The sequence below is a fragment of the Corynebacterium sp. ED61 genome (assembly GCF_015233855.1).
GTDB classification, from domain to species: Bacteria; Actinomycetota; Actinomycetes; order Mycobacteriales; family Mycobacteriaceae; genus Corynebacterium; species Corynebacterium dentalis.
In genome coordinates this window covers 115344-285607 of record NZ_JADGIT010000004.1, presented here as the reverse complement: position 1 = coordinate 285607, position 170264 = coordinate 115344, and the positions used below count along the sequence as shown (strand labels likewise).

Below are 170264 nucleotides of genomic sequence, written 5' to 3'. Positions count from 1 at the left end.
ACCCGCGACCTCCGCCGTGACAGGGCGGCGCGCTAACCAACTGCGCCACAGGGCCACGCACATTATTCGCTACGTTAGCAGCGCGTTTTGTGCACGAACCGATACTTTACACAGACCTATCGATCACCTACAAATCCGCTGGTGGTGACAAAATCCTGTTCCTTAGAATCCCGCAGAAGAGGCGACAAGCATGGCGTCGAGAAGAAGAAAACAAGGAAAACAAAACCGGGTGGAACACTATGTAAAGTGTTCCACCCGGTAAAAGATGGCGACCCTGACGGGACTTGAACCCGCGACCTCCGCCGTGACAGGGCGGCGCGCTAACCAACTGCGCCACAGGGCCGTACTCCCAACGGGATTCGAACCCGTGTTGCCGCCGTGAAAGGGCGGAGTCCTAGGCCTCTAGACGATGGGAGCAATGCCAAAGTCAGCACACACCTGCGCATGCGCGTCGTTTAACAGCTCGCTTAGTCTAAACCAAGGCTAGGAACGGGAACAAATCAGCAGTTCACAGCATCCACATCACCCCCGATACACATTCATTGCACAACTCGGAACTATCGCTTGCCCGCAAACGACTATTAAATTAGAAGGATCTTCGCTGTGCATCACATACCGCCAGCTGGATCGCCGCACACCACAGAGGCAACCGCACTTTCGCTTCGATGTAAGAAGGCACGATCGTCATGGATGTTGTAGACATCTCACGTTGGCAATTCGGCATCACCACCGTTTATCACTTCATTTTCGTCCCCCTCACCATTGGCCTGGCCCCGCTGGTCGCGCTCATGCAGACCTTGTGGCTAGCCACAAAGAAGCAGCATTGGTACCGGGCCACCCGCTTCTTCGGCACGATCTTCCTGGTCAACTTCGCCATGGGCGTGGCCACGGGCATCGTGCAGGAGTTCCAGTTCGGCATGAACTGGTCCGAATACTCGCGCATGATCGGCGACGTCTTCGGCGGCCCGTTGGCTCTGGAGGGTTTGATTGCTTTCTTCCTTGAGTCCACGTTCTTAGGACTGTGGATCTTCGGTTGGGGCAGGATCCCCGCGTGGCTGCACACGCTGTGTATTTGGGTGGTCGCGGTGGCGGTGAACGTCTCTGCCTACTTCATCATCGTGGCCAACTCCTTCATGCAGCATCCGGTGGGCGCGCTATACAACCCGGAGACTGGCCGCGCGGAGCTCAATGACTTCGGCGCACTGCTGACCAACCCCACCGCGTTAGCTGCGTTTCCGCACACGGTTGCCGGTTCCTTCCTCACCGCCGGCACGCTCGTCCTGGGTGTCGGTGGGTGGTGGTTGGTTCGGGAACAGCGCAACCACGGTCCACATTCCCCGCAGGAAGCCACCCACCGCTCTGCGATGCGGGTGGGTTTCTGGACCACGATCGTCAGCGCTGTGGCCCTGGTTCTCACGGGTGACAGCCAGGCAAAGCTGATGTTCTCTCAGCAGCCAATGAAGATGGCTTCTGCGGAGTCTTTGTGCCACACCACCAGTGATCCAATGTTCTCCGTGCTGACGGTGGGCACGCACAACAACTGTGATTCCGTCATGCACTTGATCGAACTGCCGTGGGTGCTGCCGTTCTTGGCCGAGGGGAAGTTCTCTGGCGTAACCCTGCAGGGTGTGCAGGACCTGCAGGCTCAGGCGGAGGCGCTGTATGGGCCGGGACTGTATTCGCCCAACCTGTTCGTGACCTACTGGGCCTTCCGCATGATGATCGGCTTGATGGCGGGATCCCTCGCGTTGGCATTCTTCGCGTGGCTATTCACCCGAAGCGGCCGAGTGCCCAAGGGCAAGTGGGCGCACATCTTTAGCCTGGGCTGTTTGCTGGCCATTCCATTCCCCTTCTTGGCCAACTCCGCTGGATGGGTATTCACCGAAATGGGCCGCCAACCATGGATTGTGCACCCCAACCCAGAAAGCAAGGGTGACCCACGGACGGAACTGATCCGGATGACGGTGGACATGGGTGTATCCAATCACTCCGCGGCCACGGTGTGGGTCACGCTGATTGGCTTCACACTGCTGTATCTGGGCTTGGCGGTGCTGTGGTTCTGGCTGTTACGTCGGATCGTCATCGCTGGCCCGCCAGACGATGATGCGCCGACGTTCGATGGCTCCGGCGGCTCTCAATCTCCAGGACCAGCGACCCCCACGGCCACGCAGTTCGGTGCCAAGATTCCGGAACCAGTGCGTTTTTCCCGCGCAGGTGGGGGCACCTCCCGTGCGGATGCGGACGCGGACAGTCCCAACACAGACGAACCCCACACAGACCAATCCGGTACGGACCAGGCTTAGGAGATCACGATCATGTTTGGTGTAGAACTTCCCGTCTTATGGTTCATCCTGGTCGCCGTGCTATTCGCCGGTTACTTCTTGCTGGAGGGCTTCGATTTCGGCGTGGGCATGCTGCTGCCCATTCTGGGCAGGGAGGAGCGGAAACGTAAGGCCATGATCAACACGATCGGCCCGGTCTGGGATGGCAACGAGGTCTGGCTTATCACCGCTGGCGGTGCGCTATTCGCTGCGTTCCCAGAGTGGTACGCCACGATGTTTTCCGGCTTCTACCTGCCGCTGTTTTTCATCCTGCTGGCGCTGATCGTACGCGTGGTGGGGCTGGAATGGCGATCCAAGGTGCAGGAGGAACGTTGGCGCTCGTTGTGCGATGCCGGCATCATCTTCGGCTCTTGGCTCCCGCCCGTGTTGTGGGGTATCGCCATGGCCAACCTGGTGCGCGGCGTGCGCATCGATGAGAACAAGCAAATGGCCACAGGTTTTTCTGATCTACTGGCTCTGCTCAACCCCTATGCGCTGCTGGGTGGCCTCGCTTTTAGCGCGCTGTTTGTACTCCACGCCGTGGCTTTCCTGCGGCTGAAGACCACCGGCACGCTGCGGGAGCACATCGGCGCCGCACTCCCAGTTTCTGCCGGACTCACAGTGCTGTTCTGTGGCGGCTTCGCAGTGTGGACGCAACTGGCATTTGGCAAGGACTGGACATGGATCGCTACCGGCATTGCTCTGGTGTGTGTGGTGGCCAGCGTTCTGGCTGCACTGGGCAACCGCGATGGATGGGCGTTTTTCACCAGTTCTCTGGCTGTCCTGTCTACGACTGTGTTGCTGTTCGGCTCCCTATATCCGTTTCTCATGCCGTCCACGGTGGAAGGCGGTGTATCGCTGGACATTTGGAACTCAGCGTCCAACCCGTACACGCTGCGGATCATGACGTGGTCCGCGCTGGTGGTTACGCCCCTGGTCATTGGTTATCAGACGTGGACGTACTGGGTGTTCCGCAAACGCATTTCTGCTGATCCGCAGGCCCTGGCGGATTCGTCTGCGGGTTACTAGGCCATGGCTAGCGCCCCTTTTGATCCTCGGCTTCTGTCCCGCTCCCGGGCGGCTAAGTCCTGGATCATCCTGTCAGCGATCCTCGTGGTGGTACGCAGCTTAGCGACCATCGGAATTGGCATCGTTGCAGGTCAGCTGGTGGCTCGCGTGGCCGAGCAACCGCTGCCTGGATCCGAATTGTTCGCGCAGAACACCGGTTCACTGGTCGCACTGGCCGCCTTCGCCGCGATCCGGGTTGTCGTTGCGTGGGCTCAGACCCGTTTTGGTCTTTCCGCTGCGGCGGGGGTCATCGCGGACCTTCGAGTCGATGCCTTGTCCGTACTCTCCCGGCGCGATCCCCGCTTCTTGCATTCCGCCCCGTGGCGGACGATCCTCGGCACTGGTCTGGATGGATTAACCCACTACATTTCGGGCTTCCTCCCCGCGCTGCTAGCCACCGCATTGGCCACTCCCCTGGCACTGGCCGCGGTGGCCTACTTGGATCCTTCGTCTGCGCTGATCGCGGTGGTTACGTTGCCGTTAGTTCCACTGTTTATGTGGCTGATCGGCTTGCTGACAGAAGGACGCACCGAGGCACGTTTGCGCGATGTCGGCTTGATCCGCGAGCAGATCTTTGACCTGATTCGCGGCCTGCCCACGCTGCGTGCACACGGCATGCTGGACAGCCCCACCGCGGAGATCGAGCGTCTTTCGGACGCACATAAGCGTTCCACCATGTCCGTGCTGCGCATCGCGTTTTTGTCCAGCATGGCGCTGGAGTTTTTGGTCACGCTGTCTGTGGCTTTGGTGGCTGTGGGCATCGGTTTCCGTCTGCTCGCAGGCGATATGACCTTCGGTGCCGGGCTGGCGGTGCTCATCATCATTCCTGAGGTCTATGGCCCCGTCCGCGAGGTGGGCCGGCGTTTCCACGACTCGCAGGATGGCGTGTTTGCCTCTACCACCGTGTTGGATTTGTTGGATTCTTCGACGCCAACTCCAAGCACCTCCACTCCCGCCGATACCAACGCAAGTGCCGCCCCAGCTCCGCTGACGGTGCACTTCCATCACTTTTCCGCCGCCGGACGAGACGGCAACCGTCCCCGTGATCTCTCCGCTACCGCAGAGCCCGGACGCATCACGGTGCTGGCAGGGCCGAACGGCTCCGGAAAGTCCACCGCGCTATTGGCCGCCCTGGACATCGTCACGGAGGACATCGCCGGACACGTCAGCGTCGATAGTGACACCCGTACACTCCACGGCCCGGAAATCTGGCAGCGGTGCACTTATCTGCCACAGCGCCCGGTCTTGGATACCGAGGTGATGGGCGATACCTCCCAACTCTCGCTCGGGCAGCGCCAACTCGCCGCCTTCGCGAAGGAAAGCTCCACCGGGATCAAGCCACTACTCGTTTTGGACGAGCCCACGGCCCACCTCGATCAAGATTCCGCCCGCGCACTGCTCACACAGATCCGCGAGCACGCGGATGCTGGATCCACCGTCGTCATCGCCAGCCATGATCCGCTGGTGCTCGCCGCCGCTGATCTCGTCGTGGAGGTTTAAGAAATGACACGTTCTGCATCAGTACCTTCCCGGGATTCCTCGTTCTTGCGCTCCTTGGGCATCCGCCCCCGTACCCTCGTTCTGCCCGTACTGGCGGGCACGCTCACACTCCTCTCCGCGCTCACGCTCACGGTGGTCTCCGCCTGGCTGATCACGCGCTCCTGGCAGATGCCACCGATCATGGACATCACCGTGGCCGTCACTGCGGTGCGTGCCTTGGGCATTTCTCGCGCCGCCTTTCGCTATCTGGACCGTCTCATCACCCATGACGTGGCTCTAGAAAGCAGCAGACGCACCCGCACCGCACTGTGGCGCAGACTCGCCAACGCACCGGCCAGCCTGTGGTCCGGATGGCAGCGCGGTAGCGTGCTCACGCGGCTGGGCGGGGACATTGACGCCGTCACTGACCTCGTGGTCCGCGCGGTGGTGCCTGGCGCGGTGGCTTTTCTCACCAGCGTCATCGCTATCGTCTTTGTTGCGCTGCTTTCCCCGGCTGCGGCGCTGACTCTTGCGGTGGGGCTTATCGTAGCTGGCGTCGGAACACCATACCTGCACTACAAGGCCACGGTGAGGGCGCAGAACGCGCAGTACGAGGCCTCCCGCGCGCACAATCACGCGGTAGATCACGTGCTGTCACACTCGGCGGCTCTGCGCATTCACGGCACGCTCGAGGACGAGTTGGAGCGGGCGCATGCGGCCACTCACGCCGTAGCTCGAGGGCAGCGTCTTCCGGCGCCAGCGACTGCGCGCTCGGCCGGCGTGGCGGAGGCCAGCGTGGTGTTCACAGCCATTGCGACGGTACTGATCGCGCTGTGGACGTACACCGATGCGGCGGGCACGCCGTTGCACACGCAGGAGTGGCTCACGGTGCTGATTCTGGTGCCGCTGGCCGCGTTCGAATCGGTGGGCGCCCTACCTGCGGCGGCTGAATCGCTCGCGCAGGCCCGTGCTGCCCTGGCACGTCTGCGCGCCGTCGAGGAATCACGCTCTACCCACACCGACTATCCCCCGCTACGCCAGCCGAGTCTGCAAGCTCACGAGCTGGTCACGGGCTATACTTCCGATCTCCAACGCTGGGATCTGGACCTGCCATTCGGCACCCGCAAGGAAATCATCGCGCCGTCTGGCGCAGGCAAAACCACCCTGTTGCGCACGCTCGCTGGCCTAGTTCCCGCGCGTTCTGGTTCGGTTCTTATTTCCGACGCCAACTCCCCCTACTCCCACATCCTCCTCGAAGGCAACGCGGTGGAGCCTCCCAGCGGGATCGTGCGTTTCGTGGCTGAGGATGAGCACGTCTTCTCCACCACGATCCGGGACAACATCGCGGTAGGAAACCCACAGGCCACAGATGCCTTGATCCGTGATGTGACCGATGCCCTGGGGCTCGGCGAGTGGGTGCGCGGCTTGGACGACGGGCTCGATACCGTGCTCGCCGACGGTGACGCCTCGCTGTCCGGCGGTCAGCGCCGCCGCCTCATCCTGGCCCGCGCTCTGGTCTCCACCGCACCCATTCTGTTGCTGGATGAGCCGGTGGAACACGTGGATACCTCCACTCAAAAAATCCTGGATCTGCTTCTGGATCCACAGCAGCTGGTGGGCGAGCTGCCTCAGCGCACGATCCTCATCGTGCACCACCCCCGCAGCTAAGGCGGGGGAAAACGGTGGGCCCTGTGGGGCTCGAACCCACGACCTACGGATTAAAAGTCCGCAGCTCTACCAACTGAGCTAAAGGCCCGTTAACGCTACAGATCCTAGCGCATCGCCGAACTGGCGATGAAACTAGGACCCGTCTACAACCGTCGCGTTCATCCAACGCGAGCAACGTCGGCGCGCTACTTCTTCATGGAGCCCGTCTCCAGGAATCGCGTGTGGAATGCGAATGCCTGCGAGAGGTCGTGCGGGGTAGCCAGCGCAGAGCCCTTGTTCGCGGCTTCCACGTACTCCTCCAGCAGTGGCTGGTACTCCGGATTGGCAATCCGAATCATCTTCTTGACGCGGTCGCGTGGGGCCAGTCCGCGCAGGTCAGCCACACCGCGTTCGGTGATGATCACCATGGCGTCGTGTTCCGTGTGGTCGATGTGCGACGCAAACGGCACGACCGCCGAGATGTCCCCTCCCTTGGCCATGGATGGCGAAATGAACGAGGAGATGAGCGCGTTTCGGGTGAAGTCTCCGGAACCGCCGATGCCGTTCATCACCTTGGATCCAGCGATGTGGGTGGAGTTGATGTTGCCGTAGATATCGGCCTCGATCATGCCGTTGGTGGCGATCAGCCCCATGCGGCGCACCACCTCGGGGTGGTTGGAGATCTGCTGCGGGCGCAGGATGATGTGCTTGGCGTAGTGCGCAGCCTGTTCGTTCATCTTCTCCGCGGCTTCCGGGGACAGTGCGAAGGAGGTGGACGAGGCGACTGTCATCTTGCCTGCGTCGATCAGATCCAACATGCCATCCTGGATGACCTCGGTGTAGGCGCGGATGTTTTCGAACTTGGAATCCAGCAGCCCTGCCATCACGGCGTTCGGTACGTTACCCACGCCGGACTGCATGATGTACTCGTCGTACGCCAAGCGACCTGCCTTGACCTCTCCTTCGAGGAAGTCGAGGAAGTGGCCTGCGATCTGCTTGGAGACGTCATCGGGCGCCTTGAATGGAGAGTTGCGGTCAGCCGAGTTGGTCTCCACCACGGCCACGACCTTGTTGACGTCGATATCGATGTAGGTCTTACCGATACGGTCGCCGGGCTGGTTGATTGGGATTGGCGTGCGGTTGGGCAACTTCTGAATGCGGTAGATATCGTGCATTCCCTCCAGGTCCAGCGACTGCCAGGAGTTGACCTCGAGGATGATCTTGTCTGCGTGGTCCAGGAACTCCACGTTGTTGCCCACGCCGGAAGAAGGGACCAGGTGACCCTCTTCGGTTATGCGGGTGACCTCGATGACCGCAACGTCGATCGGCAGAAATCCATGCTCGATGTACTGCGGAGAGTGAGACAAGTGGATGTCTTGGTACTGCGCGTTGCCCTCGTTGATGGACTTACGCAGGGACGGATCACCCATGTATGGCATGCGGTAGTTGATGGCATCTGCTTCCGCCATCACACCGTCGCAGTCAGGGGCGGTGGAGGCACCGGTGTAGACGTCTACCTTGTACTCATCGCCCTTGCTTTGGGCTTCCTTGGCGCGGTTAGCGATCGCGGTGGGAAGGGCCTTGGGGTAGCCGGCGCCTGTGAAGCCGGACATGCCAATGGCATCACCGTTGTTGATGAATTGAGCGGCTTCGTCCGCGCTCATAACCTTGCTCTTGAGAAGTTCGTTGGCGATGCGTTCAGACATCTTTCCTCCAAAAATTGGTGCTGTTTAGGGTGCGAGGGGTTACCTCGCTGGCACGCGAACTACGCAACTACAGATACATTCATAACTGCATTCCCGCAGGTAGAGCGCTTATGCCTATGTCTGTCACCCTACCTAAATGTTTGGCACGCGAAGTGCTTTAGCCCCAATCTTCCCCAATTATTCTTGCCACACTGGCCAACCTCGCCAGTCAACCTCCCCCGCCGACCCCATCTATCGCCCTGCCACACCCACACACGTAGATCGCACCACTAAGCCAGCACTTGGGAATCCGCCGCCTGCAGTGTGACAATAGCACCGTGACTACCACCATCTCTTCGCAGGAACCCGCACTACGCATCGGCCCATTCGATTTGGAAAGCCCCGTGATCCTGGCCCCCATGGCTGGGGTCACCAACGTCGCATTTCGCTCGCTGTGTCGCGAGCAAGAACGCGAACGGATGGGCAGCGTGGCCGGTCTATACGTGTGCGAGATGGTGACCGCCCGCGCCTTGGTGGAACACAACGAAAAGACGCTACACATGACCACCTTCGCTCCGGATGAGGACCCCCGCAGCTTGCAGCTGTACACCACTGACCCGAAGTACACCTATGAGGCAGCGAAGATGATCGTGGACGAGAATCTCGCCGATCACATCGACATGAACTTCGGCTGCCCCGTCCCCAAGGTCACCCGTCGCGGTGGCGGCTCCGCCTTGCCTTATAAGCGTCGCTTGTTCGCGAACATCGTCGCCGCAGCCGTGAAGGCCACCGAGGGCACCAATATCCCCGTGACGGTCAAGTTCCGCATCGGCATCGACGATGAGCACCACACTCACTTGGACGCTGGCCGCATCGCCGCCGACGAAGGCGCTCAGGCCGTGGCCCTCCACGCCCGCACTGCGTCCCAGCGCTATTCCGGCCAGGCCGACTGGTCCGAGATTTCCCGGCTGGTCGAGCACATGGATGGCCGAGTTCCCGTGCTGGGCAACGGCGACATCTTCAAGGCCACGGATGCCCGGGCCATGATGGACCAGACCGGTTGCGACGGCGTGGTCGTGGGTCGCGGTTGCTTGGGCCGCCCCTGGTTGTTCGCGGAGCTCTCCGCCGAGCTGCGTGGCCTTCCTGTGCCCTCAGAGCCGACATTTGGTGAGGTCGCCCGGATCATCCTTCGACACGGCGAGCTGCTTGCCGAGCACGACGGCGAGACCAAGGCATGCAGGGACTTACGCAAGCACATGACCTGGTACCTCCGTGGTTTCCCCGCTGGTGGGGATCTTCGACGCCAACTCGCCCAGACATCCACTCTCGCCCAGCTGCGCGAAACACTCGAACCAGTGTGGGATTCCACGGACCTCGCGGAGGACGCCGACGGCGCCCGTGGCCGTCAAGGCTCGCCCGGCAAGGTCATCCTCCCCGAGGGATGGCTGGACGACCCAGAGGACGAAACAGTTCCAGTTGGCGCAGAGATGGCTAATAGTGGCGGATAATTTACGCATTTTCCTGGCGTGAACTGCAATTCTGCTTTTTTCATGCGACAATTACTCACATGGCAATGCAGCAAATTTAAGGCTAAAATTAGTTATCATGCGTACCGCCTACCGCGAACAGATGGATCGATTCACTCATGACCTCTTGGTTATGAGTGATCTTGTGCGCAATACTATGGCCTCCGCCTCCGAAGCTCTACTCGACGCGGATCTGGCCAAGGCGGAAAAAGTGGTCAGCAGCATCGATGTCATCGAGGAGCTACGCGCCAAGTGCGAAACCGCAGCGTTCGAGCTCCTCGCACTCGAAGGCCCAGTGGCCAGCGACCTGCGCCGGGTAGTCAGCGGAATCTACATCGTCGAAGACCTCGCCCGTATGGCGGCCCTGAGCGTCCACGTGGGCAAACTCGCCCGCAGGCGTCACCCGCAATCCGCAGTGCCAGATGAAATTAAGCCCTACGTCGACGAAATGTCTCGGCAGGCGATCAACTCGGCGTCGAAAATCAAGGACCTTATCATCAACACGGACGTCTCCCAGGCAACGGAGCTGGCGGCCGAAGACGATGCCGTGGATGACATCCACCGTCACCTGTTCATCCTGACCACACAGCGGGAATGGAAATACAGCACGCGCGAGGCGGTGGATCTCACACTGATCTCTCGCTACCTAGAGCGATACTCCGACCACGCAGTCTCGATCGCTTCCCGAGTGGTGTACATGGTCACGGGCATGCGCCTTCCGGAATACCAAGAGTCCGAGCGCACCAAGGAGCAGCAGCAGGCGCTGGAGAGCCAGTTCGACGAGATCTCGCGCCGCTACCAGGACTACTGGGACTAGTTCCCACTCCCCTACTTCCGTGATGGTTTAGCTGTCGCGGTACGCCTTCTCCGCGAAGCTCGCCGCAGCAAGGGAATCTTCCGCTAACTGCTCAGGAGTGCGACCGACATCTAGCTGAATACCCAGCTCATCCGGCGTGAGGGTCTGCAGCATCGCCAGCTGCTCGTGGAGCAGTTCCGGCGGCATGTTCTCTCCGATGCGGTTATCCATGCGGCGGGCCAATACATCTTCCGTGCCATAGAGGTGCACGTAGAACACCGTGCCTTTTGCCTCGCTCAACAGTTCACGATGCCGCTTTTTGAGCGCGGTACAGGCCACCACGGTGGACTTGCCAGCTTCGGCTTGCTCGGTCATCCAATCTCGAACGGTAGTCAGCCAGGCCATCCGCGCTTCCGCATCAGGCATTTTTCCGTCCTGGAGAATGGCCATGTTGCTAGCGGGATGCAGGTCATCCGCTTCCAGAAGTTGGCGGTCGGTCTTTTCCGCGAGTTTGCATGCCAAGGTAGTCTTGCCGCTTCCGCTGACTCCCATGACCACGATATGCAGTGGTTGAGTTCCCATTGCTTTTCTCCTCACGCGCGCCCAAGGCTCCCGCTCATCTGGTTTCCACGGGTACCATGCTTCATCTCCCATTGTAGGCAGTCTTAGAACTAGGGAGTGCAGATATAGATAAAGGGACCCACCGCAAAATAACGGTGGGTCCTTTGTCCAGCGCGGGACGTTAATCGTCTACGCTGCTCAAAGCGAATAATCCACAATTCACCGCTGCTTATTCGGCGCAACGACCGTGCGTAGGAGCTGTAGACCTTATTGGTGCACAGCCCCTAAGCGGGAGGAAAGGAAACGATTTATCCGAAGCGACCGGAGATGTAGTCTTCGGTTTCCTTCTTGTCTGGGTTTTCGAAGATCTTGGTGGTTGGACCAACCTCGATCAACTGGCCGGGACGGCCGGTAGCTTCCAGGGAGTAGAAAGCGGTCTGGTCGGACACACGGGATGCCTGCTGCATGTTGTGCGTCACGATGACGATGGTGAACTCTTCCTTCAGCTCATGGATGAGATCCTCCACAGCCAGGGTAGAGATTGGGTCAAGAGCGGAGCATGGCTCGTCCATGAGGAGAACTTCTGGCTCCACAGCAATTGCTCGAGCGATGCACAGACGCTGCTGCTGACCACCGGAGAGGCCGCCACCTGGCTTGTCCAGACGGTCCTTAACCTCTTCCCAGAGGTTAGCGCCACGGAGGGCCTTTTCGGCAACTTCCTTGAGCTTCTTCTTGTCCTTCTCGCCGGACAGCTTCAGGCCAGCAACCACGTTCTCTTCGATGGACATCGTTGGGAACGGGTTGGCCTTCTGGAACACCATGCCGATGGTGTTGCGCACTGCTACGGGATCAACCTTGCTGGAGTAGATGTCTTCGCCGTCCAGCAAGATCTCGCCCTTGACGTGAGCGCCTGGGATGACTTCGTGCATGCGGTTCAGGGTGCGCAGCACGGTGGACTTACCGCAGCCGGATGGGCCGATGAAGGCGGTAACGGCCTTTGGTGGGATGTTCAGGTTGACGTTCTGCACGGCGTGGAAATCGCCGTAGTAGATGTTGACGTCGTTGAGGTCTAGGCGCTTAGCCATAATGAACTACTTTCTCCTAAGAGTGGTGACTTGCGGGTTGTTGATGGTGCGGGAGCTAGACCTTGACGGAGAAGCGCTTGGAGACAATTCGCGCGCCAATCATCAATGCAGCCACCAGGATGACTAGGGTCAGTGCGGCGCCCCAGATGCGTTCCAGCACATAAGGGTTGTTGCCGGCGCGGTACATCTGCAGCATGAACAGAGGAAGGGAGTTCTGGTTGCCCTCGAACACATCCCAGTTGATAGCCGGGGTGGAACCCACGAGGATCAGCACAGGGGCGGACTCGCCCATGACTCGGGCCACTGCCAGCATGATGCCGGTGACGATGCCGGACAAAGCGGTAGGAAGAACGATCTTGAGGATGGTCTTCCACTTAGGAACGCCCAGTGCAAAGGACGCTTCACGCAGGTCCATAGGTACGATGCGGAGCATTTCTTCCGTGTTGCGGACGATGATCGGAACCATCAGGAGAACCAGGGCCAAGGCCACTGCGAAGCCGGAGCGGTCGAAGCCCAGGGTGGTCACCCACATGGCGTAGACGAACAGTGCCGCGACGATGGAAGGAACACCGGAGAGGATGTCCACCATGAAGGTGGTGATGCGTCCCAGGAAGTTTCCGTTGGCGTACTCCACCAGGTACACAGCGGTGAAGACTCCGATTGGCACGGAGATCAACGAGGTGACGAAAACCTGGGTGATAGTACCGATGATGGCGTGCACCATGCCGCCGCCAGGCATGCTGTTTGGCTGGCCGGTCATGTCAAACATCCACCAGTCTGCGTTCAGCATGACAGGCAGACCCTTGAAGAGCACCGTTGCCAGGACCCACACCAGTGGGGCCAGGGCAATGATGATGGACAAGTAAATGATGATCTGGGCGATCTTGTCCTTGGCCTTTCGGCTTCCGGAGATATCGACGAAGAGGTTGTTCTTGTTGGACTTGCTTGTAGCTACTGCGTTAGTCATCTTCTCGATCTCCTAAGAATTCTTCGCGACGACAGCACGCGCAGCAGCATTCACCACGAAGGTGAGCACGAACAGCACGAGGCCCGCGGCAATGTAGGCGCCGGCCTTGAGGTCATCGTTGAATTCGGGGGCTGCGTTTGCAATTGCGGTAGCGAAGGTCGTACCACCATCCATCAGGGATCCGCGGAAGCCTGGGGAAGATGCAACGACCATGTACAGGGCCATCGTCTCGCCCAGCGCACGACCCAGTCCCAGCATGGAACCGGAAATGTAGCCGGATAGTCCGAAAGGAAGCACGGTCATGCGGACGACTTCCCAGCGGGTTGCGCCCAGAGCAAGAGCTGCCTCGACGTGGCCCTTTGGAGTCTGTACGAACACCTCTCGAGCCGTCGCAGCGATCACTGGAAGAATCATGATCGCCAAGACCACGCCACCGGTGAAGATGTTGCGGGAGGTGGAGAACGATGGAGATGACGTCGGGTCAACGTTGAAGAGGAAGAATCCTCCAGCCCAACCAGACAGCCATTCGAAGAATGGGCCCAGTGCAGGGCCGAGCACCTGGATACCCCAGATGCCGAACACGATGGAAGGTACTGCTGCCAGCAGGTCGACCAAGAAACCGAGAGGCTTGATCAGCTGCTTTGGGCAGTAGTTGGAAAGGAAGATAGCCACGCCCAGCGCGATGGGCATCGCGATGATGAGCGCCACTAGAGAAACCAGAACAGTGGTAAAGAACAAGTTCGGGATACCAAACTGCATCCATCCACCGTCATTGGTGTTGTACGCAGTGTCCCAGCGGTCTCCATAGGTGAAGAAGCTGAGCAAACCATCGCGCAAGCGATCCAGTGCAGGTACCGCGCGAGCTATAAGGAATAGGGCGATGAGTCCGATGATGACGGTGATCAGGATTGCTGATCCCTTGGCCAGAGACTCGAAAATGATATCTCCGGGGCGCTTTACGTTACTGCCACCGCCGGAGCGCTGGCTGTCTTTGTTTTTCGGTGCGCCTGCTGCAACGGGAGTTGCAGCTGCAGTGAGGTTAGCGTCTGCTTCTACCTCAGTCTGATTGGCATGTGCCATGTAAGTTGTCCTTTAAGAAAGTTGCGCTACACGAGTGGTGGCGCTTCGTACAACAAGGGCGTGGTTTTTCACACTGGAACCCCCGATGGTCAATTCCATTCGGGGGTCTCTCAGTTCAAGACGTTAGAGAGTCACCTCTCCGAATCTTGGATTACTTCAGAGCCTTTACAGCTTCTTCCAGCTTGGACTTGAATTCGCCATCCACAGGAATGTAGCCCTGCTCTTCCAGAGCCTCATCCTGGTTGTCCAGCATGGTGAACATGAAGTTCTTCACCAATGCGGCGGTGTCACCTTCGTAGCCTGCGGAGCAGACGATCTCGTAGGTGGTCAGAACCAGTGGGTACTGGCCTTCTTCCTTTTCTGCGTACAGCTTCTCGGAATCGACGACCAAGTTGTGGCCCTCGCCCTTGAACTCTGCAGCAGACAGAGCGTTGTTCACGTTCTCAGCGTTGAGCTCAACTGGGCCTGCACCGAAATCGATGTTGGCCATGTTCAGCTCGTCGCGCTCCTTAGCGAAGCCGGACTCAACGTAGGTGATTGCGCCCTGGGTTGCTGCAACTTGGTCAGCAACACCGGTGGAGCCGTTAGCGCCTGCACCCACGCCACTTGGGAATGCCTTGCCCTCGTCCTCCCAGACATCGCCTGCGGAAGCCTTCAGGAACTTCTGGAAGTTGTCAGAGGTGCCGGACTCGTCAGAGCGGTACACAACGTTGATGTTGGTGTCTGGCAGCTCGACGCCCTCGTTGGACTCAGCGATTGCTGGGTCGTTCCACTTCTTGATCTCGCCCTTGAAGATCTTGGCGATGGTCTCGGTGTTCAGGTTCAGGGTGTCTACACCGTTGAGGTTGTAGGCCACGGCAACTGGACCAATAACCATTGGCAGGTGCCATGCTTCGTTGCCACCGCAACGCTTTGCAGCGGTTTCAACCTGCTCGTCCTTCAGTGGGGAGTCAGAACCAGCGAAGTCAACCTGGTTAGCCAGGAACTGCTCCTGGCCGGCACCGGAACCGGTGGCGTTGTAAGCCAGGGTGGAACCGGACTCGGAGAAAGCTGGTCCGAAGACGTTCTCCATTGCGTTCTGCTGGGAGCTTGCGCCCTCGCCGTTCAGCGTGCCGGAGACGTCCGCCATGTCGTAGTTGGACTCACCGCCGTTGCTGTCGCCGCTGTTGTTGTCTGCGTTGGAGCAGCCTGCCAGAACCAGGGTGCTGGCAAAAAGGGCTGCAGCTGCTGCGCCGGAGCGCTTCAGGTTAGACTTCACGGTTTTCCTCCGAAGTTAGTCAGTGTCAAAATAAGTTGTGGATTACTCGCATCGCGATTGCACATTCTGGTTTCTCCCGAAGCCCAGTCACTTTGAGCCTCTCCGAAGAATTTTCCTATTGAACGCACAGTCGCCTATGCAACGTTTAAGAATCTAACGAGCCTGGATGGACTCAATTCGCACTGAGAATGAACGGAAGGTTAACAACCGTGATCTAGCTGGTCATGCGCCCGAAAATTCCTAAAAAGTTTCTTTCGAAGCACCCCCGCGCCCCCACCAACATTCCCATCGAAATTCCCCACTTTGCCCATTTGTTAACCCTGCATTTACCAAATGTGGCCGATTATGAAGAAATTCTCAGGAACGCAGCCCACTATCTACTCACGCTTTTCGCCTCGATAGACCACATCAGTCTGTACCACTTCAAAGCCCAAGTGCTGATAGGTAGCCACAGCAGGTGCGTTATCGCCTTCAACATAGAGTTCGACTAGCCCCGCGCCTTGCTCCAGCAAATACCCAATTCCCACCAGCGTGATGGCTCCACCCAGCCCACGACCGCGAGCCTCGTCCGCCAAACACACCACATATACTTCCCCAGCGCGCTTCCCCTCCGGCTTCTCCATCTGGTCCACGGGAATCTTCGTCCAGTGGAAACCAAGGCACCGCGGCTCCTCAGACACCGGGTCCTCGGCCCACAACATCCATACACCGGCAGGCTCAAACCACGCGGTATTCCGCGCCTCTACCAGCCGCTCGAGATCCCAGCCGCCTTGTTCTGGGTGCCACGCAAAAGCCTCATTATTAACGCGCACCCACTCTTGATCCACCAGCTCTTCACCGTACTTATCTATGGCAGCAACATAGTTGAGAATCTTTACGTCCTGGCCGGCAATGCGCTCCCGCGCCTCCTCCGCACCGCGCTCCAATTCCTCACGTCGTGACGAACCCGGTTCGCAGCTCACCGCCATCTTCAACAGCTCGCGCGTGCGCCGTCCCCCCACGGACTCCACGAGCTTCTGCGCCGCCGAACTATCTCCATGAGCCCACACCTCCAGCGCGCCCTCCAGCTGGAAATCAGTGATGGCTCGATCCAGAAGTTCGCGTCCCACGCCGCAATGGCGTCGGGAAGGAGAAACGGCCATCTCCACGGTGGAGGAAGGATCCAGACCCAACACCCCAACCACGACGTCCTTACTCTCCCCCGTGGACTCCACCGCAACGATATGACGGTGGCCCTGATCCTCCACAATACCGCGGACAAAAGCCTCACTGAACGCCGCGACGCCATCGTGCTGGCACACCTCCTCCAGCAGCTGATCGATCTTTTCGACGAGCTCAGGATGCTCAGAGAGGTCTCGGAACTTTCGGAACGTCACATTGTTCGGCATGTCCTACTCCAATTCTTCTGGATCTATTGCCTTATAACCCACATTGCGAACCGTCAGGATCACGCCCTCGTACTCACGGCCCAACTTCGCCCGCAAGCGCCTGACATGCACATCAACGGTGCGCGCACCACCGAAGTAGTCATAGCCCCACACGTCCTGCAACAACTGCTCACGGCTGTACACCCGACCAGCGTTTTTCACGAGGAAGTGCAGGAGCTCAAACTCCTTGTACGTCAGATCCAATGGCTTGCTACCCAGCCGCGCCACATACGTCATTTCGTCGACCACCAGCCGGCCAATGGCCACCACCTGAGAATCCTCGGCGGTCTCCACCGGCACAGGACGGCGAGTCAACAACAGACGAAGACGAGCGTCGATCTCCACGGGCGAGGCAGAAGGCAACAGAAAATCATCCACAGCCCACGACCCATCCAGCGCGATCAACGACGTCTCCGCAATCGCCGCGACCACCGGCAAATCTTGATGCGCGGCAGCCACAGCCCGGCAGAAATCACGAGCAGCCAACAGATTGTTGCCAGTGACATCAATCACCACCACATCGCTGCCCTCGAGCTGCCGGATCGAAGCTGATTTTGCGGGCACCAGCTGTAACTCATGACTGAGCAGAGGGAGGGAAGACAGCACGTCGGAGGCGTCGGAAGCGTCAGTAACAACCGCTACTTTCACGTCACATCAATCCTCACTGGCCCGCCTTGGGGGTAATAGTTACGCATGCCCGGGAGACAATCCGAGCATGCCTATGAGCGCAACAATACCCGTCCATAACCTTACTTGAGGTAAAAATTAGATTGATGAGCGCGTCAAGCAAACGGAAACGAGTCCTCTCGCGCATCGCGATTGGATTGGTCATCACCTCTTTCCTCGCGGTGTTGGCCGACAGTCTCGTGGCAGCCCGTACCGAACACGGGGTCTCCCAAACGCTGTACGAAGCGAGTAATCTGCCCACCCCTCCCGCGGTGGAGGTTGCTGGCTTCCCTTACGTCAGCGCCGCTTTTACCCACGAGCTCCCTTCCATCACCGTCACTGCCCAGGACGTGGATGTCCCCGGGTGGGGTTTGATGAGTGTGCAGTCCTCCGCACAGTACGTCACCGTCTCCGCTGAGGATGTGTTCAACGGCACCATCGAGGACTCCCCCTCCCGCAAGGTCTTTACTCGCCTGCAGCTTGATGGCGTGAGCATCGGCTCGCGCATGGGCATTGATGACCTGATGATCCAGAACCTAGAGGACATCTCCCCTCGCGGCGGCTGGGAAACCGAGGCCGTCTTCGAGGGAACACCGAAGGGATTCGCGCAACCCGTCACCGTGGAGATGAAGCTTCGTGTGCGGGAGGGCCGGGTACGATTGTCGCCGGAATCGATCGTGAAGGCGCCAAAGGCGAAAGATAGTTCCGACGCCAGGGTTGCCGAGGATCACCTTCCCGCCATCACCAAGCAAGAGATTCTTGATGCATTCCAGTTGGACGTTGGGGCAGAATCGCTTCCTCTAAAAGGCCAGCCCATCAGGGTCTATGTGGCCGGTGGCAGTGTCTTCATCGAGTCCGAGCAGTTTTACACCTCGGTGAGCATTGAAGATCTCATGCCGTACACGCGTCCGTTGCCCGAGGAAGAAGAGCCGGGACTCTAGAGACCTTTGGTGGGAGTGCCGCGCGGTACAGTGAATGGCATGACTGACAACAGCCAAAACAACCCCGGCCCTGTCAACCCCAACGAGGCAATCGCTCAAGCCGAGGAAAGCGCGAAGAACACCAGCAGTAGGAACCTTCCGGATTTCAATGATCTGCCGATCCCGGAAGACACTGCCAACCTACGCCTTGGCCCCAATCTGCACGATGGCCTGCTGGCCCTGCTACCGCTGATTGGTGTGTGGCGTGGACAGGGGCAGGCCGCCCAGCCCGGCGAAGAGGAGTTCACCTTTGGCCAGCAGGTAGTCTTCGCCCACGATGGCGAGAACCGCATCCGTTATGAGTCCCGCTCCTGGCGCATGGACGATGACGGCCAGCCGCTGGATACGCCAGACCGCCGCGAGTCCGGTTGGTTGCGCATAGGTGAGGACGACAACATCGAGATGACCGTGGCTCACTCCGATGGAATCGTGGAGATCCTCTACGGCAAGCCATTGACCGAGCGCGCGTGGCAGCTGGAAAGCGCGTCCACCATGGTTACCGAGACGGGTCCTGCGGACTTGGGTCCCGGCAAGCGGCTGTACGGTCTGATGCCGAACAACGACCTCGGTTGGGTGGATGAGCGCCTCGTCAACGGTGAGATGACTCCGTGGATGTCCGCACAGCTGCAGCGCGTGGTGGGCTAGTTTCCGGAGAGCTAGGCCTAGCTGTTCCTTTTACTCTCACTGAGGTCTAACTGGTGACAGCTTCCCACATCATCTGCTGGATTTCTTCAGCGTTGTCCGGGTTGCCCAGAACCACGCCGTCGATCTCCTTGACCCGGGCAAAGGCCCGAACGGAGGAGACCAGCCATACGCAGTCGGCCGTGTGCAGGTCGCTAGGCTGCATCGAACGATACCCCACGTCCCATCCCCGGTGCTCTGCCAGACGGAATAGTGCAGCTTGGCTAGTGCCGGGAAGCACTCCCGCCTCTATCGGCGGGGTGACGAGGGTGCGTCCGAACACAGCAATGATGCTGGAGGTGGGTCCTTCAAGGACCTGCCCTTCGTCGGACACGAAGATCACATCGTCGAACTCGCGGGCCTTGGCGTAGCGCAGTGCCGCCATGTTGGCCGCGTAGGACAGCGTTTTCGCACCAATGAGCGCCCACGGTGAGCGCTCCGAGAGGTCGATGCGGAATCCTCGTTCCGCAGTCATCACTGTCACACCTTCGGCGCGCGCCCGCTCGATCTCGCTGCCGATTGGGCTGACGGTGATCCAGCCCGTAGCAGCACCCGTAGACTCCCGGCCTCGGGAGTATACCCAGCGCAATGCGGCTTCTGGCGCGCCCACAGTGTCCTGAAAGTGTGCAACCGCCAGCTCGGTGGCCTGCGCCCACCGCTGCATATCGGGGATATCCAGCTCCAGCATTGCTGCGCTGGATAAGAAGCGCGCTCGGTGCCGTTCCATGTTGTGCACCACCCCGTCGCGCAACATCATGGTTTCAAACACACCGTCGCCGCGGATCGCCGCGAGGTCGTCAGCGAAAACCAGTGGCGCTTCTGCATCCCAAAGCTGCGGGCTCTCTGCGCCCAGTACATCGACGATGGTCTGTCGCGATTGCTGGCTGGCTGTTGCTTGGCTCATGACTCCTCACTCTAGTGGGTTATGTCTTATCCCCCACCTGCCCTATACCTCATTCACCCCAGCTGGTAACAATGGAGATGTGGAAAACGTCACTTCTGCCCACACATCTTCTCCAAACGAAGGCGCTGATGCAGTCGCCTCCGTGTCTCCCGCCGTGGACAACGGCTCTCCCAGCCCTCTGTTGTCCCATGTGCCCGGTGCCAGCAATGAGGCCGATGGGCGCACGCTCAATGTCGCGTGGCATTACGGGAAACCTCTGGTAGAGCAGTCCCGTATCACCTCATCCAAGCCCGGTCTGGTGGATCGCTGGGATCGCGTTGCCATTCTGATCAGCGGCGAGGAAGCCGCCAAGTGGCTCAATACCTTGATCTCGCAGAAGGTCAATGCGATCCGGCCTGGTCAGGCCACATGGGGTTTGAACTTGGATATCCAGGGCAGGATCTTGCAGAACTTTGGCATTGCCTGTTTGGACGATTCGAGCCTGTTGCTGGACGTCCCCGGCGAGCAGGCCGATGCCCTCGAGGATCACCTCACCAAGATGATTTTCTGGTCCCAGGTGACCGTGCAGCGCTTGGAGCTGGCTCAGCTGACCGTTTTGGGTGAAGATTTCAGCGCCGTGGGGCTCTCCGGATCCGATCAAGCCCGTGGAGACGCGATGGAAAGCTACCGAACCAGGATGCTGGGAGATCTCCCCGTCACCGATTATTGGGTGCCTCGCGATCAGTTGCTGCAGCGTTGGGATGAGCTCACGCAGCGCGCCCAACCTGCTGGTTTGATGGCCTACACTGCACTTCGGGTGCAGGCTCGCGAACCAGAGGTCGGCTTCGATACCGACGAAAAGACGATCCCCCACGAGGTCCCCGCCTTCATCGGAACCGACATCTCCGGCGCCACCCAGCGCGAAGATATCAATGCCGGCCCCACCGCAGTTGCTGTCCACTTGAACAAGGGATGCTACCGCGGTCAGGAAACTGTTTCCCGCGTGCACAATCTGGGCCGCTCCCCACGCGTGTTGGTGTTGCTGCACCTTGATGGCTCCAAGGGTTCTTTGCCGGACGTGGGCGCGAGCGTGCAGGCCGGTGGCAAGGTTGTGGGTCGTGTGGGCACCAGTGTGCACGACGCAGACTTCGGCCCCATTGCGCTGGGGCTTATCAAACGCTCAGTGCTGGATAAGTTAGCGAAGGATCCCTCCTCCGTTCCTCCTCTGACCGTTGACGGGGTGGATACAGCAGTGGATCCTGAAGACATCCGAATCGATGATTCTGCACGTCCTGGGCGCCAAGCCATCACCGCCTTGCGCAAAAATTAATTAAGGTCCCGCTAGCTGCTTATTTTCGCTGGTCAACCCCACGTACCCCAGCTACTGCTGGAGTACGTGCGGTGCTTAAGTCTGCCCACGTTTCGGAAAACTGAGACCGTACCCGCTATGGTGTACAACAGGAAGAAGCTCATAACAGTTTGTGGATGGTCGCTCCCCGCGCCATCCCAAGGAAACGCAAGGGGGTCAGGCCATGGGTCGCGGCCGTGCCAAAGCTAAGCAAGCTAAGGTTGCCCGTCAGCTGAAGTACAACACTCCAGAAATGGATCTGGAGAGGCTCCAACGAGAGCTCTCTGGTGATTCGGATCGGGGTGACCAGTCTTTTGATTCCGTAGAGGAAGATGAAGAGTGGGACGAATGGAACACCAGCAACTGACGCACCTGCTCGCGCTGTAATTAATTACAGCGAAGCTCCCACCCTGAACCACGCGGATTAAATTCCACGGTTTTCACGGCGGGAGCTTTTTCGTGCCCGATTCCTGCAGGCACGAATCCTTTTCCGCTAGGCGCGCTTGTACTCGCCGTTCAGTACCGCACCTTCGGCGCCGTCTTCAGCTGGGCGAACTTCGCCCAAGCGCCACGCATCGATGTGGCGGGCAGTCAGCATAGCCAATGCGCGCTCGGCATCGTCTTCGGCAACTACCGCCACCATTCCCACGCCCATGTTGAACGTCTTTTCCATCTCTTCCTGGTTAACCTGACCCAGGCGAGCGATGGTGCGGAACACGGGCGCAGGAGTCCAGGTGCTGCGGGACATTTCTGCGGTCAGGCCGTCGGGGATCACACGAGCCAAGTTGGCTGCAAGTCCACCACCGGTGACATGCGCGTAGGTGTGCACTTCGCACTCGTTGGCCAGGTCCAGGCAGTCCTTGGCGTAGATACGGGTTGGCTCCAGCAGCTCTTCCCCGAGGGTGCGTCCAAAGTCCTGCACGAATCCATCGAGTGGAAGGTTGTGCATGTCCAGCAACACGTGGCGTGCCAAGGAGTAGCCGTTGGAGTGCAGGCCCGAAGAGGCCATAGCGATGACCACGTCACCTGGGCGAACCTTGTCTGGCCCCAAAATCTTGGTCTCTTCCACCACGCCGATGGCGGTGGCGGAGACATCGTATTCGCCTTCCTTCATCAGTCCAGGGTGCTCAGCAGTTTCGCCGCCCAGCAGTGCACATCCGGCATCCTCACAACCATCGGCAATGCCCTTGACGATGCTGGCGACGTGCTCTGGCACAACCTTGCCAATCGCGATGTAATCCTGCAGGAACAGCGGCTCAGCACCACACACCACGAGGTCATCCACGCACATGGCTACCAGGTCGCGGCCGATCGTATCGTGCTTGTCCATCGCCTGTGCGACAGCCAGCTTGGTGCCCACGCCGTCAGAAGCGGCAGCCAGCAGTGGCTTGTCATAATCTCCCAGTGCAAACAGACCGGCGAACCCGCCGAGCCCTCCGCGCACCTCGGGGCGAGTGGCCTTCTTGGCGAGTGGGGCAAACAGCTCCACTGCGCGGTCACCTGCCTCGATGCTCACGCCAGCGGATGCGTAAGAGGCGCCTTGCGAGTTCTGGTTTTCAGTCATGTCAGTCCGTGGTCCGTTACAAGTAGATGGTCTTTGTAATAAGGGTGATGGGCATGTGAGCAGGCCCGTTGGCTGGAGGGCTACTGCTCTACGAATTCTTCCAAGGGCTCTGCGTTTTCGCAGGATCCGTTCTGCCGCTGCATGGCCCGCACCAAACCCGTGTTGGGATTATTGGTGGGCATCCCCAGTGGGAAGTTGCCGTCGAAACACGCCGCGCACAACTCATCATAGGGCTGGCGGGAGGCTTCCACCATGGCTTCGGTGGAGACGTAGGCGAGGGAATCCGCGCCGATTTCCTCGCAGATCCGTGCCACCGGGGCATCTTGTTCCACCGTGTTGGCGATGAGTTCCTGTGGGGAGGCGAAATCGATGCCGTAAAAGCATGGCCACTTCACCGGCGGCGACGCAATGCGCACGTGCACTTCCGCTGCTCCCGCGTCTCGTAGCATCTTGACAAGCGCGCGTTGCGTGTTGCCACGGACGATCGAATCATCCACCACGATCAGCTTCTTGCCTTCAATAACGTGGCGCAGCGGGTTGAGCTTCAGGCGAATGCCCATCTGGCGGATAGTCTGCGAGGGCTGAATGAAGGTGCGTCCCACGTAAGCGTTCTTCACCAAGCCTTGAGCAAAGGGGATGCCAGAGCCCTGGGCGTAGCCCACCGCAGCGGGAGTGCCAGATTCCGGCACGGGGATAACCATGTCGCCATCCGCAGGTGCTTCCTCGGCCAGCTTGCGTCCGATCTCCACGCGGGTCGCGTTGACGGGCTGCCCCTTGATCACGGAATCCGGACGGGCGAGGTAGACGTACTCGAATACACAACCCTTAGGGCTGGCGGAGGCGAAACGACGGGACCGCACGCCGTCTGCGTTGACCACGATCAGCTCACCAGGCTCCACATCGCGAACGAACTTCGCGCCCACAATGTCCAGCGCGGATGTCTCCGAAGCGATGACCCAACCACCTTTGTCCAACTGACCCAAGGACAACGGACGAATGCCACGCGGATCGCGCAGCGCATAGAGGGACTCACCGTCGGTGAAAGTCAGACAGAATGCACCCTTCACGTGTGGGAACAGCTCCATCGCCGCTTCCTCCAGCGGGCGATCCTCCCGCGTGGAACTGGCCAGCAGGGAGCACATCACATCTGAATCCGAGGGGTTCGTCTTAGGATCAACAAGTCCCAAACGCGCGGCTTCTTCGGTGAGCTCGCGGTGATTGACCAAGTTGCCGTTGTGCCCCAAAGCCACGTCCACCCCATCCGGGCTCATGCGGAACATGGGCTGAGCATTCTCCCAACCAGCGCCGCCGGCAGTGGAATAGCGAGTATGACCGATAGCCACATGGCCCCGCAACGCATCTAAAGATTGCTCATCAAAGACCTGACTGACCAAGCCGAGATCTTTAAACACCAATACTTGGTCCCCATTGCCCACGGCAATACCTGCGGCCTCTTGACCGCGGTGCTGCAGAGCATAGAGACCGTAATAGGTGAGCTTTGAGACATCTTCCCCCGGAGCCCATACGCCAAAAACTCCACACTCTTCGCGTGGGCTGATTTCACCCAGGTCATCAAATGGAGAACTCTGGGTAGGGAGCGTGCTCACGCCGTGTCCATCCAAATGGCCATTGTCCTGCTCATTTGGGTAATTCATCTGGCGTGCTCGCAACGATTCCTGGCTGTTCGTGTTTGCCACACGTCACACACTACTAGTCCACCCAGACAATCCCAACCGCCATCTGCCCCAACGAGTCATCGAGCGAAACGAAACAGAGGAAGATACTCCTGCACCTCGTGGGCTCGAGTGCCAGACAGTTCAGTGTTGGCGACGGATAAAGAAACCTCACCCACCGCCAAACGCAACCACTCGCGCGGCTCGCACTCCACCACGTTGGGCGGGGTTCCGCGCCGGTGCTCCGGACCCGCAACACACTGCACAGCAGCGAAGGGCGGGACTCGCACCTCCACACTATGACCAGGTGCAATATCACCCAAGACCTGCACAGATAAGCGCACAGCCGCGGCCACAGAAGCACGCGGCGGCCGAGGTGCGTCCGGCTGCACAACCCACTCCAGGACCTCGTTCACAGCCTCGCGCGCAGCAGCGGACAACTCCGGCCCAGTCTTGCCTTTCTTCATTCCCCTAGGCTACTCAACGCGCAATTGTTCAACAGGCTAGGATGGATTGGTTATCTTGTGGACCACCCACGCAAGTCACAGCGAAAGGTCGGAAAGTGGCCGAAACAGCCCCTAACGAAAACCAGCAAGAAATGACCGCGGCTTACCAAACCGAACGCGCCGCAGACGTCACCTTGCGCTTCCTCGCAGCTCCCACCGACGTGCTCATGGCCGGCGCCAACGGCGTCCACGGCGGCCGCGTCCTGGAATGGATCGACAAGGCAGCCTACGCCTGTGCCGTGGGCTGGTCCCGCTCCTATTGCGTGACTGCCTACGTGGGCCACATCCACTTCAACCGCCCCATCCCCTCCGGCCACATGGTCGAGGTGCGAAGCCGCATCGCCTACACCGGCAACTCCTCGATGCACATCGTCAACGAGGTCTTCTCCGCCGATCCTCGCGAAGGCATCTTCACCCGCGCCTGCGACTGTCTGGTGATTTTCGTGGCAATGACCGAGGACCGCAAGCCGCAGACCGTGCCCAAGTACGTGCCGCAGACCGAAGAGGAAAAGCGCGTCGCCGATGCCGCCCTGTCCCGTGTGCAGCTGCGCAAGGCCATCGAAGAGGAAATGCTCAAGCAGACCTACACCAAGGATTCCACTGCCCCAGAGCTCACCAACCGATTCCTGGCCAAGCCAACGGACGTCAACTGGGGTGGCAACGTGCACGGCGGCACGGCCATGCAGTGGATTGACGAAGCAGCCACCGCCTGCACCATGCAGTGGAGCGGCGAACGCACCGTGGCCGTGTACGCCGGCGGTATTCGTTTCTACCGCCCGGTGCAGATCGGGGATCTCGTAGAGGTCGACGCCAGGATGATTCGCACGGACTCTCGCTCCATGTCCGTGATCATCCACCTGCGCGCGGGAGACCCCCGTGACGGCCGGGAAAACCTCCCCGTCGCCATCCACGCATCCTTCACCTACGTGGCCACGGATGTGGACGGCAATCCGCTGGAGGCACGCCAGTTTGTGCCAGAGACTAAGGAAGACAAGCGTTTGGAGCAGCACGCTGTCAAGCTGCGTGAACTGCGCTCTAAGTACCAGCCACGGCCGCTGGTGACGCCGATGCGGGATGATTACAAGATCACGGACTAGTTTCTTGCAATAAAAAAACGCCCCGCCTCAGCTTTCCAGCTGGGGCGGGGCGATTCTTACGCGGTCAAGCAGCTACTACACCGCGGAGTTGCTGCCCACCGCGTGGGAGAACAGCGCTGGCAGCGTGGAAGTCCACACGTCACGCAGCTCGGTCACGCTGATGGCCAGATCCAGTCCCGTGACCTTATCCTCGCCGCTCCCGGTGACGGCGCTTGCCTCGGCGGGTTGTCCCAAGTCCGTGTCCAGAGCGGCGCCCTGGCTCAGCGGCTGCTGTGGCATCGCCTCAGTGGACAGACGCATCATTGGCTCGCCTTGGAGGTCCTCTGCACCGGTGATGCCCAGCCACGTAGCAGTCAGCTCGACACCTGCCAGTGCACGCATGACCTCGCCGTAGTTCTCCGGAGCAACAGCCAACAGCACGCGGGACGCGGTCTCAGAGAACAGCGAGACGAAAGCCGCTTCTGCCGCGGTACGGCCGCCCGCAGCCTTCACGATCTCCTCGAGCTCAGCACGGCGCTCAGCGCTCATTGGCTCGCCCTCACCCTGGCCAGTCTCTTCAGCTACCAGCTCGTCCATGGCGGCAATAGCCTCCGCAGACTCGAGGTGTGCGCTGTAGTGCAGTCCCAGCAGCGGGTTCACAGTCAAGCCACGATCGGACTGAATAGCGAACTCTGCCAGTGCCTGAGACAAGCCACCTTCTGACAAGTCGTGCGCCGCAGCGATGCTGCCACGCAAGGAAGCGATGGTCTCACCCAATCGCTTCTCAAAGTCCAAGTCCACCTCGGGTGGCATACCTGCCAACTCGTTGTGGATAGCCTGCTGCCAGATGGATCCGCCCAGCTCATCCTTGGTCTCCGCACCGGCAAGAATCAGGTGGTAAGCCTGCTCATCGCTCTGCGCGAGCTTCTGCGGAATACGCGTGGAGACGTTGTCGATGGTGCCCAGAACGGCGATGACTGGCGTCGGCAAAATAGGAACATTGCCCGTCTGGTTGTAGAAGGACACATTGCCGCCCGTAACCGGAGTACCCAGCACGGCGCAGCCGTCGGCCAGCCCACGCACGGCCTGGCTGAACTGCCACATCACACCGGGATCCTCGGGGGAACCGAAGTTTAAGCAGTTGGACACAGCAGCCGGCGTAGCACCGGTAACAGACACGTTGCGGTAGGCCTCAGCCAGTGCCAGCTGTGCACCGCGACGCGGATCCAGGCGAGTGTAGCGACCGGACGCGTCCGTGGCCACAGCGATGCCGCGGCCCGTCTCCTCGTCGATGCGCAGCACGCCGGCATCCGCATCCTTGGCCAGGATCGTGTTGCCGCGCACATAGCGGTCATACTGCTCGGTGATGTACTCACGAGAGCACAACGCCGGGCTGCCCAGCATCTTCAGCCACTGATTGCGCAGCTCCATGACGGTATCCGGACGCTGCAGGCCTGGATCGCGCTGGATGGTGTCTTGGTCCGCAGGGCGGGCCACAGGACGTTCGTAGACGGGGCCTTCTTCGGCCATAGTGCGCGGTGGTGCGTCCACCACGACCTCGCCCTGGTGCTCAATGACCAGACGTTCGGTGTCCGAGACGTAGCCGATATCCGACGCAATCACGTCCCACTTCTCACACACAGCCATGAAAGCATCCACGTTGTCCGGGGTGACCACGGCCATCATGCGCTCTTGGGACTCGGAGCTGAGGATTTCCGCTGCGGTCATGTTGTCCGCGCGCAGGTGCACCTTGTCCAAGTCGATGTGCATGCCGCCATCGCCAGCTGCTGCCAGCTCGGAAGTTGCACAAGATAGGCCAGCTCCGCCGAGGTCCTGAATACCCACCACAACGCCAGCGTTGTAGAGCTCCAAGCAGCACTCGATGAGTACCTTCTCTGCGAACGGGTCGCCCACTTGCACGGCAGGAAGCTTGCGCTCTGCACCCTCCTCGAAGGAAGCGGAGCCCAGCACGGACACGCCGCCGATGCCGTCCAGACCAGTGCTGGATCCGAACAGGATCACGCGGTTGCCGGTACCGGAGGCAAAGGCCAGCTTGAGGTCATCGACCTTCAACGTGCCCACGCACAAGGCGTTGACCAGTGGGTTACCGGCGTAGGAAGCGTCAAAGACAGTCTCGCCACCGATGTTGGGCAAGCCCAGGGAGTTGCCGTAACCGCCCACTCCAGCCACCACGCCGGGCAGCACGCGCTGGGTATCGGGAGCATCCACAGCGCCGAAGCGCAGCTGATCCATCACGGCGACTGGGCGCGCGCCCATGGCCATGATGTCGCGGACGATGCCGCCCACGCCCGTGGCAGCGCCTTGGTATGGCTCCACGTAGGACGGGTGGTTGTGGGATTCGACCTTGAAGGTGACCGCGTGGCCGTCACCGATGTCAATCACGCCGGCGTTCTCGCCGATGCCCGCGAGCATCTTGGACTTCATTTCCTGCGTGGTGGTCTCACCGAAGTAGCGCAGGTGCACCTTGGAGGACTTGTAGGAGCAGTGCTCCGACCACATCACGGAGTACATGGCCAGCTCGGCATCCGTGGGGCGACGGCCGAGGATCTCGCAGATACGGCCGTACTCGTCATCCTTGAGTCCCAGTTCCAGATAAGGCTGCTGGGCAGTGGGGTTCTTCTGGGCATCAGCGACTGTGTCGTTGTGAACCATGAAAGTAGTGCTCCTTTATGCCTTTTAGGAAGAGACCAGGGAGGTCAGGACGGAGGTGAACAGGCCGAGCCCATCGGTGGAGGGTCCGGTCAGGTCATCAATTGCATGCTCTGGATGTGGCATCAGGCCCACAACGCGGCCGTTTTCGCTGCAGATGCCCGCGATGGAGTTGCGGGATCCGTTGTGGTTTTCCTGGTAGCGGAAGACAACGCGGCCTTCGCCTTCCAGGCGCTCGAGGGTTTCCGCGTCCGCTTGGAAGCGGCCTTCGCCGTGCTTGGTGGGGATGTGGATGCTGCCACCCTCGGCGATTCCACTAGTCCAGGCCGTGTTGGTGTTCTCCACGTCCAGGTAGATATCGCGACACACGAAGTGCAGGCCTTCGTTGCGAGTCACAGCGCCGGGAAGCAGACCAGCTTCCTGGACGATCTGAAAGCCGTTGCAGATGCCCAGAACAGGAATACCCTTGCGCGCGACCTCCGCTACGGACTGCATGGCCGGAGCGATGGATGCGATGGCTCCGGCGCGGAGGTAGTCGCCGTAGGAGAATCCACCGGGTACCACCACGGCGTCCACTTTCTTCAGATCAGCGTCTGCATGCCACAGCTCTACGGCTTCGGCGCCTGCGTAGCGCACTGCGCGGGAGGCATCAACATCATCGAGGGTGCCGGGGAAAGTAATTACGCCAATGCGTGCGCCCACTTAGGCTTCTCCTTCAATCTGCACGTCGTATTCTTCGATGACCGTGTTGGCCAGCAGGTTCGCCGCGACCTTCTCCAGGTCTTCGCGGCTCACCTCGCCGTCAACTACCAGTTCGAATCGCTTACCCTGGCGAACATCGGCGATGCCTTCCACACCGATGCGTCCCAGTGCGCGTACAACTGCCTGTCCCTGAGGGTCGAGGATTTCCTGCTTTGGCATGACATTTACGACGACACGTGCCATGGATTTTTTGCTCCCAGCTGTGAGGATAAGTCCACTTTGATGGTTAAATACTCGCCTATCCTAACACCCGTCGAGACAGGCTCCTCCCCCGCTGCTCACCCGCTGGTAACGGGCTGGTTATTAGGCCACCGCAACCCGGTGCTGGGCTACGTAATTGTTGTAGGGCTGCGGTTGGTAGCCCTGGTGGAGCAGGCGGTCGGCGATGCGCAGGAGATCCTTCGTGGTGTTGCCTTTGTCCGCCTTGTTGGCGTTGATGGACAACCGAATGTCTGCTCCGCGACGGGCCATGCGGTCTACCGCGGTGGAAACATTCCTGCGCCACCAGCGTGCAGCGCCAAATCCGTCACCGAAAGCCAGCACGCGCACGTGGTGGCGCTCTCCGGTGCGCAGGTCGCGAATTCCGTAGGCATCAGCCGCCGCGTCTAGGCCCTGGTTGCGGGCCGCGTCCATTGTTTCTTCCGACGCCATCCACTTGTTTGGGGCAAACACCTGTGGCTCCAGCCCCAGCGCAGACAGCTGCCTGCGGGCTGCGGTGATGCGCAATTGTGCTTCGTGCTTGCCCAGGCGGTGGAACTCTCCGTGCGTATCCGGCGCTCCGGCGCGGCTCAGTCCCATGCCACCCAGCAGGATTTCGTGCTTCTGCTCGCGGGACTCGTGGATGAATTCTAGTGCTGCTTCGTCTGCCTGCAGCTTCCATTCTGGTGCCTGCGCTGTCACCACGAGTCCCGCCTGAATCGCCAGCTCACGCAGTGCATCCCGCATCTCTTCTGCCGCGGGAACGGTATCGCGGTGGATGCCCGTCAGTGTCAGCATGAGTTGCGGGTGGTCGCTTGCGTGCCTCGTCATGGGTATTGACAGTGCACACCTCAAGTAAACGGCAGGTAACCGTTAGTTGTCTCCTGCCCTAGCCTGCGTTGAATTCTTCAGAACAAGCGGTCTAGCGCAGCAGCTCTGTGGCACCCATCCGGTCGAGTTCCCACGCGGTTTCGAACGCGGACTGTCGCCAGGCTTCGTAGCGCCCGCTGACTCCGCCGTGGCCGGAGGTCATGTCCGTCTTCAACAAGACATCGGCACCAGCCACTTCGCGTAGCTTCGCGGTCCACTTGGCGGGTTCCACGTAGAGCACGCGGGTGTCGTTGAGTCCGCATATGGCGAGAATCGGCGGGTAGGTGTTATCGGCTGAGATATTGTCATACGGAGCGTAGGAGGCCATGTAGTCATATACCTCCGGGTCCGCGTAAGGGTTTCCCCACTCGTCCCACTCGGTGACCGTCAACGGCAGTTCTGGCTTCAACATGGTGGTCAGCGGGTCCACAAACGGAACGATGGCCTCGATGCCCGCGAAACGATCGCCGGCTTCGTTGGCGATCGCGCCCATCAGGATGCCTCCGGCGGATCCGCCTTCAGCCACCATCTGCTGCGGCGTGGTCATGCCCTGCTCAATCAGATAGTCCGCCACGTCAATGAAGTCCGTGATGGTATTGCGCTTATGCAGCCCCTTACCTGTGTCATACCAGGCTCGGCCCATCTCTCCGCCGCCGCGGATGTGCGCAATGGCGTAAACCACCCCACGGTCCAGCATGGACAGTCGGAACAATGAGAAACCGGGATCCATGCTGGCCTCATAGGCGCCGTAGCCATAGAGCATCACTGGGTTGGTTTGGGTGAGATCCACGTCTGCGTGATGGATCAGGGAAACCGGCACGTCCACCCCATCGCGTGCCGTCACCCACAGCCGTTGTGCACGATATGAATCCGCATCAAACGGGGTGCCGTCCGGTGCGGGCAGCACTTCTTGCTGCTTGCGCAGCACCCGCTCGCCGGTCTCCAGTGAAATATCGAAGATCTGCGGCGGGTGGGTGAAGCTGGATAGGCCCACTCGCAGTACTGGCGAATCCCACTCCAGGTTGCCCATGGCGTTGACCCCCACTAGGTCCTCGGAGAACTCCACCTTCTCAAACTCGCCCAGCCCTTGGGCTGGCTCCAGTTTCATGTAGTACAGCGTCTCCACCGCGTTCTCGCGCACCTCCAGCAGCAGGTGATCGGAGAACACGTCCACGCCCTCCACACGCACGTCCTCGCGGTGCGGAACCAGCACGGTCAGCTCGTCCAATGAGGTGACCTCGCCCACCGGGGCGTAGCCTACGTCTGAATTGGCGCCGTTCTTGTTGTGCACGATGAGCCAGTAGTCAGCACCGTCGATCACCACGTGATCCGCGCCGTATTCCACCCCGCTCTCCCGAGGCAGCAGCATCGTCAGCTGCGCATCCTCGGCCTCCAAGTCCAAGAAGTGCACCTCGGAAGTGATCTTGGAACCGCTGAAAATCATCAGGTAGCGCTCGGATCGGGTGGTGCCCACGCCCGTCCAGAAGTGTTCGTCTTCCTCGCGGAAGATCAGCTCGTCCTCATCCACGGAGGTGCCCACGGTGTGCTTCCACACCTCGTGCGGGCGCCAGGCTTCATCCACACGCTGGTAGTACAGGGCATTGTTGCCCACCCAGGTAGCGCCGTAGGACACTCCGGCGATCTCATCCGGAAGTTCCTCTCCCGTATTCAGGTTCCGAATCTTCAGCAGGAAGCGCTCGTCGCCTTCGGTATCCACGGAGTAGGCCAACAAACTGCCATCGCGGGTCACGCTGGCGGCACCCAGGGAGAAAAAATCGTGGCCCTCTGCCTCGACGTTCGCATCGAAGTACACCTGCTCATCGTCAGCAGCGTATTCTTGGTGGATCTCTGGTGGCACCCAGGCGTTTGCGTCGAGAACAGGGATCCGGCACATCTGCCCGTAGGACTTGCCCTCCTGCGTCCGGGCGAAATACCAGTAGTTGCCGGAGCGCACGGGCAGGGACTTATCGGTCTCCTGGACGCGGGCCTTGACCTCGTTAAACACCGCATCTTCCAGCGGCTTAAGGTGGCTAGTGCGGGCTGCGGTGTACTCATTCTCCGCGTTCAAATACGCGCGAACGTCTGGGTTGTCCTTGTCCCGCAGCCACTCGTAATCATCGGCGAAATCGCGACCGTGGAAGCTGCGGGTAAAAGGAACCTTCGCGGCGACGGGTGCTGTGGGTGCAGAGTCTAAATCCATAACAGCCGATCGTAGCCCGTTGCTGGACAGCCTTACACGCAGCTCCCGATCCAATCGGAAAAGCGCAGGCCGGAGATCTTTTCATAGGCCTCGACATAGCGGGAGCGGGTAGCTTCCACCACGGAGCCGGGCAGTGGTGGCGGTGGGGTGCCCTCCTTGGGATCCCATCCGGACTTTGGTCCGGTGAGCCAATTGCGCACGTACTGCTTGTCAAAGCTCGGCTGGACCTTGCCCTCGGTGTAGCTATCGGCAGGCCAGTAGCGGGAGGAATCGGGAGTCAGAACCTCGTCTGCCAGCACCAGATTGCCTTCCTCATCCAGGCCGAATTCCAGCTTGGTATCGGCCAGAATCACGCCTCGCTCCTCGGTCAGCGCAGCGGCCTTGGAGTAAATGCGCAGCGTAGCCTCGCGCATCTCGTTGGCCCGATCCTCGCCGAGGGCGTCAACGACCTTGTCGAAGGAGACGTTCTCATCGTGGTCACCGATCTCCGCCTTGGTCGCCGGGGTGAAGATGGGTTCTGGGAGTTTCGACGCCTCGGTCAGGCCCTCCGGCAATTCAATGCCGCAGACAGTGCCGGACTCTTGGTACTCCTTCAGGCCGGATCCCGTGAGGTAGCCCCGAGCCACGCATTCAAAAGGCAGCATATCCAGCTTCTTGCAGACCATTGCGCGACCCAGCACGGAGGCAGGAATGCGCTCGTCATCTAGTTCGCCCACGAGGTGGTTGGGGAATTCGATCTCGTCGAAGAAGTAGGAACTCATGGCGGTGAGCACTCGTCCCTTGTCGGGGATCTCGGTCTCGAGCACGAAGTCATAGGCGCTGATGCGGTCTGTGACCACCATCAGCAGAGTGTCGTGATCGAGTTCGTAGATTTCGCGCACTTTACCTGCGGAAAGGTGCTCGTATATACAAAGTTCCGGACGCATGGGTAGCAAGTGTAGCCCTGTCCATGTCCAATGACTATTCGGGCACCCACAGTGCGGAAAATCCTGCCGAATGCGCACGATACGGGCAGTTAGAGAATGTCACCCGGGGTGTACTCGGCGGCTGCCTTATTGCGCGTCACAAAGTCAGCCACCCGGCGCAGTACCTGATCCACCTGGGTTTCTGCGGCGCCGATGAAGGCATGGCGGTCAGACAGTGCGTTTTCCAGGTCTCCCTTGGTCATCGGCAGGCGATCATCCGCTGCCAACCGATCCAGCAGGTCTTGGTCTCCGCCATTTTCGCGCATGTTCAAAGCCACGCCCACGGCGTGATCCTTGATGACCTCATGAGCGGTCTCGCGTCCCACACCTGCGCGCACCGCGGCCATGAGAATGCGGGTGGTGGCCAGGAACGGCAGGTAACGGTCCAGCTCGCGTTCGATCATCGCAGGGAAGGCGCCGAACTCATCCAGCACGGTCAGGAAGGTCTCGCACATTCCGTCGAAGGTGTAGAACGCATCCGGCAGCACCACGCGGCGAACCACAGAACAGAACACGTCGCCTTCGTTCCACTGCGCTCCAGCCAGATCTGCGGTCATGGTCAGATAGCCGCGCAGCAGCACCTGCATGCCGCCCACGCGCTCACAGGAGCGGGCGTTCATCTTGTGCGGCATAGCGGAAGAGCCAACCTGGCCTTCCTTGAATCCCTCGGTGACCGTCTCGTTGCCTGCCATCAAGCGGATGGTCATGGATAGCGAGCTCATCGCGGCACCAAGTTCCACCAGCGCGGAGATGGCGTCGAAATCGAGAGAACGAGGATAAACCTGCCCCACCGAATCAAACACGCGGCGGAATCCCAGATTGTCCGCGATGGAACGCTCGAGCCCGGCGAGCTTGTCCTCGTTGCCATCCACTAGATCCAGCATGTCCTGCGCGGTACCCATGGGTCCCTTGATGCCACGCAACGGGTAGCGATCCAGCAGGTCCTGGATGCGGTTGAGCCCCAGCATCAGCTCATCCGCCGCAGAGGCGAAACGCTTGCCCAGTGTGGTGGCCTGCGCTGCAACGTTGTGGGAACGGCCTGCCATCACCAGTGACTGGTACTGCCCGGCGCGCTTACCGATGCGATTGAGCACCGCAATGCCCTTATCGCGGGCCAGTTCCAGGGAACGGTAAACCTGCAACTGCTCCACGTTTTCCGTGAGGTCGCGGGAGGTCATGCCTTTGTGGATGTGTTCCTGACCAGCCAGCGCGTTGAATTCCTCGATGCGTGCCTTCACATCGTGGCGGGTGACCTTTTCCCGCTCGGCGATGGATTCCAGATCCACCTGATCCAGCACGTTTTCGTAGGCGGTAATCGCCTCGGCTGGCACGTCCACGCCGAGTCCCTTTTGCGCCTTCATCACGGAGATCCAGAGCTCGCGCTCCATGATGATCTTGTCCTCGGGAGACCAAATGCTGGTCATTTCCGGGGAGGCGTAGCGGTTGGCAAGGACGTTGGAAATCTTCTTCTTAGGCTGCACGTTGGCCATTATCCCACAAAGCAGGCGCGTCTCGTTACCCGTCTGCGTGCGGGCGACCGGTTAGCTCTGGCAGGTCGGGCACCAGAACAGATTCCGGCCTTCCACTACCCGTTCCGCGACCTCCGTTCCGCAGATATAACACGGTTGACCTGCGCGTCTGTAGACGTAGACCTCTCCCCCGTGGTCGTCTTTGCGCGGTTGCCGCCCCATCGCCTCTGGGGTGTGTTCCTCGCGCACAGTATCGATGCGCCCTGCGGCCTCGCCGTCTTTCATGAGCGTGACCAGGTCTGCCCAAATGGCCTTGTTTTCTTCCGACGCCAACTCCGCGCCCTCCCGCTCCGGCGAAATGCCTAGCCGAAAGAGCACTTCCGCGCGATAGATGTTGCCCACCCCGGCGTAGAACTTTTGGTCCATCAAGAGCGAGCCGATGGTCCGGCGAGTGCGCGAGACTTTGTCCATGACCTCGGCCAGGGTCTGTTCATTGGCTTGGTCGCTTCGCAACGGATCCGCGCCCAGCTCGGCCACCGCGATGTCTTTTTCTTCGTCGGTGATGAGCCGGCACCATTGCGGCCCGCGCAGGTTTGCGGCGAAAACGTTGCCCCACGTGCACATATCCTCGCCGCCTTCGGCGTCGATGCGGTGCACGTGGAGGCGTACCTGGCCTACGGGCGGCCCCGTTTGATAGGGCTCGATGTGGAAGGTGCCAATGAGCCCTAAATGGATGTGCACAATGTGCTCAGCTGCGCGTGCTCCGGGCTGCGCTCCTGCAGAGAAGTCCGGCACGTCAAAGTCCAGGAATAGGTGCTTTCCCCAGGCTTCGGCTCGCGTCAGGCGGGAACCGTTGAGCGCCGCAGCTTCGCGGGCGAACCGTCCCTGCGGAGAGGTGACGCGCAGAACCTGGCCTTGGAACTCACGATTGAGTTCGCGGGCCAGGCGATGGATGAGATGGCCCTCAGGCATCGACGCTGATCGCACCCCTAACTGCAGGCAAAGCGATGTCCGTGCGGAAGTGTCCACCGGGCAAGGTGATGTTCTTCAGCTCGTCATACGCGGCCTCGCGAGCCTGCTCAAGGGTAGCGCCAGTGGCCACCACGTTGACCACGCGACCGCCAGCGCTGACCAGGCCAGAACCGTCCTCAGCTGCCTTGACTCCCGCCGCTCTCACGCCACGGGACTCGCTGCCCGGATCTGCTCCCGTGATCGGGGTGCCGGTGATGGGCGATTCGGGGTAACCCTCAGCAGCCAGCACCACGGTCAGTGCGTAGCCGTCCTTCCACTGCAGCGGCTCCAGCTCGGCCAGGGTTCCGGTGGCCACCGCGTTAAGCACACCACCCAGTGGGGTCTCCAGTAGTTCCAGTACAGCCTGGGTCTCTGGATCGCCAAAGCGACAGTTGAACTCCACCACGGAAATGCCCTGCTCGCCCCAGGCCAGTCCGGCGTACAGCAGACCGTTGAACGGCACGCCGTCTTCCACCATCTGCTTAGCCACCGGGCGTACAACTTCATCGACGATGCGCTGCGTGCCGTCCTCCGGCAGCCAAGGCAGTGGGGTGTAGGCACCCATGCCGCCGGTGTTGGGACCTTGATCGTCATTACCCACGCGCTTGTGATCCTGGGCGGGCAGCAGCGGAACCACGGTTTCGCCATCGACCAAGCAGAACAGGCTGACCTCTGGGCCATCGAGGAAGCTCTCCAGCAGCACGGGGTTTCCGCCTTCGTGGACAGCCGCGATGTGCTCGCGGGCTTGGGAGTAATCGTCGGTCACTACTACGCCCTTACCTCCGGCTAGACCATCGTCCTTGACCACATAATGAGGCCCAAACTGCTCTAGGGCGGCGTCGATCTCTGAATCAGAAGCGCCCATGGAAACCGGCAACGCGCGTGCGGTCTTGACCCCGGCGCGCTCCATAACGTCCTTCGCAAACTTCTTCGAGCCCTCGATCTGGGCGGCCTGTGCGGACGGACCAAACACGGCGAAGCCCGCGGCGCGCAGCTCATCAGCAACTCCGGCGACCAAAGGAATCTCCGGACCAATCACCACCAGATCGGCCTGAATATCCTTGGCCAAATCTACCGGATCGCTCTGCGGATGCAGCGTGGCAACTGCACTCATGCCCGCATTACCAGGGCTAACGTGAACCTCCGTCACCTGGGGATCGCGGGACAAGGAGTAAGCCAAAGCGTGCTCGCGGGCACCGTTTCCGATCACAAGTATGCGCATGAATAACAGTGTAGCGTCACCGCTTTCACCGGCCACGTCAGCGCAATGTAGCTAGCATGGGTGAGCATGACGAGCGTATTTACCAAAATCATCAACGGCGAACTCCCCGGACGTTTTGTCTACCGCGATGACAAGGTCGCTGCGTTTCTCACCATCGAGCCCGTGGCCTACGGACACACCTTGGTGGTACCGATCCAAGAAGTGGACAAATGGACGGATCTGGACGCAGAGACCTGGGCGCACTGTAACTCGGTTGCGCAAAAGGTCGGCGCGGCAGTGATCGATGTGTTTGGCTCCGAACGCGCCGGCTACCTCATCGCCGGATTCGATGTGCCCCACACGCACATCCACATTTTCCCCGCCAACGACATGTCCGGATACAGCTTGGCCAACGCCATGAAACCGGACGAGACCGACGATGCCGCGATGGACGAGGCTGCCGAGAAGCTCCGGGCCACTCTTTCTTAAACCGAAGATTGTTTTGTGACTGACTCACCACGCCCTGGATCGCGTCACCAGCCGAAGGATTCGGACGTATCCGACGTCGATCCTGCTCAAGTCGATCCTGCTGACCTCGATACCGCCGACATCGAGGACGCAGCCGACGATGACGAATGGCTGCATGCCGAGGATATCGGCAACAATTCCCCCTTCGATGACCCGGATGACGATCTCGACGGCGAGATCGAAGGCGAACTGGACGGCAGCGTCGACGAACGCGAAATGGCCGAGCACCTCGGCGGCGACGATGCCCTAGTGTTGCGGGAAGGGGAAGCAGATTCAGAAGCTGCTTCCCGTGGGCTGTTCTCCCGCTTGGGCAGCGGCATGGCTTCCACCGGCAAGTTCATCTGGGATATTCCCGGCAACTTAGGCATCAACCGCAGCAATTCACCCCAACTCCGCAGGGAGCCTGCGGATGCCCCACTGGGCGCCCGGCAAGTATCCCACGGCTACGCGGACGACTTGTGGCAGGCCCGCCCTCCCCTGCACCGCCCATATCCGGTCATCTTGATCCACGGCACCATCAGTTCAAAGAACGTGTGGCAGAACTTAGTGCTGCGCTTGCGGGCCGATGACTTTGTGGTGTTCTGCCCCGATTACGGAGTACACGGAACGCAAGATATTCCCACGTCAGCAGCCGATGTGGGCGCGTATATCGAGCAAGTCATCGCCGCCACTGGAGCACCCCAGGTGGACATCGTGGGCCACTCTCAGGGTGGGCTGCTGGCGCGCTACTGGATTAATGAGATGGAAGGTGAGGATTACGTCCATCACCTCATCACTTTGGGCGCGCCACACCATGGCACGTCCCTGCTGGGCATGCTCGGCGGCCTGCTCACCAGTGAGACCACACAGCGCATGGCCACCGCCATGGTTCGTCGCATCTTCGGCCCCGCGGGCATGCAACAGGTGATGGGTTCCGCACTGCTGGAGACGCTGGCCGCCAGTCCGGATACACGACCGGACATTATTTACACCTGCTTTGCCACGCTGAATGATTCCACCGTGGTCCCGCCCGATCAGGCCTTTTTGGAGGGCGAGGGAACACGCTCGGATGGCTCTCCCCGAGTGAAAAACGCCTACCTGCAGGATTCCGGCATTCAGAGGTGCCGGCACGAGGAACTGCCCAGCAACCCCCACGTACAGGCTTTAGTCCAAGAGACGCTGCTGGATGGGTTAGAGCATGACCTGGACTGGACCGAAGACAGCTAGCTGCTGGCTGCTAGCTGCCGGTTTCCCCGCTGCCCTCGGCCGATGATCACTGACCTGATTCGAGAGAATCTTCAGACACTCGTGGCAACAAGATGCGGAAGCTCGTTCCTTTGCCTTCGGTGGAATGCACCGTGATGCTGCCACCATGCTGTTCCACCAGGCCCTTTACGATGGACAGACCCAGCCCCGAGCCGCCGGAGGCGCGGGAGCGCGAGACATCTGGCCGGTAGAAACGATCAAACAGGTGTGGCAGATCCTTTTCCGGGATTCCGCGCCCGTTGTCGCTGACCTCCACGATCAAGCTGTTTGGTGCCACGTCTGTATCGGTCCGCAGCACCACGGTGGTCTCTGCTTCCTCTCCCGCGTGGCGCATGGAGTTGGTCAGCAGGTTGCTGAGTACTTGGTGCAAGCGAGCGGAATCACCGACCACCACCGGCACACTTCCCGATTGGTTGCGCACGTTCACCACCCTGCCGGGGAAGGCTGCGCGCGTAGACTCTGCGGTTTCCAACGCCACCTCGAGCATGTCCACGCGATCACTGCGCATCGGCCTGCTCTCGTCCATGCGCACCAGCGCCAGCAAGTCTTCCACCAGCAGGCTCATGCGGCCGGCTTCTTCGGAAATCTTGCCCACCACCATGCCCGCATCGTCGGTCGCGCCGGAGGTGTAGAGCTCAGCGTATCCTCGCACGGAGGTCAGTGGGGTGCGCAGTTCGTGGGAGGCGTCCCCGATGAATCGGCGCATGGAGGCCTCAGATTTGCGGGCTTGTCTTTCCGACGCCGCCACTGTCACAAATGCTCCTTGAATCTGCTGCAACATGCGGTTCAGCGCTTCAGAGAGCCTGCCCACTTCCGTGCGTGGCGAACCCTCAGGAACGCGCTGCCCCAGCTGCCCGCGGGAGATCAATGACGCCGTGTATTCCACTTCATTCAACGGCTTGAGCGCGCGTCGCACGATGTACATGCTCAGCGCCATGACGCCTGCCAGCAGAGCGATTCCCAGCATCAGCTGGAAGAACACGAGCCGCGCCACGGTGTGCTCCACATCTGCCAGTGGGAGCGCCACGATAGTTACGGTACCGTCTGAGTTTTGCACGCTGGCCGCCCGCCACGATGACAAATCCGCTGATCCTGCCCGCGCCGGAACGGTTCTCGGTTGCCCGGGCTGTGTCAGCGAGGAGACCTCTGGAAGGGAATCCAATACAGAGTTAAAGGATTCCACCGAGTAATCGCCGTCTACCACCCGTACGTAGAACTCACTGGGAGGCCGCTTGGGACCGTCGTCGCCGGGGACGGACGTCTGCTGTTGTGGCTGTTGCGTCCCGGAATCGATGGTCTGGTGCGCCCACGTGTTGGTCGCATTAGTCAGCTGATCATCAATCTGCTGCACCATCACGTTTTGCAGGGTGGTTGTCACAGCCACGCCAAAGACAGTGAGGCCGAGCGCTGTCAGCAGTCCAATCACCATCACCAGCGACACGCGCAATGGCATGCGGCTCAGGATGTGCCGCGAGAACTTTCTCTTAGGACGCTCCTGCGTATCGGGACGTTCCTGTTCAGGGTTAGGAGAAAACACAGTGAATTATGTCCGAGTGATTCCTGGCTTAAGCCCGGGGCTTACGCAGCACGTAGCCCACGCCTCGGACAGTGTGGATGAGGCGAGGCTCGTCCGTATCGATCTTGCGTCGAAGATAGGAAACATAGCTCTCTACGACGTTGCCGTCTCCACCGAAATCGTAGTTCCACACGTGATCGAGGATCTTGGACTTGCTGAGCACAACCTCCGCGTTCACCATCAGATAGCGCAGCAGCTTGAACTCGGTGGGGGAAAGATCGATGATCTCGCCGGCCTTGGTGACTTCGTGCATGTCGTCATCGAGGGAGAGATCCTCGTAGGTGATGACGCTGGACTCCACTTCTTCCTCGGGAGTCACGCGGCGCAGGATGACGCGCAGGCGGGTGATGACCTCTTCGAGGGAGAAGGGCTTGGTGACGTAGTCATCCGCACCGATGGTCAGTCCGTGGATGCGATCTTCCACGCCATCCTTGGCCGTAAGGAAGAGCACGGGAGCCTCGTGGCCTTGGGCACGAAGCTTGCTGAGGAGGGTGAACCCGTCCATGCCCGGCATCATGACGTCCAGAATGAATGCATCTGGCTGGTACGCCTTGGCCAGCTCGAGGGCATCTGCCCCGTTGTCTGCGGTCTCGACGTCGAAGCCTTGGAACTTGAGGCTGACCTTGATGAGGTCTGAAATATTGGCTTCGTCGTCAACGACGAGCACCTTGACTGGCTGAGTATTGGGCGTTGTCATGATGTCATTGTGACTCACCCCAGTCCGGTTTGTCTGAATGGTCACTGTACGTTTCCTGTGAGAGATGGACCGGATAGTTTTCATAACGTTTTGATAAACTTCATGCGCGTCTCTCCTAAAGAATTCGCACTGTTTAACCAGCAGGCATACAGTATTCGCATGAGCAATTACATCGGCACCCACCGTCGTCCTAGCCGTACCGGTCGACGTGCAGCCTCTTTCGGCATCGCCTTCCTCGCAGCTTCCAGCCTCGGCAGTGGAGTTGCTTCCGCACAGCCCGCACTTCCCACCATCCCCGGAACGTCTCCGCAGGAGCTGAACCAGGCTCGCGAGAACTTCAACGACGGCGTGCTTGGTGTGCGTGACGGAGCAATCCGCGATACTAACAACCTCCCCGATGAAGCTCGCGTTCCTGTGCAGCAGGGCATCGATGACACCACGAACTTCGTGGCCCCCGGTGCGCTGCAGAAGCGCGAGGATGCACGCATTGCCGCACAGCAGAAGGCCGATGCTGCTCGTGCGGCCGCCGCAGCTGCTGCCCGCGCTCGGGCGAACAACCCTTGCCCTCCGTCCGCTCGTGCATGTGTGGACTTGGCCAACAACCGCACCTGGCTGCAGAACAACGGCAAGATCACCTACGGTCCGGTGACCATGTCCCATGGCAAGCCGGGTCAGGAAACCCCTCGTGGCAACTTCACCGTGCAGTACAAGGTGCGCGATGAGGTCTCCCGCGAGTTCAACAACGCGCCAATGCCTTTCGCCACCTACTTCACCAACCGTGGCCACGCGTTCCACCAGGGAACCACCAACACTCAGTCCGCTGGCTGCGTGCGCATGAACCGCGCTGACGCCGAGTTCTACTTCAACAACCTGAACCCAGGCGACCGCGTTTTCATCTGGTAGTTTCTTCTGCCACCCCGGGCTTTAGTGGGCGGCTGTTAGTCTGGATTTCATGACTACCAGCCACAACACTTCCAAGCTCCCCTCCTCGATCTCCTTCCGCCCTGCGCGGGAAGCAGATCGAGGTTTTTTGTTGGAGATGTTCCGCGAGGCGGACACGTGGGGTGAGGACAAGGATGTCTCGGACTCGTTTGCGCAGGACGTTGTTCTTTATGTCGACGCCTGGGACGAGAATCAAGGAGGCGTCATCCTAGAGGAAAACGGCGAGCCAATCGGCGCGTCCTGGCTACTCAACAAGACCGACGATGAGCATGCCGCCGGCTTTGTCTCTGCAGACATCCCCGAACTGGCCATTGCGCTAGCCAAGGGCAAGACTGGCGGCGGTCTCGGCGGAAAGCTGCTGATGGCGGCCGTGGAAGTGGCTCGAGATAAGGGCAAGCCCGGTGTGAGCCTCGCGGTGGACTTGGGCAATGATCGCGCGTTCCACGTGTACGAGAAGCTGGGCTTTGAGGATCGCGGGCTCAACGACGACGAGACGTGCCACGTGATGCTCTACGACTTCGCGAAGCACTGAGCTGAAACAACTAGCCTCAGATAAACACACAAGAACCCCAGGCAGAAACTATGTTCTACCTGGAGCTTTTGAGCTGGAGACGAGACTCGAACTCGCAACCTACGCATTACAAGTGCGTTGCGCTGCCAATTGCGCCACTCCAGCGTCACCCGTGCACTTTTAACGTGCTTAGGCAGTCCAAAGATTAGCAGTGTGTGCGGGGCTTCCACCAATTCGCCCGCCCCCTATTCTCGTGTCTCGTCCAACATGTACGGTAAGGGCGTGGTTATCAAGATCAAGGATGTAGTCCGCAAGGGTGCGGACCTCATGTTCTCCGGTAATAGGGCGACGATCGACGCCATACGCATGGCGCCGCCCCCTTCTCCCTTGGCCCCTATCGATTTCACCGATACCGCCAAGATTCACGCGGTGATGGACTTGGCCGCCCGCATTGGCGACCTGCTATTGGCGGCGGGCACTGGCAATTCGGATGCCAAAGCCCAGATCAAGGGCATTACCGCCGCGTACGGTCTGCACTACGTTCACGTGGACATCACGCTGAACACCATCACGATCTACGCCTACTATGACCAGTCCAAGAATCCCGCGTCCACGTTCCGCGTGGTGCACAGCCTAACCACGGACTTCTCTCGGCTTACCGAGGTGGATCGGCTCGTCCGTTCCATCGTTCGCGGTGGTGTGCAGTTGGAAGAAGCGCAAAAGATTCTCTTCGAGATCGAGGTCTCCCCGCTTCCCTACCGCAACCGTTACGCCTTGGGCGCGTGGGGATTCTTCGCTGGTGCTGTTGCACTGTTGCTGGGCGGTGGATGGGCCGTAGCTGTCGTGGCCACGTTCACCACCATTTTCACGGTGTTCGTCAACGCATGGCTGGCGTCGAAGTCTCTGCCGGTGTTCTTCCAGAACTTCATCGGTGGCTTCATCGCGGTGATTCCTGCTGGCGTGGCCTATCGCCTTGCGGACCAAATTGGCGTGTACTTGCCGCCTTCGCTGGTGGTCGCCTCCTGCATCGTTGCCTTGCTGGCAGGTTTGACTCTGGTTCAGGCCCTGCAAGACGGCGTGACCGGTGCCCCCGTGACGTCTTCCGCCAGGTTCTTTGAAACTTTGCTGCATACGGGAGGCATTATCGCCGGTATCGGTTCCGGTATCCAAGTGTCCACGGCCTTCGGTTTCTCCCTTCCACCACTGGATACTTCGCAAACTGTCGGCGCTTTCGGCACCACCACCGTTCAGATCCTCGCCGGTGCCGCGGCCACGGCGTTTTTCTGTGTGGCGTGTTTTACCGAGCGTCAAGCCACAATCGTCGCCTCAGCCGCTGCACTGATCGCCAGCTTTTTCTACTACCTGTTCATCGACAGTTGGGAACTCACCAGCGTTGCCGCCGGTGGAATCGCGGCGATTAGCGTGGGCTTTGCCGGTGGTGTGTTGTCCCGTCGTTTCATGATTCCGCCGCAAATCACCGCCGCCGCGGGCATCACCCCGTTCCTCCCCGGTCTGGCTCTCTACCGCGGCATGAGCTCGATCCTCAATGATCAGTTCGTGGTTGGTATCTCCAACCTCGCCATCGCGCTGGCAACCGCCACGGCATTGGCCGCCGGTGTAGTTCTGGGTGAGTGGACGGCGCGCCGTATCCGTCGCCCTAATCTGCCTCGGATGCGCGAGATCGCCATTACTCCACGCATGACCAAATCTGGCCGCGTGCGCCAACCACTGCACTGGCGTAAGCGCCAGGAAAAGGGCTCGCAGTCACTGTGGCAGCTGGACGCCCAGGTCGCCGAACGTGAAGCTCCACTATTGGAGGACTCGGCAGATGAGGACTCCGAAGCGGAAGGGGCAGAGTATGGCGTCGGCGGAAAAAAGAACGCCGACCCGCTAGAGTAGGATGGTTAGCAAGACCAGCAAGTAGAACCACAGAAACAAGGGGATGACACGTGCCGCCGAAGGTCACCGATAACCGCACCGCCAACACCGAATCACTGCACGCGGTGGAGGCGGAGACTGCAGAGGCCGCTCAGCGAATCGTCGCCACGTACTCGGAAGACTTCCTCGATGCTGTCACCCTCATGTCCATGCTGGGTGTGGAGCCAGAAGGTCTAATCCACCGCAAGGTCGTCGCGGACTTGGCCGCCGAAGAGGAAGAGGCCAAGAAGACCACCCGCAAGACCACCAAGAAGGCAGCGAAAAAGGCTGCCAAGAAGACGGCGAAGAAGGCAACTAAAAAGGTCACCGCGAAGAAGTCCACCGCTAAGAAAACCACCAAGAAGGCGGCGAAGTAAGCCGCAGATAGGCACGCGCTGCACCGTGACTGATCAGCCAGAATCCACTGACCACGCGTCCGCACCCGGCGCTGCCGATTTTGTTGTGGTGGCCAACCGGTTGGCGGTGGATCGCGCGAAAGATCTTAAGACCGGAGAACAGTCCTGGACGCCGTCGCCCGGAGGGCTGGTCACCGCGCTACGCCCGGTGCTGCGAGCCAACGACGGCGCGTGGATCGGCTGGCCCGGCACCACCGACCGCGTGGAAGATTCGGACATGCCCACGGTGGAAGAGGCAGGCGGTCTGCGCGCCATCCCCGTCAACCTCACCGCTAAAGATTTTGAGCAGTACTACGAGGGCTTTTCTAACGCCACACTCTGGCCGCTGTACCACGACCTGATCGTCCCGCCCCGCTTCGATCGTGACTGGTGGGAGTGCTACCAAGAGGTCAACCAGCGCTTCGCCGACCAAGCCGCGCGCACCGCTGCCCAAGATGCCACGGTGTGGGTGCAGGACTACCAGCTGCACTTGGTTCCGCAGCTGCTCCGCGACCAGCGTTCCGATGTGTGCGTGGGCTTCTTCCTGCACATTCCTTTCCCCAACCCGGAGCTTTTCCGCCAACTGCCGTGGCGCGACGAGCTACTCAAGGGCACGCTGGGCGCGGATGTCATCGGTTTCCATACGCAGGACAGCGCACGCAACTTCCTCGATACGCTGCGCGCGCTCGGCCACGAGGTCTCCACCGACGACGATGCCGATGCCGCTGAGTTCTTCCACGGCGCGCGGATGCCGGAGGATGGCTGCATCGTGGGGCGAGTCGCCCTCGAGGATGGCCGCACCGCGAAGATCGGGGTATTCCCCATCTCCATCGATTCCGCACAGGTTCAGCAGCAGTCCATGGCCGCAGAGACGTTGGCTGCGACCACCCAGCTACGCGCTCAACTGGGCTCGCCGAAGTACCTGCTGACTGGCGTGGATCGTTTGGACTACACCAAGGGCATCCTGCACCGATTGCTGGCCGTGGAATCCCTGCTGGATTCCGGCCAGCTGGATCCGGAAGACATCGTGATGGTGCAGGTGGCTACCCCTTCTCGCGAGCGTCTGGATGACTACCGCAAGGCGCGCGAAGAGGTGGAGAAGGTGGTCTCCCGCATCAACGGAAACTACGGCCAGCTGGGCCGTCCGCTGGTGCACTACATCCACCACGGCCTACCGTTTGCGCAGATCGTGGGTTTGTATGCCGCCACGGATATCATGCTGGTCACCGCCATCAAGGACGGAATGAACTTGGTGGCCAAGGAGTACGTGGCCAGCCATGCGGATGGTAGCGGCGCGCTGGTGCTCAGCGAGTTCACGGGTGCGGCCACGCAGCTCACACAGGCCTATCTGTGTAATCCTCACGATAATCAGTCCATTTGCGATGCGATTGTCCGCGCGATGGAGGAGCCCAATGAGACTCGCCGCGAGCGCATGAAGGCCATGTGGGAGCACGTGGAGGTCAATGACGTGAACCATTGGGCCAATACCTTCCTGCACCAGTTAAAGGAGGCACGTCAGTGACAGTCCTGGGTACCCGGAGGTTTCGCGGAGCGAGCGCAGTGGGCTTGCTCGCCGTGAGTGCATTGGGTCTTTCTGCCTGCGGCACTGACGAGGCACCGTTGGGTTCCACGCAGTGGCAAGTCACCTCTGTGTTCGACGCAAGCAACCGGCCGCACCAACTCGCCGAATCTTTGCAGGGCCGTTCTTTCCTAGTTTTCGGTGAAGATTCCTTCACGGGGGCAAGCGGCTGCATTTCGCTGAGCGGGGACCTGCAGTGGAACGAGGACGCCTCCGAGATGTCCATTGGTGAGGTGCACTCCGAAGAGTTCGGCGATGCTCGGTGCGTGCCGGGTGACGAGGACGTGGCGGATCGCCTCAGCTCGGTTCTGCGCGATGGCACCCTACACGTGTCTCGCCCCTCGGACACTTCCCTGCGGTTGCAGCGCGTGGATCCTGATTCACCGCAGTGGCAGGCCACCGGTTCCGTAGAATTCATCAGCGGCGCGTAAAGTTCACCGCGCTGTTGCCTCACCACACCATTTTCATCTGTGAAGGAGCACGTGACTGTGCTATCTGCTGCTGACGTTTCTTATCTCGCCGAGGTTCCAGAGTTGCTGGTCGCCATGGATTTCGATGGCACCTTGTCACCTTTTTCTGTGGACCCGTTTAACTGCCGTGCGGTGCCCGGCGCGATGGATGCGTTGCATACCCTGGCTGGTTTGCCGGGTACGTCGGTGATGGTCATTTCGGGGCGAAACATCGAGTTGCTTTCCGCTGTCACGGAGCTGGATGCAAGCAGGAGCGCGCAGGCTGCCCGGGGTGGCGATGGCATCATCCGCATGGTGGGCAGCCACGGCGCTGAACCTGCGGATAAACCTTTGGTCAAGCTCAGCGATCCGCAGCGGGAGCTGCTCAGCCAGTTGGCGTTGTTCGCTGAGCAGCAGGCGCAGCGGGATCCGGGCATGTGGGTGGAGCGCAAGCCGGTTGCTGTCGGTCTGCACACTCGCGGGGCCAAGGATCGCTTTGTGGCGGTGACTGCGGCGCAGGAGTATCAGGATTTCGCCCTGGATTGTGAGGGGGCGAAGGTCACGGTGGGCAAGGACATCGTGGAGGTATCGGTGGTCTCTGCAACGAAGGGCGGCTACGTCTCCGAGTTTGTGGCGCAGGCAAACCCAGGCATCGATGCAGTGGTTTTCGCTGGTGATGACACCACCGACGAGACCGTGATGAACATCCTGCGCCCTGGCCAGGACATCGGCATCAAGGTCGGCGAGGGCGAGTCCGCAGCTACCCGCCGACTGCCAGATCCAGAGGCCGTCCGCGATTTCCTGCAACAGCTGGCGCAGGCCCGCGCCGCTCGCGGCTAGATTGGCGCGAAGCTACTCGGTAGCCCCTGTTCGTGGTGCACCGATCGATTCTCCGTCCATCACGGACGTCTCCAGCAGGATCCTCGTGGCCCCCGTGCCCGCCCCCCGTTTCTTGATGCGCCCGGTGTGTTCGTTGTGTGTTTGTTCAATGTTCGACGCCAACATTTCCCCGCTGGACCGCCCCTTATCCTTGGACGGCTGACGGACGGTGACGATGCCCCGGTTGACTGCCTGCGGAATGCCATCGAATCCGGTCACGGACAGATCCCGCGGGATCATGCCGCCGCGGCCTTCCACCACGTCGGCTACGGCCAGCGCCATGGAGTCCACGGTGCATATCACTGCCGTGAGCTCTGGATGTGCATCGAGGAGCTCCTCGGCCGCGCTACGGGAATTGTCCTGATCATTGATGTGCCGCTCCACGATGGGCACATTGTCCTGCGAGATCCCGGCCTCTGCCAGCACGGCGAGAGCTCCTTCGATGCGGGAGCGCTGCACGTGCATCTTTGCGGTGCGCAGCCGTTCTGCGGATACCGGGCCGTTGTTGGGGGTTCTATCTAAGCGGATGCACAGCATGCCGATCTTGCGGTGTCCAGCATCCACTAGCCGCTGCACCACGGGCTGGATCGCTTGGCCATCGTCGATGCCCACGTAGTGGATGCGATGAGCATCGGCGGGCTGATCGCAGATGACGGTGGGGATGTTGCGTCGAACAACGGCCTCGAGGAAAGGATCATCCTGCGCCACCGAATACACGATGAACCCATCTACGCTGGCCTGGTTGATCAGCTCTGCGGCGCGATTCGCAGAGGTTTCGGGATCCACGCCGGCCGGGATGAGCAGCATAGAGGCGTTCATTTTGCTGCAGGACTCGGAGACTCCGGCCATGAACTCCAGAGAGGCTTGATCCTCGAATGCGTAGGTGAGCTCCTCAGTGAGGAGAACGCCAATGGCTCCCGCGTGCCGGGTGCGCAGCGAACGCGCCGTGGGATCTGGACCGGGGTATCCCAAGCGCGTGGCGGTGTTGAGGATTTTCTCCCGCAGCTCTTCAGATAGCTGATCCGGCTTGTTGTACGCATTGGAGACGGTGGTTCGAGAAACGCCCAGCTCAGCAGCGATGGAGGCGAGGGTGCCTCGGCGGGCGGATCGATTCATGGTCTCTAGTCTATGGCGTGGCCGGACAACGTGCCCACGAGGAGGAGGTTTGTCTTTAACAGCCTTAATTGACAATGGTTGTCAGGTTACTTAATCTCAAGATCATGAAACGCTCACTTGCTGCACTCCTTGGCGCTACCACCCTCACCCTGGGCCTGACCGCCTGTGCCGAAGGCGGATCCAATGACAGCCCCGCAGACGACGGAAAGATCTCCGTGGTGGCTTCCACGTCCATCTACGGCGACCTAGCCAAGGCTCTGACCGATGGCAACGACAAGGTGGAAGTGACCTCTATTTTGTCCTCCACCAACGACGATCCCCACGAGTTTGAGCCCACCGCACGCAATATCGCGCAGATACGCTCCGCAGACCTCGTGGCGGCTAACGGCGCTGGCTACGATAACTGGCTGACCGATAACGTCAACGAATCCGTACCCATGGTGACCGCCGCTCCACTTGCCGAGGCGCATACCCACGATCACGGAAACCACGATCACGCCGAAGACGAGCACAACCACGCTGCTTCTGGTTCCGAGGAAGACAGCGGCGCCAATCACTCCGGCCATAACCACGGCGCGGCATTCGCCGACGATCCGCACATGTGGATGGACATGGACAAGGTCAACGAGCTCGCCGAGGGCTTGGCAGAAGAGTTGCACAAGCTCGATGACTCTTTTCCGGAGGACGCAGAAAGCATCACCTCCAAGACCCAAGACTTCACCGAGCGCGTGGATCAGCTGCCCGCAAGGAACTACATGCTCACCGAACCCGTGGCCTCTCACCTATTGGGCGAATCTTCTCTTCATGACGTGACCCCCAGCGGGTTCGCAGAAGCAGTGGCCAAGGAATCCGAGCCCTCTGCCGCCGATATCGCTGCAGCACAGAAAGAGATCTACGACGGCCACGTGGATTTCCTGGTCACCAATACCCAATCCCAAACCGCAGCGTCTCAAGAGCTGATCCGCGCGGCAGAAGAAAAGAACATCCCGGTGGTCAATATCAACGAGACCCCAGACTCCGGCGATGACTACTTTGACTACGTCAATCACTTCATTAAGGACCTGGAAAAGGCCACCGAGTAGCACCAATTCTCCACCGGCGTAGATTGTTTAACCATGCCTTTAACTTTTCGCGATGCAGCGGTGAAGCCGCTGTGGAGTGACCTCAACTTGGGGGTCGCTCCCGGCGAGTTCCTCGCCGTGCTCGGCTCCAACGGCGTGGGCAAGTCCACCTTGCTCAACGTCGCCCTTGGCACCCGCTCGTTGACGCACGGTTCCGTTCAGGTGGACGGGCCCGTTGGCTACATTCCCCAGCAGCGGATGTTTGATCCGCAAACTCCCCTGCGCGCCAAGGACCTGGTGGGGCTAGCGCTGGCGCACGGAGTGGTGAAGAACCGGCGGCCATCTGCTCACCAGGTGGCCGCGGCACTGGAGCAAGTTGGCGCCACAGGGCTGGCTGATCTTCGCGTGGGGGAACTGTCCGGCGGACAGCAGCAGCTCATTCGCCAAGCGCAGGCTCTGGCAAACGATCCACGGGTGCTGCTGTGCGACGAGCCTTTGCTCTCCATGGATTTGCGCGCGCAACAACGCACCGTTCACCTACTTGACCAGCGCAGACGTGAGCATAACACGGCCGTGGTGTTCGTCACGCACGGCATCAATCCCATTTTGGATGTCACTGATCGCGTCCTGTACATCACTCCACACGGACACGTTATCGGCTCGGTGGAGGAAATCATGACCTCCGAGACTCTCTCCGCGCTCTATCGCACCGAGGTAAAGGTTCTCAACGTCGACGGAAAACTGGTGGTCGTATGAGCGAGTTTCACACCGGATCCTGGTGGGCTGATACGCAGATGTTGTTGGGCATCGACTTTGTACAAAACGCCATCCTCGCGGCACTCTTGCTGGGCATCATCTCCGGCGCCATCGCGCCGCTGATCGTCATGCGCAAGATGAGCTTCATGGCCCACTCCACGGGTGAACTCGCACTGATGGGCGCCTCCGCCGCACTGTTGTTTGGCTTTGGCGTGAGCTGGGGTGCGGTACTCGGCGCGGTGCTGGCAGCACTCGTGCTGACCGCGCTGGGAAACCGCGAGCAGGATGCCATTGTCGCGGTGGTGCTGAGCTTTGGCATGGGACTATCCGTGCTGTTTATCCACCTCTACCCCGGCCGTTCCACCGAAGCGTTTAGCCTTCTGACCGGGCAGATCGTGGGCGTTTCCAACTCTTCACTGGGCGGTCTGGCGCTGCTTTCGGTAGCGGTCGTAGTGGTGATGGCTCTGCTGTGGCGGCCACTGTTGTTTGCGACAGTCGATCCGATCGTGGCGGCCGCATCGGGCGTGAAAGTGCGCACGTTAGCTCTAGTTTTCGCCGCGATCATCGGCGTGGTGGCCAGCCAAGGAGTGCAGGTGGTGGGCGCGCTGTTGCTCATCGCCCTGCTGATCACGCCCGGTGCCGCCGCCATCAAAATCACCGCCAATCCCGTGGTGGCCGTGGTGCTTTCCGGCCTGTTTTCTGTGACGGCTGCGGTCGGCGGTCTCATAGCCTCGCTGGCTCCAGGTCTTCCGGTCAGTGTGTTCGTGACCAGTATTTCTTTCGTGATCTACCTGGCGTGCCGGGCGGTGGCGTCAATGAAAGGTCGACGCCTACACGCAGACGAGGTCCGCGCGCGTGAATTCGATCCCCACGATCACCATCACGCAGACCCCAATGACCCGGCTCCGGCTCATCACTAGAACCCGGGCCGGGAATACAAGCTAAGCGCTCTTGCGGCGGTTACGCACCGAGGACAGCGCCACGAAAATGCAGCCCAGCGCCATCTGTTACTTGCCAGTCTCCACGCGACGCTGGCGCGCAAACTCGCTGAGAACCACACCCGCAGCAACCGATGCGTTCAAGGATTCCACCTTGCCGGCCATCGGGATGCTCAGGATCGTGTCACAGGTCTCTCGTACCAGGCGGGACAATCCTTTGCCTTCGGAACCCACCACGATCACCACGGGAGTGGTGCCATCGTAGGTATCCAGCGTGTGGTCGCCACCAGCATCCAAGCCAATGACCTGGTAGCCGGACTGCTGCAGCTGCTTAAGCGAGCGCACCATGTTGGTGGCCTTCGCCACGGGAAGGCGCGCGGCCGTTCCTGCTGAGGTTCGCCATGCGACGGCCGTCACGGATGCCGAACGGCGCTCTGGAATGATCACGCCGTGCCCACCGAAGGCCGCCACGGAGCGGATCACTGCGCCCAGGTTGCGGGGGTCAGTGATGTTGTCCAGCGCCACGATCATGCCGGGCTTGCCGGTGGACTGCACGCGTTCGATAACGTCTTCTACCTCGTCGTACTGGAACGGAGGTACCTGCAGGCCGATACCCTGGTGCATGCCGTTGCCGGTCATCCGATCCAGTTCTTGGCGCGAGACTTCCAGCACCGCGATGCCGCGGTCCGCGCAGGTGTGCACGGCCTCAGCCAATCGCTCATCGCTCTTGGTGCCTTCTGCTACGTACAGAGCCGTCGCGGGCACCTGCGCGTGCAGGCACTCGATCACCGGGTTGCGACCGACAACCAGTTCTACCTGCTCGTCCATGCCGTGACGTTGACGGATTGCCGCTCGGTTGTCGTGCGCACCGGAAGAGCGACGCTGTTGCTGCTTCTTGCGCTTATACGCTGCGTGGTAGGTCCTGTCTTCTGCCTTCGGGGTGTCTTTCTTGCCTGCCAAGCCTCGCCGACGCTGTCCCCCGGATCCTTTGGCTGCGCCCTTCCGCTCTGTTTTGCGGATGGCACCCTTACGCTGTGAATTGCCAGCCATTACTCTCCCTTATATTTTCGCTCCGCCAAGTCTAACGCCCACGCCCCGATAAGGGTATTATCCCAAGTCATGACTTCAGGAGGCGTGGGTAGCGACCCCGCACATTCGCCCGTGGGCCAAGCCCCTTTTTCTTCCGACGCCAACTCCTCGCCGTCTCGGACTGAGCGTCTCGATTCCTTACCTGTGACTCGCAAACATGCGCGGATCTTGGGCACTTCTGGTGTGGGTTGGGCCATGGATGCGATGGATGTGGGCTTGATTTCGTTCGTGATGGCCGCGCTGTCTGTGCAGTGGTCGCTGAGCACCACTCAGACCAGCTGGTTGGCTTCCACCGGATTCGTGGGCATGGCCTTGGGTGCCACCTTGGGCGGTCTGCTGGCGGATAAGTTCGGCCGCCGCCAGATTTTTGCTGCCACCCTGATCATCTACGGAGTGGCCACCGGTGCATCCGCGCTGTCCGGAAGCCTCGCAGTACTCATCGTGTTCCGTTTCCTGGTGGGTCTCGGTTTGGGCGCGGAGCTACCCGTGGCCTCCACCCTGATCTCGGAGTTCTCCCCACGAGCAGTGCGCGGCCGCATGGTGGTGCTGCTCGAGGCATTCTGGGCGCTGGGGTGGATCCTGGCCGCGGTGATCGGCACATTTATCGTCAGCGGTTCCGCCGATGGCTGGCGCTGGGCCCTGGCCCTGGGATGTATCCCTGCGCTGTACTCGGTGGTGATCCGCCGCGGCATGCCAGAATCTGTGCGCTTCCTCGAGTCTCAGGGCAAGCACGAGGAGGCGGAAGCGGTGGTTCGCTCCTTTGAGGAATCCCCGGCGCTGGCGTCGAAGAAAATCAACGCGATGGAAGAGACCGTGATCGTTCACGACCACGCCGTGGAACAAGCCACCGGGATTTGGGGGCGGGCGCTGGCGAAGCGGACCGCGGCGCTGTGGGTGGTGTGGTTCTGCATCAACTTCAGCTACTACGGGGCGTTCATTTGGATCCCTTCGCTGCTGCACGCCCAAGGGTTCACGCTGGTGAAGTCCTTTACGTTCACCCTGATCATCACCCTCGCGCAGCTCCCGGGCTACGCGGTCAGCGCATTCCTGATCGAGCGGTGGGGACGGCGTGCCACGCTGGCTACGTTCCTGGTGGGCTCGGCGCTGTCAGCTGCCGGATACGGGCTGGCGGACGCCGAGTGGCAAATCATCGTGGCGGGTTGTTTCCTGAGCTTCTTCAACCTCGGCGCATGGGGCGCGCTGTACGCGATCGGCCCGGAACTCTACCCCACCAGCCTGCGCGGCACAGGCACGGGAGCTGCGGCGGGATTTGGCCGTATCGCCTCAATCCTCGCGCCACTAACGGTGCCACCGCTGCTGAGCTTCGGTGGCCAGGGCTTGCTGTTCGCGGTATTCGGTATTGCCTTCGCGGTTGCCGCGCTGGCTGCGTTTACGCTGCCGGAGCAGCGCGGGAAGGCGCTGGCTGACTAGCCCTTCAGCGACCACTTCGCGCCGTCGGCGGTGTCCGTGACCTCCACGCCGGCAGCTGCCAAGCGGTCGCGCACCTCGTCGGCAACCGCCCAGTCCTTCTCGGCACGGGCGGTGGAACGGCGCTCCAGCTCCGCCTGGACCAGCACGTCCAGCGCGCCCATCGCGGAATCTGAACCACCACGAGTGGCCAAGGTGGACTCCAGCCACGTGTGACTAAGTGGATCCACGCCCAGCACCGCGGTCATGGCGCGGACTTCGCTGGCGATGCGGATGGCATCCGCCTTGGCTTCTGCGTCCCCAGCCTCGGCCTTTTCTAGCGCCTTGTTGCCGCGGCGGATGGCATCGTGAATGATGGCCAGCGCTTGCGGCACAGCCAAGTCCTCGTCCATCTTCTCAGCGAACTCCGGCAGAACCTCTCCGACGGGCACGGCAACGTCAGGGGTGGCATCGGGAATCAACGAAGAAGCCCGCACAACGAACTTTTCGATACGACGGTAACCCGCTGCGGCCTCGGCCAATGCAGCCTCAGAATACTCCAGCATGCTGCGGTAATGCGCGCTGCCAAGGTAGTAGCGCAGCTCCACAGGGCGAACCAGCTTCAACACGTTGGGGATGCTCAACACGTTGCCCAAAGACTTGGACATCTTCTCACCGGACATGGTGACCCAGCCGTTGTGCATCCAGTAATTGGCAAAGGTATCGCCTGCGGCATGGGCCTGCGCGGCCTCGTTCTCGTGGTGCGGGAATTGCAGGTCGAGGCCACCGCAGTGAATATCGAACTCGCCACCGAGGTAGGTGGTTGCCATCGCGGAGCACTCGATGTGCCAGCCAGGACGTCCCCTGCCCCACGGGGTGTCCCACGCGGGCTCACCGGACTTGGCGGCCTTCCACATGGTGAAATCGCGCGGATCCTGCTTGCCCTGACCAGCGGATTCACCCTGGTCCATCTCGTCGATCTTCTGCCCGGAAAGGAACCCATAGTTCTTAATCGCGGCGGTGCGGGCATACACGTTGCCCTCGGAAGCATAGCCCAAACCGTTATCGATGATGCGCTGCATGTACTCGATCATCTGCGGGATATGCCCGGTGGCGCGCGGCTCGATGGACGGCGGGGTCACGCCCAGCTGGTCATACGCCCAGTTGAAGGCGCGCTCGTGCGTAGCGGCCCACTCCCACCACGGGCGACCGTTCTCCGCGGCTTTGGTGAGAATCTTGTCGTCGATGTCCGTCACGTTGCGCACGAAGGCCACGTCCAGGCCCTTGGCCTCCAGCCAATTGCGCAACACATCGAACGCCACCCCGGAGCGCACGTGCCCGATGTGTGGGATGGACTGCACCGTGGCTCCACACAGGTACACGCTGGCGTGGCCGGGCCGGACTGGCTGGAAGTCGCGAAGTGTACGGGTTGCGGTGTCGTAGATTCTCAAAGTCACGCCCTCATTGTAGGTCAGGCTCAAAAACGATCGCCGTGGCCACCGCCGCCACGCCTTCCCCGCGTCCGGTGAACCCCATGTGGTCTGTCGTGGTGGCGGAAACACGCACGGGAGCGCCGATGATCTCGCCCATCACGCACTCTGCTTCTTCCCTACGGGGTCCCATTTTGGGGCGATTGCCCACCATCTGCACGGCCGCGTTGCCAATCTGAAAACCTTTGGATTCCAGCAGCTCACGGCATTCTTTGAGCAGCTGTGCGCCGGAGACGTTGTCATACTTCTTTTGCCCCACACCCACGAAGGATCCGAGGTCTCCCAAGCCAGACGCACTCAGCAGCGCATCCACCACCGCATGCGCCACCACGTCACCGTCAGAGTGCCCTTCGCAACCGTGCTCTTCCTCGAACAGCAGGCACGCCATCCAGCAGGGCTTTCCCGGCTCAACCTGATGGGCATCGGTGGCGATTCCTACGCGTGGGATGGGCATGCTCATGTCTGTTTTTTAACCTTCTTCTGTGGTGCCTTTGTCGGTGTCTTCTAGGTCTGCCAGCAGCATTGTGGCCACACGGTAATCCAGCGGAGTGGTGATCTTCATGGCCAACAGTTCGCCGTCTACCGCAGTGACTTTCTTACCGGCCATTTCCATCAGGGAGGCATCGTCGGTGGCGGTCATCAGTGGTTGATTCCCCGTGTTTCTCGACGCATGGGCCGAGCTGATTTCCACCGTTGCCAAGTACTCCAGGTTTGCCTCCCGCAGGTCGTCTAAGCGGAATACCTGCGGAGTTTGGGCCGCGCGCAAGGTATCCCGGGCTGGGGTTTGTTCCAGCAGGATTTCTCCATCGGCGGATCCAGCGCGGGCCTGGTCAACCACCTTAATGGTGTCCACCACAGGAACCACGGGAACAGACCCGGACCATGCCTGATGCTTGGCCCCGTAGCGCGCACTATCCACTACGCGGGCGGTCATCTCGGGTGGAGTCATACAGCGGGCGGCGTCGTGCACGGCCACCAGGCTGTCCTCGGGTACCTCACGCCGGGCGAGCTCTTCGAGGCCCGCCCACACGGAGTCCATCCGCTCGCCTCCTCCGAGAGTGACGCTGACGGCCATCCCCGCCCACGAGGCGCGATTAAAGTCCTGCTGGATGAGCTTTTCCGCAGTTTCCCGCATGTCTGGACTGACCAAGATGAGCGCGTGATCAATTACTTCAGAGCGAGCCAAACCATCGAGTGCGCGCTCCAGCAGAGTGCGTCCCGCCAGCTCCACAAAAGCCTTGGGCTGGTCAAACCCCAGCCGGCTGCCACTTCCGGCGGCGGCGACGAGTGCGTAAACGGCAGGCACGGCGGGAGCTACTGCTTCTTATTCGTCGTCTTCGTCCAACGCTTCGTCGAGGTCGATTGGCCCCTTGGAAGCATCCTCGTCCTCGTCGATGCCTGCGGCGCGTGCGGCCTCGGCTGCTTCGCGATGACGCTTGATGGTTTCCTGCATCTTCTCCAGGATCGCATCGGTCTTCTTGTCATCCACGCCCTCGGCCAGCGCCAGCTCTCCCACTAGGATCTGACGTGCCTTGGCCAGCATGCGCTTTTCGCCTGCGGACAGACCGCGGTCTTGGTCTCGGCGCCATAGGTCGCGAACAACCTCGGCAACCTTGTTCACATCACCGGAGGTCAGTCGCTCCTGGTTGGCCTTGTAGCGGCGAGACCAGTTGCCAGCCTCTTCCACATCTGTTTCGCGCAGCATGGAGAAGACCTTGCGCAGGCCTTCTTCACCCACCACGTCACGTACGCCCACCTTCTCTGCATTCGCAGCGGGAACGCGCACAGAAAGATCGCCTTGGTTGATGCGCAGGACCAGGTAGTCCACCTTGTCGCCCTTGAATTCGCGCTGCTCAATACCTTCGATGACCGCGGCACCGTGATGGGGGTAGACCACCGTATCTCCGACCTTGAACTCCATCAGCGTCTTAGCCTGCCCTTCGGGTGAGTGTGTGCTTGGATTTTCTTGTACATACCAAGCCCTTTTAATACCGGCTAATCCTACCCCAACAGCAACTTTGAGGCCGTTGAGGGGTTCCCCTTCCCCCTGCCTTCTCCCCTAAAGTCTTCGGTTTGACTAGGAAAAATGATCCGTCACGGGTTAGGCTAACTGTAGAGAAGAGATAGCCTTTTTGACGCCTCAGATGGAGGACCTCATCGTGAAGTTCCAGAAGTCGTTTGCTGCACGCAGCGCACTTGCACTGGTTGCCGCCGGATCCGCAGTCGCCTTGACTGCCTGCGGAGCTGGTCAGATCACTCAAACCTCGAACCAGGCCGCTGCCGTGAACGGCACCAACGGTCACTTGGAAAACGTCTCCTTGCGGGATGCCACCATCGTGATCGGCAAGGATGGCAACTCTTACCTGAAGTTCACCGCTTCCAACCTGGAAAATCTGGGCGAGTCCGCAACCCTGCAGTCCATTTCTATCGACGGCAAGGATGCGAATGTCAACGGAGACAAGACCATCAAGCCTGGATGCAACTTGGTAGCCGCTACCCCTGACGAAGTAGCTGAGATCAAGAAGGGTGCACAAAACCTATGCACCACTTACGCTTCCCCTGAGCTGTCCTCCACCGAGGGCGTTTACCCCGGCGGGTCCCTACCAGCGAAGTTCACTTTCGATCAGGGCACCGCAGAACTCAACCTTCCAGTTGTGGGAGAGCACCCGACCGCCGGTGAGGCTTACCGCAACCCAGCTAACGAGATTGTTTCTCCTGAGGAATTCCACAGCGAAGAATCTCACTAAACCCCTTTTTCGAGTTTATGTTCGATTAAAGGCGAGTTGCCGTCCCGTTTGTCCGGGGCGGCTTTTATTATGAGCGCATGCCTTCCGCAAAAACCTCATCCAAGAACTCTCGGCACACCGTGTTCACATGTAGTTCCTGCGAACACCAAGTGTCCAAGTGGATGGGTCGATGCCCGTCCTGCGGGGAATGGGGAACCCTCGCCGAAACCACCGGCTTGCGCAACTCGATGGGCTCCGGCGCAGCGTCCCGCAAGGGCCGTGGCCTCGTCACAGGCAGCAGTGGCGCCCAACCCATCACGGAGATCTCCGCAGAGCTAGCCAAGCACCTCTCTTCTGGAATCAAGGAGCTCGATCGCGTGCTCGGTGGCGGAGTGGTTCCCGGCAGTGCGATCCTGCTAGCGGGCGAACCCGGAGTAGGAAAATCCACGCTGCTGCTGGAGGTTGCGGCCAGTTGGGCCCGGATGGAACGCAGCGCTCTGATCATCACCGCGGAAGAATCCGTGGGCCAGGTAAGGCAGCGTGCGGAACGCACGGGGGCATTGCTGGACAGGTTGTTCTTGGCGTCGGAAAACGATCTGGCCGCAGCCATAGACATCGTCGATACGGTCAAACCTGACCTGCTGATCGTGGACTCTTTGCAGACCATGCACGCCAGCGACGTCGAGGGCGTAGCCGGCGGCGTGGCGCACACTAAGGCCGTCACGTCCACCCTGACCTCGCTAGCCAAACTCACGGGCATTCCCGTCATCATCGTCGGCCACGTCACTAAAGAAGGCACCGTGGCTGGACCTCGCACCATCGAGCACCTTGTGGATGTGGTGCTCAACTTTGAAGGCGATAAGCACAGTTCGCTGCGGTTTTTGCGCGGCATCAAGAATCGCTTCGGAGCCACGGATGAGGTGGGCTGCTTCGAACAAACCGGGCACGGTATCGAAGAAGTGGCGGACCCCTCCGGGCTGTTCATTCATCACCGCACCGAATCAGTGGTGGGCACGGCCGTGACCGTGGCGATGGATGGACGCCGGGCGATGCTCGGCGAAATACAGACCCTCGCCATCCCTGTGGAGATGAACTTCCCCAAACGCTACGTGACGGGAATCGAGCCATCGCGCTTGTCCATGGTGTTGGCCGTATTGGCCCGGCGAGGAGGCCACAACCTGACGCGCAAGGAAGTCTACGCTGCGACTGTTGGTGGCATGAAGATTGTGGAACCGGCAGCGGACCTCGCCACCACACTGGCCCTGGCCTCCACCGCCACGGAAACTCCCCTTCCCCATGGGCTGGTCGTGGTGGGCGAGCTGGGGCTCGGAGGCGAAGTGCGCAGCGTGCCCCAGCTAACGCAGCGCCTCAATGAAGCCGAAAGGCTGGGCTTTCACACGGCCATCGTCCCCGCGGGCTCCGGAAAGCACAGCTCCAGCATAAAGATCATCGAAGTTCGCAACCTCTACCAAGCGCTAGAGGCCGCGATGAAGAGCTAGCTCAGGTTGAACGTCGCAGGCTCAGAAACGTTGTCACCCAAGTGCGTGTACAGCAGGTAGGAGCCCGGCTGCACCGCCTGGCGATCATCGCACTGCTCAGGAGCAGAGGTGGTCTTGGACCACGCCTTCAACTCATAATTCACGGATTCACCAGCAGGAATGGTGATATCCCCGGAAACGTCCGAGCTATTACAATCCAGATCCGCCCACACACGCTGGTAGCTCTGCAGGGTGAACACCTCGAACTTCAGCTGATCTTCATCAGCATCAATCACACACTCGGCATCCGTGGGGTTGGAGATCTTGGCGAAGAAATTGGGCTGCTGAGCCGCACCGAAAGTCTGTGCACCCGGCTGAGCCGTCACCTTCAAGTCCGCCAAAGAACAGGACTTCTTGGACGAGCTGGATTCGGACGAAGACTCAGACGAGGAAGATTCCTTCGCTGATTCCGTTTCCTTCTTCGTGTTCGGCGGCTCGTTTGGCGAGGTCATATCGGGAGTCGTCGAGGAAGCCATGTTGTCCGTGGCCGCGGCATTCTCCCCATCATCGTTGCCACCCAGCGAACTGATGATCCACCACAGCAACAGCACAACCACCACGAGCAGCGCCAACGCAGCAACGCGACGGCGCACATACACTTCCTTGGGCAACTGCTTTTCTCGGTTATCCTCGCTCACACCAGCGGATACTACCGGCCAGGCGCAGCCAAATCACGGAGCAACACCGCACTGAAATCAAGAGTGATTTCTTCGCTAGCGCTGCACCGTCTCCGCGCCGATATCCAGGCCGTATCCCACCAAGGGCTCCGCCTTGCCGTCAGAGAGACGGTAACGCAGGCCCACCACCGCGCACCGCCCGTCATTCAGCCGCTCGCGAATCTCCGGGGAGCGATCCACGATGTGGTTGGCGATCTCCTTGACGTGGTTACGCTCAAAGTTCTCGATGCCGCTCAAACCTTCGGCCTTCGCACTCAGCAGGCTCGGAGTAACCTTCTCCACCAGCACGCGCTGGAAACCGCTAGGCATCACGCCCTTATCCAGCGCGGTTTCTGCCGCCGCCACCGCGCCGCACTTTTCGTGCCCAAGCACCACAACCAGTGGCACGCCCAAGGAGTCCACCGCAAATTCCAGCGAGGCCAACACGGACAGGTCCGTGATTTCACCCGCGGTGCGGATCACGAAGACATCGCCCAATCCCTGGTCAAAGACGATTTCCACCGGCACGCGCGAGTCACTGCACGCCAGCACCACGGCGTGTGGGTTTTGTCCGTGTTCGCCAAGGCCGCGTCGTTCTCCGTCCTGGCGGGGATGGTCGGCCTGTTGAGCCATAAATCGCTCATTGCCTTGCTGCATGAGGTCCCATGCCTGCTGTGGGGTGAGCTGTGCCTGTGCTTCAGTTGTCATGTCCTCAATTCTGCACGCTCGACTACCAAAATTCCAGCGGGTAGGGCACAATGAGCCCACGATGAACAACCCCCACGCCACTGATTGCGCAATTGATCCCACTGCCTTAGCTAGCGCTCTGAACAGCTGGTTTGGTGAGCACGGACGGGATCTTCTGTGGCGGCATCCGGACACGTCCGCGTGGGGAATTTTGGTCAGCGAGGTCATGTCCCAGCAGACTCCCGTCAAGCGCGTGGAGCCACTGTGGCAGGCGTGGATGCAAAAATGGCCCACCCCGGCGGACTTGGCTACCGCCCCGAAGGCCGATGTCCTGCGCCTATGGGCGAATCTGGGATACCCACGGCGCGCGCTTCGATTGCAGGAATGCGCGCAGGCTTGCGTCGAAAATCATGACGGTGAGGTACCCGCGACCGTGGCCGAATTGGAGGCGTTGCCTGGCGTGGGCAGCTACACGGCTCGCGCGGTGGCCGCGTTCGCGTTCGGGCAGGCTGTTCCCGTGGTGGACACGAACGTGCGTCGGGTGTATCGCCGATTGGTCGAAGGCGAGTTTTTGCAGGGCCCGGTGCGAGCTCGGGATCTGTGGGATATGGCCTCGTTGCTGCCGTACGTGGATGAAGATCCTTCATTAGCACGACGCCAAACTCGTCACCAAACAGCCAGTCCCCTACCGTGGGGCGATCCCTCTCAGCGCGAGGCTGCGAACGTTTTATGTGCCTCGTTGATGGAGTTGGGCGCGCTGGTTTGCACAGCGGCGAACCCGGCGTGTGACTCTTGTCCGGTGGAGTCTCAGTGCCAGTGGGTGGCGCGAGGCAAGCCTGCGCCGACGGCGGAGGAGAATGCCGCAGCTAAAGGGAGGGTTCAGAAATTTGCTGGCACTGACCGACAGGTCAGGGGAAAAATTATGGCTGCGGTGCGAGGCGTGGACACAGTAACTTCTGCTGACATAGCGCTCGTGTGGGAGGACAAGATTCAGCTCGAGCGATGCCTGAATTCATTGCTCGTGGACGGCTTGGTGGAGGCTGAGGGAAGCGGGAAAGCTAAGACTTTCCGATTGCCACGCTAGCTGACAAGGTGAAACGTCAACTCAAAGTCTAAACTTCTGCTTGATCGCCCCTAACGGGGTTAAATTCCGAACAATTCCAGTTTTGTTCTCATTTCCGCATAAGTTCCGGGTGGAAACAATATTGTTTCCAAGCATGACGCTCAAGAAAAATTCACGCTCGCGCAATCGGACCGTTGCGCTGCTTGCCTCCACACTGCTGGCGGCTTCTTCAATGTCCGCAACCTTCGGAGTTGCCGGAGCACAAGAAGGTTCTCTCTACGAAAGCGCCGAACAAGCCAATCAAGGCAGCGTCGAGGCCTCCAGCCAGGGCTCGGCCGTGGGCAGCGCCTCTGGTTTAGTTCCTGGATCCATTGACCTCAACCAGGGTGACTTTTACTCCACCCTTCCCGAGACGGTAGAAGGCGAGCCCGGAGAAATCCTGAAGAAAGAACCTTCCAATTTCGCCCTCGGAGTTCCCCTCGTGGACTGGACTGGCTCCACCGCTACTCGTGTTGCATACGTGTCCACCGATGACAAAGGACAGACAGTCCCCATCACCGGTACCGTCCTGACTCCCACCTCGCCGTGGAAGGGCAAGGGCCCACGTCCACTGATGGCCATCGCTCCGGGTACTCAAGGTTCAGGCGATGCCTGCGCCCCTAGCAAGCTGATGCCTTATGGCGTGGAGTACGAAGCACTTCCGGTAGCTGCTGCTCTGGCTCGCGGCTGGAACGTAGCTATCACTGACCTGCATGGATTGGGCACTTCCGCGCAACACACATACATGAACCGAGTGTTACAGGGCAATGCCACCCTGGATATGGCTCGTGCGGCCGAGAATCTGAAAATTCCTGGAATCGATTCCAACACTCCCATAACCACCTTTGGCTACTCCCAGGGCGGAGGCTCTTCAGCAGCCGCACTGGAACTGCAACCTACCTATGCGCCAGAGCTCAACCTGGTCACGGGCTACGCCGGTGGCGTGCCTGCCAACCTGCACTCCGTGGCCAAGCAGGTAGATAAGTCCCCACTCACCGGCGTGCTGGGTTACACGGTCAATGGCTTCCTCAACACCGAACCTCAGCTGCAGCCACTGATGGACGAACTACTCAATGAAAAGGGCAAGCTGCTGCTCGAGCAAACAAAGGACGAGTGCATCCCGCAGTCAATCGCGAACCACGCGTTTGTGGATACCAGCACATTGACCAAGGACGGCCGCGCACTGTGGGAGATCTTGCAAGATGAACCACTGAAGTCCCTGGTGGATCGCCAGTTGATCGGCGAGCGTGCCCCTACAGTTCCCGTGTACGTGGGCCATGGCACCAACGATGACAGTATTCCCGTGGAACAGTCGCGTCGTATGGCCCGCATGTGGTGTGAGGCTGGCACTCCGGTGAATTACCAAGAACAAAACATCCCCCTGGGGCCTCCCCTGACCAACCATGTTTTCCCCATGCTCACTAACCTGACCCCAGCGATGGTGTGGATGGAGAAGGTCATCAATGGCGAGAATTACGAGACCACGCCGTGCGATCAAATCCCCTCCGGCGTGGATGTGAAACCTACTGGCCTCGAGGCTGCAGGCAGCACCCCCGGAAGCGTGGCTGCTAATACGGAAACCATCATCGATGGTGTTCCTGGCTCGCTAGGTTCCTCCTCCGGATCCAGCCGACCTTGATGGTCGGCTGATCCCCGCCAACTAGTTCGCTAGTCAAGCTAACCGTGGCCGTGTTCTCCGCTTACGTGCCGGCGGGCACGGTCATTTTCTGTGTGAAACGCGGGGAGGCTTGCTTGGCCGCCCGGCGTGCCAGCACGCGGTCCACCACGATCATCACCGCCAGGCTGATGCCGAACAGCGGCAAGAACACGCCAACCGTGGCCAGCAATACGCCCACGATGACCCATTCCACCACGCTCAAAGGTTGGTTCGGGCCAGGCAATCCTGCCACACCGTTGCGGGTCGGGCGGCGCTTCCACCAAGCGATATAGCCAAAGACAACCAACCCAGCGATTCCCAGTGCGCACACGAACAACAGAATTTGCAGCGGCAGACCAAACATGATGCCCATGTGCAGATAGATTCCCCAGCTTGTCAGCTTGCTGAACAGTGGCAGTTGAGAGAACGGTAGGGTATCCACCACGTCGCCGGTTTCACCATTGACGCTCACCGCATCAGAGGTGGTGCGCCACGGCACCCAGCGCTCGCTAGCCTGCCAGGCGTGTTGGTTGTCCTCCGGTGGGTAGAGGCGCTGTGGGCCGGTCAGCCCCTGGTCCCGAGCAGTATCGAGCACCCGTTGCGCCTGGCTGGAAAGCTCTTCGGCCGTCAGTGGTTGCCCTTCGTGGTCCGTCAACATGCCGCCGTGCTGGGCGTGGTTGTGTCCTCCGGTCGACGCCACCTCCTCTCCATTCAGCGAGGTCTCAATGTTTTTCGGTTCTCCCTGGATCGCATCGACCGTGGAGCTGACGTTAGCTCCGGCGAATGCGGACCACGTGATGCCGGTGGCGGACAGGCCAAGCATCACCACGAGCAGCCAGGTTCCGGCCACTCCGTGCAGTTTGACGTGCCAGTTGCGGCTCTTGCCTTGTCCGTTCCACAAGCTTTGGCGCTTGGCTGCCACGTGGGTGGACTCTGGCGTTTCTTCGCCGTCGAGTGCAAGGTCTAGCTGATGCTTCTTGGTGGGGTTCTTCAGACCGGTGAAGATCTTTCGTCCACCCACGCGGCTCCACCACAAGACGAGTCCGCCGAGGGCCACGAACCACAGCCAGGAGGCCGCAAGCTCGGAGTACATCTCTCCCGGGGTGCCGAGGAACATGCTTTCGTGCATCTCGGAGATGAAGCGGCGCAGGGGCATTTCTCCGAGGCCGGAGTAGCTGGGCTCGTCGCCAATGACTTTGCCATCGCCGGGATTCACGAACACACTGCGCAGGCGTTCTTCACCGAGGCTCTCGTCCACCAGCAGGACGCGAGTAGAATCGTCGGCCTTAGTCGCAGGCCAGACCTGGGAAACTTCCATATCTGGGTAAGCCGCCCGGGCGCTGTCGATCTGGGACTGCAGCGTCACGGTCTGCGAGGACGGCTGAACTTTGATGATGTCCCCGTACACCACGTTTTCCAGCGTTGGCGCCACCGCGTACGCCGCACCACTGAGAGCTGCCACAAGGATGAATGGCCCGATGAACACTCCGGCGTAGAAGTGGAGCCTGCGGATCAGCGGTTTGAGTCCGCCGAATGCTTTGTTAGTTGTCTGTTGCTGGTTATTCACGGACAACTAGTCGCATTTTTGCAGCCGGTGGTTCCCCACTTTTGTCTCAGAAACGAGAAGTCCCCACCCGTCGATGGATTCCTTACTGAATCCGATCTCCGGTTGGGGACTAATCACCGATGCGAATCTAGCTGTGCATTTTCCTTAGGAGGAAGTGTTCGAATCCTCGTTTTCCTTGGATCCGCCTTCATTTCCTTCGGGGGTAAAGTCATCGCTTTCTGGCACATCTGAATCGGCAGCGTTTTCCACTGCCTTTTGCGCCTCTTCGGCCCGAGTGTCTTCTTCTGACTCGATGGTAGGCAATGGCTTGACCTTGGAGCCGAAGACGAACTTCGCGTCCGTTCCCTTGGACTCGCCATCCCAGTTCTCCACGTCCACAGTGGCAATTTCGCCTGCGCCCAGCTCGCCGAACAGGATCTTCTCGGACAAGACATCCTCGATCTCCCGCTGGATGGTACGGCGCAGCGGACGAGCGCCCAATACTGGGTCAAACCCGCGCTTGGCCAGCAAGTTCTTGGCCTTCTCGGTGACTTCGAGTCCCATGTCCTTGGCGGCCAGAGAGGAAACCACGCGGCGCAGCAGCAGGTCCACCATCTGGACGATCTGCTCACGGGTGAGCTGGTGGAAGACCACCACGTCATCGATACGGTTGAGGAACTCTGGCCGGAAGTGCTTCTTCAGCTCGTCGTTGACCTTGAGCTTCATGCGCTCGTACTGCGTGTCCTCGGAGCTCTCGCCGGAACCAGAAAAGCCCATGCCCACGGCCTTGGAAATATCCGAGGTTCCCAGGTTAGAGGTGAAGATCAGCACGGTGTTCTTGAAGTCCACCTCGCGGCCCTGTCCGTCGGTCAGACGACCCTCTTCCAGAACCTGCAGCAAGGTGTTGTAGATCTCCTTGTGCGCCTTCTCGATCTCGTCGAACAGCACCACGGAGAATGGCTTGCGACGAACCTTCTCAGTCAGTTGGCCGCCTTCGTCGTGGCCCACGTATCCCGGAGGGGCACCGAACAGGCGGGAGGCCGTGAAGCGGTCGTGGAATTCGCCCATGTCAATCTGGATGAGGGAGTCATCATCACCGAACAGGAACTCGGCAAGCGCCTTGGACAACTCGGTCTTACCCACACCGGATGGTCCGGCGAAGATGAAAGAACCGGACGGACGCTTCGGATCCTTCAGACCTGCGCGAGTACGGCGGATTGCGCGGGAAACAGCCTTCACCGCGTCATCCTGACCGATGATGCGCTTGTGCAGCTCGTCTTCCATGCGCAGCAGACGTGCGGACTCTTCCTCGGTGAGCTGGAACACGGGGATGCCGGTCCAGTTGCCGAGTACCTCAGCGATTTGCTCTTCACCGATCTCAGCTACTTCGTCCAGTTCGCCGGCGCGCCAAGCCTTTTCCTTCTCCGCTCGCTCTTCGGTGAGCTTTCGCTCATCGTCGCGCAATGCTGCCGCCTTCTCGAAGTCCTGATCATCGATCGCGGCTTCCTTCTGGCGGCGCACGTCGGCGATCTTGTCATCTACGTCCTGGATGGACTTCGGCGCGGTCATGCGCTTGATACGCATGCGGGCGCCCGCCTCATCGATGAGGTCCACTGCCTTATCAGGCAAGAAACGATCGTTGATGTAGCGATCTGCCAGGCGCGCGGCGGCCGCCAGTGCGCTGTCCGTGATGGACACTCGGTGGTGTGCCTCGTAGCGATCTCGCAGGCCCTTGAGGATTTCCACGGTCAGGTCCACGGATGGCTCCGGCACCTGAACGGGCTGGAAACGACGCTCCAGCGCGGCATCCTTCTCGATGTGCTTACGGTACTCATCCAGCGTGGTAGCACCGATGGTCTGCAGTTCACCGCGGGCCAGCTTTGGCTTCAAGATGGAGGCTGCATCGATGGCACCTTCTGCAGCACCAGCGCCAACCAAGGTGTGGATCTCATCGATGAACAGGATGATGTCACCGCGCTGGTTGATCTCCTTAAGCACCTTCTTCAAGCGCTCTTCGAAGTCACCGCGGTAGCGAGAACCGGCCACCAGAGAGCCCAAGTCCAAGGAGTAGACCTGCTTGTCCTTAAGAGTTTCTGGAACGCGGCCGTTCACGATGTCCAGCGCGAGGCCTTCCACTACGGCGGTCTTACCCACACCGGGCTCGCCGATGAGCACTGGGTTGTTCTTGGTGCGGCGAGACAGCACCTGCATGACGCGCTCGATCTCCGTACCGCGTCCCACCACTGGATCCAGCTTGCCGTCCTTGGCAGCCTGGGTCAGGTTGCGACCGAACTGGTCCAGCACCAAAGAGTTGGACTTCTGGCCCATCTTGGACGATGCAGGCTCGGAGCTGGAGGAACCCACGCCAGCGGTGGCTGGCTCGTCAGGAGCCTCTTCGCCTTCGCCGCCTTCGTAGCCGCTGAGCAGCTGAATGACCTGCTGACGCACGCGGGAAAGGTCTGCTCCCAGCTTGACCAGCACCTGTGCTGCCACGCCTTCACCCTCGCGGATGAGGCCCAGCAGAATGTGTTCGGTGCCGATGTACTTGTGGCCCAGCTGCAGCGCCTCGCGCAGGGCCAGCTCCAGTACCTTCTTGGCGCGTGGGGTAAATGGAATGTAGCCACTTGGTGGGTGTCCGCCAGAACCGATGATCTCCTTGACCTCGGTGCGGACTGCATCCAGAGAAATCCCCATTGATTCCAGGGCCTTGGCGGCGACTCCCTCGCCTTCCTGGATGAGGCCGAGCAGGATGTGCTCGGTTCCGATGTAGTTGTGGTTCAAGGCGCGAGCTTCTTCCTGGGCTAGGACAACTACACGCCGTGCACGATCGGTAAACCTCTCAAACATGGTGATCTCCCTCTTCTGCTGCTTTTGGGTGTGGATCCCCACCCTAGTGCGAAGCCAGGACACCTCATAGGCGCTTTGGGTCCTTGGGTTGCGGGTTCTTCTTTTTCGACGCCTCTTCCCCCTCCAGGCGCTTGAGTTACCGCAGGTAGATAGCCATTTCTTCGCATCACCGAGGCAGTGTACGCCTTCAGCGAACAGCCCGATTTTCGGTGCATTTTCGGCGCACTCCTGCTCGCTATTGCCAGCAGCTCCCCTATAAATTCTCCCCGGGCTGCACATTTTGAACCAATTACCTAACGGAAACTATTTTTCATCGTTAGGCTGGAATAATACTTAGGGCCATAACACTACTTTGGTAGCTTTTCGTTGGTCTTGCAAAGTCGCTCACATTCCTAATGACCATCCGTTCATCTGCCACAAGGAAATCCATTGAGTAATCCACCCCAGTCCCCCGCTCTTTCTCCCAAGCAACTGGCCGGTAGCACCGGAACGCTGGCAAAGGGACTGTTGCCACTGTTCCGCTCGGGCGTGCTCGGCCCCATCAACCCGCTGGCTCTGGGCAAGGTCGGCAAGGGCGTAGCGCAGTGGCGTTTCCTGCCCACCGGACTGCTGGCCATCGCCGCAGCACGGGATCCTTTCCACACCGCCATCGTCGATGACGGCGGATCCATCACCTATCAGGAGCTGCATGATCAGGTAAATAACCTGACCCGCGCCCTGTTCCGCTCCGGCGTGCGCGAGCGCATGCGCATCGGCGTGCTCTCCCGCAACCACCGCGGTCTCATCATGGCGCTGTGCGCCCACGGCCGCTTGGGCACGGACATCGTCCTATTCAACACCGGCGCCTCCGCCGAGCAGACCCGCGCGGTACTCAAGGAACAGAAGATCGACATCCTGTTCATCGACGAGGAATTCATCCCACTGCTCCCCAGTGATTTCGAGCAGTGCCCCGTGATCGTGGCCTGGGAATTCGGCGATACTGGCGCCTTTACCCGCGAGCAGGAGGCAGCGCTGAAGCCTGCGTCGAACATTCAAGACGCGATTGACAGCGGCAACTACGCCACCCGGCGCGAAGAGTGGGCCAGCCTGCACCAGGTGCTGCGCACGGCTCCGGCCAGCCAGGACTTCCCCAAGTTCCCACGCATGGGGCGCACCATCATCCTGACCTCAGGCACCACTGGTACGCCGAAGGGTGCGCGTCGTCCGGAGCCAAAGTCCTACATGCCGGCTTCCAGCATCATGAGCCGTATTCCGCTGCGTCATCACCGCCCGGTTTTCCTGGTCGCGCCAATGTTCCACACCTGGGGTTTCGCGCAGATTCAGCTCGCGCTTGCCCTGCGTAACACCATGATTTTGCAGCGCAAGTTTGAGCCGGAAGCAGCGCTGAAGCTCATCGAGAAGACTCGCCCCTACGCCATCGCCATCGTGCCGACGATGCTCAATCGCCTGCTGCGCGTCACCCCGGACAACTTCGATTCCGGCGTGAAGGTCATTGCCACCTCTGGCGAGGCGCTGCCTCCGAAGGTGCTGGAGCAGACCTTTGAGAAGTTCGGCGATGTCCTCTACAACCTCTACGGATCCACCGAGGTCAGCTGGGCATCTATCGCTCGTCCGGAAGAGATGAAGAAGCACCCGCGCACCGCGGGCAAGCCGCCGATGGCCACCACGCTCAAGATTCTTGACGACGATGGAAACGAGCTGCCAGATGAGGAAATCGGTCGCATCTTCGTGAAGAACAACATGCTATTCGAGGGCTACACCCGTCCCGGCACCGATAAGGAAATCATCGACGGCATGGTGGCCACCGGCGACCTCGGCTACTACAAGGACGGATTGCTGTTCATCTCCGGACGTGGTGACGACATGATCGTCTCCGGCGGCGAGAACGTCTACCCGCAGGAAACCGAAGACGTCATCAACGCCTTTGATGAGGTGGAAGAATCCGCTGTTCGTGGCGTGGAAGACGAGCAGTTCGCGCAGGCTCTGTGCGCCTGGGTTGTACTGCAGGGCCGCTCCGCCGATGACATCTCCGAGGAAGAGAAGAACGAGTTCATCGAGAAGGCTAAGTCCGCCACCAAGCAGAAGCTGGCCCGCCACAATGTGCCGCGCTACTTCGTGTTCTTGGACAAGCTGCCACGCAACGCCGTGGGCAAGGTGGTTCCTCGCGAGTTGCCGCAGCCAGATGCCCAGTAGCGTCTAGTCAGTTAGCTCCATCGATCGCGTCCTGGAAAAACTCCAGGGCGCTTTCCTGTTTGCACACCACGTTGTTGGCCAGCGGAATCTGGTGCGAGGCGCTCTCCAAGATGTGCATGAAGTAGCCCGCAGTATTGGGGATCGCCACGCAGTCCCCGGGTGCCACGCCCTCGGGGAAGGTGAGCCTGCGCCAGATGATGACTTCGTCCTCAATGCAATAGGCGCCCACCAGATAGCACGCGCGGCCCCGGTTGCTTTTGCGCACATCCTCAGCGTCATCAGCGCCTTCGGCAGCGCGAGCGGTGGGCACCACCAGCGGATCCAGCAGGATATCGTCCGAAGTGGTCTTGCACTGCGTGCGGTTCATCTCTAGCCCTGCCAAGTCCACGCCGTCACTGCGCTTCTTCACGAAAGCCACCCGCGCGAGGATCACTCCGCCACCGTCCAGCAGGCTCCGCCCCGGCTCCAGGTGCAGCGCTAGTTCCCTACTGTTCAGAGCATCTGCCGCGTTCCCGTACCCTGGAATGTCCCCGTCGAGAAGCTCCTCCAACCAGGCTCCCCGCGTAGGTGTCTGATGGAACGGATACGTAGTAGCCAGTGGGTTGTCTTTCCACGTGCGCAGCTGCGTGGGCTTTCCCTCCACGGCGAGCTGTCGCTGCTTCGTGAACTCCTCCCATTCGTCCGCGCTGTCCAAGTAGCTCATGGGCACGCCACCACCGAGGTCGATGAACGTCGGCCGTTGCCCTTGTTCGCGCAGCTCGTCGATGACCTCTAGGCAATCTGCGAGCACTGCCCGACGGTCCGATTCGGCGTATCCGTGCAGGTGAGCGTGCACGCCCACCACGTCCACATGCTCTTTTTCCTTTCCGACGCTACCTCGAATCCATTCCTGTGCCACCTCACCGAAGCGTGTGGGCGGCAGCCGCTGCGGATCCGGAGCGATTCGCGGAGCCACCTGAGCTCGCACATTCTGCCCCTCCGCGTTCAAGGCGACTGTGTGCGCAGCAATTCTGTCAAGCTCTGACAGAGAATCCGTGGAGATCGTCACTCCTTGTGCGATAGCGAATTGCAACAGTGCATCGGGCTTGATCGCCGCGCTGAGAATGATCCGCTGCGGCTCCACACCCATCCCCAGCACCTGCCGCAGCTCGCACTCGCTAGCCACATCGATGCCGTGCCCCGCATCCCTCGCGGCCTCCACGAAGCCCAGTGCCTTGTTCGCTTTCCGCGCAAAAAACACACGCACGTCCACCCCTCGCGATACGCCCGCATCCACCAGCTCTGCAGCATTGCGAGGCAACACGGCAGGAAACACCACGTTCACCGGCGAGGCGTACTGCTCCATCAGCGCGGCACACTGCTGCGGATCGGCGAGAAGCTCGGTCATCCACGGCTCAAGCCGAGCGGTCAAGGGTGGCTGCCCACGGGTGGGAAGTGGCTTAGTCATGTGTTGTGGACCTTTCTCAATTCACGTGGTGGCGTAAGGAATCCGCCCAGGCGGGGATGGTGGAATGCAACGTTCTGCTGAGTGTATCCAGCCCCAAGACAGTGTCCTCCGCATCCCGCCCCACCACGGCTAGGCCACGCTGCCCGGGTACGGATGCGTCCGGGTTCACGTCCAGTCCGCGCGCGGATCCATCGGCGCCGCGCCGGATGCGCGCATAGCCGCGCTGCACCAATTGCTCAGCCAGGCTGCCGGAAACCACGCCGGGTGGCGGGATCACGGCATCGATCACGCCGTGGACATCTTGGGATTCAGCGGAATCTGGGGTGAGCCAGGCGTCGAGAATCCAAGGCTTGCCCATCCACTCCACCCGCACCAGGCCTGCTTCAATGACCGCCAACAAGATCTCCGCAGTCTCCGCCGGCGGACCAAAAGCCACGCGTTCGAGGGTACGGGCCAGCGTGCCGAAGCCGGGGAGATCGTCGCGGCCCGCGAAGCTCGCGCGCGCAACAATGTGCGGGTAGAGGCGCCGCCAGGCCTCACCGATTGCCCAGGCCGCGCCCGGTGGTCGTTGTCCATTGGCGACGTCAATGCTCACCCGCAGCTCCGCCACCGGATCGCCAGTTGCATCTTCGCCGGTCAGGACGCTGTACAGCTCGGCGCGGTCCGTCTCCACCCCTGCGGCCTGCAGGAAATCTGCCGCAGCATCAGCCAGCACGTCCTCGAGCTCCGCGAGAGTCGTGCAGCGCTCGATGTATTGGCCGTATTCGGGGAGCGCGGGCAGGGCGATTCCATCCAGAGCGGTGCCCGGTACGGCTTTGACCTCCATGAACCGTCCAGAGCGATTGACCGGATTCAGGATCGGTTCACGCCCGCTGGGGGTATACGTTCCCGCAGCGTATAAACCGCCGCGGCCGAGGGTGGCGGCCAGCATCACGTCGATAAACGTCAGCGCGGCCCCGCGCACGCCGATAGTCCCGCCGTCTGGAACCTGCCAAAGCTCCTTAAAAACCCGCGAACCCTGCAATGCTCCCTGCCACGCTTGAGCATGACCAACGGTCACGAGGACATAGTCGTAGAGTTCGTAAGCTTGATCGGCTTCCGGGTAGGCTGCGGAGATTTTCCACTGCTCTTGCCGCGTATCGTCGGCACGGCGAATATCCGTGACGTGCTTGCGGACGTGCCGTATTCGGACGGTCGGTGGTGCATGGCTGACTTGCCATGCCCAGGCATCGCCGAGATACGCCCCCACGACGCGACGCGGAGGAAAGTGCCCCGGATCCAGGGGCAATCCTGCCTTCCGCTTGGAATCGCGCCATTCCACGAAACTCCCCATGGCCGTGGTGATGCCCTCGGCACGCAAGTTCATCAGCCAATACGCGGGCTGATCAGTGCGATATACCCGGCCTGCCCCACAGGTGAGTTCTGGTTCCCACACATCAATGTCCAACGCAGGAAGTTCCTCCGCCCGCGCCGCGAGCTCCTCGATCGCCCACAGTGCACGCGGCCCTCCCCCGATGATCGCGAGCCTTAGTGCGCCCACTGCTGCACCCTCCGCTCGCACTCGGCGGGATCCATCTTCAGGTTGTCTTCCACCCAGGCATCGTCGTAGACGGTCTCTAAGTAGGCAGGTCCGGAATCGTGAAGGATCACCACCACGGTGGCACCCGTGCCTAGCTCTTGTTCCAGCTGGTCGGCGATCTGCCCCAGCGCAGCGATGACCGCCCCTCCCGAGGCTCCGGGAAGAATAGATTCGGCACGAGTCAGCGCCCGCGCTCCGATTACCGCCTGCTCGTCGGGGACACGAATGATGCGGTCAGGGGTGACGTCGGACGAAAGATCCGGAACCGCACCGGCACCGTAACCGGGGAGCATGCGCGGCCCGCGCGTGCCGCCGAACAACACCGAACCTGCGGCGTCTACACCGATGACCTGCGTGGACGCGCCGATCCTGCGGACATGCTGCAAACAACCGCCAATGGTTCCCGTAGTGCTCATAGCCACCAGCACCGCCGCAGGTGCGCCTCCTAGCTGTGCCACGATCTCGCTCATAGTGCCGTGATCGTGAGCATCGAAGGCCGCGCGACTGGAATACTGATCCAAATTGATCGTGCGGGGATCCGCTGCCACCAGCTCCGCGACGCGCTTGCGCCGAGCAACCAACCAATCGCCGGTCTCTGCATCCGGCTCGGCCACGATGTCGATGGTGGCTCCCAGTGCGCGCATCGTCGCCAAGGTGGTGCGGTTGGCCCGAGGATCCACCACGCAGGTGAACGTCCATCCACGGCACGCGGCTTGGCGGGCCAGCGCCACACCCAGATTGCCGGAGCTGGATTCCACCAGGTGCACGTCCGGAGAATCCGGAATGAGCCCGTTCTGTACAGCCTGCTCGATGAGCGCTTTGGCCGTGCGATCCTTGGCCGATCCCCCGGGATTGAACTGCTCTAGCTTGGCCACGATGCGCAAAGAGCTGGCTGGCAGGAGGTTGCCTAAATCAACCAACGGAGTGTTCCCCGTGAGTTCGAGGAAGTCCGTGGCGATGGGCGATTCTGGGCTGAAGGTCATGATTGTCTAGCTTAGTCGCGAAATTTGCATAACGAACGAAGAAGCCGCCCGGAGTGATTTCGGACGGCTTGTACGTGTATGAACGCTAGGAAGTAATTACTTCAGCTGCGCGGAGGACAAGCCCAGCTCACGGCGTGCCACGATGAGCTGCTGAATCTGCTGGGTGCCTTCGAAGATGTCGAGGATCTTAGAATCGCGTGCCCACTTCTCCAGCAGGTCGCGCTCGGAATAACCGTAAGCGCCTGCCAGCTCCACTGTGCGTAGGGTCAGGTCGGTAGCCATGCGACCAGCCTTTGCCTTGCACTCGGAAGCTTCCTTGGAGTTAGGCAGCTTGTTGTCTGCCATCCATGCTGCACGCATGGTCATCAGGTAAGAAGCCTCCCAGTCGGACTCGAGGCGAACGTACTCAGCGGCGGCAGCAGACTGTGCCCATGCTGGAGCGTCGTAGTCGATCTCGATGCCTGCGTCGGTGAGGATCTCGCGGAGCTTCTCCAGGGAAGCGCGAGCCACACCCACGGCCATAGCGGCAACCATTGGACGGGTGTTGTCGAAGGTCGCCATCACTCCGCCGAAGCCCTTCTTGGTGTCCACCTCTGGGGAACCGAGCAGGTTCTCCTTAGGGATGCGCACGTTGTCCAGGATGAAGTGAGCTGTGTCGGAGGAGCGGATGCCTAGCTTGTGCTCCAGGCGAACCAGTTCGAAGCCTGGCGTATCGCGCGGAACCACGAAGGACTTGATAGCTGCGCGGCCAGCGTCCTTGTCCACGGACGCCCACACAACCACGTGGGTGCAGCGCTCGCCGGCGGTGACAAAGATCTTCTCCCCGTTGAGGACGTACTCGTCGCCGTCCAGCTTTGCGGTTGCAGCAACGGCTGCGGAGTCAGAGCCGAACTGAGGCTCAGTGATGGCCATGGAAGCCCAGATCTTGCCGAATCGCTCGAGCTGCTCGTCGGTGGCCACAGCTGCAACAGCTGCGTTGCCCAACCCCTGGTAAGGGATGGACAGGGTCAAGCCAACGTCACCCCAGCAGGTCTCAAGGACGTTGAGGACGGCGGCCATGTTGCCGCCGTTCTTGACGCCTTCCCGCTGCTTCTTGTTGGCATCAGCGCGGCCGCCGGAAGCGCCGGCCATGGACTGACCTGCATCGGCCATACCCTCAACGAGGGATGCCATGGTGTCCAGCTCCACTGGGCGCTCGTGCTCAGCCAGGTCGTACTTGCGAGAGATTGGGCGGAAGATTTCGGAGGCAGCCTGGTGCGCCTGGTTGACTCCCGCCTTCAGACGCTTGGGAAGTTCCAGATTAATCATGAATGTTTCCTCTTAACGGATCGTCTTTGTGAATTGACTTGATGTGGCGGGTTAGAGAACCACGACGCCCTCTGCGATGCCAATGGCACGCAGATCGCGGTACCAGCGTTCAACTGGGTGCTCCTTGGTGAAGCCGTGTCCACCGAGCAGCTGCACGCCGTCGAGGCCGAAGATCATGCCCTTGTCGGATGCGTAGCGGCGAGCAAGTGCTGCTTCGCGGTGGTAGGACAGACCCTGGTCCAGGCGGGAAACGCCGCGGAGCAGGAGTAAGCGCAGGCCGTCGAGCTCGATGCGGATGTTGGCAACCATGAAGGCCACTGCCTGTCGGTGAGAGATTGGCTCGCCGAAGGCTTCGCGTTCGTTGACGTACTTCTTGGTGTATTCCAGCACTGCTTCGCCGGTGCCGACTGCCAGTGCAGCCCAGCCCAGACGGGAGCGGCGGATGATCTCTGCGTACTGCTCGGTGCGGTCTTCGTCGGAAACCTCGGTGCCACCCAGCAGGTTGGCAGCAGGAATGCGCACGTCCTTGAGCAGCAGGCGACCCAGTGCGGCGCCACGCAGACCCATGGATGGGTCAGCTTCCACAACCACGCCTTCGGTATCGGACTCGACGATGGCGAAGGTGTTCACGCCGTCCAGCTCCACTGCGACGACGAACAGCTCTGCTGCGCCGGCGTTTGGAACCATGGTCTTGACACCGTTGATGACGATGGAATCACCATCGCGCTTGGCAGAGGTCTGCAGCACGAATGGGTCGAACAGTGGGCGTGCCTCGGAGACAACCACTGCTGCGGGTGGAACGGACTCGCCTGCGAAGGATGGCAGGTAGGTCTTCTGCTGTGCATCGTCACCGTAGTTGGTGATGACGTTTGCCACGCCGGCTGGTGCCAGGATGGCCACGGCCAAGCCCATGTCGCCGTAGGACAGAGCCTCGGCGATCAGCGCGCCGGTGGTGGCGCCGGAAGCGGTGGCGATACCTTCGTACTCTTCAGGAAGGTTAACCAGTGCGACACCCAGCTCTGCAGCGGTGTCCAGCAGGCCTTCAGCAGGCTCGGACTTCTCGTTGCACTCGGAAGCCACTGGGCGCAGGCGCTCTTCAGCGAACTCGCGCACGGCCTCGACGATCATCTGCTGATCTTCGGTTGGGTTCAGGTCGAACGGAGCGCGACCTGGCTTTGGTGCCTCGGTGGTCGTTGGCTCGTTGTTCTCGTCAGTGGTCTGGGAAGGCAGGCGCACTGGCTTGCCGGAGCCCTTGATCTTCTTGAACTGACGGTTCACGGCACCGAGGGTGCGCATGCCGGTCTTCGTGGATTCGTACGCCACGCGATCAACCTTGGGTCCCAAGCCGTACTTATCGGCCAGTTCGGATCCGGTAAAGCGAGTGAGGTAACGCATTGCGGTTCCGATTGCGTCCCGCTTGATGCCATTCAGGCCGGGAGTCGAATCGTTCCGTCGATTACGGTCGCTCATGCTGTGCGGCCACCTTTCAATGGTTCTTCTCTTTGTACTGTTGGAGCAGTGAGTATTACCCACGCAACCGAAAGTACGGCTACGCGAATACATATGTCGTTAGCATAAACCAGTTTAGACCCGCTGATAAGCCAAAACTGCCTTTGGATTTCCTTCAAGAGCAATAAAACCCCACTGAACAGACGGTTTCACCTAGGGCAGGGGGATAAATGTGGGGTGCTGCAAAGTTGATCCCAAAGTGTGATGCGCGCTACTTAACGCGCGACACCACACTCAGAGGTCAATCGCGCGTTAGCTTTCGCGCTCAGGGCGCACCATGGGGAACAAAATCGTCTCGCGGATACCCAACCCGGTCAGCGCCATGAGCAAGCGATCGATGCCCATACCCGTGCCGGAAGTCGGTGGCATGCCCTGCTCCATGGCGGCGAGGAAGTCTTCATCCAGCACCATGGCTTCGTCATCGCCGCCCGCGGCCAAGCGAGCCTGATCCTCGAAGCGAGCGCGCTGAATGACAGGGTCGATCAGCTCGGAGTACCCGGTAGCCAGCTCGAATCCACGAACGTAGAGGTCCCACTTCTCAGTCACGCCCTCCTTGGAGCGGTGATCGCGAGTCAGCGGCGAGGTCTCCACGGGGAAGTCACGGACAAAAACCGGCCCATCCAGCTGGTCTTCGCAGAGCAGCTCCCAGATCTCTTCGACGAGCTTGCCGTGTCTCCAGCCGCCCTTGGCAGGAACGCTCAGCCCGATTTCCGCGGCGATAGCCTTGAGCTCCTCCACTGTCGATTCCGTAGTAATTTCCGGCTGACCTGGGAACTTGCGCTGCAGAGCCTCGTTGAGCGAGGGGTACATTTCCATGGTCTTCCACTCGCCGCCGAGGTCATACTCCGTGCCATCCACCAAAGTCACCGTGGTGGAACCGAAAACGTCCTTGGCGATGTACTGGATCATGTCCTGGTGCAGCTTCGCGCCGTCGTCGTACGTGCCATAGGCCTGGTAGGTCTCCAGCATCGCGAACTCGGGGCTGTGTGAAGAATCCACGCCCTCGTTGCGGAAGTTACGGTTGACCTCGAAGACTCGGTCGATGCCGCCCACCACACAGCGCTTGAGATAAAGCTCCGGCGCGATACGCAGGTACAGATCGATGTCCAGCGCGTTGGAGTGAGTCTCGAACGGACGCGCCGCAGCACCGCCGTGGAGAGTCTGCAGCATCGGGGTTTCCACCTCGAGGAACCCGCGGGTCTCCAGGAAATTGCGCAGTGATCGCATGACCTTGATGCGGGTCATTGCATTGTTCCGGGCCTGCTCGCGCATGATCAGGTCCGTGTAGCGGTGGCGGATGCGCGTGTCCTCAGACATTTCCTTGTGCGCCACGGGCAGCGGACGCAAGGACTTGGAGGTCATGAACCAGCGCTGCGCCATCACGGACAGCTCGCCGCGCTTAGAGGAGATCACTCGACCTTCGACGAACACCATGTCGCCCAGGTCCACGTCCGCCTTCCAGGACGCCAGCGCGTCCTCGCCCACCTCAGCCAGCGAGAGCATGACCTGCAACGCAGTGCCATCGCCATCCTGCAGCGTCGCGAATGCGAGCTTGCCGGTGTTGCGGATAAACATCACGCGACCGGCCACACCCACAACCGTGTCGGTCTCTTCCCCGGGTGCCAGTTCGATGAGTGCATCGTTTTTCCTTTCGACGCCTACCTCATCTACATCCGCAGCATTCTCCGATTCTTCAGGCTTAACCACGGCCCAACCTGCGCGGATCTCCGCGAGGGTGTGAGTCCGGGGCACCTCGACGGGATACGCATCGCGCCCGGATTCGAGGATCCGGTCACGCTTTTCTCGGCGGATGCGCAGCTGTTCCGGCAGGTCGTTTGCAGAATCATTGCTGGGGTTCTGGGATGCATCAGTCACGGTAGTCAAGGATACTGCATCACTAGACACCCTCGAACCCCGCCGTGACTATGCCTATCAGACCCTCGGCTAGCTGACGAGCCAGTCGTTCGGGCTGAACAGTTCAAAGTGGATGCTGGTAGGAACCAGCGTTTCCTTGTTCTTTTCCAGCTGATCGCGGATGTCCTGCAGGAAGCCGTTGCCTCCGCACAGGTACCACTGGGCACCTGCGGGCACCTGGCCGTCCTTGTTCATCTGGCTGAGATCGAACATCTCGTTGTTATCGCGGTAGGCAGTGATGTGAGTGGCACTGCCATTTTCTGCCAGAGCAGCAACGAGATTATCCGTGGCATCGCGCTGAGCGTAATCTTCAGCGGTAGCGTCGGCATGAAGAACAACAACATCCCGCCCGGCCTGGTCCTTGTTGGCGACCAGATGGGCCAACATGCCGGTCATCGGGGTGGAACCGATTCCCTGGCTGACCAGTACGAGAGGCGCGGTGTTCTCGTCCAAGACGAGATCGCCGGCGGGGAGGGTGGCGTCCACGGTATCGCCAACGTTGACGCGCTCCAGCAGAAAGTTCGAGACCTCGCCATCTTGCTGCACGGCGATGGAGAACGTCTCTGCATCCGTGGCGATCAGGGAGTACTGACGGAGCTGGCGGGCGCCGTCGTCCAACTTGACGCCAATGGAGGTGTACTGGCCGGGAAGCGCCTCATCAAAGCCCTGACCAGCGAAGGTGTACTGAGTGACGCGGCTGCTCAGCTGGGTCTTTTCCTTCAATTCCGCCTTGATGAACACGTCGCCGGCGTCCACACCGGCGGAAGCGTAGAGATCCTTTTCGAAGTCGATGAGGACCTTGGCCATGAGCCAGTAAACCTCATCCCAGGCTCCGGCGACCTCAGGCGTGACTGCATCGCCGAGGACCTCCACGATTGCGGCGAAGAGGTTGTCATGGACGATCTGGTACTGATCTTCAGTGATGCCCAGCGAAACGTGCTTGTGGCCGATGCGGGAAAGCATTTCTACGGGATCAGGGGCGTTTTCATCGACGAGCATGGCCGCGAACGTGGCGATGGAGGCAGCGAGAGCCTTCTGTTGCTCGCCGGAGCGCTGGTTGCCGCGGTTGAAGGTATCCGCGATGAGCTCGGGGTGGTTGGTGAACATCTTGTTGTAGAAGATCGGGGTGATGTTGTTGATGTTCGCGCCAATGACAGGCAGGGTTTGGCGGATAATCTCCGCGTTGGACTCAGACAGTGCAGTGCGGTTGGTGTTCGGAGCGTCCTGAATGAACATGTGGTTCGTCTCTTCCGGGGTCAGCACCGCTCGCGCGTGAGGTACGGGGCTAGTTGTCTAGCTGGTTCGCACCTTCGGCAGGCCGAGAGGAGCAGAGGAACCGTGGGTGTCCTCAGAGTTAGGTTGCGCTGCCACACGTGTGACGCGAACCAGATCCTCGATGGTGTCACCATCTAATTCCACGAAGAAGGCCTCGCGCGCTGCCGCCAACCGATGGCGCAACGCACAGTTTCGGAAAGCCAGCGGACACGGCTTATTGCCTTCACAGTCCACTACTTCCCCAGGGCCTTCCAGTTCTCTGAGGATCTGCCCCACGCTTGCCCCACGGGCAGTGTCCGGCAGATACACCCCACCATTTCTTCCGCGAACGGAAGTCACCATGCCCATGTCCACCAGCTTGGCGATCACTCGCGCAAGGTGGTTGTCCGAAGCGTTGGTGGCCTGTGCCAATGCAGAGATCGTGAGACGCTGCCCTTCCGGCAGATCTCCCAAGATCATCATGGACCGAAGTCCAAGATCAGCAAAGGTGGTCAGGTGCATGGTTTAAGCCTAAGTCTCAGAGATTAAAGATGTAAGTCATATACACCTTTAATTTGGGTGAGTTGCATCACTTCGAAAGGTGCAGGTTAATTAACGCTCACACTAGTCTTCAGAATCGTCCGGATGGCGAGGATTCAGCAATCCAGATCCCTCTGGCGCATGCGCAGGATCTTCCCCGGATTCCAGCTGCTTGTTGTCCTCATCCACGAAGATCACGTGCGGATGATAATTCTTGAGATCCTCCGCCGTGAACTGCGCGTAACCAATGATGATCACCAAGTCACCCGGGCTGATCAAGCGTGCAGCCGCGCCGTTAATGCCGATCACTCCGGTACCACGGTCACCCGCGATGACGTAAGTGGTCAGGCGGCTGCCGTTGTTGATATCGACGATGTCGATCTGCTCTCCCTCGAGCAGATCAGCGGCATCCAACAAGTCAGCGTCAATGGTGCAGGACCCCACATAGTGGAGGTCTGCTTGAGTGACGGTGGCTCGGTGGATCTTGGATTTCAGCATGGTGCGCAACACGTCGCCATACCTTACCCTGCAAGTCGCGAACGGGAAATTCCAGCCAGGAGCCGCGCCTAGCCCTCGCCCTCGCCCTCAATATTCTTAAACCCAATCCCCAACGGCAGGTTCACGTTGTCAATGAGCCGAGTGCTCCCCACACGCGCCGCCACCAGCAACCGTGCATCCCCCATCTCCGGCGGCTCGCCCAGGTCAGCACCACGCAGTTCTAGGTAGTCCAGCTCAATCTCCGGCACCGATTCAATGATCTCTCGCGCCGTAGAAAGCACCTTCTCCGCTCCGCCCTCAGCCACAAAAGCACCCGCCGTTAGCGCCGCGGACAGCGTCAATGCGAGCTCCCGGTCTGCCTCCGACAAATACTGGTTCCGCGAACTCAGCGCCAACCCGTCCTGCTGCCGCACAATCGGCACGCCATGAACGGTCACTCCCATGTTGAGGTCATTGACCATCTGCTGAATGACCATCAGCTGCTGGTAGTCCTTCTCCCCGAAGTAGGCGTGATCGCAGTGCGTGATCTGGAACAACTTATTCACCACGGTCAGCACGCCAGCAAAATGCGTCGGACGGAAAGCGCCCTCCAAGATCGCACCGATCGCACCCGGTTGCACGGTGGTGCGCGGGCCGTTGGGGTACATCTCGCGGGCGTTGGGTGCGAACACCGCGTCCACGCTTGCGGCGCGCAATTTTTCGACGTCAGCCTCCAGCGTCCTGGGGTAAGCGTCCAGGTCCTCACCTTCGGCGAACTGCAGCGGGTTCACGAAGATGCTCACCACCACCACGGCACGCGGCATGCGCTGAGCTGCCTTAACCAGGGAAAGGTGGCCTTCGTGCAGCGCACCCATGGTCGGCACCAGTGCCACCGGGCGGCCTACTTTGCGCATGGCGCGGGTGAGGGTGCCGATCTCCTCGATGGTGTTGAACACCGTGGCTTGCCCGGGCGTGAACGAGCCCTGGTCAGAGCCTCGGTCTGCGCCCAGCTCGGGGGTTGAATCTTGCTTCGCCGACTGCGTATTTCCCATGCCGGTTAGCGTAGTCGCATGCTCATCTCAGCGAGAACCCGCTCTACCTCTAGCGAGTGCAGCATCTGCGCGGTGCGCTCCGCCATGGGGATGTAGGCGCCGGTGAAGTTCGCCGCTGCGGAGTCTTTCTCTAGCGCGCGCAGAGCCTCGATGTGGCGCATCACTGCGGGGGCATCGTCGCGGGCAACGGGCCCGGTCAGGCCGTGCATCCGCTGGCTGAGCGCTTTGTCCACGGCCACGGGCACGATGGTGCGCAGCAGTGTGGCGGATTCTGGGGTGTGTGGGGGCGGTCCCGAGCTGGGATCTTCGGCTAAGACGTGGTCCAGCATGCGTTGGGCGTCGGACAACAAGGTGACCACGTAGTTGGCCGCATAGGAAATGGCGGCGTGGTACGCGGGGCGTTTGGCTTCCGGAACGTGCACGGCCACCCCACCCATGGAGCTAACCAGCAGCTCGGCGACCATATTGCCAGTCTCAGAATCGGCGGTCACGCCCCATGCGCAGCCCATGAGGTGCGTGGTGTCATCGGCATTTCCCGCAAAAGTCATCACGGGATGCAAGGCCAGTGGCAGTGCCCCGGTGTCCGTGATGGGCTGAAGAATCTCGCACCCGTGCGCGCCGGAGGTGTGCGCCACCATTTGTCCATCGCGGGTGATGGCGGCGACTTGCTCGATGACCTCGTCCAGCACCGTATCCGGCACGGCGATGATCACCAGCGCGGCCTGCGCGGCTTCCTCCAGCGACACGATTGCCGTGTTAGGCAAGCGCTCGGCCACTCGCGCTCGCGAGGCATCTCCTCGCGCCACGATCCCGTGGATGTGGTGCCCGGCAGCTGCCAGCCGTTCAGCGACTGCGGTCCCCACCGCGCCGCCGCCGATCACGCCCACGGACAGTCGCGGTTGTTGCATATCGTCCATGTTGAGTGCTTCGCGCCTCGTGTCCCCGTTTACTTTTCTTTAAAGCGAGCCATGAGCTCGGCCACGGTCAGGCCGCCGGATTCATCAGCGCGACGACGTCCGTGTGCGGTGTCCTGTGCGTCTTCTTCCTTTTTCCGACGCCGACCGCCACCCTGACCAGCCTGACCAGCCGGCTTCTGAGGTGCGGCGGATTCCGCGGCATCGGCACGACGGCGCCCACCGGTGTGGGAAGTTTCCAACGGTGCGCTGTGGCGGGAATGCGCTGCGGTATCTGCAGAAGGAGTGGCTGCTGCAGGAGCAGACACAGTAGCCGGAGCGGATGCAGACTTAGAAGCCGAAGTGCCGAAAGAGGAAGCGGGAGCGCTTGGCTTAGGCTCGTCTTCCATCGCGGTGGTGTCTACCACCAGTGGCAGCTGCGTGGTCTCCTGCGTGTCTTGTCCGTCCCAGCGCACGGCAGCGAAAGAGCCGGTGGAGAAGCTGGTGGTCGCCTTGCCGTGCTTGCCCTTGGGTGCTGCAGATGATGCAGCGCTGGAGGCCGATGCCGCCGCAGGACGGGAAGCAGCAGAAGCTGCTGGCTTGGAATCCGGCACAGGTGCGGACTGTGGCTGTGCCGGTGGCGTGCTGGTGCCGCCCAGCTCGCGGACGCGCTCAGCGCGAGCGTGCACGGAAGCCTGCTCTTCTCCGTAATCACGGCCAGTCAGGCTGGTCAGCTGCGAACGCAGCACGGCCAGCTCTTGGCGCAGCTGCTCCAGGTGCTCGTCGCGCTGATCCCGCATGCGCTGTTCGTAGCTGGATTCCAGCATGGCCTCACGCTGCTGGTGCTCGGACTTCTCGCGGCGCAGCTCGGAGGTGTGCATGCGCTGCATTTGGCGGTTGCGGTCCCGCTCCGCGGTCAGCGCGCTGGAGTAACGGCTGACCAGAATAGCTCCCAACACAGCGGCCCAGAGTGCCGCGATCACGGCGATCTTCAACCAGAAGTCTGAGTCCATGAACAGCATCAGGAGGCTGGCCACCACGGCCAGGATCAGCAGTCCGAACATCAACAGCTTGGACATCCGCCCTTCGCCCTGCTCGGCGGAGCCGCGACGTGAATCTCCGGAGCGATCGCGGGTCGAGGACTCGTCGCGGAGCTCCCGCGAGGGCCGAGCCTGACGATCATGCTGAGGTTGAGGCTGAAAACTCATGCGTTCAGCCTACCTTGCGCAGGTGGATCCATTGGCGGAGCCACGCAACCTCGTTCCAACCACGCCCCAGCAACCGCCGCGCACACGCCACCGACCACGCCGCCAATCACGCCTGGCACGTCATCAGCCGCCGCCTGCAAATGTCCCGCGTTCAACAGCACGTGGATACCAATACCTGCATAGACTCCGCCCAGCACAGCTCCGATCCACGCCACGGCCTGACCAATGAGCATCCATTGCGCCACCGTCAGCGGGCTCATCTGGCTACTGTCTTGCCCAATTTCCCCCTCGTCAATCCGCTTGCGCACCATCCACCCCATCACAGCGCAGGCCACGGCAAAGACAAACAGGAACACGCACGCGGTGAGCTCAATGGGCGGGAAGGAACCATAAAAAGCCCACGTGGCAGCCCATGCGATCACCACGGCGATCCCCGTGCCCCATGCCAGGGCACTCAGCGGTGTGGGCTGCATTTCCTTCATGGCTACTACCTTAAACTCCCGCGAGACAGCCGAACATCCCACTGCGCAGATTCCACAGCCTGCACGCCGGCCACCTCCTCCTGCTCCGCGGCAGCCAGCTCCTCCAGCCACTGGTGCACTCCCCTGCCCTTGAGCGTCACCCCGGGCGCGCCCGCCAGCTCGAGGTCAGCCCATGGCACCAGCACAAACGCTCTTTGATGCGCGTACGGGTGCGGCACAATCAGCTCCTCACCCCAGGCTCCGTCGGAGGTGATGGGGACAGCGGTGGCGTCAGAAAGAAAAGAAAACAATGCCAGCACATCCACGTCCAGGGTGCGCGGGCCCCACCGCACGTCGCGCACGCGCTGCGCAGCCTGCTCCACGTCTTGGCAGGCATGCAAAAAGTCCAAAGGTTCCAGTTCGGTCTCCACTGCGATGACGGCATTGCGGAACTCGTCCTGCTCGTAGACTCCCCACGGCGGCGTGGCGTACATCCGCGAATGCTCCACGATCCGCCCCGCCCCGGAGTCTTCCAGCAACGAGGCTGCGCGCACCAGCTGAGCATCGACAGAAGCCACCTCTCCCGGCATGTTGCTGCCGAGTCCCACGAACGCCAACACCAGCTGCCTCCTACTTGTTCTTGTAGGAACGGCGCGCCACCACGCGCACGTCGGCAAACGGGTAGTCGATTGGTGCCTGGGGCTTATGCACGGTGACCTCCACGGCCATCGCCCCGTCCAGCTCGATGATCTTGTCCGCGATGTTGGTGGCCAGGGTCTCGATGAGATCGTTGCTCAGCCCCTGTACCAATTCCACGGCAATGTTGGCCAGATCCACGTAGGAAATGGTGTCTGCGATGGAATCCGAGTTGGCGGCGTGCGAGAAATCCGTCCACACCACCATGTCCACCAGGAACTTCTGCCCGGTGTTCTTTTCGTGCTCATAGACGCCGTGGTAGCCATAGGCTTCCAGTCCGATGAGTTCGATGCGATCTGCCACGGTGTGCTTCTCCTCGCGTGAATTGGTTGGTGGTTAGGTTACGGTGCGCCGGGCTCGCCAGGTCTCATCGACCTCCGGTCCTTTGCCCGACGCCAGCGCGTAGGCCACGTCCACTGCCGCCCGATTCTGGGCAACTTTATGGACCCGCACCGCCCACGCTCCAGCGTGCGCACTTAAGGCAGAGACGGCTGCGGTGGCATCATCAGCCGATTCCGGGGTCCCCGGTTGTCCATCCGCACCCGGGCGCAGCGCGGTCAAGAAGCGCTTGCGCGAGGCCCCCACCAGCACCGGATACCCCAGATCTGCAATGGCCTTCACTGCACCCAGCAGCGCCCAATTATCCTGCGGGTTCTTGGCAAAGCCAATACCGGGATCCAGAATCAGCTTGTCCGGGGACACACCCGCGGCCAACGCGGCGTCCGCCCGGTCTTGCAGCCAGTCACGCACGTGCTCCACGATGTCCTGGCCGTGATAGCGGTATCCCTCCGCGCCAGCAAAGCTCTCCGCGTTCCAGTGCATGAGGCACAGCTGCGGGGATTGTCCGTCTGGGGTGGTCACGCTGGCTGCGACCTCCAGCATGTCCTCGTCCGCGAGGCCACCGGAGACGTCGTTGATGATGTGCGCGCCAGCTTCCACGGCGGCGCGGGCGGTGGACGCGCGCATGGTATCCACGCTGATCAACACGCCATTTTCTTCCACTGCGGGGTGCGCGCGGAGTTGCTGCACTACCGGCACCACGCGGCTTTGTTCGCGCTCCGCGTTCACTCGGGTGGCACCGGGGCGGGTGGATTCCCCGCCGATATCGATGATGTCTGCGCCCTGCTCAATCATCGCCAGCGCGTTGCGCACGGCGGTTTCTGTATCCGGGTTGGCCCCGCCGTCGGAAAAAGAATCTTCCGTGACGTTGAGGATGCCCATCACCAGCGTGCGGGAGGGCACGCCGGGTGCAGTTGCGGCGGGATCTACAGCATCGGCTCCCAAGGAGTTGTTCGGTTGTGTCACTTGCCGTCTCGAATGAGGTTGAAGGCCTCGGCGCGGGTCGCCGCGCTGGATTCCAGCACGCCGCGAACGGCGGAGGTAATGGTGTTGGCTCCTGGCTTGCGAATGCCGCGCATCGCCATGCACAAGTGCTCGGCCTCGATGACCACGATGACTCCGGCGGGATCCAGGCGTTCCATCAACGCATCTGCCACCTGGGTGGTCAGGCGCTCTTGCACCTGGGGGCGCTTGGCCATGCCGTCCACCAAGCGGGCCAGTTTGGATAGCCCGGTGACCTTGCCGTCCTTGCCCGGGATGTAGCCAATGTGTGCGGTACCAAAGAAGGGAACCAAGTGGTGCTCACAGGTGGAGTAGAACTGAATGTCCCGCACCATGACCATCTCCCTGTGGTCCTCGCTGAAGGTCTTGCTGAGGACCTCAGTGGGGTCTTCGTAGAGGCCAGAGAAGATCTCTTGATAAGCGCGAGCCACGCGAGCTGGGGTTTCCTGCAGACCTTCGCGGTCTGGATTTTCGCCTACTGCGATCAGCAGTTCCCGAATAGCTGCTTCTGCGCGCTGCTGGTCAAACTCAGGACGTGACTCCACTACTTCTCCTCATTCTTTCCATCACCGTCGCGATAAGTCTCGCGGTCTCCGTAACCATCACCTTCCGGCGCCCGGTGCTTGTGCGTTCCTTTTTGGCGCGGGGTTTCCCACGGGAAGGTCTGCTTCGGCGGCTCGCTGCGCGGTGAGTCATTGCGTGGTGAGTCGCTGCGTGGTGAGTCATTGTGAGGCTGCTCGTTGCGCGTCACATCCTCACCGTTCCGACGCTTCACAGGGGCATCGTCCGAGGTCCACGGGTTGTCCGGCTGCTCGTTGTCCGGCAGGCGGAATCCGCGCTGCTCGCTCAGTGGCACGGCCTTGTGTTCTGGCTTTCCGTTGTTCTGCCCTGGCTGCCCATCGGTGCCACCCCACAAGTGATCGTGGTGATCGCCAGAACCCCGCGATGCCTTGTCGGCTTCCTGGGCTTCGCGCAAGCTGCGCTTCTGTTCTTCCTTGCGTCGTTCGATGCGTGCCCGGCGCGCTGCGGAGAAGAAGTCGTTGCGCTTCGGTGGCTCCTCGCCGCGCTCCTTGGCCAGCTCGGTTGGAGTCTTGACGGGCTCGCGGTAATCCCGCGGGCGGTCCACGTCTTGGAACGGGAATACGTCGGAGATTTCGCGCAGCTCGATGCCCTCGAAGATGGCCTCCAAGTCCGGGCGGCGCAGAGTCTCCTTCTCCAGCAGCTTCTGCGCCAGAGTGTCCAAGTACTCGCGGTTGTCCCGCAGGATGGCATAGGCGGTGGCCTGCGCCTTATCCAGCAGTGCGCGCACTTCGTTATCGATCAGTGCCGCGACTTCCTGGCTTGGGCGAGACTCCCCTCCACCTTGTCCGCCTTGTGCGCGGAAAGGATCGCCGCCGTCAGTGCCGTACTTCACCGCACCAATCTTGGGGCTCATGCCCAGCTCCATGACCATGGCGCGCGCAGTGTTGGAGGCCATCTCGATATCGGACGATGCGCCGGAGGTGGGGTTACCGAACACCAGCTCCTCAGCCGCGCGGCCACCCATGGCAAATACCAAGCGAGCGAACAGCTCAGAGCGGTTGTACATGCCCTTGTCGTCTTCTGGCACCGTCAGCGCATGTCCACCAGTGCGACCACGGGCGAGGATGGTCACCTTGTACACGCGGTCAATGTCCTTGAGCGCCCATGCGGCCAGGGTGTGTCCACCCTCGTGGTAGGCCGTGATCTTCTTTTCCTGCTCGGAGATGATCTTGGTGGAACGGCGTGGTCCACCAATCACGCGATCGGTGGCTTCTTCCAGTGCATCGCCAGTGATGACGTTGCCGTCCACGCGGGCGGTCAGCAGCGCGGCCTCATTCAGCACGTTCTCCAAGTCTGCGCCGGACATGCCAGCGGTGCGCTTGGCCAGAGACTTCAGATCCACATCTGTGGCCAACGGCTTGCCCTTGGCGTGCACGCGCAGGATCTGCTCACGGCCGGACAGGTCCGGGTTGCTCACGGGGATCTGACGGTCAAAACGGCCCGGGCGCAGCAGCGCAGGGTCCAGGATGTCCGGACGGTTGGTCGCGGCCATGAGGATCACGCCTTCGCGGTCACCAAAGCCATCCATCTCCACCAGCAGCTGGTTCAGGGTCTGCTCGCGCTCGTCGTGTCCGCCGCCCATGCCGGAGCCGCGCTGGCGACCCACGGCGTCGATCTCATCCACGAAGATGATGCACGGGGAGTTCTCCTTGGCCTGCTTGAACAGGTCGCGCACGCGGGACGCACCCACGCCCACGAACATCTCCACGAAGTCGGAGCCAGAGATGGAGTAGAACGGCACGCCAGACTCGCCAGCCACTGCGCGGGCCAGCAGGGTCTTACCCGTTCCGGGAGGGCCGTAGAGCAATACGCCACGGGGAATCTTGGCGCCCAATTCCTCATAGCGCGCAGGGTTGGACAGGAAGTCGCGGATTTCGTCGAGTTCCTCGACTGCCTCGTCCGCACCGGCAACATCGTCGAAGGTGGTGTCCGGGTTGTCCTTGTTCAGCTCCTTGTGCCGGGACTTGCCCATGCCGAATGGGCCGCCCATGCCGCCGCCGTTCATGCGGCTCATCAGGAACAGCAGCAGTCCCATGATCAGAACCAGCGGCAGGAACATCATCAGCAGGGAGCCGAGGAAGCTGTCCTGTGTGACGTTGGTATTGAACTTCTCCGCCCCAGAGTCCTGGACGGCGGTGAAGATCCGGTCCCCTGTGCGAGCGGGGTAACTGGTGATGATCTGTTCGATGCCATCTTTCCCGTCTAGGGAGATGGAATCCTTGAGCTTGATCTCCAGCTGCTGCTCGCGGTCGTTGATCTGCACCTCAGAGACGTTCTTGTCCTTGAGCTGTTCCAACGCCACAGAGGTTTCGACCTGCTCGTACCCGCGGGTGCTATCCGTGAGCACGGAGAAGGTGTAGATGCCGATGAGGATGGCGGCGACGATTCCCGCGATCCTCAGCACTTTCGTCTTATCCATAGTTCCTGTCGTTAGGTAAAAAGGCGCTGCTGGTTTTTATACCGTTGTGTGCTTGTGTTCACTGGTACACGCGCGGGCGCAGCGTACCCACGAATGGCAGGTCGCGGTAGCGTTCCGCGAAGTCGAGTCCGTAGCCCACCACGAATTCGTTGGGAATATCGAATCCCACCTCGGCGAGGTTTTCGATGTCCACCTTCACTGCATCGGGTTTTCGCAGCAAGGTCACCACGGACAGGCTGCGGGGCTGGCGGTTGCGCAGGTTCTTCATCAGCCAGGACAGGGTGAGTCCGGAATCGATGATGTCTTCCACAATCACCACGTCATGATCGCGGATGTCGCGGTCCAGGTCCTTGAGGATGCGCACCACACCGGAGGAGCTGGTGGAGTTGCCGTAAGAGGATACGGCCATGAATTCCAGCTGGGTGGGCACGGACATCTCGCGGGCGAAGTCGGTGATGAAGAAGACCGCTCCCTTGAGCACGCAGATCAGGATGAGGTCCTTATCGGAATCCTTGAACTTCTCCGAGGTGGCCTGTGCCAGCTCGCGAATGCGCGCATCCAGCGTTTCTTTATCGATCAGCACGCTTTCCAGATCGTCCCCGTAGCGGTTTGCGGGCACGTCGAAGTTCTTTTCGCTCAGCAGGCTGGTGCTGGGCAGGTTGGTGCTGGGCTTGTTGCTGGGCATATCCGTCAACCCGATCCTCATTGTGTTTCTTTGTGGCGTGCAATCACGTCGAGAAATAGCTGCCTGTTCTGGCGGCGCACTACCAATCGATGCGTGGTGCGCCTCGCTGGGTTCATTGTAGGCCAGTGGGTGGGCCAGGGGACAGAGACGGGTCCTTGTCCTCTCCAAGCGATCACCAGCGCGTCAATCGCCTCCATGTGCGCATTCGTCAACGGCCCCACGTGTTCGCCGAGCCATGCGCGATAGATCCGTCGCCTCACTGCGGCCAGCTCGGTGGCGATGGTTCGGCAATCCAGTGGTGCTGGTTGATCGTTTTTATCCGACGCCAACCTCTCCCCTCCCCGCTGGTCCTCCATAGCCTGCAGCTGGTGGCGAGCGAGCTGATCCAGGGCGGTGGCGTCGTCCCGCAACAAACGCGAGGACACGGCGAGGTTGTCTACCACGGCCTCCCCGAGGATCGCCCGCATCTGCGGGAGCAATTTGGTGCGGATGCGGGAGCGAAGGTAATCGGCGGATTCGTTGTGCGGGTCCACCCAAAAGTCCAGCTCGGCGTGGTGGCAGGTGCGTTCGGTGTCTGCTCTCGTGGCGTGGAGTAAGGGTCTACCCACCCAGCCGGCACCGGAGTGCACGGCGGGGTGTTCGGTGGTCAGGGCGTGCATGCCGGCCAGTGAATCGGTGCCGGAGCCGCGTGCCAGCGCAAGGAGAAAACCTTCCGCGTCATCGGAGGCGGTGTGAGCCACCAGCACGCCGCGCCCCTCGGCTACCTGCCCAAGCGCTTGATACCTGGCAGCCCGAGCAGGCCCTTCACCGGTTTCTGCAATGTTCACCGTCACCACGCGCGAGCGCGCTCCCAGAGTTTCAGCCTGCTGCGCGGCCCTAGCGGCCACGTGAGCGGAACCGACTTGCAGCTGGTGGTCAACCACTACGGCTTCCACGTCCAGCCCGGCGCGAATTGCCGCGTGCACCAAGGCCAAGGAATCCGCGCCACCGGATAAGCCCACCACCACGGATTGCGGATTGCTACCTGTGAGCTGCTCGTGAATGCCGGGATGTTCGCGCTGCACCCACTCCAGCCAGCGCTGGGTGTGGGCGGCGGTGGAGATATGCGGGCGGCTCATGACCTAGCGTTTAGGCATCCCGCAGGGAGTTGGCCAGGCGGTCCAGGGCTGCCCTAGAGGCGTCTATGTTTTCGCCGGTGGCCAGGAACGCGAAGGTCAACACGCGGCCGGACGTGGTGGTGATGGTCCCCGCCAGAGTATTGACGCCAGACAGTGTGCCCGTCTTCGCCCGTACCCAGCCAGCGGAATCTTCTGCGCCACTTCCCGTGGCGTAGCGGTTGACCAAGGTGCCGTCCACCGCAGAGACCGGCAACTGCTCCAGCAGTGAGTGCAGATCGTGGTTGGAGAGCACCTGATCCAGGTGGTGCGCGCTGAGTCGGTTGGACGTGCTCATTCCGGAGTTGTCCTTGAGCACGGCCTTGTCTAGATCCACGCCGTGGTCTCGGAGCACAGCAAGGGTGGATTCGGTGGCGCCCGCGAACGTCCGCGGCGCGTCCTGAGATCCCGCCACCTCGCGCGCAATGGCCTCGGCCAGCAGGTTGTCCGAGTGCACCAGTGTGTCATGGATGCGGGTGTTCAACGGAGCCGATTCCACCCCGCCCAGCCAGGTCAGATCCTCAGGCAGAGAATCCTGGGCGTTGCCGTCCACGGATGCCGTCATCGGGGTGGCGGCGGTGGCGTTTTCCACATCGATGGTCACGTCACTAAGGCCCAATTGGCCCGCGAGGACCCGGGCGGCGTCCTTGCCTGGCTCGGTAGAACGAGGCGAATAAGACTCGGTGGGGTTGATGCGACCAGCGTTCAGCATCACGGAATCCAGGTTGGTGACGTTGCCACCGGCGATGTCATCTGTATCCCACGTGGAGTTGAACAGGTCGCCCTCGCGCACGGAGTTGTCCACCACGATGTGATCGATCTTCTGCCCCTTGATCTGCGGGCGGATCTTGTCCGTCAGTTCGCGGACACTGGTCGCATCGCTAAAAAATCCCTTGCCGGGTTCTGCGGACAGGGTGATATCTCCCTCGCCCACCAAGATCAGCTCCCCTGGACGGCGCTGGACCACGTAAGTTTCCAGGCGCTCGTCGTCATCCAGCGCCAAGGTGGCCGCACCCGTGGTGACCACCTTGGTCACGCTGGCCGGGGTGCGCAGTTTGTCCTGGTCTTTTGCCCACAGCGTCTCCCCGGAGGCCAAATCCGTGACCTCAGCGGTCAGCTCACCGAGTGCTGGATCCTTCGCCGTACGGGCCACCGCGCTGTCCACGTCCGGCAGCTCACCGGCCCCACCGGTGGAATCTTCCGGCGCTTCCAGCACCGGCTGCGCCGAGGTGTGCTCGCTGCGCGGTGCTGCCTGCACCTCGTAGCGGTTTGCCGCGTGCCAGAGCAGCCCAGCTGCCACCACGAGGGCAACCACCACGAGGAAAATCGTGACGGCTATCCACCAACGGGTGCGGGATGTCTTCTGACTACTCACAACAAGCCACTCTAGCGTTGCCTCCTTATCTACAGGTGCAAGGGAGACACGATAAGATAGGCGCGTTGTTTAATTAATTCACTACGAGTATCGCGAAGGGTGGCGCTTTAACCATGAGCTCCAACAGCATCGAAGTAACCATCGAAATCCCCAAGGGCTCCCGCAATAAGTACGAGGTTGACCACGAGACCGGCAAGGTCTACCTGGACCGTTACCTGTTCACCCCGATGGCTTACCCAGCTGACTACGGTTTCATCGACCACACCCTGGGCGAAGACGGCGATCCTTTGGACGCGCTGGTCATCATGCCTGAATCCGTGTTCCCCGGCGTGATCGTCAATGCGCGCCCAGTTGGCGTGTTCAAGATGACCGACGAGGCCGGCGGCGATGACAAGCTGCTGTGTGTCATCGACGACGTCCGCTTCGAGAGCTACCAGGACATCGAGGACATCGATCAGTTCACCCGCAACGAAATCGAGCACTTCTTCGTCCACTACAAGGATCTGGAGCCAAACAAGGAAGTTTCCGGCTCTGGCTGGGGCAACAAGGCCGAAGCGCAGAAGATCCTCGACGAGGCTATCGCCCGCTACAAGTAGGCCCTCGCCTGTAGGTTTTTACCTACTCCCCTGCCGCCCGATATCCGCGCCGCAGATCCTCGACAATCACCGGGTGATCCAGCGTGTTGGGCGGCATTTCTATGAGCGGATTATCTGGGGGAAAGATCTCCGCAGCGCGTAGTGTCTCCGCGTTGAGATAGCGCAGTTCAGGTGCCGTGTTCGACACCTGCAACTGTGTGTTGGCGGGCGCGCACATGTTAAAGCCCCAGTCGCCAAAAGTAGGCACCTGTACGTGGTACGGGACCACGTCCGCGCAGCCCGCCGCAGACAGCGTGGAGCGCACGCGATTGAACACGTCCGGCGTGGTGAACGCACTGCCGGACTGCACCACCATCCGCCCTTCTGGCCGGAGCATTTTGTGCAGCAGCCCGTAGAACTCCTCGGAATAGAGCCGAGCCATCGTGTCATTATCTGGGTCGGAGAGATCCACGAGTATGGCGTCGAACGGCTGCACACCTCCACCACCAGCGCGCGCCCACGTGAACGCATCCTCGGTGATCACGTGCACGCGAGGGTCCTCAAGGGAACCGCGATTGTCCTCGCGCAGGACGGTGTTGGCCACCCGGATCATCTCCGGATCCAGCTCCACCTGCTGGATGTCCGTGATGTGATCCATGCGCAGTAACTCGCGAGCGGCGAGGCCATCACCGCCGCCGATGATCAGTACGCGCTGGGTGCTGGGCGTGATGGCGGGATATACCAAGGATTCGGTGTAGCGGTACTCGTCGCGCGTGGAATATTGCAGCCCACCGTTCAAGAACAGGCGGCGATCCTTGCCGACCTTGGTCACCACGATGTCTTGGTACTGCGTTTGCTGTGAGTAGATGATCGGGTCTTCGAATAGGCGTTGGCGGGCTGTCGCCACCACGCCGTCGGAGCGGACGATCAGCACGGACAGGCCCACGATGGCAACGACGATCACCGTTGCCACCAGCACCAAATGTGTGCGTTTGACCGACCATCGCAGCACCAAGCCTGCCACGGCAAGGGCGGCCACCAGGTTCAACAAGCCAGCCGCGGCTGTGCCCTGGAGCAGTCCGAGCGTGGGGAGCAAGAAGAATGGCCACGCCAGGCCGCCCAGCAGCGCGCCCACGTAATCGGCCACGTTCAGGGTCGCGAGAATGGAGCCCGATTCGTTGGCGTCCACCATCCGGCCGCGCTGGAACATCGTCATCAGCAAGGGAAGCTCCGCGCCCACCAGCGCGCCGATGAGCAAGGTCGCCAGCACCAGCAGAATCAAGCTCTGCCCGGTGACGGCGAATGCCAGGTAGAGGATCGTGGCGCTGAGCCCTCCGACCACGCCGAGGATGGCTTCCACCCACAGGAAGGCGGTTTCCGCCCATTTCAGCAGCGGCTTGGCGCACAGCGCGCCCAGGCCGAGCGCGGCCACGTAGCCCGCCACGATCAGGCTCGTTTCTACAATTCCACCGCCGTTGAGGCTAGTGGAGAGCGAGATCAACGCCAGCTCGTAGACCAACCCGGAAGCCGCACACGCGGCCACGGAGAGCAACAGGAAGAACCGCCGCGGGCCGGGCACCAATCCCCGATCTGTGGCGGGCTTGGGCTTTATGTCAGGCATACGGCGTTAACCGCGCCCACGACCACCAGCAGCACGCCGAGAACCAGCGTGGAGCTGCGCAGCTTACGGTCTTCGACCAAGTTGCGGAAGCGCCCAGGGATGGCGATTTCCACCGCCACCATCACGAAAGTCTGCAGCGCCAGGCCTAACAGGGAGTACACGGCGACGTGCAGAATGCCATCGGCCAAGTTCGGCTCAGTGGTAGCTATGGCGGCAATCAGCACCATGCCAATCGCGATCAGCTGGCTTCCTGCCATCACCGCGGCATTCGGCAGGTGGTGGACAAAGACTTGATCGCGCAGCCTGCCGGGGGTCAGAAGGTCTTGGACGAAGAAGGACAGCGCCAGCACGATCAGCGCGATGGCGAAGTAGACCACCGAGGCGAGGATGCCCTCTGCGAGGGGGTAGTCCGCGGCGAGAATGTACTCGTTCATTGTGTTTACCCTGTTCTTGTTTGTTGTCTTGGCCGTGTGTGGGGACTATTTGCTGCCGAAGAAGCTGCCGCCGGTTCCTCCGGACGAGTTCGAGGGAGAACCAGGCGAGAAGCCCGTGCCCAGGAAGATGAAGTGTCCGTTGTTCAGGCGGCGCAGGTCTTCAATTCGGAGGGTGCATGAGCCGGAGCTCTGGGAGATGGTGACCATCTCGCGGGAATAGCGCAGGTAGTAGCTCCCGCGGTCTTCCTTACTGGCTTCCGGGCGGGTCTGAGCGCGCAGTTCTTCATAGGCAGCCTTCGCGTCCGTGCAGGTGTATTGGCTGTCTGAAACGTAGGTGAAGGTCTCTGAGTCCTGCAGGTGGGTGCGCACCGAATCCTTGGTGTTAAATCCCGCGAGCATCACCACGAGGCCGACGACGATCAGCAGCGCGCCCACGCCCACTTTCATCTTCCAGCTCATGCCTGCACCTCCGTTGTTAGCTCTGACTCACTTTCCACCACCGTGAGTTCCGCGGGATAGAAGTGCCACGTTTTCCATCGCGCGGTACCGCCTTCTACCTCTCCCCACAGCGCCGTGAGGTGGTGGTTTCCTTCCCCGGGAAACTTTCCGACCAGCCAGGATTCAGCCTCAGCGGCCTGCAGAATCGTCTCTGCTCGCTCGGCAAATTCTTCTGTCCCCAGCTGCACTGTCCGCGCACGTAGGCGGTAGGTTCCTGTTACCCATCGTTGTTTCTTTTCGACGCCATCACCCAGCGCCATCCCACCTTCCATCGCGTGGCAGCTGATCTCTTCGCGAAGGTGCGCGGAGGGTTGTCCGCCGTCAAGCAGGGTGGCGTCGACAACATGGGAGGCTCCCAGGATGCCAAGGTCGAGCCGAAAACACGCGCCGGAACCCTGCAGCGTCGTGCCGACCAGCACGGTGGGCGCGGGTCCATCCAAGCGCACGCCGAGGGATGCGGCACTGATGTCCTGCGGGGCGACTGCAAGCTGCGTAGTGCTCATGGGCTTACTGTTCTGGCGCGGGATAGACAGTCAGCTCGCCTGGGTAGATGACGTGGCCGAGGGAGATTTCCCAGGGAGCATCGCCAAACTTTTCGTAACTGAGGCGGCGAGGATCATCTGCGCCGGCGACTTCGTAGTCGACATAGCGCATGTCGCCGGAGGCATCTAGGCCGGTGGTTCCCGTGGAGCGGTAGTGAGCAGGGCCGCGTTCGGATTCCCTGAAGCGCACGCCGTTGACCTCGGTTTCCGACGGTGGTTCTTGCTCTGTGGAGGATGGTCCCTTTTCCCAGAGGATTAGCTCTAGGGTCCCTTCGTCTACTTCTACGGAGAAGTAGCGGGAGCCGTTGCCGCCGTCGACCATGTGTTCGTGCCAGACGTAGGGGCCTTGGTTTATCTCGAGGGAACCGCGAACCACGTAGTCCGTTTGCCCATGCCTGATGATCGCGCCGGGGGCGATGTTCTTCGGGCTGAACCTACTTGCCCCATCCACCTCTGCGAAGGGGTCTTTGGGCGTGCGAGCCTGAGCGTTCCTGCCACGCTCTTCATTGCGCTTGTTCAGCCCCTGCATGATGAGGAGAATTCCACCCAGTACCACCAGGATGCCGACGATTACCCACAGCCAATTCATGCCTCCGACCCTAGTTGATGGTCGAGACAGCGGCAGCAGGTGCGAGTAAGGCGGGTGACCAACGCACCTCATTTGCCTATGGTGGGTAGGCATGAGCGATTTTGAAACAGTACAGCCCAACGAAGTCCCCGAAGGCGCACAGCTTGTCGACGTGCGTGAAGCCGATGAGTTTGAGGAATGGCACGCCAAGGGCGCGACCAACCTTCCCCTCTCCGAGCTCCAGGCCCGCTACGGCGAGCTGGATCTGAATGAGGATATCTACGTCATCTGCCTGTCCGGTGGTCGATCGGCTCGTGCCGCGCAGTGGCTGGAGACCAACGGCATCGATTCCATCAACGTGGCCAACGGCACCTCCGGTTGGCGCGATTCCGGCCTGCCTATCGTGCGCGCCGACGATAACGCCTAGAACTCCTCAACCCCACGTCGCGCGAGCCTCTCGGTTCGCGCGTTTCTTCCGGTGCATACACGAATAGTTGGAAGCACCCACAGTTAGACAAGTCCCATATTGGGGATTACTCTTGTAAACATGCAAGAATCCCTACCGCTCCCCGCAGACCTCCTCAGCTCCCCATCTTTCCAACTGGAAAGACTCCGCAGGCGCACTCGCGAGTTCGTCGAGACCGCCCTTGTGGAGCAAGGATTCAACCTGCGGGAGTACTGGGTTCTCACCTGCCTCGCTGATGGCGATGCCGCCTCCCAGGCCACCCTCGGTGAAATCCTGGGCGTGGACCGCTCCGATATGGTGCGCCTTGTCGATTCCCTCGAGGATCGCCAGCTGGCCAAGCGCGTCAAGGATCCCAATGATCGTCGTCGCCAGATCATCTCCATCACCAAAAAGGGCACCAAGGCGTACACCAACCTTCGTCCCCTAGTGACGGTCGCCGAGGACAAAGCGCTGGATGAATCCACCTCCAAGCAGCTCAAGCACCTGCGCAAGCTGGCCAAGCAGATCATCGCGGCCGATAACCCAGAGACCCTCCCCGACGGACAGAAGGGGAAGGAATAAGTGGCAGCACAGATCCCTAGCCAATACCTCCGCTCCCCCGAAGCTCCTACCGCACGCACGCTGCTGGATGTCCTCCGTGACACCACGCAGCGCTACCCGGACGCGCCAGCCATCGATGATGGCCACGGTGTCATCACTTACTCCGAACTACTCACCGAAGTCCTAGACACCGCAGACTGGCTCGCCTCCAAGGGCATCCGCCGCGGCGATCGCATCGGCATCCGCATGCCCAGCGGACAGCGCAGCCTATACATCGCCATCCTCTCCACCATCGCCGCTGGCGCCGCCTACGTGCCGGTCGATGCGGACGACCCCGAGGAACGCGCCGAACTCGTCTTCGGCGAAGCACATGTGCAGGCCATCTACACCGCAGACGGCTTGAAGATGAGCGCGGACAGCGCCGAGTTGGCATCGAGAAAAAAGGTCACCGAAACCGGCCCGGACCTGGACACGGACGCATGGATCATCTTCACCTCCGGCTCTACCGGCAAGCCCAAGGGCGTGGCCGTGAGCAACCGCAGCGCGGCGGCCTTCGTGGACGCGGAAGCGGAGATGTTCCTGCAGGGCGAGCCGCTGGGCCCCGAGGATCGCGTGCTGGCAGGTCTGTCCGTTGCGTTCGACGCCTCCTGCGAGGAAATGTGGCTGGCCTGGCGCAATGGTGCCTGCTTGGTGCCCGCCCCGCGCTCCCTCGTGCGCTCCGGTGTGGACCTGGGACCGTGGCTGATCTCCAAGGACGTCACCGCCGTGTCCACCGTGCCTACCCTTGCCGGACTATGGCCAGATGAAGCTTTGGACGCCGTCCGCCTGCTGATCTTCGGCGGTGAAGCCTGCCCTCCGGAACTAGCGGGGCGCCTCGCCACGGACTCCCGCGAGCTGTGGAATACCTACGGCCCCACCGAAGCCACAGTGGTGGCATGCGGCACCACGATGGACGGCATCAAGCCCGTGTCCATCGGCCTGCCTCTACGCGGATGGGACCTGGCCGTGGTGGATGCGAACAACCAACCCGTGGCGATGGGTGAGGTCGGCGAGCTCATCATTGGTGGCGTAGGCCTTGCCCGCTACCTGGACCCAGCCAAGGACGCGGAGAAGTTCGCCCCCATGCCGGAGCTGGGATGGGATCGCGCGTATCGCTCGGGCGATCACGTTCGCTTGGAAGAAGACGGCCTGTACTTCGTGGGCCGTATGGATGACCAGGTCAAGATCGGCGGACGTCGCATCGAGCTGGGCGAGGTAGATTCCGCACTCAGCTCCCTGGACAACGTCCGCAGCGCGGCCGTGGTGGTACAAACCACCGGCGGCGGGGACAAAGTGCTGGTGGGATACGTCTCGCCAGAGGAAGGCTCCGCGGAGGGATTCGATACCGCAGCAGCCATGACTCAGCTGCGCGACCGCTTGCCTGCCGCGATGATCCCGCGCCTGTGCGCGCTGGATTCCCTCCCCGTAACCACCTCCGGCAAGGTCGATAAGAAGGCCTTGCCGTGGCCGTTGCCGTCGCAGGGCGAAGCGTCCTTTGATAACCCGACGCAAGAATGGCTCGCCGGGCTATTCTCCGATGCCTTGGGCACCACGGTTCTCAGCGCTGACGTGGACTTCTTCACTCTCGGCGGCACCTCGCTGGCTGCTGCGACCCTCATCGCGCAGGTTCGCGAGCGGGTACCCGAGGTGTCCGTGCGCGACCTCTACGATCACGCACGCTTGGGCTCCTTCGCTGAGCACGTGGATAGCTTCGTGGGCGATGGCTCCCCGGGCTCGGCAGGACTCCTCGGTGCCTCCAGTGAGGACGGCACCCCGAACACTCCAGAACTGCCACCCGTAATCCCCGTGGGCGCTGGCACCCGCGTGGCGCAGGCATTCATTCAGCTGCCGGCCATGACTTTGGCCGGCGCGCAGTGGGTGACCTGGCTGTTGGCGGGCAACTGGCTCATGCAAATCTTGGGTCTCAACGTTCTGCCCGGCACCCTGCCGGTGGAAGCCCTGGGCCCGGGCAACCTTCCGTGGTGGCTGGTGCTCGTCGCAGTGCTGATTTTCGCGACCCCGCTGGGCCGCCTGCCGCTGTCCGCTCTGCTCATCCGCGCTGTCACCGCAGGCATCGAGCCCGGCACGTACCGTCGCGGCGGCTCCACGCACCTGCGCATCTGGGCCGCCGAGCGCATCGCCGATACCTCCGGCGCCCGCGATGTTTCCGGCGCTACCTGGATCACCACGTATGCCCGCTGGCTAGGTGCCAACGTGGGCAAGGGCGTGCAGCTGCACACCTTGCCACCTGTCACGGGACTGCTGACGTTGGGCGACTACTGCTCCGTGGAGCAGGAAGTGGACATTTCCACCTATTGGGTGGAACGCGACCAGGTGCACGTGGGCCGGATCGAAATCGGCAAGGCCGCTTCCATTGGTGCACGCAGCACGATTCTTCCCGGCGCCCGCATCGGTGCCAGCGCCTCTATCGAGGCGGGCAGCGCCGTCACCGCGCGCAAGAAGGTCAAGGCGAACGCGAGGTGGGCAGGTTCGCCTGCCCGCAAGGTGGGCAAGGTCCGCAACAACTGGCCGCAGGAAGCCCCTCCGCGCCGCCCCGCATGGGTCACTATTTACGGCGTGACCTCGATCGTGCTGTCCCTGCTTCCGCTGCTGGCGCTGGCCTCAGCTGCCGCCTTCGTCTTCTTCGGACTCTCCCTGAGCAACCTGGGCGCCACCGGCAGCGTCTCCCTGGGCAGCTTCTTGGCGTACTCCGCCCTGTGGGCCGCCCCGGCTGGTCTCCTGGCCTTCGCGGTGTACATGGGCTTGACCTGGATTTTGGTGCGCGCGCTCTCCCTGGGCCTGCAGCCGGGCGTGGTGCCCGTGCGTTCTGCCCGTGGCTGGCGCATCTGGTCCATCGAACGGCTCATGGACGCCGCCCGCACGCACCTGTTCCCGCTGTACGCAGCTCAGCTCACCCCGCTGTGGTTCCGCAGCTTGGGCGCGCAGATTGGTAAGGATGCGGAGATCTCCACCGCGGTCATGGTGCCGCGTTTCGCCGAGGTCAAGGAAGGCGCGTTCCTCGCCGATGACACGATGGTCGGCGGTTACGAGCTCGGCGGTGGCGGCTGGATGCTCTCCGGTCACACCCGCGTGGGCAAGCGCAGCTTCTTGGGCAACTCAGGCATCGCTGGTCCGCAGCGCAATTTGAAGAAGAATTCGCTGGTCGCGGTGCTTTCTTCCACCCCGAAAAAGACCAAAGCTGGTTCCAATTGGATGGGTTCGCCGCCGGAGCGTTTGCGTCGAGTAGAAGTCGATTCGGAAGGCGACAACCGCACCTACAACCCCACCTTCACGCTGAAATTCGCGCGCGGCGTGGTGGAAACCTTGCGCCTGTTGGCCCCCATGGTGTCCACGATGCTGTTCGTGGCGGTACTGGCCGTCATGCAATGGGTGCTGGTCCACGGTGGTGTGTGGGTTCTCTTTGCGACGTCAGGGTTGATTCTCATCGGTGCCGGCTTCTTTGCCGCACTGGTGACTGTCTTGATGAAGTGGCTGTGCGTGCAGCAGATCAAGGCGGGCGACCACGCGCTGTTCAGCGGCTTCGTGTGGTTTAACGAGCTGCAGGATCAGTTTGTGGAAACCGTGGCCGGCCCGTGGTTCCTGGCTCATACCTTGGGCACGGGCAGCTTGAACATTTTCCTGCGCGCACTGGGCGCCAAGATTGGCCGCGGCGCGTGGATGGATTCTTACTGGCTGCCGGAGGCGGACTTGGTGCGCATCGGCCGCGGTGCGACCGTGGGGCCGGGCTGCGTGGTGCAGACCCACCTGTTCCAGGACCGCGTGATGAGCTTGGACGAGGTCACGGTGGCCGAAGGCGCCACGATGGGCCCACACTCAGTGGCGCTTCCGGCTGCCGCACTGGCGAAGAACGCAGCAGTAGGCCCTGCCTCCCTGGTGATGCGTGGCGACCACGTTCCGCCAAATACCAGGTGGCAGGGCAATCCGATTGAGATCTGGCGCGATTAGTCGCCGATGGCGTCCCGTCCGCGCTTAACCAGCTTCGGATCGGGCTCGCCCACCAGCTCGTGATCCTTGCCGGTGTACTCAAACTTGCTCAGCACGTAACGCATGGCGTTAATGCGGGCGCGCTTCTTGTCATTGGACTTGATGGTGATCCACGGGGACTCATTGGTGTCCGTATAGCGGAACTGCTCTTCCTTGGCGCGGGTGTAATCATCCCAGCGATCCAGGGACGCCAGGTCCATAGGAGACAGCTTCCACTGACGCACAGGATCCACCTGACGGATGGCGAAGCGGGTCCGCTGCTCCTTACGGGTCACAGAGAACCAGAACTTGGTCAGGGAAATACCCGAACCGAGGATCATGTTCTCTAGCATCGGAACCTCACGCAGGAACTCTGCGTGCTGGGACTCGGTGCAGAATCCCATCACGCGCTCCACGCCGGAGCGGTTGTACCAGGAGCGATCGAAGAAGACGATCTCTCCCCCAGCAGGGAAATGCTGAATGTAGCGCTGGAAGTACCACGAGGTGGACTCGCGTGGCGACGGCTTTTCTAGGGCGACGGTGCGCGCGCCACGAGGGTTGAGGTGCTCATTGAAGCGCTTGATGGTGCCACCCTTACCGGCGGCATCGCGACCCTCGAAGATGATGATGTGCTTCTGGCCCGTTTCCTTGGTCCAGTTCTGCCACTTCAGCAGCTCGATCTGCAGGGAGCGCTTGGTGGTCTCGTACTCCTCGCGGCTCATGCGATTGTCATAAGGGTACTGATCGCGCCAAGTATCTACGCGGTGGCCGTCCGGGGTGATCAGCGTGGGATCATCCTCATCGGAATCATCCACGAGGTAGCCCTCGGTGGCTGCGAGGTCTACAAGGTGGAAATCGTCCTGATTGTCATCGGCCATGCTTAAGCGCTCCTTAAACTGTGTGTGCTCCGCGCATTCGCCGTGTTGACGACGCACTCATTCGCTACCCGCTCCCCAGCGCACAAATTGCTTGATGAGAAGCGCAATATCTAATTCTCAGTCTATCCCGAGGGTGGTCTACTTCGCGGGGTGAAGAGCATACGCTCCCCCGTTTGCCCGCGCACAGGCGTTCGGGCAGAGAAAAATCCCCGGCACGAAAGTGCCGGGGATTCTCGGTTCAACCGAAGGCAGAATTACTCTGCAGCGTTCCAGCCAGCGATGACCTCGAGGACTGCGAAAATGCCGGAGAACAGGTCGCCCAGTCCGCCGAAGATGTCGCCGAATCCACCGAAGAAGGCGCTGAGCTGCTCAAGAATTACTGGTGCTTCCATGATATTTCTCCCTAATCAGAGGCGTCACACTCGGGTTTCGAGTGGACTTTAGTTTCTTTTCCTTGACGCCCCTGGTGAGGCTGTCGAGGGTTACTTTAATCGGATCTGCAGCATGTTCAACCCCTAGAGAAGCATTATTTTCAGATTCCCCCATTGTCGCTCTCAGGTTCCACCAATGAATCCGTGACCCAATCGATATATCTGCAGGTGAATCGCGATTTAGCTTGGCTGGTCCATCAGCGTTACACAGCGGATTGAAATACCCCCACCAAGCACCCCCATGACAGTCTCTGACCTGCTGTTTACCTTTAGTTTACTTTATGTTTGCAGCCCGTTCGTCACATGCGCAGCCACCGCAAAACAGACGCCGATTCAAACGCAAAAAACGGCACCGCCGTGGCGTCGGATGAAGAAAACCGAACGCGCGAAAACGGTGCCGTCAAGGAAACAGAAGGTTTAGAAACCGCCCATTCCACCCATCTCATCAGCGCCTGGCATTGCAGGAGCCTCAGGCTCTGGCTTATCCGCAACCACAGCCTCGGTGGTCAGGAACAGAGCCGCGATGGACGCAGCGTTCTGCAGAGCAGAGCGGGTGACCTTCACTGGGTCGGAAATTCCGGCCTCCAGCAGGTTCACGTACTCGCCGGATGCAGCGTTCAGGCCCTCGCCGACAGGCAGGTTGGAGACCTTGTCCTCCACCACGCCTGGCTCCAGGCCAGCGTTGTGGGCGATCTGCTTGAGAGGGGAGGACAGAGCAGCGCGCACGATCTGCACGCCGGTAGCCTCGTCGCCTTCCAGACCCAGGCCGTCTTCCAGCACATGAGCGGCCTGCAGCAGCGCAGCGCCACCGCCGGCAACGATGCCCTCTTCGGCAGCAGCCTTGGCGTTACGCACAGCATCCTCGATGCGGTGCTTGCGCTCCTTCAGCTCCACCTCGGTCGCAGCGCCAACCTGCAGCACGGCCACACCGCCGGAGAGCTTAGCCAAGCGCTCCTGCAGCTTCTCGCGGTCGTAATCAGAGTCAGCGTTGTCCATCTCCTGGCGGATCTGCTTGATGCGGCCAGCCAGCTGCTCGGAAGAACCGGCACCATCGACGATGGTCGTATCGTCCTTGGTCACCACAACCTTGCGGGCGGTACCCAGCAGTGGCAGGTCAGCAGTCTCCAGAGATAGGCCAACCTCCTCCGCGATAACCTGACCGCCGGTGAGGATGGCGATGTCCTGCAGCTGCGCCTTACGGCGATCGCCGAAGCCAGGAGCCTTCACAGCCACGGACTTGAACGTGCCGCGGATCTTGTTCACCACGAGGGTGGACAGAGCCTCACCCTCGATGTCCTCAGCCACGATCAGCAATGGCTTGCCGGACTGCATGACCTTCTCCAGCAGTGGCAACAGGTCCTTAACGTTGGAGATCTTGGAGGACACCAGCAGGATGTATGGATCCTCCAGCACAGCTTCGCCGCGCTCAACGTCCGTGGCGAAGTAACCGGAGATGTAGCCCTTGTCGAAGCGCATACCCTCGGTGACGTCCAAGGTCACACCGAAAGCGTTAGACTCCTCGACGGTGATTACACCGTCCTTGTTCAGCTGGCCATCGCCAACCCTGTACATAGCCTCGGCGATCAGCTTGCCGATCTCATGATCAGCAGCGGAGATGCCGGCGGTTGCAGCGATTTGCTCCTGGGTCTCGATCTCCTTGGCAGAGTTCAGCAGCTCTGCAGTGACCTTCTCCACGCCAGCCTGGATACCGCGCTTGATGCCCATCGGGTTGGAGCCTGCAGCCACGTTGCGCAGACCTTCGCGCACCAGTGCCTGTGCCAAGACGGTTGCGGTGGTGGTGCCGTCGCCAGCAACATCATCGGTCTTCTTGGCAACTTCCTTGACCAGCTCTGCGCCGATCTTCTCGTATGGATCCTCGAGCTCGATCTCACGAGCGATGGTGACACCATCGTTAGTAATGGTTGGGGCGCCCCACTTGCGTTCCAGAACGACGTTGCGTCCCTTTGGGCCGAGGGTTACCTTGACCGCGTCTGCCAGGGTGTTCAGACCCTTTTCCAGACCACGGCGTGCTTCTTCGTCGAATGCAATCATCTTAGCCATGTGGCTGTGATCCTCCGTTTGGTTTTGCGACACGTGCGGTTCAGACCCAGCGCCCGCGACGGCACGAATGGACGAATGTCGCGACATCCATTCTCACTGCATCTGATGGTGCATTTATTGGCACTCAAATGCTTCAAGTGCTAGCCACCGTTTTAGCACTCCCCCATATCGAGTGCAAGATTTGCGTGTAAGCCATCGCAGTCGACTGTCCAGCGCCGGAGTACCGTGTGAGGCATGAGCATCGCACTACCAACTTCTGCAGACCAGATCACCCCGGAGCTCACCAAGGAGCTCATCGAGTCCCACATGCCGTTTGTGTGGGAGTCCTTGAAGGAACTGGTGGCGTTCCAGTCCGTCCATTCTGTGCCGGGTTTGGAGGAGCATAACGCCGGCGCTGCCGCGTGGGTGGTGGAGCAGTTCCGTGCCGCTGGCATTCCCGTGGAGCCCTTCAAGACCACGGATGGCTCCACCTCGGTCATCGGAGTCAAGGAAGCCGCGGAAGGCTATCCCACCATTCTCTTGTACTCACACTTTGACGTTCAGCCAAGTGGCGTCGAAAAAGAATGGACCGCAGACCCATGGACGCTGACTGAGCGCGACGGCCGTTGGTACGGACGCGGCGCCGCCGATTGTAAGGGTCACGTGGTCATGCACCTGGCCGTGTTGCGGGCACTGCGTGAGTTGATCGACGCCGGCTCCGAGCAGCTAGACAAGATTGGCATCCGCGTAGTGGTGGAAGGTTCTGAGGAGCGCGGCGGATACGGCCTGGAGGATCTCCTGCATGCCCAGCCGGAGCTGTTCCGCGCAGACACGTTCCTCATCGCCGATAGTGGCAATGACGAGCTGGGGCTGCCCAGCGTCTGCACCGCGTTGCGTGGTTCCGCTCCCGTCACCGTCACGCTGCGCACTATTGCTCAGCCCATGCACTCCGGGCAGTACGGCGGCGCGGCTCCGGATGCACTGCTGGAACTGATCAAGCTTTTGGGCACCCTGCACGATGACAACGGCCTGGTGGCCGTGGAAGGACTGACCTCCGACGCTGTGTGGGAAGGCGTGGGTCCGGACACGGATACTTTCCGCCGCAACGCGGGCGTGCTGGACGGCGTGGAGGTTCTGGGCGCGGAGCAAGGCATCGCGGCCAATGATCTAACCGTGATGCGTCCGTCCATCACCGTGACCGGTCTGGATTCACTGAGCGTCGAGGACGCGATTAACGCGGTGCCTGGACGCGCCGCCGCTCAGGTCAGCCTGCGCGTGCCACCAGGAATGGATCCAGTGGCAGCCCAAGACGCGCTGATTGCGCACTTGGAAAGGCACCAGCCCAACGCGCAGATGGAGATCGAGCGTTCCACGGTCGCCTCCGCGTTCCGGGCCGATACGTCCGGTCCCGCTCTCCAGCGTTTCAGCAAGGCCATCGGCGAGGTCTACGGCAAGTCCACGGTAGAGACCGGCAGCGGCGGCTCCATTCCGCTGACCAATGAGCTGCTCACCGCGTACCCAGATGCGGAGCTGGCGCTGTTCGGCATCGAGGAGCCGCTGTGCCGCATCCACAGTGCGGACGAGTCCGTTGATCCTTCGGAGATTCTCCACATCGGCGCAGCGGAACTGCTGTTTTTGGCGCGAACAGCCACCGAAAGTGCGTAACAATTTTCTCAACATGTGGGAGATTTGCTTCCACTAGATGGTTTGAAGTAGGTTTATTTCCCATGAGCACCATTCTTATGCGAGTACCCAACCCGGGTGGAGGCGAGGACTGACCCCTCCACTACCGGGGTTAGCGTGAACCGCATGAGCGTCGGTCCAGATAACACAGGAACCACATCTGGCACGTAAGGACCGATTAACAATGATGTTTGAAGAAAACGAGCGCACTATGAACGCCACCACTTTGATCCGATTCGCCCGCCCGGAATCGGAATGGAACAACCCCACCTACACCGCGACCAAGTCTGGTCCTTCGGGTACCAAGCGTCGTTCCACGGCAAAGACCTACTCCACCACCTCCACGTCGCGCATCGAGAAGCGTCGCATGCGCACGCGCAACTTCGCCGAGGATCCATTCCGCGCCCGCTTCGGACAGCGCCTGCCTTCCGGCATGCGCCAGGAAGCCCGCGGCATGGAGTGGAAGAAGTTCATCTCCACCTACGCCCCCTCTGCGATCCGGGTGGAGTACATGCGCAGCAACCGCCTGCGCGCAGGGCGCCACGAGTTCGAGATGTCCATCTCCGGCCTCAACGCCGAAGGTCAAGGCACCCAGGCATCCATCACCGCAATGGGCCCTTCTTCTGCGATGACGCAGATCTTGGCTGATCACGGCTACAACGTGGAGATCCTGCAGTTCCACCAGTACGACATCTTCGAAGCCACCGTGACTTTCATCTACACCACCCACAAGTCCAAGCGCATGTGGGCAGTGGGCTTCGGCGCGAACCGAGATCACTCGATCGCCAACGCGCTGTGCTCGGCGGCTTCCCGTCTGTACGGCCTCTAAAGACTCTCGCGCAGGGTGCGGACTGTCAGGTCCACGGCGGCTACCCACGCTTCGGGCTGGGTAAAGCCCTGTTCCGCACCGGCATCGCCGCGCGTGCGAGTGCCTGGCTCGAGCGCGGCTCCCGCATCGCGAGCGGCTTGGCGCTGCAGCTCATAATCGCCGCCGCGCTCAATGAGGCGCAGAACGTCCGCCAGCTCGGCGGCGCAACCTAGCTCCTCGGCCAGCGGGTGCAGTGTGTCCACCCAGTCGCGCAGTTCGTCCTTGATCCAGCGCTCGGAGGTCTCGCGGTCGGTGATGATCTCCGCGTCCAGGCCGTAGCGCGCAGCGCGCCACTTGTTCTCCGCGATGTGCCACGGCTGTAGCGTCGGCAGTTCCTCACCGCGGTCGAACGCGCGCTCAAAGTGGACCACGAGGCAGTGGATGTATGCGGAGATCGCCGCCAGCTCCCACACGGCCATCGTGGCATCGGCGAAGCGCACCTCGACCGTGCCGTACTTGGAGGGGCGCACGTCGAAGTGCCAGGATCCCGTGTGGTTGACCACGCCGGACCTGTCCGTGTCCTCGTTGAAGGATTCCCACTCCTGCCAGTTGGCGAACTGATACGGGGTTCCCGCGGTAGGTAGCTGCTGGTAGAGCAGCGTGCGGTTGGATGCGTATCCCGTATCTAGCCCCTCCCATGCTGGGGAGCTCGCGGACAGTGCCAGCACGTGCGGGTAGTGCGTCATCACGGCGTTGATGATGGGCCAGACCTTGTCCTTGGAGCCCACGCCCACGTGCACGTGGATGCCCCAAATGATCATCTGCCGTCCCCAGTATTGGGTGCGCTCGATGATCTCCCGGTAGCTGGACTTTTCGCTGAGCTGCTGGTCACCCCAGTCCGCGAATGGGTGGGTGCCCGCTGAGAACAGTTGCACGCCTAGCTCGTCCGCGCAGGTGAACAGCTGCTGCAGTTGCTCGCACAGGTCGTCCACGGCGGAGGGGATCGTCTCGTGGACCCCGGTGACCATTTCCACGGTGTTAGCCAGGAATTCACGGGTGACGCGGTGGTCGGGGAATTTCTGGTCCATTAGTTCCAGAAGCTCGGACGCCTGCGGGGTGAGGTTGCGCGTGGCTGGGTCGAGCAGAGCCACTTCCCATTCAATGCCGACGGTCGGCCGTGAGCCAGGGAAATCCATGGAAGGGTCCTTACGTTTCTGGGGCATGCGCTATTTGTGCAGTATATCGGGAGCCCGTCCGCGCACCTTAGCGTGGCATGTCGTTGGTGGTCACCACGACCACCGCTGCTGGCCCTTCGCCCTCGAGCATGTCCGCCGCGGCCAGTCGTCCGTCGATCTCTGGGGTGCGCGCTTGCACCTCGATTCCCAGGTCGGCGGCTACTTGCTCGGCAGCCGCGCGGGCGTTGGCATCGTTGCCTGGGTACAGCACCACGGACTTCGGGAACGCACCTTCGGTGTCCGGCAGGTTACCGAAGCTGGTCTTGCCCCACTGCTTGTCGCGCAGCGTCTTAGCGGTATCGCCCGCCAGGCCTTGGATTGGGCTGTTGTTCAACACGGTGACCTGTTGGTCTGCCTTGTTGACCTGCCGTTCGTCCGCCCCTTCATTTCCGACGCCAGCCTCCGGAGCCGCGGGCTCCTGGCCCTGAGTCTCGCTCGGGTTCTTCTCCGGGGACTGCGAAGGCGCTGCGCTCTGCTGCGTCTGGCTGGGCTGTTGCGCCTGTTCGGTCACAGACTCGGTGGAGGCGGCGTTCTGCTCGGTGGATTCGTCATCGCCTCCGGCGAGGCTGAAGGCTCCCCAGCCCACCAGAACGATGCCGACGGCCAGCAGGATCATTCCCAGTCCGCGCATGGGAACCTTGCTGCTCGGCGCACCGGCAGCTGCGGGGTCGTGGTCGTCGTAGTTTTCTGGGGCGTCATCGGTGTCATCGAAGGCGAAGGCTTCGTCGAAGCTGTCGTCGTCGAGGGCATGGCGTGGTCGATTCGAATCAGTCACGCCACAATATTAACTGTTGTCACACTGGTCACAAGCGTGACACTCGCGAGTTGGCGTCGAAAAGAAAAAGAAACCTCACGCCTCATCGCCACGACGGCGCAACAAACGACGCACCGTCACCGGGTCGTAGGCCAAAGCGTCAGGCCGCTCGATCAGGGCGTTGAGCTGCTGAAAGTAGCGCACGGGAGGGACCTCGAACTCCTGGCGGATGCGCTCGGCCTTGTTGCTGGACTGCGTCCACCACTGACGCTCGAAGTCCAGCATCGCGCGCTCGCGCTGAGACAAACTTTCCGAAGAATCCACGGCTCTCATTCTAAGTAGGCGCTGCTAGGGCATTGTCTTGGCCACGGCTAACATTGCAAGCATGACTGAACAGCCCACCATCATGCCCATCGTCATCGCCGGTGATCCCGTGCTCCACCAGCCCACGGAAGACGTCGAACTGGTCGACGGAAAGCCCAGCGCAGAGATCCAGCAGCTCGTGGAAAACATGTACGCCACCATGGATAAGGCGCACGGCGTGGGCCTGGCCGCCAACCAGGTGGGCGTGGACAAGCGACTGTTCGTGTACGCCTGTCCGGACATCGAGGGCGCGGATGGCGAGCGCCTGTCCGAGGAGCAGATTGAGGCCAACGGCGGTCCATTGCGCCGCGGCTGCGTGATTAACCCGGTGCTGGAGACCTCGGACATCCCCGAAACCATGCCAGACGAGGATGCGGACGAGGAAGGCTGCCTGTCCGTGCCCGGTTACGATTTCCCCACCGGCCGCGCTGACTGGGCGCGCGTGACCGGCGTGGATGAACACGGTGAGCCCGTATCCGTGGAAGGTTACGGATTCTTCGCACGGTGCCTGCAGCACGAGGTAGGCCACCTCGATGGATTCCTCTACACGGACGCGCTGATCGGCCGTTACAAGCGCCAGGCTAAGAAGGCTTTCAAGGCAGAGGGCTGGAACACGGGCGGGCGCACCTGGATGCCCGGGGTGGATAAGGATCCCTTCGGTCACGATGACTAACCACTTCCCCACCGATTACACCGCCGCCGCTGCGGGCGCGCGCACGGTGGAGCAGTTCGCCTTTCCGCTGTCTCGGCGCACTGATCCCGTCAGCGTGATTCCTGGCGCGCGGGTGATTGTGCGCTACGCCGTAGATAGCCAAGGCGCTGCGCGCCCGAAGGTCACGGACGTCATCGGCGAGCTGATCTCCACCAACCCGCTGCAGGTTGAGCCGCAATCCGGCGACCCGGCGGTCACCATCTCTCCGGCGCGCGTGGTGGTTCTCAAGACGCTGTCCGCTAAGCCCGTGCGCAATAGCGATATCCGCGCGGTCGAGCAGGCCATCGCGGAGGCCTTCCCCGGCATTGCCAACGAGGAGATTGGCGGCTGGCTGGCTCGCGCAGGAGACGGCATCACGGAACGCTCCAACTCCGCGGTGCCGATCGGCTCGCACGCAGCGCTGCAGCCCGTGCCACTGGAGAAGATCTCCGAGTTCTATCGCGCGCACGAACTACCCACACAGCTGCTCTTGCCCGATCGGCTGGGCCGCGCGGCAGAGAACATCCCAGGCACGCGCGGCCCGGAAATCGTCATCATGACGCGCGAGCTACCTGATCCCGGAGACCTCGACGCCGAACTCCCCTCCATGCCCGCTCCCCTGAACAACCTCGAGTTCCACGTGGACGAGCAGCCCGATGACGAGTGGCTGAGCATGTACCACTTCCGCGGCGAACCACTTCCTCGTCACGCGCTCGACCTGCTCAGCGCCCGCATCAACGGCACGCTGAGCTTCGGTCGCCTCACCGTCGAGGGCCAACTCGCCGCCATCACGCGCGGCACGGTCACCGAGGGCGGTAGCAGGACGTGGCTGGGTTACTCCGCGGTCGAGGTCGCGGAGCCTTTCCGACGCCAAGGCCTCGGCACCTACCTGGGCAATGAAATGCTGCGCTGGGGAGTCGCCAGCGGGGCCGATCACGCCTATTTGGAAGTCATCGATTCAAATACCGCGGGCCAAGCCTTGTACCACCGGTTAGGTTTTTCCATCCATCATCGGCATCGAACCGTCCGCGTCTTGCCCGCGCGCTAGAGTGTTGGGCATGCGTATTGCCACTTGGAACATCAATTCCGTCCGCACCCGCGAGCAGCGCGTTCGCGATTTTCTCGAGCGCTCGGATGTTGATGTGCTCTGTTTGCAGGAAACCAAGTGCACCGACGCCCAGTTCCCAGATTTCACGGACACTGGCTACGAACAGGCCCACTTCGGCCTGCACTCCTTCAATGGCGTGGCCATCCTCTCCCGCGTCGGTTTGGAGAACGTCTCGCACGATTTCGGCCAGCCCGGCTTCGATAAGGATCTGGAGGCCAGCCAGGATCTCGAGGCCCGCGCCATCGGCGCGGAGTGCGGCGGCGTGACAGTGTGGAGTCTTTACGTCCCCAACGGCCGGGAGATCCACGACCCGCACTACACCTACAAACTCGCGTGGCTAGACAAGCTCGCGGATTACGCAGCGAATGGTCCGGACAAGCTCTGCCTCGTGGGGGATTTCAACATCGCCCCGCGCGACAAAGACGTATGGGACCGCAGCTACTTCGAGGGAAAAACGCACGTCACTCCGAAGGAGCGCGCGGCGCTGAGCAAGCTTGAGGAGGCCGGCCTGACGCAAGCCACCACCCTGATCGAGGACGAATACACCTACTGGGACTACCAAGCACTGCGCTTCCAGAAGGGCGAGGGAATCCGCATCGATCTGCAGTATGCCCGTGGCATCACCGCCACCGGTGCGCGTGTGGATCGCGATGAGCGCAAAGGCAAAGGCGCGTCCGATCACGCTCCGGTCATCGTCGACTACCAGACCAATTAGGCCGGCCCATGGAATGGCTCTACGCTCCGCTGCAGTCCGTCAATGACATCCTGTTCGTTGCTACCGATAACCTTGAGTGGTGGCAAGTCGTGCTGGTGCTGGCGGACTATTCGCTGAAGATCGCCGCCTTGGGCTGGGTGCCTGCGGATCGTCGCCCGTCCAGCGCGATGGCGTGGCTGCTGGCCATCTTCCTGGTCCCCTTCGTGGGTATCGCCCTGTTCTTCCTCATGGGCTCGCCGTATGTGAATCGACGCCGGCACCGCATTCAAAACCGCGCGAATGAGCAACTGCGAGAACTGGGTCAGGATGAGCCAGACATTCCAGACGGCACAGAGCTGACGGACGAATTACTCAGCCTGGTCCACTTGAACCGCGAATTGACATCCCTCCCTGCGCTAGATGGCTCACTGCTTGCTCTGCATCCCAATTACGAGCAGTCCATCGCGGCGATGACTCGCGCGGTCGACGAGGCGAAAATCTACGTCAACGTGGAGATTTACATCATGGCGTGGGATTCCACCACCGCTCCTTTTTTCGAAGCGTTGGGCCGGGCTGTGGATCGCGGGGTACCCGTGCGCCTCTTGTACGACCATGTCGGCAGCATGAAGTACCCCGGCCACAGGAAACTAGGCAAGCGATTCACCAATCTAGGCATCCGCTGGCACTTGATGCTGCCCCTGCAGCCGCTGCGGTGGCGCTTCCGCCGCCCTGATCTGCGTAACCACCGCAAGCTGCTGGTGGTCGATGGACGCAAGGCCTTCGTGGGCTCGCAGAACATGATTGATTCCAGCTACTTAAAGAAGTCCAACCTGAAGGCCGGCCGACACTGGGTGGATGTCATGGCCGAGGTCACCGGCCCCATCGTCAACACCATCAACTCGGTGTTCGCGGTGGATTGGTACACGGAGAGCAACGAAGAGCTCGGCCTACTGGCACCCACCAAGTTCAAGCAGCAACTCTCAGATGACGCGCAGGACACCGGGCGGGAAATCATGCAGGTGATCCCCTCCGGACCAGGATTCACCACGGAGCCAAACCTGCGCCTGTTTACCTCGATTGCTCATCATTCCAAGCAGAAATTGCAGCTAATCAGCCCGTATTTCATCCCGGATGAATCATTGCTGGAGGCAATCACCACGGCCTGCTATCGCGGGGTGACGGTGGAATTGTACGTTTCGGAAAAAGCCGATCAATTTCTGGTGGGGCGGGCCCAGGCTAGCTACTACCGGGAGCTTCTGAAGGCTGGCGTCGAAATATACCTCTACCCTGCCCCCGCGGTGCTGCACGCAAAATTCATGATCGCGGACGCGGAGGTCGCGGTGATGGGCAGCTCGAACATGGACATGCGATCCTTCGGCCTGAACTACGAAATCTCGCTGATGACCGGCGAAGGTGAGCTGATGGAACAGCTCAAGGAACTAGCGGAGAGCTACCGGGAAAAGTGCAAGAAGCTCACGCTCGAACAGTGGCGCGAGCGGCCGTGGTACAGCCGCTATGTGGACAACGTGGCCCGTCTGACCAGCTCGTTGCAGTAGCGTGCAGCCAGGTAGTATCAAATTCAGTTGAAATTAAGTTCAACCAATTGATGGATTTCGCTCTCACCTATAAGCGAAGTGTTACAAAATGATGACCACCACTGCGACCTAATAGCATTTTAGGCAAGGTCGATACCGTACACTGTTTTTACCCAGAAACAATCTCGCATAGCATCACAAAAATATCGAGGAAAGGTAAACCTTTGTCTGAAAGCAGCACCCCCCAGGCGCAACAAATCCGCGGATACCGCGCCCCGGAAGTCTTGCCAGACATCGACATCGCTGAGATCGCATCCAGCGTCTACGACTTCCTCTCCGCAACCCGCCGCCTGATGGAACGCCCTAATCAGAAGCTAGAAATCTCCCAGTCGGAAATCGAGGTGCTGCAGTTCGTTGCTCAGCACCCAGGATGCGGCGTCTCGGACATCGCGCGCCTGCGTTTCCTTCGGGCCTCCAACGTCTCGGCCACCGTGCGCCGCCTCATGAACAACGGCTTGGTGATGCGCCAGGCTAATGATCACGATAAGCGCGCACAGGATCTTTATCTCACCGATGATGGCATTGAAATGCTCAATTCCATCACCGACGAATGGGCGCTACTCATCGCCGGCGCCACCCGCCGCATGGATGCCCGTGATATCGCGAAGCTGCGCCGCGGCGTGCCTGCCCTGCGCAATCTTTCCATCGCTGCCGAGACGCTGATTGATGACATTCAGCGCCATCAAAACAGCCTCTAGCTCCGGCTAGGCGTCGCGCTTGCGCAGCACGATCACGCCAGCCACGAAAATCACCACGGCCCACGCGATGAAGTAAATCAGCGATCCCGCGTGGCCCCACGGCGCGTCCGCAATATCAGTGCCGGAGACAGCCGCGTCCATGTTCTTAAACGGCATGTATGGGGGCAGCCAGTCCTTGACCCAAGGAATGAATCCAATCAGGATTCCTTCCACGATCAGAATCCACATCACCATCAGGGAAATCGCGCCCGCCGTGTGGCGAATCAGGTAACCCACGCCGATGGTCATCAGCACCACCAGCACGCAGTAGACCACGTTCATTCCAATCTCGCGCCACACACCATCGGCAGAGAAGGACAACGGGTCCAACAGCTGCTTATCCTCCACGCGCATGCTCAGCATCCAGCGCATCGTCAGCAGGCTCAGCACCTGGGAGACTAACGCCAGCACAGCGGCGATCACGCCGTAGACCGAGAACTTCGCCACGGGGACGGGCCACCGCGATGGCGTGCCCAGCATCGTGGTTTTCACGCTGCCGTTGCCGTATTCAGAGGTCACCAACATGCAGGCCTGGATGATGATCACGATCAAGCCAAAGGCAGTCAGTCCGGTAAATGCCTGGGTCGAGGAAATCGAAGCCACCGTAGCTGCGTAGAGCTCCGGATCTTTCATAAGCTCCTCGTCGTTCAAGTTCACGCCGGTGCCCAAGCCCATCAGCAGGGCGAACAGCACGCTGAACAGCACCACCAGGATGCTGGTAGCCCACAGGGCCTTGGTGCTAGATAGTTTGATCCACTCAGATTTGATGAGGTTCATGGTTTAGCGCTCCCCCTGCTTGTCGGTGCCCTGCTCGTCCTGCTTGCTCGCATCACCGGCGAATGCCACCGCACCCGCTGGGATTGACCCACCGAGCAGGCCGTTGTTGTTCGTTTCGCCGCCCTTGGCCTGGTATTCCACGCTGCCGCCGGTCATGTTCATGAATGCGTCCTCCAGGCTGGCCCGGCGCTCACTGAGCTCGTTGAGTTTCAGCCCGTAGGTGAAAGCCACGGCGCCCACCCAGTCGGTGTCCTTGTCGTCGACAACCAGGGTGTCGCGCCCATCTTCGTCCTTGGCCTCGGAGAAACGGACGTTTTCTTCCTTCAACGCGCCGCGGAGTTCATCCAGGTGGTCGGAGCGCACGATGGTGTGGGTTTCCGACGCAGACTTGATGAACTCGTGGGTGGATGTATTAGCAATCAGGCGTCCCTGGCCGATGACCACCAGGTGGTCCGCGGTCTGCGCCATCTCGGAGAGCAGGTGGGAGCTGATCAGCACCGTGCGGCCTTCCGCAGCCAAGGTGCGCACGAAGGAGCGCACCCAGCGGATGCCTTCGGGATCTAGGCCGTTGACAGGCTCGTCGAGGATCAGAACCTCTGGATCGCCCAACAGTGCACCGGCGAGACCAAGCCGCTGTCCCATACCCAAGGAGAACTTGCCTGCCTTCTTACCAGCGACGTCACTGAGGCCCACCAGGCCCAGTACTTCATCGACACGCTTGGAAGGGATGCCGTTGGTAGCGGCGACCCACTTGAGGTGGCTGGCCGCGCTGCGGTTGGGGTGAACCCACTTGGCGTCCAGCAACGTGCCGACCTTGCGCAGGGGTTGCTTATATTCGGAGTAGTGCTTTCCGTCTATGGTCGCGTGTCCGGCGCTGGGCTTGTCCAGGCCGACCATCATGCGCATGGTGGTGGATTTACCGGCTCCATTGGGTCCGAGAAATCCCGTGACAATGCCGGATTTCACCTCGAAATCAAGGGAATCGACAACGGTGGTGGAGCCGTAGCGTTTGGTCAATGAGCTGGCTTCAATCATGCGATCCATAGTGCCATAAACGCAGTTGATTGACGTGGGTGGTCATTTTATTGTTGAGGAGTCAACTGTGGTCTATATAATCCAAAAGCATGCCCTCTCTCCCGGCGCTGGACGCAGATCGATGGATGGATCGTGACTCTGCGCAATCCCGCCCATCCCGGTCTTTGTCTGGAATGGCGGTGGCGGCTCGGCGGGCGCCCAAGCGCTTGTGGCGGGTGGCGGTCACGCCTCCGGGAGTGATGACTCTCGTTTCCTTTGTGTGCGTGTTGGCCATTCTGGCCGCAGGCGGCGCGATGGTGTATTCCTCCACGGTGCGCCAGAATGAGGTCAATACCCTCATTACTCAGACGGAGCCCCTCGCTGATTCCGCCCAGGAGTTATTCAATAAGTTGTCCGTGGCTGATTCCATTGCCACCACGGGCTTTTTGAAGCAGGGCAAGGGGAATAACGCCTCGCAGGTGGAATATTCGGAGGCCTTGCGCGATGCCTCCGAGGCTATTTTGCGCGCCAGCCACGGCATCCAAGACGTAGATAGCCGCGAGATGGAAATCACGCTGCTCATCCAGCAGGAGCTGCCCAAGTACATCACGCTGGTGGCTCAGGCCCAGACTAATGACCGCGTGCGCAATCCCATCGGCGCCAGCTATCTCACGGAGGCCTCTGCTCTGATGCAGGGCACGCTGCTTCCCAATGCTCAGGAGCTGCATCTGCTGACCTCACGCCGGGTCTCTGACCAGCAGGCGCAGTTGGTCACGCCCCTGTGGTTCCCGCTGTCCGGATTGGCTGCGGCCGTGATCATTTTGCTAATCGTGCAGGTGTGGCTGGCGGTGGAGACCCATCGCCGTATCAACGTGGGCTTTGTGCTGGCCACCGCGTTGATGATCGTGGCTTTGCTCTGGGCTTCGGGCAGTTCGGCCCTGACCTGGGCTACGAGCTGGCAAAAAGTTGATGGCACGGTCCGCCCGCTGCAGGAGCTCACCCAGGCGCGCATCACCGCCCAGCAGGCCCGCACCGATGAGGCGCTGGGCTTGGTGCAGCGTGACTATGACGAGCGCCGTCAGAACACCTATTCGCAGCGCATTGCGCAGATCGGTGAGGCGTTGGAGGCCACTCGCGACGATGTGGATTCGCCTGCGCGGATCGATAACGCCCGCGAGGCGCTGCGCCTGTGGGACTCCTCGCACGCCTCGACGCTCTATCAAATGCAAAACGGCAATTTCAACGAGGCGTTGCAGATCAGCCTGGGTGCCGAAGGCGATGCCACGTCCTCGGAGACCAACTTCGAGATCCTCGATTCCGAGCTGCAAGAGCTGATTTCTGAGCAGCGTGACGATCTGCGAGTGGTTCTCAACGACGTGCGCACTTCCGCGGATCGGGTGACCAAGATCGTCACGTTCTTGACCGTCATCGCCGCCCTCTGCGTGATCGCCGGTACCCGTCCTCGTCTGCAGGAGTACGTGTGATGCATAAACTTGCCCGCGCCGTCATCGGCTCAGTCACGATTCTCAGCCTGCTGTCTGCTTGTTCGGCGGCTACGACCGCCCCTCCGGTGTGGCCTGACGTGCACACGCAGGGCACAGTCAACGAGCTGCCGGTGGGCTCAGAGATTGTCCGTGGTGATGACCTGCAGGATTTCGCGGCTTCCCCGTCCAGCAAGCAGGACCCGTGGGGTTCGATCCGCCCCGATGCGGCTGCGGTGGAAAAGCGCATCCCCGCGATCATCGAGCGCGGTCGCTTGATCGTTGGCGTGGGCCAGTACCTGAATCGCATGGGCTTTCGTGACCCGTTGAGTGGCGAGCTCGAGGGCTTCGAGATCGACCTGGCCAGGGAGATTTCCCGCGATATTTTCGGTGATCCAGACCGGGTGGAATTCCGTTATGTGGAGAATCGGCGTCGAGATGAAGCCCTCCGCGACGGTGACGTCGACCTCGTCCTACGAACCTGGACCATCACCAAGGATCGCCAGTACACCACCGAATTTTCGGTGCCCTACCTGGGCGTTCACACCAAACTGCTGGTCTTGGGCGATTCCGGCATCGCGGGCATGGAGGATCTCGAGGGCAAAACAGTGTGCGCCACGCGCGATTCCACCCCGGCTCGAGCCATCGTGGATAACAACATCGGCGCGCTGTTGCTGACGCGCACGTGGACCGATTGTTTGATGGCCATGCAGCGCAACCAAGCCGATGCGATTTTTTCCGACGACGCCATACTCTCCGGCCTCCAAGCCCAAGATCCGTACACAGAGGTTATCGATACCGGAGATGCTGTGAGCTATTACGGCGTGGGCATGCCCGCCCCCACCTCCGGGCGCAAGGCTCAGGGGCTGGTCATTCAGGTCAACTCCACTTTGGAACGCATTCAATCCGATGGCACCTGGGATGAGTTGTACGACAAATGGATGCAGGAGTACCTGGGCTCGCCGCAATCGCTGCCGATGAAGTATCGCTCCGAGCAAGAGGAGCAGGACATCGACCAGGCACGTGCGGACTGGTTGCGCAGCAATGGCGATACGACCGCCAGCCGCAGTATGGGCACGATGACACGGGAGGATTTCGATGAGTGAGTCAGATCCACGGGAGCACGAGGATTCCGCCCAGACTGAGGCGCACACCGAGGCCGTCCCTTTTGACCCGTTTGCGGATGACGATGACGAGTTGGACACGGAGGCCACCACCGGCCCGTTGACTGTGGATTCGGGCGAAAAGTCCCGGCGCGAGGCCTTGTCTACGTTCCGCCAGCGCCGTGGAATTCACCGGCGCGGTGCCACGGTCGCTGGCGGCATGGTCAAGCTGCCGTTCGTCTCTCCGACGGATCCTGAGACCGCCACCATCGACCCGGCGGAGGCGGTAGCCCGTGGTGTGGAAGCGCCGGCGCTAGAGCCCGGCGATATTGTGGCGGGCCAGTACGAGGTGCTTGGCCCCATCGCCCACGGTGGCTTGGGGTGGATCTACCTAGCCACGGACCACTTTGTGGCGAATCGCTATGTGGTGCTCAAAGGCATGATGGCTGCCCAGAGCGCGCACGAGCGTGCGGTGGCGGAATCCGAGCGTGCCTTCTTGGCGGAGATCACTCACCCGGGAATCGTCAAGATTTTCAACTTCATCGATGACCCCCGCTCCGAGGGCGGTTTTATCGTCATGGAGTACGTGGGTGGGCCGTCGCTGCGCTCCCGTCGCAGGAAGATGAACGGCACGCTGGATGTGGATACGGCCATCGGCTACATCTTGGAAGTTCTGCCCGCCTTGGACTACCTGCACGCTCGCGGGGTGGTCTACAACGATTTGAAGCCGGACAACATCATCATCACGGAGGACCAGGTCAAGCTCATCGACCTGGGTGCGGTGACGGGCATCGGTGCCTTTGGGCACATCTTCGGCACCAAGGGTTTCCAAGCTCCGGAAGTCTCTACCACTGGTCCCACTGTGGCCAGCGATATCTACACGGTCGGGCGCACGCTGGCCAGTTTGATCGTGAAGCTTCCCGTGGAAAACGGCGTGTACGCGCCGGGCTTGCCCACACCAGACGAAGAGCCACTGTTCCGCGAATACCTCTCGCTGTATCGCCTGCTGCTGCGCGCGACCCATCCGGATCCAGAGGCGCGCTTCCCCACCGCTGCGGCGATGTCCAACCAGCTGATGGGTGTGCTGCGGGAGATTCTGGCCATTCGCGACGGTCGCCACTACCCGCACTTGTACACGCGCTTCACGGCCCAGCGTTCCACGTTCGGCACCAAGCACATCGTGTTCCGCACGGATCAGCTGCTGGACGGTATTAAGCGCTCGGTGCAGATCTCTGCCCCGGAGATCGTGGCCGCGCTGCCCACTCCCTTGACGGATTCTGACGATCCCGGCGCTGGCCTACTCTCCGCGGCTTCGTACACGGAGCCTTCCGAGGTGCTCTACACCCTTGAGATGGCCATGGAGCAGCCGGAGATGTCTGGCTCGGTGGAGATCCCGCTGTCGATGGTGCGCGCCAAGTTGGACTTGGGTCTGACGGGCGAGGCGATCCGCCAGCTCGATGAGCTCTCTGACCGGCTGAAGAATGACTGGCGCTACCACTGGCACTCCGGGGTGGCCGCGCTGTTGTCCTCGGATTTTGTCAACGCGCAGAGTTACTTCAACCGGGTGCTGAATATTCTGCCGGGCGAGCCGGCGCCCAAGTTGGCTCTCGCCGCCACCGACGAGCTGCTGTTGCAGCAGCAGGGCATGAACAATGTCCGGCTGCTCAATCAGGAGACTACGCGCGCCGCCTCTGCGCTCGCCTTCGCGCAGCGCGTGCCCGTGGACGATTACTCCTCGGTCCCTTCCTGGGATCACATCACCCAGGATCCCATCGCGCTGCGCTTCCACGCGATGCGGCTCTACGGGTTGGTGTGGGCTACCAACCCCACCACGGTCTCCAGTGCGTTTGGTCTGGCTCGCCAGCTCTATTCGGAAGGTCTAGTGGATACGGCTGTGGCCGCGCTGGATCGCGTGCCGCAGAGCTCCCGTCACCAGCGCCTGGCCCGCTTGACCACTATCTTGCTGCTGGTGGGTTCCACGGGCTCGCTCTCCGAGTCCCGGATCCGCCGCGCTGCCCGGCGCCTGGAGCTGCTCCCCACCAACGAGCCGCGCCTGCAGCAGGTACGGTTAGCGGTGATGTCCGCTGGTCTGACGTGGATCCGCGAACGCTCTTCGCAGGGCAAGACCCCCATCAGCCGTGCCTCGTTGTTTGACGTCCCCTTTAACGAGCGTGGCCTGCGTACTGGCGTGGAAGCGAGCTTGCGCTCGCTGGCACGCCAGTCCCCCTTTGCTCGCCACCGCTATCGCTTGATTGAGATGGCGAACATGATTCGCCCTCAGACTCTGTTCTAGGCCTGGTTGGCCAGCTCGTCTGCATAGCGGGCGATGGCCAGCTCTTCATTGGTAGGCACTACGAAGACTTTGACCTTGGAGTTATCGGTAGAGATCTCGCGGGCGCCTTCAATGCCTTCTTCGTTGGCGTTGCGGGCGTCGTCGATCTCGATACCGAAGTTCTCCAGACCTGCCAGCGCATCGCGACGCACTCCCACGGCGTTCTCGCCCACACCGGCGGTGAAGGTGATGGCGTCCACGCCGCCGAGGTTGAGCATGTAGGAACCGATGAAGCGACGCAGGGTGTGGATGTAGACGTCGTATGCCAGCTTGGCATCCTTGTCGCCATCGTCGATGAGCTTTCGCAACTCGCGGAAGTCGTTGACTCCCGCCATGCCCTTGAGGCCGGACTTTCGGTTGAGCAGGTTATCGATCTCGTCGATGTCCATGTCGGTGGAGCGGGTGAGGTGGAAGATGATGCCCGGGTCGATGTCGCCGGTGCGGGTTCCCATCACCAAGCCCGCCAGTGGGGTCAGACCCATGGAGGTGTCCACGGCCTTGCCACCGTCAATCGCCGATGCCGAAGCGCCGTTGCCCAGGTGCAGCGTGATCTGCTTGACCTCGGACGGATCGTTGTCCAGCAGGCCGGGCACTTGGCGGGAGACGTACTCGTGGCTGGTGCCGTGGAAACCGTAGCGGCGGATGTTGTGCTCGCGGGCCACCTCGGCATTCAGCGCGTAGTTCGCAGCTGCTTCGGGCAAGGTGGAGAAGAAGGCGGTATCGAAGACCGCCACGTGGGGAACGTTCGGCAGCAGGGCCTGGGCGTTTTCGATGCCATCAATGTTGGCCGGGTTGTGCAGCGGGGCCAGTGGAATCAGCGCCTTGAGGCGGTCCAGCACGTCGCCTTCGATCAGCTCGGGGGCGTGGAATTCCTCGCCGCCGTGCACCACGCGGTGGCCCACCGCGCACAGGTCTAGCTCCTGCGGGCCCACACCCAGCAGGCTCATCATGCCGAAGGCACGCTCCAGTCCCACGGAGTGCGAAAGAATGGGGCGAGTGTCCTCCATCTTCGTGGTTTCCGTCTGGATCTTGATATGACCGCTCTTCTCCCCGATCTTCTCCACGATGCCGGAGACGAATGGTGGCTCGGTGGAATCAGCCTTGGGATCGATCACCTGGAACTTGATGGAGCTGGATCCGGAGTTGAGGACGAGTGCGTATTGGGTAGACATGGCGGTTCCTTAGTTGGTGCTGGCCTGGATGGCAGTGATGGCGACGGTATTGACGATGTCCGGCACGGTAGCGCCGCGGGACAGATCGTTGACTGGCTTGTTCAGTCCCTGCAGGATTGGCCCCACGGCCAGCGCTTCTGCGGTGCGCTGGACGGCCTTATAGGTGATGTTTCCGGTGTTCAAGTCCGGGAAGACGAACACGGTAGCCTTGCCTGCCACGTCGGAGCCGGGCATCTTCTTCTGTCCCACGGATTCCACCACGGCGGCATCGAACTGCAGCGGCCCGTCCACGGCCAAATCTGGGTTGTTGTCCTTGGCAATCTGGGTGGCCTTAGCCACGGCTTCCACGTCTTCGCCCGCACCAGAGGTTCCGGTGGAGTAGGAAAGCATCGCCACCTTAGGCTCAATCCCGAACTGCTGCGCCGTTTGGGCCGAGACGGCGGCGATTTCTGCCAGTTGCTCTGGCGTCGGATCTGGATTGACCGCACAGTCACCGAACGCCCACAGCACTCCGTCCATGACCATGAGGAAGATCGAGGACACCACGGAGGAACCCGGGGCGGTCTTGATGATCTGGAACGAGGGCTTGATGGTGTGCGCGGTGGTGTGCGCCGCGCCAGAGACCATGCCATCCGCCAGGCCCTGGTGGACCATCATCGTGGCGTAGTAGCTTATGTCCTTCATGGTCTCGCGGGCCTCGTCGACGGTGGTTCCCTTGTGTTTGCGCAGTTCAGCAAAGTCTTCTGCGAACTGTTCCAGGCGGTCACCCGCCGTTGGATCCTCGACGCCAGCGCCAGAAATATCCAGCCCCAATTCTTCAGCCCGCGCCTTGATGGCTTCTGGGTCTCCGAGGATGGTCAGCTTGCATACTTCGTCTTCCAGCAGGAGGTGGGCGGCCTCGAGGATGCGGTCATCGTCGCCTTCGGGCAGCACGATGTGCGCCTGCTGGGCGCGGGCCTTGTCGATGAGGTTGCGCTCGAATAGCTCTGGCCCGATCTTCTGCTCTCGACGCTCCAGCTGAGCGGCCTGGTCGAAGGTCATTTCGAATTCGCCACCGGCCGGTTCCAGCAGGATGTACCCGGCGACGGTGTACCCCATGCGCTCGAGGCGATCGTTGAGGATGAGGATGTGCTCCAGATCGTCTTCGTTATTTCCCACCAGGATGAGGTTGGCACCGGTCGCGTCCGCGAGCCTGGCGTCGTTCACAGGAGCGCCGGAGGAAACCAGGAGGGGAACCTCGGCCTGCAGAGCAGCATCGAGGGAATCGGAAAAATCGACGGTGACCGGGTCGACGGTGGAGAAGAGATCGTGTGAGTAATCGCCGGTGGCCTCTAAGATGGCGTCGCGCCGGATGGCGGCACTGGCGACGGGGGTTAAGACTGCTCGGATGGCTGGAGCGGTGGCTTCGGTCACGGGTGGTTGTCCCTTTCGGCTCGTGGCACTTGTCGCTGTCCATTGTGCCTGAGGGGAAAGGTTTGAAAAGCGAAATAAACGGAGGTGTGAAGTAGCTCACACCTCCGTGGGTTTTGGGAGAATATCACTCCGTTGGCAGGAAACTCAGCCCGCAGAGTGGCGCGAATACGCAGGTAAAGTAACCTTTTCCGATTCTTCTTTTACCTGGTCGGTCTTCTGCTCCTCGCCATCTCCTGCAGGCTCGGCCAGCATCCGGGAACGACGGGAGTACACCAGCGCCACGATGCCCAACGCAGCGATAATGGCTATAGCGATAGCAACACCATCGGACGCGCTGAGCAGTCGAGGGATGTTGATCAGCATCAGCAGGCCGCCCACGAAGCCACCCAGTACCTGTGGCTTGATCTTGGTCACCAGCCACGCGGCAATCGGAGCGGCGATCACGCCGCCGATCAACAAGCCCACCACGGGGCGCCACACTTCCTGCAACGCTCCGGCCAGCCCAAAGATGAAGCCCGCCGACGCGGCAGAGGAGACCAGGAACTCAGAGGCACTGACGGTACCGATGATCTTGCGCGGTTCGGCCTTGCCCAAGCCCATCAGCGTGGAAGTCGTCACAGGACCCCAACCGCCGCCTCCGGAGGCATCCAGGAAGCCGCCGCCGATTCCCAGCGCCGCGAGGCTGCACCGGGACTTCGCGGACGGCGCGCCCGCAGGTCCGTAGCCCCGCTTTTCGTTCTCCGCAGCCTGCGTGCGATTCCACGGCAACAGGAAGGAGCGCAGCAGCACATAAAAGCCCAGCAGCGCGAGGATCGCGGTGATCACCGGCTGCGCGGACTCGGTGGACAGGTTCGAAAGCACCGTTGCACCGGCAAACGCGCCCACCGCACCGGGCACACCCAGGCAGAAGACCGTTGGCCAGTGCACATTCTTCAGCTTCCAGTGAGACACACCCGAAGCCAGCGTGGTGCCCATCTCCGCGAAGTGCACGGCCGCAGAGGCATGCGCAGGAGTGAGGCCAGAAAACAGCAGGACAGTAGTGGCAGTAACACCAAAGGCCATGCCGAGCGCGCCGTCCACCAACTGGGCCAACAGGCCTGCGACAGCAAAGAGAAAGAGTTTATTCATCGGGATTCGAGTCCTTTTACCTGGTGGAGCCTGTGCTCAATTACTCCGGCCAATTCCGTACCCAGCGGGGTACCGAAGCTGGCATTCGGGATGCGGCTTTCCACGGCCATATCCCAGAGCGTTCCGGGGGCAGCGAACAGTGGAACCACATGAGTGGGCCCATGTTCTGCGCAATGTGCGCTTAAAGCGGCGACTCCTCCGCCACGACCAGTGGCAAATAGAGCCGCGCACGGCATTCGCAGCCTCTGCCCCACGCTGTGCGCAAGATCCGCCACAGCCTGGTTGGCTTCGCTATTGCTAGAGCCAACGGCGTAGATCACGATGTTGGTGAATCGCTGATACGCCAGTGCCTGCTGAACTCGGATTACGAGTAGCTCGGCAATGTCTTCTCCCGTGCCCAAGGAATCCGTGACAGTGATGTTCACGCCCAGGGCTCGCTCCGTTTCCGCCACCGTCTCCGGCACATCATGGCGAGCATGAAAAGCATCGGTGAACAGCAATGGAAGGACACTAATGTCCTTATGCCCCTGCGCGGCCAGCAGCCGCGCCTGGTTTTCCAAGGTGCGGGGAGAAAAGTCCAGAAACGCCGCCTCTGCGCCCACCGCTTCAGCCACCTGATGGACGGCCTGATCAGCTAACGGATGACGAGATCCGTGAGCCAACACGATGACGGGAGCAGAGGAGGCAGACATAGGAATTAGTCGATCAATCCGGCGGTCACTGTATCGCCGGTGCCCGGCTGAATCAGCAGGAAGCTACCCACCCGGCCGCCGCGGCGGTACTGCTCAAACGGCAACGGCTCAGCGACCGTCACGCGCACGCGCGCAATGTCATTGAGAACCAATTCCTCCGAGCCACCCTGAGGCGCATCGATGCGCTCAATAACCTCGTCCACGCGAGCGCGCACGGTGGCAGAGCCATAACGCAGCAGCACGTTGGAGCGCAGGCGAACCGGGGTCTCCGAGAGGTGGAAGACCGTGGCGGTGAGCTGATTAGTTGGCTCGGGGAGGTCCGAGCCGGCGATGATGTCACCGCGGGACAGGTCGATGTCCCGATCTAGGCGGATCACCACAGACTTCCCACGGACAGCGCGCTGCAGCTCGCCTTCCGGCGAGTCGATGCCCGCCACGACTGCCTCGCGGCCGCCCGCGTTGACGGTATCGCCCACTTCCACCGCACCGGCGGTCAAACGTCCGGCATAGCCGCGGTAATCGGAGGAGTGCTCGCGAATCACGATCTGAATCGGCAAGCGCAACTCGCGGTTGACGCTGTCATTTTCCGCACCTGGGGTGGCCTTTTCCAGGATCTCCAGCACGGAAGGACCGTCGTACCACGGGGTCTTGGCGGAGCGTTCCACCACGTTGTCACCCAGCAGGGCGGAGGTAGGAACGATGTCCACGTGGTTCAGACCGAGCTCGTCAGTCAGGGTGCGGATGTCATCTGCAACCTGGTTGTAGATCTCCTCGGAGTAGTCCACAGCGTCAATCTTGTTGACGGCCACCACCACGTGAGACAGCTTCATCATGGATGCCACACGCAGGTGGCGGCGGGTCTGCTCAATCACGCCGTTGCGTGCGTCGATAAGAACAATGACCAACTCGGACGTGGACAAGCCAGTGACCGTGTTGCGGGTGTACTGCACGTGGCCTGGGGTATCGGCCAGGATGAAGCTGCGCTTGTCCGTGGCGAAGTAGCGGTAAGCCACGTCGATGGTGATGCCCTGCTCGCGCTCGGCACGCAGGCCATCGACCAGCAAGGACAGGTCAGGATTCTCAAGACCCTTGGCGGTAGAGACGCGCTCCACGGACTCGTACTGGTCCGAAAGGATGGACTTCGTGTCGTAGAGCAAGCGTCCGACGAAGGTGGACTTGCCGTCATCCACGGAACCGGCCGTGCACAGGCGCAGCGTGGGCAAATTGGTGACTGCGGTGGTCATCAGAAGTAACCTTCCTTCTTGCGGTCTTCCATGGAAGATTCTGAGAGCTTGTCATCAGCTCGGGTGGCACCACGCTCGGTGGTGGTGGACTGGCGGATCTCGTCGATGACGTCCTCGATGCTGGTGGCATCGGAGAGCACGGCACCGGTACAGCTCATGTCGCCGACGGTGCGGTAGCGCACGGTCTTGGTGACGATCTCCTCGCCCTCCTTCGGGCCGCCCCACTCACCCGCGGTCAACCACATGCCGCCGCGCTCGAACACGTCGCGCTGGTGGGCGTAGTAGATCTGCGGAACTTCCACCTCGCGGTCGCGGATGTAATCCCAGATGTCTGCCTCGGTCCAGTTGGAGATCGGGAACACACGGATGTTCTCTCCCGCCTGGTGGCGGCCGTTGTACAGGCCCCACAGCTCAGGGCGCTGACGGCGAGGGTTCCATCCGCCGAAGGAATCGCGCACGGAGAAAACGCGCTCCTTGGCGCGAGCCTTCTCCTCGTCACGGCGTGCACCGCCCAGGACTGCGTCGTAGTTCTGCTCCTGGATGGTCTCCACCAGGGGAACGGTCTGCAGCGGGTTGCGGGTGCCGTCTGGGCGTTCCTGCAGCACGCCGGAATCGATCCAATCCTGCACGTGCGCCACGCGCAGGGTGATGCGTGGATCCTCGGCGATCCTGTCGCGGAATTCGATAACTTCCGGGAAGTTGTGCCCGGTGTCTACGTGCAGCAGTTCGAATGGCACGGCGGCCGGAGCGAATGCTCGCTTGGCTAGTTCCAGCACCACAACGGAGTCCTTGCCGCCGGAGAAGAGCAACGCTGGACGGTCGAACTGCCCGGCTACTTCGCGCAGGATCTCGATGGATTCCGCTTCCAGTGCCGCCAGGTGCGGTGAAAGTACGCTGGTGGAGGGGTTTTGTGTCTGAGTCGTCATTAGGTGTGGAGCCCGCATTCTACTTTGTTGGTTCCGGCCCAACGGCCGGAGCGTGGATCTTCGCCTTCGGCCACTGGCAGGGTGCAGGTAGCGCATCCGATGGATGGGTATCCCTGCTTGGTCAGTGGGTTAATGATGAGGTCATGATCAGTGATGTACTGCTCTACCTCTTCGTCCGTCCAGGTCACGATGGGGTTGATCTTGAGGCGCCCGGTGCGGTCAACCTCGAGCACTGGAGTGGTTGCTCGCGTGGGGGCATCGACACGGCGCACGCCGCTGATCCATGCCTCGAAGGGGTTGAGCATCCGCGCCAGTGGCTCGACCTTGCGCATACGGCAGCACGCGGTGGGGTTGCTGGCATACAGGCGCGGCCCATAGGTCTCGTCTTGCTCTTCGCGGCTGAGAACTGGCTCGACGGTCTTCAATGGCAGCTGGTAGCGCTGTTCCACGTTGTCGCGGGTCTCGATGGTCTCCTTGAAGTGGTAGCCAGTGTCTAGGAAGACCAGTTCGCCGCTGTGCAGACGTCCCTCGGCGAGTTCCGCGAGGACCGTGTCCTGCATGCTCATGGTCACGGCAATGGGGCCTTCGAGGTGCTCCTCTGCCCATTCCATGATCTCTTCGGCGGTAGCGGTTTCCAGCTGCTGGCCCCACTTGGCAACGAGTTCGACGTGCGCTTGGCGCTGTTCGTCACTCAAGGGGGTGGTCGAGGTGTCGCCGCCTTTGGGGCTGATCTCTGGGTCCCGGTAGTCAGCCTGTTGATCGTTGTTGCCAACGCCATTCAGCCCGAGGAAGCCACCTGCACCTCCTTGGCCACTCATGCCCGAGATGTTTGGCACACTCATGCGTTCCTCTTCTCATTGCTTGTCGTTCATGACGCTCGTCAACGCCCTATCCAGACCAGTCTGTCTGTTTGTTCCTGGACAAGAATAGACCAATCTGTCCATTCATTCAACAGCGAGCCTTAAATTTGACGATTTGCTGGTCAGGTATATCGTCAGTCTCAAAACCGCAAGCGGAAAGAAGTCTGTTCTACGCCGGGCCCGCCACGGCGTGCGTGGCGATTAGCCTGGGGATAACGCTCGCCGAATCCCGGCTGGCCCGTTAGGACTAGCCCTGGTTGAGCAAACCGTGGAATTTCACCGAGAACACGCGCATGCACTCGCGGCACTGCCACGCGTTGTCGGTTTCCATGTCCGGGAACAGGTTCTCCCCCATGCAGTACGGGCAGAAGTTCACCGTGGCTCGGCGGGCGTTGGGGTGCCCCGTCCTGCCGCCGATCTGTTCGTTGACCGACGGCAGCGAGTCCTCGTCCGGCACGCTCATACCAACAGTTCCTCGTCGGCTCGCACGACCCATTCGCCGAAGGACTCTCCGTCTTCGCGGCCGTCCTTATAGTTTTCGACGACACGCACCACGTAGTCACCCAGGTCAGTCGAGAAGACGTTGTTGCCGCGCACCTTCTTGCCGAATCCGGCGCGCAGTCCAACGGCGCCGCCGAGGTGAACCTGGAAACCTTCCACACGTTCGCCCTCATTGTTGGTGAGGACCTTGCCAGACAGCCCGATGTCCGCGACCTGCGAACGTGCACAGGAGTTTGGGCAGCCGTTGAGGCTGATCTTCAGTGGCACGTCGAGGTCACCGAGGCGGTCTTCCAGCTCGTCGACCAGCGCGATTGCGCGCTGCTTGGTCACTACGTGCGCGAGCTTGCAGAATTCCAGACCGGTGCAGGAGATAATGTCTCGACGGAATGCGCTGGGCTTGGCACTCAGTCCAATGTCCTCGAGTTCCGCGGCCAACTTATCCGCGTTTTCGCGGGTCAGGTCGAGGAACAGCAGTTCCTTGTCCGGCGTGGTGCGCAGGCGGGTCACACTGTACTTATCGGCCAGGTCGGCGAGGTGCTGGAGCTGCCCACCGTCTGTATGTCCGACGGTCGGCTTCACACCCAGGTAGAAGTTGCCGTCTGCCTGCTCGAAGATACCCACGTGATCGCGGTAGCCCGGCGCCACTTCTGGCTCCGGCCCGTCAATGAGCTTCTTGCCTAGGTAGTCGTCCTCGAGCACCTGGCGGAACTTTTCGATTCCCCAGTCCGCAACCAAGAACTTCAAGCGGGCGCGGTTGCGCACCTTGCGGTAGCCGTAGTCACGGAAGATGCGGACCACGCCGGCCCACGTCTCAGCGACTTCTTCCAGCGGTACCCACACGCCCACGCGCTGCGCGAGCATGGGGTTGGTGGACAGTCCGCCGCCAACCCACAGGTCGAATCCAGGGCCATGCTCTGGGTGGGTGGACCCGATGAAGGCGACGTCTTGGATCTCGTGGGTGATGTCTTGGCGCAGGTTGCCGGAGATGCCGGTCTTGAACTTGCGCGGCAGGTTTCCGAACTCTTCCCGCGGGAGGTAGTTCTCCTTGATGTCCATGATCGCGGGCGTGGCATCTACCAACTCGTCGGCAGCGATGCCTGCAACGGGAGAGCCGAGGATGACGCGGGGCACGTCACCGCAGCCAAACATGGTGTTCAGGCCAACTTTTTCCAGACGGTCCCAGATTTCTGGGACGTTTTCGATCTCAATCCAGTGCAGCTGCACATTCTGGCGGTCGGTGAAATCTGCGGTGCCGCGGGCAAAGTTGCTGGAGATCTCGCCGATGGTGCGCAAGCCTTCGGTGGTTACCTGTCCACCGTCCAGGCGGATGCGCATCATGAAGTAGTTGTCCTGCAGCTCCGCGTTGGTCAGAGTGGAGGTCTGCGTGCCGTCCAGCCCTGGCTTGCGCTGGGTGTACATGCCCACCCACTTGAAACGAGGTGCGAGGTCCTCAGCAGGAATGGAATCGAATCCCTGCTTGGAGTAGATGTTACGGATGCGCTCCATCACGGCGACACCGGGATCTTCTTGCTTGATGCGCTCGTCATTATTGAGCGGATTCGTGCCGTCTACCAGCCACTGTCCCTGCGGGCGTGGCTTGCGCTTGGCTCGAGTGGCCTGCGGTGCAGTAGTCATCGTCGCCTTTCGGTGGAAATAATAGACCAACCTGTCTACGAGAAGCCAACAATAGACCGCTCGGTTCACAGACGCAAGATAGCCGAAACTTGCCTTACCTAGACCACTCTGTCTATAGTTCAGGCCTAGCGCTACGTACCCATTCGGTACGCTTTACGTGATAACGAGATAAGCAATCACACGTCCCCACCCTTGATAAGGAAACTGAAGAATTCATGGCTGAGAACCGCCCGCTACGAGTTGCCGTCATCGGATCCGGACCCGCCGGAATTTATGCCTCGGATGCTCTGACCAAATCAGACCAGGACGTGGCTGTCGACATCTTTGAGCGCATGCCCGCCCCATTCGGCCTCATCCGTTACGGCGTAGCCCCCGATCACCCACGCATCAAGGGCATCATCAAGTCCTTGCACAAGGTGCTGGATAAGCCGGAGATTCGCCTGTTCGGAAACGTCAACGTGGGTAAGGACGTCACCCTCGAGGACCTCAAGGGTTATTACGACGCCGTCATCTACGCCACCGGTGCGACCGACGACCGCGATCTCAACATCCCTGGCGGCGAGCACACCCGCGGCGCCGGCGAGTTCGTGGGTTTTTACGACGCAAACCCGGATTTCGAGCCAGCGTGGACGCTTGATGCCAACTCCGTGGCCGTCATCGGCGTAGGCAACGTGGGCCTGGACGTGGCTCGCGTGCTGGCCAAAACTGGCGATGAACTGCGCGTTACCGAAATCCCGGACAACGTCTATGACTCCCTGAAGGACAACCAGGCCAAGGAAGTTCACGTCTTCGGCCGTCGTGGCCCTGCCCAAGCGAAGTTCACGCCGTTGGAGCTAAAGGAACTCAACCACTCGGACACTATCGAGGTCGTCGTCAATCCGGAAGACATTGATTACGACGAAGGCTCCGAGGAAGCCCGCCGTGCCTCCAAGATCCAGGACATGGTGTGCACCCTGTTGGAGCAGTACGCCATCGCCGAGCCGAAGGGTGCTCCACACAAGCTCTACCTTCACTTCTTCGAGTCTCCACACGAGGTCAAGACCGATGACAACGGCAACGTGGTCTCCCTGGTTACCGAGCGCACCGAGCTCACCGGCGACGGCAGCGTGCGCGGCACCGGTAAGTTCAATGAATGGCCAGTGGGTGCGGTCTACCGCGCCGTAGGCTACAAGTCCGACCAGCAAGCCGATCTCCCTTGGGACGAGCGCCAAAACGTGCTGCCTAACGTCGGTGGCCGCGTGCTCACCGAAGGTCCCACCGCAGACGGCATCGCTGGCGTTCCCGGGTCCGCCGATCCCGAGGCGGAAAAGCGCGAGCGTCTCACCGGTGTGTACGCCACCGGCTGGATCCGCCGCGGCCCAGTGGGATTGATCGGTAACACCAAGGGCGATGCCAACGAGGCTGTCGCCAACCTTTTGTCTGATCACGCCGACGGCCTGGGCCTAGCTCCCGCCAAGCCAGAGCTGGAAGCTGTCGAGGAATTCTTGGCCGATAAGGGCATCACCTACACCACCTGGAATGGGTGGTACGCACTGGACAAGTACGAGCGTGAGCTGGGCGAAGCCGAAGGCCGCGAGCGCAAGAAGGTGCGCGAATGGGACGATATGGTCAAGTTCTCCCGAGAGCAATAGCTGATCGGTAAACTACTCGGCTATGACGCAACCGGATCCTGACAAGCCAGAGGTACACCTGACTGGCCGAGCAGTTCTCAACATGACTCCTCAGCAGGTGCACGCCCTGTACAAGCTGCGTGTGGACATCTTCGTCAACGAACAGCGCGCCCCGTTCGCTGAGATTGATGACACTGATATCCACCCAAATACGCAACACATCCTGGCCTACGTGCACCCGGGCTCAGGCCCCAACTATCCATTCGGTGCCCCCGATCCAGCCAGCCCTTTGCGTCTCGTCGGCACCGCTCGTGTCTTCGGCTCTCCAGAAGAGCAGCACATCGGTCGCCTTTGCGTGGCCTCAGACATGCGTGGCTACGCCATTTCCCGCCAGATCGTCGAGCAAGCCCTCGAGGTCTGCCGTGGACGGGCGGCTGCGCTGGATCCCACCACACAGCGCTCTGTAGTCAAGATCGAGGCGCAGACATACCTCACCGAGTTCTACGCGTCCTACGGCGCCGAGGCCGTCGGCGAAACCTTCGAGGTGGACGGTGTGGAGCACGTGGAGATGCAGCTGGTTCTGGACTAGTTCCAAATTGGGGTCTGGCCTGCACCAGGACTAATATCTTCAGGCATGGTAACCACCGCGACCGACATCCTGGAATCCCGCATCCTGCTGTATTACTGCTTCACTCCCATCGAGGATCCCGTGGCAGTGATGCTCTGGCAGCGCACCTTGTGTGAGCAGCTCGGCCTGACCGGCCGCATCCTGATCAGCAAGCACGGCATCAACGGCACGGTCGGCGGTTCGCTGGGCAACTGCAAGCAGTACACCCGCAAGACACGCGAGTACCCCGGCTTCAAGAAGATGGCCTTCAAGTGGTCTGAGGGCAGCGCGAAAGATTTCCCCAAGCTTTCGGTCAAGGTCCGTGACGAGATCGTGGCGTTCGGGACCCCCGATGAGTTAAAGGTCGACGCCAACGGTGTGGTCGGCGGAGGCGTTCACCTCAAGCCGGAAGCTGTGAACAAACTGGTGGAAGAGCGCGGCGACGAGGTGGTCTTCTTCGATGGACGCAATGCCATGGAAGCGCAGATCGGCAAGTTCAAAAACGCGATTGTCCCTGATGTGAACACCACGCATGACTTCATCAAGGAGATCGAGTCCGGTAAGTATGACGATCTCAAGGACAAGCCCCTGGTCACGTACTGCACGGGCGGCATCCGTTGCGAGATTTTGTCTTCGCTGATGAAGAACCGTGGTTTCCAGGAGGTCTACCAAGTAGACGGTGGCATCGTCCGCTACGGCGAAAAATTCGGCGACCAGGGCCTGTGGGAAGGCTCGCTGTATGTCTTCGATAAGCGCATGCACATTGAGTTTTCCAACGATGCCAAGCAGCTGGGCCATTGCAAGCACTGCGAGGCCCCCACAAACCTGTTCCACAACTGTGTCAATGAGCAGTGCCGAAAGCAGACGCTAATGTGCGATGACTGCGCGTCCAACCCCGCCACGGCTCACTGTGGCTCCGAGGAGTGCGCCCAGGTGGGCGCACAAGTGGCAGCTAGCTCGGGTTAACCTTCACACGCTCTGCTGCCGAAACGGCACGTTCGCGCCCTTGGGCAACGTCTTCGGCGGTAGAGATGGCCACGCCCATTCGGCGTCGAGAAAAAGATTCCGGTTTACCGAACAACCGCACGTCGGTCTCGGGGACACTCATCGCATCGGCCAGGCCGCTGAAGGAGACCGGACCGTCGCTGTCCACGCCGTAGATCACGGCGGAAGCGCCCGGGGAGACGAGCGTCGAATCGATGGGCAGTCCGAGAATCGCACGGGCGTGGAGATCGAACTCGCTGAAGCGCTGGGTGGCCATGGTGACCATGCCGGTATCGTGCGGGCGCGGGCTGACTTCGGAGAAGTAGACGTCATCACCCTTGACGAACAGCTCCACACCGAACACTCCCCTGCCGCCCAGCGCGTTGGTGATGCGGGCGGCCACGCTGCGGGCGTTATCCAGCGCCGTCTCGCTCATCGCGGCGGGCTGCCAGGATTCCACGTAATCGCCCCGGTCCTGGCGGTGGCCGATGGGCTCGCAGAACCAGGTGGCATCGCGGTCGGTTTCCGGGTCGATGGAGCGGATGGTCAGCAGCGTGATTTCGTAGTCAAAGGGGATGAACTGCTCCACGATCACGCGCTGATTGCTCACGCGTGCGCCGGACATGGCGTACTCCCACGCACCGGAGAGTTCGTCCGCGTTCGCTACGTAGCTCTGCCCCTTGCCGGAGCTACTCATGATGGGCTTGACCACGCAGGGATATCCCACTTCTTCCGCGCCTTGGTATAGCTCGTCGTAGGACGAGGCATAGACATAAGCGCTGGTAGGAAGTCCGAGCTCGTGGTAGGCGAGATCGCGGATGCCTTCGCGGTCCATGGTCAGCCGAGCCGCGCGGGCGGTAGGGATGACGGTGGCCAACCCCTCCTCTTCGATGCGCTCTAGCTCCTTGGTGGCCAGCGATTCGATCTCTGGAACCACAAAGTCCGGGCGCACGCGCTCCACGAGCTCGCGCACCTGCTCCCCATCCGTCATGTCCAGCACGTGAGCGTAGTTCGCGGTGTGGTGAGCAGGTGCACCCTCGTAGCGATCGGCCGCGTGCACCTCAACGCCCAGTCGCTGCAAAGCAAAGGTCACTTCGCGTCCGAGCTCACCCGAACCGAGCAGCAGCACGGTGGTGGCATTGTCAGACAGCGGGGTTCCAACGGATTCTGGGGTGTACATGGGGTTATATGTTACTCCCAGGGGACGTTGTTCAGGTCTACCCCGTGCGCCTGAGCGTTCGCTTCTACGATTTTCAACAGGTATTGAGTCTTGTACCGATAGGTCGCAGCGAAGCGCTCGTCGTGCACGTACATCCGGGCCAAGATGACTTGTTTGGCGTACGAGCAGGGGTACCAGCGGTCCACCGTGTCCTTATGCCTTTCTGCCAGTTCGTTTGCGCGGTTGCTTCCTGGTTCGACGCCTTCCTTCTCCGCGGCCACCAAATCTTTAGCCAATTGCTCATTGGTTTCCTTTGTAGGTGCCCAATCGGCTTCCGTCATGGACTTCATCGCCTGTTGGGTCTGTTCCCATTCTTGGGTATCGCCCCAGCGCTCCTCGGCCTCCTGCTGGTATTTCGGATCCCAATCAGTTCCTAGAATTTTCCTCATTTTGTCCGTTGTCATATTCTCCTCTTGGAGATCGAGCAGATTATCAACTGCAAGCATCATGCGATGCACGCTGTCGAGCCTCTGCGTGAGTAGATGTTTTTGCCGAAGAAGATGCGTTCGGAGATTTTCGCCACCATCGAGTACCTCTGCGATCTGATTCAATGGCATCCCTGCTTCTCGATACATGAGAATCAGCTGGCCTCGCTTCAAGTCCTCGAGGGTGTAGAGACGATAGTTTCCGTAGGTTCGCCATCCCGGAGATAGCAGCTCGATATGGTCCCAGTGGTGCAGCGTACGGACGCTGACCCCGAGATACTGTGCCGCTTCACCGACGGTGCACTCATCTTGTTCCGACATGACTCCAGATTCTTCAGCGTGACGCAGCGTGAGGGTCAAGGCCTGATTGGAAAACCCCCGCTGACAGGGCAATAATGAAAACTATGAGCGCTCACCCTACTCCCTGCTCCCGCCGCCAGTTCTTCCGCGGAGTTGCCCTCGCCACCGCCGCTACCGCCTCCGGCGCCCTCCTCGCTGCATGTGCAGGCGAGGAAGTGGTGGCCAAGGCCTCCAAGACGGACATCCCCGTGGGTGGCGCGACCATCATCGACGGCTGGGTCATCGGCCACCCCGCTGAGTCCGAGTTCACCGCCTTTTCCACTGCCTGCCCCCACGCGGGCGGAACGATCGACAAAATCGAGGACTTTCAGGGCACCACCGTGGCTACCTGTCCGAAGCACTACTCCCGCTTCGACGTTTCCACCGGCGACGTGGTGGACGGTCCCTCCCGCAAGCCCCTGACTGCGGCGAAGTCCGTGTCCGTCAGCGGCGATTCTGTGGAAGTGACAAACTAACGTCGCTAACCCGCCCGGCGAATTCCGCATCGTGGCAGGTCCACAGCACGGCCCGGTTATCTTGGTCCGCGTAGGCGCGCATCACTCGTGCCAGCCACCCGTAGCCTGCGGTATCTAGTCCCACGGTCGGCTCGTCCAGCAGCAGCACCTGCGGTTTCCGCGCCATTGCGCACGCCACCAGCAGCATGCGCCGCGCCGAGGCCGGCATGTCCAACGGATGCTGCTCCGCGTACTGTTCCAGTCCCACAAACTCCAGCGCTTCGCGTCCGGCCTTCTCCCCCGCCCCCTGCGAGACCTCTCGCAGAGCGGTGCGCTGCGTGATGGACTCGTCCAGTGGCGTGGGCGCCCAGCCCGCGCTGTTCACGTCGATGGTCCCCGCGTAGTCCAGCAGCCCCATCGCCGCCATGAGCAGGGACGTTTTGCCGCAGCCGTTGCGCCCCGCCAGGTGTGTCACCGTCCCCGCGCGCACCTCGAGATCAATCGGCCCCACCTCGTGTGCCCGACGTATCCGCACGTCCTCGGCCCGGAAAACTACCTCGCCAATGCTTTTCGCTTCACCGCATTCCCCGCGCGGCACCTCGTCCGCCCACGGCTTTAACTCGCCATCGAAAGTGAGGGTCAGGTGGGTGTTAGCGTCGGAAAAAAGGGCTCCACACACGCGGTCATACACGGTGACCTCGCCCGGAAACTCACGCAATGTGGCGCGCAACGTCTCCACGGAGTCTGCGTCCAACCCATCCGTGGGGCAATCCAGAACCAGCGCGTCCGGCCTGGTCAGCAACGCCGCAGCAATGGCCAAGCGCCGTGTCTGACCCGTCGACAGCGTGGTCGGATCCTGCCCTGCTGCCTCCCGCAGGCCCCACAGCGTCAAGGCTTCCTGGATCCTCGTCCGCATCGTTTCCTTTTCGACGCCACGCTGCTCCATCCCCACCGCCAGCTCTTCCTCCACGGTGGAGCGCAACAGCGTGATGTGGGCGGCGGCATTATTGCCCACCCACGCGGCACCGGTGGATTCCGCCAACTGCCAGGCGTGCTCCGATAATCCCGTGCCCGAGGGCGCCCAAATATGCGTAGTGACCGTCACGTGGCTCATCCTAAATGAGGATCGAGACAAGTACGGCCAGGGTGACAGCCAGCGCTGCCCAGCGCAGGACCTTTTCCACAGGGGTGTCTGACACGTCGTGCAGCACGGTTCGCGGCCCTGGGGTGCCCACACCCAGGCGCTGCAACGGCCGGGAGCGCTGAGCTGCGTCATCCACCAGCCCCACGATCAGCGGTAGCACCATGTTCAGCTTCGCCTTAAGCGTGGAGGTATCGATCCCCCGCGACTGGTGCACTTGGCGAATGTTCTGCAGACGATTGCGCGCGATGGGATACAGCCGCGCCGTGGAACCCACCACGTACAGCATCGGCGCTGGCACCCGCGGCTGCAGTGCAAGCATGAGCCGATCCAAGTTCACCAGGCTCATACCCGCCAACGCGACCATCGTCACCGCCAAAAACCGCAGACCCAAGTGCGCGGCCACGCTGAGGCCGTCACGAGTCACAATCCACCAACCCGGCTCGTTGCCGAACGGCGCGTAGATCAGCACGAATCCGAGGCACGCCGGAATGCCGATGGCAAGAGCTGCGGGCAGGGAGCGCCTTGACGCCGAGAAAAGAAGAGAACACACCGTGACCAGCGCAATCACTGCCGCGGACAGCATCCACGAATCCACGGCCAGCACAATAATCGCTGTGCAGGCCGCGAACGTCAGCGGAGTGAGAGGGTTCATGAATCGGCGGCGAACGTCTTTCGGGTGCGTTGTGGCAGGGCGCGGATGACCAGCCAAATGACGCTAAACACAATCAGCTTGTCCAAAGGATCAGACGTCCAGGATTGCAGGAATACGGCGAAGAGGGTGTCGAAGCCCAGCGAGCGATAGAAGCTCACAAGCAGGCCCGTGCCCGTGCCCGCGGTGCCACCGAAAATGAACGACGCGATAGGCGCGGAGAGCAACGCGGTCACGAATCCCACCAAGATCGCGGCCAGCGCGATGCGCCACCACGATCCAGTCCACCAGCGGCGAAGCAATCCAGCCGCCACACCTACGAAGGCATAGGCCGCGGCAAATGGCACCACGGTGGGGTTAAAAGTGCCCCACACCAGCGCAGACAGCACACCCGTGACCAATCCCGCAGCGGGACCAGCCAGCGCGCCCACCAGCACTGTTCCAATGGAATCGAAGTACAGCGGAAGCGGCAGGCCCATGGTGCCCACTACCTGACCCACCACGATGTTCAACGCCAAAGCCACCGGCAGCAGCGTCAAGGTACGTACCGGAAGGCGCGGAACCACGGCGATAAGCGCCAGGATCGCAGGCAGCATAAAACCGACCAAAGCGATGGTGGAGCTGCGGGAATCTGCGAGTGCGCCCCAGTCTGAATCGGTGGGCTGGGTCAGCACGAGGTAGAGCCACGTGGCGGCGATGAGCACGCCGGAGATGATCAGCAGCGCGCGGGAGATAGTGGGTGACATGGCGGTGTCCTTGCGGGTTCGTCGCGGGGGTCGCTAAAAGTATGCCCCTATGTCACCTCGGGGCCGGAAGTAATTCGAGTGTAATCGTGCGCTAAACCTGCGAAAACGTCAAATTTCTGGGGTACAGGTTTGACAGACCGAGCTGTCTAGTGTTTGCTCTTGTGTAGCAACCGGTTCACGCCGAACTGGTCCACCTTCTGGAGCCCCGGACAAGGTGAGAGGCCTGGCGTGAACACTGCAGGGGAATCCGGTGAGAATCCGGAGCTGTCCCGCAACGGTATGCGCATGGCTTTTGCTGCCGGGGCGTATTTCCTCGCCGCAATTCCGTGCGTTAAGTCCGAATGCCTGCCGGCTGCATCAAGAACACGAAGTCGACTGACGAGGATCAGACACACATGACTATTCATGCAACTATCGCCGGGGTTCCACGCATTGGCCCTGATCGCGAGCTCAAAAAGGCACTCGAAGGCTACTGGAAGGACAATTCCACCGGTCGCCATCTCGCCTCCACCGCCACCCTGTTGACCAACAGCTACACGGACGCAGCACTGTCCGCAGGTCTTGATTCGGTGGCCTTTTCCGGACGTTCTTTTTACGACGCCACTCTGGACACCTCCGCTCTTCTCGGAGTTCTTCCAGAGCGCGTCCAAGACATCGCGGATCACGATAATGACGGCCTGCCCGCCTTCATCGACCGCTACTTCGCCACGGCCCGCGGAACCTCGGAGCTCCCTGCTTCCGCGATGACGAAGTGGTTCGACACGAACTACCACTACATCGTGCCGGAGCTGTCTGCTTCCACCACGTTTAGCTTGGAAGATTCCGCGTTCCTGCAGGACATCGCTGACCAGGTCAACCGTGCGGGCACCGCGGTGCGCCCCGTGCTGGTGGGCCCACTGACGTACCTCAGCTTGGCGCGCGCCACTGATGGCTCTTCTGCGCTGGATCACCTGGACGAGCTGTTTGCTACGTACGCTCGCTTGCTGCCGCGTATCGCTGACCGCGGTGTGGAGTGGCTGCAGCTGGATGAGCCAACTCTGGTGACTGAGATTGATCCTGACGTACTGGAAAAGGTACGCACAGGCTACAAAAAGCTGGCTGCAGCATCCAACCTGAAGTTGCTGGTGCAGACCTACTTTGGTGATGGCGATCAGGCCATCAAGGCTCTGTCCGGTACGGGCGTGCAGGCGTTTGGCGTGGACGTGGTCTACGGCGGAGCTGAATTGCCTTCGTGGAACGGTGAAGAGCTGCTGCTGGTGGGCGTGGTGGATGGCCGTAACGTCTGGCGCACCGATCTGGATGCTGCGCTGGAGACCTTGCGTGGTTTGGCGGAACGCGGACCAGTTGCCGTGTCCACGAGCTGTTCTCTGCTACACGTGCCGTACAACCTGGACCGCGAGACCCGGTTGCGCGCGGAGCACCCCGATGTGGTGGAGTGGCTGGCCTTCGGCACTGAAAAGATCCAGGAAGTGGCAGTTCTTTCCCGCGCCCTGCGTGGCGAGGCGACCGACGCCGACGAGCAGGCTCTGGAAGCTTCCCGCAAAGCGATTGCTGCTCGCGCCGAGTCCCCACTGACCCACAACGCCGAGGTCCGCAAGCGCGCCGAGGCCATCACTGAGGCCGATCGCCACCGCGACCCTGTGGCCCAGCGCCGCGAGGCCCAGCTTTCGGCACTGGATCTGCCGCCGCTGCCGACGACAACGATCGGCTCGTTCCCACAGACCCAGGAGATCCGCGCGGCTCGCGCGAAGTTCCGCAAGGGTGACATCGACGCCGCCGCCTATGATCAGGCGATGAAGGACGAGGTCGCCGATGTGATTCGTCGCCAGGAAGAGCTGGGCTTGGACGTGCTGGTCCACGGTGAGCCAGAGCGCAACGACATGGTGCAGTACTTCTCCGAGCAGTTGGAGGGATACCTGTCTACCGAGTTCGCGTGGGTGCAGAGCTACGGTTCCCGTTGCGTGCGCCCGCCAATCATCTTTGGCGATGTGCACCGCCCCGAGGCCATGACCGTCAGCTGGTACCAGGTGGCGCAGGACCTCACGGACAAGCCGGTCAAGGGCATGCTGACTGGCCCCGTGACCATGCTGGCCTGGAGCTTTGTGCGCGACGATCAGCCACTGGGCACCACCGCGGATCAGGTCGCGTTGGCTTTGCAGGACGAGATCGATGACCTCGTTGCTGCCGGCGCGCAGATCATTCAGGTGGATGAGCCTGCTATCCGCGAGCTGCTGCCACTGCGCAAGGAAGATCAGCCGGAGTACCTCGAATGGGCCGTGGGCAGCTTCCGCCTGGCCACCGCGTCTGCTCCGAACGAGGTTCAGGTGCATACTCACATGTGCTACTCCGAGTTCAACGAGCTGATCGATACTGTCAGCAACCTGGACGCAGACGTCACCAGCATCGAGGCAGCCCGCAACGGCATGCAGGTCCTCGAGGCTCTGAAGGACGCAGGTTACGAGCTGGGCGTGGGTCCCGGCGTGTGGGATATTCACTCCCCTCGTGTTCCTGCGCAGAGCGAGGTCGACGATCTGCTGTCCGCAGCGTTGGACAGCGTTGATCCGCGCCTGCTGTGGGTCAATCCGGACTGCGGTCTGAAGACTCGCGGTTGGGATGAGACCACCGCTTCCCTTGAGGTCTTGGTATCGGCAGCGCATAAGGCTAGGGTTCGCACCTAATCCGATCCGCCGAATTTGGCTCCGTGCAGATTTGCTAGCCCTGATCTCTGTGACATCGTTGGCGACGCTTGCGGTGAGGAGTCCAGATTGTGCCCCCTGTGCAGCAATTAGCATAGGGTGGGGTACATGTCCCAAGAAATGAAAACTACTGTTGACCACACTGCTTCTCATCCCAATCGTCGAATCCTCGTGACTGGAGCAACTGGTTATGTCGGTGGACGCGTTGTACCAGAACTACTCGCTGCTGGATTTACTGTTCGGACCACATCACGACATCGAGACAGCCTTAAGCGCTTTCAATGGTTCTCTGACGTGGAGGCTGTAGAAGCTGACCTCACAGATCCGCACAGCGTCGCCGAAGCGGTCAAGAATGTAGATGTGTTGCTCTACCTCGTGCATTCAATGGGGGCCGAGGAGGAAGATTTCGAGAAAACGGAGGAGAAGACCGCTCGGAATATCGCTTCAGAGGCCGCAAAAGCTGGCGTTCAGCAAATCGTGTACCTTTCCGGACTTCACCCCCGGGATAAACCGTTGGAAGAACTGTCCAAGCACATGCGCTCCCGTGAACGGGTAGCCCGGATTTTGCTCGAATCCCCTGTCCCGGCAATCATCCTACGAGCAGCTACTCTCATTGGTTCAGGTTCTGCCTCCTTCGAGATAATCCGCCATCTCACGGAAAAGTTGCCCGTGATGGTCGCCCCTCAATGGATTAATAACAAGATCGAACCACTGGCGATCCGAGATGCCCTCTACTACCTAGTCAACGCAAGTGACTTGGATGAAGCCGTCAATGAGCCTCTTGATGTGGGCAATGGCGAAGTACAGACATTCGCAGACTTGCTTCGTGGCTACGGCTCAGTTCAGGGTTATCGCCGGCTCATCGGTTCCATACCCATCCCTCTGCCCATGGATAAGTAATCTGGTATGTGGATTGGTCTAGTCACTCCAGTACCTTCCAATCTAGCTATCCCGCTTGCCCAATCAATGGCTGAAGATGCTGTCACTGAGGATCACCGGATCGCCGAGTTCATCCCCGATCCGCCCGGGGGCTTCACAAGCTATAAGGATGCGGTGAAGCGAGCCCTGAAACGGGAAAAGAGTGGTGATGTCATCACCTCGTGGTATCAGGGTTGGAAGAACCAACCACACCCCGAGGATTCTTACCCGACAGACCCAGATTGGGCCGGGGGCAGGATCTACCGAGATGTCCGAACCGAGAACACGGACCTGTCCCCAGAAGAAGTCTGGCCTATTATCGAGGGTATCGGCGGTTCCAACGGATGGTATTCAGCGCCGCTACTGTGGAAAATCAGGGGCTTACTGGACAAGCTCGTGGGAGGCCCAGGGCTCGGAGGCCGCCGCGATCCACAACGTTTGAGCATCGGCGACAGGGTCGACTGGTGGCGCGTAATGGAAATTGACCGGCCTCATCGCTTGGTACTGCGAGGAGAGTTTAAGGTCGATGGAAGCGCGTGGCTGACGTTGGAACTTCAACGACGTTCCGAAGGCGGAAGCCACTATATCCAGCGAGTCGCCTACGCTCCCCAAGGTTTCCAAGGGCGGCTTTACTGGTGGGCTGTCTACCCGTTCCATACATTTATATTCCCTGTGATGCGGCGCAATATTCTTAAAGCCGCATCACAGCGAGCGAAGGTTAGGAACTAGTTATCAGATCCGGTGAGGTTGGTGCCACCCTCGGACTGATCGAGGAATTCCCACTCACCGTCGATATTGGCTTCAAGACCCCAACCTAGAGAGTCATCAGCCTTGGACTGATCCTTGAACCAGTCGTATGCCTTCTCGTTGGATTCTAAATCGGCTGTCTGAACAACATTCTGTTCTGCATCAAGAATGCGATACTGAGTCATTGCAATACTTCCTTACTATCCCTTTTGGGTGTCGAAACATCTGAGGAGTACCTCTGTGGGGCACCTCAACCCATTGTGCATCAAAGCGGACAGTCCTTGCAGGGGCGGATGACATAGACTCCCATTAATGAAAGCGGTTGCTCCTAGAGCTCCACAAGGACACAATCCATAAAATATGGTTGACACTTCTGGACCTCGCTCCAACCTCCCTGTCGAACCCCAGCTGGAGGTCGGGCAGAAAACCCTCATGGCGGACAATTGCGCAGGCACCAACGCCGAAGATACCCAACTTGGATTCCAAGGATTACAGCCGCACCACATCCATGTGGATCTGGGGGAGCACTCACAGTTGGCTTGATCGAGCTGGTCGACGCATGGCGGGGAGTGCGCTCACTCGGCGGCTTGGCTATCACCATCGCCGTGATCCTGATTTATTTGCTCCCCGAACTGCCGTCGCTGACCACGGCTTCTGCCGTGCTATTCATGGTTCTGTTCCTCGTCCACGGGTTCAGTTGAAAGAGCTCTCTAGCGATGACGGTGAAACACACCCGCGAGAGCTAAACGCCCCGCCCACCCGGGTATCAGCTATGCAGCTCACGGTCCAGAAGATCCAGCACATTATCCGCATCAATAGCCGTCAGCACCTGCGCATTAGCTGGCCGGCCCCAATAGCTGCCGTCCCAATCCGCGACCGTCGTGCCCCTCATCAGCTCGGAGTCTGCTTCCACATCCACCGTTGCCGGACGCAGCCAATGGCCTATCTGCAGATGAAGCGCCTCGGCAAGCATCACTTGAGCCGCAGCCAAGTCATGGATCTGCGCCTTATACCCCACCCCAACGGATTGATGAAACTCGAAATAGAAGGTAGTGGCGTCGGATAAAAGATCCACCAATTCCGCACGACGAAGGGGAAGATTGGCCAACATCGGACGCAGACGATCAGGGGTCAAAAGAACCTGCTCTGTGACGTTGAGAGGGCAAATTCGTGGCACCGGAGCACCCGCGGGCCACTGCTCGAGCACATGTTTGAGGGCGTGCGGATCGACCCACGCGTTCCACTCGGCGGACGGAGTAGTGTTACCAGGATAACTAAATGCGCCCGTCATGAACGTCACCTGGCAGTTCTCCAGCAGCCGTGGCGCATGATCTAAAACGTAGGCGATGTTAGTCGCAGGACCGGCTACCAGCACGTGCGTCGGCGCGGCTTTGCGCCAGGTTTCCAGCAGACTGTGGCCCTTATCGGGCTCGTCCTGCGGTGAGTGATCCTGCCAATACCCCAGCCCACGCGGACCGTGCGTTTCCGGAGTAGTAGTCAAAGGTAAGTGGCGCGGAGCAGGCAATCCTGGAATCGCGCGTGCGGAAGAGCCCGTCATGCGCAGCACCGCGTTGGAGTTGCGTGCGGCATCGTAAACAGTGCAGTTTCCTGCAGAAGTAGCCACCGTCAGGTCGATCGCTCCACGCGCGTGCAAACTGCCCAGCCAGGCAAGCGCGAGGGCATCATCGATGCCGGTATCCACGTCAGCGATCACCACAGGCCTGTTCATGAACGCTAGGATACTGGCCATGACGAACGAACTAACCGATAGAGGGCAGGAGCGTCGCGATTCGATTCTGGACGCCGCGCTCACGGTGTTCGTCCGCGACGGCTACCACGCCACAAAGCTCACCGACATCTCGCGCGAAGTCGGCTGTTCCGTGGGTACGCTGTACACCTACTTCGAAAACCGCGAAGAGTTGCTGGCCGCGGTTTTACAGAAGGTGCAGGCGGAGATCGGGAACGCCTCCGATGAGCCACTGGAAGAAGACTTCAACCGCATCTCCTATGCAGACGCTCTCCGCGCCTCCAACCGCGCCTACCTCGTCGGGTATCGCGCGAATGCCAAGGTCATGGCTTTGTTAGAGCAAGCCGCTCACCTAGACGAGCAGATCTACGATCACCGGGTTGCGCGCATCCGCCGCTACATCGACCGCAACAGGCGAGTCATTGAGCAGCTCTCCGAACGCGGGGAAATCTACCCGATCGATGACCCGTTCATGTTCACCACCGCACTGTCGGTCATGATCTCCCGCTTGGCGTATTACACCTGGGTAGAGGGATTTTTCGACGACAGCGACGAGACACTAGAACGCGTCGCCAAGACCATCGACGATATTTGGTTCCGCTCGCTCGGGCTGAAGACGGACTAGCTGGTCACCGGCCGCACTTTAAGCTCCTTGCGCAGGATCTTGCCGGTCGCGGACTTAGGGATAGCATCCGTGAACTCGACCATGCGGACCTTCTTGTAGCCAGAGACGCGCTCGGCGACCCACGCCATGATCTCTTCGGGATCCAGCACGAGTGTCTGACCAGCGGAATCCGACTGCGGGACGATGAACGCACGCGGCACTTCCTCGCCATCTTCGGGGCGGGTAAACCCCACCACGGCCACGTCTGAGATGTCCTCGCGTCCCAGTAGGAGTGCCTCCAGCTCGGCGGGTGCCACTTGGTAGCCCTTGTATTTGATGAGCTCTTTGGCGCGATCCACCACAAAGACGATACCGTTGGCGTCGTACTCCACCACATCGCCGGTGCGCAGCCAGCCGTCCTCGGTGAGGGTGTTGCGAGTGGCTTCTTCATTATTCAGGTAGCCGACCATGACTTGTGGCCCGCGGACCCACATTTCGCCTGCTGCGCTGCGCAGATCGCCCTGCGAAGGTGGAAGGATTTCCGGCAGGTCCGGCTGTGCAAGATCCACCACTTTGCATTCCGTATTGGCCACGGACGCGCCGATGGATTCAATTGGGGTGACTCCCCAGATGGAGTTGTGGGTCACGGGACTGGCCTCTGTCATGCCGAAGCCTTGCACCACGTGGACATTCAGGCGCTTTTCGACTGCGTCGGCGAGTTCGCGGGATAGCGGGGCGGCGCCGGATTGGATGTTCTTCAGCGCGGAGAGATCGTAGTTATCCACGATGGGATGCTTGGCCAGTGCCACGGCGATGGGCGGGGCGATAAACGAGAAGTCGATGTTGTGCTTTTGGTGTAGCTCCAGGAACTGCGGGAGATCGAACTTGGGGGCGGTGACCAAGGTGGCGCGGGCTGCCAGAGTGTTATTGAGCAGCACGTTCATGCCGTAGATGTGGAAGAACGGCAGCACGGCCATGACGGTGGAATCCCGCCGCAGGCCGACGGTGTCCAGCGCGGGAATGAGCTGAGCGATATTCGCGCCGAGGTTGCGGTGACTCAGCATCACGCCCTTAGGGTTGCCCGTGGTTCCGGATGAGTACGGCAGCGCCGCAATGTGGGTGGCTCCATTGATCTGCACCTCGGGAGGCTGGTGGCCTTCGGCGAGGAGTGACTGGAATGTGGTCACCTCTCCCGCAGGGGCAGTCAGGTCGATGACGTTGTCTTCGCTGATCCCCACTGCCTCGGCAGCCTGGAGACCTGCTGGGCCGAGCATTGAGGTGGTGATGACCAGCTTGGCCTGCGAATCCCGTAGCTGCTTTTCGATATCCTGTGCTGTCGCCAGCGAGGCCACGGTGGTGACGGTGGAACCGGCGCGGAGGATTCCATGGAAGACGACGGCAAACATGAGCGTATTCGGGCAATGCAGAGCAACCACGTCATGTGGCTGCACTCCGCGGGCTGTCAGCGCTCCCGCGAAGGCATCGATCATCGCTTTGAGCTGGCCATAGGTGGTCTCGCTGCCCGTGGCGCTATCGATGATGGCAATGCGGTTTTCATCTGCTGGATCGAGGTTCCCAAACAGGAGCTCATAGACAGAGCCTTCGGGGATAACGACGTCAGGGCGCGAGCTCTTGATGGGCATGGGTGACCTCCGGTGGGACCTGGCTACTTTTAGTTAGGTATATAAAATAACCTAAGTAAACGACAGGATATCGGGAAAGTCAGTTTCGATTGTCAAAATTCGACAATCTCTTGCGAGACTTAGCTCTCCAGCACGTCGTGAACCACGATGGTCTGATCACGGCCCGGCCCCACACCGATGTAGGAGATCCGGCAGCCGGACAGCTCCTCTAGGCGCTTGACGTAATCCTGCGCCTTTTCCGGCAGGTCAGCGAACGTGCGGCACTCTGTGATGTCCTCATCCCAGGCCGGCATGGTTTCGTAGATCGGGGTGGCGTGGTGGAACTCGGTCTGCGTCATCGGCATCTCCTCCTGACGCACGCCGTCCACCTCATAAGCCACGCAGATCGGAATTTCGCCAATGCCCGTCAGCACATCCAGCTTGGTCAGGAACAAGTCCGTGAAGCCGTTGACCCGGGAGGCGTAGCGAGCAATCACGGAATCGTACCAACCCGTGCGACGCTTGCGGCCCGTATTCACGCCCACCTCGCCGCCCGTGGTCTGCAGGAACTCGCCCCACTTATCAAACAGCTCCGTCGGGAACGGTCCCGCTCCCACACGCGTGGTGTAGGCCTTGATGATGCCCAGCGAAGCAGTGATGCGCGTCGGGCCAATACCCGAGCCCACGCAGGCACCACCGGTGGTCGGGTTAGACGACGTCACAAACGGGTACGTGCCATGATCCACGTCCAACATCGTCGCCTGGCCACCCTCCATGAGCACCTTCTTGCCCTGGTCAAGAGCAAGATTCAGCTCGGTGCTGGCGTCGATCAACATGGGCTTTAAACGCTCGGCGAAAGACAGGAAGTACTGCACCACTTCCTCCACGTCCACGGCCTTACGGTTGTAGATCTTGACCAGAATCTGGTTCTTCTGCTCCAGCGCGGACTCAATCTTCTGCCGCAAAATGGACTCATCCAACAAGTCCTGCGCACGAATGCCCACGCGAGAGACCTTGTCCGCGTACGCAGGTCCAATGCCGCGGCCCGTCGTGCCGATCGCGCGCTTACCCAAGAATCGCTCCGCCACGCGGTCAATCGCCACGTGATACGGCGCCACCAGCTGCGCATTCGCAGAAACTCGCAGCCGGGACGCGTTGCAGCCGCGAGCCTCCAGGCCCTCGATCTCCTCGAAAAGCGCCTCCAGGTTCACCACGCAACCGTTGCCGATGATGGGGGTCGCGTTCTCCGAAAGCACGCCCGCGGGAAGCAGCTTGAGCTCGTACTTCTCACCGCCCACAACCACCGTGTGACCAGCGTTATTGCCACCGTTTGGCTTGACTACGTAATCGACACGCTCACCGAGAATATCGGTAGCCTTGCCTTTACCTTCATCGCCCCACTGGGCACCGACGACAATGATTGCTGCCATGAGCGCAGACACGTCCTTACAAGCTCGAGCATGGTGAAAGGGCAGCACAAAACGCGCGCCCTCCATAGACGTTTGTTCATTCTACGGCATCGGCACAACCCGCACGCCAGATCCTGCCAGCCCGCCGCGCACCCCCTACCGAGTTGTCTCGCCCCGCCCTAGTATCAGAAGCATGCTCCTCTACGTGTTCTGTGGCGATTCCCCGGTCCGGCCCCTCGCCGCCCCGTCAGGCCTGGGGCACGAGGACGTCCGCACCTTCGACCTCCCCGGCCTCCCCGGCCGCCGCGATCTGAAATTCCTCGACGAACTGCCCACCCGCTTCGTCCGCGGCAGCACGCCCAGCCTGGAGGACATCGCCGCGCAGCCGGACGTCGCACACCTCGGCTCGCCGCAGCCAGACCCGCACGAAGTCACCGAGCGCGTCCGCCTCATCGTCCACGGCTCCGACGCCGCCCTAGCCACCATCGTCGCCAAACTCATGCGCATCGATGCCCTCTGGGTCCAGGTCGCGTTCATCCCCTTGTTCCCAGACACCTCCCCGGTCGCCCGGAATTGGGGTCTTCTTCCCGACGCCAACCCCGAGCAACACCTACAATTCGCCCTCGAATCCGCGGTTCGCCCCACCACTTTGATTCGCGACGATCACGGCCAGGTAGTCCTCGGAGCTGCAGAAATCACCGGCCCGAATGGCGCGAGCGGGGAGATGATCGGCGAGGCGATCGTGGATTCCAGTGTGCTGTACAACTACGACCCGCAGCGCGCGCAGATGTCCGCCTTCACCCACGGCCTGCGCATGATGCCCACGATGGGCGCCCCAGGGCTCGTCGCGGTTCCGCTGCCCGCTCCAGAGAACAAGAAGGGTGGATGGTGGACGCGCTGGCGTCGGAAAGAAAACATCCAACCGCCGGTGCTGGAAGGACGGGCGCTGCAAACAGGAGGGGTTGACCTGCAGGTCACGCGCGACGGCCTGGCGCACCCCCGCGCGCTGAAATCCGTGACGTTCTACCGGCACTTGCGCGACGGGCAGTTCGTGCGGAACTAGCTCTCCCAGCCGCGCACTTCGGGCGGTTGCCGAGGCGTTTCCACCGTCGGGACGAGTGCGGCCATCGCGGACTCGTGAGAAAACCCGCAGACCTCGAGGGCGTCCACGATGATGCTCCGGCACTGCGCCAGCACCACAGTGCCGGACAGGCCCGCGCCCTCCGCCAACGCCGGGCTGGCCTGCGCGGCGAGCCACTGCAGATTGTGCACGATCTCCGGGATCTCCTGCATCTCCTCGCGAGTACCGCGCGTGCCTCCGCGCTCATACAGAGCGCCGAGGTGGCCCAGCTCGTTGGAAATGCCGCGGATCAGCGCGATCAGCTCCTCCTTCGGGCGGACGTTATCGCCCACCATGATCCCCGCGCGGCGAGTGAGCACGCGGGTGTTGCGCATGATGTTATCCACGGGCGTGAGGATGCGCGTCATGGAGCGCGAATGGCGCTTGGCGGTCCAATAAATCGGGGAGAGCGCGACCACTTCCGAGCCGCCGCCGGCCTCTGAAAGCATGACATTCACGCTGGTCTGGGTGCCGCGGGCAGTCTCTAAAGCCTCGGAGATGACTTCCACGTCCATCACCTCGATGCCCGCGGCAACGTCATCCAAGACCAGCGTGGCCTTGGAAATCAGCGTGGCCATCTCCCGGCGCGCGGGGCGCAGTGGGGAATTCGGAATCGTGGCCAGCACAAACAAGCCCAGCAAACCGCCGACGAGGGCGTCGAGCATTCGGTCGAAAGCCCCCGACGTGCCCGGCGGAATGATCGTGGCGATCAACACCGCAGTGGAGGCGGACTGGATGGCGACCATACCCGCGCGATCCACAAACGTGCCCGCGATGATGGCCATGAACACCACCACGGATACCTGCCAATAGCCAGAGCCGATGAAGTGGATCACCACGTCGCCCACGCCCACACCTACGGTGGCGCCGAGCACCAGCTCGAAGGAGCGGCGCGTGCGGCGACCGCCGGAGACACCCAAGCTGATGACGGCGGCGATCGGCGCGAAGAAAGCATTGTGGTGGTCGAAGATATTTTCTGCAGTCCAGAACGCCAGACCAGCGGCGATGGCGCACTGAATGGCAAAGATCAAAGTCTCGCGGACGCGGATGATGGACTGGCGCGGGGCCATGCGACTGAGGTTATTGGCGGCAGCGCGCACGCCGGGACTGCGGCGCACGAGGTGACGCAGGCGCGCGCGGGCGGTTCCGGTGAAATCCTCACCATCAGCTTTCTCAACCATGGTGCTTCTCACCATACTCGGTGGGCTCGGTGGGCTCGGTGGGCTCGGTGGGCTCGGTGGGCTCGGTGGCAGTTTTGCTCATTGCAGAATGTGGGGGGCATGGGGGTTGGGTGCTCTGGGCTGGTTCTGGCGAGCGTGCGCTGCTGGCCGTGCTGGGCGCGACTTTCACAATTTTTCCCCAACTGCTCCCGCCAAATCCCACCAGCAACACCGACCTGGGCAAACGCCAGAGCTGCAAACTTGTTGGGGAAGAATTGTGAATCTGGGCGAGCCCTCACCCAGCAAACCCCCAAGACGTGTGCCAATTTAAGGAGAATGAAGGTACTCGGGGGCGTACTGATCATCACTCGCCATCTCAATGCTGCAGAACGCAAGCAGATCGCCACGCTGCGCAGGCAGTTTCGCATTTCCAGAATCCGGCCCGGTGCATATGTCATCCGCGAGCGATGGAACACGCTCACCCCACAGCAGCAGCTCCACACACGAATCGCAGCAGAAGCTCTATGCCAGCCCGAGCTGACTGTCATCGGCCGCTCGGCTGCCGCCCTGCTCGGGCTAGCCACGCCCACTCACCACCCCACAACTCTGCCCATCGAACTCGGCTCAGAATCAAGCACCTGCCGTCTACGCCCTCCCCCGCGCCCACTCAAGGACCAGCTCAGAGCTGAGACTCCCCTCCCCGTCCGCACACGAAAACTCCCCGCCAGCCACCGCACGCGCAGCTTGCTGATGCGCACCGAATTTGGCGACCTGAGGGTGAGCTCCCCGGCAGATATGTGTGCAGAACTGGCGCTGTGGTGCCCACTGAATGAGGCTGTCGTGGGCATTGAATCCGCATTGAGACACCAGGACATCAGCATGCGAAAAGTTGCCGAACTTCTGCGGGACCGGCACGGCAAACCGGCCGCTGAGGAAGCATTATCACTGGTCACGCGCTTTTCTGAGAGCCCGCGGGAATCCGAGCTCAAGATCCGCATGTGGGAAGCCGGCCTCCCCGCGCCTTATCAACAAGTCGAGATCATCAACGACCTAGGGATGGTTCTGGGGCGCGTGGATTTCATGTTCGCCTGCGGCCTCATCGTGGAATACGACGGCGCGGAGAAGTATCACCTCAACGGCAACTCGCGGCAGTCGATGACCACCGAGCAGGTACTTTATGCCGAAAGAGTGCGGGAAAAGCTGCTGCAGAACGAGGGCTTTGTGGTTTTTCGCGTGGACGCCAGCTCCTTCCGCTCGGACCTATTCCTCCTGCAGATCCAGGAAATACTGGAAAGGCTGCGCGCCTCCCCGCTGGGGATTAGTCCAAGCCGGTGGAGGGCGGGCGGCCTGGCGTGGAGCAATGACTAGGTTTCACAATTCTTCCCCAACTGCTCCCGCCAAATCCCACCAGCAACATCGACCTGGGGAAACGCTAAGGCTGCAAACTTGTTGGGGAAGAATTGTGAATCTGGGCGCTGAGCCTGGGCGCTGAGCCTGGGCGCTGAATCAAGGCTGTCAGTGTGAGCAGTCTGGGCAGCGAGGCTACGGCGTGATGTCCGCCCACACGCCGCGGTGATCCGTCCCCGCGACCCTAAACTGCCCGCCGTCATGGCACTGGCCGGTAGTCAGGATGTGATCCAGCCGCAGCACGGGAAGCTTCGCAGGCCACGTCGGAGTGTGCGCCAGATGCCCGGTGCAGTCCTGAATCCCCAGCGCACGGAAGCGGGGATGCGCCCGGGTGGCGTTGAAGTCTCCCGCCACGACCAGTCCTTTCGACGCAGACTCCGCCTCTTCCGTCGGGTTCTCAGCCACAAACTCATCAATCCAGCCACCGAGGTTCTGCAGCCCCTGATCCCAGCTCTCCACGGTATCCGGCATGGGCGTCAACGGGTGCGCCCCGACAATCTGAGTTCCGGCTGGCCGTTTGCCCAAGCCACCCGAACCACCCAGCAGCACCGACGGCATTTGAAACTGCGTCAGCCCCAAGTCCCCTTGAGATGAATAATCCTGCTCAGGCCGCACCAAGATGGCTACCCCTTCGGCGCCACTTGGTCCGGGACGAATGCCAGACAGGTCACCACCCGCACCACCAGCCAGGTCACCGCCGTCACCGCCCGCACCAGCACCGCCACCCACATCAGCAGCCACCAGCCCCGTCCCCTCAATTACCGCCGCGGTCTCCTCCGGGCTCGTTTCAGAAAGGATCACCACGTCCGGATCCAGCTCCTCAAGCCTCTCAACAATCTGCGCATCCTCAGCACGCTGAAAGTAGGTATTGAGGGCGACGACGCGGAGGGTGGAAGAGTTGGCGTCGGGAAGAAAAGGGGCGGGAACGCGCGGCACAACCACCACAAGAAGCAGCGCGACCAGAGCAAACGCCCCCGCGCGCGCAAAAGAACTCAGCAGACCAATACCAAAAACCGCCCCCACGGCGGCCACAAAAACGGTGGCCTGCAACAACCCCACGTACGGCCACGTCGCGGTCAACCCCGGCGGCCACGCCACCGTGGACAACCACAGCAGCGAGACCACCAGAACGACTACCGCGACAGCTCTACGCACGGCGGAAAACTAATCCAGCAAACGCATCGCGGGAGCGGCGGCTGGATCGCAGTCATGCAGGAGGTTGAGGCAGCGGATAACTTCCTCTTCCTCGTTGATTGCGCGCGCCGCAGAAACCAGCGCGCCAATGGCGCGCAGCACGCCACGGTTCGGCATGTGATCCCACGGCACTGGGCCGGTTCCGCGCCAACCGTTGCCACGCAGCGCATCTAGGCCACGGTGGTAGCCGGTGCGCGCGCAGGCGTATGCGGTCACAGCGTCACCGGCGGTCAGGTGGCGTGTGGCCAACGCTGCCCACACGCCACTGTCCTTCGGGTTCTCCTCAGCCAAGGCTTCCAGCGCTTCCACGCTGGCGCCCGCGACCTCGGCGTTTACTGCCGTGGCCAGCTCTTCTGGCAGACGAACCTCTGGCTTCTCGGAGCCGAAGAGGTCCCGCCCGCCACGTAGTTGCTCACTCATATATGCCTTACTTAGCGGTCGATGTGCCTGCGGAGTGCAGGTCTTGGCAGGCTTCCACAACGCGGGCGCTCATGCCCTCTTCTGCCTTCTTCAGGTAGGAGCGTGGGTCGTAGACCTTCTTGTTGCCCACTTCACCGTCGACCTTGAGCACGCCATCCCAGTTGCTGAACATATGGCCAGCGACAGGGCGGGTGAACGCGTACTGGGTGTCCGTGTCCACGTTCATCTTGATCACGCCGTAGCGCAGTGCTTCTTCGATCTTTTCCTTCTCGGAGCCGGAGCCGCCGTGGAAGACGAAGTCGAATGGCTGGGAGCCGGCATCCAGGCCGAGCTTTTCAGAGGCGACCTTCTGGCCCATGTCCAGGACTTCTGGGCGCAGCTTCACGTTGCCTGGCTTGTACACGCCGTGGACGTTGCCGAAGGTTGCGGCCAGCATGTAACGGCCGTTTTCGCCGGTGCCGAGGGCATCGACGGTCTTACGGAAGTCCTCTTCGGTGGTGTACAGGTTGGCGCCAGCCTTGGCTTCCACGCCGTCTTCTTCGCCGCCGACCACGCCGATTTCTACCTCGAGGATGATGTTGGCTGCCTTGGACTTAGCCAGCAGGTCCTGGGCGATTTCGAGGTTCTCATCGATGGGCACTGCGGAGCCATCCCACATGTGGGACTGGAACAGCGGGTTCTCGCCGGCTTCCACGAGCTTGCGGGAGATCTCCAGGAGTGGGCGGACGTAGCTGTCCAGCTTTTCCTTCTGGCAGTGGTCGGTGTGCAGGGCAACGTTCACGCCGTAGTGCTTTGCCGCCTCGTGTGCGAATGCTGCCAAGGCGGTGGCGCCTGCGACGGTGTTCTTGACGTTGAGTCCGGAGCCGAATTCTGCGCCGCCGATGGAGAACTGGATGATGCCATCGGATTCAGCGTCTGCGAAGCCCTTGAGGGCTGCGTTGATGGTTTCCGAGGAGGTGCAGTTGATCGCGGGGTATGCGAAGCCGCCTTCCTTGGCCTTGTCGAGCATGTCTTGGTAGTGAGACGGGGTTGCAATTGGCATGGATGCCTCCTGTGAGTTTGCAGACTTTCTACCCTGGATTATGCCTGTTTCGCAGGCGCTGTGGGGTTGGGGTTGTCCGTGTTAGGCCCAATTTGGGGGCTGTTTTGTTTTTCGACGCCAGCTCCGAATTCACTCCGCGAGCATCACCTTGGCCGCGGCTTCCATGGCCATCCATCCGGACAGCTGCACGGACAGGTCCCGCTCGGCGATGTCGGAGCTGGCCACGGCGCCGGCAATGGTCGCGCCGATCAGGCCGCCGGCCTGGGGCAGCACCGCGTCCTTTTCCCAGTTGGCACTGAACACAGGCAGTCCGTCTACTTCCAGGCGGCTCAGCCAGATGGCTTCGGCGGTGTTGAGCACCAGCTGCTTGGCGCGGCGGCGTGTGCGCTGGGTAGCTTCGCTGGTGCCGGGCAAGGAGGTGGCCACGAGTGCGAGGTAGCGCATGAGAATGCCGTTGAACAGGCCGCCGTCACCGCCGCCGGTGCGCCAGTTGATCACGCCGGCTTTGTTGGCCATGTGCTCATCCACGGCCTCCACCAGCTGGTGAACGCGGGTGATGTGCGAGATTCCCACGCTGGAGACCTCGCCGGGCTGCACTCCGGCTTGATTGCGCTGGGCGATGGCCAATTCCGTGCACGCACCCAGCATCACGCCTTGGCAGTAGGAGTGGGTATCCACGGCGTTCTGCGCTCCGTGCATGCGCATGTGCAGGCCGTCCATGACCAAGCCTTTTTCGCTGATGAGGTTATCGAAAACCCAGTCCACTAGGTGTTCGGAGAGCTCCAGCTCCCCCACTCGCGCAGCGAGGATCGCGGCGGGGCCGTTGGTGGGCACGTTGTAGAAGTTCTCGTTGGTGCGCCACGGCAGCACACCGGTGAGGCTGTCCACGCCATCGAAGATGTTCTGAATCAGTTCGTTGCGGCCACGGATGGCTCCAAACTTGGGCAGGGTTTCGGCGCGGGTCAGGGCGAGAGCGAGCCAGGCTTTGTCGTCGTAGTAGTTGTTCTTGCTCAGCTTGCTCAGGTTGCGGATCTTGATCGCGCGGATGGTGCGACGCAGCGTCTGGATGCGGGACTTAGTGCATCGGCGCTGTGCCGCGTCCACCTGATTGTCCAGGTAGTGCGCTTGCCACCAGTAGTGCCAGCGGACGAAGAACTTATCGCGTGTGGTTGGTGGCCAGGCGATAACGGCCAGATTTGTGCGCGGGAGTCCCCACAGGCGGGTGGTATGACGCTCAGTCACCGCCTGTTCAGCGAGGTCTGCTCTATATTCCCAACGAACCGGCACGTCCACCGTTTTCAGACACCTTCCTCGGGCAATTCTTGCGCGCTTTTCTCCCTCAAGAATTACCAGCTATTGCGCAGATCTGCGTGGAGCTTCACCCATGCGTGCATAGCAATACCCGCTGCTACACCCGCATTTATGGAACGGGTGGAACCGAATTGCGCGATGGATACCGTCATCGACGAGCCCGTCTGCGCTTCGTGGGTTACGCCTGGGCCTTCTTGGCCGAACAGAAGCAGGCAGCGTTCGGGCAGTTCGGCGGTTTCCAGCGGCACGGATCCGGGGGTGTTGTCCACGGCCACCACGGTCAGGTCGTGGGCTTTGGCGTATTCCAGCACGCTGCTGACATCCGCGTGGTGTATGAGGTGTTGGTAGCGGTCGGTGACCATCGCGCCGCGTCGGTTCCATCGCTTGCGGCCCACGATGTGGACGGTATCCACGGCGAAGGCGTTCGCTGTGCGGACCACGGTGCCGATGTTGGAATCGTTTTCGAAGTTTTCGATAGCGATGTGCAGCGGATGCCGGCGGGTATCGATGTCCTCCACGATCGCCTCGCGCGTCCAGTAGCGGTAAGCGTCCACCACGTTGCGCTTATCGCCTTCGTCCAGCAGTTCTGGGTCGTAGCGCTGCTCGGTGGGACGGGGCTCACCGGGGTGTTCGTCCTCCCATGGGCCCACGCCCACGGGGTGCGCGTTCCATTCGGTGGGGCCGGGCTTGTTTTCCTCGTCCACGCTATTTCCCTCCCACGATGTACTCGGCAAGCCGATCCACCAGCAGCATCTGCGCCACCACGTAGGTAGCCATCACGGCACTGTCGGTCAGCGCGTCCAGGCGCGAGCCATTGCGCAGCAGTGTCAACCGCCCCAGAATCAGTCCGTCGGAGACCACGAACAAGTTTCCACCCAGCGCCGCATCGGGTCGCGAATCTTGCGCCAGCACGCTGGTGGTCGCCAGGGCCGTTCCGTAGCCCACCGCCGCTGGGAGCGCCTTTTTGTTTCTTATCGACGCCAACCCAATGCCACCCAGCATCGCCGGAATCCTCAGCGCCACATTCCTTCCAGTAATTCGCGCGCCTGCCCGCAAAAAGAGCGCATGATAGGCCAGCTGGTTAATGGCGAAGGCCGCGCTGCCGCGGTTGAGATTGCTCGCGCGAACGGCAGGATCTTCACTTCGGGAATCCTTACCCATGAGGACAATGTCCCCTACCCAGCCGCCAGTAAGTCCCGCGACGAGCAGCCCAGTATCCAGCGGCTTGTTCGCCGCAGCTCGACGATTCGAGGCGCTACTGAACAGCGCACTGGATGCCACAAGTGTGGGCTTAACGCGGCGGGTGGTGGCGTCGGAAGGAATGGCGGCGGCCACCACGGACAACGCGGCGACGGCAAGGTACGCCGGGCGCAGGTTAAGCAAGGCCGAGATCCTCCAGGCCCAGCAGGCTGCGGTACTCCACGCCCTCGGCCTCGATGACGTCCTTGGCGCCGGTCGCACGGTCCACCACGGTGGCCACGCCCACCACAGTCGCGCCCGCTTCCTTTGCGGCAGCTACGGCGGTCAGCGGGGAGTTTCCGGTGGTGGTCGTGTCCTCCACGATGAGTACGCGCTTGCCCTCGATGTTGGGCCCCTCGATACGACGCTGCATGCCGTGCTTCTTGGCCTCCTTACGCACCACGAAAGCATCCACGTCATCGCCCGCGTGCATGATTGAGGTCGCCACGGGATCCGCGCCCAAGGTCAGGCCGCCAACGTGGGCGTAATCCCAGTCCGCGGTCAGCTCACGAAGCAGCGAGCCGATGAGCTTGGATGCCTCGCGGTGGAGGGTCGCGCGACGCAGGTCAACGTAGTAATCAGCTTCCTTGCCAGAGGACAAGGTAACCTTGCCGTGCACAATCGCCAGCTCCTTGACCAGCTCGGCGAGGCGCTGCTTGTTCGCTGCGTTAATTTCTGCGGACATCTAAGGGTTCCTCCACTGTGATCGGGTTCTCCCCGAGAGTCTAGTAGAGGGCGGGACAAACCTAGTCCTCGTCGACGATCTCACCGTCAACCGTCTCAATATCTTCTGTCTCCACTGCCTCGATTGGCTCCGGCCGCGCATGCCGAGCATCGGGGGCGCGGTGACGTCCCCCGCCTGACCTGCGCCGATGATCGCGCCGCAGCCGGGAAATGTGAGACAGTGCTTCCTCTTCTTCGGCGTACTTCACGCCCTCGGCCGGCTGCACACTATCCAGGTACGGCGTCACGGGCTCCTCGTGCGCCGCATCATCGGCGGAGTACTCGTCAAAGATCGTCGCCTCGTGCTCCTCGTCCGAGCGAATGACGTGCGCTCGGCGCGCGGTGGATGGTTGGATGTGCTCCGGATCCTCGCCCAGCTTAGGCAAGTGCCCTTCCGGATCGGCATCGTCTGCATCCGCGACGTGGAAATCCTCTAATCGCTCCGGGTCGCCCTCGCTGCGCCCCGTGGATCGCGAAGGGAACACCACGGGCTCAGCGGGACGGGTAATGTCCGGCCGCTCGTTTTCCAACGCGTCCTCTGCAGCCTCCCCCGCCACGACATCGCCCACCGGCTCCACGTCGGGTACTGCACGCAAGTGTCCGCCGGCCATTTCGTCGTCTAGGTTTTCTTCCTTGTCGACGCCAGCGCCCACCGCCTTCGTGTGAGTCTCAATGACCAAAGCTCCTCCTGGCATGGGGCGGGTCTGGTCGGCGAGGTCCATCTCCAGCGGAATGCTCAAGCTCTCCGGTGGCAGCACCATCGCCGCGTCCGCGAGGCTCCGCACGTGCGGCAGGATCTTGTCCCAGACGCTCACGTCCAACTTTCGGGAGATCCGCAGGATCAGCCAGTCCGCTTCCCACACCACTTCGCTACTAACCTGCGATAACGCCTGCAGGCCGTCCTCCACCCGCGCGTCGAGCATACGGTCTAACGCGCGAACATCCGAGGTATAAGCCACAAACGGAGGCTGGTCCAGCGGCTCAATGCGGCGCATGCCCTCGGGCATCGGCAACTCCGTGGAATAATGCACACTGACCGGCGACGGATCCACGCGGCGCATTGCCACGAGGGTGTGACCACCCACGTCCGCAAAGTGCGTCAAATGCCCTTCGGTGAAACCGCTGACCACGTCGCGCGCCACCGGGGAGCCCTCAGAATCATGACCAGCCCCCACCACGGACCGCGGCCATGCCGCAGCCAGGGACTTATCTTCCTTCGCATACTCAAAGCCGTGCTGGGAAGCCCACACGCGCCGCTTCCTGCGCGCACCGCCGAAGCTCAGTCCACCCGAGCCGGAAGTCTCCTCCGCGACTGAGTCCACCGCAGGCTCCGGCTCCGGTTCCGGTTCTGGCGCGGGATTGTCCTCCAGCCAGGAATCCATCTCGGAGTCCTGCAGACGGTCATCCTCCTGGGACAAAGAGGAAGACGAAAGCGGCTCGGGGTTGGCGTCGGCACGAAAAGAAGAGGAATTCGCACGACGAAGCATCCACACGGCAAGGCCGAGCAGCAACAGCCCAAAAACAAGGGCAAACCCCGAACCGCTCATAAGTAGCTAACGAAAATTACTCGTTGGCAGCGGCGTACTCGCCGGAATCCATCAGCTCACCAGCTTCGGTGACCTTGACCTCGTACAACCAACCATTGTTGTACGGATCCTCATTGACCAGACTAGCGTTATCGGCCAGCTCCTCGTTGATTGCAACAACCTCGCCGGAAACGGGAGCGTAGATGTCAGACACGGACTTGGTGGACTCGACCTCGCCGAACGCCTCGCCAGCCTCGACCTCGTCACCCACCTCAGGAAGGTCAACGAAAACAATCTCACCCAGCGCCTCAGCAGCGATGTGGGTGATGCCCACGCGCACGGTGTCACCCTCAGAGATAGAGGTGGAATTCACCCACTCATGCTCTTCGGAGTACAGGTATTCGGTAGGCAACGTAGCCATATTGGAGCTCCTATCAAAGCGTGAATTGTTAATGCGCTGGTCAAGACTTTACACCAGCGCTAGACAGAAATGGGGTTACTTCTCGCGGGTGTAAAACGGCAGCTTAACCACGGTGTACGGGTGGCGCTTGCCGCGGATATCAACCTCCACGGTGGCACCTTCCGTGACCCCGTTGTCCTGGGCCTCGGTGGAGACATACGCCATGGCGATGGGGTAACCGAGTGTCGGCGACAGCGCGCCGGAGGTGACCTTGCCGATGGCCTGCTCGCCCTCGGCGGTGAAGATTTCATAGCCACCGCGAGCAGCGCGACGACCCTCGCCCGCCAGGCCAATCAGAGCCTGCTTGGTGCCCTCTTCCTTGGCAGCAACGATGGCATCGTATCCCACGAAAGAATCCTTGGACTTGGTTGCTGCGAGGATGCCCAGACCGGCATCCACAGGGGTCAGCTCGAGGGACAGCTCGTTGCCGTACAGCGGCATACCGGCCTCCAAACGGAGGGTATCGCGGCAGGCCAAGCCACACGGCTTGCCACCCAGCTCGCCGGCCTTCGCCATGGCCTTGGCCCACACGGCCTCGGCTCCATCGTTGCCCACGATGATCTCAAAGCCATCCTCACCGGTGTATCCGGTGCGCGCGATGATGCACGGCTGACCGGCCACAATGCCACGGAATGCGGCGTAGTAGCCCAGGCCTTCGATGGCGGTGGCCACGGTATCGCCCGCGCCGGATGCCTCAGGAGCATCGGTGACGTTTTCCACCACATCCACCATGACCTCAGCGGCCTTGGGGCCTTGCACGGCGATCATGGAGGTCTCGAAGGACTCGTTGGTCACGGTGACATCGAAGCCTTCGGTGCGCTCCTGCATCGCAGCGAACACGGCATCAGCGTTGCCCGCGTTGGGGATGACCAGAAACTCGTCTTCTGCCAGGTGGTAAGTGATCAGGTCATCGATGATGGTGCCCTGCTCGGTGCAGATCATCGAGTACTTGGCCTTGCCCACCTTCACGGCGGCGATGTTGGAGATGAACGCGTGGTTCAAGTACTCCGCGGCCTGCGGTCCGGTCACGCGAACTTCGCCCATGTGGGAGAGGTCAAACACGCCCACGGCCTCACGGACCGCGCGGTGCTCTTCCAGCTCGCTGCTGTACTTCAGGGGCATGTCCCAGCCGCCGAAGTCGGTGAAACGCGCATCCAGCTTCTTGTGAACCAGGTGCAGCGCGGTGTGCTTCAAATCAGTGTTCTCGGTGCTCATCGAGTGCCTTTCGCTTGAGGGGTTGGTTGGTCCGGAGAGCTATTAGCTCTCGATGTCGAAAGCTTCCAGGGGCGGGCAGCTGCACACGAGGTTGCGGTCGCCGTAGGCATCGTCGATTCGACGCACAGGCGTGAAGTACTTGGTATGTCGCAGGCCTTCCACGGGGAACGCGGCCTGGGTGCGGGTGAAGTGACCGCCGGAGACAGCGTCCTCGAAGTCATCGCGGGTGACGGAGTACGCGGTGAACGGTGCGTGGCGCAGCACGGAATCCTCGGCGGCGACCTTGCCGTCGATAACTTCCTGGATTTCACGGTGAATGCTGATCATCGCTTCGATGAAGCGGTCCAGCTCTTCCTTGTCCTCGGATTCGGTTGGCTCGACCATTAGGGTGCCGGGCACGGGGAAGGCCAGGGTTGGCGCGTGGAAACCGTAGTCCATGAGGCGCTTGGCCACATCAGCTGCGGTGATGCCGGACTGCTTGGTCAGCTCGCGCAGATCCAAGATGCACTCGTGGGCCACCAGGCCGGTATCGCCCTTGTAGAGCGTTGGGTAGTGATCTTCCAGCTTGTGGGAGATGTAGTTGGCGTTCACCAGGGCCATGCGGGATGCCTCGGTCAGGCCCTCATCACCCATGAGTGCGATGTAGGACCAGGTGATTGGCAGCACGCCCGCGGAGCCGTAGTGCGCCGCAGAAACCGGCTGGCCAGCGGAGAAATCGTCTTCGCCCTCGGGCAGATCCGCGGAAGGGTCAGAAGGCAGGAATGGGATGAGGTGCTCGGCCACGCACACTGGGCCCACGCCCGGGCCGCCACCACCGTGAGGAATGGTGAAGGTCTTGTGCAGGTTCAGGTGGGAAACGTCGCCACCGAATTCGCCCGGCTGAGCCAAACCGACCAGCGCGTTCAAGTTCGCGCCGTCGATGTAGACCTGACCACCTGCAGCGTGAACCTTCTCGCACACCTGGCGCACCTGCTCTTCGAACACGCCGTGGGTGGACGGGTAGGTGATCATTATGGCTGCGGTCTGTGGGCCGTACTTTTCCAGCTTGGCATCCAGGTCATCCAGATCCACGGATCCGTCCTCGGCGTTCTTCACAGCAACCACCTTCAGGCCAGCCAGCGCAGCGGAAGCCGCGTTGGTGCCATGGGCAGAAGCCGGGATCAGCACGATATCGCGCTGATCATCGCCGCGGGAGAGGTGGTAGCGGTGGATGGCCAGCAGACCAGCGAACTCGCCCTGGGAGCCAGCGTTGGGCTGGACAGATACCTTGGCGTAGCCGGTGATCTTCTCCAGGCGCTGCTCCAGATCTTCGATGAGCTCCAACCAGCCCTGCGCCTGCTCGGCAGGCGCATGCGGGTGAATTCCGGCGAAACCTGGCCAGGTGATGGGCTCCATGGAGATCGCGGAGTTCAGCTTCATGGTGCAGGAACCCAGTGGAATCATGGTGCGATCCAGCGCGAGGTCGCGATCAGCGAGCATGCGCAGGTAACGCATCATCTGGGTCTCAGAGCTGATGCTGTGGAAGATCGGGTGCGTCAGGATGTCATCCGTGCGCAGCAGATCTGCATCGCCGAGCGGGCCGGAGTTTGCGTCGAAATCAGAAGAATCAACACTTGCCTGCTTGCCGGTGAACACGGCGGTGAGGGCTGCAATGTCCGCATCCGTGGTGGACTCGCCCACGGAGATGCCCACGAACTCGTCGTTGACGCGGCGGAGATTGAAACCTTCCTCGGCGGCCTTGGCAACGATCTCATCGGCGGAAGAGACCTGCACGGTGACGGTATCGAAGAAGGTATCGTGCGCCAGGGTCAGGCCGGCCTCGGACAGAGCGACGGCCAGCGACACTGCGCGGCCGTGGATATCCGTGGCGATCTCGCGCAGACCAGCTGGGCCGTGCCAGACAGCGTAGAAACCGGCCATCACGGCCAGCAAGGCCTGTGCGGTACAGATGTTGGAGGTCGCCTTCTCACGGCGAATGTGCTGCTCACGGGTCTGCAGAGCCAAGCGGTAGGCAGGTGCGCCCTCGGCGTCCTTAGATACGCCGACGATGCGGCCCGGCAGCTTGCGCTCCAGCGCGTTGGTGCAAGCCATGAACGCGGCGTGCGGGCCACCAAAGAACAGTGGAACGCCGAAGCGCTGTGCGGAACCCACGGCGATGTCCGCGCCCTGAGAACCTGGGGAGGTCAGCAACACCTGAGCCATCAAGTCACAGGCCACGGTGACCAGTGCGGCGGACTCCTTCGCTGCGGCGATCAGCGGGGCGATATCGCGCACGCGCCCGGTGGTGCCGGGGTTGGAAATCACCACGCCCACGAGGTTTTCATAGGCGGAGAAATCGAAATCATCGGTGATCTCAACCAGCTCCACCGGGATGTCCGCAGCTTCAGCGCGAGCCAAAGTCACGGTGATGGACTGCTGGTGCAGCGCGGTATCCAGCAGCACCACGCCACCCTTCTTGAAGGCCTTGGCATTGCCGCGGGCCATCAACTGCACTGCTTCAGCCACGGCGGTGGCCTCATCCAGCAAGGACGCGCCAGCAACCGGCAGGCCGGTGAGATCCTGCACGGCGGTCTGGAAGTTCAGCAGCGCCTCCAAGCGGCCCTGGGAAATCTCTGGCTGGTACGGGGTGTACGCGGTGTACCAACCTGGATTCTCGGTGACGTTGCGACGGATCACAGCTGGGGTGATCGTGTCGTAGTAACCGTTGCCGATCAGCTGCTTCTTCTGCACGTTCTTGTCTGCGAACGCGCGCAGTGCGGCAAGGGTGTCCTGCTCGTTGAGGGCATCAGGAAGGCCAATTGCGCCCTGCTGCGCGATGGTGGAAGGAATCGCGGATTCGGCGAGAGCCTGGGTGGATTCATAACCGAGGAACTCGAGGATCTCAGCGGTATCGGAGCCGTTGGGGCCGATGTGACGGGGGACAAAAGGTGCAGCGTGTGCCATAAATGGATTCTCCGGTTGTCACGCGCCATCTCCGAAAATTCAGAAAGAGCGCATGGTGGTTGCACGGGCGTTTGTCCTCCCCACTCTGTCTTAAGAGCCTGAGAGCTTCAGCATGACCACGCTGCCTTTCTCCTTCGGCGACTACCGCGCAGACGAGGGCGCAGAGTTCTTTCCAGAGGTGCCTCGCTGCGGCGGTTCGGGTGCCTGAGAGTGTCCTGGGGAGGGTTTGCTCCGTCGGCGGCCGGCGCGTAGCTCGGCCTCTCCCACTGCAGCTGATAACGGCGTATTGAGTTGTTCGTCTACATACTAACCTGCATGGGTTCCTCGCCATATAATTCGCGGTCTGACCCCCCTTCACTCCGCCGTGCGCCACAATAGTGCCTATGGCAAAACTATCCCTCCCCTTCGCGAGCCCAGCACTTCCCGTCCCCACCGAGGGCGTGGCCGTGGTGACCGGCGCCTCCTCCGGCATTGGCGCTGCCACTGCCGCCGCTCTTGCACAACTCAAGAGCGGGAACTTCCACGTCATCGGCACCACCCGCAACCCCGCCAACGTGGTGGATCCTATTCCCGGCGTGGAGTACCTGGCATTGGATCTCGAAGAGCCCGCGAGCATCACCACTTTTGCCGAAGAAGTGTTGCAGCGCGGCACCCCGTCCGTGCTGGTCAACAACGCAGGCGAAAGCCAGTCCGGCCCCCTCGAAGAGCTGCCACGCGAAGCCCTAGAGCGTCTATTCCAGATCAACGTCATCGGCCACATCGAACTCACCCAGCGTTTGCTGCCCACCATGCGCGCTGCAGGTCGCGGGCGGATCGTGATGGTCGGCTCCATGCTCGGCAGTTTCCCGCTGGCGTTCCGTTCCAGCTACGTGGCATCCAAGGCCGCGATCAAGGGATTCGCGTTTTCTTCCCGACGCGAACTCCGCCCCTTTGGCATCGACATGTCCGTGATGGAGCCCGGATCTATCAACACGGGATTGTCAGCTCGCCGCAGCAAGTACGTGGATCCCCAAGGCCCTTACGGCGACGAATTCCAGACCATGCTCAGCAAGCTCGACCGCAACGAAGCCACCGGCATCTCCGCAGAGCGTGTGGCCGAGGAAATCCTCAAGGCCATCACCGATGAACGCCCCCGCCCCCTCTACGTTGCAGGTTCCAAAGCACAGCTGGTGTTTCCTCTAGCCCGCGTGCTGCCCAGCGAAGCGCTACACGGGCTGATTAACCGGAAGCACGGTCTCTAGCGCGCTTTTTGCCGTCCGAATTGGACGTTCCCTCGCTGTACGTCCAATCGCGCCACGGAGTGGCGAAGAAGGCCAGCACGGCAGAGGCCACGATGCCCAAGAACATCATGGGACCAGACAGGATCAGCACCAAGTCCAGCGAACCGTCCGAGTCGTTCAAAAACACCACTAGAGCCACGCCCAAGGTGCCGGCGATGCCCAACGCGGAGAAATACGAGTACATCTTGTTGACTGGGTGGCGTGATTTCCCGAAATGCCCGCGTACCGTCATTGCTAGCGGCCACGTCTGTATAAACAGCATGATCACAAAAAAGGCCGCCAATGTGGGCCGCACCAGCTGCGCAGCAACAGGTGCCGTGTTGTTGGTGGCCAGCAACAACAGCCCCACCACGGCCAACCCTGCGAATACACGCCTCATCATGAGGATGATCCTAACCGCGCTCGATGGCCCTCGAAGAGTCCGCCGCCCATTGCGACCATCCGCCGATGAAGTTCTTCGCCCCGTACAGGCCCGCATGTTCCATCGCCGCAACGAACAAAGACGAGTGCAAACCGGATCCGGAGTATACCGCCACGTTGGTCCCCTCGGTCACGCCGTGGATCTGCAGGATGTGTCGCAGTTCCTCCGGTGAGAGAACACGGCCACGGGAATCCTGCAGGCGCGTGACGGGGATATTGATCGAGCCGGGAATGTGTCCGGCCTGGTGATCAAATGGTTCCCGCACGCCCTGGTGGCGGCTTTCCTCTCGCGCGTCGATGAGGAGGTGGTCATGCATCCAATTTTCGACGTCATCGATCAGCAGTTCCGGCATTCCCCCCGGCTTCACTTCTGCGGTTCCGCGCCCGCGGAGAGCTCCGATGCCACCGGCAACATCTCCACCAGCGGACTCCCAGGCCGGGGTGCCACCGTTGAGGATGTGGACATTCTGCAGCCCGGCCCAACGGAAGACCCACCAAGCGCGAGCGGCGAAGATGTTGGGGCCGGCATCGTAGATATAAACGGGCTTGTCGCCGAAGATTCCCCAGTCGCGGAAGCTGCGCTGCAGGTCTTCCACGTTGGGCAGTGGGTTGCGTCCCAGCTTGCGCGAAGGAATGTCCGCCAGGTGGGTTAGTGGGTTGCAGAACATCGCCCCCGGGATGTGCTGCCCCACGTAGGCTTCCCACGCTGAATTCTCGGTCTTGGCCCAGTGCGAGTCCAAGACGGTCATTCGTTGACCTGCGGTGAAGCTGGAAAACATCTCTTCGCCGGTAACGAATGGGCTTTCTTGGTGAGAAGTGGTTTCACTCATAATTCACCAGTTTAAAGGGATCGCTGGCTTTGCGCGCTGCTGGCCTTTTTTGGCAACCAACCCAGCACAAATGGCACAGCGAAAATCACGATCGCCGCCACAGTGGTGATCGCGCCGAATCCCATCGTGAATCCAGCGATCACAGCAATCGGCGCGAAGATATTCACCGCAATCTCAATCGGCGCGTAGCCCACGTAAGCGATGCCGTATTCGTCCAGCGCTCCGGATTCCAGCTTCGGATCCACGATCTTCAGCAAAGCAATACCCGTGGCCACTGCTGCCGTTGCCCATCCCCATCCGAAGATGCCGCGCTCCAGCCACTTCTCGCCAAAGAACACAGGGGAAGCCACAAAGAAGTACAGGGTGCAGTAGATGATTCCCACCACGAACATCACGGCCAGTGGCACCGCGTAGCTGGCCACTGCAGCAGGCACGATGGAGGCCACGCCGAAAGCAATCAGGAAGTCCGTGGACGCACCGGACATGGACTTCACGGTGGTGGGATCCAAGTACTCCGGGCGGCGAATCAGCTTCAGGAAGATCTTGCCGCCGATACCCACCACGAATGCCATCGCGAACAGCGGGATGGAGACAGTCTCAAACTGATGCTGGATCGCCTGCTTGATGAAGTACGCGATGGTCACAGTCACCGCAATGAATCCCGCGTGCAGAGCCAGTGGCTCAATGGAGGAAGGGTTCGTGGTCGCATGGCCGATAGACGGCTGGTTGGCCTTCTTCGTGATCTCTCCGGAACGCAGCTCCCACGGCAGCTTCCTCGGCAGGGTCGTGGTGCGACCAGTCTTGATGCCCCAGTTAGCGTAGATGATTCCGCCGACGATCGCCGCCAGCGTTCCCACGGTGGCAGAAGTAAATCCGAGAGAAGCGGCGTCGGAAATACCAATCGAATCCAACGCTCCGCCTACCGCGGCGGCAGTACCGAAACCACCTACGAAGCCGACCGGCAACATCATGCCGAACCAATCCTCGGTGCCAAACACCGGCGTGAACACAAACACACCAAGTAGGACAAACAGACCCCACTGGCCCAAGAACATGGACGCGGAATAAGACCACATGTTCTTGGCCTTGGAGATGTCGCGCGAATCAAAGCTCATCGAGTACGGCATGGATGCGAAAACCACCGCGATCAGCAGCGTGGAGTAATCGCCCAGCGCATCGGAGAAGGGCATGATGCCCAAGACTTCGGGGCCGAGCAGAAGGCCGAGGAGGCCGGCGGTGATGGGTGCAGGGATGAGGAGTCTGCGGAACCAACCGAAGTGGCGTCGCATGAACGTGCCCACGATCAACAACACGGAGATCATGCCCACGTCTACCAGCAGATCAAATACGGAATACTCCACTCGAGGTCTCCTCAATACTCACGATTTCAGCGCCACCGACCTCTGTACGTGTGAGGTGGGTGGCGCTGAAATCTGCAACCTACTCGCGCTAGATGCGCGCGAG

The 170264-nt window shown here is 61.1% G+C and carries 154 protein-coding genes, 4 tRNA genes, 1 pseudogene and 2 riboswitches; of the genes and pseudogenes, 55 read left to right on the top strand and 104 right to left on the bottom strand.

All coding sequences use genetic code 11. The features are described 5' to 3' along the window. Positions 1-266: 266 nt before the first annotated feature. Positions 267-343 (bottom strand) — tRNA-Asp (locus IM764_RS06735). A 1-nt stretch (position 344) separates the two neighbouring features. Continuing rightward, positions 345-417: transfer RNA gene (locus tag IM764_RS06730), tRNA-Glu, on the bottom strand. A gap of 269 nt (positions 418-686) precedes the next feature. Here IM764_RS06730 and IM764_RS06725 point away from each other — a divergent pair. From IM764_RS06725 to cydC, 4 genes are read left to right on the top strand one after another with little or no spacing between them, the layout of a single operon-like run. Continuing rightward, complete coding sequence (locus IM764_RS06725) at positions 687-2303, top strand: cytochrome ubiquinol oxidase subunit I (RefSeq protein WP_099298053.1); 1617 nt, start codon at positions 687-689, stop codon at positions 2301-2303. A 12-nt stretch (positions 2304-2315) separates the two neighbouring features. Further along, positions 2316-3350, top strand: a complete 1035-nt coding sequence (cydB, locus tag IM764_RS06720; protein ID WP_194187356.1) for a cytochrome d ubiquinol oxidase subunit II — start codon at positions 2316-2318, stop codon at positions 3348-3350. A 3-nt stretch (positions 3351-3353) separates the two neighbouring features. After that, positions 3354-4889, top strand: coding sequence for an ABC transporter transmembrane domain-containing protein (locus IM764_RS06715; RefSeq protein ID WP_194187355.1), 1536 nt, complete (start codon positions 3354-3356; stop codon positions 4887-4889). Positions 4890-4892: 3 nt separating this feature from the next. Further along, positions 4893-6536 carry a thiol reductant ABC exporter subunit CydC gene (gene cydC / locus IM764_RS06710; RefSeq protein WP_194187354.1) on the top strand — a complete coding sequence of 548 codons (1644 nt, stop codon included), beginning with the start codon at positions 4893-4895 and terminating at the stop codon, positions 6534-6536. A 15-nt stretch (positions 6537-6551) separates the two neighbouring features. Here cydC and IM764_RS06705 read toward each other — a convergent pair. Together IM764_RS06705 and IM764_RS06700 are read right to left on the bottom strand one after the other, a co-directional pair. Next, a tRNA-Lys gene (locus IM764_RS06705) sits at positions 6552-6624 on the bottom strand. Positions 6625-6721: 97 nt separating this feature from the next. After that, positions 6722-8221: an acetyl-CoA hydrolase/transferase family protein gene (locus IM764_RS06700; protein ID WP_194187353.1), complete on the bottom strand. Its 1500-nt coding sequence runs from the start codon at positions 8219-8221 to the stop codon at positions 6722-6724. A gap of 317 nt (positions 8222-8538) precedes the next feature. On the opposite strand from IM764_RS06700, the gene dusB reads away from it, so the two are divergent. Both dusB and phoU read left to right on the top strand, forming a co-directional pair. Further along, positions 8539-9708 (top strand): tRNA dihydrouridine synthase DusB, encoded by a 1170-nt coding sequence (dusB, locus tag IM764_RS06695; protein WP_312097943.1) that lies wholly within the window; start codon positions 8539-8541, stop codon positions 9706-9708. A 97-nt stretch (positions 9709-9805) separates the two neighbouring features. Then, complete coding sequence (phoU, locus tag IM764_RS06690) at positions 9806-10543, top strand: phosphate signaling complex protein PhoU (protein ID WP_194187352.1); 738 nt, start codon at positions 9806-9808, stop codon at positions 10541-10543. A gap of 27 nt (positions 10544-10570) precedes the next feature. Here the strand turns inward: phoU and IM764_RS06685 are convergent, their stop codons facing one another. From IM764_RS06685 to IM764_RS06655, 7 genes are all read right to left on the bottom strand, one after another. Then, positions 10571-11104, bottom strand: coding sequence for a gluconokinase (locus IM764_RS06685; RefSeq protein ID WP_194187351.1), 534 nt, complete (start codon positions 11102-11104; stop codon positions 10571-10573). 287 nt (positions 11105-11391) lie between these two features. Further along, positions 11392-12168 carry a phosphate ABC transporter ATP-binding protein PstB gene (gene pstB / locus IM764_RS06680; protein WP_099298061.1) on the bottom strand — a complete coding sequence of 259 codons (777 nt, stop codon included), beginning with the start codon at positions 12166-12168 and terminating at the stop codon, positions 11392-11394. Positions 12169-12223: 55 nt separating this feature from the next. Continuing rightward, positions 12224-13135: a phosphate ABC transporter permease PstA gene (gene pstA, locus IM764_RS06675; protein ID WP_194187350.1), complete on the bottom strand. Its 912-nt coding sequence runs from the start codon at positions 13133-13135 to the stop codon at positions 12224-12226. Between the two features lie 12 nt (positions 13136-13147). Further along, entirely contained in the window at positions 13148-14215 is a 1068-nt protein-coding gene (gene pstC / locus IM764_RS06670; RefSeq protein WP_194187349.1) for a phosphate ABC transporter permease subunit PstC, read from the bottom strand. A gap of 151 nt (positions 14216-14366) precedes the next feature. Further along, a complete protein-coding gene (gene pstS, locus IM764_RS06665) occupies positions 14367-15473 on the bottom strand; it encodes a phosphate ABC transporter substrate-binding protein PstS (protein WP_312588366.1) in 1107 nt (368 codons plus the stop codon). 377 nt (positions 15474-15850) lie between these two features. After that, complete coding sequence (mshD, locus tag IM764_RS06660) at positions 15851-16861, bottom strand: mycothiol synthase (protein ID WP_194187348.1); 1011 nt, start codon at positions 16859-16861, stop codon at positions 15851-15853. Between the two features lie 3 nt (positions 16862-16864). Beyond that, the gene (locus IM764_RS06655) at positions 16865-17548 is read right to left on the bottom strand and encodes a winged-helix domain-containing protein (RefSeq protein ID WP_099298065.1); all 684 of its coding nucleotides are present in this window, start codon (positions 17546-17548) and stop codon (positions 16865-16867) included. Positions 17549-17673: 125 nt separating this feature from the next. Here IM764_RS06655 and IM764_RS06650 point away from each other — a divergent pair, with 125 nt between their 5' ends. Together IM764_RS06650 and IM764_RS06645 are read left to right on the top strand one after the other, a co-directional pair. Continuing rightward, positions 17674-18507: a DUF2993 domain-containing protein gene (locus IM764_RS06650; protein ID WP_099298066.1), complete on the top strand. Its 834-nt coding sequence runs from the start codon at positions 17674-17676 to the stop codon at positions 18505-18507. 39 nt (positions 18508-18546) lie between these two features. Beyond that, on the top strand, positions 18547-19191 hold the full coding sequence (locus tag IM764_RS06645; protein ID WP_099298272.1) for an FABP family protein: 645 nt from the start codon (positions 18547-18549) through the stop codon (positions 19189-19191). Positions 19192-19237: 46 nt separating this feature from the next. On the opposite strand, the gene IM764_RS06640 is transcribed toward IM764_RS06645, so the two are convergent. Further along, on the bottom strand, positions 19238-20131 hold the full coding sequence (locus tag IM764_RS06640; RefSeq protein ID WP_194187347.1) for an aminodeoxychorismate lyase: 894 nt from the start codon (positions 20129-20131) through the stop codon (positions 19238-19240). A 79-nt stretch (positions 20132-20210) separates the two neighbouring features. Here IM764_RS06640 and IM764_RS06635 point away from each other — a divergent pair, with 79 nt between their 5' ends. Beyond that, complete coding sequence (locus IM764_RS06635) at positions 20211-21440, top strand: folate-binding protein YgfZ (protein WP_370551562.1); 1230 nt, start codon at positions 20211-20213, stop codon at positions 21438-21440. A 202-nt stretch (positions 21441-21642) separates the two neighbouring features. Next, on the top strand, positions 21643-21825 hold the full coding sequence (locus IM764_RS06630; RefSeq protein WP_099298069.1) for a DUF3073 domain-containing protein: 183 nt from the start codon (positions 21643-21645) through the stop codon (positions 21823-21825). A gap of 126 nt (positions 21826-21951) precedes the next feature. Here the strand turns inward: IM764_RS06630 and purM are convergent, their stop codons facing one another. The 3 genes from purM to IM764_RS06615 all read right to left on the bottom strand — a co-directional run bounded on the left by purM (position 21952) and on the right by IM764_RS06615 (position 25162). Then, the gene (gene purM, locus IM764_RS06625) at positions 21952-23022 is read right to left on the bottom strand and encodes a phosphoribosylformylglycinamidine cyclo-ligase (protein WP_194187345.1); all 1071 of its coding nucleotides are present in this window, start codon (positions 23020-23022) and stop codon (positions 21952-21954) included. An 80-nt stretch (positions 23023-23102) separates the two neighbouring features. Then, positions 23103-24677 carry an amidophosphoribosyltransferase gene (purF, locus tag IM764_RS06620; protein WP_194187375.1) on the bottom strand — a complete coding sequence of 525 codons (1575 nt, stop codon included), beginning with the start codon at positions 24675-24677 and terminating at the stop codon, positions 23103-23105. Between the two features lie 98 nt (positions 24678-24775). Next, positions 24776-25162 (bottom strand): sterol carrier family protein, encoded by a 387-nt coding sequence (locus IM764_RS06615; protein ID WP_099298072.1) that lies wholly within the window; start codon positions 25160-25162, stop codon positions 24776-24778. Positions 25163-25293: 131 nt separating this feature from the next. On the opposite strand from IM764_RS06615, the gene IM764_RS06610 reads away from it, so the two are divergent. Next, on the top strand, positions 25294-26298 hold the full coding sequence (locus IM764_RS06610) for an acyl-CoA thioesterase (protein ID WP_099298073.1): 1005 nt from the start codon (positions 25294-25296) through the stop codon (positions 26296-26298). Positions 26299-26373: 75 nt separating this feature from the next. On the opposite strand, the gene purL is transcribed toward IM764_RS06610, so the two are convergent. From purL to purD, 9 genes are all read right to left on the bottom strand, one after another. Then, entirely contained in the window at positions 26374-28950 is a 2577-nt protein-coding gene (purL, locus tag IM764_RS06605; RefSeq protein WP_194187344.1) for a phosphoribosylformylglycinamidine synthase subunit PurL, read from the bottom strand. Positions 28951-28974: 24 nt separating this feature from the next. Further along, positions 28975-29649: a phosphoribosylformylglycinamidine synthase subunit PurQ gene (gene purQ, locus IM764_RS06600; RefSeq protein WP_099298075.1), complete on the bottom strand. Its 675-nt coding sequence runs from the start codon at positions 29647-29649 to the stop codon at positions 28975-28977. Next, on the bottom strand, positions 29650-29892 hold the full coding sequence (purS, locus tag IM764_RS06595) for a phosphoribosylformylglycinamidine synthase subunit PurS (RefSeq protein ID WP_099298076.1): 243 nt from the start codon (positions 29890-29892) through the stop codon (positions 29650-29652). A gap of 120 nt (positions 29893-30012) precedes the next feature. Then, on the bottom strand, positions 30013-30738 hold the full coding sequence (locus IM764_RS06590) for a DUF2334 domain-containing protein (protein WP_194187343.1): 726 nt from the start codon (positions 30736-30738) through the stop codon (positions 30013-30015). Between the two features lie 91 nt (positions 30739-30829). After that, positions 30830-32977, bottom strand: coding sequence for a S9 family peptidase (locus tag IM764_RS06585; RefSeq protein WP_194187342.1), 2148 nt, complete (start codon positions 32975-32977; stop codon positions 30830-30832). Between the two features lie 32 nt (positions 32978-33009). Beyond that, positions 33010-33903 carry a phosphoribosylaminoimidazolesuccinocarboxamide synthase gene (locus IM764_RS06580; RefSeq protein ID WP_099298079.1) on the bottom strand — a complete coding sequence of 298 codons (894 nt, stop codon included), beginning with the start codon at positions 33901-33903 and terminating at the stop codon, positions 33010-33012. 89 nt (positions 33904-33992) lie between these two features. After that, on the bottom strand, positions 33993-35432 hold the full coding sequence (gene purB / locus IM764_RS06575; RefSeq protein WP_194187341.1) for an adenylosuccinate lyase: 1440 nt from the start codon (positions 35430-35432) through the stop codon (positions 33993-33995). A 51-nt stretch (positions 35433-35483) separates the two neighbouring features. Beyond that, entirely contained in the window at positions 35484-36383 is a 900-nt protein-coding gene (locus IM764_RS06570; RefSeq protein WP_099298080.1) for an Fpg/Nei family DNA glycosylase, read from the bottom strand. After that, positions 36376-37644 carry a phosphoribosylamine--glycine ligase gene (gene purD, locus IM764_RS06565; protein WP_099298081.1) on the bottom strand — a complete coding sequence of 423 codons (1269 nt, stop codon included), beginning with the start codon at positions 37642-37644 and terminating at the stop codon, positions 36376-36378. The genes IM764_RS06570 and purD overlap by 8 nt, the downstream gene beginning before the upstream one ends. A 66-nt stretch (positions 37645-37710) precedes the next feature. Between purD and IM764_RS06560 the strand changes: the two genes are divergently transcribed. After that, positions 37711-38112: an HIT family protein gene (locus IM764_RS06560; RefSeq protein ID WP_194187340.1), complete on the top strand. Its 402-nt coding sequence runs from the start codon at positions 37711-37713 to the stop codon at positions 38110-38112. A gap of 15 nt (positions 38113-38127) precedes the next feature. Next, positions 38128-39357, top strand: coding sequence for a triacylglycerol lipase (locus tag IM764_RS06555; RefSeq protein ID WP_234990788.1), 1230 nt, complete (start codon positions 38128-38130; stop codon positions 39355-39357). 46 nt (positions 39358-39403) lie between these two features. Here IM764_RS06555 and IM764_RS06550 read toward each other — a convergent pair whose 3' ends face one another. Further along, positions 39404-40849: a cell wall metabolism sensor histidine kinase WalK gene (locus tag IM764_RS06550; protein ID WP_194187339.1), complete on the bottom strand. Its 1446-nt coding sequence runs from the start codon at positions 40847-40849 to the stop codon at positions 39404-39406. A gap of 112 nt (positions 40850-40961) precedes the next feature. Next, positions 40962-41669 (bottom strand): response regulator transcription factor, encoded by a 708-nt coding sequence (locus IM764_RS06545; RefSeq protein ID WP_099298275.1) that lies wholly within the window; start codon positions 41667-41669, stop codon positions 40962-40964. Between the two features lie 159 nt (positions 41670-41828). Between IM764_RS06545 and IM764_RS06540 the strand changes: the two genes are divergently transcribed. Then, positions 41829-42572 carry a L,D-transpeptidase gene (locus tag IM764_RS06540; RefSeq protein ID WP_194187338.1) on the top strand — a complete coding sequence of 248 codons (744 nt, stop codon included), beginning with the start codon at positions 41829-41831 and terminating at the stop codon, positions 42570-42572. Positions 42573-42621: 49 nt separating this feature from the next. Beyond that, the gene (locus IM764_RS06535; RefSeq protein WP_194187337.1) at positions 42622-43143 is read left to right on the top strand and encodes a GNAT family N-acetyltransferase; all 522 of its coding nucleotides are present in this window, start codon (positions 42622-42624) and stop codon (positions 43141-43143) included. A 71-nt stretch (positions 43144-43214) separates the two neighbouring features. Here the strand turns inward: IM764_RS06535 and IM764_RS06530 are convergent. Next, positions 43215-43287: transfer RNA gene (locus IM764_RS06530), tRNA-Thr, on the bottom strand. A 117-nt stretch (positions 43288-43404) separates the two neighbouring features. Between IM764_RS06530 and IM764_RS06525 the strand changes: the two genes are divergently transcribed. From IM764_RS06525 to otsB, 5 genes are read left to right on the top strand one after another with little or no spacing between them, the layout of a single operon-like run. Beyond that, positions 43405-45021 carry a threonine/serine exporter ThrE family protein gene (locus IM764_RS06525; protein WP_370551561.1) on the top strand — a complete coding sequence of 539 codons (1617 nt, stop codon included), beginning with the start codon at positions 43405-43407 and terminating at the stop codon, positions 45019-45021. Positions 45022-45071: 50 nt separating this feature from the next. Further along, a complete protein-coding gene (locus IM764_RS06520) occupies positions 45072-45416 on the top strand; it encodes a hypothetical protein (RefSeq protein ID WP_099298085.1) in 345 nt (114 codons plus the stop codon). Positions 45417-45441: 25 nt separating this feature from the next. Beyond that, on the top strand, positions 45442-46956 hold the full coding sequence (locus IM764_RS06515) for a trehalose-6-phosphate synthase (RefSeq protein ID WP_194187335.1): 1515 nt from the start codon (positions 45442-45444) through the stop codon (positions 46954-46956). Beyond that, positions 46953-47444, top strand: a complete 492-nt coding sequence (locus tag IM764_RS06510; protein ID WP_234990790.1) for a hypothetical protein — start codon at positions 46953-46955, stop codon at positions 47442-47444. The genes IM764_RS06515 and IM764_RS06510 overlap by 4 nt, the downstream gene beginning before the upstream one ends. Positions 47445-47495: 51 nt before the next feature. Beyond that, positions 47496-48302 carry a trehalose-phosphatase gene (gene otsB, locus IM764_RS06505; RefSeq protein WP_234990791.1) on the top strand — a complete coding sequence of 269 codons (807 nt, stop codon included), beginning with the start codon at positions 47496-47498 and terminating at the stop codon, positions 48300-48302. 12 nt (positions 48303-48314) lie between these two features. Here the strand turns inward: otsB and IM764_RS06500 are convergent, their stop codons facing one another. Then, the gene (locus IM764_RS06500) at positions 48315-49457 is read right to left on the bottom strand and encodes a LacI family DNA-binding transcriptional regulator (protein WP_099298087.1); all 1143 of its coding nucleotides are present in this window, start codon (positions 49455-49457) and stop codon (positions 48315-48317) included. A gap of 104 nt (positions 49458-49561) precedes the next feature. Here IM764_RS06500 and IM764_RS06495 point away from each other — a divergent pair, with 104 nt between their 5' ends. The 3 genes from IM764_RS06495 to IM764_RS06485 are packed head-to-tail and all read left to right on the top strand — an operon-like array spanning position 49562 to position 52194. Continuing rightward, positions 49562-50539, top strand: a complete 978-nt coding sequence (locus IM764_RS06495; protein ID WP_099298280.1) for a metal ABC transporter solute-binding protein, Zn/Mn family — start codon at positions 49562-49564, stop codon at positions 50537-50539. 33 nt (positions 50540-50572) lie between these two features. Further along, positions 50573-51274 carry a metal ABC transporter ATP-binding protein gene (locus IM764_RS06490; protein ID WP_099298088.1) on the top strand — a complete coding sequence of 234 codons (702 nt, stop codon included), beginning with the start codon at positions 50573-50575 and terminating at the stop codon, positions 51272-51274. Continuing rightward, positions 51271-52194 (top strand): metal ABC transporter permease, encoded by a 924-nt coding sequence (locus tag IM764_RS06485; protein ID WP_194187334.1) that lies wholly within the window; start codon positions 51271-51273, stop codon positions 52192-52194. Before IM764_RS06490 ends, IM764_RS06485 begins: the two co-directional genes overlap by 4 nt. Positions 52195-52281: 87 nt before the next feature. Here IM764_RS06485 and rlmB read toward each other — a convergent pair whose 3' ends face one another. After that, entirely contained in the window at positions 52282-53262 is a 981-nt protein-coding gene (gene rlmB, locus IM764_RS06480) for a 23S rRNA (guanosine(2251)-2'-O)-methyltransferase RlmB (protein WP_194187333.1), read from the bottom strand. A gap of 69 nt (positions 53263-53331) precedes the next feature. Between rlmB and IM764_RS06475 the strand changes: the two genes are divergently transcribed. After that, positions 53332-54732 (top strand): MFS transporter, encoded by a 1401-nt coding sequence (locus tag IM764_RS06475; protein ID WP_099298091.1) that lies wholly within the window; start codon positions 53332-53334, stop codon positions 54730-54732. Here the strand turns inward: IM764_RS06475 and cysS are convergent. The 4 genes from cysS to IM764_RS06455 are packed head-to-tail and all read right to left on the bottom strand — an operon-like array spanning position 54729 to position 58119. Beyond that, on the bottom strand, positions 54729-56165 hold the full coding sequence (cysS, locus tag IM764_RS06470; protein ID WP_194187332.1) for a cysteine--tRNA ligase: 1437 nt from the start codon (positions 56163-56165) through the stop codon (positions 54729-54731). The genes IM764_RS06475 and cysS overlap by 4 nt on opposite strands. 4 nt (positions 56166-56169) lie before the next feature. Next, on the bottom strand, positions 56170-56658 hold the full coding sequence (gene ispF / locus IM764_RS06465) for a 2-C-methyl-D-erythritol 2,4-cyclodiphosphate synthase (RefSeq protein WP_194187331.1): 489 nt from the start codon (positions 56656-56658) through the stop codon (positions 56170-56172). A 9-nt stretch (positions 56659-56667) separates the two neighbouring features. Beyond that, a complete protein-coding gene (locus IM764_RS06460) occupies positions 56668-57504 on the bottom strand; it encodes a 2-C-methyl-D-erythritol 4-phosphate cytidylyltransferase (RefSeq protein WP_194187330.1) in 837 nt (278 codons plus the stop codon). 18 nt (positions 57505-57522) lie between these two features. Then, positions 57523-58119, bottom strand: coding sequence for a CarD family transcriptional regulator (locus IM764_RS06455; protein ID WP_099298095.1), 597 nt, complete (start codon positions 58117-58119; stop codon positions 57523-57525). Positions 58120-58330: 211 nt separating this feature from the next. Between IM764_RS06455 and IM764_RS06450 the strand changes: the two genes are divergently transcribed. Both IM764_RS06450 and radA read left to right on the top strand, forming a co-directional pair. Beyond that, positions 58331-58945: a hypothetical protein gene (locus IM764_RS06450; RefSeq protein ID WP_194187329.1), complete on the top strand. Its 615-nt coding sequence runs from the start codon at positions 58331-58333 to the stop codon at positions 58943-58945. A 77-nt stretch (positions 58946-59022) separates the two neighbouring features. Next, the gene (gene radA / locus IM764_RS06445; protein ID WP_099298097.1) at positions 59023-60423 is read left to right on the top strand and encodes a DNA repair protein RadA; all 1401 of its coding nucleotides are present in this window, start codon (positions 59023-59025) and stop codon (positions 60421-60423) included. On the opposite strand, the gene IM764_RS06440 is transcribed toward radA, so the two are convergent. Further along, positions 60420-61100, bottom strand: coding sequence for a hypothetical protein (locus IM764_RS06440; RefSeq protein WP_099298098.1), 681 nt, complete (start codon positions 61098-61100; stop codon positions 60420-60422). The two genes, radA and IM764_RS06440, sit on opposite strands and share 4 nt — an antisense overlap. 75 nt (positions 61101-61175) lie before the next feature. After that, a complete protein-coding gene (locus tag IM764_RS06435) occupies positions 61176-61826 on the bottom strand; it encodes a carbonic anhydrase (RefSeq protein WP_099298099.1) in 651 nt (216 codons plus the stop codon). A 61-nt stretch (positions 61827-61887) separates the two neighbouring features. Here IM764_RS06435 and IM764_RS06430 point away from each other — a divergent pair, with 61 nt between their 5' ends. Together IM764_RS06430 and IM764_RS06425 are read left to right on the top strand one after the other, a co-directional pair. Further along, positions 61888-62889 carry an A/G-specific adenine glycosylase gene (locus IM764_RS06430; RefSeq protein ID WP_194187328.1) on the top strand — a complete coding sequence of 334 codons (1002 nt, stop codon included), beginning with the start codon at positions 61888-61890 and terminating at the stop codon, positions 62887-62889. 133 nt (positions 62890-63022) lie between these two features. Then, a complete protein-coding gene (locus tag IM764_RS06425; RefSeq protein ID WP_194187327.1) occupies positions 63023-64546 on the top strand; it encodes a lipase family protein in 1524 nt (507 codons plus the stop codon). A gap of 61 nt (positions 64547-64607) precedes the next feature. Here the strand turns inward: IM764_RS06425 and IM764_RS06420 are convergent, their stop codons facing one another. Continuing rightward, a complete protein-coding gene (locus tag IM764_RS06420; protein ID WP_194187326.1) occupies positions 64608-66131 on the bottom strand; it encodes a PepSY domain-containing protein in 1524 nt (507 codons plus the stop codon). Between the two features lie 144 nt (positions 66132-66275). Further along, positions 66276-68957, bottom strand: a complete 2682-nt coding sequence (locus IM764_RS06415; protein ID WP_099298282.1) for an ATP-dependent Clp protease ATP-binding subunit — start codon at positions 68955-68957, stop codon at positions 66276-66278. Between the two features lie 429 nt (positions 68958-69386). Here IM764_RS06415 and IM764_RS06410 point away from each other — a divergent pair, with 429 nt between their 5' ends. Then, positions 69387-71150 (top strand): AMP-binding protein, encoded by a 1764-nt coding sequence (locus tag IM764_RS06410; protein WP_194187325.1) that lies wholly within the window; start codon positions 69387-69389, stop codon positions 71148-71150. Positions 71151-71157: 7 nt separating this feature from the next. Here the strand turns inward: IM764_RS06410 and IM764_RS06405 are convergent, their stop codons facing one another. The 21 genes from IM764_RS06405 to dacB all read right to left on the bottom strand — a co-directional run bounded on the left by IM764_RS06405 (position 71158) and on the right by dacB (position 94027). Further along, positions 71158-72597 (bottom strand): Y4yA family PLP-dependent enzyme, encoded by a 1440-nt coding sequence (locus IM764_RS06405; RefSeq protein ID WP_194187324.1) that lies wholly within the window; start codon positions 72595-72597, stop codon positions 71158-71160. Between the two features lie 16 nt (positions 72598-72613). Next, positions 72614-74137: an FAD/NAD(P)-binding protein gene (locus IM764_RS06400; RefSeq protein WP_194187323.1), complete on the bottom strand. Its 1524-nt coding sequence runs from the start codon at positions 74135-74137 to the stop codon at positions 72614-72616. Further along, the gene (locus IM764_RS06395) at positions 74125-75159 is read right to left on the bottom strand and encodes a pyridoxal-phosphate dependent enzyme (protein WP_099298105.1); all 1035 of its coding nucleotides are present in this window, start codon (positions 75157-75159) and stop codon (positions 74125-74127) included. Before IM764_RS06395 ends, IM764_RS06400 begins: the two co-directional genes overlap by 13 nt. Positions 75160-75255: 96 nt before the next feature. Beyond that, positions 75256-76467, bottom strand: a complete 1212-nt coding sequence (locus tag IM764_RS06390; RefSeq protein ID WP_099298106.1) for an acyl-CoA dehydrogenase family protein — start codon at positions 76465-76467, stop codon at positions 75256-75258. Positions 76468-76518: 51 nt separating this feature from the next. Further along, positions 76519-77937, bottom strand: a complete 1419-nt coding sequence (locus tag IM764_RS06385) for an acyl-CoA dehydrogenase family protein (RefSeq protein ID WP_194187322.1) — start codon at positions 77935-77937, stop codon at positions 76519-76521. Between the two features lie 291 nt (positions 77938-78228). Next, positions 78229-79851 carry a lysine--tRNA ligase gene (gene lysS / locus IM764_RS06380; protein WP_194187321.1) on the bottom strand — a complete coding sequence of 541 codons (1623 nt, stop codon included), beginning with the start codon at positions 79849-79851 and terminating at the stop codon, positions 78229-78231. Between the two features lie 69 nt (positions 79852-79920). Continuing rightward, positions 79921-81126 (bottom strand): globin domain-containing protein, encoded by a 1206-nt coding sequence (locus tag IM764_RS06375; protein ID WP_194187320.1) that lies wholly within the window; start codon positions 81124-81126, stop codon positions 79921-79923. 57 nt (positions 81127-81183) lie between these two features. Further along, positions 81184-81666, bottom strand: coding sequence for an Rrf2 family transcriptional regulator (locus IM764_RS06370; protein WP_194187319.1), 483 nt, complete (start codon positions 81664-81666; stop codon positions 81184-81186). Between the two features lie 102 nt (positions 81667-81768). Continuing rightward, positions 81769-82194, bottom strand: a complete 426-nt coding sequence (gene panD / locus IM764_RS06365) for an aspartate 1-decarboxylase (protein ID WP_194187318.1) — start codon at positions 82192-82194, stop codon at positions 81769-81771. A gap of 56 nt (positions 82195-82250) precedes the next feature. After that, on the bottom strand, positions 82251-83213 hold the full coding sequence (panC, locus tag IM764_RS06360; RefSeq protein ID WP_194187317.1) for a pantoate--beta-alanine ligase: 963 nt from the start codon (positions 83211-83213) through the stop codon (positions 82251-82253). Between the two features lie 5 nt (positions 83214-83218). Next, positions 83219-84130, bottom strand: a complete 912-nt coding sequence (locus tag IM764_RS06355) for a Rossmann-like and DUF2520 domain-containing protein (protein WP_194187316.1) — start codon at positions 84128-84130, stop codon at positions 83219-83221. A gap of 29 nt (positions 84131-84159) precedes the next feature. Next, complete coding sequence (locus IM764_RS06350) at positions 84160-85314, bottom strand: DUF6779 domain-containing protein (protein WP_194187315.1); 1155 nt, start codon at positions 85312-85314, stop codon at positions 84160-84162. Then, a complete protein-coding gene (locus tag IM764_RS06345; RefSeq protein WP_099298114.1) occupies positions 85311-85796 on the bottom strand; it encodes a DUF3180 domain-containing protein in 486 nt (161 codons plus the stop codon). The genes IM764_RS06350 and IM764_RS06345 overlap by 4 nt, the downstream gene beginning before the upstream one ends. Before the next feature lie 5 nt (positions 85797-85801). Beyond that, the gene (folK, locus tag IM764_RS06340) at positions 85802-86395 is read right to left on the bottom strand and encodes a 2-amino-4-hydroxy-6-hydroxymethyldihydropteridine diphosphokinase (protein ID WP_234990792.1); all 594 of its coding nucleotides are present in this window, start codon (positions 86393-86395) and stop codon (positions 85802-85804) included. Between the two features lie 10 nt (positions 86396-86405). Next, positions 86406-86774, bottom strand: coding sequence for a dihydroneopterin aldolase (gene folB, locus IM764_RS06335; protein ID WP_194187314.1), 369 nt, complete (start codon positions 86772-86774; stop codon positions 86406-86408). Between the two features lie 33 nt (positions 86775-86807). Continuing rightward, complete coding sequence (gene folP, locus IM764_RS06330) at positions 86808-87692, bottom strand: dihydropteroate synthase (RefSeq protein WP_099298285.1); 885 nt, start codon at positions 87690-87692, stop codon at positions 86808-86810. Between the two features lie 80 nt (positions 87693-87772). Continuing rightward, positions 87773-88357, bottom strand: coding sequence for a GTP cyclohydrolase I FolE (gene folE / locus IM764_RS06325; RefSeq protein WP_194187313.1), 585 nt, complete (start codon positions 88355-88357; stop codon positions 87773-87775). After that, positions 88357-90813, bottom strand: coding sequence for an ATP-dependent zinc metalloprotease FtsH (gene ftsH, locus IM764_RS06320; RefSeq protein ID WP_194187312.1), 2457 nt, complete (start codon positions 90811-90813; stop codon positions 88357-88359). Before ftsH ends, folE begins: the two co-directional genes overlap by 1 nt. Positions 90814-90871: 58 nt before the next feature. Next, entirely contained in the window at positions 90872-91498 is a 627-nt protein-coding gene (gene hpt / locus IM764_RS06315; protein ID WP_370551560.1) for a hypoxanthine phosphoribosyltransferase, read from the bottom strand. A gap of 17 nt (positions 91499-91515) precedes the next feature. Next, positions 91516-92616, bottom strand: a complete 1101-nt coding sequence (gene tilS / locus IM764_RS06310) for a tRNA lysidine(34) synthetase TilS (RefSeq protein ID WP_099298118.1) — start codon at positions 92614-92616, stop codon at positions 91516-91518. 10 nt (positions 92617-92626) lie between these two features. After that, complete coding sequence (gene dacB / locus IM764_RS06305; protein WP_099298119.1) at positions 92627-94027, bottom strand: D-alanyl-D-alanine carboxypeptidase/D-alanyl-D-alanine-endopeptidase; 1401 nt, start codon at positions 94025-94027, stop codon at positions 92627-92629. A 113-nt stretch (positions 94028-94140) separates the two neighbouring features. On the opposite strand from dacB, the gene IM764_RS06300 reads away from it, so the two are divergent. Continuing rightward, entirely contained in the window at positions 94141-94623 is a 483-nt protein-coding gene (locus IM764_RS06300) for an inorganic diphosphatase (RefSeq protein WP_099298120.1), read from the top strand. A 22-nt stretch (positions 94624-94645) separates the two neighbouring features. Here IM764_RS06300 and IM764_RS06295 read toward each other — a convergent pair whose 3' ends face one another. From IM764_RS06295 to IM764_RS06275, 5 genes are read right to left on the bottom strand one after another with little or no spacing between them, the layout of a single operon-like run. Then, positions 94646-96223: a polyamine aminopropyltransferase gene (locus tag IM764_RS06295; protein ID WP_099298121.1), complete on the bottom strand. Its 1578-nt coding sequence runs from the start codon at positions 96221-96223 to the stop codon at positions 94646-94648. Next, positions 96211-96657: a DUF350 domain-containing protein gene (locus tag IM764_RS06290; protein WP_099298122.1), complete on the bottom strand. Its 447-nt coding sequence runs from the start codon at positions 96655-96657 to the stop codon at positions 96211-96213. Before IM764_RS06290 ends, IM764_RS06295 begins: the two co-directional genes overlap by 13 nt. 45 nt (positions 96658-96702) lie before the next feature. Then, positions 96703-97116, bottom strand: a complete 414-nt coding sequence (locus tag IM764_RS06285; RefSeq protein WP_099298123.1) for a DUF4247 domain-containing protein — start codon at positions 97114-97116, stop codon at positions 96703-96705. Next, positions 97113-97658: a DUF2617 family protein gene (locus tag IM764_RS06280; RefSeq protein WP_194187311.1), complete on the bottom strand. Its 546-nt coding sequence runs from the start codon at positions 97656-97658 to the stop codon at positions 97113-97115. The genes IM764_RS06285 and IM764_RS06280 overlap by 4 nt, the downstream gene beginning before the upstream one ends. A gap of 4 nt (positions 97659-97662) precedes the next feature. Next, on the bottom strand, positions 97663-98286 hold the full coding sequence (locus IM764_RS06275) for a DUF4178 domain-containing protein (protein WP_194187310.1): 624 nt from the start codon (positions 98284-98286) through the stop codon (positions 97663-97665). Positions 98287-98377: 91 nt separating this feature from the next. On the opposite strand from IM764_RS06275, the gene IM764_RS06270 reads away from it, so the two are divergent. From IM764_RS06270 to IM764_RS06260, 3 genes are all read left to right on the top strand, one after another. Further along, the gene (locus IM764_RS06270) at positions 98378-98692 is read left to right on the top strand and encodes a rhodanese-like domain-containing protein (RefSeq protein WP_099298126.1); all 315 of its coding nucleotides are present in this window, start codon (positions 98378-98380) and stop codon (positions 98690-98692) included. Positions 98693-98812: 120 nt separating this feature from the next. Beyond that, positions 98813-99292, top strand: coding sequence for a MarR family winged helix-turn-helix transcriptional regulator (locus IM764_RS06265; protein ID WP_099298127.1), 480 nt, complete (start codon positions 98813-98815; stop codon positions 99290-99292). Beyond that, the gene (locus tag IM764_RS06260; protein WP_194187309.1) at positions 99293-103276 is read left to right on the top strand and encodes a Pls/PosA family non-ribosomal peptide synthetase; all 3984 of its coding nucleotides are present in this window, start codon (positions 99293-99295) and stop codon (positions 103274-103276) included. It begins immediately after the preceding gene. Here the strand turns inward: IM764_RS06260 and ppk2 are convergent. The 3 genes from ppk2 to groL form a co-directional block, all read right to left on the bottom strand. After that, complete coding sequence (ppk2, locus tag IM764_RS06255) at positions 103273-104172, bottom strand: polyphosphate kinase 2 (RefSeq protein WP_194187308.1); 900 nt, start codon at positions 104170-104172, stop codon at positions 103273-103275. The two genes, IM764_RS06260 and ppk2, sit on opposite strands and share 4 nt — an antisense overlap. 254 nt (positions 104173-104426) lie before the next feature. After that, a complete protein-coding gene (locus tag IM764_RS06250; protein WP_159460950.1) occupies positions 104427-104564 on the bottom strand; it encodes a PorACj family cell wall channel-forming small protein in 138 nt (45 codons plus the stop codon). Between the two features lie 456 nt (positions 104565-105020). Beyond that, the gene (groL, locus tag IM764_RS06245) at positions 105021-106664 is read right to left on the bottom strand and encodes a chaperonin GroEL (RefSeq protein WP_194187307.1); all 1644 of its coding nucleotides are present in this window, start codon (positions 106662-106664) and stop codon (positions 105021-105023) included. 234 nt (positions 106665-106898) lie between these two features. Between groL and IM764_RS06240 the strand changes: the two genes are divergently transcribed. After that, complete coding sequence (locus IM764_RS06240; protein ID WP_194187306.1) at positions 106899-108308, top strand: dipeptidase; 1410 nt, start codon at positions 106899-106901, stop codon at positions 108306-108308. A 205-nt stretch (positions 108309-108513) separates the two neighbouring features. After that, the gene (locus IM764_RS06235; protein ID WP_099298287.1) at positions 108514-109155 is read left to right on the top strand and encodes a hypothetical protein; all 642 of its coding nucleotides are present in this window, start codon (positions 108514-108516) and stop codon (positions 109153-109155) included. Here the strand turns inward: IM764_RS06235 and IM764_RS06230 are convergent. The 3 genes from IM764_RS06230 to IM764_RS06220 form a co-directional block, all read right to left on the bottom strand. After that, a complete protein-coding gene (locus tag IM764_RS06230; protein WP_099298131.1) occupies positions 109152-110330 on the bottom strand; it encodes a glutamate--cysteine ligase in 1179 nt (392 codons plus the stop codon). The two genes, IM764_RS06235 and IM764_RS06230, sit on opposite strands and share 4 nt — an antisense overlap. A 67-nt stretch (positions 110331-110397) precedes the next feature. Next, the gene (locus IM764_RS06225) at positions 110398-111144 is read right to left on the bottom strand and encodes a LytR C-terminal domain-containing protein (RefSeq protein WP_194187305.1); all 747 of its coding nucleotides are present in this window, start codon (positions 111142-111144) and stop codon (positions 110398-110400) included. Between the two features lie 75 nt (positions 111145-111219). Beyond that, positions 111220-111447, bottom strand: a complete 228-nt coding sequence (locus IM764_RS06220) for a DUF3263 domain-containing protein (protein ID WP_312098082.1) — start codon at positions 111445-111447, stop codon at positions 111220-111222. 61 nt (positions 111448-111508) lie between these two features. Between IM764_RS06220 and IM764_RS06215 the strand changes: the two genes are divergently transcribed. The 5 genes from IM764_RS06215 (at position 111509) to IM764_RS06195 (ending at position 116272) form a co-directional block, all read left to right on the top strand. After that, positions 111509-112159 (top strand): peptide deformylase, encoded by a 651-nt coding sequence (locus IM764_RS06215; RefSeq protein ID WP_228073448.1) that lies wholly within the window; start codon positions 111509-111511, stop codon positions 112157-112159. Then, complete coding sequence (locus tag IM764_RS06210) at positions 112152-113225, top strand: GNAT family N-acetyltransferase (RefSeq protein WP_194187303.1); 1074 nt, start codon at positions 112152-112154, stop codon at positions 113223-113225. Before IM764_RS06215 ends, IM764_RS06210 begins: the two co-directional genes overlap by 8 nt. Before the next feature lie 10 nt (positions 113226-113235). Further along, positions 113236-114000, top strand: coding sequence for an exodeoxyribonuclease III (locus IM764_RS06205; protein ID WP_194187302.1), 765 nt, complete (start codon positions 113236-113238; stop codon positions 113998-114000). 8 nt (positions 114001-114008) lie between these two features. Further along, complete coding sequence (gene cls / locus IM764_RS06200) at positions 114009-115535, top strand: cardiolipin synthase (protein WP_194187301.1); 1527 nt, start codon at positions 114009-114011, stop codon at positions 115533-115535. A gap of 203 nt (positions 115536-115738) precedes the next feature. Continuing rightward, a complete protein-coding gene (locus tag IM764_RS06195; protein ID WP_194187300.1) occupies positions 115739-116272 on the top strand; it encodes a MarR family winged helix-turn-helix transcriptional regulator in 534 nt (177 codons plus the stop codon). A 6-nt stretch (positions 116273-116278) separates the two neighbouring features. On the opposite strand, the gene IM764_RS06190 is transcribed toward IM764_RS06195, so the two are convergent. Continuing rightward, positions 116279-117088, bottom strand: a complete 810-nt coding sequence (locus IM764_RS06190; protein WP_194187299.1) for an ABC transporter permease subunit — start codon at positions 117086-117088, stop codon at positions 116279-116281. Positions 117089-117091: 3 nt separating this feature from the next. After that, positions 117092-118123 carry an ABC transporter ATP-binding protein gene (locus IM764_RS06185; RefSeq protein ID WP_194187298.1) on the bottom strand — a complete coding sequence of 344 codons (1032 nt, stop codon included), beginning with the start codon at positions 118121-118123 and terminating at the stop codon, positions 117092-117094. Positions 118124-118212: 89 nt separating this feature from the next. Between IM764_RS06185 and IM764_RS06180 the strand changes: the two genes are divergently transcribed. Genes IM764_RS06180 through IM764_RS06170 form a run of 3 tightly spaced genes read left to right on the top strand, consistent with a single transcriptional unit; the run spans position 118213 to position 122979 of the window. Further along, positions 118213-119586 carry a hypothetical protein gene (locus IM764_RS06180; protein ID WP_194187297.1) on the top strand — a complete coding sequence of 458 codons (1374 nt, stop codon included), beginning with the start codon at positions 118213-118215 and terminating at the stop codon, positions 119584-119586. Then, entirely contained in the window at positions 119586-120689 is a 1104-nt protein-coding gene (locus IM764_RS06175; protein WP_194187296.1) for a transporter substrate-binding domain-containing protein, read from the top strand. Before IM764_RS06180 ends, IM764_RS06175 begins: the two co-directional genes overlap by 1 nt. Continuing rightward, positions 120682-122979: a serine/threonine protein kinase gene (locus tag IM764_RS06170; RefSeq protein ID WP_194187295.1), complete on the top strand. Its 2298-nt coding sequence runs from the start codon at positions 120682-120684 to the stop codon at positions 122977-122979. Before IM764_RS06175 ends, IM764_RS06170 begins: the two co-directional genes overlap by 8 nt. Here the strand turns inward: IM764_RS06170 and IM764_RS06165 are convergent. The 9 genes from IM764_RS06165 to IM764_RS06125 all read right to left on the bottom strand — a co-directional run bounded on the left by IM764_RS06165 (position 122976) and on the right by IM764_RS06125 (position 132589). After that, positions 122976-124190: an acetate kinase gene (locus IM764_RS06165; protein ID WP_194187294.1), complete on the bottom strand. Its 1215-nt coding sequence runs from the start codon at positions 124188-124190 to the stop codon at positions 122976-122978. The two genes, IM764_RS06170 and IM764_RS06165, sit on opposite strands and share 4 nt — an antisense overlap. A gap of 9 nt (positions 124191-124199) precedes the next feature. Next, positions 124200-125528, bottom strand: a complete 1329-nt coding sequence (gene pta, locus IM764_RS06160; RefSeq protein ID WP_370551563.1) for a phosphate acetyltransferase — start codon at positions 125526-125528, stop codon at positions 124200-124202. A 219-nt stretch (positions 125529-125747) separates the two neighbouring features. Beyond that, positions 125748-126731 (bottom strand): sulfite exporter TauE/SafE family protein, encoded by a 984-nt coding sequence (locus IM764_RS06155; protein ID WP_194187293.1) that lies wholly within the window; start codon positions 126729-126731, stop codon positions 125748-125750. Continuing rightward, a complete protein-coding gene (locus IM764_RS06150; RefSeq protein WP_194187292.1) occupies positions 126728-127423 on the bottom strand; it encodes a sirohydrochlorin chelatase in 696 nt (231 codons plus the stop codon). Before IM764_RS06150 ends, IM764_RS06155 begins: the two co-directional genes overlap by 4 nt. A gap of 5 nt (positions 127424-127428) precedes the next feature. Next, a complete protein-coding gene (locus IM764_RS06145; protein ID WP_194187291.1) occupies positions 127429-128667 on the bottom strand; it encodes a sulfate adenylyltransferase subunit 1 in 1239 nt (412 codons plus the stop codon). After that, the gene (gene cysD / locus IM764_RS06140; RefSeq protein WP_228073446.1) at positions 128667-129593 is read right to left on the bottom strand and encodes a sulfate adenylyltransferase subunit CysD; all 927 of its coding nucleotides are present in this window, start codon (positions 129591-129593) and stop codon (positions 128667-128669) included. The genes IM764_RS06145 and cysD overlap by 1 nt, the downstream gene beginning before the upstream one ends. Then, positions 129593-130435 carry a phosphoadenylyl-sulfate reductase gene (locus IM764_RS06135; RefSeq protein WP_194187290.1) on the bottom strand — a complete coding sequence of 281 codons (843 nt, stop codon included), beginning with the start codon at positions 130433-130435 and terminating at the stop codon, positions 129593-129595. Before IM764_RS06135 ends, cysD begins: the two co-directional genes overlap by 1 nt. Positions 130436-130700: 265 nt before the next feature. Continuing rightward, a complete protein-coding gene (locus IM764_RS06130; protein ID WP_194187289.1) occupies positions 130701-130916 on the bottom strand; it encodes a hypothetical protein in 216 nt (71 codons plus the stop codon). Then, positions 130913-132589, bottom strand: a complete 1677-nt coding sequence (locus tag IM764_RS06125; RefSeq protein ID WP_099298151.1) for a nitrite/sulfite reductase — start codon at positions 132587-132589, stop codon at positions 130913-130915. Before IM764_RS06125 ends, IM764_RS06130 begins: the two co-directional genes overlap by 4 nt. Positions 132590-132804: 215 nt before the next feature. Here IM764_RS06125 and IM764_RS06120 point away from each other — a divergent pair, with 215 nt between their 5' ends. Genes IM764_RS06120 through IM764_RS06110 form a run of 3 tightly spaced genes read left to right on the top strand, consistent with a single transcriptional unit; the run spans position 132805 to position 135772 of the window. Next, on the top strand, positions 132805-134220 hold the full coding sequence (locus tag IM764_RS06120; RefSeq protein ID WP_099298152.1) for an FAD-dependent oxidoreductase: 1416 nt from the start codon (positions 132805-132807) through the stop codon (positions 134218-134220). A gap of 22 nt (positions 134221-134242) precedes the next feature. Next, the gene (locus IM764_RS06115; RefSeq protein WP_194187288.1) at positions 134243-134788 is read left to right on the top strand and encodes a GNAT family N-acetyltransferase; all 546 of its coding nucleotides are present in this window, start codon (positions 134243-134245) and stop codon (positions 134786-134788) included. Positions 134789-134833: 45 nt separating this feature from the next. Continuing rightward, a complete protein-coding gene (locus tag IM764_RS06110) occupies positions 134834-135772 on the top strand; it encodes a rhodanese-related sulfurtransferase (RefSeq protein WP_228073444.1) in 939 nt (312 codons plus the stop codon). On the opposite strand, the gene purT is transcribed toward IM764_RS06110, so the two are convergent. Together purT and IM764_RS06100 are read right to left on the bottom strand one after the other, a co-directional pair. Then, entirely contained in the window at positions 135759-136970 is a 1212-nt protein-coding gene (gene purT, locus IM764_RS06105; protein ID WP_194187287.1) for a formate-dependent phosphoribosylglycinamide formyltransferase, read from the bottom strand. The genes IM764_RS06110 and purT overlap by 14 nt on opposite strands. Before the next feature lie 11 nt (positions 136971-136981). Next, positions 136982-137755 (bottom strand): MerR family transcriptional regulator, encoded by a 774-nt coding sequence (locus IM764_RS06100; RefSeq protein WP_194187286.1) that lies wholly within the window; start codon positions 137753-137755, stop codon positions 136982-136984. Positions 137756-137838: 83 nt separating this feature from the next. Here IM764_RS06100 and IM764_RS06095 point away from each other — a divergent pair, with 83 nt between their 5' ends. Next, on the top strand, positions 137839-138249 hold the full coding sequence (locus IM764_RS06095) for a Rieske (2Fe-2S) protein (protein ID WP_099298157.1): 411 nt from the start codon (positions 137839-137841) through the stop codon (positions 138247-138249). Here the strand turns inward: IM764_RS06095 and IM764_RS06090 are convergent. The 3 genes from IM764_RS06090 to IM764_RS06080 are packed head-to-tail and all read right to left on the bottom strand — an operon-like array spanning position 138218 to position 140767. Continuing rightward, positions 138218-139333, bottom strand: coding sequence for an ATP-binding cassette domain-containing protein (locus IM764_RS06090; RefSeq protein ID WP_194187285.1), 1116 nt, complete (start codon positions 139331-139333; stop codon positions 138218-138220). The two genes, IM764_RS06095 and IM764_RS06090, sit on opposite strands and share 32 nt — an antisense overlap. Before the next feature lie 10 nt (positions 139334-139343). Further along, positions 139344-140024, bottom strand: coding sequence for an energy-coupling factor transporter transmembrane protein EcfT (locus IM764_RS06085; protein WP_194187284.1), 681 nt, complete (start codon positions 140022-140024; stop codon positions 139344-139346). Then, complete coding sequence (locus tag IM764_RS06080) at positions 140021-140767, bottom strand: ECF transporter S component (protein ID WP_194187283.1); 747 nt, start codon at positions 140765-140767, stop codon at positions 140021-140023. Before IM764_RS06080 ends, IM764_RS06085 begins: the two co-directional genes overlap by 4 nt. A 207-nt stretch (positions 140768-140974) precedes the next feature. Continuing rightward, positions 140975-141135: riboswitch (cobalamin riboswitch) on the top strand. A 27-nt stretch (positions 141136-141162) separates the two neighbouring features. On the opposite strand from IM764_RS06080, the gene metE reads away from it, so the two are divergent. Together metE and IM764_RS06070 are read left to right on the top strand one after the other, a co-directional pair. Then, on the top strand, positions 141163-143445 hold the full coding sequence (gene metE / locus IM764_RS06075; protein ID WP_194187282.1) for a 5-methyltetrahydropteroyltriglutamate--homocysteine S-methyltransferase: 2283 nt from the start codon (positions 141163-141165) through the stop codon (positions 143443-143445). A gap of 126 nt (positions 143446-143571) precedes the next feature. Beyond that, positions 143572-145110, top strand: a pseudogene (locus IM764_RS06070) (SDR family oxidoreductase). On the opposite strand, the gene IM764_RS06065 reads toward IM764_RS06070, so the two are convergent. After that, a complete protein-coding gene (locus IM764_RS06065) occupies positions 145107-145313 on the bottom strand; it encodes a hypothetical protein (protein WP_099298161.1) in 207 nt (68 codons plus the stop codon). The pseudogene IM764_RS06070 and the gene IM764_RS06065 overlap by 4 nt on opposite strands. 175 nt (positions 145314-145488) lie before the next feature. Here IM764_RS06065 and IM764_RS06060 point away from each other — a divergent pair, with 175 nt between their 5' ends. Together IM764_RS06060 and IM764_RS06055 are read left to right on the top strand one after the other, a co-directional pair. After that, positions 145489-145671, top strand: a complete 183-nt coding sequence (locus IM764_RS06060; protein ID WP_194187281.1) for a hypothetical protein — start codon at positions 145489-145491, stop codon at positions 145669-145671. Next, positions 145668-145829 carry a hypothetical protein gene (locus IM764_RS06055; RefSeq protein ID WP_194187280.1) on the top strand — a complete coding sequence of 54 codons (162 nt, stop codon included), beginning with the start codon at positions 145668-145670 and terminating at the stop codon, positions 145827-145829. Before IM764_RS06060 ends, IM764_RS06055 begins: the two co-directional genes overlap by 4 nt. A 65-nt stretch (positions 145830-145894) precedes the next feature. Here the strand turns inward: IM764_RS06055 and IM764_RS06050 are convergent, their stop codons facing one another. Further along, positions 145895-146857 carry a nucleoside hydrolase gene (locus IM764_RS06050; RefSeq protein WP_194187279.1) on the bottom strand — a complete coding sequence of 321 codons (963 nt, stop codon included), beginning with the start codon at positions 146855-146857 and terminating at the stop codon, positions 145895-145897. Positions 146858-146876: 19 nt separating this feature from the next. Between IM764_RS06050 and IM764_RS06045 the strand changes: the two genes are divergently transcribed. After that, positions 146877-147500, top strand: coding sequence for a TetR/AcrR family transcriptional regulator (locus tag IM764_RS06045; protein ID WP_228073442.1), 624 nt, complete (start codon positions 146877-146879; stop codon positions 147498-147500). Here the strand turns inward: IM764_RS06045 and IM764_RS06040 are convergent. Both IM764_RS06040 and IM764_RS06035 read right to left on the bottom strand, forming a co-directional pair. Then, the gene (locus tag IM764_RS06040; RefSeq protein WP_194187277.1) at positions 147497-149122 is read right to left on the bottom strand and encodes an AMP-binding protein; all 1626 of its coding nucleotides are present in this window, start codon (positions 149120-149122) and stop codon (positions 147497-147499) included. The genes IM764_RS06045 and IM764_RS06040 overlap by 4 nt on opposite strands. 119 nt (positions 149123-149241) lie before the next feature. Continuing rightward, positions 149242-150531 carry an adenylosuccinate synthase gene (locus IM764_RS06035; protein WP_194187276.1) on the bottom strand — a complete coding sequence of 430 codons (1290 nt, stop codon included), beginning with the start codon at positions 150529-150531 and terminating at the stop codon, positions 149242-149244. A 172-nt stretch (positions 150532-150703) separates the two neighbouring features. On the opposite strand from IM764_RS06035, the gene IM764_RS06030 reads away from it, so the two are divergent. Continuing rightward, positions 150704-151573: a hypothetical protein gene (locus IM764_RS06030; protein ID WP_194187275.1), complete on the top strand. Its 870-nt coding sequence runs from the start codon at positions 150704-150706 to the stop codon at positions 151571-151573. Here the strand turns inward: IM764_RS06030 and IM764_RS06025 are convergent. Further along, complete coding sequence (locus IM764_RS06025) at positions 151570-152811, bottom strand: aromatic acid exporter family protein (protein ID WP_099298177.1); 1242 nt, start codon at positions 152809-152811, stop codon at positions 151570-151572. The two genes, IM764_RS06030 and IM764_RS06025, sit on opposite strands and share 4 nt — an antisense overlap. Positions 152812-153126: 315 nt before the next feature. On the opposite strand from IM764_RS06025, the gene IM764_RS06020 reads away from it, so the two are divergent. Continuing rightward, positions 153127-154158, top strand: coding sequence for a hypothetical protein (locus tag IM764_RS06020; RefSeq protein ID WP_194187274.1), 1032 nt, complete (start codon positions 153127-153129; stop codon positions 154156-154158). A gap of 174 nt (positions 154159-154332) precedes the next feature. Here the strand turns inward: IM764_RS06020 and IM764_RS06015 are convergent, their stop codons facing one another. From IM764_RS06015 to gcvP, 11 genes are all read right to left on the bottom strand, one after another. Further along, on the bottom strand, positions 154333-155352 hold the full coding sequence (locus tag IM764_RS06015) for an endonuclease/exonuclease/phosphatase family protein (RefSeq protein ID WP_194187273.1): 1020 nt from the start codon (positions 155350-155352) through the stop codon (positions 154333-154335). Positions 155353-155361: 9 nt separating this feature from the next. Continuing rightward, entirely contained in the window at positions 155362-155811 is a 450-nt protein-coding gene (locus IM764_RS06010) for a DUF3151 domain-containing protein (protein ID WP_099298180.1), read from the bottom strand. Between the two features lie 7 nt (positions 155812-155818). Then, complete coding sequence (gene fbaA / locus IM764_RS06005; protein WP_194187272.1) at positions 155819-156853, bottom strand: class II fructose-bisphosphate aldolase; 1035 nt, start codon at positions 156851-156853, stop codon at positions 155819-155821. Between the two features lie 129 nt (positions 156854-156982). Beyond that, positions 156983-158146 (bottom strand): glycoside hydrolase family 76 protein, encoded by a 1164-nt coding sequence (locus tag IM764_RS06000; RefSeq protein ID WP_312098158.1) that lies wholly within the window; start codon positions 158144-158146, stop codon positions 156983-156985. A gap of 53 nt (positions 158147-158199) precedes the next feature. Further along, positions 158200-158868 (bottom strand): TrmH family RNA methyltransferase, encoded by a 669-nt coding sequence (locus IM764_RS05995; protein ID WP_194187271.1) that lies wholly within the window; start codon positions 158866-158868, stop codon positions 158200-158202. A 1-nt stretch (position 158869) separates the two neighbouring features. After that, positions 158870-159547, bottom strand: coding sequence for a lysoplasmalogenase family protein (locus tag IM764_RS05990; RefSeq protein WP_228073438.1), 678 nt, complete (start codon positions 159545-159547; stop codon positions 158870-158872). Continuing rightward, positions 159540-160088, bottom strand: a complete 549-nt coding sequence (gene pyrE, locus IM764_RS05985) for an orotate phosphoribosyltransferase (RefSeq protein WP_194187270.1) — start codon at positions 160086-160088, stop codon at positions 159540-159542. The genes IM764_RS05990 and pyrE overlap by 8 nt, the downstream gene beginning before the upstream one ends. A gap of 61 nt (positions 160089-160149) precedes the next feature. Beyond that, positions 160150-161673 (bottom strand): hypothetical protein, encoded by a 1524-nt coding sequence (locus tag IM764_RS05980; RefSeq protein ID WP_194187269.1) that lies wholly within the window; start codon positions 161671-161673, stop codon positions 160150-160152. 16 nt (positions 161674-161689) lie between these two features. Then, the gene (gcvH, locus tag IM764_RS05975; RefSeq protein WP_194187268.1) at positions 161690-162073 is read right to left on the bottom strand and encodes a glycine cleavage system protein GcvH; all 384 of its coding nucleotides are present in this window, start codon (positions 162071-162073) and stop codon (positions 161690-161692) included. 75 nt (positions 162074-162148) lie between these two features. Then, a complete protein-coding gene (gene gcvT / locus IM764_RS05970; protein WP_099298186.1) occupies positions 162149-163327 on the bottom strand; it encodes a glycine cleavage system aminomethyltransferase GcvT in 1179 nt (392 codons plus the stop codon). 42 nt (positions 163328-163369) lie between these two features. After that, positions 163370-166270: an aminomethyl-transferring glycine dehydrogenase gene (gene gcvP / locus IM764_RS05965; protein ID WP_099298187.1), complete on the bottom strand. Its 2901-nt coding sequence runs from the start codon at positions 166268-166270 to the stop codon at positions 163370-163372. Between the two features lie 75 nt (positions 166271-166345). Beyond that, a riboswitch (glycine riboswitch) is annotated at positions 166346-166456 on the bottom strand. 197 nt (positions 166457-166653) lie between these two features. On the opposite strand from gcvP, the gene IM764_RS05960 reads away from it, so the two are divergent. Next, positions 166654-167511, top strand: coding sequence for an SDR family oxidoreductase (locus IM764_RS05960; protein WP_099298188.1), 858 nt, complete (start codon positions 166654-166656; stop codon positions 167509-167511). Here the strand turns inward: IM764_RS05960 and IM764_RS05955 are convergent. Genes IM764_RS05955 through IM764_RS05945 form a run of 3 tightly spaced genes read right to left on the bottom strand, consistent with a single transcriptional unit; the run spans position 167489 to position 170122 of the window. Further along, on the bottom strand, positions 167489-167932 hold the full coding sequence (locus IM764_RS05955; protein WP_099298189.1) for a hypothetical protein: 444 nt from the start codon (positions 167930-167932) through the stop codon (positions 167489-167491). The genes IM764_RS05960 and IM764_RS05955 overlap by 23 nt on opposite strands. Before the next feature lie 10 nt (positions 167933-167942). Beyond that, complete coding sequence (locus tag IM764_RS05950; protein ID WP_099298190.1) at positions 167943-168800, bottom strand: sulfurtransferase; 858 nt, start codon at positions 168798-168800, stop codon at positions 167943-167945. Between the two features lie 11 nt (positions 168801-168811). Then, positions 168812-170122 (bottom strand): sodium/glutamate symporter, encoded by a 1311-nt coding sequence (locus tag IM764_RS05945; RefSeq protein ID WP_228073476.1) that lies wholly within the window; start codon positions 170120-170122, stop codon positions 168812-168814. Positions 170123-170264: the final 142 nt, after the last annotated feature.

What these genes read in the sequence shown, in the direction of transcription:
- IM764_RS06025 (WP_099298177.1), bottom strand. Translation starts at nt 152,811, where the DNA reads ATGGTTGAGAAAGCTGATGGTGAGGATTTCACCGGAACCGCCCGCGCG.
- IM764_RS06240 (WP_194187306.1), top strand. Translation starts at nt 106,899, where the DNA reads ATGAGCATCGCACTACCAACTTCTGCAGACCAGATCACCCCGGAGCTC.
- IM764_RS06110 (WP_228073444.1), top strand. Translation starts at nt 134,834, where the DNA reads ATGGTAACCACCGCGACCGACATCCTGGAATCCCGCATCCTGCTGTAT.
- IM764_RS05980 (WP_194187269.1), bottom strand. Translation starts at nt 161,673, where the DNA reads ATGAGCGGTTCGGGGTTTGCCCTTGTTTTTGGGCTGTTGCTGCTCGGC.
- IM764_RS06725 (WP_099298053.1), top strand. Translation starts at nt 687, where the DNA reads ATGGATGTTGTAGACATCTCACGTTGGCAATTCGGCATCACCACCGTT.
- IM764_RS06430 (WP_194187328.1), top strand. Translation starts at nt 61,888, where the DNA reads ATGAACAACCCCCACGCCACTGATTGCGCAATTGATCCCACTGCCTTA.
- IM764_RS06345 (WP_099298114.1), bottom strand. Translation starts at nt 85,796, where the DNA reads ATGAAGGAAATGCAGCCCACACCGCTGAGTGCCCTGGCATGGGGCACG.
- phoU (WP_194187352.1), top strand. Translation starts at nt 9,806, where the DNA reads ATGCGTACCGCCTACCGCGAACAGATGGATCGATTCACTCATGACCTC.
- IM764_RS06640 (WP_194187347.1), bottom strand. Translation starts at nt 20,131, where the DNA reads ATGAGCCAAGCAACAGCCAGCCAGCAATCGCGACAGACCATCGTCGAT.
- rlmB (WP_194187333.1), bottom strand. Translation starts at nt 53,262, where the DNA reads ATGGCTGGCAATTCACAGCGTAAGGGTGCCATCCGCAAAACAGAGCGG.
- fbaA (WP_194187272.1), bottom strand. Translation starts at nt 156,853, where the DNA reads ATGCCAATTGCAACCCCGTCTCACTACCAAGACATGCTCGACAAGGCC.
- IM764_RS06045 (WP_228073442.1), top strand. Translation starts at nt 146,877, where the DNA reads ATGACGAACGAACTAACCGATAGAGGGCAGGAGCGTCGCGATTCGATT.
- IM764_RS06650 (WP_099298066.1), top strand. Translation starts at nt 17,674, where the DNA reads ATGAGCGCGTCAAGCAAACGGAAACGAGTCCTCTCGCGCATCGCGATT.
- groL (WP_194187307.1), bottom strand. Translation starts at nt 106,664, where the DNA reads ATGGCTAAGATGATTGCATTCGACGAAGAAGCACGCCGTGGTCTGGAA.
- IM764_RS06050 (WP_194187279.1), bottom strand. Translation starts at nt 146,857, where the DNA reads ATGAACAGGCCTGTGGTGATCGCTGACGTGGATACCGGCATCGATGAT.
- IM764_RS06395 (WP_099298105.1), bottom strand. Translation starts at nt 75,159, where the DNA reads ATGACCTTCAGCCCAGAATCGCCCATCGCCACGGACTTCCTCGAACTC.
- IM764_RS06120 (WP_099298152.1), top strand. Translation starts at nt 132,805, where the DNA reads ATGGCTGAGAACCGCCCGCTACGAGTTGCCGTCATCGGATCCGGACCC.
- IM764_RS06035 (WP_194187276.1), bottom strand. Translation starts at nt 150,531, where the DNA reads ATGGCAGCAATCATTGTCGTCGGTGCCCAGTGGGGCGATGAAGGTAAA.
- IM764_RS06265 (WP_099298127.1), top strand. Translation starts at nt 98,813, where the DNA reads ATGCAAGAATCCCTACCGCTCCCCGCAGACCTCCTCAGCTCCCCATCT.
- IM764_RS06570 (WP_099298080.1), bottom strand. Translation starts at nt 36,383, where the DNA reads ATGCCTGAGGGCCATCTCATCCATCGCCTGGCCCGCGAACTCAATCGT.
- IM764_RS06100 (WP_194187286.1), bottom strand. Translation starts at nt 137,755, where the DNA reads ATGTCGGAACAAGATGAGTGCACCGTCGGTGAAGCGGCACAGTATCTC.
- pstB (WP_099298061.1), bottom strand. Translation starts at nt 12,168, where the DNA reads ATGGCTAAGCGCCTAGACCTCAACGACGTCAACATCTACTACGGCGAT.
- IM764_RS06355 (WP_194187316.1), bottom strand. Translation starts at nt 84,130, where the DNA reads ATGGACGATATGCAACAACCGCGACTGTCCGTGGGCGTGATCGGCGGC.
- IM764_RS06030 (WP_194187275.1), top strand. Translation starts at nt 150,704, where the DNA reads ATGCTCCTCTACGTGTTCTGTGGCGATTCCCCGGTCCGGCCCCTCGCC.
- IM764_RS06405 (WP_194187324.1), bottom strand. Translation starts at nt 72,597, where the DNA reads ATGACTAAGCCACTTCCCACCCGTGGGCAGCCACCCTTGACCGCTCGG.
- IM764_RS06155 (WP_194187293.1), bottom strand. Translation starts at nt 126,731, where the DNA reads ATGAATAAACTCTTTCTCTTTGCTGTCGCAGGCCTGTTGGCCCAGTTG.
- IM764_RS06095 (WP_099298157.1), top strand. Translation starts at nt 137,839, where the DNA reads ATGAGCGCTCACCCTACTCCCTGCTCCCGCCGCCAGTTCTTCCGCGGA.
- tilS (WP_099298118.1), bottom strand. Translation starts at nt 92,616, where the DNA reads ATGAGCCGCCCGCATATCTCCACCGCCGCCCACACCCAGCGCTGGCTG.
- IM764_RS06235 (WP_099298287.1), top strand. Translation starts at nt 108,514, where the DNA reads ATGTTTGAAGAAAACGAGCGCACTATGAACGCCACCACTTTGATCCGA.
- IM764_RS06185 (WP_194187298.1), bottom strand. Translation starts at nt 118,123, where the DNA reads ATGATTGAAGCCAGCTCATTGACCAAACGCTACGGCTCCACCACCGTT.
- IM764_RS06425 (WP_194187327.1), top strand. Translation starts at nt 63,023, where the DNA reads ATGACGCTCAAGAAAAATTCACGCTCGCGCAATCGGACCGTTGCGCTG.
- ppk2 (WP_194187308.1), bottom strand. Translation starts at nt 104,172, where the DNA reads ATGGCCGATGACAATCAGGACGATTTCCACCTTGTAGACCTCGCAGCC.
- IM764_RS06135 (WP_194187290.1), bottom strand. Translation starts at nt 130,435, where the DNA reads ATGAGTGTGCCAAACATCTCGGGCATGAGTGGCCAAGGAGGTGCAGGT.
- IM764_RS06685 (WP_194187351.1), bottom strand. Translation starts at nt 11,104, where the DNA reads ATGGGAACTCAACCACTGCATATCGTGGTCATGGGAGTCAGCGGAAGC.
- metE (WP_194187282.1), top strand. Translation starts at nt 141,163, where the DNA reads ATGACTATTCATGCAACTATCGCCGGGGTTCCACGCATTGGCCCTGAT.
- IM764_RS06020 (WP_194187274.1), top strand. Translation starts at nt 153,127, where the DNA reads ATGAAGGTACTCGGGGGCGTACTGATCATCACTCGCCATCTCAATGCT.
- IM764_RS06415 (WP_099298282.1), bottom strand. Translation starts at nt 68,957, where the DNA reads ATGTTTGAGAGGTTTACCGATCGTGCACGGCGTGTAGTTGTCCTAGCC.
- cls (WP_194187301.1), top strand. Translation starts at nt 114,009, where the DNA reads ATGGAATGGCTCTACGCTCCGCTGCAGTCCGTCAATGACATCCTGTTC.
- purF (WP_194187375.1), bottom strand. Translation starts at nt 24,677, where the DNA reads ATGAATTACCCAAATGAGCAGGACAATGGCCATTTGGATGGACACGGC.
- IM764_RS05945 (WP_228073476.1), bottom strand. Translation starts at nt 170,122, where the DNA reads ATGATCTCCGTGTTGTTGATCGTGGGCACGTTCATGCGACGCCACTTC.
- IM764_RS05950 (WP_099298190.1), bottom strand. Translation starts at nt 168,800, where the DNA reads ATGAGTGAAACCACTTCTCACCAAGAAAGCCCATTCGTTACCGGCGAA.
- purM (WP_194187345.1), bottom strand. Translation starts at nt 23,022, where the DNA reads ATGACTGAAAACCAGAACTCGCAAGGCGCCTCTTACGCATCCGCTGGC.
- IM764_RS06165 (WP_194187294.1), bottom strand. Translation starts at nt 124,190, where the DNA reads ATGTCTACCCAATACGCACTCGTCCTCAACTCCGGATCCAGCTCCATC.
- radA (WP_099298097.1), top strand. Translation starts at nt 59,023, where the DNA reads ATGCCTTCCGCAAAAACCTCATCCAAGAACTCTCGGCACACCGTGTTC.
- IM764_RS06535 (WP_194187337.1), top strand. Translation starts at nt 42,622, where the DNA reads ATGACTACCAGCCACAACACTTCCAAGCTCCCCTCCTCGATCTCCTTC.
- IM764_RS06145 (WP_194187291.1), bottom strand. Translation starts at nt 128,667, where the DNA reads ATGACCACCGCAGTCACCAATTTGCCCACGCTGCGCCTGTGCACGGCC.
- purD (WP_099298081.1), bottom strand. Translation starts at nt 37,644, where the DNA reads ATGCGCATACTTGTGATCGGAAACGGTGCCCGCGAGCACGCTTTGGCT.
- purT (WP_194187287.1), bottom strand. Translation starts at nt 136,970, where the DNA reads ATGTACACCCCAGAATCCGTTGGAACCCCGCTGTCTGACAATGCCACC.
- IM764_RS06610 (WP_099298073.1), top strand. Translation starts at nt 25,294, where the DNA reads ATGACCGCGGCTTACCAAACCGAACGCGCCGCAGACGTCACCTTGCGC.
- IM764_RS06290 (WP_099298122.1), bottom strand. Translation starts at nt 96,657, where the DNA reads ATGAACGAGTACATTCTCGCCGCGGACTACCCCCTCGCAGAGGGCATC.
- IM764_RS06385 (WP_194187322.1), bottom strand. Translation starts at nt 77,937, where the DNA reads ATGAGCGACCGTAATCGACGGAACGATTCGACTCCCGGCCTGAATGGC.
- IM764_RS06115 (WP_194187288.1), top strand. Translation starts at nt 134,243, where the DNA reads ATGACGCAACCGGATCCTGACAAGCCAGAGGTACACCTGACTGGCCGA.
- purB (WP_194187341.1), bottom strand. Translation starts at nt 35,432, where the DNA reads ATGGCCAACGTGCAGCCTAAGAAGAAGATTTCCAACGTCCTTGCCAAC.
- gcvT (WP_099298186.1), bottom strand. Translation starts at nt 163,327, where the DNA reads ATGAGCACCGAGAACACTGATTTGAAGCACACCGCGCTGCACCTGGTT.
- IM764_RS06300 (WP_099298120.1), top strand. Translation starts at nt 94,141, where the DNA reads ATGAGCTCCAACAGCATCGAAGTAACCATCGAAATCCCCAAGGGCTCC.
- IM764_RS06270 (WP_099298126.1), top strand. Translation starts at nt 98,378, where the DNA reads ATGAGCGATTTTGAAACAGTACAGCCCAACGAAGTCCCCGAAGGCGCA.
- IM764_RS06150 (WP_194187292.1), bottom strand. Translation starts at nt 127,423, where the DNA reads ATGTCTGCCTCCTCTGCTCCCGTCATCGTGTTGGCTCACGGATCTCGT.
- IM764_RS06370 (WP_194187319.1), bottom strand. Translation starts at nt 81,666, where the DNA reads ATGCACCTGACCACCTTTGCTGATCTTGGACTTCGGTCCATGATGATC.
- IM764_RS06500 (WP_099298087.1), bottom strand. Translation starts at nt 49,457, where the DNA reads ATGAATCGATCCGCCCGCCGAGGCACCCTCGCCTCCATCGCTGCTGAG.
- IM764_RS06205 (WP_194187302.1), top strand. Translation starts at nt 113,236, where the DNA reads ATGCGTATTGCCACTTGGAACATCAATTCCGTCCGCACCCGCGAGCAG.
- IM764_RS06125 (WP_099298151.1), bottom strand. Translation starts at nt 132,589, where the DNA reads ATGACTACTGCACCGCAGGCCACTCGAGCCAAGCGCAAGCCACGCCCG.
- cysD (WP_228073446.1), bottom strand. Translation starts at nt 129,593, where the DNA reads ATGACGACTCAGACACAAAACCCCTCCACCAGCGTACTTTCACCGCAC.
- IM764_RS06485 (WP_194187334.1), top strand. Translation starts at nt 51,271, where the DNA reads ATGAGCGAGTTTCACACCGGATCCTGGTGGGCTGATACGCAGATGTTG.
- cydC (WP_194187354.1), top strand. Translation starts at nt 4,893, where the DNA reads ATGACACGTTCTGCATCAGTACCTTCCCGGGATTCCTCGTTCTTGCGC.
- IM764_RS06210 (WP_194187303.1), top strand. Translation starts at nt 112,152, where the DNA reads ATGACTAACCACTTCCCCACCGATTACACCGCCGCCGCTGCGGGCGCG.
- IM764_RS06585 (WP_194187342.1), bottom strand. Translation starts at nt 32,977, where the DNA reads ATGGATTTAGACTCTGCACCCACAGCACCCGTCGCCGCGAAGGTTCCT.
- IM764_RS06215 (WP_228073448.1), top strand. Translation starts at nt 111,509, where the DNA reads ATGACTGAACAGCCCACCATCATGCCCATCGTCATCGCCGGTGATCCC.
- IM764_RS06545 (WP_099298275.1), bottom strand. Translation starts at nt 41,669, where the DNA reads ATGACAACGCCCAATACTCAGCCAGTCAAGGTGCTCGTCGTTGACGAC.
- IM764_RS06580 (WP_099298079.1), bottom strand. Translation starts at nt 33,903, where the DNA reads ATGCGTCCGGAACTTTGTATATACGAGCACCTTTCCGCAGGTAAAGTG.
- IM764_RS06630 (WP_099298069.1), top strand. Translation starts at nt 21,643, where the DNA reads ATGGGTCGCGGCCGTGCCAAAGCTAAGCAAGCTAAGGTTGCCCGTCAG.
- IM764_RS06475 (WP_099298091.1), top strand. Translation starts at nt 53,332, where the DNA reads ATGACTTCAGGAGGCGTGGGTAGCGACCCCGCACATTCGCCCGTGGGC.
- IM764_RS06175 (WP_194187296.1), top strand. Translation starts at nt 119,586, where the DNA reads ATGCATAAACTTGCCCGCGCCGTCATCGGCTCAGTCACGATTCTCAGC.
- IM764_RS06495 (WP_099298280.1), top strand. Translation starts at nt 49,562, where the DNA reads ATGAAACGCTCACTTGCTGCACTCCTTGGCGCTACCACCCTCACCCTG.
- gcvH (WP_194187268.1), bottom strand. Translation starts at nt 162,073, where the DNA reads ATGGCTACGTTGCCTACCGAATACCTGTACTCCGAAGAGCATGAGTGG.
- IM764_RS06085 (WP_194187284.1), bottom strand. Translation starts at nt 140,024, where the DNA reads ATGAACCCTCTCACTCCGCTGACGTTCGCGGCCTGCACAGCGATTATT.
- IM764_RS06350 (WP_194187315.1), bottom strand. Translation starts at nt 85,314, where the DNA reads ATGAGTTTTCAGCCTCAACCTCAGCATGATCGTCAGGCTCGGCCCTCG.
- mshD (WP_194187348.1), bottom strand. Translation starts at nt 16,861, where the DNA reads ATGCCGAACAATGTGACGTTCCGAAAGTTCCGAGACCTCTCTGAGCAT.
- IM764_RS06250 (WP_159460950.1), bottom strand. Translation starts at nt 104,564, where the DNA reads ATGGAAGCACCAGTAATTCTTGAGCAGCTCAGCGCCTTCTTCGGTGGA.
- gcvP (WP_099298187.1), bottom strand. Translation starts at nt 166,270, where the DNA reads ATGGCACACGCTGCACCTTTTGTCCCCCGTCACATCGGCCCCAACGGC.
- ftsH (WP_194187312.1), bottom strand. Translation starts at nt 90,813, where the DNA reads ATGGATAAGACGAAAGTGCTGAGGATCGCGGGAATCGTCGCCGCCATC.
- IM764_RS06295 (WP_099298121.1), bottom strand. Translation starts at nt 96,223, where the DNA reads ATGCCTGACATAAAGCCCAAGCCCGCCACAGATCGGGGATTGGTGCCC.
- IM764_RS06700 (WP_194187353.1), bottom strand. Translation starts at nt 8,221, where the DNA reads ATGTCTGAACGCATCGCCAACGAACTTCTCAAGAGCAAGGTTATGAGC.
- IM764_RS06540 (WP_194187338.1), top strand. Translation starts at nt 41,829, where the DNA reads ATGAGCAATTACATCGGCACCCACCGTCGTCCTAGCCGTACCGGTCGA.
- IM764_RS06590 (WP_194187343.1), bottom strand. Translation starts at nt 30,738, where the DNA reads ATGACGAGGCACGCAAGCGACCACCCGCAACTCATGCTGACACTGACG.
- IM764_RS06645 (WP_099298272.1), top strand. Translation starts at nt 18,547, where the DNA reads ATGACTGACAACAGCCAAAACAACCCCGGCCCTGTCAACCCCAACGAG.
- IM764_RS05955 (WP_099298189.1), bottom strand. Translation starts at nt 167,932, where the DNA reads ATGATGAGGCGTGTATTCGCAGGGTTGGCCGTGGTGGGGCTGTTGTTG.
- IM764_RS06060 (WP_194187281.1), top strand. Translation starts at nt 145,489, where the DNA reads ATGGTTGACACTTCTGGACCTCGCTCCAACCTCCCTGTCGAACCCCAG.
- purS (WP_099298076.1), bottom strand. Translation starts at nt 29,892, where the DNA reads ATGGCACGTGTCGTCGTAAATGTCATGCCAAAGCAGGAAATCCTCGAC.
- IM764_RS06550 (WP_194187339.1), bottom strand. Translation starts at nt 40,849, where the DNA reads ATGCCATTGCGCGTGTCGCTGGTGATGGTGATTGGACTGCTGACAGCG.
- IM764_RS06435 (WP_099298099.1), bottom strand. Translation starts at nt 61,826, where the DNA reads ATGACAACTGAAGCACAGGCACAGCTCACCCCACAGCAGGCATGGGAC.
- pstC (WP_194187349.1), bottom strand. Translation starts at nt 14,215, where the DNA reads ATGGCACATGCCAATCAGACTGAGGTAGAAGCAGACGCTAACCTCACT.
- IM764_RS06280 (WP_194187311.1), bottom strand. Translation starts at nt 97,658, where the DNA reads ATGAGCACTACGCAGCTTGCAGTCGCCCCGCAGGACATCAGTGCCGCA.
- IM764_RS06615 (WP_099298072.1), bottom strand. Translation starts at nt 25,162, where the DNA reads ATGAAGAAAGGCAAGACTGGGCCGGAGTTGTCCGCTGCTGCGCGCGAG.
- purL (WP_194187344.1), bottom strand. Translation starts at nt 28,950, where the DNA reads ATGGTTCACAACGACACAGTCGCTGATGCCCAGAAGAACCCCACTGCC.
- folP (WP_099298285.1), bottom strand. Translation starts at nt 87,692, where the DNA reads ATGGGCATCCTCAACGTCACGGAAGATTCTTTTTCCGACGGCGGGGCC.
- pstA (WP_194187350.1), bottom strand. Translation starts at nt 13,135, where the DNA reads ATGACTAACGCAGTAGCTACAAGCAAGTCCAACAAGAACAACCTCTTC.
- IM764_RS06560 (WP_194187340.1), top strand. Translation starts at nt 37,711, where the DNA reads ATGACGAGCGTATTTACCAAAATCATCAACGGCGAACTCCCCGGACGT.
- IM764_RS06455 (WP_099298095.1), bottom strand. Translation starts at nt 58,119, where the DNA reads ATGGAGTTCAAGGTCGGAGATACGGTGGTCTACCCCCATCACGGTGCC.
- IM764_RS06285 (WP_099298123.1), bottom strand. Translation starts at nt 97,116, where the DNA reads ATGAGCTGGAAGATGAAAGTGGGCGTGGGCGCGCTGCTGATCGTCGTC.
- pyrE (WP_194187270.1), bottom strand. Translation starts at nt 160,088, where the DNA reads ATGTCCGCAGAAATTAACGCAGCGAACAAGCAGCGCCTCGCCGAGCTG.
- IM764_RS06040 (WP_194187277.1), bottom strand. Translation starts at nt 149,122, where the DNA reads ATGCCCATCAAGAGCTCGCGCCCTGACGTCGTTATCCCCGAAGGCTCT.
- panC (WP_194187317.1), bottom strand. Translation starts at nt 83,213, where the DNA reads ATGGGAAATACGCAGTCGGCGAAGCAAGATTCAACCCCCGAGCTGGGC.
- IM764_RS06010 (WP_099298180.1), bottom strand. Translation starts at nt 155,811, where the DNA reads ATGAGTGAGCAACTACGTGGCGGGCGGGACCTCTTCGGCTCCGAGAAG.
- IM764_RS06390 (WP_099298106.1), bottom strand. Translation starts at nt 76,467, where the DNA reads ATGATTAATCTGGAACTTCCCAAGCGTCTGAAGGCGGGAGTCAACCAG.
- IM764_RS06490 (WP_099298088.1), top strand. Translation starts at nt 50,573, where the DNA reads ATGCCTTTAACTTTTCGCGATGCAGCGGTGAAGCCGCTGTGGAGTGAC.
- IM764_RS06230 (WP_099298131.1), bottom strand. Translation starts at nt 110,330, where the DNA reads ATGGATTTCCCTGGCTCACGGCCGACCGTCGGCATTGAATGGGAAGTG.
- IM764_RS06170 (WP_194187295.1), top strand. Translation starts at nt 120,682, where the DNA reads ATGAGTGAGTCAGATCCACGGGAGCACGAGGATTCCGCCCAGACTGAG.
- IM764_RS06275 (WP_194187310.1), bottom strand. Translation starts at nt 98,286, where the DNA reads ATGAATTGGCTGTGGGTAATCGTCGGCATCCTGGTGGTACTGGGTGGA.
- IM764_RS06190 (WP_194187299.1), bottom strand. Translation starts at nt 117,088, where the DNA reads ATGAACCTCATCAAATCTGAGTGGATCAAACTATCTAGCACCAAGGCC.
- IM764_RS06065 (WP_099298161.1), bottom strand. Translation starts at nt 145,313, where the DNA reads ATGACTCAGTATCGCATTCTTGATGCAGAACAGAATGTTGTTCAGACA.
- IM764_RS06180 (WP_194187297.1), top strand. Translation starts at nt 118,213, where the DNA reads ATGCCCTCTCTCCCGGCGCTGGACGCAGATCGATGGATGGATCGTGAC.
- hpt (WP_370551560.1), bottom strand. Translation starts at nt 91,498, where the DNA reads ATGCCCAGCAACAAGCCCAGCACCAACCTGCCCAGCACCAGCCTGCTG.
- cydB (WP_194187356.1), top strand. Translation starts at nt 2,316, where the DNA reads ATGTTTGGTGTAGAACTTCCCGTCTTATGGTTCATCCTGGTCGCCGTG.
- IM764_RS05960 (WP_099298188.1), top strand. Translation starts at nt 166,654, where the DNA reads ATGGCAAAACTATCCCTCCCCTTCGCGAGCCCAGCACTTCCCGTCCCC.
- ispF (WP_194187331.1), bottom strand. Translation starts at nt 56,658, where the DNA reads ATGAGCATGCCCATCCCACGCGTAGGAATCGCCACCGATGCCCATCAG.
- IM764_RS06375 (WP_194187320.1), bottom strand. Translation starts at nt 81,126, where the DNA reads ATGTTCATTCAGGACGCTCCGAACACCAACCGCACTGCACTGTCTGAG.
- IM764_RS06130 (WP_194187289.1), bottom strand. Translation starts at nt 130,916, where the DNA reads ATGAGCGTGCCGGACGAGGACTCGCTGCCGTCGGTCAACGAACAGATC.
- IM764_RS06080 (WP_194187283.1), bottom strand. Translation starts at nt 140,767, where the DNA reads ATGTCACCCACTATCTCCCGCGCGCTGCTGATCATCTCCGGCGTGCTC.
- IM764_RS06715 (WP_194187355.1), top strand. Translation starts at nt 3,354, where the DNA reads ATGGCTAGCGCCCCTTTTGATCCTCGGCTTCTGTCCCGCTCCCGGGCG.